Source organism: Bradyrhizobium sp. BWA-3-5, from assembly GCF_032917985.1.
In the GTDB taxonomy this organism is placed as follows: domain Bacteria; phylum Pseudomonadota; class Alphaproteobacteria; order Rhizobiales; family Xanthobacteraceae; genus Bradyrhizobium.
The window spans coordinates 5,880,083-6,110,768 of sequence record NZ_CP136626.1 but is presented as its reverse complement, the minus strand read 5'-3'; the positions used below and the strand labels follow the sequence as shown (position 1 = coordinate 6,110,768).

Genomic DNA, 230,686 nt, shown 5'->3' with positions numbered 1-230,686 from the left:
TGAACTGCGGCAGTAGCGTTTGTGTCTCGATTGCGTCCATCACCGCGCGAGAAAATCGCTTGAGGTCCAAATGACAGCCGAAGTCACCCAACTCATCACCATCGAGGCTGCCGAGGTCGTCGGGGAATCGCCGTTCTACATCCCGATGACGGGGCCGGCGACGCGGCAGCGCCGCTCCCTCAAGCATGACGACACCTTCATCGTACTGGACAGCCATGGCGACATCGGCGCGTCCGCCGGCGGCCCCGACGGCCTGTTCAATGCCGATACGCGCTATCTCGCCCGGCTCGAGATGGTGCTCGACGAAGTCCAGCCGCTGCTCCTCGGCTCCAACCTGCGCGACGACAATTCGGCGCTGACCGTCGACCTCACCAATTCCGACGTCTACCGCAACGGCCGCCTCGTGCTGCAGAAGGATACGCTGCACATCGTGCGCTCGATCTTCCTGTGGCGCGGCTCGGCCTATCAGCGCATCGCGCTGCAAAATCACGGCGACCGGCCTGCGAGCTTCGACCTGACGCTGTTGTTCGACAATGATTTCGCCGATCTGTTCGAGGTGCGCGGCGAGCGCCGGCCGCGCCGGGGCGTCGGCTCCAGCCGGCTGCTTGGCCCCTCCGATGTTGTGCTGGAGTATCGCGGGCTCGACAGCCAGATCCGTATCACCGCGCTGCATTTCGAGCCCAAGCCGACACGGCTCGCGGTCAATTCGGCAACGTATCATTTCGAGCTCGCGCCGAAGGAAGTGATCGCGCTGTTCGTCACCGTGTCCTGCAACAAGCCGATCATGCAGAAGCCGGCGCCGTTCTTCCGTGGCCTGCTCGCGCACCGGCGCGAGACACGGCGCTCCACGATGGGCGCGGCCAATATCGAAACATCGAACAACATCTTCAACGAGGTGCTGTGCCGGGCAATGGCCGACCTCAACATGCTGATGACCGAGACGCCGCAAGGCCGGTACCCCTACGCCGGCATCCCCTGGTATTCGACCACGTTCGGCCGCGACGGATTGATCACCGCGCTGCAGATGCTGTGGATCGATCCGCGCATCGCCCAGGGCGTGCTGCGGCGGCTCGCTTTCTTCCAGGCCAAGACCACCGATCCCCAGGCCGACGCCGAGCCCGGCAAGATCCTGCACGAGATGCGCGGCGGCGAGATGGCGGCGCTGCGCGAAGTGCCGTTCGCGCAGTATTACGGCAGCGTCGATTCGACCTCGCTATTCGTTCTGCTGGCCGGCCTCTATGTCGAACGCACCGGCGACGAGGAGACGTTGAGAGAACTGTGGCCTGCCATTGAGGCGGCCTTGCAATGGATCGACGGGCCCGGCGATCCCGACAAGGATGGCTTCGTTGAATATCAGCGCGCAACCGAGCAGGGGCTTGCCAACCAGGGATGGAAGGATTCGCACGATGCGATCTTCCATGCCGATGGACAGCTAGCCGAAGGATATATCGCGCTAGCCGAGGTGCAGGGCTACGTCTTTGCCGGTAAGCGGCTGGCGGCGCGCTGCGCCCGGCGGCTCGGATTGATCGAGATGGCGGCGAAGCTCGAGTCCGAAGCGCTGCTGCTTGCTGACCGTTTCGAGGAAGCATTCTGGTGCGAAGAACTCGGCACCTACGCGCTGGCGCTCGACGGGGCCAAGCGGCAGTGCAAGGTGAGAAGCTCGAATGCCGGCCACGTCTTGTTCACCGGCATGGCGAGGCCCGATCGCGCACGGCTGGTGGCGGCGGATTTAATGAGTCCGAAATTCTTCTCCGGGTGGGGCATTCGCACGATCGCGCGCGGAGAGGCTCGCTATAACCCGATGTCCTATCATGACGGATCGATCTGGCCGCACGACAATGCGCTGATCGCGCTCGGCTTCGCGCGCTATGGCTTGAAGCATTCGGTCGCGCATCTGTTCAAGGGCCTGTTCGACACCGCAAGCTACATGGACCTGCGGCGTCTGCCGGAACTGTTCTGCGGATTCCAGCGCGAAAGACGGCGCGGGCCGGTGCTTTATCCCGTCGCCTGCGCGCCGCAGGCTTGGGCCAGCGTGACGCCCTTCACGCTGCTGGAGGCGGCGCTCGGCCTCGAATTCGATGCTGCCCGCGGCGAAATCCGCCTGCGGGATCCACGGCTGCCGGAATTTCTGAGCGAGGTGGTGCTGCGCGACCTGCGCCTCGGGCCCTCCAGCGTCGACTTGAGGGTCCGCCGTCACGGCGATGAAGTGTCGCTCGAAGTGCTACGAACCCGCGGCCAGATTCAGGTGTCGATCGTGTTGACGCATTAGGAGCCATGCGCGGCTCATGTATCTAGAGGTCGGGAGGGCCCCATGCGCATCGCTATACTCGTCGCAATTCTGATGGCCGGCCTCGCGGCCGGTCCGGCGTCCTCCGTTGCGCAGGATACCGGGACGACACAGGGCGCGCGCACCGCGCCGGCGGATGCCGCCAAGGAGCCGGCGCCGCCACCGTCGGTTACCGTGATCGGCGCCAAGGATGCCCACGGCATTCTCGGGCGGGAGGTCCGCAGCGCGGCGAACGAGGACATGGGACGCGTCGTCGATGTGATCGTGGATCGCGATGGCACGGTGCGCGCCGCGGTGATCGACTTCGGCGGCTTCCTTGGCGTCGGTAGCCGCAAGATCGTGGTCGACTGGAAAGCATTGCGTTTCGGCGGCGTCGCCAACAAGAAGGACAGCATCACGCTCGAACTGACCAAGGCTCAGGTGGCGGCGGCGCCTGAATACAAGGAGGACGCACCTGTGATCGTCCTCGGTGCAGCCGGCCGCTTGCAGCCGTGGGATTTTGATCACTAGGGAGCCATAACCTGGTCGCGCATCCGTCCCCAGCGCTGGACCGGATAGCCGACGATCGCCGTGGGCGATCTGCCGGTGCGGGCGACGTCGTGCCGCTTTCGCCCCCGCCCGGAAAGAGGCCGAAGCCCTCGCGCGAAAGCCAGCGCGGCCTCGATTGGTTCATTTTCTTTCTCGCCGACGTGCAGACCGGATTCGGTCCGTTCATTGCGGTCTACCTGACGACGCAGAAATGGACCCAGGTCGAGATCGGATTCGTGCTGTCGATCGGCGGCATCATCGGCCTGCTCGGGCAGATGCCGGGCGGTGCCATCGTTGATGCCGCGCGCTCCGAGCGGCTGGTGGCGGGCCTCGCGGTAGCCACTATCGGCTGCGCCGCGCTGGCCTATGCGCTGTGGCCGATCTTTCCGGTGGTGACGGCGGCGGCGACGCTGCATGCGCTGGCGAGTTGCGTGCTGGGGCCGGCGATTGCCGCGCTCAGCCTCGGCCTGGTCGGGCCTTACGCGATCGGGGAACGGCTCGGCCGCAACGCCCGCTTTGCGTCGCTCGGCAACGGTTCGGCCGCCGCGCTGATGGGCGCAACGGGCTACCTGCTGTCCAACCGTGCGGTATTCATCGTCACCTTCCTGCTGGCGATTCCGACATTGTTGGCGCTGTCTCGCATCCGCGCGCAGGAAATCGACGTGGCGCAATCGCATGGCGCTGTGGCGCGCGAGGTCCCCGACAAGGAAGCCACCAGCGTTTTCCACCTGCTGCGGCAGCGGCCGCTGTTGATCTTTGCCGGCGGCGTGCTGCTGTTTCAGCTTGCCAATGCCGCGATGCTGCCGCTGATGGCGGGCGTGGTCACGACGCGGTCGAGCCAGTGGGCACCGGTCCTGATCGCCGCCTGTATCATCGTGCCGCAAGCCATCGTGGCGTTGACCTCGCCCTCGGTCGGGCGCAAGGCGCAGGCCTGGGGCCGGCGGCCACTGCTGCTGCTGGCATTCGCTGCATTGGCGATCCGCGGCCTGTTGTTTGCCGTGGTTCGCGATCCCTATCTCTTGGTCGCCGTGCAGGTGTTCGACGGCATCACCGCGGCCGTGCTCAGCGTGATGGTACCGCTGATCGTGGCCGACGTCGCGTTCGGCAGCGGCCACTTCAACCTCGCGCAAGGCGTCGTCGGAACGGCGACCGGTATCGGCGCGTCGCTCAGCACGGTGCTTGCCGGTTATATCAGCGACACGTTTGGCAGCAGCATCGCCTTTACCGGCCTGGCCGGAATCGCGGCCCTTGGCCTGACGGTCATCTGGCTGTTCATGCCGGAGACGAGGCGGGTTGAGGGCGAAGCGTGAGGCGCGCGGTCAGGAGCGCTGCCATGGCGAGCGCCGCGCCGACGCCCGCGATGCAGGAGGTCCACCCAAAGCGGTCGAACAATTGGCCCAGCACGGCGCTGCCGGCGAGCCCGCCGAGGAAGTAGCAGGCGAGATAGGTTCCGCTGGCGATGCCGCGGTTGTCGCGGGCGGCCTGCCCGACGAAGCCCGTGGCGCAGGCCTGCGCGAAGAAGGTGCCTACTCCGAGCAGCGCCATGCCGGTTAGCACCTCCGGCAGATGCGGGGACAGCATCAGCGGCAGGCCGAGGGCGGCGAGTGCAAGCGCGCCCCAGATCGCCCGCCGCGTGCCGAACTGCGCGACCGCCTTGCCCGCAAACAGCGTCGTAACCACGGAAGGGGCGAAGACGAAATAAACGAAGCCGAGATCCATCCGGTCGAGCGAAAGCGGTGCGCGCACGAGCACGAAGTTGACGAAGGTGAAGGTGCCGATGAAGGCGAACAGAATGCAGAACCCGATGGCGAAAGCCGAGCGCAGTGCCGGGTTTCGCCAATGACCGAGCGTCGCCGCAATCGGTGATTGCGTAGCGGGCATCATATGCATCGGCTTGACCCGATGGATGGTGAAGTAGACCAGCACGGCGCCGGCGAGATTGAGCAGCGCGAAGAAATAGAAGTTCGAGGCCAGCCCCAACGTATCGGCCACCGCTGCTGACACCAGCCGGCCGATCAGATTGCTCGCGACATTGCCTGTGATGTAGGCCGCGAATGCGCCGCCCGCATCCACCGCGCTGCATTGTTCGCCGAGATAGGCCAGCGTCAGCGCAAAGGCCGAGGCCATGCAGAGGCCCTGCGCGATGCGGAGAAAAGTGAAAGTCGTCAGATCGGGCGCCGTTGCCAGCAGCGTGGTAGGGATCGCCAGTGCGGCCAGGCTCAGGAGAATGCCGAGCCGCCGCTCGATATGCGGGCTGAGGAAGCCGACCACGAAGCCCGCGACCGCCATGCCGACGGTGCTGGCATTGACGGCAAAGCCCATGGCCGCCGGGGTTACGTTGTAGTGCCTGGTCAGGGAGGGCAGAATCGCCTGTGTCGCGAACAGGTCGACCACGGTCAGGAACGCGGTGAGACCGATGACAAGGGATCGCAGCGCGACACCCGGCGAGGGACCCGGCATTTCCATCACATTGGACATGTCGGTCATGGTGTTTCTCGCGGATCGAGGAAAAGGACGTGACGGCTGGGCGTGTGGAGCGACACGGGGACTCCCAGGCCGTCACATCGGCAACGAGACGTCGGGTGGGCGCTCGATACAGACGGTTACATGTTGTGGTCGTGCGGATCCTTGCGGACATCGCCGACATAGAGAATGACGGTTTCCTTGCCGAGGTTCTTCCACCAGTGCGAGGTGCCGGCGACCTCCGGCCTGATCTGGCCGGCCTTGTGCACGATCGGCTCCGAGCAATTGCTGGCATATTCGACGATCTCGCCCTGCTGGACGAAGATCAGCGCCGGGCGGTCGTCATGGCTGTGCCAGGGCACGATGCCGCCGGGCTCGATCGTCAGCTTGCGGAAGCGCAATTCACGCTCCTTGATATTTGCCGGCTGCTTCTCGAGATTGATCGCACCGAGCGTGACGTCGGTAACGCCGACCGCCTTTTGGTCGACCATCGGGCGGACATTCGCCTGCATCTTGCCGGCCGGGCATTCGCCGGCGACGGCCGCGGATGCCGCCGCAAAGGCGCCTGCGACGAAGGTGGCAAGCGCGAGGCTTTGCCGGATATTGCGTGACGTGACGTTGGAATTGAACATCGTGGTCTCCTCTGTTTGTCTCGGCTCCGAATAGTCCGGCCGGCTACGTCATCACCATCATGGAAATCGCGCGCGGGAGGAAATGCCGGTTGGCTCTCGAAACGATAGCGGCGCGCTATGTGTAGCCGAGCATATGCTTGAGATCGGAGGAGAACGTCGGATAGGCGTAGATATTGTCGCGGATCTGGCTTGCGGGAACGCCAAAGCGCATCGCCAGTCCGAAAATGTTGATAAGCTCCTGTCCGGAATGCCCGACGATGTGGGCGCCGAGGATGCGATCGCTCGATCGATCGACGATCACCTTCGACCAGGCCACAGTCTCGGCATAGGTCCTTGCCGAGAACCAGCCGAGCATGTCGTTGACGTGAACGTTGACGTCCAGCCCCTTCTGCGGGGCGGCGGCCTCCGTCAGGCCGACTGAAGCGAGCGGCGGCACTGTGTAAACGGAGGTCGCCATACTGGCATAGTCGGGACTGTATTTGGGGCCTTCCACAATGTTGCGGCCGACGATGTCGTCTTCATAGGTCGCGATCGGCGATAGCTGCGGCGAGGTCGGCACCGCATCGCCGCAAACATAGACGTTGGGGTTGGACACCGATCGCAGGTGCCGGTCAATCGCGATGCGGCCATTGCCCTGCTCGACCTGGCCTAATGCGAGATCGAGCGGTTCGATATTGGCGACGCGGCCGGCACCGTTGACCACGCGGTCGGCCTCGGCCGCATGTTCGGTCGCGCCGTGATCGAAGATCACGCGCAGGCGGCCGTTCGCCCTTTCGATGCGCTTGACGCGGACGGCGGTTTTGACCCGGATGCCAATGCGCTCGCTCTCGCCCTGCAGGCGTGCGACGGCGTCCGAATCCATCGCGGGCAGCAATTGCGGCAGCGCTTCGAGGATCATGACGTCGGCGCCGGCGTGGGCATAGACATGGCCGAATTCCAGTGCGATCACGCCGCCGCCGATGAAAATAACCGAGCCGGGCAATTCGCGCTCGCTCAGCATGTCATCCGACGTGATCATGAGCTCGGCGCCGGGAATCGGCAACGGCCGCGGCCTGGACCCCGTCGCGATTACGATATGCCCGGCGTGGAGTTCGCGGTCGCCAACGCGGACGGTGTTCGGCCCGGTGAAGACGCCGCGTCCGTTGATGACCTCGACCTGGCGCCTGGCCATCGAGCGGGCGAGGTTGGCGGAGATATCCTTGATCATGTCCTTCTCTCGGTCGATCAGGGCCGCCCAGTCGAGTTTCGGCTTGCCGATGGCGATGTGATGGATAGAGGCACGTTCGATCTCATGCAGCGCGTGGCCGGCGGCCACCAGCACCTTCTTCGGCGTGCAGCCGCGGTTCGGGCAGGTGCCGCCGAGAAGATCGGCCTCGATCATCGCGACCGACATGCCGGCGCGCCGAACGGGTCCGGTCACGCCGATGCCGGCGTTGCCGCCGCCCAGAATGACCACATCGAATTTCTCTGGTGCCATTGAAGCAATCCTTTTCGCATCAACAATCAGGCCGCGCGAGGCGGCCTGGCGGGTTGGATGAACAGGCGCTCAGCTATCTTGTCGCAATCGTCGAAGTAATCGAGCCGACGACCCTGGTCGCCATCTCGAACTGCGCGCTGCGATCCCTGATGTTGTGGCGCTTGGCGATCCAGCCGAAATCGGTCCACACCGCCCAGACGTCACCATTGTCGTCCTGGGTGAGCAGCAGGCGGACCGGCCAGTCGAGCCCGGCATTCGGGTTCGAGGTGATGAACTGGGTTCCGAGCGGCGGATTGCCGAACACCAATAGCGTCGAGGGACGCAACTTGATGCCGGCGTCCGCCGCGAGCTTCGATTGGTCGATCTCCAGGAAGAACTTGATGCCTTTTGCGGCGATATCCGCCTTGATGCGGGTGATCGCCTCGGCCATCGGCACGGCGCTCTTGACGCGGACGATGCCGTCGTCGCTGTCGGCGCGCGCAGCGGAGACAGCGGAAAGAATCAGCGTGGTTAGCAGTAGCGAGACACAGAAATTCGCAAGGCGGTTCGTCAAATGACCTGTCATCGGAAATCTCCTGTCGATGGGTGCATGCCAGCGCATGCGGTCGCGGACAGGATGAAGGCCGGATCGGTCAAGCTGAAATGCGAAGTCGCTTTGAAGTCGATAGCGAGGCGCTATCGACCCGCCTTCGATACGCCCTGGCTATCGAACCAATTGGGCAACGGCATTTCTCACATGGGCCGGTCCGGTCTCTGATGGGACAGCGCCCGATTAGCGGGCGTCTCCATCCAAGCAGAGGAATTTGCCCATGAATATCCTTTCCAAGACGCTCATTACCGCGGCGGCGTTTGCCACTGTTGCCACCACCGCCTTCTCGCAAAGCGCCTGGGAAATCAAATCCGGCATGGCCTACATGTATGGCGGCCCTGGGAAGATGTCGTCGATGGCGATGGCCGCGACCCCCAAGAATCACGACGCGATGATGAAGAACGCTAAGAAGGTGCCTGACAACACCGTGTTCTTCATGAACAACGGCCAGCTCTATTCGGCCTCGGGCATGCTCGATCCGACCGGCAATTTCTACATTCCCTGATCAAATCGCTGCGATGTCCGGGCGGCCCTTGCGGGGCGGCCCGGACCGGAAAATAATATGGCAATGCCGGAGCAAGCCATGACCACCATGCTATCGCCAGCCAATGCCGAGCGTCTCAAGGAGGCGTTCCTGCGATGCCGCGACATGGAAGGCTCCCTGCGCGAGCAGCTCGAGGCCTACGCCGCCGCGGGGCGGGAGATCTTTCCGGCCTATGGCGAGGCGGTCGATCGCCTCGTGGTGCGGCTCAATGAGAACGGCGGCGGTGAAAACGCGCCGCGGCCGGGCGAGGCAATGCCGCCGTTTCTGCTGCCGGACGAGACCGGCCGGCTGGTCAGCCTGAAGTCGCTGGTCGAGCAGGGCCCGGTCGCGGTGATGTTCTATCGCGGCCATTGGTGCCCTTATTGCCGGCTGAATGTGCGGGCGGTGATTCAGGCACAGGACCGCATCAAGTCGCTCGGCGCCCAGTTGGTCGCGATCATGCCGGAGACGCAGGCCTATGCCGAAAAATTCAAATCCGAGGCGGGCGCGCCGTTTCCCGTGCTGACCGATCTCGACAATGGGTACGCGCTATCGCTCAACCTGGCGATCTGGCTCGGCAGCGAAATCCAGCAATTGCTTTCATACCAGGACATGGCGAGTTTCCATGGCAATGACGGCTGGGTGTTGCCGATCCCGGCCACCTTCGTGGTCGGCCGCGATGGACGGGTGAAGGCACGTTTCGTCGATCCCGATTTCCGCAAGCGCATGGAGATCGACGACCTGATCGCCGCGCTGAAGGCAGCGAGCGAAGAGCGGTGACGCTACACCCGCGGATTGTGCGTGATCGGACGGCGCTGCTTACCGTCCGCCGTCCATGACTTCGGTCACTTCGTACAGATGAGGATCGATCTCGCTGGTTATCTCGTCGAAATGACCCCACCGCTTGCGGAATTCCGGCGACTGATGGGCCGATCGCAACAGATCGCGATTCTGCCATTGCACATAATTGACGATGCGACGGCCATCGAGACTGCGATGCAGGCTGATGGAAACGAAACCCGGCTGACGCGCCATGAAGCGGGCGCGCTCGGTCATCACCGACAATGCCTCTGCCTGCTTCTCAGGCTCTGACTCGATGATGGTGATCTGGGTGACGGGCTGTTTTTCGGTATGGATCTGCGGCATGGCTGATCTCCCTTGAATACTTCAATCTAGGTGTCTGCTCTCAAAGAGCGCGGTCTACTCGTAGTTCACCTTCGGAAAGAAATCGCCGCGGCCTTCCGGTGTCATGTCGAGAAGCCCCCAGAGCGGGTCGACGAGATCGCCGGCGCGATGGTGCTGCTTGGGAGCCGGCGGCGCGAAGCTCATCTCCGAGCCCCAGAAGTGCCGGATCGTTCCGTTGGTCTTCTTGAATACGTTGAAAATGGTTTCGTCCCAGTCCTCGCCATCGGGAACGCGGTGTTGCCTGCGCATTTCCCTGGAAAATCTTGACGTGTCACCAAAATAGTCCGCGTCGTAGCTGTTGCCCGAGGTGGACAGCAACGACAGATGCTCCCAGCCGCGTTCGTGCGCCCAGGCGGCAAGCCGTGCGATTGGTGATTTCGCGACGATGTGGAGCGCAGCGCGTTCGCCGATATGTCTGGCGGCGCCGTCTATCCCGTCGAGCAAGTGGGTGCAGCCTGGACACGGCAATTCGCGTTCGGGCCCGTACATGAAGCTGTACAGGATAAGCGTGTCATGTGGGCCGAACAGCTCGGACATCTTCACTTTCTCCGGCATATCGGTCTTGCCGATCCGCTCGAAGACGTAGTCCTTGGGTATCTCGCCGCCGGGCGGCAGCGCTCGACGCTTTGCCGCGACGGCCTCCATCTGGGCCCGAAGCGCAATTTCCTCATCTAGAAGGGCGTTGCGCGCGGATCGATATTCTGCACTTTCATTGGGATAATGAAGGTGTTCCATGGCTGTCCTCTCAGACGCTGGGGAACTTTGTTCGTGAATAAACGCGCCCTGGAAACTGGAGTTCCGCTCACAGCGCCGCCTGCGTACGGGTGCTCAAGACGCCTGCGTGTTGCCGATCAATTGCTGCCAGTTGGCGCCACGCAGCATCCGCATCACCGCGGATGCCACGGCGGTCCGTTCACGTCCGGCGACGCCATAGAGATTCACGGTGCGCCGCGCCTCCAACCCATCGACATTGGCGCGCTTCAGCGTTGGCGGGATCGACGCGGTATCCGGCACCACGGCGACGCCGATATCGGCCTCCAGCAGTTCGATCAGATCGCGCTCGGAAGCGATCTCATGGCAGCGATCGACGTCCAGGCCGTGTTCGCGAAGCGAAGAGTTCACGCGCGCCGCGTGCTCGCAGTAGTTCCGCGACAGCAATTGTTCAGTGCGGAGATCACCGAAATCGATCTTCTCGCGCGTGGCCAGCGGATGATTCCGGCTGATGACGAGTTGGAAGTTCTCCGTAAACAGCGGCCAGGTATCGAGGCGTTCCCATTCCTCGCTGATTTCGGCAGCGATACCGAGTTCGGCTTCGCCGCGCTTGAGATACTCCGCGACCTCGCGCGCATTGCCGCGCAGGAAGCGAAACTCCAGGCGGTTGAACATCCGCTTGATCTGGTCGAGATGCGGAATCAATAGCGACAGATCGACGGAATGGGTCAGCGCGATCCGCAGCGCGCCGACTTCGCCACTCCTGAACGAGGACGCGAGTTCGCGCGCGCCGGTCGCCGCCTCGTAGCATTGCTTGAGCAGGGGATGCATGCGCTGGCCGAGCTCGGTCAACTGCGCGGCCGGGCGCTCACGGCGAAACAGGTCGCCGCCGAGTTCGGCTTCCAGTTGCTTGATGGCCCGCGTCAGCGACGGTTGCGTGACGTTGCACTCGTCGGCGGCCCGCGTGAAATTGAGCACGCGCGCGACCGCAAGAAAATAGCGAACCTGATGCATCTCCATGGCCGTGCCCCGGTCTGTCTTGGCTGCACCGTAACCGATCGTGGCAGGCGATGACACCATAACCGCCATAGCAACGGCCTATGGTTTTGGAAGCCAAACGGCATTTCATCAGATGAAGGCGGCCGGGCAGGGTGGCGGCAGCGAACTTCCACCCGAAAGGACCGCCATGAATATTCAGCTCAAAGCCCAAGGTATTGCCACAGTGCGCCCCCTGGCCGGCAAGGTGTCCATGGTGACGGGGTCGACCAGCGGTATCGGGCTCGGGATCGCCCGGGCGCTGGCGGAGGCGGGCTCGGCAGTGGTTCTGAACGGGTTGGGCATTGCGGCCGAAATCGCCAAAACCCGCACTCAGATCGAAGCCGATTTCGACGTCGCAGTCAGCTATTCCGCGGCGGACATGACAAGCCACCAGGCGATTGCGGAGATGATCTCATCCGCCGTCGTCAGTCACGGCCGGCTCGATATCGTCGTCAACAATGCCGGCATTCAGCACGTTGCGCCGCTCGAGCAATTTCCGGTCGAGAAATGGGATGCGATCCTGTCGATCAACCTGTCGTCGGCGTTCCACACCACGCGCCTGGCGCTACCGGCGATGCGCCAGAATGGTTTCGGCCGCATCATTAACATCGCCTCCGCGCATGGTCTGGTCGCTTCGCCCTTCAAGGCGGCCTATGTCGCGGCCAAGCACGGCATTGTCGGTCTAACCAAGGTAACCGCGCTGGAGACGGCGGAAGACGGCATCACCTGCAATGCGATCTGCCCGGGTTACGTCTACACCCCGCTGGTCGAGGCGCAGATTGATGGCCAGGCCAAGGCGCACGGCATTTCCCGCGAAAAGGTCATCCACGACGTCCTGCTGGCGCAGCAGCCGAACAAGCGCTTCGCTACTGTCGAGGAGTTAGGCGCGCTGACGGTGTTTCTCGCCGGCGATGCCGCGGCGTCGATCACCGGCATCGCGCTGCCGGTCGATGGCGGCTGGACCGCGCATTGAGAAAGAACATCGAGGAGCGTGACATGCATAGGGTAAGCGAAGTCTGTTCATCGCCTGATATCGGAGCGCGGACCAGCCAGGTCGTGCTGGTGCTGCAGGGCGGCGGCGCACTCGGCTCCTACCAGGCCGGCGTCTACCAGGCGCTGAGCGAGGCCGGAATCGAGCCGAACTGGATCATCGGCACCTCGATCGGCGCCATCAACGCCAGTCTGATCGCAGGCAATTTGCCGCACAACCGCCTGCCGCGGCTCCGCGCGTTCTGGAAGCGGATGGAACAGAATCCGCTCTGGAGCTTTCGCGACATCTTTCCGGGCTTCAACGAAAAGCTTGCTTACTGGTCGACGGTGACCCACGGCATTCCTGGTTTCTTCCGCCCCAACCCGCTGGCCCATGCCGGCGATTCCTATCCGCTTGGGTCCGACCATGCCGGCTATTATTCGACCGTCCCGCTGGAGCGGACGTTGACGGAGCTGGTCGACTTCAATCTGGTCAATCAATGCAGGCCGCGCCTGACGGTTGGTGCCGCCCATGTCCGCACCAGCCAGATGCGCTATTTCGACAGCCGGGATGGCGAGCTTGGCATCAAGCATGTCATAGCCTCGGGCGCATTGCCGCCGGCATTCCCGGCAATCCGCATCGATGGCGAGCTTTACTGGGACGGCGGCATCCTGTCGAACACACCGACGGAGGCCGTGTTCGACGACAATCCGCGCAAGAATTCGCTGATCTTCGCCGTGCATCTGTGGAATCCGGCGGGGCCGGAGCCGACCACGATGGCGGAGGTGCTGAACCGCCACAAGGATGTGCAATATTCAAGCCGGATCGCCAGCCACATCGCCCGCCAGCAGCAGGCGCATCGGCTGCGCCATGTCATCAACCAGCTTGCCGCGCGCCTGCCGGAAGCCGAGCGCAACAACCCGGAAGTGCGGGAGCTTGCCGGTTACGGTTGTCCGACGCGAATGCACGTGGTGCGGCTGCTTGCGCCGCAGCTCAGCCGAGAGGATCATACCAAGGATATTGATTTCAGCCCGTCCGGCATCATGCAGCGCTGGGACGCCGGTTACCGCCACACCAAGGCAGTGCTCGAAAGAAAGCCGTGGATCGGCGAATTCGATCCGCTCTCGGGCGTCGTGCTCCACGAGCAGATGGAAGTCATGCCGGAAGCGGCTGAGTAGCGGCCGTTGTCACAATCGAGGGTGCGACGGTCTTGCGATACAGCGCGCTGTAAAGCGACGCCGACAGATCCCAGCTGAACGAACGCGCCATGGCGCTCCGCCGCATCGCATCAAGCTTATCCTTGGCACGGAACGCGTCGAACGCACGCCTGACGCCGCCGAGGAAGGACTCCGGCGACGGTTTTGAAAACAGGAATCCGGTTTCGCCATCCTTGATGGTTTCCGCAAGGCCCCCGGTCTGGTGGCCGATCGGCAGCGATCCGAACCGCTGTGCGTACATCTGGCTCAGTCCGCACGGCTCGAACCGCGAGGGCATCAGCGTGAAATCGCTGCCGGCGAACATGCGCCGGGCCTGCGCGTCGTTGAAACCGATGACGACGCCGATCGCATCCGGCCTGCGGCGATGCGCGTCGACCAGCGCCTTTTCGATCTGCGGCTCGCCGCTGCCGGTCACCACGATCTGTCCACCGGCCTCGATGATTTCGTCGGCGGCGTGCAGCACGAGGTCGACACCCTTCTGGTGCACCAGACGGGCGACAAGGGCAAACAGCGGCCCGCGGGTCAGTGCCAGGCCAAACTGCTTGCGGACGTAATCGGCATTGGCCTGCTTGCCCTCCCAGTCGCCGGGGGCGAAGGTCTGTGCCAATTGCGCGCAGGCGCTGGGATCCCAGCTTTCGTCGATGCCGTTCAAAATGCCGGTCAGTTGGGCGGCGTTCGAGCGCTTCTGCAGCAGGCCTTCCAGCCCGCAGCCGAGCTCGTGCGTTGTGATCTCCTTGGCGTAGGTGGCGCTGACGGTAGTCAGATGCGAAGCATAGACGAGGCCGCCCTTCAGGAACGACACGTGGTCGTAGAACTCCAACCCGTCGATGTGGAATGAACTCTCCGGGGCGCCGATCCGGCGCAGCGAGTCCGGCGGGAACAGGCCCTGATAAGCAAGATTGTGGATGGTCAGGATCGAGGGGATCCGCGAGCCGCGCCAGGCCAGATAGGCCGGCGCCAAAGCGGCCTGCCAGTCATTGGCATGGATCAGGTCTGCTGCCCAATTCTTGTCCAGGGTGCCTGCGGCAAGTTCGGCGGCGGCCGAGGCGAAGCGGCCGAACCTGATGTCATTGTCCGGCCAGTCGCGTCCTGATTCATCGCCGTAGGGATTGCCGGGACGGTCGTAAAGCTCTGGGCAGATCAGAACATAGACAGGCAGACCATCCTTGGTCGCGGCACGTCCGAGCAGACAGGCCGGCATTTCGGCGAGGGCGGGGCATTCCCCAACGATTTCAATGTGGGTGAGCTGCTCGACGACGTCGTGATAGCCCGGCAGCATGATGCGGACGTCGCTCCAGCGGCGCAGCGCCCGCGGTAAGGCTGCGGAAACTGCGGCAAGGCCGCCGACGCGGATGAAGTCATCCATTTCAGTGGTAACGAACAAGACCTTCAAGGCAACGTCCTCGTACCAGCCGTCAAGAAACTTATTGAGAGCAATGCAAGAATAGGTCCAACTTCCACACGTACAACGCGCGCTTCGGACTGTCGTTCCTGAGGGAACCACTTTCCTACCGGCGCTGCACAATTTAGGGTCGCGGCCGCCACCAAAAACGAATAGCCGCCAACGGCCGAAGGAGCGTTACGAAATGACCATAGCCGGCAATGATCAGAGGAATTTAACAGGCAGCTTCGCAGGCCTGCGGGTCCTCGATTTCTCAACCACGATTGCCGGACCCCACTGTACACGAATGCTCGCCGATATGGGAGCGGAGGTTATCAAGATCGAGACCGAGGAGGGCGAAACGATGCGGACCCGCCCGCCGGTACGTAATAACTGCTCGACCGCCTTCGGCCAGCTCAATGTCGGCAAGAACAGTCTTGTTCTCGATCTGAAATCGCCGAAGGGGGTGGAGGCCGTCCGCCGCCTCGTGTCGACGGCGGACGTGTTGGTCGAGAACTTCCGCCCCGGCGTGATGCGGCGGTTGAAGCTCAATTACGCCTCGCTGCAGTCTCTCAATCCGAAACTGGTCTACTGCTCGATCTCCGGATACGGCCAAACCGGGCCATCGGCGGAGCTGCCGGCCTATGCGCCAGTGATTCACGCAGCCTCCGGCTATGATATGGCGCATCTGGCCTACCAGCCCGGACGCAGCCGGCCGGACTATTGCGGCATTTATCTTGCCGACGTGCTGACCGGCGTCTACGCGTTCGGCGCCGTCTCGGCCGCGCTGTACCAGCGCGCAGCGACCGGGCAGGGCCAGCACATCGACGTCTCGATGCTGGAATCGATGCTGAGCCTGACGCTGAACGAAGTGCAATGGTCGCAGTTCGAGGTGAAGCCGACGCAGCGGCCGATGTTCGGCCCGATCGAAACGACAGACGGCTATGTGATGATAGCGATCGCCAGCGAGAAAACCTTCCAGAGCCTGATGCAGGTGATCGGTCACCCCGAATGGGTCAGCGATCCGCGCTTTGCCAAATATTCCGATCGCCGGGAAAACTGGGTCAGCCTGATGGAAGGCGTCGAGGCGTGGTCCCGCACCGTGACCACGGCGCAATGCCTCGTAGCGCTCAATGCGCAGGGCGTTCCGTCGTCGGCCTACCGCACGGTCGCCGAGGCGCTGCGCGATCCGCAGATCGCCCATCGCGGCGCATTGGCAGAAGTTGAGGACGGCGGCGGCACCTTCAAGGTGCTCAACCTGCCGTTCCGCATGTCCGCTGCCAAGGTGTCGGCGGCGCCGCGCATGTCGACGCTCGGTGAGCACACGCGTGCCTATCTGAAAGAGACCGGCCTGTCGGAGGATGAGATCGCGGCCTTCGCCGGCAAGGCGCAGCAGGCTGCGCGTGGCTGACGGCGTACGATCCGCATAGCGAAATATGAACCTGCGGCTTTTCACCCGCCGCGTGTGATCGGCCTTGCCCGCGATTGCGTTTCCGGACAATCTTGCGGGCAAGCCAACGACGATCCGGAACACCGGACGAACGGGCATATCGGGAGGAAAGATCAATGAAGGCGGCGATCCGTGCGAGCGCGCTTGCGCGCATATTTCTCGTGGCGGGATTTGGCGTGGCGTTGGCTATGCCCGCCAGCGCGCAGAAGGCGGGCGGCAGCATCACGGTCGGGCTCGAGCTCGATATCCCCGGTTTCGATGTGCTGAAGGTCGGCGTTTACGACACGGCGGCACTCACCGCGTCATCTGCGATCTTCGATACGCTCACCTATCTCGACGCCGACGGCAAGCCGCAGCCCAAGCTCGCATTGTCCTGGTCCAGTTCGGAAGACTTCAAGACCTGGACCTTCAAGCTGCGTCCCGGAGTCAAATTCCACGACGGCACGCCGCTCAACGCCGAAGCTATCAAGGCGAATTTCGACCGGCAGAAGGATCCTGCGAACAAGTGCCGTTGCGCCTTCTATATCTCCAACGTCAACAACGTTCAGGCGCCGGACGAACTGACCGTCGTCTATAATCTCAACGATCCCTCGGTGAACGTCCCCGCGCTGGCTTCTTATGCGAGCCAGACCTACGCCGTTCACTCTCCCACGGCGTGGAAGGCCAAGGGCGAGGACTACAACCGCAATCCCGTCGGATCCGGTCCCTACATTCTGAAATCCTGGACCGCCGGCGACCGCATGATCCTGGAGAAAAACCCCGACTACTGGGACAAGGACAAGGTCTATTTCGACCGCATCACCCTGAAGCCCCTGCCTGACGCGCAATCGCGGTTTGCCAGCCTGCAATCCGGCGAGGTTGACCTGATCTGGGATGATGAATTTTCTGCCGATAACATTCAGAAGGCGCAAAAGGACTCCAAGCTGACCGTGCACACCTATGCGGGTTCGGGTGCAGCGGTTTACGCCATGAATACCAAGACTCCGCCGTTCGATGATGTTCGCGTGCGCCAAGCGGTTGTCATGTCGCTGGATCGCAAGAAGATGTCGCAAGCCATCACCAATGGTCTCTCCAGACCTGCGAGCAACCCGTACGGGGACGGCTCGTGGGTCAAATGCAAGGATGACGGTGCACTTCGCGAAGACCTTGAGAAAGCCAAAGCGCTTATCAAGGACTACGGTAAGCCTGTCGAGTTCAAGATGCTCGTCACGGCGACGCCCCGTGGGCGCACCGTTGGCCAGGTGCTGCAGCAATTGTGGAAGCGCGCCGGAATCAACATGGAAATCGAGCAGGTCGATCAGGCGACGATTCCGCCAAGGGCATTCATGCGCCAGTTCCAGATGACGCCCTGGAGGATTGTCGATCTCGCCGATCCTGACATCCAGATGTATGCCAATTTCCACACCGGCAGTCCTGTGGCGCTCGCCAACTATTCAAATCCCGAGCTCGACAAGCTGCTTGAGCAAGCGCGGGTCACCGCCGACCAGAACAAGCGCATCGATCTGTATTGCGAGATCTCGCGGCACATCAACAAGGAGGCGATCTGGTTCTGGACCTTCCAGAACACCTACTACGCGATCTCGAGCGCGAAGCTCAAAGGACTGCCCAAGATGTACAGCGGGGTGATCGACGTATCGCGCACCTGGAAGGAATAGCCGCTCATGGCGTTCTTCGTCGCACGCCGGCTTTTGTATCTCGTGCCGGTGTTGATTGCGGTTTCGCTGCTGACGTTCCTGATCGCATCGCTGCTGCCCGGCGATCTCGCCTACACAATCCTCGGTGACCAGGCGACGCCGGAGAACGTCGCGGCGTTGCGCCGTGACATGGGGCTCGATCAGCCGATCTGCTGGCGCTACATCAGCTGGTTAGGTGGCGTGGTGCAGGGCGATTTCGGCCGTTCGTTCCGCACGGGACAGACGGTGCTGCAGGCGGTCGGCGAACGTCTGCCGGTATCGATCGAGCTGATGCTGCTGGCGCAGCTCGGGGCACTCGCGATCGGCGTGCCGCTGGCGATCATCTGCGCCGCGCGCAGCGGCGGACCGTTCGACCGCTTCATGACCGGCACCGCCTTCGGCATGCTGTCGGTGCCGACCTTCCTGTCGGCAATCCTCCTGATCTATTTCTTCGCGGTGGAGCTGCGCTGGCTGCCGGCGACCGGCTATGTGCCTTTTGCCGAGGACCCGGCCGGCAATTTGCGCTTCATGGTGCTGCCGGCGCTGACGCTGGCGCTCGCCGAATGGCCCGGCATCATGCGCGTGCTGCGATCCGACATGATAGCCACCCTGCAGGAAGATTATATCGCGCTGGCGAAAGCCAAGGGACTGAAGGCCTCGCGCATCCTGTTCGTGCACGCGCTGAAACCGTCCTCTCTGACGCTGGTCACGATCACCGGCATCAATATCGGGCGCTTGATCGGCGGCACCGTCATCGTGGAGACGATCTTCGCGCTTCCGGGCATCGGCCGGCTCCTGATCGGCGCGATTTACACCCGCGACCTCGTCATCCTGCAGGGTGTGGTGCTGCTGGTCGGCGCCGGTTTTGTGATCGTGAACTTCGTTGTGGATTTGATCTACGCCGTCCTCGACCCCAGGATTCGTCATGGCCACGCTTGAACTCACAATCGACGAAGGCGTTGCGGCGCAACCGGCAAAGCGCGGACGCCGATTGGGACTGCTGTTCTGGATAGCGATCGGCTGGATGGTTTTCATGTTTGCGGTCGCGATGCTGGCGCCGCTGCTGCCGCTGCCGAGCCCGACCGATATGGACATGCTGGAGCGGCGGGCTCCGTTTTCCATGGAGCACTGGCTCGGAACCGACGGTCTTGGCCGCGACGAGCTCTCAAGGCTCGTCCATGGCGCGCGAATTTCGCTCGTGGTCGGGCTGTGTGCGCCCATCATCGGGCTCACGATCGGTGGTGCGCTCGGCATGCTCGCGGGCTATTTCCGCGGCCGGTTCGAGTCGATCGTGGTCGGCAGCATGGACGTGCTCCTGGCGTTTCCACCCCTGATTCTGGCGCTGGCCGTGACCGCCTTCTTGGGGCAATCGATCCTCAACCTCACCTTCATTCTCGGTGTGCTCGGAATTCCCGCCTTCATGCGGGTGGCGCGGGCGGCGACGTTGACGCTGGCGCGGCGTGAATTCGTTATCGCCGCGCAAGCGCTCGGGGCCACGCATGCGCGCATCCTGTTGCGCGAACTATTGCCGAACGTGATCCTGCCCCTGTTTGCCTTCTTCCTGCTCGCCGTTGCGGTCACCATCGTGGTCGAGGGCGCCTTGTCATTCCTCGGCCTCGGCGTACCACCGCCGATCTCGAGCTGGGGCACCATGATCGGGGAGGGGCGCGAGAGCCTTGATGTGGCGCCGCGGCTGGCCTTCCTGCCGGCGGCGGCGATGTTCCTCACCGTGCTTTCCTTCAATCTGGTCGGCGACACCTTGCGCGCGCTGACCGATCCGCGGCAGGGCGCATTGTGACTGACAAAATGTTGCTTTCGATCGAGGATGTCATGGTCGACCTGCCGACCCCGCGTGGCAATCTGCGCGCGGTGGATCGGGTGAATCTCACGCTCGGCGCCGGCCAGACGCTCGGCGTCGTCGGCGAATCCGGCTGCGGCAAGACCATGCTGTCGCGCGCCATCCTGCAATTGCTGCCGAAGAAGGCTAAGCTTTCCGGCCGCGTGATGTTCGACGGGCAGGAGCTCTTGCAGCTTTCGCCGGAGAAATTGCGTAAGCTGCGCGGCCGGTCGCTGGCGGTTGTGTTTCAGGATCCGATGACCTCGCTCAACCCCGTGCTCACCATCGGCACCCAGTTGATCGAGACATTGCAGGAGCATCTCGAGCTGGACGATGCCGCTGCTGTCAGGCGCGGCGTCGAACTGCTCGCGGCGGTCGGCATCCCCGCGCCCGAGCAGCGGCTGGCGCAGTACCCGCACCAGCTCTCGGGCGGCATGCGGCAGCGAGTGGCGATCGCGATCGCGCTGTCCTGCGAGCCAAAGCTCCTGATCGCCGACGAGCCGACCACGGCGCTCGACGTGACGATCCAGGCGCAGATCCTCGATCTTTTGGCGCGCGAGCAGCGCCGCCGCCACATGGCGATGATCATCATCACCCACGATCTTGGCGTCGTCGCCGGGCGCACCGATGAGGTCGCGGTGATGTATGCCGGCCGCGTGGTCGAGCGCGCGCCGACGCCTGCCTTGTTCAAGAAGATGCGGATGCCCTATACCGAAGCGCTGCTGGCGGCGCTGCCCAGGCTGGACTCTGCGCCCCACACGCCGCTGCCGGCGATATCGGGGCGGCCGCCCGATCCGACCCGGCCGCTGCAGGGCTGTTCGTTCTCACCGCGCTGCCGCTATGCGGTCGCCCGCTGCCAGAGCGAGAAGCCGGCGCTCGAAACGGCGGACACCAGCGCGCACCAGTTCGCCTGCTTCCATCCGATCGAAAATCATGCGGAGGCCGGCGCATGATGCTGCAATCCGACCCGGCCACTGCACCTGGCGCACTACTCAAGGTCGACGATCTCGTCGTGGAATATCCGGTCGGCCAGAAGACCGTTCATGCCGTTTCGGGCGTGTCGTTGCAGATCGCCCGCGGCGAGACGCTGGGGCTAGTCGGTGAATCCGGCTGCGGAAAGTCGACGCTCGGTCGGGCGGTGCTGCAACTGCGCCGGCCGACCGCGGGGCGGGTCCTGTTCGACGGGAACGATCTCACGGCGATGCAGGGCGACGCCCTGCGCAAGATGCGCCGGCGCGTACAACTGATCTTTCAGGACCCGATCGCGTCGCTCAATCCGCGCCGCAAGATCGGCGACATTGTCGCCGAGCCGCTGGTGATATCGGGCGTCCGCGACGCTGAGAAACGCAAGCAGCTTGTCGACGAGGTGCTCAGCGCCGTCGGCCTCGATCCGGCCATCGTGAGCGGGCGGCTGCCGCACGAATTTTCCGGTGGGCAGTGCCAGCGCATCTGCATCGCACGGGCGCTCATCCTCAATCCGGAATTCATCGTCTGCGACGAGCCGGTTTCCGCGCTCGACGTTTCGATCCGCGCCCAGATCCTCAACCTCCTGGAGGAGATGAAGGCCCAGTTCGGATTGACGCTATTGTTCATCGCGCACGACCTCGCGGTCGTGAAGGCAGTCAGCGACCGTGTCGCGGTGATGTATCTCGGCCGGCTCTGCGAGGTCGGCCCCTCCGAGCAGTTGTTTGCCAAGCCGGCCCATCCCTATACCGCGCTATTGATCGAGGCGATTCCGGTGCCGGATCCCGACGTCCGCCCGACGGAAACGGTGCCGGTCGGGGAACCGCCGTCACCGATTGCGCCGCCGTCGGGCTGCCGGTTTCGCACCCGCTGCCCCCGCGCGGACGCGCGGTGCAGCGCCGAAGTGCCGGAGCTTCGCGCCGTCGCGCCCGGCCAGTTCGCGGCCTGCCATCACCCACTGATCTGAACAGCCGGACCGCCAGCCGCGTTTGTCTCGTCCGGGCAGACGTGGCATTGTCCGCGCGCAGCACGGCTAGCACCAAAAAACAAGAAATCACGGGAGAGAAGCGATGAAGAGTTTTCAGGTCGCCGAGTTCAACGCCCCCCTGAAAGAGGTCGATCAGGAGACGCCGCAGCCGACCGGCACGCAGGTGCTGATAAGAGTGAAGGCGGCCGGCGTCTGTCACAGCGACCTTCACATCTGGGAAGGCGGCTATGATCTCGGCCATGGCCGCAAGCCGCTGTCGCTGAAGGACCGTGGCGTGTCGCTGCCGCGCACGATGGGTCACGAGACCGTCGGTGAGATCGTGGCGTTCGGGCCGGATGTCAGCGCGGCCGGCAAGGGCGATCTCAAAGTCGGCGATGTGGCGCTGGTTTATCCCTGGCTCGGCTGCGGCAAATGCCCGACCTGCCTCGGCGGCGACGAGAACATGTGCGCGATCAAGCCGAACTCGCTCGGCGTCTATTGCGACGGCGGCTATGCCGATCACATGACCGTGCCGAACCCGAAATACCTGTTGAACCTGAAGGGGCTCGATCCGGTGACGGCCGCGCCTTATGCCTGTTCCGGCGTCACCACCTATAGCGCACTGAAGAAGGTCGAGTTCGCCTTCGACTCGCCGATCGTGATCTTCGGCGCCGGCGGGCTCGGCCTGATGGCGCTGTCGCTGCTAAAGGCGATGGGCGGCAAGGGCGCCATCGTCGTCGACATCGACGCGCGCAAGCGTGAGGCGGCGGAGGCCGCCGGCGCGCTCGCCACGGTCGACGGCAAGGCGCCTGACGCGCTGGAGCAACTCGCGAAGAAGGCCGGCGGCGCGATCCGCGCGGTGATCGATCTCGTCGGCAACGCGCAGACCACGCAGCTCGGCTTCGATTGCCTCACCAAGGGCGGCAAGCTCGTCATCGTCGGCCTGTTCGGCGGCGGCGCGACGTTCGCCCTGCCGCTGATCCCGATCAAAGCGATCACGATCCAGGGCAGCTATGTCGGCAATCTGCGCGAGACGGCGGAGTTGCTCGAACTCGTCCGCAACAAGATGATCGCGCCGATCCCGGTAACGACGATGCCGCTCGCGAAAGCGAATGAAGCACTCACCGATCTGCAGAAGGGCAAATTGGTTGGCCGCGCCGTGCTGACGCCGTAGCTGCCGTCATTCCGGGATGGTCCGCAGGACCAGACCCGGAATCTCGAGATCTCGGGGCGCAAGGGCGCCCCGTACCTCGATGCTTTGCATCGCCCCGGAATGACTTGCCCCAAGTAAGGAACCCCCATGTCCGCAAATAACGCCCTCCACATCGCCGTGCTCGGCGGCGATGGCATCGGTCCTGAAGTGATGGCGCCGGCGCTGGAAGTTCTGCGCAAGATCGAGGCGACGTCGGACCTCAAATTCCGCTTCACCGAGGCGCCGGCGGGCGCCAACAATTACCTCGCGACCGGCAAATCGATGCCGGACTCAACGATCCGGCTCTGCGAGGAGGCGGACGCCATCCTGCTCGGCGCCTGCGGCCTGCCGTCGGTGCGCTACCCCGATAATACCGAGATCGCCCCGCAGATCGAGCTGCGCTTCCATTTCGACCTTTATGCCGGCGTCCGCCCGGCACGGCTGATTCCGGGCGTGCCGAGCCCGATCGTCGGCGCCGATGCGCGCGGCATCGATCTCGTGCTGATCAGGGAATCGACCGAAGGTCTGTTCGCCTCGATGGGCAAGGGCGTCGTGACCGATACCGATGCGCGCGAGACGCTCGTCATCACCCGCAAGACCTCCGAGCGGCTGTTCGAGTTTTCCTTCAGGCTCGCCGAGCGCCGCAAGGCGCGCGGCAAGGCAGGTGGCGGCCTGACCTGCGTCGACAAGGCGAACGTGTTCAGGGCCTTCGCATTCTTTCGCGAGATGTTCGATGAAGCCGCAAAACGCCATCCTGGTGTCAGGACGGACCGGGTCTATGTCGACGCCTGCTCGCTGATGATGGTGAAGCGGCCTTGGGATTTCGACGTCATGGTGACGGAGAACATGTTCGGCGACATCCTCTCCGACCTCGCCGCCGGCCTGATCGGCGGGCTGGGCATGGCGCCGTCAGCCGATATCGGCGATCGCTACGCCGTGTTCCAGCCGTGCCACGGCACGGCGCCCGACATCATGGGGCAGGGCAAGGCCAATCCGACGGCGATGATCCTCTCGGCGGCGATGATGCTGGATTGGCTCGCCGAGAAGCACGGCCTCGAAAACGCGGCTGAGGCCGGCGAACGTATCGAGCGCGCGGTGGACAAGGCCTATGCCGGCGGCATCAAGCCGATGGAGTTCGGTGGTAGCAACGGTACGGCTGACGTGACGAAAGCGGTGCTGGCGGCGTTGTAGGAGGGGGTTGATCATCGCCCTGTGTGTCAGTAAGCCACTGTCGTCATACCACGCGAAGGCGGGTTATCCAGTACGCCGCGGCTTCTCGATTCAATCATCGGCGTCTCTGGAATACTGGATCATCCGCCTTCGCGGATGATGACAGCGGAGAGTGAGCCGCCAGATCACCGTCCGTTGAACTGCGGCTTGCGCTTTTCCATGAAGGCGGTTCGGCCCTCACGAAAATCCTCTGAGTCCATGCAGGCGCGGCCGATCGCCTTGATCGCCTCCATGTCGCGCTTGCTTTCGTCCTTCAGCACCTCGGCGATGGTGATCTTGGCGGCCTTGATGGCGAGCGGCGCGTTGCCGGAGATTGTGCGGGCGATCTCCATGGTCGCGTTCCAGAGTTCGCCATCCGGCAGCACGCGGTCGATAAGGCCGATGCGTAGCGCCTCTGCGGCCTCGATCCGCATGCCGGTATACATGATGAGCCGGGCCCAGGAGGGGCCGACCAGCGACACCAGATTCCTGAGCCCGTCATAGCCATAGGCGATGCCGAGCTTTGCCGCGGGAATGCCGAACTGGCTGTTGTCGGAGGCGAAGCGCATGTCCGTGAGCATCGCGACCTGCATGCCGCCGCCGAGGCAGAAGCCGCGGATGCAGGCAATCGTCGGTTTCGGATAGCTCGCAAGCAGCGCGCGCTGCGCCTCGCTCCGCATCGAATATGCCTCCGAGGCCGCCGCATTGTGGCGGGTCTTTTCGAACTGGCTAATGTCGGCGCCCGACATGAAGGCCTTGTCGCCGGCGCCGACCAGGATGACGACGCGAACTTCGGGGTCGTCCCGCAGGCTGGTCAGCGCTTGGCCGAGCCCCTCCCACATCTCGAGCGACATCGCGTTGCGCTTGTCGGGGTTGTTGAACGTGATGACGCCGACGCCATCGCTGACGCTTTGCAGGATCTTGCCGTCGGCATGGGCGATTTCGGCGGATTTGGGGGTGTCGAGCACGGGTTGTCACCTTCCGTCGCGGGGCGTCGTCCATTGTCGGACAGGGGTCGCGGCGAGGTCAATCGTCGCATTTTTCACGGCAGGGAGGCTTGGAAGTCAGGCCCGCGGAGGAGAGGCGCCGTTGGCGCACCGCCAGGCTCGCGCGCGGCGTGGCGGGCATGGCAGGATGATGGAGACATTACGGAGGCTGGACCCCCGCGGATATTCGTCCGAAAACGTGCCGCGCAGCCTTCGTACTGTGTTGTGGCGTACCGTGTTGTGGCCGGACTCCGCCATTTCGATGGCGACAAACCGATTTCGTCGCCGGCCTGATCAGGATCAGGCCCAGCGCAGCAACAGGCTACCCGGCGATTTCTCGCGCGATTGATCGGGTCCGCGGTGCTGCGATCCAGGCGCGATATTGCCTAGCCTTCGTTGGCGGCGATCGATTCCATCAAGGACACCAGCTGACGCTGCACCGTCTGGTCCTTGATCTTGCTGTAGGCGCGCAGCAGCCGCAGGCTGAAGGCGCTATCCAGGAAGAGCAGGCTCTCGACTTCGCGCGCCTTGTTGTCGCCATCGTAGAAGAAGGTCACCGGCACATCGAGCGCGGTCGCGATCTGCTGAAGACGGGCAGCGCCGACGCGGTTGACGCCCTTCTCGTACTTCTGGACCTGTTGGAAGCTGACGCCAAGCTTGTCGCCGAGCTCCGCCTGCGAGATCTTCTGCTCCACGCGCCGTAGGCGAATCCGCTTGCCCAATTCGATATCGGGTTTGCCGGCGCTGCGCTGTTTCATCTTCTTCGCTGCTGATCTGTTCATTCTGGTTTTACCGTCCTTCAATCGGGAAACCCTGGCAAAAGTAGGTCAGGGATTCCTCCACAATTTTGCCCATTTAAAGTCAGTCCAGCCCGTGAGTTGTATACGAACACAGGATTCCTGAGAGATTGCAGGATGGTACCCAAACGTTTGCGCGTATTGGAAGCATCCTGATACCGGTGCGGGCAACCACCTAAGGCTGTCTGCACCCCGGGGCATATTGGCAAAACCCCGCCCACTACATTTGACAAAATATTCGACAAACCACAACCACCGCGAGTTCAAAGGTAACAGATTTTGGCCGCGCATGCTTACTATCTCGCGATCTGTCCCGGGTTTCTACGGGGATTTGCCTGCACCAGTGCACTGGTGCGCTGCGTCGTCGGGGCTCGCAGCGAAAATTTCCACGCGTGCTGATGCCTGACAAAATGCAGCAGGCTTCAGCTCGGCTTCCGCTCTGTCTTGCTCGGGAAATTGTGGTAACAGGTGCCTTCGCGGCGTTATCGGAATTCTGCAAATCAACCGGCTACGGGCGTCGTCGCTGACGCGGGAATATTTTGCATGTGCCTGCCGGCGCAGGCCGTATTCGACATCCCGCAACATTTGTAACCAGTCAGTTGGCTGGCCGGGCCGGCGATATCCATAGGCGTTCGATGTTGCATCTCGGATGCGGCAATGCAATCGCAGTGCGGCCGGCGCGGTCTGCGGCCTGTTGGCGCTGGCTACGACTTAAATTGGCTTCAAGGCATACGCTTTGCAGTAGTGGCCGCGTCCGTCGGCCAGGCCGAAGTCCCGCTTACAAGGGACGGGCATGACAGGGGAGGAACGACGTGAAGCGAAGAAGCGTACTTGCGGGGCTTGGTGCGACGGCTGCTGCCGGCGCGTCGAGGCAATGAAGTTCTACGAGGTCGCGCCGCACCTCAACCTGACCCAGCACGCGGTGTCGATCCGGCCGATCTGCTTCTCGGTGAAGACGTTGAAGACGCTGCCGAAGGATCTGCAGGAGGCGATCATGAAGGCCGGCAAGGAAGCCGGCGACTACGGCCGCCAGCTGGAGTCGAGCGAGGAGACCATCAAGCTCGACACGCTGGAAAGGGCGGGCAAGCTCAAGCGCGTCCCGTTCGAGGAGCGCGATGCGATGAAGAAGCTCGCCGATCCCGTGATGGCCACCTACGCCAAGGAGATCGGCGCCGAGGGCATCTACGAGAAGATCAGCATGGCTTAAAGCAGTCGCGCCGAGCGACAAGACGTTGGGGCAGGCCATTCGGCTTGCCCCATACCGTGACCGTTGTTCCCCCGAGCCATGATGACTGAAATACCGATGCCGCCAAAGCCGTCGCTGTGGCGGCGCGCGACGGCGGCCTATGCCAAATTGCTGGAATTTTTGCTCGCCGCGTGCGTCGGTATTCTGGTCATTCCAGTCAAGCTGCAGATCGTCTCGCGCTACACGTCGCTGATTCCGTCCTACATCTGGACCGAGGAGATGGCGCGCTTCCTGTTCGTCTGGACGATCATGATCGGCGCCATGGTCGGGATCCGCGAGTCCCAGCATTTCGAGGTCGACATCTGGCCCAATCTGTCGCGGCGGAGCGAAGCCGCGGTGCGGATTGCCGCGCGCCTCGGCGTATTGGCGATGGCGGTGGTGTTCGTCTGGGCCGGGCTCGAATTCACGCGGTTCGCCTGGAACCGGACTTCCGAACTCGCCGATCTGCCGCTCTGGCTGATTCACGTTGCCTGGCCGGTGGCTGGGGTGACGTGGATCGTGTTTGCCGGCGAACAGATCCTTGATGAAGCGCGAATTCTAGTTGGGGCGCAGCAATGAGCGGTAACGTACTTTCTGCCGGCCAGGCCGCGCTCATCCTGTTCGGCAGCTTCGTCGGCCTGCTCATCATTCGCGTGCCGGTCGCCTTTGCGCTTGGCCTTGCCTGCGTGCCGATCCTGCTGATCGAGCCGCGCCTGTCGATCATGACGCTCGCGCAGGAAACCTTTAATGCCTACAACTCATTCATCCTGCTCGCGGTGCCGTTCTTCCTGCTCACCGCCAATTTGATGGGCATTGGCGGCATCACCGACCGTCTGGTTGCATTGTCGCGCTCCATGGTCGGGCACTGGCCGGGTTCGCTGGCGCAGATCAACGTGGTGCTGAGCGTGTTTTTCGCCGGCATTTCCGGCTCCTCCACCGCGGATGCCGCGAGCCAATCCAAGATATTCATCGATGCCCAAACCAAGGAGGGCTACGATCTCTCGTTCTCCATCGCCATCACTGCGGTCTCGGCCGTGCTGGCGGTGATCATACCTCCCTCGATCCTGATGATCGTGTGGGGCGGGCTGATCTCGACCTCGATCGCGGCGATGTATCTCGCCGGCATCGTGCCGGGCCTGCTGATTGCCGGCGCGCAGATGGCGACCGTGCATGTCTATGCGGTGCGCCGCGGTTATCCGACCTATCCGAAATCCACCTGGACCGATATCGGTTACGCGATATGGCGCTCGATACCGGCGTTGATGACGCCGTTCATCATCGTCGGCGGTATCCTGCTCGGATGGTTCACCGCCACCTGGCATTCGGCCTGGTGACGCCGCCTTACGGCCTGTGCCTGATGATTGCTTGTGCGATCGCGGGCGTGCGGCTGCGCTATGCGCTCAAGGACACGGTGATCATGCTGATCCCGATGCTGCTGGTACTGGCCGTCATTATCTGGCCGAGCGTGTCGCTGTTTCTGCCGCGCCTGATCGTGCCGGAGATGCTGAAATAGATTATTCGTCGCGGTCGAGCGCGCAGCTCACGGTATAGACCACGCCGCGCGGCAGGAAATCGACGGTCGCTTCGCCGCCGAGCTGGTCGCGGGCGCTGCGTTCGATCAGGCGCGAGCCGAAGCCGCGCTGCACCGGCGCCGTCACCGGCGGGCCCCCGGCCTCGGTCCAGATCAGCCGCAGCTTGCGGCCGTCGGCCTCCTCGACGATCTCCCAATCGACCGCGACGGTGCCGGTCTCGTTCGACAGCGCGCCATATTTGGCGGCGTTGGTGGCGATCTCGTGCACGATCATCGAGAGCACCACGGCGAGCCGCGGCGTCAGCGGAACCTGCGGTCCAAACATCCGCACCCGTGCCGCGTTGTTGATCAGATAGGGCTGCAGTACCCGCGCAATCACCTCGCGCAGCTCCGCGCCCTGCCACTTCTCCTGGCTCAGGAGGTTGTGCGCCTCCGCCAGCGCACCCAGCCTTCCCTCGAACTTCTCGCGCTCGGTGCGGCTTGCGCTGCGAAACGTCTGGGTGGCGATCGACTGCAACACCGCGAGCGTGTTCTTAACGCGGTGGTTCAGCTCCTCGATCAAAAGGTTGTGCAGCATCTCGCCACGCGCGATCTGTGTCGCCATCCGCACCGCAAAGGCGAGGCCGACCATCAACAGCACGGCGCCCATCACGCTCGTGATCGCTAGGTTGCGCCACAGCGGCGCAACCAGCGAATTTTCGGCGATGCCGGCGGCGACCGTCCAGCCGGTGAGCGAGGAGCGGGCAAAGCTCGTGATCAGCGGCACGCCCTCGAGCGACACGGTCGGCAGCGTGGCTTCGGGATTTTGGAATATCTCCGCATAGAGCGAGGGCGATGCCCGCTTGCCGACGGTATCCTGCGGGTTGGGCACGCGCGCGAAATTGGTGCCTTCGCCATCGAAGATCGAGATCGTCCAGTCTCGGCTGGGCCGCTGCTGCTCGATCATGGCCTGGAAGATCTCGATCGGCGGGCTGAATGAAATGTCGTAGAGCACCTCGTCATCCCGCATCACGGGCAGTTCGACCGTCACAATCAGCCGTTTCTTGACCGATCCGAAGAACAGGTTCGAATAGACAGGCTTCTTCTCCGCGAAGACCCTCGCGACCATGGGCAGGTTGTTGCGAAGCGGCAGATTTTTCGTATCCGTGGTCAGCGAGGAGAACACCTGTCGTCCCTCGCGATCTGCCACCAGCACGACACCGCCTTCGCCGTACTGGTCGAGGAAACCCTGGCAGATGCGGCGAAAGCCCTCGAAATCCCCGTCGCGCAGCGCATTGGTCAGCGCCAAGACCTGCAGCGCGCCGGTGATCCGCTGCACCTCCGCATCGAGCACCAGGCGAATGCTGCGGACCGTTTCAGCCACGCGCTGCGTCGCGATCTGGCGGTCCTGCTTGTAATGGTTGAGAACGATGCCGGCCGCGAAGAGGATCAGCGGCAGCGTGGTCCCCGCGACCAGAAGGGCGAGACGCACTGGCAGTGAAGGTTTCGGCAACGCAAGCCCCGGATCGGACCCCAATACCTAAAGCATAGGAGAACCCACCGAATTTCGCCAAGGAAAATTCGCCAAGAATAATAAGAGGATAAAGTAAGATATTCAGCCGGGCTGGAGGCGCGGCCGGGTTCCACCAGCTGGCCCGGCGACGGGCCCTCAGAGATTGCTGTCGGTGATCGCGGCATACACCATGGTGCGCAGCTCACGCCTGAGCGGATAGGCGCTCGACGGCAAGACCTGCGTCATGAAGATCGTGATCAGCTCTTCCACCGGATCGATGAAGAATGAGGTCGTCGCCGCGCCGCCCCAATTATACTCGCCGGGACTGCCGGCGATCAGCGTCTGCGCCGGCTGCATGGTGACGGCAAAGCCGAGCCCGAAGCCGATGCCGTTATAGGCGGCTTCCGAAAACAGCGAGCGCGACATCGCCGGCAGGTCGACGCCACCGGGGAGGTGATTCGACGTCATCAGCTTCAGGGTTTTCGGTCCGAGCAGCCGGACACCACCGAGCTCGCCGCCATTGAGTAGCGCGCGGCAGAAGGTGAGGTAGTCGGCCGAGGTCGAGCACAGGCCGCCGCCGCCGGAGATGAAGGAGGGCGGCTCCAGGAACGAACTCGTCGCCGGATCGTCCTGCAGCGTCAGCGTTCCCTTGCGCTCGGCTGCTAGCGGGTTGAAACCGCCGCCCGCGTCGGCCGAATAGCATGCCGCGAAACGGTGCGCCTTGTCCTTCGGCACGAAGAAATCGGTGTCGTTCATGCCGAGCGGGTCGAGGATGCGCTCTTTCAGGAACTGCTCGAACGGCTTGCCGCTGATTACGCCGATCAGATAACCGATCACGTCGGTGGCGACGGAGTAGTTCCAGGCCTCGCCCGGCGAGAATTCCAGCGGGATTTTTGCGAGGTCGTCGATCATGCCCTGCAGCGTTCCGGCCTTCTCGACTTCGCCGATCTTGTTTGCGCGATAGGCGGCATCGACATTGCTGCGCTGCTGGAAGCCGTAAGTGAGGCCGGACGTGTGGCGCAACAAGTCCACGATCAACATCGGCCGCGACGGCGGCCGGGTCAGGAACGCCGGATGTGTGCCGGCCGCGAACACGCCGAGGTTCTTCCACGCCGGAATGTATTTGTGCACGGGCTCGTCGATGGCGACGCGGCCTTCCTCGACCAGCATCATGAAGGCGACGCTGGTGAGCGGCTTGGTCATCGAATAGATGCGGAAAATCGTGTCGTCCTTGACCGGCACCTTGCGCTCGAGGTCGGCAAAGCCCTGCGAAACCGAATGGACGACCTTGCCGCGGCGATAGATCAGGATCTGCGTTCCCGGAAAGCGGCCAGCGTCGATATAGCGCTGCTTCAGGTGTTTTTCGAGGCGGTCGAGGGCCGCCTGGGACATTCCGGCTTGCTCGGGCGAGGCGGGGGTGGGGGCTAACATCGGCGGCTGGTCTCCAGCTGGCTAGGTGATCTCTGATAGCTGAAAAGTGTCTTCCGTTCCAACCGGGCATGCTTATCCGGAGGGGGGCGGTGGTGTAGGCTCGCGCCTCTTTCGTTAAATCCCGCAGGACAGCAAAATGCGCCAATTCAGCGAAACCGAACTGACCGCCGCCGTGATCCGCAGTTTCGACGGTACACCTGATCCGCGCGCCAAATTCCTGCTGCAGGAACTGGTGAAATCGCTGCACGACTATGTCCGAAAGACCAATCTCACCTTCGAGGAATGGGAATACGCGATCGACTTCCTGACGCGGACCGGCCAGAAGTGCACGCCGATCCGTCAGGAGTTCATCCTGCTTTCCGACGTGCTCGGCGTGTCGATGCTGGTCGATGCCGTCAACCACAGGGAACGCGAGGGCGCCACCGAAACGACCGTGCTCGGGCCGTTCTATGTCGGCGAACACAAGGTGACGCCGCATGGCACGGATATCTCCGCCAACCTGGCGGGCGAGCGGATGTTCGTGCAGAGCCGCGTCACCGATCTCAAGGGCAAGCCGCTGGCGGGCGTACCGGTGGATATCTGGCACGCCGATGGCGACGGCTTCTATGATTCCCAGAAGCCGACCTATGCGAGCGAAGGGCCGTCGTCGCGGGCGCGCTTCGTCACCGATGCCGACGGAAAATTCTTCTTCCGCACCATCCTGCCATGCAGCTATCCGATTCCGACCGACGGCCCGGTCGGCGAGATGATCGTGCAAACCCGCCGCCATCCGATGCGGCCGGCGCATGTGCACTTCCTGGTCAATGCGTCAGGCTACCAGCCGCTGATCACCCACGTCTTCATGGACGGCGACAAATATCTCGATTCCGACGTGGTGTTCGGGGTGAAGGACGAGCTTGTTGCCAGGATCGAGAAGCGCAGCGACCCGACGATGCCGGACGGCAAACCCGCCGCCGCCCCCTGGCACCTCATGACCTACGAATTCCGGATGAAACCGGGTGATGGAAATGCGCCAAAACCGATGATGGCGAAGGCCGGCGAAGACGCCTGAGGCATCGTGTTTTTGCACCTGCTCAATTCTTGTGCGGCGCACAAGGATTGAGCGAATCGCAATTTTCGAATGCGGTGACTGGTTCCTGATCGCTGCCTATTTTGGCGGCCGGAATTTTATAACAAGCTGAATTATTGCAATTTTTTCGATGTTGCGGGCCTTGGCACGGAGCTTGAATAGCTAGCGCCGACGCCATCGACGCCGTCCCTTGAGACCACTCATCCGAATTTGTGACGCCACCACTCCGGGGCCTCCCTGGAACGCGCCCTCGTGCGCATCACGTGGTGACACCAGTCGGACGGCCCCGTTCAAACGCAAAGGAGCGCGATACCAATGACGAAGCCTACCCATCCGACCTCACGCCGTGGCTTGAGCCGCCGCCAGCTTCTGAAGGCGTCCGGCGGCACGGCGGCCCTGCTCGCCGCCGCCAAGTTGAATTTTCCCGCTGGCGCGTTCGCACAAGGCGCGGGTCCGGAGGTGACCAAGGCGACGCTTGGGTTCATCGCGCTGAGCGACGCCGGCCCGCTGTTCGTCGCCAAGGACAAGGGGCTGTTCGCCAAATACGGCATGCCCGATGTTGAGGTCGCCAAGCAGGCCTCATGGGGCACCACCCGCGACAATTTGGTGCTCGGCAGTGAAGGCAACGGCATCGACGGCGCACATATCCTCACGCCGATGCCGTATCTGATCTCGGCCGGCAAGGTGACGCAGAACAATGTGCCGACGCCGATGTACATCCTAGCGCGGCTCAATCTCGACAGCCAGTGCATTTCGGTCGCGAAGGAATATGCCGACCTCAAGCTCGGCGTCGACGTCACGCCGTTCAAGGCGGCACTCGAACGAAAGAAGGCGTCGGGCAAGCCGGTGAAAGCCGCGATGACTTTCCCCGGCGGCACCCACGACCTCTGGATTCGCTATTGGCTTGCCGCTGGCGGCATCGATCCCGACAAGGACATCGAGACTATCGTCGTGCCGCCGCCGCAGATGGTCGCCAACATGAAGGTTGGTACCATGGATTGCTTCTGCGTCGGCGAGCCCTGGAATCTCCAGCTCATCAATCAGGGTATCGGCTACACCGCGGTCAACACCGGCGAACTCTGGAACAAGCATCCGGAAAAGTCGCTCGGCATGCGCGCCGCGTTCGTCGACAAATACCCGAAGGCATCCAAGGCGATTCTGATGGCTGTCATGGAGGCCCAGCAGTGGGCCGACAAGATGGAGAACAAGAAGGAGCTCGCCACCATCATGGGCAAACGGCAGTGGATGAACTGCCCGGTTGAGGACGTCTACGATCGCTCGGCCGGCAAGTTCGACTACGGCATTCCGGGCAAGGTGGTCGAGAACTCGCCGCACATCATGAAGTACTGGCGCGATCACGCCTCTTATCCGTTCCAGAGCCACGACCTCTGGTTCATCACCGAGGACATCCGCTGGGGCAAATACGAAGCCGGCTTCGATGCCAAGGCGCTGATCGCCAAGGTCAACCGCGAGGACATGTGGCGCGACGCGGCCAAGGAAATGGGTGTTGCCGCCTCCGACATCCCGGCCTCGACCTCGCGCGGCAAGGAGACCTTCTTCGACGGCAAGGTGTTCGATCCGGCGAATCCGGCTGCGTATCTGAAGTCGCTTTCGATCAAGCGTGTTGATGTCTGATCAAGCCCGGGCCGCCCGCCAGAGGTGGGCGGCCCGCTTTTTTTGAACACGGAGATAGATTTTCGATGTCGATGCCCGCGATCAAAACCGAAGCCACTGCGGTGGCTGTTCCAACGAGTTCACCGACCGCTTCCGCGCCCGTGGTAACGATGACGCCGAAGCAAGCGCCGCGTGCCGATAAATACGTCAAGATGGCGAAGGAGGCTGCGGTGCGCGTCGTGCCGCCGCTGGTCGTGCTCGCGCTGCTCATGCTGTTCTGGGAGCTGGTTTGTCGGCGCACCGGATCGACGCTGCCGCCGCCATCGAAAGTATTCAAGGACACCAAGGAACTGATCTTCGATCCGTTCTTTGACAATGGCGGCATCGACAAGGGCCTGTTCTGGCATTTGTCGGCCTCGCTGCAGCGCGTCGCCTACGGCTATTCGATCGCCGCTGTCGTCGGCATCGCACTCGGCACGCTGGTCGGGCAGTCGGTGTGGGCGATGCGCGGGCTCGATCCGCTGTTTCAGGTGCTGCGCACCATTCCGCCGCTGGCCTGGCTGCCGCTGTCGCTCGCCGCGTTCCGCGACGGCCAGCCCTCGGCGATCTTCGTCATCTTCATCACCTCGGTATGGCCGATCATCATCAATACCGCGGTCGGCATCCGCAACATCCCGCAGGATTATCGCAACGTCGCCGCTGTTGTGCAGCTCAATCCGCTGGAGTTCTTCTCCAAGATCATGATCCCGGCGGCGGCGCCCTACATCTTCACCGGCCTTCGGATCGGCATCGGCCTGTCGTGGCTGGCGATCGTCGCGGCCGAAATGCTGATCGGCGGCGTCGGCATCGGCTTCTTCATCTGGGACGCCTGGAACTCTTCGCACATCAGCGAAATCATCCTCGCGCTGTTCTATGTCGGCATCATCGGCTTCGTACTCGATCGTCTGATTGCGGGCCTTGCCAAGTTCGTCACCCGCGGCACCGCGCTGAACTGAAGGAGAATGTCATGCAGGCCTATCTGAAGCTCGACCACATCGACAAGACCTTCACCCGCGGCAATGCCACGACCGAAGTGCTGAAGGACATCAACCTGACGATCGGGAAGGGCGAGTACGTCTCGATCATCGGCCATTCCGGCTGCGGCAAGTCCACGCTGCTCAACATCGTGGCAGGCCTCACCGGCGCGACCAATGGCGGCGTGCTCCTGGAGAACCGCGAGGTCAATTCGCCCGGGCCGGATCGCGCGGTGGTGTTCCAGAACCACAGCCTGCTGCCCTGGCTGACCGTTTATGAGAACGTCAAGCTCGGCGTCGACAAGGTGTTCGCCGGGGCCAAGACGCGGGCCGAACGCGACGCCTGGGTGATGCACAACCTCAACCTCGTGCAGATGGCGCACGCCAAGGACAAGCGCCCGAGCGAAATCTCCGGCGGCATGAAGCAGCGCGTCGGCATTGCCCGCGCGCTCGCGATGGAGCCGAAGGTGCTGCTGCTTGACGAGCCCTTTGGCGCGCTCGACGCGCTCACCCGTGCGCATCTGCAGGACTCGGTGATGGCGCTGCACCAGAAGCTCGGCAACACCATCCTGATGATCACGCATGATGTCGACGAGGCGGTGCTGTTGTCGGACCGCATCGTCATGATGACCAACGGCCCGAGCGCGCGGATCGGCGAAGTGCTGGAGGTGCCGCTGGCACGGCCGCGCAAGCGGCTCGAGCTCGCGACGAACCCCGGCTACCTGAAGTGCCGGCAGCGCGTGCTCGAGTTCCTCTACGAGCGGCATCGCTTCGTCGAAGCGGCCTGAGTCTTGCTTGGTGTAATGCCGGGCAGGGGCTTTGGAACAGGCGGGAGAAGAAATGACACCAGAGCAGGTCAATCTCGTGCAGCAGAGTTTCGCCAAGATCGCTCCGATTTCTGAACAGGCGGCGGTGATGTTCTACGACCGCCTGTTCGAAGTGGCGCCGCAGGTGAAAGCGATGTTTCCTTCCGACATGACCGAGCAGCGCAAGAAGCTGATGGCAACGCTCGCCGTCGTGGTCAACGGACTGAGCAATCTGGCGGCAGTGTTGCCTGCCGCCAGCGCATTGGCAAAGCGTCATGTCGGCTATGGCGCCAAACCGGAGCACTATCCCGTCGTCGGCGGCGCGTTGCTGTGGACGCTGGAAAAAGGGCTCGGCGACGCCTGGACGCCGGACGTCGCCGCGGCCTGGACCGCGGCCTACGGCACGTTGTCCGGTTACATGATCTCGGAAGCCTACGGTGAGCCGCAAGCCGCCGAGTGAGGACGCGCCATGAGCGAACCGCTTGTCATCGTCGGCAACGGCATGGCCGCTGCCCGGCTGGTCGATGAACTCGCCAAGGTGGCGCTGGGCCGCTACGCCATCGCCGTGATCGGCGATGAGCCGCGCTTGGCCTATAACCGCGTGCTGCTGTCATCGGTGCTCGCCGCCGAGACAACGTCGCAGGATATCGAGCTGCGGCCGGCCTCCTGGTGGCGCGACCGCGGCGTCACCCTGAAATATGGCTGTGTCGCCACCGAGATCGATGTCGGCCGCCGCGAGCTGAAGATTGCCGGCGAAGAGAGCATGCCGTTCTCTAAACTGGTGCTGACGACCGGCTCGTCGCCGCTACGGCTCAACGTGCCCGGCGCCGATCTCGCCGGCGTGCATACGTTCCGCGACAGTCGCGACGTCGATCTTCTGCTGGCGCTCGCCGCGCAAAAGAAGCGCGTCGTCGTGGTCGGCGGTGGCCTGCTCGGCCTGGAGGCGGCCTATGGCCTCACCAAGGCCGGCGCGCCCGTGACGCTGCTGCACCTGATGGATCGCCTGATGGAGCGTCAGCTCGATGCGCCGGCGGCGGAACTCCTGAAATCCCTCGTCGAACGCAAGGGCATCGAGATTCTGCTGAATGCCAACACCGCGCGCATCCACGGCGTGACGCGCGTCGAAGGCGTCGAACTGGCGGATGGACGCTTGCTCGATGCCGACGCCGTGATCTTTGCCGCGGGTATCCGCCCAAACATTGCGCTGGCGAAGGAGGCAGGCATTGCCGTCAATCGCGGCATCCTGGTCGATGATCATCTGCAGACCGGCACAACGGACGTGTTTGCGATCGGCGAATGCGCCGAGCATCGCGGCATCTGCTATGGCCTGGTCGAGCCGGCCTATGAACAGGCGAGGGTGCTGGCCAAGCATCTCGCCGGGCGGCAAGCCTCATATGCCGGCAGCATCGTCGCGACCAATCTGAAGGTCTCCGGCGTCAGTGTGTTCTCGGCCGGCGATTTCAGGGGCGGCGCAGGCAGCGAGAGCATCGTGCTGTCAGATATCAACCATGGCACCTACAAGAAGCTCGTGATCGCGGACGGACGGCTGACCGGCGCCGTTCTGATCGGCGACGTCACTGACGCGCTCTGGTACCTCGAGTTGATCCGCACACGGCAGCCGACGGCGCGAATTCGTGCCGACATGATGTTCGGCCGCTCGCTGGCGATGCGCCAGGAAGCTGCATGATCGGGCTATCAGCATGACGATTGTCGATCCCGATCTCCGCGCCATCAAGACCACATGCGCCTATTGCGGCGTCGGCTGTGGCGTTCTGGCGACGCCAGACGGGCGGGGCGGGGCGGCGGTCTCGGGCGACCCCCAGCATCCCGCCAATTTCGGCCGGCTGTGCTCGAAGGGCTCGGCGCTCGGCGAGACGCTTGGCCTGACCGATCGTCTGCTCTATCCGATGATCCGCTGCGGCCAAGGGAAGATGGAGCGGGTCGCCTGGAGCGATGCGCTCGACCACGTCGCGCACCGTTTCCAGCACATCATCGCGCGCGACGGCCCTGGCGCGGTCGCGTTCTATCTTTCCGGCCAGTTGCTGACCGAGGATTACTACGTCGCCAACAAGCTGATGAAGGGCTTTGTCGGCAGCGCCAATGTCGACACCAATTCGCGGCTCTGCATGGCGTCCTCCGTCGCCGGCCACCGCCGCGCCTTTGGCGCCGACACCGTGCCCGGCTGCTATGAAGACCTCGACGTGGCCGACCTTCTGGTGCTGGTCGGCTCCAACGCGGCCTGGTGCCATCCGGTGCTGTACCAGCGCATGCTCGCCAACAAGCAGAAGCGCGGCGCGCGCATGGTTGTGATTGATCCGCGTCGGACCGACACCGTCGGCGACGACGACCTGTTTCTGGGATTAAAGCCAGGCACCGATACCGCGCTGTTCAGCGGCTTGCTGGTTCACCTCGTGGACAATGGCGTGGTCGACCGCGACTACATCGAGCTTCATACGACCGGCTTCGATGACGCCATCGCCCGGGCGCGCAGCATGGCCGGCAGCGTCGGCGCCACGGCGCTGGCGACCGGCCTTGCCGAGCAGGACGTCGCGACGTTCTTCCAGATGTTCGCCAGCACGCACCGCGTGGTGACGCTGTATTCGCAAGGCGTCAATCAGTCGGCGCAGGGTACCGACAAGGTCAACGCTATCCTCAACTGCCACCTCGCCACCGGGCGGATTGGCCAGCCGGGCGCCTCGCCGTTCTCGCTGACCGGACAGCCCAATGCGATGGGCGGCCGCGAGGTCGGCGGGCTCGCCAACCAGCTCGCCGCCCATATGGGATTTACACCGCCCGACATCGACCGCGTGCGCCGGTTCTGGAAAGCGCCGCGCATCGCCACCCATGAGGGGCTGAAGGCGGTGCAGATGTTCGAGGCCATCGCGCGCGGCGAGATCAAGGCGCTCTGGGTGATGGGTACCAACCCGGCGGTGTCGCTGCCGAACGCCGACGGCGTCCGCGACGCCCTGAACAAGCTCGACCTGTTCGTCATCTCCGAGAACGTGATCTCCAATGACACGGTGGTTTCAGGCGCGCATGTGCTGCTGCCGGCGCTGGCCTGGGGCGAGAAATCCGGGACGGTGACCAACTCCGAGCGCTGCATTTCCAGGCAGCGCGCGTTTCTTCCTCCGCCGGGAGAAGCCAGGCCCGACTGGTGGATCATGGGCGAGGTCGCCAAGCGCCTCGGCTTCGGCGCGGCGTTCTCTTTCACCTCGGCGGCGGATATCTTTCGCGAGCACGCCGCGCTGTCGGCGTTCGAGAACGAGGGCGCGCGCGACTTCGATATCGGCGCGCTGCAGTCGCTGTCGGACAGTGATTTCGACGCGATGGCGCCGGTGCAATGGCCTGTACGGCAGGGCGCCGAGCCGCAGGCGCGGTTCTTCGCCGACGGCGGTTTCTTTGCGAGCGACTTCAAGGCCCGCTTCATCGCTCCGGAAATTCCGGCGCTGCGAACCGAAACCACGGCGGCGCGGCCGCTGCGGCTGAACACCGGCCGCATCCGCGACCAGTGGCACACCATGACCCGCACCGGCATGAGCCCGCGGCTCGGCCAGCATCTGCCGGAGCCGTTCGTCGAGGTCCACCCTGATGATGCCGCGCGCTACGGCGTCGCCGATGGTGATTTCGCCCGTATCACCACCGATTACGGTCAGTGCACGCTTCGCGTCGTTGTCAGCCCGCGGCAGCAGCGCGGCATGCTGTTCGCGCCGATCCATTGGAGCGAGGCCAACGCCACCGGCGCGCGCGTCGGTTCGCTGGTGGCACCGCTCACCGATCCGTTCTCCGGCCAGCCAGAGAACAAGGCGACGCCGGCTTCGATCGCACCTTATGAATACGTGTTCCGGGGCTTTGCACTGTCGCGTAAGCCGATCGCATTCCCCGCGCATGCCTGGGTGGCGCGCGTCGCTGTCAACGGCGGTTACGGCTATCTGTTCGCCGACAATGCCGATCTCACCGGCTGGCAATCCTGGCTGCGGGGAAACGCGACGGATGATCTCGCCGAATACAAGGATTTTGGCGGCGGCGTCTACCGCGCGGCGTCCTTTGCCGGCGACCGCATCGACACCTGCCTGTTCATCGGCCCCGCGCACGACGCCGGCGACTGGAACGTGGTCAAGGACCTGTTCGCCGCCGGTGCACTCGGCAGCGACCGGCGCCGCATGCTGCTGTCGGGCAAATCCGCCGACGGCCTCGCCAATGCCGGTCCCATCGTCTGCGCCTGCTTCGGCGTCGGCCGCAACACGATCTGCGAGACGATTGTCGCGGGGGCACGGTCGGCGGCGGATATCGGGGCGAAGCTGAAGGCGGGCACCAATTGCGGCTCCTGCATTCCGGAGCTGAAGCGGCTGATTGCGCAGAGCGCTCCCAACTCTCAGCAACAACCTCAGCTAGCCGCAGCAAACTGATTATCCGCCGTCATTGCGAGGAGCGAAGCGACGAAGCAATCTATCTATCCGCTACGCCGTGAGATGGATTGCTTCGCTTCGCTCGCAATGACGACGTTGAGCACGGTGGCACCTCTCCCTCGCCCCGCGCTTGCGGGGAAAGGGTCGGGGTGAGGGGCTCTCTCCGCGAGTCGAATACATGGAGACGGCCCATCATCCCGACCTTCTCCCCGTGAAGAACGGGGAGAAGGAGAACGCGCACCTCACTCCTTCCTGTTCTTGGCATTCACCGCGATCGCCGCCGCGGCGGTGCGGTTCTCGACGCCGAGCTTGGCGTAGATCTGCTCCAAGTGCTTGTCGACGGTACGCGGGGAAAGTCCCAAAATCTGCGCGATGTCGCGGTTGGTCTTTCCCTTGGAGAGCCACGACAGCACCTCGCCCTCGCGCGTGGTCAGGCCGAGTTCGCTGGAGAATTCCGCCGGCGCCTCGGCGCCGGAGTCCTTGGCCAGCCGCAGCAGAAACTCGTTGGCGCCGAGCTTGCCCATATATTGCAGGCGGAGTTCGTTGCCGGGCAGCGTGGCCATGACGGTGGCTTTCGATCCCGCCTTGCCCTTGCGCGCCTGTTCCAGCCATTGCGGGATCGGGTCCGGCAGCTCCACGTCGTCGCTTTCGCTCGCCAGCGCGTCCGACAGCAGTTTTTGCGCCTGCGGCGTCGCCCACATCAGTCTGCCGGCGCCGTTCACCGCGAGCAGGTAGCGGCCGGAAACATCGAGCGCGGCGCGCGCGCTCTGGGTCAGCCGCGCGTTGGCGAGATGAACGCGGATCCGCGCCAGCATCTCCTCGACCGCGATCGGTTTTGTCACATAGTCGACGCCGCCGGCCTCCAGCCCGCGAACGATGTGCTCGGTCTCGGCAAGACCCGTCATGAAGATGATCGGCACGTGGTCGAGGCCGGCATCGCGCTTCAGCCGCCGGCAGGTCTCAAAACCGTCGATCCCCGGCATGACGGCGTCGAGCAGCACGATATCCGGCGTGATCTGGTCGACGATCCGCATCGCCGAGGCGCCGTCGAGCGCGACCATGACCGTCATGCCAGCGCCGTCGAGCGCATCCGTGAGCAGCCGCAGCGTCTCCGGGGAATCGTCGACGACGAGGGCGACGTCGCGTTTTTTCGGTTCAGTGATCATAGCTGTGCAGCGTTTTCAAAGTCGCCATGTACTGATCGAGGTCGAAGCGGTCGATCAGGCTGCGCATCTGCGCGACGAAGTCGGCATGTTCAGGATAGTCGTTGCCGATCTCGTCGAGCTTGAGCTGGATGGCCCTGACGTAGCCGAGCTGCCCCAGCCCGATCAGTTCCTCGACATATTTGACTGGCGGCCGCGGGCCGGTCTCCGGTTTCCAGCCGGGCAGGGCAGGTTGCTCGGCCTCATACTGCCATTCGAGCTTGAGCAGCTGCCGGATGGTTTCAAGCAGCCGCGGAATGTCGATCGGCTTCATCAGATAGCCGTCGTGGAACGGCTGCGCCAGCGGCGCGCCGTGAGCCTCGAGCGCACTCGCTGACACCATCAGGATGCGGGCCTGATGGTGGCCGGTCGCGCGCAGCGTTTCCGCCACCGTCCATCCGTCCATGCCGGCCATCGAGATATCGAGCAGGAACAGGTCGGGCCGGCAATGCTGCGCCAGCGCGAGGCATCCGGGACCATCCGGCGCGCTGAGCAGGATGAAGCCGAGCGGCGTCAGCACCTCGCGCAGGAGGTCGCGGTGGGTCGGATCGTCGTCGGTGATCAAAATCGTCTTGCGCGGCCCGTGATAGCCGAAGATCGGCGCTTCCACCGGCGCAATCCGCGTCGGATTGGTGACTTCAGACAGCAAAATCTTGACGCGAAACGTGCTCCCGGTCCCGACTTCGCTTGAGACCTTAATGTCGCCGCCCATCACGCCGGCGAGCAAACGGCTGATGGTGAGACCAAGCCCGGTCCCCGTCTGCGGCTGCGACACGCCAAGCGCGCCGCGTTCGAACGGCGCAAAGATACGTTCGAGATCGTCCGCCTGAATGCCGGGCCCGGTATCGACGATCTCGAATTCCGCAACCGGGCTGCGGTAATGCACGATGAACTGCACGCTGCCGGTCTGCGTGAATTTCAGCGCGTTGGAGAGCAGGTTGATGAGAACCTGCCGCAGCCGCTTCTCGTCGGCATAGACCACGACCGGCAGCACCGCCGGCCGCCTGAACACGAAGTCGATGCCCTTGGCGGCGGCCTGGACGCGGAACATGCCGACGAGCTGATCGATGAATTCGCCGAGCCGCACCTCGTCGCGCGAGAGGTAAAGCCGGCCCGCCTCGATCTTGGAAATATCGAGAATGCCGTCGATCAGCCCGGAGAGATGATCGGCGCTGCGCCTGACAACGCGCACCTGGTCGCGCGGCTTTGTCGCGAGGCTTGAATCCTGCTCCAGCAATTGCGCATAGCCGGAGATGGCGTTGAGCGGCGAGCGTAGCTCGTGGCTCAGGCCCACGACATAGCGGCTTTTGGCAAGGTTGGCGGATTCCGCCACTTCCTTGGCGCGCTGCAACTCGGCGTCGGTGCGCTTGTGGGCGTCGATTTCCTGGATCAGCAGTGTCGTCTGCCGCCGTGTCTCCGCTTCGGCCGCGCGGCGGCTCTGCTGCGCCAGCACGAACAGCCACGCCACCACGCCGATAATGATGGTGAGCGCGAAGAACACCTTCCACAGCACATCCGATATCTGGGCATTGTCGAGCGGCAGCGTTGTCGAGGTCTGCAGGTAGATCAATCCCAGTGTCAGGGCGACGAGGCCGGCAGAGACCGCAAACACCCCGAGATAATGCCCGACTTGCGAGTTGATCCGCGTGTAGATCGTCTCCGGCAACAGCTTGCCGAGCATATCCGAGACCTGCGCGCCGGCCCGTGCATGCGGCTTGCAGAGATCATGGCAGCGCGCATCGAGCGAGCAGCACAGCGAGCAGATCGGCCCGGCATAGGCCGGGCAGGAGGCCATGTCCTCCGGTTCGAACGAGTGCTCGCAAATGCAGCACTGAATTTGCTCGAGGTTCTGCCAGCTCCGCTTCGGTTTTCGCGCGATGTAGTATTTGCCGTCGGTCGCCCAGGCGATCAGCGGCGCGGCTACGAAGGCCACAGCGAGCGCGACGAAGGCGGAGAGCGCCTTCGCGGTCGGCCCGAACAGGCCGTAGAACGCCGAGATTGAGACGAGGGTCGCGATCGTCATCGCGCCGACGCCGACCGGATTGATGTCGCAGAGGTGCGCGCGCTTGAACTCGATATGCTGCGGCCTTAAGCCTAGCGGCTTGTTGACGACGAGATCGGCGACGAGCGCGCCGACCCAGGCGATCGCCACGTTGGAATAGAGCGCCAGCGTCTGCTCCAGCGCCTTGTAGACGCCGATCTCCATCAAGAGCAGCGCGACCAGCACGTTGAACACCAGCCAGACGACGCGGCCGGGATGGCTGTGGGTCAGCCGCGAGAAGAAATTCGACCAGGCGATCGAGCCGGCATAGGCGTTGGTGACGTTGATCTTGATCTGCGAGAGGATGACGAAGGTCCCGGTCAGCGCCAACGCCATGTCCGGCTGCGACAGCACGTAGCGAAAGGCCTCGAGATACATCTGCGCAGGCTCGGCGGCCTGCTCGCTGGAGAGGCCGTGGCTCAGCGCAAAAAAGGCGAGGAACGAGCCGAGCAGCAGCTTGAGCGCGCCGAAGATGATCCAGCCGGGACCGGCGATCAGCAGCGAGATCCACCACGAGGTTCGCGACGTGCGGCGATCGCGCGGCAGAAACCGCAGGAAGTCGACTTGCTCGCCGATCTGCGCCACCAGCGAGAACACCACCGAAGCCGCGGTGCCGAACAGCAGGAGATCGAGGTGGCCGCCGGCATCGCCGTGATCGCCGGCAAATTTGCGCCACTCCGTGAATGAATGCGGATTGGCGTAGGCGATCGCGACGAAAGGCAGGATGTGCAGGATGATCCAGATCGGCTGCGTCCACAACTGAAAGCGGCTGATCAGGGTGATGCCGTAGGTGACGAGCGGAATGATCACGACGGCGCTGATGAGATAGCCGATCGGGCGCGGGATGCCGAAGCACATCTCCAGCGCGCTCGCGAGGATCACCGCCTCGATCGCAAAGAAGATGAAGGTGAAGGAGGCATAGATCAGCGAGGTGATGGTCGAGCCGATATAGCCGAAGCCGGCGCCGCGGGTCAGTAGATCGATATCGATGCCGCATTTGGCGGCATGATAGGCAATCGGCAGGCCGCAGCAGAAGATGATGACGCTGACGACCAGGATGGCGATGGTGGCGTTGGTCGCGCCGTAATTCAGCGTAATCGTGCCGCCGATCGCTTCCAGTGCCAGAAACGAGATTGCGCCAAGGGCGGTGTTGGCAACGCGGGCGGCGGACCATCGCCGCGCGCTCTTGGCCGTGAAGCGCAGCGCGTAGTCTTCCAGCGTCTGGTTGGCAACCCATTGATTGTACTGGCGCCTGACGCGGTCTATCCGCTGCCGCCCTGCCACTTATGTTGCTCCTGCCCCGTTTGACCGACCCCGTTCAGCCAGCAAACTCCATACCAAAAACCTACGTCGCTATTTTGCGGTGCAGTATACGCAATCCCACGTATCTGTGCAGTGCACAATTCTGGGCAATCCTCGCCTGACCAATAAGCGTTCTCGAACAAAATGGGGTGCTCATGTCAGACGAACCAAACAAGAGGCTGCAGTCGCCACTTCGCCGCAAGCTGCTGATGGGGGCGGCCGCATTGCCGCTCGTTTCGATCCTTCCGCGGCCCTCCTTCGGGGCCGGTCCTGCCACCGCCACCGTCAACACGACGGGCCTTGCGGTGACCGATACCGAGGTCACCGTCGGCATCCTGCACTCGGCCACCGGCACGATGGCGATTTCGGAGACCGGCTCGATCCAGGCCGAAAAACTCGCGATCGAACAGATCAACGCGATGGGCGGCGTGCTCGGCCGCAAGATCAAGTTCATCCAGGAAGACGGCGCCAGCGACTGGCCGACCTTTGCCGAAAAAGCGAAGAAGCTGCTCGTCAACGACAAGGTCGCGGCGATCATGGGCTGCTGGACCTCGGCCTCGCGCAAGGCGGTGCTACCGGTCGTCGAGCAATACAACGGCATGCTCTATTACCCGACCTTCTATGAAGGCCTCGAGCAGTCCAAGAACGTCATCTACACCGGCCAGGAAGCCACCCAGCAGATTCTCGCCGGGCTCAACTGGATCGCCAAGGAGAAGGGCGCCAAATCATTCTTCTTCATCGGTTCGGATTACATCTGGCCGCGCACCTCGAACAAGATCGCGCGGAAGCACGTCGAGAACGTGCTGAAGGGCAAGGTCGTCGGCGAGGAATATTACGCGCTCGGCTCCACGCAGTTCAATTCGGTCATCAACAAGATCAAGCTCACCAAGCCCGACGTCATCTTCACCGACGTCGTCGGCGGCTCCAACGTCGCATTCTATAAGCAGCTCAAGGCGGCCGGCGTCGACCTGTCCAAGCAGGCGCTGCTGACGATCTCAGTCACCGAGGATGAAATCGACGGCATAGGCGGCGAGAACATCGCGGGCGCCTATGCCTGCATGAAGTACTTCCAGTCGCTCGACAACGCCAACAACAAGGCGTTCGTGCCGGCCTTCAAGAAGATGTGGGGCGACAAGACCGTGATCGGCGACGTGACGCAGGCCGGCTACCTCGGCCCGTGGCTGTGGAAATTGACCTGCGAGAAGGCCGGCAGCTTCGACGTCGACAAGATCGCGGCAGCTTCCCCCGGCGTCGAGTTCAAGGAAGCGCCCGAAGGTTACGTGCGCATCCATGAAAACCATCACCTCTGGTCGAAGACCCGCGTCGGCCGCGCCAAGCTCGACGGCCAGTTCGAACTGATCTTCGAGACCGCTGACCTCGTTGAGCCCGATCCGTTCCCGAAGGGCTACCAGTAAGCGCTGCCGTCTTCAGCGGCCTTCTTCGAGCACAAGCTCCCTGGCGTGGACCGTCAATCCGCGCTTGACGACCCCGCGTCGCGACATCGTTCGCGGCGCGGGGGACCTTATCCCTCCGGCGGAGAAAAATCGATGTTCGGCGACTATTCGATTGGCGATCTGGGCTCCATTTTCGTCATGCAGGGGTTTGCGGGCCTGATCCTGTTCTCCGTCTACGTGCTGATGGCGCTGGGGCTCGCAATCATCTTCGGCCAGATGGGCGTCATCAACATGGCCCATGGCGAGTTCATGATCCTGGGCGCCTACGTCACCTGGATGACGTCGAACCTGTTCCAGTCCTATCTGCCTGGTCTGTTCAGCGGCTACTTCTTTCTCGCGATGATATTGGCCTTCGTCGCCTCCGGTGCGCTGGGGATGCTGGTCGAATGGGTGCTGATACGGCACCTCTATAAGAGACCGCTCGATACGCTGCTTGCGACCTGGGGCCTCAGCCTGATGCTGCAGCAGACCTATCGTTCGGTGTTCGGCCCGCGCGAGGTCGGCGTCGAGCTGCCGCAATGGATGCTGGGTTCACTGAAAGTGACCGACAGCATCGAGGTGCCGATCAACGGCGTCTTCGTGATGGGCCTGACGGTGCTGATCACCATCGTGGTCGCCTACGTCCTCTACAAATCGCGGTGGGGCCGTCAGGTCCGCGCCGTCGTGCAGAACCGCATCATGGCCGGCGCCGTCGGCATCAACACCGAGAAGGTCGACCGCTACACCTTTGGCCTCGGCTGCGGCATCGCAGGTGTCGCCGGCAGCGCCTTCACCATGATCGGCTCGACCGGGCCCACATCAGGGCAACTCTACATCGTCGACGCCTTCCTGGTCGTCGTGTTCGGCGGCGCCGCCAGCCTGCTCGGCACCATCGCCTCCGCCTTCTCGATTTCGCAGACCCAGTCGACGCTGGAATTCTTCATGTCGGGCTCGATGGCCAAGGTGCTGACGCTGCTCGCCGTGGTCGGAATCCTGATGCTGCGGCCGCAAGGCCTGTTCGCCCTCAAAGTCCGCAAATAACAACAGGCAGGCCCGGTCATGATCAACTCACGCTTCTTCAACAGGTCCGAGCTCATCGGCTTCCTTGCGCTGGCTGCCATCCTGTTCGTGATCCTGCCGCTGTCGCTGGATGTGTTCCGTCTCAACCTGGTTGCGAAATATCTGACTTACGCCTTTGTCGCCATTGGTCTTGTGCTGTGCTGGGGCTATGGCGGCATCCTGAGCCTCGGGCAGGGGGTCTTCTTCGGCCTCGGCGGCTATTGCATGGCGATGTTCCTCAAGCTGGAGGCCTCCAGCGTCGAGAACACCAAGATCCAGTCGACGCCGGGCATCCCTGATTTCATGGACTGGAATCAGGTCACCTCGCTTCCGCTGTTCTGGCAGCCCTTCCACAGCCTCACCTTCACCATCGCGGCCATCATCCTGGTGCCAGGCCTGTTCGCCCTGATCATCGGCACCGCGATGTTCAAGCGCCGCGTCGGCGGCACTTACTTTGCGATCATCACCCAGGCGATCGCCGCGATCCTGACCATCCTGATCGTGGGGCAGCAGGGCTACACCGGCGGCATCAACGGGATGACCGACCTGCGCACCCTCAAGGGCTGGGACATCCGGCCCGACCACGCCAAGGTCATCCTGTACTTCGTCGAGGTCGTGCTGCTGTTCGCCTGCATCGGCATCGCGCAGTTCATCCGCCTGACCAAGCTCGGCCGCATCCTAGTGGCGATGCGCGAGCAGGAAGACCGCGTCCGCTTCTCCGGCTACAGCGTCGCCAACTTCAAGATCTTCGCCTTCTGCATGGCCGCGATCTTCGCGGCGATCGGCGGCGCCATGTTCGCGCTCAACGTCGGCTTCATGTCGCCGTCCTTCGTCGGCATCGTGCCGTCGATCGAGATGGTAATCTATACGGCGGTCGGCGGCCGGATGTCGATCTTCGGCGCGGTGTGGGGTTCGATCCTGGTGAACTTCGCCAAGACCAGCCTTTCGGAATCCTTCCCGCAGCTCTGGCTGTTCGGTCTTGGCGCGCTGTTCATCGCGGTCGTGCTGGCGTTCCCGAACGGCCTGTCCGGCATCTGGGCCGACTACGTGCAGCCGCGCATCGATCGCCTGCTGGCATCGCGCAAATCGAAACCCAAGGACGGCTGGAATTCCGTCGCTGACGGCGCACCGGCGGAGTGAGGAGAGAGATCATGCTCATCGGTCACCAGCCAAAGCCCTTCCTGCTTTCGGTCGAAGCTCTCACTGTGTCGTTCGACGGTTTCAAGGCCGTGAACAATCTCTCCTTCTATATCGAAGAGAACGAGATCCGCGTCATCATCGGCCCGAACGGCGCCGGCAAGACCACGGTGCTCGATCTGATCTGCGGCAAGACCAAAGCGACGTCAGGCTCGATTCAGTTTCGCGGCAAGGAGCTGACGAAACTGAAGGAGAACCAGATCGTACAGACCGGCGTCGGACGCAAGTTCCAGACGCCTTCAGTATTCGAAGATTTAACCGTGTTCGAAAACCTGGAGATTTCATACCCGCGCGGCCGCACCGTGTTCGGCTCGCTCGCCTTCCAACGCGACGCTGCCGTGAAGCAGCGCGTCGAGGAGGTCGCCGAGATGATCTTCCTGAAGGATCGCCTCGACACCTATGCCGACCAGCTCAGCCACGGCCAGAAGCAGTGGCTCGAGATCGGCATGCTGCTGATCCAGGACCCGGAGCTTTTGATGCTCGACGAGCCGGTCGCCGGCATGAGCGTCTCCGAGCGCACCAAGACCGCCGAACTGCTCAACCGCATCATCAAGGACCGCTCGGTGCTCGTCATCGAGCACGACATGAAGTTCGTCGAGGACATCGCCCACAAGGTCACGGTGCTTCACCAGGGCCAGATCCTCTCCGAGGGTACGATGGAGAAGGTCAAGAACGATCCGAAAGTGATCGAAGTCTATCTGGGTCATTGAGAGGATAGGGGCAAATGCTGACAATCTCCGATCTTCACGTCGCCTACGGCCAGAGCGAGGTGCTGCACGGCCTCAACGTCTCGGTCGCGCCGAACGAGATCGTTGCGATCATGGGCCGCAACGGCATGGGCAAGACCACGCTGATGAAGTCGCTGATGGGCATCCTGCCTACCAAGAGCGGCTCGGTGAAAATGGACGGCGCCGAGCTCAACACGCTGCCGAGCTATGCGCGCGTCGCCAAGGGCCTCGCCTATGTGCCGCAGGGGCGCATGATCTTCTCGACCATGACGGTGAAGGAGAACATCGAGACCGGGCTCGTGGTCTCCGGCCGCTCTGAAGTGCCCGACGATATCTACGAGCTGTTTCCGGTGCTCTTGGAAATGAAGGGCCGCCGCGGCGGCAACCTCTCCGGCGGCCAGCAGCAGCAACTCGCCATCGCCCGCGCGCTCGCCACCAAGCCAAAGGTGCTGCTGCTGGACGAGCCGACCGAGGGCATCCAGCCGTCGATCATCAAGGACATGGCGCGCACCTTGAAGCGCATCCGCGACGAGCGGGGCCTGTCGATCGTCGTCTCCGAGCAGGTGCTCAGCTTCGCGCTCGATATCGCCGACCGCGTGCTCGTGATTGAGAACGGCGAGATCGTCCGTGACGACCCGCGCGAGTCGGTCGATGCCGCGCAAGTCTCGAAATTCCTGTCTGTCTAAACCGTACCTGCATTTTTCAAAAGGGGAGCTCTCGATGCCAGAGACACTGATCAAGGTCGATCTTACCAAGTCGGCCTACGAGAACGACATGATCCACAACCGCTGGCACCCCGATATTCCAATCGTGGCATGGGTCAATCCGGGCGACGATTTCATCATCGAGACCTATGACTGGACCGGCGGCTTCATCAAGAACAACGATTCGGCCGACGACGTGCGCGACATCGATCTGTCGATCGTCCACTTCCTGTCCGGCCCGATCGGCGTCAAGGGCGCCGAGCCCGGCGATCTCCTGGTGGTCGACCTGCTCGACGTCGGTCCGCTGAAGGAGAGCCTTTGGGGCTTCAACGGCTTCTTCTCCAAGCAGAACGGCGGCGGCTTCCTGACCGATCATTTTCCGCTGGCGCAGAAATCGATCTGGGACATCAAGGGCCTCTATACCTCGTCGCGCCACGTGCCCGGCGTTTCCTTCGCCGGCTTGATCCATCCCGGCCTGATCGGCTGTCTGCCCGATCCGAAGATGCTGGCGACGTGGAATGCGCGCGAGGCCGAATTGATCTCGACCAATCCGACCCGCATTCCCGGCCTTGCCAATCCGCCATTCGCGCCGACCGCGCATGCCGGCCGCGCCAAGGGCGACGCCAAGGCCAAGGTCGGCGCCGAGGGCGCGCGCACCGTGCCGCCGCGCGAGCATGGCGGCAATTGCGACATCAAGGATCTGTCGCGCGGTTCGAAGATCTACTTCCCGGTCTACGTGCCGGGCGGCGGGCTCTCGATGGGCGACCTGCACTTCAGCCAGGGCGACGGGGAGATCACCTTCTGCGGCGCCATCGAGATGGCCGGCTGGCTGCATTTGAAGGTCGATGTCATCAAGGACGGCGTCGCCAAATACGGCATCAAGAATCCCGTGTTCAAGCCGTCTCCGATCACGCCGAACTACAAGGACTATCTGATCTTCGAGGGAATCTCGGTCGATGAAGCCGGCAAGCAGCACTACCTCGACGTCCACATCGCCTATCGCCAGGCGTGCCTGAACGCGATCGAGTATTTGAAGAAATTCGGCTACTCCGGCGCCCAGGCCTATTCGATCCTCGGCACCGCGCCGTGCCAGGGCCATATCTCCGGTGTGGTCGACGTGCCCAACGCCTGTGCCACGCTGTGGCTGCCGACGGAAATCTTCGACTTCGATATCATGCCGTCGTCGGCGGGACCGATCAAACACATCACTGGCGACATCCAGATGCCGATCTCGCCGGACAAGTGATCCCTGCGCGAGAAGGATGCGGGACGGCATGCGTGCTGGCCGCCCCGCATCCGCGGCGAATGGAATCCCTTCGCTACTCGCCATTCGCTACGCGCCTGAGGAAATCCAATGCCCGTCTACGAATATCTCTGCAACGATTGCGGCCCGTTCACCGACATGCGGCCGATGGCCGAATGCGACGATCCGCAGGATTGCCCGCGTTGCGGGGCTGAATCGCCGCGCGTCATACTGACGGCGCCGGCGTTTTTCTGCATGCCCTCGGACAAGCGCAGGGCGATCGCCACCAACGAGCGCAGCGCGCAAGCGCCGAAGTCGCTGGCCGAATACAAGGCATCACACGGCCCCGGTTGCGGCTGCTGTTCGACGACCAAGAAGAAGCCGGCGCGGCTGATGACCAAGACGAAGAGCGGCGCGAAGGGTTTTCCGACCGCACGCCCCTGGATGATCAGCCACTAGCGATCCCCTGAAAACCCAAACCACAACAAGAGGCGATCCCATGCTCCACGGTGACATTTCCTCCAGCAATGACGCAGTCGGCGTCGCCGTCGTGAACTATAAGATGCCGCGGTTGCATACCAAGGCCGAGGTGCTCGACAACGCCCGCAAGATCGCCGACATGATCGTCGGCATGAAGCTCGGGCTTCCCGGCATGGATCTCGTGATCTTCCCGGAATATTCGACGCACGGCATCATGTACGACTCCAAGGAGATGTACGAGACGGCGTCATCGGTCCCGGGCGACGAGACGGAAATATTCGCGGAAGCGTGCCGCAAGGCCAAAGTATGGGGCGTGTTCTCGCTGACCGGCGAGCGGCATGAAGAGCATCCGCACAAGGCGCCGTACAACACGCTGATCCTGATGAATGACAAGGGCGAGATCGTTCAGAAATATCGCAAGATCATGCCGTGGGTGCCGATTGAGGGCTGGTATCCCGGCAATTGCACCTATGTCTCAGAGGGCCCGAAGGGGCTGAAGGTCAGCCTGATCATCTGCGACGACGGCAACTATCCGGAGATCTGGCGTGACTGCGCCATGAAGGGCGCCGAGCTGATCGTGCGCTGCCAGGGCTACATGTATCCGGCCAAGGAGCAGCAGGTGTTGATTTCCAAGGCGATGGCCTGGGCCAACAATGTCTATGTCGCGGTCGCCAATGCCGCCGGCTTCGACGGCGTCTACTCTTACTTCGGCCACTCCGCGATCATCGGTTTCGACGGCCGCACGCTCGGCGAGACCGGCGAGGAGGAGTACGGCATCCAGTATGCGGGGCTATCGAAGACCCTGATCCGCGACGCCCGCCGCAACAACCAGTCGCAGAACCACCTCTTCAAGCTGCTGCATCGCGGCTACACCGGCAAGATCAATTCCGGCGAGGGAGCGCGCGGCGTTGCCGAGTGCCCATATGATTTCTACGCAAAATGGATCGCCGATCCCGAAGGCACCCGCGACATGGTCGAGGCGCTGACGCGGCCGACCGTCGGCACCGACGAATGCCCGATCGAGGGCATCCCGAATGAGATGACGGGGACGAATTACTGAGACCCTCAACTGTCATCGCCCGGCTTGACCGGGCGATCCAGTGCGCCGCGCCGTATCGTTCGGTCGCCGGCGCCTCTGGAATACTGGATCACCCGCTTTCGCGGATGATGACAGCTGTGGGAGCAAAGCAAACGGGTCGCGCGAATGCGCGCCCGATGACAGGCTCCGTGTGCCAACTATTCACGATGAACGCATCCACGGATGGTGAGCACGACGCGAGTGCGCCGTTGCCCACCCAACGTGCGAGGCTATCCCCACATGTGATGGAAGTGGTGCCCGATCTCGGCGAAATGTGAATCGTGCGTTTCCACATGCGCCGGCGCGAGATCGTGCGTACCGGAGTCGGTGGCCGCGAGCGTTGTCGCGACAGCAGCGGGAGCCGCGGCGACGGCCGGAGCCGCAGGAGTCGGTGCTGCAGCAGCCGGAGCAGCAGCGGCAACCGCAGCCGGAGCCCCCGCCGTCGACAGCACCTCGGCCACCGTCAAGCCATCGGGGTTATAGGTGCCGCCGGTCACCGGGATGTTGTTGCCGCCGACATCGGCGGAGTTGGCGTGCATCTGGTCGGCGGCAGCGGCGACCAGTGCGGCGTTTCCGGTCTGCAGACCTTCGATCATCTTGGTCACCTCGGCGCCGAGCGTGCTGGTGTCGCCGAGCAACTCGTTGTCGAACCGCGCCTCGAAGATGCCGCCCTGCGCCGCGTCGAAATTGGTGACGTCGGTCTGGAAGGTGTGCAGGTCGGCGATGACTTGCGCGGTCGCGGCCGCGTCGTGCGCGGTGACGGCGGCCATCGCCTGTTGTCCCAGCGAATTGGACTGCGCGATGAAGTTGGCCCAGAACGTGGTCTGCGCGTCGTTGTCGAGGTATTTTGGCGTAGGGTTCAGCGCGTCGCCGAAAGGCGTAAAGCCTGCAACGCCGCCTTGGTTCGCCATGTTCGCCAGGTTGGTGTCGCCCTGGACGATGTCGATGATGTCGAGGATGTTGTCATTGCTGGCGCGCCCCGCATCGGGGTTGATGCCGGCCTCGGCGATGTAGATGTTCTCGAGCTGGAGCTGCCGCACGACCGCTTCGGCGTGAACGCCGGTCAGTCCGCCGAACAGCAGCGGGTTGGCTGTCATCAAGGCCTGCATATCCGTGATGATCGCGTTCACATCGTTGCTGATCGTGGCCGCGTTGTCGGCATTGACGCCGCCGAGTATCTGGCTCGCCACGTCGTTGAAGATGACGCCGATCTCGGCGAGGTTGGTGTGCGGCGCGGTCGCGGCCGTGACGCCGGCGGCAAGGCCGACGGGGGCGGCGAGAAATCCGGCCGCGTCGTTTTGTGTCGCCAGGGTGGCGAGATTGGCATCGTTGTTGACGACATTGAGAATGTCGAGATGGCTGGTGCGCAGCGCCGCTTCTGCCGCAGCGACGCTGCCGAAATCGCCGCCGCCATTCACGGAGGCCGTGGCCGCCGAGAGCGCGGTCGTGATATCGGCCAGGATCGTGTTGACGTGGGTCAGCGTGTCGCCGGTGAATTGTCCGGCCGCGACCTCGGCCTGAAGGCCGGTCTGCACGGCAGTGAGATCGGCGGTGTATTTGAACACGCTGCCCAATCCCTGGCCGCCTTCCTCGACCACGTTTTGCCACAAACCGCCCACCAGGGCGCGGGTTGCGTCGTTGAACGTCAGGCCCAGATCCGAAAATGCCGGCGCCGAAGATGCCGGGGGTGTTGGATCGGTTGGGGTTGTGGGATCGGTCGGCGGTGTCGGATCAACCGGGGGATCAGGCGTAACAACGGGGGATGTGTGATCGTGGCGATGATGGTGATGAGAATGGCTGGCCATGGCTGGCTTTTCTCCCTGTCAACGTGACCGATAGCCGCAATCGATCGTCCCCCTTCGTGGCGTCATTCAGCCGAGACCGCGGCTGTCGCTCCTGGAAGCAAGGTGATAGATGGACGAATCCGTGACGCGCGATGGAACCCGCAAGCCGGATTCCCGCTCATCCGTACCGACGAGATCGTCGAACAAGCGCGAACATTTCGCGTGCCGGCATCGTCGCCGCCGGCTGACGATATGCGTTGCTAAGGGCCTGTGGCGCTTTTCGCATGTCAGACCGTCTCTTGCTCGACGAACTCCAGGGCCAGGCCATGCGTCGCGGCAGATGAAACAAGCAGCACAGCGCCGATCATCTCGAAGTCGACGCCGTTGTCCTTCAATCCCCGTCTTGTCGCATCCAGATCGGCGACCGCCAGGCGCGCGGCACAAAAGCGTGGCGACATATCAATGGCGAGACCCGGCAGCCGGCGCGTGATCTCGGTCGGACTGAGCACGGTGATGCGATCGCCGCGCTCGCCGACCGTGAGCCGCCCGGGTGCAAGCTCCGCCTCGCCTTCCATGACGCGCACGAGGCAATCGCGGTGCGCCGCCGGCTCCGGCGCCGACATCACGACCTCGACCACGCGGAGCGCGCCGTTGGGGTGGCGCTGATACTGCGGTTTCCAGAACAGCTCCGGCGGGTGATGCTGCTGGCAGGTGAAGAAGGCGATCGCAGGCATGGCTGATGCCGTGGCAAAGGCCAGCGAAAACTCGACGCGCGCCGTGCCGCCGCCCGGCAGCACGGCGTCGCGGCCGAAATCAAACGGCGCGTAGGCACCGATGTGTTCGGCCCTGAAGCGCGCGGCGTCGGCATGGGCATCGTCGCTGTGCAGCGCCAGCATCGACATTCCTTCACGGGTGCGAAGAAAATCCTGGTTGTGGGCGGCGAAACTGAAACGATCCGGCGCGGCCGGCGGCACCGCCGCAGCATCGGTGACCCCTAGCAGTTCCAAAAAATTGTTCCCGAACTGTGCGAGGCGATTGCTGGTTCCGAACGGATGCACACCGGTCGGCGTGAGGGTGAAGCCGAGCGTTTGCCAATCCAGCGCTGCCTGCTCCAGATCGTGAACACAAATGACGAGATGATCCAGTCGGCGGGGCATGGGCTCTCCGGGTTGCGGATCGACCGTAACCGGCGGCATCGCCGCGCGGCAAAGCATTGTTGCTGCAGTTTTGCGCAAGAAAATCTATTGCAAGCCCACCGCCGATCGGTGTCAAAGTGGACGGCAATGACCTACATCCTCCCGCCGCTCAACGCGCTCCGCGCCTTCGAGGCCGCCGCGCGCCATCTCAGCTTCAAGCTTGCCGCGCATGAACTGCATGTGACGCCGGCCGCCGTCGGGCAGCAGGTGAAGGCGCTGGAGGAGCGGCTCGGTGTGCGCCTGTTCGAGCGGCTACACAAACAGCTCATCCTGACCGAGGCCGGCCAGGCCTATCTGCCCGAAATATCAGACGGCTTTCGCCGCATTGCGGACGCGACCGCTCGGTTGAAGCCGGTGGGCGCGGTGCTGCTGCAGCTTGGCGTGTACGCCAGCTTCGATCTGCGCCGTCTGGCGCTGGAAGAGTTTCGCACCAGCCACGCGGAAATCGGCTTGCGGGTGCTGCAGCCCGCCGGCCTGCACGAACTGGTCGAAGGGAAGGTCGATGTGCTGATCGCGCGCGGTCTCGGCCATCATCCGGGCTATCGCTGCGATCGCGTCGGGGAGGGGGCCGGGCTTGGCGATTGGCTGGTCGCGCCGGCCGGCACGGCGGACTGCCCGGAGATATCGAGCTTCCGTGATTGGCTGCGCGGTTTGCCGGATGCTAATCCGCTTGCGCTGCAGCGCCGCCGTGTGGTCGGCATCGTCAGAAGTTGAGGTTGGTCTTGAAGCAGAAAAAATTCGGCTCTCGCGGCCCCGACGTATCTGTGATCGGGCAGGGCACCTGGTATCTCGACCACGGCGACCGCAACGCCGCGATCGCTGCGCTGCGCCACGGCATCGAGACCGGCATGACGCATATCGACACCGCCGAGATGTATGGCGACGCCGAACTCGTGATCGCCGACGCCATCGCCGGCCTGCCGCGCGAAAAACTCTTTCTCGTCTCAAAGGTATTGCCGAGCAACGCCTCGCGGCGCGGCACGATTACCGCCTGCGAACGCTCGCTAAAGCGGCTGAAGACCGATCATCTCGATTGCTACCTCCTGCACTGGCGCGGCTCCTATCCGTTCGAGGAGACGGTCGCGGCATTCGAGGAGCTTGCCGCCAGCGGAAAGATCCGCTCCTGGGGCGTCAGCAATTTCGATGAGGACGATCTCGACGAGCTGCTCGATGTCGCCGGCGAGGGCAGGATCGCCTGCAACCAGGTGCTCTATCATCTGCAGGAGCGGGCGATCGAGCACGCAGTGATCCCGTGGTGCGAGCGCAATGGCGTTGCTGTCGTCGCCTATTCGCCGTTCGGCCATAATGACTTTCCGTCCGCACGCAGCAGGGGCGGCGAGGTGCTGCAGAGAACCGCAGATGCGCACAGAGCAAGCCCGCGCCAGGTCGCGCTGGCGTTTCTCACGCGCGCGCCGTCGGTGCTGGCCATTCCGAAAGCCTCGAGCGCGGATCACGCCACGGAGAACGCCGCCGCCGGCGATCTCAAGCTGAGCGATGCCGACATCGCCGCACTCGAGAAGGCGTTCCCGCGCGGGCCGAAGCCGCGCGGTTTGCCGATGCTTTGACTCCCTCGCCCCGTTCTTCACGGGGAGAGGGCAGGGGTGAGGGGCTTCTCTCCGCGAGTGCGACAGTCGGACGGACCTGTACCCCCTCACCCGGAATTCGCGCTTTGCGCAAATTCCGACCTCTCCCCGCAAGCGGGGCGAGGTTGAAGGGTGCGCTCACGTCGTGGCATCACGCGCGGAACCACGGTCCTTAACAAAGTCTTTCAATTGCTCCCTCTGCGCATATCGGCATCCCGCTTTCGGACCTAGTCGCATCCCGCGAATTGGTGTTTTTTACAACCTCGCCCGATTCGAACTACTGCCTTCGAGATTGCCGTGACACCGCCCCCCGCCGTAGCCGCAAGGCTGGACAGCGCTCCGTTATCTTTTCCCGAGAAGAAAGCCTCCATCCGCAAGGCCCCTGCGCGTGCCGACCGGCCGTTCAAGGGCATCGCGCTGATCCTGGCCTCCACGGTGTTTCTCGGCACTTCCGACGTTACGGCGAAATATCTCTCGGCCACGCTGCCCTCGATCGAGATCACCTGGATCCGCTTCCTGGTGTTCGCGCTGATCATGACGCCGGCGATGATGCCGGGCTCGCCGCTGTTTGCGATGCAGACGGGTCGTCTCGGCCTGCATCTGCTTCGCGGTGCGACCATCCTCGGCTCCTCGCTGTTCTTCATCTCCGGCCTGCGGTTTCTCCCCATTGCGGAAGCCTCCGCCACCGGCTTCGTCGCGCCGCTGTTCGTCACCGCGCTGTCGATCATCTTCCTTAATGAGAAGGTCGGCCTGCGCCGCTGGATCGCCACGGCTGTTGGCCTGATCGGCGTGCTCATCATCTTGCGGCCGGGCACCGGCGCGTTTCATCCGGCAGCGTTCTTTCCGCTGGTCTCGGCGCTGGCCTGGGCCTGCACGCTGATCATCACACGGATGATGAGCGGCACCGAGCGCGCCATCACCGTGATGGCCTATTCCTCGATCGTCGGCCTTTGCATTCTCTCCGCGCTGGTGCCGTTCGTCTGGGTGACGCCGACCTGGCACGACATCGCCTTCGGCATTTTGATCGGCATCGCCTCGACCGCGGGGCAGTGGATCGTGGTGCTGGCGTTCCGCTATGCCGATGCCTCCGTGCTGGCGCCGTTCTCCTATACGCAGCTCTTGTGGGTCAGCGTGCTCGGCTTCTTCATCTTCGGCGAAGTGCCCGACGCCTACACCATCACCGGCGCCGCCTTCATCGTCGCTAGCGGTCTCTACACCGCCCATCGCGAGCGGGTGCGCCAGTCACAGCTTCTCTCGGTCTCGGGCGAGCCGTCGCCCAACGCCTGAGGCTGGCCGACAAGCCGACAAGAAGTCATGAGTTCCCGCGTAGCAAAGCGTGTGGTCCGCTATTCCCAGTAATTCTCCATGCTAAGGTGATGAAAAATCATCGGGAGGATTCTTTCTCATGCGCGCCGCCATTTTCCGCAACGGAGAAATTGTCGTCGACGAGATGCTGGAGCCGCAGCCCCGCGCCGGGCAGGTGCTGGTGAAGTCGCTGGCCTGCGGCATCTGCGGCTCCGACCTGCATGCGCTCAAGCATGCGCACCGCATGGTCGAGCTGGCCAAGCACTTTCCCGGCCGCAAGCCGATGGATCTGTCGCGCGACGTGGTGTTCGGCCACGAGTTCTGCTGCGAGGTGCTCGATTACGGCCCCGATACCGCGCGAACATTCAAGCCGGGCGCAAAGGTCTGCTCGATCCCGGCGCTGCTGACCGCTGAGGGACCGAAGGGCATCGGCTATTCCAACGATTTTGTCGGCGCCTATGCCGAGCAGATGCTGCTAAGCGAGGCCCTGCTGCTCGAAGTACCGAACGGTCTCGCCGCCGAGCATGCCGCGCTGACCGAGCCGCTCGCGGTCGGCGTGCATGCGGTGACAAAAGCGAATATCAGCGGCGGCGAGGTGCCGCTGGTGATCGGCTGCGGCCCGGTCGGGCTTGCCGTCATCGCCGCGCTCAAGATCAGGGGGCTGCACCCGATCATTGCCGCGGACTACTCGCCGGCGCGGCGGGCGCTTGCCGAAAAGCTCGGCGCCGACGTCATCGTCGATCCCGCGCGCACGCAGCCTTATACGACCTGGGCGGAACACGCCGAGATGTCGCCGGAGGAAAAGGCCGCGCGCCCACCGCTGCAGGCGTTGCTGCCGGCGCTCAAGCCCGCGCTGATCTTCGAATGCGTCGGCGTGCCCGGCCTGATCCAGCAGGTGTTCGAGGGCGCGCCACGCGACGCCCGCATCGTCGTGGTCGGCGTCTGCATGGAAACCGACCGCTCGGAGCCGATGCTCGGCATCATGAAGGAGCTCAACGTCCAGTACGTGCTCGGCTACACGCCGGAAGAATTCGCATACTCGCTGCGCCTGATCGCGGAAGGGCAGGTCGATGCCGCCTCGATGGTCACCGCTACCGTCGGCATCGACGGCGTCGCCAGGGCGTTTGCCGATCTCGCCAATCCCGAGGCGCACACCAAGATCATCGTGGAGCCGTGGCGGTGATGAGAATTTGAATCCACGCTCTTTCCCCGTTATTGCGAGCGCAGCGAAGCAATCCATCTTTCGGCGCAAGAGGTGACAATGGATGGCTTCGCTGCGCTCGCAATGATGAGGCACCAGTTGTGTCCGACCGGCCGGGTCAAGCCCGGCATGACGGTAAGTCACGGCGCCGCACGATTTCTCGGGTACTCCAGCTGCATCGCGACGAAGTCCGTCGTGTGCGCACCATAGCGCGCCGTCATGGCGCGCAAGGTATCGTCCAATGCATCCGCCGGCTTGCGCTCTCCGACGGACGGCGGCAGCCGCTCCGCCGGCCAACTCGCCGCGACCTCTTCCGGATAGATGCGGAGGCCGCCGCGGCTCTGCCGGGCGTCGGCGGTGGCGGCGAACGTCACCGCCTGGGAGCGATAGGTCCGCGACCACGCATCGGCGGCGAGCGCCAGCGACACTTCGTCGACGCCGTCCTTGAGCTCGATGCCGAGCCGTTCGTGTGCCCAGAACGTGGCCGTGTTGCCGATCGCGGTCAGCGCAAACGGTCGCGTGAAGCGGAACGCGTCGCTTTCATGGCGCGCATCCCAGTCGGCGACGCCGATATCGCGTCCCACCGCGCGCGCCTTGTCGTGGCCGGCGATCGCCTCGATCAACCCCAGGGATATCGGCATCGAGGCGGAGATGCCGGTGGTGGTCGCCACGCCGTCGTCGACGACGAACCGCCGATCCCTGACGTATTGCATCGTCGGATGCTTGCTGCGCAATTCCTTGACCGAATACCAGTGCGTGGTCGCGCGCTTGTTATGCAGCAGCCCGGCCTCGCCGACCACTTTGGCGCCGACGCAGACGCCGACGATGATGGCGCCTCTGGCCGATTGATTCCTCATCCATTGCAGCGCCACTGGATCGTCGTCGCGGATCATCGCGGGAACGATGACATAGTCGGCGCCATCAGGGTGCTGCGCATCGAACTCGGCGATGGTCGCCTGCGGCTCGACCTTGAGCACCGGATAGAGCTGCACGGGGCCCGGCTTCGTCGCCAGCGTGATGACATCGGCGACATCGGCGCGTCGCAGGATGCCGTAGGGCATCAGGTAATCGGTGGTCTCGGTGCCGTCGTTGATGCCGATGATGGCGATCAGCGGGCGCTGCCGCTTCGGCGGCTTCAGCGCCGCGACCGTCGCGTCGCGCTCGGCCTGTGCGATCGGCGGCGGCGGGGCAACGACTGGGGCAGGCGGCAGCGACCACAGCCAGCCACCGCCGACAATGAGAAGAAGTGCGACAGTGCCAAGGGCGCTCCACAACAGTCGTCGCGATGTCATAATTGCCGGCTCGATGCTTGCTTGATTGCGCCGGAGTCTACTGCCGTCATATTCCGCTGGAAATGACACAAATCCCGCAAAAACGGTCATGCAGAATGATGGTGTCTAGGGTGCGCAAAAGAGCGCAAGCGACGTGCCACCCTACGAAATCCGCTTCTGTGACTGCCCGACGTCGGGCAAATCACTTCAAGCGATGTCAAGCCAGTAATTTCTGATAATCAGAAATATTCCGCTTCCCTTTTCACCCAAAACAGCGGCATAACTGCGCTCGTCTCACCGCGACATGAGGGGCGTTGGCCATCGTCACTGACGCGCGGGGAGATGCGATGGACGCGGAGGCCATGACAGACGAGTGTGGCTGACGCGTACGGCGAAGTCGTATGGTTCTGGCGCCGTGGTGCTGGCGTTAAGTCCGCAAGAGGCGAAAGCGTTTTGCCGGCGACGGAGGCAAAAGAGCCGTTCTCCGGGAAGAGTACGAAGTAAGCCGTAAAGCCATTGCGCAGGGAAGGCCGGGATGCTTCCGCCGAACCTGTATGCTCGTGTGCAGCTTTTGCTAATGCGCATATTGGCACACGAGACCGCGGGTGCGGCGCGCACCCGGTCTTCCCTGCGCCCTCTGATTGGAGGGCGGGAATAAAGGGTAAAGCTCGGACGCACATGCGTCGCGAGATCGCGAACTCATACTCGGTCGTCGTCCTCCGCGAAGGCGGGGGACCCAGTATCCCAGAGACGTCAATGATTGAACCGAGAAGCCGCGGCGTACTGGATCCCCGCCTTCGCGGGGGATGACGGTGGTGTATGTGGCGTTATCTCCCCATCACACCGGCAACGCGATCGAATACTTCACCTGGCTCAGCGCAAAGCTCGATTCGATCGAGGCGATGCCATCGAGCCGCGTCAGCTTGTTCTTCAGGAATGCTTCATAGGAGGAGAGGTCGGCGGCGACGACGCGCAAGAGATAATCGCGGTTGCCAGTCATCAGGTAGCACTCGAGCACCTCGTCCCATTTCGAGATCGCCTTGGCGAAGCGATTGAGGTCCTCTTCCTTCTGCCGCGCCAGCTTGATCGAGATGAACACGCTGACGTGAAGCCCGAGCGATTTCTGGTCGACGGTCGCGATATAGCGGGTGATGACGCCGCGCTCCTCCAGCAATTTCACCCGGCGATGGCAGGGGGAGACCGAGAGGCCGACCCTGTCGGCGAGTTCCTGCATGGTCATGCGACTGTCGCTCTGCAGGTGGCTGAGGATCTTGCGGTCGATGGCATCAAGGGCGGCCATTGGGATGAACTCATGGTTTGGAGGGGCATTGTGGTATTTTATCCCAATATCGGACGGTATGCCGCAGGAAATTGAGAAGTTTGGCGCCTGCGCTGCGGCTAAAATTGGCGCATATTGAATTGGGAGCCCTGCCATGCCGATCGAGCCCGCACGTCTCGAATTGTTGTCCGCGCTGGCGCGCAAGGTGCTCTGGCTGTCGTCATGGACGATCCATCACGCCAATCATGTCAGGCCGAACACCGACGGGCTGAAGGTCGGCGGCCACCAGGCCTCGTCCGCCTCGCTCGCCAACATCATGTCGGCGCTGTACTTCTCGGTGCTGCGCCCGCAGGACCGCGTCGCGGTGAAGCCGCATGCCAGCCCGGTGTTCCACGCCATCCAGTATCTGTTCGGCAACCAGACCCGCGAGAAGCTGGAGAATTTCCGCGGCTATAAGGGCGCGCAGTCCTATCCCTCGCGGACCAAGGATGCCGACGATGTCGATTTCTCGACCGGCTCGGTCGGTCTCGGCGTCGCGCAAACGCTGTTCTCCTCGCTGGTGCAGGACTACGTCACCGCGCATGGCTGGATGAAAAATCGCCCCGAGGGACGCATGATTGCGCTGGTTGGCGATGCCGAGATGGACGAGGGCAACATCTTCGAGGCACTGCTCGAGGGCTGGAAGCATGCGCTGCGCAACACGTGGTGGATCGTCGATTACAACCGCCAGAGCCTCGATGCCGTCGTGCGCGAGGGCCTGTGGGCGAAGTTCGAGACCATGTTCCGCAATTTCGGCTGGGAGGTGGTGATCGTGAAATACGGCCGCCTGATGCAGGCGGCGTTCGCCGAGCCCGGTGGCGAGGCGCTCAGGCGCTGGATCGATAATTGCCCGAACCAGATGTATGCGGCGCTGTGCTTCCAGGGCGGGGCTGCTTTCCGCAAGCATCTGCAGGACGACATCGGCGATCAGGGCGTGGTGTCGGAGCTGATCGATCGCCGCAGCGATGATGAATTGCTGGCGCTGATGTCCAATCTCGGCGGCCACGACATGGCCAGCATGATCGAGGCTTTTGAAGCGATCGATCACGATCGCCCGGTCTGCTTCATCGCCTACACCATCAAGGGCGTCGGCCTGCCGATGCAGGGCCACAAGGACAACCATGCCGGCCTGATGACGGTAGCGCAGATGGAGAAGTGGCGCACTGCACAGAACATCCGCCCCGGCCATGAGTGGGACAAGTTCGAGGGACTGTCGAAGACGCCGGCCGAGCTCGAAGCATTTTTGTCGGCCGCGCCATTCAATCAGCAGGGCCGTCGCCGGCTGACCGCGCCCCCGATCGAGGTGCCCGAGCAGTTCACCTTCAAGCCGGCGGCGCAGATGTCGACACAGCAGGGCTTTGGGCTGGTGCTCAACGAGCTCGCACGCGGCGACACGGAACTGGCGTCGCGGATCGTGACCGCATCGCCCGACGTTACCGTGTCGACCAATCTCGGCGCCTGGGTGAACCGCCGCGGACTGTTCGCCAAGGCCGAAAATCACGACCTGTTCCGGCAGGAGAAGATCCCGTCCGCCTATAGCTGGGAATTCTCGCCGAAGGGCCAGCACCTCGAACTCGGCATTGCCGAGATGAACCTGTTCATCATGCTCTCGGCGCTCGGCCTGTCGCACCAGATCAATGGCGAGCGGCTGCTGCCGGTCGGCACGCTGTACGATCCCTTCATCGAGCGCGGCCTCGATGCGCTGAACTATGCCTGTTACCAGGACGCGCGCTTCATGGTGGCGGCGACGCCGTCGGGCATCACGCTGGCGCCGGAAGGCGGCGCGCACCAGTCGATCGCGACGCCCTTGATCGGCATGGCGCAGGACGGGCTGGCCTCGTTCGAACCGGCCTTCGTCGATGAACTCGCTGCGATCATGGCGTTCGGCTTCCGCCACATGCAGCGCGAAGGCGGCGAGGGCGGCTCGGTTTATCTGCGGTTGTCGACCCGCACCATCGACCAGCCGCAGCGCATCATGACGCCGGACCTCCAGCGGAACATTGCCGAGGGCGCGTACTGGCTGCGCGAGCCGGGGCCGAACTGCGATATCGTGATCGCCTATACCGGCGCGGTGGCGCCCGAGGCGATCGAGGCCGTGGGCTTCATCGGCGAAAGCCACCGCGATGTCGGTTTACTGGCGGTAACCTCGGCCGACCGGCTCCATGGCGGATGGTCCGCGGCGCGGAATTTGCGGCGCGACCGCCGTGGCATACAACATCTCAGCCATGTCGAAAAATTGCTGGCGCCGCTTTCCCGCGACTGCGGCATCGTGACCGTAATCGACGGCCATCCCGCCGCGCTCGGCTGGCTCGGCAGCGTGCGCGGCCACCGCGTCGAGGCGCTCGGCGTCGAGCAGTTCGGCCAGACCGGCACGATTGGCGACCTCTACCGCCACTACGGCATCGACGCGAATGCCATCATCGATGCGGCAGAAAGCCTGACGGTCGGAGCGCCGGTGCGGCACAGGAAGATGGCGGTGTAACTTAAGTCGTCCCGGCGAAGGCCGGGACCCATACGCCGCGGCCGCTGTTATCTTGATGAGGTCCGACGGCATTGTTTCACAACCGCCGCCGGTGGCTATGGGTCCCAGCCTTCGCCGGGACGACGAATTACACACCTTGCCACCGCCGCGCCGCCGTTCTTATATCCAGCGCCTGCCGCAACGCGGCGCCCCGCATATGGCGGGTTCAACTGCTCCGGCTTTCGTGCAAAGATGCCTGCCGAACGCTTTCGTTCCCCTCCATTGCCCCCGAGATAAAGAGGTTTCTGATGGTCAATCGCATGCAATTCTACATCGATGGCGCCTGGGTTGATCCCGCTGTCAAGAAATCCACCCCGGTCGTCAATCCGGCGACCGAAGAAGCGATGTATGAAGTTGCGCTCGGCTCCAAGGCCGACCTCGACAAGGCCGTTGCCGCCGCCAAGCGCGCCTTCGAGACCTATTCGCAGACCAGCCGCGAAGAGCGCATCGCGCTCCTGGAAAAGATCATCGAGGTCTACAAGGGCCGCATGAAGGAGATCGGCGCGGCGGTGTCGGATGAAATGGGCGCGCCGCTGCCGATGGCCGAGCGGCTGCAGGCCGGCGCCGGCCTCGGCCACATCGCCTCGACGCTCGAAGTGCTGAAGAACTACCATTTCGAGGAGACGCTCGGCTCGGCCGTCGTCGTGCGCGAGCCGGTCGGCGTCGTCGGCATGATCACGCCGTGGAACTGGCCGCTGAACCAGATCGCCTGCAAGGTCGCGCCCGCGCTCGCCGCCGGCTGCACCATGATCCTCAAACCTTCCGAATTCACCCCGACCTCGGCGTTGATCTTCGCTGAGATCCTGCATGAAGCTGGCGTGCCGAAGGGCGTGTTCAACCTCATCAACGGCCTCGGCCCGGAGGTCGGTGCCGCGATGGCCGAGCATCCCGATATCGACATGATCTCGTTCACCGGCTCGACCCGCGCCGGCGTCGACGTCGCCAAGCGCGCCGCGCCGACCGTGAAGCGCGTCAGCCAGGAACTCGGCGGCAAGTCGCCGAACGTCATCCTCGAAGGCGCCGACCTCACCAAGGCGGTGACCGGCGGCGTCATGCATATGTTCAACAACTCCGGACAGTCGTGCAACGCGCCATCGCGGATGATCGTGCCGCTGTCAAAGATGAAGGAAGTCGCCGCGATCGCAAAGGGCGTCGCCGAGAAGACCAAGGCCGGCGATCCCCGCGCCGAAGGCACCACCATCGGCCCCGTCGTCAACCGCGGCCAATGGGACAAGATCCAGGCGCTGATCAAGAAGGGCATCGACGAAGGCGCGACCCTTGTTGCCGGCGGCCCCGGCCTGCCGGAAGGCGTCAACAAGGGCTTCTATGTCCGCCCGACCATCTTCGCCGATGTCACCAACGACATGACGATCGCGAAAGAGGAAATCTTCGGACCGGTGCTGACGATCATCGGCGCCAAGGACGAAGCCGACGCGGTCAAAATCGCCAATGATACGCCCTATGGTCTCGCCGGCTACGTCACCGGCGATACCGTGGAGAGCGCGCGCCGCGTCGCCCGCCAGATCCGCGCCGGCAACGTCAACCTGCAGGGCGTGCCGAACGACCGCACCGCGCCGTTCGGCGGCTACAAGCAGTCCGGCAACGGCCGCGAGTGGGGCAAATATGGCCTCGAGGAATATCTCGAGGTGAAGGCGGTCGCCGGCTACAACGCGGCGTAATAGCTAAACCGTCACTACACGTAAAACGAAGCAATCCATCGCTGGACAAGCGTGGATTGCTTCATTGCTTTTGATCCTCATATTAGCGCCGCTTCCGCCGGGACGGGTGCAAACAAGCAAGAAACCGAGGTTGATGATGAAGAAGATCGCCATTGCGCTCGTTGCGCTGTTGCCGCTTGCCGGGGGGGCGCAGGCCCAGACCGTCAAGGATCTGCTCGCAGCAATGCGTGCCAAGTGGAACGCGCCGACCGAACCGTTCAAGATGATCGGCAACGTCTACTATGTCGGAACCGAGGGACTGGCGTCCTATCTGATCACATCGCCGCACGGGCACGTCCTCGTCGATATGGTGATGCCGGAATCGACGTCGCTGGTCAAAGCAAACATCGAGAAGCTCGGCTTCAAGATCACCGACATTAAATACATCCTCAACACCCACGCCCATATCGACCATACCGGCGGCCTGGCCGAGATCAAGAAGGTGAGCGGAGCACGGATGGTGGCGGGCGAAGCCGACAAGTCGCTGCTTGAAGGCGGCTACTATCCGGGCGCCGAGAACGACAACGCGCTCAATTTCCCGCCGGTCAAGGTCGACCGGACGGTGCGCGAGGGCGACAGCGTGACGGTCGGCGATGTCACGCTGACTGCGCGGGAGACTCCCGGACATTCGCCGGGCTGCACGAGCTGGGAATTTTCAGTGAAGGATGGCGATGCCACACGCTCCGCCCTGATTTTCTGCAGCGGCACCGTGGCGCTGAACCGCCTGGTCGGCGATCCCACCTATTTCGGGATCGTCGCCGACTACCGTAAGACGTTCGCGCGCGCCAGGGACATGAAGGTGGACGTGCTGCTCGCGCCGCATCCGGAGATGTACAAGATGGCTGAGAAGCGCGCCAAGCTCGGCGAAGGCGGACCCAATCCGTTCGTCAAACCCGGCGAATTCAATGCCTATGCGGCGACGCTGGAGAAGGCGTTCGAGGACGCGCTCGTCAAGCAGACCGCCGCGCAGGAGAAGAAAGGGTAAGCCGACGAGTCTCTGACACCTGGTCGTCCGGACAAGCGAGCATAGCGAGCGCCGATCCGGGACCCAGAACGACAGGAAGTTATTTTGCGAAGGCTTGTGCTCCAGCTCGCTCAAACGACTCGCCCTTGTGGTTATGAATTCCGGCTTTCACCGGAACGACGGCTGTGTGGGAGACCTATCCTCCCGGCGCGCCTTGCGTGTTCACATAGAGCGCGTAGATCGACTGGCTCGCGGCCATGAACAGGCGGTTGCGCTTCACGCCGCCGAAGCAGAGGTTGGCGCAGCGCTCGGGCAGCGCGATGCGGCCAATCATGACGCCGTCGGGGGCGAACACGACCACGCCGTCTAGCTCGGGGTCGCCCATGCCCCAGCCGCACCAGAGATTGCCGTCGATGTCGACGCGGAAGCCGTCAGGCGTGCCCTGTCCGGCGTCGACGAACACGCGCTTGTTGGAGAGCTCGTCGCCGGAAGGCGAAACGTCATAGGCGAGGATCTTGCGGTTGGGCACGCCGCGCGACTCGATGACGTAGAGGGTTTTTTCATCCGGCGAGAAGGCGAGCCCGTTCGGCCCGAGAATGCCTTCGGCGACGATGGTCGCTGTGCCGGTCGCGCCGTCGATCCGATAAACGTTCATATCGAGTTCGGGCTCGGCCTTGTAGCCTTCGTAATTGCCGAGCAGGCCGAACACGGGGTCGGTGAACCAGATCGAGCCGTCGGATTTCACGACGACGTCGTTCGGCGAGTTCAGCCGCTTGCCGTCGAAAGAATCCATCAGCACCGTGATCGACCCGTCATACTCGGTGCGCGTGACGCGGCGGCCGCCGTGCTCGCAGGTGACGAGGCGGCCCTGGCGGTCGCGGGTGTTGCCGTTGGCGAAATTCGAGGGCTTGCGGAAGTTGCTGACCGCGCCGGTCTCCTCTTCCCACTTGATGATGCGCTGGTTCGGAATGTCGCTGCACAATAGATACCGCCCGTCGCCGAACCACACCGGACCTTCGGCCCAGCGCAGCCCGGTTGTCAGCCGCTCGACCGCCGACAGCTTGAGCCAGTATTTCTCGAAGCGCGGATCGAGGGCGTGAATGGCCGGATCGGGGTAATAGGTAGCCGGGCGCCAGCCGGCGGCATGCGATGCTGCATCGGACATTTGCTGTTCTCGTTGGTGCATTCCCAGAGCGGTTGGGTTTGCTATCATTCCCTGCTAATGACCGCAAATCGGTTGCGAGATAAGAGGAACGAAATGCCACGCATATTGATGACCGGCGCCGCCGGCGGGATCGGGACATCCCTGCGCAAGCTGCTGCCGCCGATCTATCCGGACCTGCTGCTCAGCGATCTGAAGGCGCCGGCCGATCTCGGCAAGGACGAGAAATTCAAGGCGGCCGATCTCGCCGATCTGGCCAAGGTCGAGGCGATCTGCGAGGGCGTCGACGGCATCCTACATTTCGGCGGTTACTCGGTCGAAGGACCCTGGGACTCGATCCTGCAGGCCAACATCATCGGCGGCTACAATTTGTTCGAGGCGGCGCGCAAGAAGGGCGTTAAGCGCGTGATCTTCGCTTCCTCGAACCATGCGGTCGGCTTCTATCCGCGGCATCACCGGATCGGCACCGACGTCACCCCGCGCCCCGACGGCCGTTACGGCGTCAGCAAGGTGTTTGGGGAAGCGGTCGGCGCGCTCTATGCCGACAAGCACGGGCTCGGCGTCACCTGCATCCGGATCGGCAATTTCGGCGAGATGCCGCTTGATCACCGCCGCCTCTCGATCTGGCTGAAGCCCGAGGACCTCGTGCAGCTCTGCCGCATCGGCCTCGAACATCCCGACATCCATTTCGAGATATTCTACGGTGCCTCCCATAACGAGCGCGCCTGGTGGGACAACCATCGCGCCTACGAGCTTGGCTACCGGCCGACCGGCAGGGCAGAAGATTTCCGCGAGCATGCGATGGCCGAGCAGGCCAAGTTGAAGCCTGATCCTGTCGGCGATTACTTCCAGGGCGGCACGTTCTGCAGCATGGAGTTCGACGGCGACAAGGGCCGGATCGTGGATTGGGGCAAGCGCTAACGCTTGCTCTCGTCCTCCGCGATGCGGCCGAGATAATCCGACTTGCTGTACTGCATGTGATCGACGCACAGCTGCGCCAGCGCCCAGCTGTCGCGGCCCTTCAAGAGTTCGATCATCAATTCGTGCTGCCGGCGCGACAGGGCCAGCCCTTCACGATCGGCAAGATTCTTGGCGCGCATCGGCAGCGTCAGGTTCATGTAGTCCTGCAGCGAGCGCACCAGATACGGGTTGCCGCAGGCCGAGAACAGCGCGACGTGAAACGCGTCGTTGGCCTCGTGGATGCCGCGCAGATCCTGCGCGTCGGCCCTGGCGCAGTATTGCCGCTGCAACTCGGTGAGCTGCTCGATGAGGCTACTGGGCGCGGGCAGGGAGATCATCAGCGCGGCCTGCCGCGTCAGCATTTCCCGCACCTCGTAGATCTGGCGCACCTCGTCGGCCGAATAGAATCGCACGGTGGCACCGATGTTCTTTTCGCGCAGCACGATGCCCTGGCGCTCGAGCTGAAACAGCGCCTGGCGGACGAAGTGCCGGCTGGCGTCGTAGCGCTGCATCAAGGTGTCTTCGACCAGCCTCAGACCTGGCGCGAAGCGGCCGAAGATGATGTCCTCTTCCAGCCGGCGAATGACCTCCGCCTGCTCCTCCTCGCGCGAGGGCGAGGGTGTCTCGCCGATCGATGGCTGTGGCTTCATCGCAAAGCCTCCCAGCCGGACAGCCGATAACAATCCTCGACCAGGCGCAAGGTCTGAAGGTTGTCCGGCGGCGCCGTCTCGAAGGGCAGATTGTCGCGGAGCGCTTTCACGAAATGCGCAATGGTGCGGTCGTAGGAACCCTGGTACTCGACGGCGAGATCGTAGCTATGTTCGGCGGGCGATGCGCCGGAGCATGTCAATGACGGCCCGTCGAGCCTGATCGCGCCCTTGTCGCCGAGAATCTCCAGCCGGTCGACCTGTGTGGCCGGATGCCCATGGGCGGCGAAGCTGGCGAACACGGCAATGCCAGCGCCGCTATCGCTCCGGAGCTGGATCACCGCGCCGTCCTCGCCGGCGAGAAGATCGCTGGAGCGGGAAAGCTGCGCCGCCGTCACCGCTAGCTGCCCGAGTAGCATGCGCAGCGTGTCGAGATGGTGGATCAGCACTTCAGCCACCAGCATGCGCCGCTCGCGCCGCATGAATGGTTGGCGCTCCAGCGCCGGGCAAAGTCCGGCCGGTCCCGGCAGCACGCCCGATGTCAAAAGCGTCAGTTGCGCCTGCTTGATATTGCCGATCCGTCCCTCGCGCAGCCACGCCGCTGCGTCGCGGTAATAACCGCGAAAACGCCAGTTCTCGTGCACCATCAGGCGTGTCACGCCCTCGACTTCGGCCGCGAGTTCCGTTGCCTCCTGCAAATTGGGCGCGAGCGGCTTCTGGCAAAGCACCGGCAATCGCTTCGCGGCAGCAAGCCGCACCAGCGGCGCGTGCATTTCGCGGGGGGCTGCGATATCGATGGCGTCGAGCGTCACCGACGCCAGCATTGCCTCGGCGCTGGCATAGGTCTGCGCAATTCCGAACTCGCTCGCGCGCCGTGCGGCATTCTCGGGCGAAGGATCTGCGATGGCCACGACGTGGGCCTGATCTGGTATGCTCGCCCAAGCGATGAGGTGATGACGGCTCACCATGCCGGCGCCGATCAGGCCGATGCGCAACGGTTGGTTCATGAGCGCGTTTCCGATGATGGTCTAGACAACACGCTGGCCGGCTATTGTCAATAATGGGGACTTTTTTGGGTGATATGATCCCGAAGGCGCCCAGAATAATCAAACATTGACAATAATCCGGTGGGCTCCTTAAGTGCCCATCTGCAATATCAAGGGAAGAAAAATGGCCGACGGACTTCGCAAGGGACTGGCAAGTTATGGTGACGCTGGCTTCTCGCTGTTCCTGCGCAAGGCTTTCATCAAGGCCATGGGGTATTCCGACGACGCACTGAACAGGCCGATCGTCGGCATCACCAATACCTACAGCGACTACAATCCCTGCCATGGCAATGTGCCGCAGATCATCGAGGCGGTGAAGCGCGGCGTGATGCTGTCGGGCGCGATGCCGATGGTGTTTCCGACCATATCGATCGCCGAAAGTTTTTCGCATCCGACCTCGATGTATCTGCGCAATCTGATGGCGATGGATACGGAGGAGATGATCCGCGCCCAGCCAATGGATGCGGTGGTCGTGATCGGCGGATGCGACAAGACCCTGCCGGCGCAGATCATGGCCGCGATCAGCGCCGATCTGCCGACCGTCGTCATTCCGGTTGGGCCGATGGTGGTCGGGCATCACAAGGGCGAGGTGCTCGGCGCCTGCACCGACTGTCGTCGGCTTTGGGCGAAGTATCGCGCCGGCGAGATCGACGATATCGAGATCGAAGACGTCAACGGCCGGCTCGCGCCCTCGGTCGGCACCTGCATGGTGATGGGCACGGCCAGCACCATGGCGTGCATCACCGAGGCGCTCGGGTTGTCACTGCCGATGAGCGCGACGATTCCGGCGCCGCATGCCGAACGATTTCGTTCGGCGGAGGCCAGCGGCAGGGTCGCTGCCGCAATGGCCAAGACGAAGGGGCCAAAGCCCAGCGAACTGTTGACGTCGGCGTCGTTCCGCAATGCCCAGGTCGTCATGCAGGCAATCGGCGGCTCGACCAACGGGCTGATCCATCTCACCGCGATGGCCCATCGTTCCCCCCACAAGATCGATCTAGAGACGTTCGACAGGCTCGGTCGCGAGGTGCCGGTGCTGGTCGATTTGAAGCCGTCCGGCGAGCACTATATGGAGCATTTCCATCATGCCGGCGGCGTGCCGAAGCTGATGGCGCAGCTCGGTGACCTCATCGACCTCGATGCCAAGATCATCACGGGCCAGACGCTGCGCGACATCGTCGCTGGCGCGGAGGACGTGCCGGGGCAGGATGCCATCCGTTCGCGCGACAACCCGATCAAGGCCGAAGGCGCGATGGCGATCCTGCATGGCAATCTGGCGCCGCGGGGCGCCGTCATCAAGCAGTCGGCGGCGAGCCCGAAACTGCTGCAGCACACCGGCCGCGCCGTCGTGTTCGAATCCGTCGAGGACATGACGCTGCGGGTCGACGACCCCGATCTAGACGTCAATGCCGACGACGTGCTGGTGCTGCGCAATGCCGGGCCGAAAGGCGCGCCGGGTATGCCCGAAGCTGGCTATCTGCCGATCCCGAAGAAGCTGGCGCGCGGCGGCACCAAGGACATGGTGCGGATCTCGGACGCGCGCATGAGCGGCACCGCGTTCGGCACCATCGTGCTGCATATCACGCCGGAATCCGCCGTGGGCGGTCCCCTGGCGCTGGTGAGGAACGGCGACATGATCCGGCTCGACGTCGCGAAACGCAGCATCGATCTGTTGGTCGACGAGGCCGAGCTGGCAAAGCGCCGTGCGGCGCTGGCACCGGTGGCGGTACCCGACGGAGCCCGGCGCGGCTATGCATATCTGTTCAACGAGACGATCTTGCAGGCTGACGAGGGTTGCGACTTCGATTTCATGCGCCGGCAGGGCAGGGGCTAAACCTCGACCAATTATCGATAATGGGCGCAGTTCGGCGGAATTTTGCGCTGATCTGAGAGATAATTCCGATGCTTTATTGACAATCTCGGCGTCCCGGTGGTTTGATTGGAAAAAATCAAGCCAAACGGGGGAGTGCGTCATGGGGAATCCAGGAAAATTATTGCTTGCGGCGATTGCCGCAGCCGCTGTCATGCTCGCCACCAGCGCCGGCGCGCAGGAGGTAAAGCACTATCGCTTCGCGCACGATCAGCAGCTCAACTCCGGCTACAGCATCGCCTACGACATTTTCTCGGCGAAGCTGAAGGAGCTGAGCAAGGGCACGATGCTGGTCGACCAGTTTCCCGGCGCACAGCTCGGGCAGGAGCCGCAGCTGCTGCAGCTGGTGAAGGCCGGCGATCTCGATTTTGCGGTCGTGTCATCAGCCAACACGTCGACGATCTCGCCACAGGCCGGCGTGATGTCGCTGCACTTCCTGTTCCGCTCCGAGGAGCACAACATCAAGGCGCTCGGCGACGAGAAGGTGTTCGAGGCGGTGCGCGACATGATCGACGGCACCACGCAGGGCATTCACGCCATCGGCCTCTGCACCCAGGGTTTTCGGCACATGTACGGCAAGAAGGAAGTGCGCAAGCCGGAGGACATGAAGGGCCTCAAGGTCCGCGTCCAGGCGACCGCGACCGAAGACATGATGTTCCCGGCCTACAGCGCCCAGACGGTGCACATGCCGTTCGGCAGCGTCTACACCTCGCTGCAGACCGGCGTGGTCGATTTCGGCGAGAACGCGGTCAACGTCTACATGATCAACAAGCACTATGAGGTTGCACCTGTGCTGTCGACGACCTCGCATGAGGCCAATAATTGCGTGGTCTGGGTCAGCGACAGGCTCTGGCAGGGCCTCAATGCCGACCAGCGCAAATGGGTGCTAGCCGCAGCGCGGGATGTCAGCCTGCAGGAGCCGAAGCGCGCGTTCGAGCTGGAGAACGCGGCGGCGACGCGGCTTGAGAAGATGGGCGTCAAGATCGTCAAGGATGTCGACAAGGCAAGCTTCCAGAAGATCGCCGATCCCTATCTCGACAAGCTCGCCAAGGAGCTCGGCCCGCACGCCGACAAGATCAAGACGCTGATCCGGGCGATCAACTAGTTCGATGCGTCGTCCCGGCGAACGCCGGGACCCATACCCCGCGGCCTGTCGGGTGAGTGATCGGCTAGCCGACGTCCGCAACAACTAAATTAGCGCCCATGGTTATGGGTCCCTGCGTTCGCAAGGACGACGGCAGAGAGTGTAACAATGTCCATTGCCGATCGACTCGTGCTGCAGCGCCAGCACCATCTGAAATGGCGGGCGCTCGACCGGCTCGAACTGATCCTGATGGTGATCTGCGGCGTGCTGTGCTTCGGGTTCTCGCTGTCCGTCACGGCAGACATTATTACGCGGACCATCGGCCACCCCTGGCTGTGGTTGCAGGAAGCGACCTCGACGCTGTTCATCTATGCCATCTTCATCGGCTGCGCGGTCGCCACGCGTCGCAACGATCATCTCTATCTGACTGCGATCTCTGAATCGATGCACGGCACGCCGCGGCTGATCGTCGAAATCCTGATCCGCCTCGTGGTGCTCGCGGTGGCGGGATGCCTGATCTATTACGGCTACATCAACTATCTGCGCGGCTTCGGCAGTTTTCGGCTGCCCTCGAACACGCCGATCGCCTCGCTTTATGCGGCGATCCCGCTGTCCGGTGTGCTGATTGCGCTGTTCACGGTCGAACAGCTCGTCAACGGCATCCGCAACGGCTTCGATCATCCCGAGCCGCCTGAAGACGCCGCCGACATTCCACCCGCCGACACCGGCATCCAGAACGGGGGACGGTCGTGAGCTCCCCCGTCATTCTCGGCCTGATGACGTTCTGCTTCCTGTTCTTCGGCTATCTCGGCGTGCCGGTGCCGTTTTCGCTGATGGCAGGCGTTTTTGTCGGCGCGTTACTCTCCGACGTCTCGCTCGCCGCCATCATGCAGAAGATTTTTGACGGCGTGGATTCCGAAGCGCTGCTGGCGATCCCGTTCTTCCTGCTGGTTGGCGAGCTGATGAGCTCGGCCAATGTGGTGATACGCATCGCCAACCTGTCGCTGTCGCTGGTCGGGCATATCAGGGGCGGGTTGTCGCAGGTCGTCGTCGTGTTCTCGATGTTCTTCTCGGAAATGTCGGGATCCACCACCGCCGACGTCGCCGTGATGACCCGCGCGCTGGGCGGCCCGATGAAGAAGGAGGGGTATAGCCCCGCCTTCATCGCGGCGATCATCGCTGCCGCATCCACCATCGCGGCACTGGTGCCGCCGAGCATCACCGCCGTGGTCTATGGCGCGGTCGGCAACGTCTCGATCGCCGGCCTGTTCATGGCCGGCGTGGTGCCGGGGCTGATGATCGGCTTCGGCCTGATGATCTACTGTTTCTTCTTCGGGCCGAGCGGCATGCGCCGGCCCCGAGCGCCGCTGAAGCAGATCGTGTTCGCGGCGGGCGATGCGGCCCTGCCGATGATGATCCCGGTCATCCTGCTCGGCGGCATCCTGACCGGCGCCTTCACGCCGACGGAGGCCGGCGTCGTCGCCGTGATCTGGATCATCGCCGTGGTGATTCCCGCGCTCAACCGCGGCCACTTCAAGAACATCCCCTATGATTTCTGTCTTGCCGGGCTGATCTTCTCGCTGCCGCTGATCACGATCGGCGCCGCCAATGCGTTCGGCTGGATGCTGGCTTACCTGCGCGGCGCCTCCGTAATCGCCGACTGGATCATCGCGATCGCCGGCAACGATCCACATCTGATCATGCTGCTGCTGGTGCTGCTGTTCACTGTCGTCGGCGATTTCATCGAGCCGGTGCCGACCATCATCATCTTCATGCCGCTGGTGAACACGCTGACGCAGGCCGGCGACATCAACGCCGTGCACATGGGCGTCGTGCTGATTGCGACGCTGGCGTTCGGGCTGATCACGCCGCCCTATGGGCTGGTGCTGCTGATGGCCTCGAAATTCGTCGGCGTGCCATTTTCCAAGGCGTTGCGGGCAGCGCTGCCGATCTATGTCGTGTTCCTGGTCACCATCACCTTCACGATCTACTTCCCGAAGGTGGTGCTGTGGCTGCCGAAACAGGTGATCCCGGAATCGGTCGGCTGCTTCAAGTCGCCGTCAGGGACGGGCTATATCTGCCCGAATTAAGTGTTGGTATGTCCTCGATCGTCATGCCCCGCGAAGGCGGGGCACCCAGTAATCGCCGGCACCAGCGATAGAACCGAGATGCCGCTGCGTACTGGATCATCCGCCTTCGCGGATGATGACAGTTGATTGGCGGCGCCAGCTTGTCGCTATTTGGACTTGCTGGTGAACTTCTTCACGGCAACGCGAAACTCATCGGTCAGCATCGCCTCGATGATCTTCGCTTCCTCGGCGTCGAGCTGCTGCTTCACCGGCGTGACTGCAGCCTGATAGACCAGCGACTTGGTGCCGCTGATCGCGGCCGGCGGATTCTGCGCCAGCCGCTCGGCGAATTTTCGCGTTTCCGTTTTCAAGTCCGCTGCCGGAACGACGCGGGCGATCAGGCCCCATTCATGGGCCTGCTGCGCGGTAAAGCTGTCCTCGGCCAAAAAGATCTGCAGGGCGCGGCGAGTGCCGACGGTGCCAACCATGCCGACGGTGCTGCCGCCGTCCGGTGATACGCCGATCTTGGCGTAGGCCGGTGTGAAGCGGGCATCAGCGGCGGCGATGCAGAGATCGGCAACGAAGGCGAGGCCCATGCCGGCGCCGGCGGCGGAGCCGTGGACGCTGGACAGAACGATCTTCGGCATCCGCCGCAGCGTTTCGATGAAGGCGTGGTAGTGCTTCAAGAGTTCGCCGACCACGGGCGCGACGGTGTCGCTGGCGGCCGCAGCGCCGATGGTCTGCAGATCGCCGCCGGCCGAGAAGGCGCGGCCTTCGCCCTCGATGACCAGCACCCGGATATCGTGATTAGCCTCGACCTCCGCGCCGAGCTGCTCGAGCTTCTGCGCGATCGGCAGGTTGATGGAATTGAAAGCGGCCGGCCGGTTCAGGGTGATGGTGGCGATCGCGCCCTCGATGCGGAGCAGGGCTGGTGCGCTGGCGGTATCATCTGATGTCGACATGGCGGGCCCTCGGCTCGGGATAGGGCCAGCATTTAAATCGCAGAAGGCACGGAGTGACAATCCCCGGGGCATGCCCGGCAAAATACCGCGCGATCCTTCCTTCCGGGCCACGGCGCTCTTGCGTCTCCTCGCGCCATGAGGTCAGATGGGACCTGTCATCGTTTAGGACGGACACGAGCGCCGCTTCCAGAGGACGGGACAGGCAAGCCAAAATCTTTGGAGGGGAAACAACATGGGTCGTTCCCGTGCGCTCGAACCTAGGATGTGCCGATGACGACAGGACCGGTTGTCATTGTTGGGGCCGGCCACGCCGGCTACCAGCTCGCGGCCTCGCTGCGCCAACATGGCTTTTCGGAAGCCATCGCGCTCGTGAACGACGAGGGGCATCTGCCGTACCAGCGGCCCCCGCTGTCCAAGGCCTATCTGAAGGGAGCCGGCGGGCCCGACAGCCTGATGTTCCGGCCGGAAAAATTCTATGCCGACCAGAAGATCGACCTGATTTCCGATCGCGCGGTGTCGATCGACCGCGCCGCGCGCAAGGTGGCGCTCGCCTCCGGCGCCTCGCTCGATTACGGCCACCTCGTGCTGGCGACCGGCGCGCGCAATCGCCTGCTCGATATTCCAAATGCCAATCTCGATAGCGTGCGCTACTTGCGCACGCTCGATGAAAGCCAATCCCTGCGCGACTACATCGCGGCGGGCCAGCGCGTCGTCGTCATCGGCGCCGGCTTCATCGGGCTGGAATTCGCAGCGACGGCGCAGGCCAAAGGCCTCGAAGTCGACGTCGTCGAGCTCGCGCCGCGGGTGATGGCGCGCGCCGTGACGGCAGAAATCTCGGAGCACTTTCAATCCCGGCATACCGCGGCCGGCATCCGGATTCATCTTGGCGTGCAGGTCACCAGCATCGAGAGCGATGGCAGCAAGGTGACCGGCGTTAGCCTGAGCGACGGGCGGCATATCAAGGCCGACCTGATCGTGGTTGGCGTCGGCGTTCTGCCCAACGTTGAACTGGCGGCGGAGGCCGGCCTGAAGGTCGCTGCCGGCATCATCGTCGATGAGCATCTCCTGACTGAAGATCCGAATATTTCGGCGATGGGCGACTGCGCGCTTTATGCGAGCCGGCGGTTCGGCGGTTCGCTGCGGCTGGAGTCGGTGCAGAATGCCACCGACCATGCGCGCTGCATTGCGGCCCGGCTGACCGGCGACGCCAAGCCCTATGACGGCCTGCCGTGGTTCTGGAGTGATCAGGGTCCCGACAAGCTGCAGATGGTGGGGCTGACCACCGGCTATGACCAGGTGGTGGTGCGCGGCGACCGCGCGCAGGGGGCGTTCTCCGTCTTTTGCTACAAGGAGCGGCAACTCGTCGGCATCGAATCCGTTAACCGCGCGGGCGATCACATGTTCGGACGGCGTCTGCTCGCCGCCCACGGCTCGATTACGCCCGAGCAGGCGGCCGACGCCCGATTCGACCTCAAGGGCGCCCTCACTTCGAACGTGGCCTGACTTAGATTCGACTTTTCGCGCCGCCAAGTCTGCTTGCGTCGGCTGGTCCATTTCGGCAACTTTGCTGAAAGGAAGTCCTGTTACGAGTCTCCTGTGGTCCGTTCTCGGAGGGTATATGTCCGTTTGGGCGTGCTATCTCAGGTTGATCAGCTTCGCCATTCTCGCTTCAATTGCAAGCGGCCCGGCGTCGGCGCAGACCAAGCTGAGATGGGCGCATGTCTATGAGGTAACCGAGCCCTTCCACACCGAGGCGCTATGGGCAGCCAGCGAGATCAGGAAGCGTAGCAAGGGCAGATTCGACATCGAGGTGTTTCCGGCCTCCCAGCTCGGCAACGAGAATCAGATCAATGAAGCGCTCGGCGCTGGCGCCATTGATATCATCTATGTCGGGATCAATTTCGCCGCGGCGACCTATCAGCCGCTCGGTATCACCGGTGCGCCATTCATGCTGCGCGACCTCGAGCACTGGAAGGCCTATCGCGGCAGCACGCTGTTTGCCGAGCTGGCCGAGGGCTATAAGGACAAGACAAGGCACAAGATCGCGGCGTTGACCTATTACGGCCAGCGCCATGTCACCGCCAACAAACCGGTTCGTGTCCCTGGGGACATGGAGGGCATGAAGCTGCGCGTGCCGCCGGCGCCGCTGGTTCAGATGTTCACCAAGTCAGTCGGCGCCGACGCTATCCCGATCGCTTTTTCCGATGTCTATACCGCGCTCCAGCAGGGGCTGGTCGACGGCCAGGAGAATCCGCTGCCGACGATCATGGCGAAGAAATTCCACGAGGTGCAGAGCCACATCTCGCTGACCGGCCACATCACCGAATCGATGGTGACCGTGGTCGGCGGTCATGTCTGGGACAAGCTGGCGCCGGAAGACCGCAAGCTCTTTGCGGATACGTTGCAGGAGGCCGCCGCGAAGGCAACGGAGGCGATCGAAGCATCCGAGCGGGTTTTGGCCAGCGAATTGAAGAGGCTCGGCATGACGGTGATCGAGCCCGACCGGGAGGCGTTCCGAAAGGCGGCGATCCCGCTGCATAATGATGCGTCCCTCGGGGCGGGGTGGACGCGCGCGCAATATGACGAATTGCAGGCCCTCAAATAGCTGATAGCGCAGCCACCTCGGCGGCGGTCGGCATCGACGGCGCGGCGCCCATCCGCTGCACGCAGATCGACGCGGCTGTATTGGCGTATTGAAGCGCGTCGCGGATCGGCTTGCCATTGGCAAGCTGGGCGGCGAGGGCGCCGACGAAGCAATCGCCGGCGCCGGTGGTGTCCACCGCTTTCACGGCACGCCCCTCGATCAACGACGGCTCGCCGCTGATGAGTGCGAGCACGCCGCGCTTGCCCAGCGTGACGCAGATGATCTTGTCCGAAGCTGTTGGCAGGCGGCGGGCGGCCTCAATGAAGCGGGAAGGCTCGTCGGTATCGTGGAGCTCGGCCTGCGCGAGAAGACCGAGCTCGGTTTCGTTGAGGATGAGGATATCGACGAGGTCGAGCAATTCGGCGCCGCAGGCAAGCGCCGGTGCCGGATTGAGGATGGTGGTCGCCCCGGCCGCGCGGGCGCGTTGGAAGAAGGCGGTAATCGCGGCTTGCGGAATCTCGAACTGGCTCACCGCAACGTCGCCCCTCGCGAATACGGGGGCGGCGACATCCTCGGCGCTGACCAGCGCATTGGCGCCGGGCACGACAACGATCGTGTTGTCGGCGTCGGCGATGGTGATGATGGCCGTTCCGGTATGGATGTCAGCACTGTCCTTGACCAAGGCGAGATCGACGCCCTGCAGGCCAAGAAACGTGCGCAGTTGCTGGCCGAACGCATCCATGCCGAGCCGGCTGATCAGCGTGACCGGCGCGCCAAGCTTCGCGGCTGATACCGCCTGGTTGGCGCCCTTGCCGCCCGGAAAATAATGCACGGCCTGGCCCGCGACGGTTTCGCCGACCTTGGGATGCCGGCTGGCGGTTGCCACCACGTCCATGTTGATGCTGCCGGCGACGAAGACGCGCCCCATTTCTAGTCCCAAAATTCCTTCTTGCGCCCGATCTGGAATTCCTGCTTGACGGCATCGATATCGGCAAGCGTCGGCAATCCAGCCTCATTGCCGAGGCGCTGGATCTTATAGGTCGAGGCCGCACGGGCAAACTCGAAATGCTCGGCCCAGCCTTTCGAGGGATTGTTGAGATAGGAAAATATGTAAGCGCCGTGAAACACGTCACCGGCGCCATTGGTATCGATGACGCGCTCGGGCGCGATCGGCAGCGCCGGCAGCTTGCGCACCGCGCCGGCCTCGTCATACCAGAGCAGGCCCTGTTCACCCATGGTGACGCCGCCGACCCGGCAGCCGCGGCTCTTGAGATAATCGAGCATGGCCTCCGGCGTCTTGTCCATCTGCTCGCACAGCCGCTCGGCGACGATAGCGACGTCGATGAAGGCCAGCAGCTCATGGGTGTTGGTGCGCAGGCCGCCGCCGTCGAGCGAGGTCAGGATGCCGTCCTCACGGCAGAGTTTTGCATAATGAATGGCGGCGTCCGGCTGGTGGCCGTCGACATGCAGCGCGCGGCAGCCCTTCAAGTTCAGCATCGGGAAAGGGTGGATGTGCTCGTCGTCGCGGCAGCGCACGATGGCGCGCTTGCCGTCCTTCGGCATGATGAACGACAGTGACGACGAATTGACCTTGCGCGGATGGATCGAGATTCCGTATTTCGCAGCCATGTCCTGAAACATGCGGCCGAGCCAGTCATTGGCCATGGTCGCGATCAGGTCGGGAACGATACCGAGCTTGGCACAGCAGAACGCCGCGGTGACGGCATTGCCGCCAAACGACACCGCATAGTTGGAAGCCACATGTTTTTCGTCGCCGGTCGGCATGTGGTCGGTGATGAAGGTGACGTCGATATAGGTCTGTCCGATGAAGAGAGCCTGCATTCGTTTTCCGTCATGAGCTGAGGGGTGGTCCCGGCCCCGGCGAACACACATTAGCACCGGTTATCGGATGCATTCGCTGAAATTATTCGCAACCGTGCCGTCTTTGCAGCTTGAGATGGGAGTATGAGGAGAATACGACCGTCCTTTGGGGGTCCTGTACTTAGAGGTCTTCCTTAGAGGTCTTGTTCTTATAGGTATCGGGCATACTGCCGTATAACGACTGACGGCTGTCCGGGTTTCCCGGCGGCGCGACAAAAGTGGAGGGAATGATGACCGTTTATTCCGGTCCCGTGTTCGACATGGCGGTTAACCAATTTGGCGTCATCGCCAACCATCTGGAAATCCCGATGGACGAGCGCGACCGTATCCTGATGCCGAAACGGGCCATCACCGTCTCCTGTCCGATTCATCGGGACGACGGCACGGTCGCAGTGTTCGAAGGCTATCGGGTGCAGCATCACCTCACCCTCGGACCGACCAAGGGCGGCACGCGATTCGCCCCCTCTGTCGACATCGGCGAGGTCGCGGCGCTGGCGATCTGGATGAGCTGGAAATGCGCGCTCGTCGGTCTGCCCTATGGCGGCGCCAAGGGCGGCGTCAATGTCGATCTCTCCACGATTTCCAAGCGCGAATTGGAAGGACTGTCGCGACGCTACATGCAGGAGATGATTCCGTTCGTCGGCCCGCACACCGACGTGATGGCGCCCGACATGGGCACCAATGAGCAGGTAATGGCCTGGTTCATGGACACCTATTCGATGTACCAGGGGAAGACCGTGACCGAGATCGTCACCGGCAAACCGGTATCGTCGGGCGGCACGCTCGGCCGCCGCGAGGCCACCGGGCGCGGTGTCGCCTATCTCGCCAAACGGGTGCTCAAGGAGCTGTCGATCAACCCGGGCACCGCGACTGCCGTGATCCAGGGGTTTGGCAATGTCGGCTCCTACGCCGCGCTGGAGCTCCATCAATATGGCTTGAAGATCATCGCCGTCAGCGATCACACCGGCGCGCTGCACGATCCGGCCGGCCTCGATATTCCCGCACTGATGCGCCATGCCGGCACGCATGGCAGCATCGCCGGCTTCTCCAACCAGCTCACTTTCGATCCCGAGCAGATCCTCACCTTGAAGTGTGACGTGCTGGTGCCGGCGGCGATGGAGCGGGTGATCGACGCCAAGGTCGCGGAAAACCTGAAATGCCGTGTGCTGGCGGAGGGCGCCAACGGCCCGACCACGCCGGAGGCCGATCTGGTGCTGGAAAAACGCCAGGGCGACGTGTTCCTGATTCCCGACATTCTCTGCAATTCCGGGGGCGTTGTCGTCAGCTATTTCGAATGGGTGCAAGACCTGCAGCAATTGTTCTGGGAGGAGGAAGAGGTGACGCGGCGCGAATACGCCATCCTCGACCGCGCCTTCGACACGATGCTGGCGCGCGCCAAGGCGGACAAGATCCCGCATCGTACCGCGGCAATGGCGATCGGCGTCGAGAAAGTGCGCGCCGCCAAGAACACGCGAGGGCTGTTCCCGTGATCACCGGCCTCGATCACGTCGTCGTTCTCACCGGCGACATCAAGGCGGCGTCCAGCGCCTATCAGGCGCTGTTTGCCCGCGCGCCGGCCTGGCAGTATGGCGGCGGCGGTGCCGACCGCGTCCTGTTCACGCTCGACAACACCACGCTGGAATTGGTGGCGCCGAACGGGGAAGGCATGGATGCGGACCGCATCCGCGCCGTGCTCGATGCGCAGGGCGAGGGGCTGGCGAGCATCTGCTTTCGGACCGGCGACATCGCAAATATGCATCGCCGGCTCGAGCGGCTGACGCTGAAGCCGGAGGCGATTGCCGAGGTCGAAAGCCGCGATGCGATCTCGGGCGCGGCGCTGTCATGGAAGCGCACGCGGACTGCCACGGAGGCCTCGCGCGGCGTCCGCTTGTTCTTCCTCGAGCGCGACAAGGAGCGGCCGCTGTCGGTGCGAACCTCGACCGCTGCGATCACGGCGCTGGACCATGTCGTGATCTCGACGTCGGACCCCGAGCGCGCCGCTGCCCTCTATGGCGCGCGGCTCGGCCTCGACATGGCGCTCGACCGCTCGCACCCGGACTGGGGTCGGCTGATGTTCTTCCGCTGCGGTGACCTCATCGTCGAGGTGACGCATCGGCCGGGCAAACATGCCGATACGACGCAGGATAAATTATACGGCCTGTGCTGGCGCGTCGCCGACATCGACGCCACCCATGCGCGGCTGGTCCAGGCCGGCGTCGACGTCTCCGAAATCCGCACCGGCCGCAAGCCGGGCACGCGGGTCATGACGGTCCGGAAGGGGACCTGCGGCGTGCCGACGCTATTGGTGCAGCCATCGGCGGGGCAGGGCGAATGAGCTTATCCTCCCCTGGAGGGGAGGGTGATCCGTTCTCAAACCGCGCCTCACATGCTACAGCTCGGCCCGATGCATCCATCGGGCGACTGATTTGGCAAAGGCAAAACGCGGACAGAAATGGCAGCGCGACCCTGAGGGGATGCGGCTTCGGATTCTCGAGGCCGCCAAGCAGGAATTCGCCGCCCATGGCCTCGCCGGCGCGCGGGTCGATCGCATCGCGGCCAATGCCGGCGCCAACAAGCGCATGCTGTACTACCATGTCGGCAACAAGGAGGACCTCTATCTCACGGTGCTGGAAGGCGCCTATGAGAAGATCCGTTCCGAGGAGCGCGAGCTCGATCTCGAGCATCTCGATCCGCCGAAGGCGATCGAGCGGCTGATCGATTTCACGTGGAATTATTTTCTGCGTAATCCCGAATTCCTGGCATTGCTCAACACCGAAAACCTGGCGAAGGCGCGCCATTTGAAGCGCTCGACCAAAGTCAAGTCGATGCATTCGCCGTTCGTCGAGATGATCCGCACCGTGGTGACGCGCGGCGTTGTCAGCGGCGATTTCCGCGTCGCCGTCGATCCGGTCCAACTCTACATCTCGATCGCGGCGTTGTGCTTTTTCTATCTATCCAACAGCGCCACGCTTTCCGTGATCTTCGGCCGCGACCTCCTGAAGAAGGAGGCGCGGGACGAGCGCCTTGCCCACATGGTGGCGCTGGTGCTGGCGGCGCTGACGGGTAAATCGACCGCGGATTTCGGCAAGGCCATCGGGCAGGGCGCGCGGTCGCCCGAGCATCAGCCGGTTTGATCCTTCGGCGTCCCGGCGGACGCCGGGACCCATACGCCGCGCCCTTTCGCTTTGAGGCGGTAGACGTTGGTCCGGTTCTAACAATTGGCATCGGCGACTATGGGTTCCTGCTTTCGCAGGAACGGCGGGGCCACAAATTGCCGCACGAAAACCCGCTTGCCAGTATTTATCCAACGGGTTAATTTCTACCCGAAAAGACAATACCAGGGAGCGGAACGTGGCCGAGTTGAAGGCGGAGAGTGGCTTGTCAAAAGCGCTGAACGCGGCGTGGGTGCGGCCGTTTCTGTTCCTGATCTTCATCGTGGTGATGTGGGACGTCACCATCCGCCTGTTCCAGATTCCGGCCTACCAGATCCCGGCGCCCGGCGATGTCGTAGCGGTCTTGCGGACGGAGTGGCCGGAATTGCTGCGGCAGTCCTGGCCGACCACCTACGCCACCATCTGCGGCTTCCTGCTGTCGGCGGTGTTCGGCATCCCCGTCGCCATGCTGATTGCGGGCTCGAGGACGGTGGAAAGCTACGTCTATCCGCTGCTCGTATTCTCCCAGTCCGTGCCGAAGATCGCGATCGCGCCGCTGTTCGTGGTGTGGTTCGGTTTCGGCATTATCCCCAAGGTGATCTCGGCGTTCCTGCTTGGATTTTTTCCGGTCGTCGTATCCGCCGTGCAGGGCTTCAAATCGGTCGACCCCGATATGGTCGATCTGGCGCGCGCGATGCAGGGCAGCCGCTTCCAGGTGTTTCGCGCGGTCAACCTGCCGCATGCGATGCCCGCGATTTTTTCCGGCCTGAAAGTGTCGGTGACGCTGGCGGTGGTCGGCGCCGTGGTCGGTGAGTTCGTCGGCTCCAATTCCGGCATCGGCTATGTCATGCAGCGCTCGATCGGAACGTTCGACCTGCCGACGATGTTTGCGGCGCTGGTGATCCTCGCGCTGCTTGGCGTTGTCTTGTTCTGGGTCGTCGATCGCATCGAGCGCCTCGTGATTCCCTGGCATGTCAGCCAGCGCGACGACATCATTTTCGCTTCGTGAACGAGAAAACAGAAGGCAAGGGAGGAAGACGATGACGAGAACCATAGCGGCCGTATTAGCCGCGCTGGCCTGGACCGCGCTTTCGGTGCTTCCGGCATCGGCGGCCGACAAGGTCGTGCTGATGCTGAACTGGTACGTCTATGGCGAGCACGCGCCGTTCTATTACGGCAAGGCCAAGGGCATCTATGCTGCTGAGGGCATCGACCTCGAGATCCAGGAAGGCCGCGGCTCGGCGGCGACCACGCAGGCCGTGGCGGCCAAGACCGCCAATTTCGGCTATGTCGACGTGCCCACCATGATGCGCGCCGCGGTGAAGGGTGCGCCGATCGTCGCCACCGGCGTGCTCTTGCAGACCAGCCCGATGTCGGCGATGGGCTTTGTCGAGAAGAACATCAAGAAGCCCGAGGACATCAAGGGCAAGACGGTGGCGATCACGCCCGCCGATTCGATGACGCAGATCTGGCCGCTGTTCCTGAAGAAGACCGGCCTGAAGGAAAGCGATTTCCAGACCGTGGCGGGCGACGGCCAGACCAAGCTCAATGCTGTGATCAACGGCCAGGCCGACCTCTTGCTCGGTTACGTCATGGATCAGTCGATGAAGATCAAGGACGCCACGGGCAAGGACGTCAACGCGATTAAGTTCGCCGACTACGGCATCAACATGGTCTGCTCGGGCATCGTCGCCAACACCGACTTCGTCAAGGCCAATGCCGATCTCGTCAAGCGCTTCATGTCGGCGACGACCAAGGCGGTCGAAGCCGCCGAGAAGGACGCGAAGGCAGCTGCGCAGTCGATCCTCGACGCCAACCCGAAGGGCGGCAAGATCGAGACGCTGACGCAGGGCTTTGAGCTGACCATTCCGCTCTACCGGACAGCGGAAACCAAGAACAAGCGGCCGTTCCAGGTGACCGACCAGAACATGACCGACACGGTCAATCTCATGGTCGAATATGGCGGGCTGGACGCCAAGGCCAAGGACAATCCGAAGGCGTTCTATACCAACGACTACCTGCCGCAGGGTGGTTCGTGAGCAGGCGTTGAAAATTCCATCGTCGTCCCCGCGCACGCGGGGACCCATAACCACCGGCCTGTGTTGTTGCAGAAGGTCTACGCCAGGCTGCCCGAACGAAAGGGCACGGTGTATGGGTCCCTGCTTTCGCAGGGGCGATGGGCGGAGCGAGAGTTTTCCAAATGGACTCATCTGAATGAACCCGGCGACCAAACTAACCGAGACCAATCAACCAGCCGCCCATCTGCGGCTGGTGTCGGATCGCGCCGGCGGCGCGGCGCCGGGGATTACGCTTTCGGGCGTCTCGAAAACCTATCGTTCGCGCGACGGCGACGTGCCGTCGCTGCGGCCGCTGGATTTCCACATCAATGAGGGCGAGTTCTTCGTCGTGGTCGGCCCGTCCGGCTGCGGCAAGTCGACGCTTTTGAAGATGATCTCGGGGCTGCTCGCCCCCTCGACCGGCGACATCATGGTCGATGGGGAGAAGGTGACGAAGCCGCATGGCAATGTCGGCATCGTGTTCCAGAATGCGCTGCTGCTGCCCTGGCGCAACATCCTCTCCAACGTGATGTTGCCGATCGATATGAAGAAGCTGCCGCGCGACGAATATCTGCCGCGGGCCAAGGCGCTGCTCAAGCTGGTCGGCCTTGAAGGGTTTGAGAAGAAGCTACCCTGGCAACTCTCCGGCGGCATGCAGCAGCGCGCCTCGATCTGCCGCGCGCTGGTGCACGACCCCAAGATCATGCTGATGGACGAGCCATTCGGCGCGCTCGACGCCATGACGCGCGAAAAGATGAATGTCGAATTGATGCGCATCCAGCGCGAGACCGGCAAGACCGTGCTCTTGATCACGCATTCGATTCCGGAAGCGGTGTTTCTCGCCGACCGCGTGCTGGTCATGACCGAGCGTCCCGGCGCGATCGCGGCGATCTACGACGTGCCGCTGCCGCGCCCGCGCTCGCTGGATGCGATGGCCCATCCGGCCTTCACGGAGCTGGTGCAGCGCATACGCAAGCACTTCTTCACCCAAAGCGCGCTGGATTGAGACATGTTTGCTCTTGCCGCGCATTCTCCGATCACCTCGCCCCGCTTGCGGGGAGAGGTCGAAATTTGCGCGAAGCGCGAATTTCGGGTGAGCGGGACTCTCCGCGAGTCCCGCTGCGGAGATAGCCCCTTACCCCGACCCTCTCCCCGCAAGAGCGAGCCGCGGGAGGAAAAGCGCCGATGCCGCCACGTCTAGCCATAAAGGACATCTCCCTTTTTGAACGGCAGGTCGCCTTCGCACGGCCGTTCCGGTTCGGCGCGGTCGTCATCAACGAGACGCCGCAGGCGTTCGTGCGGGTCGAGATCGAGGTGGAAGGCAAGGGCAGGGCGAAGGGCGCCAGCGCCGAGTTTCTGGTCGCCAAATGGTTCGACAAGCGGCCGCATCTGTCGCCTGAGGAGACCGTCGCGGAATTGCGCCGCTCGCTCTTGATCGCGCGCGAGCTATATCTGGCCCGGTCCGGCTTCGAGACCGCGTTCGGGCTGCACGCCGTCTGTATTGGTGCGCAAATCGAAGCCTGCGCCACCGAGGACATCCCGCCGCTGGCCGCCGCTTACGGTCCGGTTGAAATCGACAAGGCGATTCTGGATGCGCTGTTGCGCTGCACCGTGACCAACTTCTTCGACGGCATGGCGGCCAATATCGCCGGCATCGATGCACGCCTGTCGCGTGATCTCGGCGATGGCGACGTCACGCAGTTCCTCGCCGGCCGCAAGCGGCTGGAGCGCGTCGCCATCAGGCACACGGTCGGCATGGACGACAAGGTCGAAGGCGAGGGCGGTGTTGCCGATATCAAGGAAAATGCCGACGCGCGCTATTTCAAGCTCAAGCTCAACGGCGATCCCGTCCATGACGCCGACCGCCTGATCCGGATCGGCCGCGAGCTGGCCGCGTTGCCCCATGACTACCGCGTCACGCTCGACGCCAATGAGCAGTATGCGGATCTCGCGGCGCTAAGTGCGCTGGTCGAACGCCTTGACCATGACGCCGCGCTGCGGCCGATCGCGTCAAAACTGCTCTATATCGAACAGCCAATGCCGCGCGACGTCACGAAAGCATCGCCGCTCGGCGCACTGGCCCGGCGCGATTTCATTGTCGACGAGGCGGATGATTCCTACGACGCCTTCCCGATCGCGCGGGCGCTCGGCTATCGCGGCATCTCGTCAAAATCCTGCAAGGGCATCTACAAGTCGGTGATCAACGCGACGCGCGCCGCCAAGTGGAGCGCGGCAGGCGAAAAATGTTTCATCACCGGCGAGGACCTCACCTGCCAGGCCGGCCTTGCCGTGCAGCAGGATCTTGCGCTCGGCGCGCTGATCGGCGTCACCCATGCCGAGCGCAACGGCCACCATTACGTCGATGGCTTTGGCGACACGCCGGCCGCCGAGGGGGAAGCGTTTCTCGCAGGTCATCCCGATCTCTATACCCGCGACAACGGCAAGGTCCGACTCGCAATTCATGACGGCGATCTCCTGACGGAATCGCTGACGACACCGGGCTTCGCCACTTCAGTGCATCCGGACTGGTCCGCGATGTCGCCGCTTGCCGAGCCCATAGCCAAAAACTCCCTGGAGAAAGCAGTATGACGACCAAACGCCTCGGCCTGATCATGAACGGCGTGACCGGCCGGATGGGGCTCAACCAGCATTTGATCCGCTCCATCATCGCGATCCGCGACCAGGGCGGCGTGCTGCTCGGAAACGGCGATCGCATGCTGCCGGACCCGATCCTGATCGGCCGCGACGCCGAGAAGGTGGAGCGGCTTGCCAAGCGCTTCAACGTGGAACGCTGGTCGACCGACCTCGACAAGGCGCTTGCCGACAAGAACGACACGATCTTTTTCGACGCCGCCACGACGCAGGCCCGTCCCTCGTTGCTGACGAAAGCGATCGAGGCCGGCAAGCACGTCTATTGCGAGAAGCCGATCGCGACCAATCTCGAAGAAGCGGTCACGGTGCTGAAGCTCGCCAACGCCAGGGGCGTCAAGCACGGCACGGTGCAGGACAAGCTGTTCCTGCCGGGCCTGAAGAAGCTCGCCTTCCTGCGCGATTCCGGCTTCTTCGGCCGCATGCTCTCGGTGCGCGGCGAATTCGGCTATTGGGTGTTCGAAGGCGGCTGGCAGGAAGCGCAGCGGCCGTCGTGGAACTACAGCAGCGAGGACGGCGGCGGCATCATTCTCGACATGGTCTGCCACTGGCGTTACGTGCTCGACAATCTCTTCGGCGAGGTCGAGAGCATTAGCTGCCTCGGAACCACGGATATCCCCGAACGTTTCGACGAGAAGGGCAAGAAGTATACGGCGACCGCCGACGATTCGGCCTATGCCACCTTCCGCCTCAAGGGCGGCGTCATCGCGCATATCAACATGAGCTGGGTGACGCGCGTCTATCGCGACGACCTCGTGACCTTCCAGGTCGACGGCACCCATGGCTCGGCGGTGGCCGGCCTGACCGACTGTGTGATCCAGGCCCGCCAGGCGACACCGCGGCCGGTGTGGAATCCCGACGAGAAGCGCACCCATGATTTCTATGCCGACTGGCAGAAGGTTCCTGACAACGTCGTCTACGACAACGGCTTCAAGGAGCAGTGGGAGATGTTCATCCGCCACGTCTGCGAGGATGCGCCCTACAAGTTCACGCTGCTGGAAGGCGCCAAGGGCGTGCAGCTTGCCGAATGCGCGCTGCAGAGCTGGCGCGAGCGGCGCTGGATCGACGTTGCCCCGATCAAGGTGTGAGGAGGCCTAGGGATGAACAAGCCCGTCCTGCCGATGTCATCGCTGTCCCTGAAACTGCCGACCACGGACCGTTCGATCGAGACCTATCGTCTCGCCGCGTCGCGGACGTTTCCGGCGAAACTCGAGGGCACGCTGAACCGCGTGGCCTTCTCCGCGGCGCATACGGTCGCCGATCCAATGGCCGACAACGATCCCTGGCTCGGCGCCGCGATCGACTGGGACCGCACCATCGCGTTTCGCGAGCATGTCTGGGACCTCGGCCTTGGCGTCGCCGAGGCGATGGATACCGCGCAGCGCGGCATGGGCCTAGATTGGCTGACCTCGCTGGAATTGATCCAGCGCTCGGTGAGGGCCGCGAAGGCGAGGGGCAATGCGCTGGTGTTTTCGGGCGCCGGCACCGACCATCTCGCAGTGGAGGACGCCAAATCGATCGATGACGTGATCCGCGCCTATGAGGAGCAGATCGCGGCGGTCGAAAAGGCGGGCGGCCGGATCATCCTGATGGCTTCGCGCGCGCTGGCCAAGCTCGGCCGCAGCGCCGACGATTATGCCAAGGTCTATAACCGCGTGCTGTCGCAAGTAGTCGAACCCGTAATCATCCACTGGCTCGGCGACATGTTCGATCCGGCGTTGGCGGGCTATTGGGGGACTGATGATCTCGACAAGGCGATGGATACCGCGGTCGCCATCATCAACGCCAATGCGGCCAAGGTCGACGGCGTAAAGGTCTCACTGCTCGACAAGCAGCGCGAGATCGACATGCGCCGCCGCCTCGATCAGAACGTCAAGATGTATACCGGCGACGACTTCAACTATGCCGAACTGATCGCGGGCGACGCGAAGGGCTTTTCGCACGCACTGCTCGGCATCTTCGACGCCATCGCGCCGGCGGCCTCCTACGCGCTGTCGCGGCTCGCCGCCGGGGACGAGGCGGGCTTTCACGACGTGCTCGGGCCGACGGTGCCGCTGTCGCGCCACATCTTCCGGGCGCCGACGCGGTTCTACAAGACCGGCATCGTCTTCATGGCGTATCTCAACGGCCATCAGGATCATTTCACCATGGTCGGCGGGCAGGAGAGCACGCGCTCGACGCTGCATCTGGCCGAAGTATTTCGCCTCGCCGACAAGGCCGGGCTGCTCTCCAACCCTGAACTGGCGACACGGCGCATGAAGACGGTGCTGGCAACGCGCGGCATCGAACCCTGATGCGCGATTTCTCGAATGACCATCGCTGGCTATCGCTGAACACGGCGACGGTCCGCAAGCAGGGCGATCTCGTCGCCATCATTGACGCCTGTGCACGACACGGCATCCGCGCCATCGATCCCTGGCGCGACCAGGTGGCGGCCGTCGGCCTGGAATGCGCGGTGCGGGCCGTCCGCGATGCCGGGCTTGAATTGTCCGGCTACTGCCGCGGCGGCATGTTCACCGCTGACGCGGCGCACCGTATCGAGGCGCGCGACGACAATCGCCGCGCCGTCGATGAAGCAAAGGCGCTCGGCGCACCTTGCATCGTGCTCGTTGTCGGCGGCCTGCCGCAATATTCGCGCCCCGGAAGCGAAGTCTCGAAGGACATCGGTGCAGCGCGCACGCAGGTGCATGACGCCATCGCGGAGATGATGGAGTATGCGAAGCAGGCGAACATGCCGCTCGCGGTCGAGCCATTGCATCCGGCCTATGCCGCGGACCGCGCCTGCGTGAACACGACGAAGCAGGCGCTGGATATTTGCGATCAGCTCGATCCCAAACGCACCGGTGCGCTCGGCGTTGCGCTCGATGTCTATCACATCTGGTGGGATCCTGAATTGATGCCGCAGATCGCGCGCGCCGGAAAGGATCGCCTGCTCGCCTTTCACGTCTGCGACTGGCTGGTGCCGACAAAGGACCTCCTCAACGACCGCGGCATGATGGGTGACGGCGTCATCGAGATCAAATCCGTGCGCGCGGCGGTCGAGGCGCAGGGCTTTGCCGGCTATTCGGAGATCGAAATCTTCTCCAACGACTGGTGGGGAAGGCCGATGGACGATGTTTTACAGACCTGTATCGCGCGGCACCGCTCGGCGGTCTGAGGGCCGTCTGTCGAGGTCGCTTGTTGGCTGTCTCAATCGCGCACGCTGTTGTCTCGTATGTGAACTGCCGTGCGTCGTCTTTTCTGATAGCGTTACGCCGTGAGACAGCGCGCGGTTCCAGACTTAACCTTTTGCGCGGCTATTTAGATTAACAAAGGGTTACCGTTGCGCGCTCGAGAACTCCGGCGCTAGCTACGCCGCATGGAGAACGTTTCTCCGCGAGCGATGAGCGACACCATGAAAACTCTTTACGCAATTGCGGCCCTCGTTCTGCTGTCGTCGTCGGCACAGGCCTGGCAGGTCGTGGAGCGCTGCACCTACAGCAAGTTCTATGGCCGGGTCTGCACCACGTCCTATCTCGACGATCCGCCGCGCAGTGCCGCGCAGGAGCAGGACGACGAAAAGGCAAAACGCGCCGCCGTCGAAAAGTGGGAAGCGTTCTGCAAGCCGAAGCGCACCTACGATGAGGAAGGCGTCACCCGCCTGGTTTACGCCCGCAAGGGCTGCGAGTTCGGCCGCAGCGAATAAGCATTCGCCGTTCGCTCCTCGCAAGCGGCGAGGAGCACTCCCGTGCCTCCGGGCGCGGTGATTGCGGCAGCCTTGCTGCATCCGAAAAACAGCTAAATCTTTATCGACTAAATTGCGATCCGGTTAGTCACGCCGCTTTACGGCGCCTCAATGCTTGTCCGTCATTGCTGACGTAAAGACATTCTTTTCAAGAGGCAGGGTCAATGCGCGTCTTCATCGCAATCTCGATTCTCGTCGCTTCGGTCTCGTCGGCGTCAGCGCAATTCGCGATGGACCACGGCCACGCGGCGGACGCCGCCGCGGCCGCTCGCGCGGCGAAGGCTGCAGCGGATGCCAAGGCCGCGGCCACCGCCTCCAGCGCGCCGCTACTTCCTAGCCAGCAAACCAATTTCTATGTCGGCGGCGGCGGCATTGTGAAGATTGCACCCCGGACCGCCGAAGAGCTGAAGGCCGATGAAGCCGCCCAGGCCGCCTGGAGGGAACGCTGCCGGCCGACCGTGGTGGAAGACCGCGAGGGCCTGCGGCGGGTGAGATATGCCGAACGGGACTGCGATCTTTCCCGCTTCAACACCGCCGGTAATTAGAGCTCCCTGACACCGCCCAAACTCGCGGCGTTCCGGCCGCCGTCCGCCGGGATTGGCCGCCCGGTTCCGGCTATGCCCTTCCGAACCGAAATGCTAGAGCTTCCCCGACATCCGATGGGGCGGCGTGACCTTCACATCCTGGCAGTTCGGCGTCTTCGTCGCGCTCGTGTTCGCGGCTTACTATTTGCCGACGCTGCGGAGTTTTCAGGTCCAGTTGCTGGTGTTCGCCAGCCTGTTCTTCTACGGATTCGGCCAGCCGGAATTGCTCGCGCTATTGGCCGTTGCGGTTTTCGGGACCTATCTCTTCCTGGTCCTCGCCTTGCGAAACCGCCGGATCTGGCTGCCGGTCGGCATCGTCTTCAATCTCGCGCTGCTCGCCTTCTTTAAATACAAGTTCCTGTTTCTCGATCCGGCGGCCCCCCGCCTGACCGATTTCGCGCCGCTCGATCTCCTTTTGGAGCTGCCGCTGCCGGTCGGCATTTCGTTCTTCGTCTTCCACAATATCAGCCTGCTGGTGGATCTCACCCGGCAGAAGGCGGCGCCGCCGACGCTGACCGGCGTCTTCCTCTACATCATCTTCTTTCCGCAACTCGTGTCGGGACCGATCACGCGTGCGGAAATGTTCATGCCGCAGATCAAGCCGAAATATCTTGCGGACATTCCGTTCGTCGAGGCCGCGAAATGGATCCTCGCCGGTTTTTTCTTCAAGCTCTATGTGGCCAACAATCTCAACGAGATGACGTCTTACATGAGTTTCCCGCTCTACGAGACGCTGCAGACCCAGGATCGCTGGCTGCTGGTTTTCCTTTACAGCTATCAGATTTACGCTGACTTCTTCGGCTATTCGGCGATAGCGCTCGGCCTCGGCCTGTTGTTCGGCTATCGCCTGCCGGTGAACTTCAATCTTCCCTACATCTCGGCCTCGTTCTCCGAATTCTGGACCCGCTGGCATATCTCGCTCTCGACCTGGCTGCGCACCTATCTCTACATCCCGCTCGGCGGCAACCGCCACAGCATCTGGCGGACCTATCTGAACCTGATGATCGTGATGGGGCTCGGCGGTCTGTGGCATGGCGCCGGCCTCAGCTATCTGGCGTGGGGATTGATGCACGGCCTGTTGCTGGTGCTCGAACGTCCCGTGCTGGCGCGGCTGGGTTCGATCGACCTTGCGGCGTTCAGGGTGGCGCGCATGACCCTCGTCTTTGTCTGCGTCACCATGCTCTGGATTTTCTTCAAGCTGCCGAACTTCGACCATGCGGTCGGCTATTTCGCCGGCATGTTCGCGCCGACCACGAATCCCAATCCGACAAAGCTGTTCTACAGCCTGGCGCTGCTCTATTCGCTGCCGGTCATGATCCAGCATCTAGGCTTTCGCCCGCTGTCGCAGGGACGGCTGCGCTGGGCCGAGCCCTATCTCTACGGCTCGATGGCCGCGCTGATGGTTCTGGAAGCCGGTCCCGAAACGTCGTTCATCTATTTTCAGTTCTAGGGCATGATCCGGAAAAGCGGGAACCAGTTTTCCGAAAAGATCATGCAAAACGTGTCTGCTGTTCGGTGGTTGGCAAAATTCGCGATTGGCGCGGCAATGGTGTTGATCGCCTGCGGCTTTGCGACCGCGCGTTTCGGCAGCGGGCTGCAGCTGCCGGCCACCACGACGCGGGACGGCACGCTGATCACCCTGAGCCGCTACTTGCGCGTGCCCGTGCCCGACGTCGTGCTGGTGGGCAGCTCGATCGCATTCCGCCTCAAGGAAGAATATTTTGCAACGCCGAGGCTGCGGAATCTGGCGCTGGCCGGAGGCTCGCCGGTTACCGGGCTGGAAATCGTTGCCGGCCAGCCGCACCTTCCGGCCATCATTCTGGTCGAGGCCAACGTGCTCGCCCGCCCGGTTGATGCCGCGCTGGTCGAGCGTTATTCACGCGGCGATTCCGAGCCGTGGTTCTTTCGCCCCATCAGGGCGGCCGTTGCCGCCTATGAGCAGCGGCTTCACGCCCCGCTTACACACGAACAGGTCGCGGTCAATCTGCGCCGACTGGCCGGGCAGCCGCCGAGCGATTTCGACAACCGGGTCTATGTGGATCGGGCGCTGCAACAGTTCGAAGGGGAAGATCCGACGGATGTGGCGCAGTCCAATGCGAAACGGGTTGCGGAGCTGATCCGTACGGTGGAGCAGCGCGGCGCACGGGTATTTCTGTTCGAGCTTCCCTATTCGGAGCCGATCGAAGGTTCGCGATATGCCGCGACCACGCGGGAGATTGCTCACGCCGCGTTTCCGGATTCAAACAGGTGGCTATCGATCGAGGTGAACCGGGGAGAGCTGCGCTGGGCGGACGCCGTTCATCTCGACGAGCGCTCGGCGGTCCTCGTGAGCCAGGCAATGGAACGCGCGTTGGCCTTGGTGCGTGGCGTGAAGTAGCAGCCCGTCCTCGTCTGCCGCTATTCGAGGCCGCACCACTATCGCGCCTGGGCTAGGAAGGCGATGATCTTCTTTCTGTCCTCACTAGAGGAGAGGCCGCCATACGGCTTCATGTTGTTGCCGGGCACGACCTCCTCGGGGTTGGCGATGAAGCGGTCGAGCTTCTCCTCATCCCAGACGAAGCCGGCTTCCTTCATCGCGCTGGAGAAGGCGTATTCCGGCAGCGATCCTGCTTTCCGTCCGATAACCTTGTGCAGGTTGGGACCGAGCCGGTTGTCACCCTCGCGCATGATGTGACAGGTTCGGCAGGCATTATTGAAAGCCTGTTGCCCCGAGGCATCCTCTGCGTTCGAGGCTTGCGGCAGCGCGGATGGCGATGAAAGCACGAACGCCATTCCGCTCAACGCGCCCGTCATGAACATCCTTTTCCAAGAGTGTGCAGCTCGGTCTCGTTGGCCGGAAGATGGCCGTGCGGCCTGCTTCACAAAGTGCCATTTCCTCATTCGATCCTCACATTAGGTGGGTTCAGGGGCCCGCGACCCGCCGCATCGTATTGAACCGCGCTTTCTGTTCGCTGCTCAACGTGGCATAGAACGCGTCCAGCGATTCCTGTACCCAATCGGCTGCCTCCAGCATGGCCTTGAGCCGCTGCTCCATCGCCTCCAGCCGCCCGATCGGCGTAAGCGGCACTTCGTCCGGGCAGGCACTCTGCAGCCCTGCAACCGCCTTCCTGGTCACCTCGCTCAAGCGGTCAAGCGCCTCCTTTTGCCCGCCCGCCGGCCGTACGACAGCCTCGATCCGTTCGATCGGTAGTTGGGTCAGGCTGGACTTCGGATCGCCGCAGCGCTCGGCTTGCGCGTTCGCTTCCTGCTGCGGCGGCTGCTGCGAGCGGTCACCGATGTTCGGGCCAAGCGCGTTGAAACGCGCCTTCTGTTCGTCGTTCAGCGAATTATAGAACTGCTCAAGTGCCGGCCGCACGATCCTGACAGCCTCAAGCGTTGCGCGAATGCGTTCCGTCATCGCGCGCAAGCGGCCGGGCGGCGTCATCGGATAGGAATCGGCGCAGGAATCCTTGAAAGCATTGGCGGCCTTTGCCGCGGCGGCTTTCAGTTCATCGAGCAGGGCGCGCTGCTCGGGCGTCGGCTGCACGGCGCGCGTGATCGAGGCAATCGGCCAGGAGGTCACACCCTCGTCAGGCGAGCTGCACAATTCCCGCAATGTCTGTCGGCTCGCGCTTGGACGCGTCCGCCTTTGATAATCGGTGATAGCCGCGCCAGGCTCCGGATATCTGGCGTAGGCGGAATAGGGACTGTCGGCACCCCAGAACACCGTATCAACGAAGTCGTCATAGGCGTAGGCCCAGTAGCCGGGGTCATATGCATAGGGCCAGAAGGTGTAGCTGAAGATGTCGGAATAGGCGTAGGGCCAGAACACCGGCCCGAGCCAGGCTACAAAGGCTGCGCGATGACCGCGTCGCCAGGCGTGGCGGGGCGCCCAGGCGTTCTCCCGCGCCGTCAGTGCAACTCGGGCCTGCATGGCGTCATTGCTGCGGAACTGCGCGGAGAAACGTCCGCGGGCCGCCGCCTGTGCGGCGGCAGAGGCGGAGCGTTCAGCCGAAGGCTGCGGCCCCAGCCGTTGCAGGCGCGCCTGATCGCTTTGCAGCATGCGTTGCTCGCGCTGCAGCCGGCGGTTCTCGGTCTGCAGCAATCGCTGCTGCGCGCGTTGCGCCCGCAGGCCTTCCGGCTTCTGCGTCTGCAATTGCTGAACACGCTGCTGCATGCGCTCGATACGGCTCTGCCGCTCCGTGCTCTGGCGCGTCAGCATGCCGCGCTGCCGCTCCTGCACGACTTGGCGGCGTTCCTCGATGCGTTGTGCACGCTGCTGCGCACGTGTTTCAATTTGTTCGCCTCGCGATAGCCGCGCGGCCGGGGGCGGCGCGCCCTGACGCGATGGTGCGGCGATGTGCGGCTCGGGACGTCGCGCCATGGCCGGCCGCTGCGGCGGTGCGGCACGATGGATCTCGGGACGCGGCGCAACAATGCGCGGCGCGGCGGGCCGCGACGGTGCGGCGATACGTGGCGCCGCATGCGGGGCCATCGCCGGACGCTGCATCGGCGGAGCCGCACGGAACATCGGCGCGGCCGGTCGCGCCATCGCTGGAGGCGCTGCTGGACGTGCCATCGCGGGCGGCGCCGCTGGGCGCGCCATGGCAGGTGGTGGTCCCGCCGGTCGGGCTGCTGGCGCAGGTCCGCCGCCTGCGCCGTGGCCTCTTCCCAGTTGAGCATACGAACTGGTGCTTACCGCAATCGCGGAGACACCAAGAAAAATCGCTGCAAGGCGAACACCGCGCGGAAGCATGATCGCAACTCCCTCGTGCTTCGTCGCCCGGGAATGTCAACGCGCAGGTATAGGAATCGTTCACGATTTTACGATGCGGGGCTGGTGCAATTCGTCACAGTGCTAACTGACCCTGCAGGGCACACTCAAATAGCCGCGGAAGCGCACCCGGCCGCCGCGCACCGGCTCGCCGTCGAGCGCATAGTCCGGAAAGCGCGCAAGAAAGCGCGAGATCGCAATCGCGCCCTCGAGCCGAGCCAGCGCCATCCCTGCGCATTGATGGGCACCAGTGCCGAACGCCAGATGCCGGTTCGGCGTGCGGCCGATATCGAAACGTTCAGGGTCGGCGAACTGCGCGGGGTCGCGGTTGGCGGCGCCGATGCACAGCGTCACGCCCGTGCCCGCGGCCATCGCGATTCCGCCGAGTTCGAACGGCTCGACGGTCATGCGGTTGCCGAGCTGGTTGGAGCTCTCGAACCGCAGCATTTCCTCGACCGCGGTCTTGATCAACGCAGGGTCCTCGATCAAGCGCCGCTTCTCGTCCGGATGGTTCGATAGTGTCACCAGGCCATTTCCGATCAGGTTGGTGGTGGTCTCGTGCCCCGCGTTGAGCAGGAAGATGCAGTTGTGCAGTAGCTCCTTCTCGGTCAGCCGCTCGCCATTGTCCTCGCCCTGGATGAGCCGCGTCAGCACGTCGCGGTCGGGATTGCCGGGCTTGGCCCGCCGCCCCGCCACCAGCTCTTCTAGATAGCTGAGAAAATCCTGCACCGCCTTGTTGCCACGGGCGAAGGCTTCCGGGCCGATCACCGGCTCCAGCGCGCCGAGGATCGCCAGCGACCAGTCGCGCAACGGCTCGCGCTCGTCCTGCGGCACGTCGAGCAGGTTGCCGATCACCTCGATCGGGATCGCCGCGGCGAAATCGTCGATCAGGTCCACCTTGCCCTTGGCGGCAATGGCGTCGAGCAGGCGATCGACCAGGCGGACCAGATCGGGCTCCATGCCGGCGATGGCGCGCGGGGAGAGCGCGCCCATGATCAGCCGCCGGACGCGTGTATGCGCGGGGGGATCGTTGAAGACGAGGCTCGTGGTGTGGTGCTCGTAGAGCAGGGAGGCGCCGTATTTCGGCGAGAACTCCTTCTTCTTGTCCGACGAGAACACCTTGGTGTTCTTGTAGGCCGCGACCAGGTCGTCATAGCGGGTCAGGAAATAAGAGCCGTTCGGCAGCCGCTTGACGGGCTCGGTCTCGCGCAGCGCGCGATAGGTCGGGTAGGGGTTGGCGTAGAACGCCGGCGTCAGCTTTTCGAGGTCGAAGGTCGCCGCCAGTTCGCGCGCTTCTAAAGCCATGGCTCGTCAGATGTTTTGGAGAACGACGTCCTTGCGACCGATAATTAGTCGCAGATGCAACTATCTTAGATTCTGAGGGCGCGTCAAGCCGGCACGACGCCGGCAGGCCTATGCCCGATGGGCGCTTTGCTGGGCGCGCTGGGGTTGCGGCGGATTTAGAATAAGCCTGAAGATGAGCGCCCTATTCTCGAAAAAATCGTGGCCAAACAAGATGATGAGGTTGTGGCTTTAACGTCACCCCCGCAACAGAATCCGCTGGGTGCGCTGCAATAGATCCTTGACTTCGTCAAGGTGAGTAATTACTCACGCGCCCATGTCTAGCCTGCGTATGACCAGTGACTTGCGGCGCCAATTGATCCTGAGCGCCGCCAAGCGATGCTTCGCCCGCAACGGCTTTGCCGGCACCACGACCAAGAGCGTGGCGGCCGCCGCGGCCATTTCCGAAGGACTGTTGTTCAAGCACTTCCCATCCAAGGCCGCGCTCTATGCCGAGATCCTGGCGGAGGAGTGCGAGGCCGATCCGGATTTCGCAAACCTGCTCGGCCAGGAGCCTTCAACTGCCACACTGGTTGAACTCGTCAAGGGCATGGTCGGCCACTTCATTGCAGTGTCCGACGGCTCGGATCAGGAGGAAGCGCAGCGCCTGCGGCTGATGACGACGAGCCATCTCGACGACGGCGAGTTTGCGCGGCTGCTCTATGACAAGATCGGCGGCCTGATCGGGCCGGTGTTCAAAGCGTCGATCGAACGCGCGGTTGCGACCGGCGATGCGGTGCGGATCGGCAGCGATCCACTCAACCTGTTCTGGTTCGCGCACCATACCGTGCTGATGGCGGCGCTGACGCGGCTTCCCGCCGTGCCCTGTCTTTCCTACGGCAACGCCGCCGATCTGGAACGGCAGCTTACCCAATTCATCCTGCGCGGCATCGGACTTAGCGAGACCGCAATTGCTTCTCATCTGGACGGCGAGCTGTCACCGACCCCGGGACAATCGGTAACTGCAGAAAGTGCATGACATGAATATCGTGACTGAACCCAAACTTTCGGGCAAGCCGATTAGCGAGAAGCCGCACAAGCGGCCGGTCAAGCTGGTCCGCTGGTTCCTCATCGTTGGAACGCTGCTGGGCCTGATTGTCGGCGTGCTGGTGTTCTTCAAGTTCGTCTTTCTACCCAATCTGTTCAAGCAGATCTTCAGCAAGGCACCGCCGCCGATCAGCGTCAATGTCGCCGCGGCAAAATCCGAAACCCTTCCGAATCTCCTGACTGCGGTCGGCGATCTCGCCGCCGTGCATCAGGTCAACGTGACTTCCGACGTCAATGGCCGCATCACCGACATCCTGTTCAAGGCGGGCGCCGCCGTGAAAGAGGGTACGCCGCTGGTGCAGCTGTTCGACGGACCCGAGCAGGGCGATCTCGCCAACTACAAGGCGCAACAGCGCGTGGCGCAGATTTCGCTCGATCGTGCCAAGCAGCTGGCCGAGCGCCAGGTCGGCCCGCAAGCGACGGTGGACAACGCCCAGGCCGTCTTCGACCAGGCCAGCGCCGGCATCGCCAAGACCGAAGCAATCATCTCGCAGAAGCTGGTGCGGGCGCCGTTCGATGGCGAGCTCGGCGTTCGCAAGGTCGAGGTCGGACAATACCTGACCGCCGGGACGCAGATCGTCTCGTTGACCGACCTGTCGATGCTCTATGCGAACTTCACGGTGACGGAAAAGGACTCCGGCCAGCTCAAGGTCGGCCAGATCGTTCGCATCGCGGTCGATGCCTATCCGGGCCGCACCTTCGATGGCAAGATCACCACGATCGAGCCGCAGATCGCGACCGAAACGCGCAACATTCGCGTGCAGGCGACGATCCAGAACCCGGACAAGATCCTCAAGCCCGGCATGTTCGCGACCACCACGGTGGTGCTACCGGACAAGCCGCCCGTCATCACCGTGCCGGAAACCGCGGTCGACTACACGCTCTATGGTGACTCGGTCTACCTCCTTACCGAGAAGAAGGCCGACGACGGCAAGACCAGCCTCACGGTGACGCGGACCTTCGTGCAGACCGGCAACCGCGTGGATGGACGGGCCGAAATCCTGAAGGGCTTGAAGGAGGGCGACCGCGTCGTGGCCGTCGGCCAGCTCAAGCTGCAGTCGGGCGCCGCAGTGGAGATCTCGAACGATCCAGTGCCGCCGGTTCCGGCGAAGCCGCCGCGCTACTGACGGACGATTGCGCGGCGATGGCCGCGCTGGCGAGAAAAGACGGGCGGCGGTCCTGATGATGGGACCGCGCCCGGAATGCTGAACTCAGCGGGATAATTCTGCGATGGTCTTAACTGATATTTTCATCAAGCGTCCGGTCCTGTCGATCGTCGTCAGCCTGCTGATCCTCCTGATCGGTCTGCGGGCCGCCAGCGTGTTGCCGATCCGGCAATATCCAAAACTGTCGAACACAGTGGTCAACGTCACCACGGTTTATCCCGGCGCATCGGCCAACCTGATCCAGGGCTTTATCACCACCCCGATCGAGCAGGCGGTCGCCTCGGCCGAGGGCGTCGATTACATCACCTCGTCCTCCGTGCAGGGCACCAGCACGATCCAGGTTTACATCAAGCTGAATTTCGATCCGAACCAGGCGCTCACCGAAGTGCTCGCCAAGGTGAACTCGGTCCGGTACCTGATCCCAAAGGAATCAAACGATCCGATCGTGACCAAGACCACCGGCCAGACCACGGCCGTGATGTATCTCGGTTTCTCCAGCGACGAGCTGTCCGGCTCGGCGATCTCGGATTACCTCACCCGCGTGGTGCAGCCGGTGTTGTCGACCGTCGACGGCGTGGCGTCGGCAGATATTCTCGGCGGGCAAACCTTCGCGATGCGGCTCTGGCTCGATCCGGTCAAGATGGCAGGCCGCGGCGTCTCGCCGAGCGACGTTTCGCAGGCGATTGCCGCCAATAACTTCCAGGCTGCGGCCGGTCAGGCCAAGGGTTACTTCATCGTCTCGAACATTCAGACGAATACCGATCTGCGCAACCTCGAGCAGTTCAAGAAGATGATCGTCAAGTCCAAGGACGGCGGCTTCGTACGAATCGAGGATGTCGCAACCGTCGAGCTTGCCGCTCAGAGCTCGGATGCGAGCGTCGCCTTCAGCGGCGAGCGCGCCATCTTCATCGGCGTGCAGGCGACGCCGCAAGGCAACCCGCTGACGCTGGTCAAGGGCGTCCGCGCGCTGATGCCGGAGATCGAACGCAACCTGCCGCCGTCGATGAAGATGAAGGTGGCCTACGACTCCACCAAGTTCATTCAGTCGTCGATCGACGAGGTGAAGAACACGCTGATCGAGGCCGTAGGAATCGTCGTGGTCGTGATCTTCCTGTTCCTGGCCTCGCTCCGTTCGGTCATCATTCCCGTGGTGACGATTCCGCTGTCGCTGATCGGCGTCTGCAGCCTGATGCTGGCCCTCGGCTTCAGCTTCAACCTGCTGACGCTGCTGGCAATGGTGCTGGCGATCGGCCTCGTCGTCGACGACGCCATTGTGGTCGTCGAGAACATTCACCGCCATCTGGAGGAGGGCAAGACGCCCGTGCAGGCGTCGCTGCAGGGTGCGCGCGAAATTGTCGGCCCGGTCATTTCGATGACGATCACGCTAGCGGCGGTGTATGCGCCGATCGGCTTCCTCGGCGGCCTGACCGGCTCGCTGTTCCGCGAATTTGCCTTCACGCTTGCAGGTTCGGTGATCGTGTCCGGCGTGATCGCGCTGACGCTGTCGCCGATGATGTGCTCGGTGCTGCTCAAAAGCGCCGATGAGGGACGCTTTGCCAGGCTGGTCAACCGCGTGTTCGGCGCGATGACCCGCTGGTACGGCCGCCAGCTCGACCGCTCGCTCGATTATCGGCCGGTCACCTTCCTGTTCGCGGTGACGATGCTCGGCCTGGTTGGCTTTCTCTACATGAACACCGCCAAGGAGCTGGCGCCCGAGGAGGACCAGGGCATCGTGTTCTCGGTGACCAAGGCGCCGAAATACGCCAATATCGATTATGTCGACTTCTACGGCGACAAGCTCGACAAGGCGTTTGCCAAATTCCCCGAAACCGATCTGCGCTTCGTCCTGAACGGCATCAACGGGCCGCAGGGCGGCATCGCGGGCATGCTGCTAAAACCCTGGGAAGAGCGCAAGCGCTCCTCGATCAAGCTGAAGCCGCTAGTGCAGGCAGAAATCAGCAAGATTGAGGGCGTGCAAGCGTTCGCGTTCAACCTGCCGCCGCTGCCGGGCGGGCCGGGTGGCCTGCCGATCCAGATGGTGATCAATTCGACCGCCGGCTTCCAGGCCGTTTATGAACAGATGGAGAAACTGAAGGACGCCGCGCGCAAGAGCGGCCTGTTCATCGTGTCCGACAGCGATCTCCAGTTCAACCAGCCGGTGGTGCGCGTCTCCGTCGACCGTTCCAAGGCCAGCGACCTCGGCATCAACATGGCGCAGGTCGGTGCCACCCTGCAGACGCTCCTGGGCGGCAACTACGTCAATCGCTTCAATCTCGAAGGGCGCTCCTACCAGGTGATCCCGCAGGTGCCGCGCGAAAAACGGCTGTCGCCGGAATCGCTTGGCGGCTACTACGTTCCGACCAACACCGGACAACTGGTGCCGCTGTCGACCATCGTGTCGATCGAGACCGCCACCGATCCGAACTCGCTCACGCACTACAACCAGCTCAACTCCGCCACCTTCTCGGCGGTGCCGATGCCTGGCGTGACGGTCGGGCAGGCGGTCGACTTCCTCGAGGGCGAAGCGAAGAAGCTGCCGACCGGCTTCGGTCATGACTATCTGGCCGACTCCCGCCAATATGTACAGGAAGGTAATCAGCTCGCGATCACCTTCGGCTTCGCGCTGATCATCATCTTCCTGGTGCTGGCGGCGCAATTCGAAAGCCTTCGGGATCCGCTGGTGATCATGATCAGCGTGCCCATGGCGATCGTCGGCGCGCTGTTCCCGCTGTTCTTCGGTGTGGCGACCATCAATATCTACACCCAGGTCGGGCTGTTGACGCTGGTCGGCCTGATCACCAAGCACGGCATCCTGATGGTGGAGTTCGCCAACGAACTGCAGCTTAAGGAAGGTCTCGACAAGCGCTCGGCGATCGAGATGGCGGCCCGCATCCGGCTGCGTCCGATCCTGATGACGACGGCGGCGATGGTCACGGGCCTGATCCCGCTGTTGACGGCGTCCGGCGCCGGCGCCGCCAGCCGCTTCTCGATCGGCCTCGTCGTCGTCGCGGGCATGTCGATCGGTACGCTGTTCACGCTGTTCGTGCTGCCGGCGGTCTATGTCTGGATGGCCACCGACCACCAGGCCCATGCAAGCTCGCAGCGCACCAAGGAGATCGCCGATTTCGATCTCGGCAATAAGGCGTTGAAGCCGACCTGAGTGCTCACCTCAGGAAGAAGCGCCGACGGCGGCAGCGGAACATCGCTGCCGCCGTTTTTCATGTTGCGCGCCCCGCGACGCGGCCGGTTCCCCATGCTAGAAAGAAAGAAAAAGCAGGGAGCCACCATGACGAGCGACTTTTCCGCTGGCAACTACCGCTTCATCCCGGCCGTGTTCCAGTATTCCGGCGGCGTTGCGGCCAGTCCGGGGTTCGAGATCGAACGCGTGCGTTTCGACAGGCCGGTGCCGCTGGCCGAAGGCTTTGCGCGGATCGCGAAATACATTCACGCCGCGGGCCGTCCGTTGACCTCGTTTTGCGCCTGCGAGTTGCGATCGCCCGCCGCGTTCACTGACGAGGGCTTTCGCAATTTCAACCTGCACTACGTCAAGACGCTGGCGGAGTGGGGCATCTATGACGGCACGACCAATCCGGTGGCGCGCAGCAACGTCTGCCCGGAGATCGATCCGCCGGCCGAACCGTCATTCTACGCTTTTTCCTTCACCCGGCCGGGGCAGGGTACTGGGCCGAGCTTCGTGATTGCCGGCAGCGGCGAGTCGCAGGAAGGCAATGCGAGCTACGCCGAACGTACGGTGCGCTACCGCGATATCAGCCTGGACGGCATTGCCGAGAAGGTCCGTTATGTGGCCGGCGTGATGGAGCGGCGGATGAGCGAATTCGGCTTCGGCTGGAAGGATGCGACCGCGGTACAAACCTACACCATTCACGATTTCCACCACGTCTTCGCCGACGCGCTGGTCCGCCGCGGCGCAGCGCGCGGCGGACTGACCTGGCATTTCGCCCGGCCGCCGGTGATTGATCTGGAATACGAGATGGATTGCAGGAGGGTCCAGCGGGAGCTGGTGGTTTAGATTCTGCCACGAGCGGGCTTGCTGCTTCTTGGTCATCGCGAGGAGCGCAGCGACGAAGCAATCCATCTGTCCCCGTGCGGAGAGATGGATTGCTTCGCTTCGCTCGCAATGACGGCTTCCAGCGCTTACCTTTCCCTTGGATCCAGCGCATCGCGCAGACCGTCGCCAACCAGGTTGAACGACAGCACGACCAGGAAGATCGCCAGCCCCGGCCAGACCGCCATCCAGGGCGCGTTGGTCAAAAAGCGCTGCGCGGCGTTGAGCATGCTGCCCCAGGACGGCGCGGGCGGCTGTTGACCGAGGCCAAGGAAGGACAGCGCGGCCTCGGCGATGATCGCGGCGGCGATCGACAGCGTCGCCTGCACCAACAGCGCCGGCATGATGTTCGGCAGGATGTGAAACAGCGCGATGCGCCAGCGTGGATTGCCCATGGCGCGCGCCGCCTCGACGTAATCCTCGACCTTGACGCTCATCACCTGGCCGCGGGTCAACCGCACGAAGATCGGCGTCGCCGAGATGCCAATCGCAATCATCGCGTTGCCGAGGCTTGGCCCCAGGAACGCAGCCAGCGCGATCGCGAGGATCAGGAACGGGCAGGCCAGCATCGCATCGGTGATGCGGCTGATCAGCGCGTCGATGAAGCCGCCGCGGTAGCCCGACAACAGGCCGAGCGGCACCCCGATCGACAGCGCGATCCCGACCGAGATGGCGCCCGCCAGCAGCGAAGCGCGCGCGCCATAGATTACGCGCGCCAGGATGTCGCGGCCGAGCTCGTCGGTGCCGAACCAGTGCAGGGCGGACGGCGGCTTGCGCACCAGCGACCAGCTGGTGGCGATCGGCTCATAGGGCGAGATCAGCGGCGCAAACAGCGCGAGCAGCGCGAAGGTTGCGATCACGACGAGGCCTGCCACCGCGCCCTTGCGCTTGAACAGCCGGCGCAATGCGCGCCGCGCCGGGCTCTCGAGTTCGTCGGAGGCGGCAGCGGGCAATGCATTGAGGGCGGCGTCGGTCATGGCCTACGACCTCAGCCGCGGGTTGACGAGGACATAGGCGATGTCGGCAATCAGGTTGAGCGTGATGTAGATCGTCGCCGTCGTCAGCACCACGCCCTGCACGACCGCATAGTCGCGGTTGAAGACGGCATCGACGATCAGCTTGCCGAAGCCGGGAATCGAAAAGATCTGCTCGGTCAGCACGGCACCGGACAGCAGCGTGCCCAACTCAAGCGCGCCCAGCGTAATGACGGGCGTCAGCGCGTTGCGCATGGCATGCTTGAGGATGACCGAGCGCTCCAGCAGGCCCTTGGCACGGGCGGTGCGGACGTAATCACTTTCCAGCACCTGCAGCATGGCGCTGCGGGTATGCCGCATCAGGATCGCGGCAATGGCATTGCCGAGCACGAAAGCCGGCATGATGGTGGAGGCGATACTGGCGCGAAAATTTTCGGTCGGCGGCACGTAACCGGAGGCCGGCAGCCAACCGAGCTGGATCGAGAACAGGAAGATCAGCAAGATCCCCAGCCAGAAATTCGGCGTCGAGATGCCCCATAGCGCAAAGAAATTGGCGCCATAATCCCAGACCGTGCCCTTCTTCACTGCGGACACGATGCCGGCCGGAATGCCGATCAGGAAGGCGATGATAATCGCCATCGACGCCAGCTGAAGCGTCACCGGCAGCTTCTGCGCGATCAGTTCGCGCACCGGGACCTTGTTGCGCAGGGACTCGCCGAAATCGCCCGACAGCACGCCCTTGACCCAGTAGATATATTGTATCGGCACCGGCTGATCGAGCCGGTACTGCTGGCGGATCTGGGCGATCACCTCGGGATCGCGTTCCTCGCCGGCCATCACCAGTGCCGGATCGCCGGGCAGCAATTGCTGCAGCGAGAAGATCAAGACCGACACGAAGAACAGTGTCGGGATGAGCTGTACGATCCGGCGCGCGAGGAAGTTCAGCATGGCGCTATCCGTGTCCCGGGCGCGGTGCAGCGCGAAGTGTTGCCCCGCAGAACCGGGACCCATGTCGCAAAGGAAGCAGGTCCCGGCTCGGCATTGCACCGCTGTCGCGCTGCAATGCGTCCGGGACATGAGAGCATGTCCGCGGCTCTCACTTCAGCTTCAACCCGACCACGCGCACCAACCCGTCAGGCATTTGCTTGTAACCCTCGAGCTTGGTCGTGTGCGCGATCAGGATACGGCGGTGATAGATGTAGAGGAGCGGCTGGTCATCCAGCGTGGACTTGGCAAGCTTCTCGTAGATCGCCTTGCGCTGCGCCAGCTCGGTGACGAGCCGGGCATCGTCCAGTGCTTTATCAGCTTCCGCATTGCTCCAGGCGCTGTAATTCTGCGGCGCACCGGTCTTAAGGAAAACGTAGGAATTGCCGTCGGGATCGATCCGGCCGCTCCACGCCAGCATAAAGGCCTGGTACTCGCCGGCTTCGGCCTGCTTCAGCGAGGTCGCAAACTCCGTGACCCTGATCTTCATGTCGAAGCCGGCCTCTGATGCCATCGATTGCACGACTTGGGCGACCGCTTCGGTCTCCGCCCCCTTCGGTACCATGAAATCGACCGTCACCGGCGGCGAGACGCCGGCCTCCTTCAGCAATGCCTTGGCCTTCGTAACGTCGCGCCCTCGGATGGGAAAAGCCTTCTGGTAATAAGGATGATCCGGATTGACCCACTGATTGCCCGGTTTGAACTCGCCGTTGAACACCACCTGGTTGATGGCTTCGCGATCCAGCGAAAGATCGAGCGCCTGACGCACCTTGGCGGACTGGCTGAGCGGCCCCTTGGCCTTGTCCTTGCCGATGTTCAGCGTGATGCCCTGATAACCGAGTTCGATCGCTGTCGAAAGCTTGAGCCGTGAATCGGCGCGAACGTCCTTGATGTCGGTGGCGAGCACGCGCTCGATCAGGTCCAGTCCGCCGGATTTCAGGTTGGCCAGCCGAACCGTGGCGTCGACGATCGGGAGGAACACGATGCGATCGATGAAGACATTCTCCTTGTTCCAATAGTCGGTGAACTTCTCGAATACCATCCGGTCCTGCTGGACGCGCTCGACAAATTTGTAAGGTCCGGCGCACACGGGACGCAGGCCGAACTTGTCACCGGCGTCTTTAGCCGCTTTCGGGGAGACCATCATCCCGGCACGGTCGGTGAGCTGCGCGATCAGCGGCGAGAACGGCGCCTTCAGCACGAGCTTGATGGTGAGAGGATCGACCACATCGACACGGTCAACGCTGGCAAGCTCTGGCTTGCGGAACGAACCGGACATGGTGAGATGACGATCGATCGAATATTTGGCGGCTTCCGCGTTGAACTCCTCGCCGTCGTGAAACTTGACGCCCGGCCGGAGCTTGATGGTGACTTCCTTGCCGTCAGTCGAAGTCTCATGGCTCAGCGCGAGCTGCGGCACGATGTTGAGCTTTTCGTCGATGTCGAACAGCTTGTCGCAGAACGAGGCGAATACGATGCGGCCGACATAGGTGCGCGCCATGGTCGGGTCGAGGATGTCAGGATCCTCGGCGAGCCCGATCCGCAGCGTCGTCTCGGCCTGGGCGGTTAGTGGAAGCGACAGCAGCAGCGCTGCCGCGGTGACTGCCAGACGAAAGATCTTCATTGCTGCCATCCTCTGTCTACGGTTACATCGACTATGGCCGTATTCCTGATTGATCAACCCCGCCGCGGCCTGCACCTTCCGCGCCGCCGCTGAAAGCGGCGACCAATTTTTCCAGCACCGGTGAAAAGCCGCCATCGGCGGGAACGATGGCTTCGGCCGGCGGCAGTTCGGCAGTGCGATGACACGCTGTCGCGTGTGCCGTGCCGTCAGTGAGCAACGGCGGAACTTCGGTGCGGCAACGCGCGATGACGTAGGGGCAGCGGGTGTGGAAGCGGCAGCCGGCGGGCGGATGGAGCGCGCTCGGCATCTCGCCCTCCAGTACGATGCGGCTGCGCTTGGCCTGCGGCTTCGGCACGGGAATGGCCGACAGCAGCGCGCGGCTATAGGGATGGCGCGGTGCGGCGAACAGGCTTTCGGCATCCGCCGTCTCGACGATGCCGCCGAGATTCATCACGGCAACGCGGTCGGCGATGTGCTTGACGACCGCGAGGTCATGGGAAACGAAGATGTAGGCGAGGCCGAGCCGATCCTGCAGATCGCGCAGCAGATTGAGGATTTGCGAACGGATCGAGACGTCGAGTGCCGATACCGGCTCGTCGCAGATGATCAGCTTCGGCTCGACGGCGAGCGCCCGGGCGATCGCGATGCGCTGGCGCTGGCCGCCGGAAAATTCATGCGGATAGCGGCGGGCGAAGCGCGGCTCGAGCCCGACCAGCCGCAATATCTCCTCGACCCGCTCGCGGCGCCGCGCCGCCGGCACCAGATCATGCAGTGCCAGCGGCTCGGTCAGGATCTGGCTCACCGTCATGCGCGGGTTGAGCGAGGCGTAGGGATCCTGGAAAATGATCTGGGCATTGCGGCGGAACGCGCGCAATTCGTTGGCGTTGAGCGTGCCGAGATCGCGCCCCTCGAAGCGAACGGTGCCCGCATCGGGTTCGATCAGCCGCAGCACCAGACGGCTCACGGTGGATTTGCCGCAGCCGGACTCGCCAACCAGCGCCAGCGTCTTGCCGGCTTCGACCGTGAAGCTGACGCCATCGACCGCCTTGACGTAGGCGGTCGGCCGGCCGAGCACCGAGCGCGCGGCGACGAAATGCTTCACCAGGCCTTCGACTTCGAGCAGCGCGGTCATTGATGACGCCTCTCGTGTCCCGGGCGCAGCGCAGCGCGAAGCGATGCGCTGCAGAACCGGGATCCATCGTGCCGCGGACCAATAGTAGGCCCCGGTTCAGCAGTGCTCCACTGCGCTTCGCTTGCGCTGCACTGCGCCCGGCGAGCGGAGATGAGCGCGGTCATGACACCAGCTTTTCCAGCGGAGCGCGGATGCAGCGCGAGGCATGACCGTCTGTCACCATTGCCAGCGGCGGTCGCGCGGCCGTGCAGGGCTCGACGACAAAGGGACAGCGCGCGGCGAAGCGGCAGCCGGCGGGCGGGTTCGCCATGTTAGGCACCATGCCCTCGATCGTTGCCAGATGCGCGGTGCGGCGATCGAGCCGCGGGATCGAGCCGAGCAGGCCGACCGTGTAGGGATGCTGCGGGTTGGCGAAAAGTTCATCGACCGGCGCGCGCTCGACGATTTCGCCGGCATACATTACCGCGACCTCGTCGCAGACTTCGGCGACCACGCCGAGATCATGGGTGATCAGGATGATCGCGGCGCCCGAGGCCGCCTTCAATTCACGCATCAGGTCGAGGATCTGCGCCTGCAGGGTGACGTCGAGCGCGGTAGTCGGCTCGTCCGCGATCAGAAGGCGCGGGTCGCAGGCCAGCGCCATCGCGATCATCACGCGCTGGCGCATGCCGCCGGAAAGCTTGTGCGGATATTCGTCGATCCGCTTGTCGGGCGAGGGGATGTGGACGCGGCGCAGCAGCTCGATCGTCCGCTCGCGCGCCTGCCGCCGCGATCCGCCGCGATGGCGCAGGACGGTCTCGACGATCTGGTCGCCGATGGTGAAGCTCGGATTGAGCGAGGTCATCGGTTCCTGGAAGATCATCGCGAGCCGATTGCCGCGGAGATCGCGCAGCGTGTCGTCGGGGACATCGAGCAAGTCAAAGCCGTCGAAGCGGATCGAGCCGGAGACCTCGGCCGACTGCTTCGACAATAACCCCATGATCGCGAGCGAGGTCACGCTCTTGCCGCAGCCGGATTCGCCGACGAGGCCGAGCGTCGCGCCATTGGCGACGCTGAGGTCGACGCTGTCGACCGCATGCGTGGTACGGCCGTCATCGCCATGGAAGAGCACGCGCAGGCCCTCGATCTCGATCAGCGAGCCCGCGGTCATGCCTTGCCCGTCGTCGCCGCTTCGAGGCGCGCGTCGATGACCGCGCGGTCGGTGATCCCGGCCGGATTCTTGCGTGTCGGCAGGAAGGGACGGAAATGCACCCAGCGCTCGCGGCTCACCTGTTCGAGCCGTTCAAGTTCGGCTAGCGGATCGGTGTGGTCGTCGACGCGCAGGTCGAGCTCGGACCATTCCTCCTCGCCGTGGATCAACAGCGCCGCCGATTGCTTGCCGCGCCTGTCGCCGCCGGCGGCTTCGCCCGCTTTCATTGCGGCGATCAGCCGTTGCGCAAAGGGCAGGGAGGCGTTGGCGGTGTAGGCTTTTGCGGTGTCGCCGAGCACGGCGGGACCCGCCAGCATGTTGCCGGCAAGCGAAAAGCCGTCGCCCTGCATGTGGCCGCACCAGTCGATGCATTCCTTGCCGGTATGCGCGGCGATGCGGCCCTTGCTATCCATGACGTGGAGCTGTCGGGCCTCGCGGCCATCATCGACGGCGAGCAGCTTATCGATCACCTCGCGTGGGCTGCGGCCTTCGCGCAGCAGCTTCACACCGTCGATGCCGTAGTAGGGATTGACCAGCGCCTGGGTCGCGATGCCGCCGATGCCAGGCGCAATATGCGGCACGCGCGCACCGACCGCGAAGAATCTGGTCGCAACCGCGATGCCGATCTGGCCGGTTGCGGGATCGCGGGCGATGATCGACCAGGTCATCTCAGGCCTTCGGACGTGCTTCTCCCTCTCCCCGCTCTTCGCGGGGAGAGGGTCGGGGTGAGGGGCTATTTCGGCGAAGACGGCTTCTAGTGAGTTTGCGGAGACTCCCCCTCACCCGGAATTCAAGCTTTGCTTGAATTCCGACCTCTCCCCGCGAGCGGGGCGAGGTTGAAACCGGGGTAGATCCTGCGATTTGATGAGAACTCACCATCATCTAGAACTCATGCGCTTACCGGCCCGCTGCGTAGCCTTGCATGCCCCTGGGATTGGCGGCGGCGCGGCGGCGGCGGCCGACCCGGGAGGCGGCGGTGAGGCGTCCCTCGGACCATTCGGGGCCGATCTCGACGACATGGCCGCGGCTCTTCAGCGTATCGACCGTCGCCTTCGGCACGCGGCTTTCGAGCACCAGCACGCCGGGACGTGCGGTACGTGGCCAGAACGAGATCGGGAAATGTTCGGAGTGCCACGCCGGCGCGTCGATCGCTTCCTGCAGGTTCAATTTGGCGTGGACGTGCCGCAGGAAGAACTGCGTGGTCCATTGATCCTGCTGGTCGCCGCCGGGCGAACCCCAGGCCATGTAGGGCTCGCCGTCGCGCAGGGCAATGGTCGGCGAGAGCGTGGTGCGCGGACGCTTGCCGGGCGCCAGCGCCGCGGGATGATCCTCTTCCAGCCAGAACATCTGCGCGCGGCTGCCGAGGCAGAAGCCGAGCTCGGGGATGACCGGGGAGGATTGCAGCCAGCCGCCGGACGGCGTCGCCGAGACCATGTTGCCGGCCTGGTCGATGATGTCGAAATGCACGGTGTCGCCGCGCACCTCGCCGAACCGGCCGACGGTCGGCTCGCCCGCGCCCATGGCGCCGACCGCTTCGCGGTGGCCGTCGGCGCGGCGCAATTTGACGACCGAGCCAAAACCTTCCACGGATCCCGGGATGAAATCGAGCGAGGCCTTGTCTCTGGAGATCAGCTTGCGGCGCTCGTCGTTATAGGCATCCGACAGCAAGGTCGCGATCGGGATGTCGGTGAATTTGGGGTCGCCATAAAACTTCTCGCGGTCGGCGAAGGCGAGTTTGGCGCATTCGATCTGCAGATGGATGAAGTCAGGGCCGGCCGGATCGAGCCCGTCGAGTTCAAAACCTTTCAGTAGCGCGAGCTGCTGCAGCATCACCGGACCCTGGCTCCAGACGCCGGGCTTGCAGACCGTGTAGCGCCCATAATCGTAAGTCAGCGGCGCCTCGACGGTCGGCTGCCAGCGCGCCATGTCGTCGGCGGAGAGCACGCCGCGATGCGGTGAGCCGGAGACGTCCATTACGTCCTGGGTGCGGCAGAATTTGTCGATCGCCTCCGCCACAAAACCCTGCGACCAGGATTTGCGCGCGCGTTCGATCTGCGCGAGGCGGTCGCCGCCGTCGCTTTCCGCCTCGTTGAGGATGCGGGCGTAGGTTTCCGATAGCTTTTGGTTGGTGAACAGCGTACCGGGCCTCGGCACCTCGTTGTTCGGCAAATAGACGGCGGCGGACGTCGTCCAGTGCTTGCGGAATAATTGCTCGACCACCTGAATGGTGGCGGAGGCGCGCTCGACCAGCGGATAGCCGTCGCGGGCATAGGCGATCGCCGGCTCCAGCACGTCGCGCAGTCGCATCGTGCCGTAGTCGCGGAGCAGCAGCATCCAGGATTCGAACGTGCCGGGCACGCAGGCCGCGAGCAGGCCGGTGCCGGGCACCATTTCGAGGCCTTCGCTCTTGTAATGCCCAATCGTCGCCTTCGCGGGCGCCGGTCCCTGGCCGCAGATCACTTCGGTACGGCCGCGTTTGACGTCGTGCACAATGATCGGCACGTCGCCTCCGGGCCCGTTCAGATGCGGCTCGACCACCTGCAGCGTGAAAGCGGTGGCAACCCCGGCATCGAAGGCGTTGCCGCCCTTTTCCAGGATGCTCATGCCGACGGCGGTCGCGATCCAGTGGGTGGAGGTGACGACGCCAAAGGTGCCTTCGATTTCCGGCCTCGTGGTGAAGGGATCGGGATTGATGTTGCTCATGGCCGTCCAATGCCGGGTTGGTATCGCGATGCTGGCGCACTTGACCACAGCCGGGGCTGGATGCCAACCGCTGGGATGCCACGCATTGCTCCCATCCCCGTGATCATACCGCGGCGAAGGTTTCAACCGGTTGGTTGACGGCGTGGCAGGCGACGCCGTTGATCAGCGCGGGGGCCTGCTTGCGGCAGAGGTCGAACGCCAGCGGGCAGCGCGGATTGAAGGCGCAGCCGGGCGGCGGGTCGATCGGGTTGGGGATCTCACCCTTGACCGGAATGCGCTGGCGGCCGGACATCGCCAGGTCCGGCACCGCACCCAGCAGCATCTTGGTGTAGGGCATCCGCGGATTGGCGAATAATTCGCGCCCCTCGGCGATCTCGACGATGCGGCCGAGATACATCACGCCGATGCGCGTTGCCATGTGACGGACCACGGCGAGATTGTGGCTGATGAACAGGTAGGTCAGCCCCAACTTGTCCTGGAGGTCGCGCATCAGATTGAGGATCTGCGCCTGCACCGAAACGTCCAGCGCCGAAGTCGGCTCGTCGCAGACGATGAATTCGGCCTCCGAGGCGAGGGCCCGCGCGATGGCGATGCGCTGGCGCTGGCCGCCGGAAAACTCATGCGGATATTTCAAGCCGTCATCGGGGTGCAGCCCGACCAGGCTCAACAATTCGCCGACGCGCGCGGCGATATCGCGCTCGCCCTGGATCAGGTCGAAGGCGCGGATCGGCTCGGAGACGATGGCGTCGACCCGGAAGCGTGGATTGAGGCTCGCATAGGGGTCCTGGAAGATCATCTGGATGCGTCGGCGCAGCCGCTGCCGTGCCTGGGCCTGCCGCGGATCGGTCATCGACACGCCGTCGATCATGACGTCGCCCGAACTCGGCGACAGCAATCCCACCACCATCCGTGCTACCGTCGTCTTGCCCGAGCCGGATTCGCCGACCAGCGCAAAGGTCTCGCCCTTCTTGATATCGAAAGTCACGCCGTCAACGGCCTTCAAAAATTCCAGATGGCCGCCTTCGAGCACGCGGTTGAGCCACGGCTTCGAGACGTCGAAGACGCGGCGTAGGTTTCGCACGTCGACAAAGGAAACCGTCATGCCGCGGTCTCCTTGACGGGAGCGGTATCGTAGAGATGGCAGGCCACCGCATGCGAACCCTGCTTGAGCGGCTCCGGCCGATCGACCCGGCAGCGGTCGAACGCGAAGCCGCAGCGCGGGTTGAACGAGCAGCCGGGTGGGATCGCCGACAGGCGCGGCATCGAGCCTGGAATCTGCACCAGGCGTTTCTCTTCACCGGCGAGTGTCGGGATCGCGCCCATCAGGCCCTTGGCGTAGGGATGGAGCGGGTTCTGCACGACGTCCTGCACCGGGCCGATCTCGGCGATCCGCCCCGAATACATCACGGCGACGCGGTCCGACGTCTCGGCGATCACGCCCATGTCGTGGGTTACCAGCATCACTGCCGTGCCATGGTCGCGCCCGAGCCGCTTGATCAGCGAGATGATCTGCGCTTGTACGGAGACATCGAGCGCGGTGGTCGGCTCGTCGGCGATGATCAGCTCCGGCTCGGCGCAGATCGCGAGCGCGATCACGACGCGCTGCCGCATGCCGCCGGAGAATTCATGCGGATAGGCGTCGATCCGCTTCTCCGGCGCGGGGATGCCGACTTCGGCGAGCAGGTCGATGGCACGCTTGCGCGCCGCGGTCTCCGACAGGTTCATGTGGGTGCGGATCGTCTCGACGATCTGGTCGCCGATCCGGTAGAGCGGGTTGAGGCTGGTCAGCGGATCCTGGAAGATCATGCCGATCCGCTTGCCCCTGACGCGGCGCATTTCCTCCGGCGGCAGATGATCGATCCGCGTGCCCGACAAATAGATCTCGCCGCCCGAGATGCGGCCGGGCGGATCGATCAGCCCGATTACGGCAAGCCCGGTGACGGACTTGCCGGCGCCGGATTCGCCGACCACGCCGAGCACCTCGCCCTTGGCGATATCGAAGGAAACGCCGTTGATGGCGCGCAGCGTGGAGCGGCGGGTGAGGAATTCCACCTCGAGGTTGCGGACGGAGAGGACAGGCGTGGTCATCGGAGTTTTGGGTTGAGCGCGTCGCGCAGCCAGTCACCGAGCAGGTTGATGGAAAGGATCAGGCCCGCCAGCGCAATACCGGGGAAGGCGACGATCCACCATTCGCCGGCGAACAGATAATTGTTGCCGATCCGGATCAAGGTGCCGAGCGAAGGCATGGTGTCGGGCATGCCGGCGCCAAGGAACGACAGCGTCGCCTCGGTGATAATGGCGAGCGCCAGGTTGATGGTGGCGATCACGAGGATGGGGCCCATCGTGTTCGGCAGCACGTGGCGCAGCATGATCTTTGGCGCGGGCAGGCCGATCAGTTGCGCGGCGGCGACATAATCCTTGTTCTTCTCGACCATGACAGAGCCGCGCACCGTGCGGGCATATTGCACCCAGAAACTCAGGCCGATCGCGATCACCAGCACCCCTAACGTACTCATTGCATCCAGCCGGTTGCCGAGCACGGATTTTGCAACACCATTGACCAATAGCGCGATCAGGATCGCGGGGAAGGTGAGCTGCACGTCGGCGATGCGCATGATCAGGCCGTCGACCGCGCCGCCGACATAGCCCGCAACAAGGCCAAGCGCGATGCCGAGCGTGCCGGCGAACACCACGCCGAGCAGGCCGACGATGAGCGATATCCGCAGGCCGTACAGGATGGCGGAGAACACGTCGCGGCCCTGTTCGTCGGTGCCGAGCAGGAACGGGCTCTGACCCTCGGCGGTCCATAGCGGCGAAATCCGCGAATTCATCAGTTGCAACTGCGCCGGATCGATTGGGTTCTGCACCGCGAGCTGTGAGGCAAAGATCGCCAGCAGAAAGAACAGCACCGTCACGGCCGCGGCCACCATGGTCATCCGCGAGCGGCGGAACGAATAGAAGATGTCGCTGTCAAGCGCGCGCTTCAGCCAACTCGTGCCCGAACGCGGCGGTGCTGCATTCGGTTCAACTCGGTGTGGGACCACGGCGTCGGACATTGAATCTCTCGCTTATGCCGGACGGCGGATGGTCGAGCGCAGGCGCGGATCGACGACGGTGTAGAGAATATCGACCACCAGGTTGATGGTGACGAAGATCAGCGAGACCATCAATAAGTAGGCGGCCATGATCGGGATATCGACGTTCTGGACGGCCTGCACGAACAACAATCCCATGCCCGGCCATTGGAAGACGGTTTCGGTGATGATGGCAAAAGCAATTACCGAGCCAAACTGCAGGCCGGCGACGGTAATGACGGGGACCAGCGTGTTCTTCAGCGCGTGGCCGAAATGGATCGCACGTGTGGTCAGGCCGCGGGCGCGGGCGAAGCGGATGTAGTCGGTACGGAGCACTTCGAGCATTTCAGCGCGCACCAGCCGCATGATCAGGGTCATCTGGAACAGCCCGAGCGTGATCGAGGGCATGATCAGCGCCTTCAGGCCGGACAGGGTGAGCAGTCCGGTGGTCCACCAGCCGATCCGCACCACGTCGCCGCGGCCGAAAGAAGGCAGCCAGCCCAGCGTCACCGAGAACAGGTAGATCAGGAGAATGCCGATCAGGAACGTCGGCAGCGAGATTCCGATCAGCGACACTGCCTGGAAGAATTTCGTGAGAATCGTATCGCGCCGCAGCGCCGAATAGACCCCCATCAGGATGCCGAACACCATGGCGAGCACGGTGGCGCAGGCGGCGAGTTCCAGCGTCGCCGGCATTCGCTCCATCAGAAGGTTCGAGACCGGCTGGCGGAACTGATAGGACACCCCGAACTTGAATTGCGCGGCATTGCCGAAATAGCGCGCGAACTGCACTGGTACGGGATCGTCGAGACCGAGCGACTTGCGCACCGCCTCGCGTTCGGCCGCCGGCGTATCGATGGAAACGATCTGGTTGACGGGGTCGCCGGCGAAGCGGAACATCGAGAATGCGATGACGCCGACCGCGATCATGACGCCGATGGCCTGGATTGCGCGGCGAAGAGTGAAAGCGAGCATGGATTCCTTTCACTGCTCTTTCGGTGCGGCCGACGTCGCTGTCGCCTCTGAAAAAGATCCCGGAAGCCAGTCAGCCGCCGGGACCTGTGCTTGAGCCCAACTAGTCCTGTTTGGTCGCCCAGTACAGCAGGACCTGGTTGTCGGCGCGCTGGCTCAGCTTGACCTTCTTCGAAACGCCCCAGGCAAGCGCCTGCTGGTGCAGCGGGATGTAGCCGAAGTCCTTGGCGCCGATCTCGTAGGCCTGCTTGATCAACTGGTCGCGCTTGTTCATGTCGGATTCCTGCAGCACCTGGTCGGTAAGCTCGTCGAGCTTCTTGTTGCAGTAGCCGCCGAGATTGGCCTCGCCGCGGCTGGATTTTGGATCGTCGCGGCAGCCCATGATGTCATACAGGACGTTGTGGGAATCGAGCGTGCCGGGGGTCCAGCCGAGCAGGTAGAACGAGGTCTGGTAGCCGCCGGGCTTCAACACCTTGGCGAAATACTGCGCCTTGGGCTGCGCCAGCAACGTCACCTTGACGCCGATGCGGGCCAGCATGCCGACCACTGCCTGGCAGATCGCCGCGTCGTTGACGTAGCGGTCGTTCGGGCAGTCCATCGTGACTTCGAAGCCGTCGGGATAGCCGGCTTCGGCCAGAAGCTTCTTGGCGCCGTCGGGATCGAACTTCGGCCGGGTGAAGTCGCCGGACAGCTTGAACAGTTGCGGGGCGATCATCAGCGCCGAGGGCGTCGACAGGCCACGCATGACGCGGGTCTTGATCAGCTCGACATCGATGGCCTTGAAGAAGGCCTCGCGCACCTTGATGTCCTTGAACGGATTCTTGCCCTTGACGTTGGAATAGAGCAGTTCGTCGCGCACCTGATCCATGCCGAGGAAGATGGTGCGCAGCTCAGGTCCCTTCAGCACCTGGGCGTTCGGGCTGGAATCGACGCGCGTAATGTCCTGGATCGGAACCGGCTCGATGACGTCGACTTCGCCGGAGAGCAGGGCGGCGACGCGGGTGGCGTCCGAGCCGATCGGCGTAAACACGATCTCCTTGAGGTTATGCTCCGGCTTGCGCCACCAATTCGGATTGGCCTTGAACACGGTCTTGACGCCGGGCTGGTGGCTTTCGATCGAGAAGGGGCCGGTGCCGTTGGCGTTAAGCGAGGCGAAGCTCGGCGTCGTGGCCGCCGCGGGCGTGGGGTCGACGGAATTGTTCGCCTCGGCCCACTTCTTGCTCATGATGTACCATGTATCCCATTGCGAATTGAGAATGGGATTGGGCGAGGTCAGGACGAAATCCACCGTGTAGTCGTCGACCTTGACCACCTTGGCGTCGGTCGGAATGCGGGTCTGCAGATTTGAGCCTTTTTTGCGAACGCGATCGGCCGAGAACACCACGTCGTCGGCGGTGAAGGGCTCGCCGTTCTGGAATTTCACGCCCTTGCGCAAGTGGAACCGCCAGCGGGTCGGCTCCGGCGTTTCCCAGCTTTCCGCCAATGCCGGAATGATCTTCAGGTCGCGGTCGCGGGCCACCAGGCCTTCAAAGATGTGTCCGAGATGGGCGTGGGTCGTGCTCTCATTGAGGGTATAGGGGTCGAGCGATTTGAGATCGCCCTGGTTGGCGTAGCGCAGGGTCTGGGCCGATGCCGGCACTATTGCCAGGGTAAGGATGGCGGCCGTGGCTGCTGCAAGCAAAGTCTGACGTACCGGCATTTGTTCGATTTCCCGCTTTGATCAGCAATTTAACGCCCGATATTGCCGAGCCATGTTGCCAGAGTCCAGCCACCGCGCAAGCATCATTATCCCGCACTGCGTGCCGGTTTGCGCGGCGGTGCGGCAAAGACTAGGTTGCAGCTTAAGACGTGTGCGCGAGCACGAGACATTGAACTTTCGGAGTGTTGTATGGCGGAACTGAAGGCCGACGTTCTCGTCCTCGGCGCGGGCATGGTTGGCGTCAGTGCCGCCTTGCATCTGCAGAAGCGCGGTCGGAACGTGGTCCTGATCGACCGGCACGACGTGGCCGGCGAGGAGACCAGCTACGGCAATGGCGGGTTGATCGAATGCGCCTCGGTCTTTCCCTACATGTTTCCGCGCCATGTCGGTCAGATCCTGCGCTACGCCTTTCTGCGCGCGCCGCAGGTCAGCTACCATTTCAGGGATTTGCCGGCCTTCTTGCCCTGGCTGACACGCTATTTCCTCGCCTCGTCGCCGGAGCGTGCCCTGCACAGTGCAAGGGCCGAACTGCCGCTGATTCAGCGCAGCCTGATCGAGCATGAGACGCTGATAGAAGAAGCCAACGTGCCGGACCTGTTGCGGCGGACCGGTTGGATCAAGCTGTTTCGCTCGGAAGCGACGCTTGCGGAGGCGCTGAAGGATCTCAAGCGCGCCGGCGAGCATGGCGTCACCGGCGAGGTGCTGGATGGACCCGCGGTGATCGCGCGCGAGCCGCATCTGACCGGCGATTTCAGCGGCGCAATCCATTTTCCGACGCCGGGATTCGTGCCCGATCCCGGCGGGCTGGCCAAGGCCTATGCGGCGCTGTTCGGCCGCAAGGGCGGGCGCTATCTGGTCGGCGACGCCCGAACCCTCGAACAGTCCGGCGAGCGGTGGAAAGTCGCGACGCTGGAAGGCACCATCACGGCGCGCGAGGTCGTGGTGGCGATGGGACCGTGGTCCGACCAGATCTTCCGGCCGCTCGGCTATTCCATCCCGCTGCAGGTCAAGCGCGGTTATCACCTGCACCTGAAGCCGCGCGGCAACGCGGTCCTCAATCATCCCGTGCTGGATACCGATCTCGGCTTTCTGCTGGCGCCGATGAACCGCGGCATCCGCCTGACCACCGGCGCGGAGTTTGCCCACCGCGACGCGCCGCCGACACCGGTCCAGGTCGAGCGGGCCCTGCCGCGGGCGCACAAACTGTTCCCGCTGGGCGGACCGGTCGACAGCAAGCCCTGGATGGGCGCGCGGCCGTGCCTGCCCGACATGTTGCCGGTGATCGGCAAGGCGCCGCGCCATGGCGGGCTGTGGTTCGACTTCGGCCACCAGCACCACGGCCTGACACTCGGGCCCGCCACTGGCCGCCTGCTGGCGGAAATGATGACCGGCGAGGCCCCGTTTGCCGATGTCAGGCCTTTTGCCGTCGAACGCTTTGGTTGACCATATCGGGAATTGAGGTGACCGGGCTCAAGTCTTTTCCTTGCGCAAGTCTTTTCCTTGCGCAATCAGGGCCATCGTGCCGATACTGCAAGGAAGCCAGCAAGAGGAGCGGTCATGAAAGTTAACGTCGAAATCGATTGCACGCCGCTGGAGGCCAGGCAGTTCTTCGGATTGCCCGACGTCTCGCCGATGCAGACCGCCGTCATGGACAAGATGCAGCAGCAGGTGATGGCCAATATCGAAAAGGTGTCTCCGGAATCGCTGATCCAGAGCTGGTTTACGTTCGATCCGAAGATCGCCGAGCGGTTCCAGGATATGTTCGTGACCATGACCGGCCTCGGCGGCATGGCGTCGAAGGACAAGAAGTAGGTGACCATCGCGGAGGGCGGGGTGGCGACGGAAGAGCAAAGACTTCGGCCGCCGAGCCTGTTCCTGATGCTGGCCGAGGCGAGGGGCCTGTTCGAATTGAATTCGAGCCTCTTGCTGTCGCCGCTGTTGTTGCGTGCGCCGAGAGGCGACGGGCATCCGGTGCTGGCCCTGCCGGGCTTTCTCGCCAGCGATATCTCGATGGCGCCAATGCGGCGCTATTTGAAAGAGCTCGGCTATGATGCCCATGCATGGAACATGGGCCGCAATCTCGGTGGTGTCGCGTCCAAGCGCGGCGCATTGTGCGAGCTTCTGCGGCGCACGTATGAATCCACCGGCCGCAAGGTCAGCCTGGTCGGCTGGAGTCTCGGCGGCGTCTACGCGCGCGATCTCGCTTTGCAGATTCCGGAGATGGTACGCTCGGTGATCACGCTCGGCAGTCCGTTCGCCAACGATATCCGCGCAACAAACGCTACGCGGCTCTACGAGGCGCTGTCAGGAGAAACCGTCGACGACCATCCGGAAATCCTTCAGGCGATTGCCGGCGATCTGCCGGTGCCGGCGACCTCGATCTATTCGCGCACCGACGGCATCGTGAACTGGCACACCAGCCTGCTCCGTCCCTCAGCCACGGCCGAAAACATCGAAGTGTACTTCGCCAGCCATATCGGGCTCGGCGTCAACCCCGCCGCTTTATGGGCGGTAGCCGATCGTCTGGCGCAGGCGGAGGGGGAATTTAAGCATTTTGACCGATCGGGACCATTTGCCATTGCCTACGGCCCACCTGAAAATGCACAATCCTGAACCAACGCCCCGATTTTAAGGGCATGATCCCGAATGGTCCCACCCTGCATTGATGCGGGGATGGCTAGCGGCCTTCGGATATGCTCCAATAACAAAGACATTTCTGACACCAGAAGCGCCGCCAAGGCGCCGCGTGTTCTACTGCGGGAGGATCATATGGCGGACGCCAAGAAACTGTCTTCGCTCGACGCGTCGTTTCTGTATCTGGAAACGCCGGAGATGCCGATGCATGTCGGCAGCATGGCGATCTTCCGCCTGCCCGAAGGCTACAAGGGCAACTTCTTCGAAGAGTTCAAGGCGATGATCGCCTCGCGGCTGCACATCGCGCCGATCCTGAAAGCGCGCCTGGAGAAGGCGCCGCTCGATATCGATCATCCCTCCTGGGTCGAGGACGACCAGTTCGACATCGACCGCCACATCTTCCGCGCCAGCCTGCCGGAGCCGCGCGACCGCGCGACGCTGGAACGCATCGTCGGCTGGATGCACGCAAAGCTGCTGAACCGTGCCCGCCCGCTGTGGGAGTTTTACGTCTTCGAGGGCATGAAGGACAATGAGGTCGGGCTTTACTCCAAGATGCACCATGCCTGCATCGACGGCGGCGCCGGCGCCGCACTCACCAGCATGATCTACGACATCACGCCGGTGCCGCGCCAGGTCGACCCACCGGCGGCGCGCAAGGTGGCGCAGGAGCCACGCGACATCGCCGCCAATTTGATCGATTCCTACCAGCAGCTCTGGACCCAACCGTTCGACGCCAAGGCGGCGCCGAAGAGCCTCGAGCTGCCGCGCACCGGCAAGAGCGATCTCGGCTCGATCCTGTTCGACAACGCCATGTTCCAGATCGAAACCGCGGTGAAGTTCGCGGCCAGCGTGCCGACGGTATTGAAGTCGCTTTCCGACGTCGTCGGCAAGATCTCCGATCCCAAATCGCGCGACAGCCTCGTCAGCATGGCATCGCCGCCGACCATTCTCAACAAGACGATCTCCTCGGAGCGCAGCTTTGCCGGCGTATCGATCTCGCTGTCGCGCGCCAAGGCGCTGGCGAAGGCTTCCGGCGGCAAGCTCAACGACGTCGTGCTGGCGCTCTCCTCCGGCGTGGTGCGCCGTTATCTGCTCAGCCAGGGCGGCCTGCCGAACAAGTCCCTGACGGCGGCAGTACCGATCTCATTGCGTGAGGAGGGCAATGCCGACGCCAACAACCAGGTGTTCGGCATGATCTGCTCGATCGCCACCAATGTCGATGACCCCAAGACGCGGCTGGAGACCATCATCGCGCAATCCACCAAATCGAAGGAGATGTCGCATCCGCTGCGCGCCCTGATGCCACAGGTCTCCAACCTCTCGATGCTGGGCGCACCGATAGTGACGCAGATCCTCGCGCTGCTCTACAGCCGCTCGAATCTTTCCGACGTGCTGCCGCCAGCGGCCAACATCACGGTCTCCAACGTGCCTGGACCGCGGCAGACCCTCTATGCGGCCGGCGCCGAGCTCTTGCACATCTTCCCGGTGTCGATCTCGACGCATGGCATCGCGCTCAACATCACCGTGCAGAGCTATCGCGACCAGCTCGATTTCGGCTTCATCTCCGGCGCCAACATCATCCCGCATGTCCAACTTCTCTGCGACATGCTGCCGGCCGAGTTCGACGCGCTGGAGGCGGCCTATGCGCCGCCGCCTTCCGAAATCAAGGGCGCTGCCGAGTAGGAACTTTCCGATGATTGAAATGCCGCCGCTGCAGTTCGCCGAGGTGAACGGTATTCGCATGGGCTATTACGAGGCGGGGCCCAAGTCCGACGCGCCGCCGATCATCCTCTGCCATGGCTGGCCGGAGCTGGCGTTTTCCTGGCGCCACCAGATCAAGGCGCTGAGCGAGGCCGGCATCCGCGTGATTGCGCCGGACCAGCGCGGCTATGGCGCGACCGACCGCCCCGAGGCGGTCGAGGACTACGACATGGAGCATTTGACCGGCGATCTCGTCGGCCTGCTCGATCACCTCAAGATCGAGAAGGCGATCTTTGTCGGTCACGACTGGGGCGGCTTCGTCGTCTGGCAGATGCCGCTGCGCCATCCGGCTCGCGTCGCTGGCGTCGTCGGAGTCAACACGCCGCATTGGGATCGCATGCCCGCCGATCCGATCGAGCTGTTTCGACAGCGCTTCGGCGACAAGATGTACATTGTGCAATTCCAGGATCCTGGCCGCGAGCCCGACAGGATCTTCGGAAGCCGGGTCGAGCAGACCTTTGACGCGTTCATGCGCAAGCCGGTGGCGCGCCCATCGGGTACCCCGGAGGAACAGCCGATTGCCGGCGTCGGCGCTTCGGCGCGGCTCAATTTGGCGTTTCCGCAGATGATTGCTAATTATGATGCCAAACACGACCCGCGCACGCCAATCCTATCGGCGGAAGAGAAGAAGGTGTTCGTCGACACCTTCACCAAGACCGGTTTCACCGGCGGCATCAACTGGTATCGCAATTTTTCGCGCAACTGGCAGCGCTCCGAAGGGCTCGACCATACGGTGCGCGTGCCGTCCCTGATGATCATGGCCGAGAACGATGCGGTGCTGCCGCCGTCGGCCACCGAGGGCATGGAGCGGCTGGTCCCCGATCTCGAAAAATATCTGGTGCGCGACAGCGGCCATTGGACGCAGCAGGAAAAGCCGGATGAGGTCAGCGCCAAGCTGATCGAATGGCGTAGGAAGCGGTTTGGGTGAGGAAGGTTCTGCGCCGTCATTGCGAGCGAAGCGAAGCAATCCATCGCGCGGCAAAGCAGGAATGGATTGCTTCGTCGCTTCGCCCCTCGCAATGACGGTGAAGACCTATAAGCGCGGCAGGGGGAGACACTTCGACAATGGCGTCCGGCAATAAACTGAGCCCAATCCCGCATCCGCCGAAAAAGCCCGTCGTCGGCAACATGCTGTCGCTGGATCCCAACGCGCCGGTGCAGCATCTGGTGCGGCTCTCCAAGGAGCTCGGGCCGATCTTCTGGCTCGACATGATGGGAGCGCCGATCGTCATCGTCTCCGGCCATGACCTGATCGACGAGCTCTCCGACGAGAAGCGTTTCGACAAGACGGTGCGCGGCTCGCTGCGCCGTGTCCGCGCCGTCGGCGGCGACGGGTTGTTCACCGCAGACACCACTGAACCGAACTGGAGCAAGGCGCACAACATCCTGCTGCAGCCGTTCGGCAACCGCGCCATGCAATCCTATCATCCGAGCATGGTCGATATCGCCGAGCAGCTCGTCAAGAAGTGGGAACGCCTCAACCCCGACGAGGAAATCGACGTCGTGCAGGACATGACGGCGCTGACGCTCGACACCATCGGCCTGTGCGGCTTCGACTACCGCTTCAATTCGTTTTATCGACGAGACTACCACCCGTTCGTGGAAGCACTGGTGCGCTCGCTCGAGACCATCATGATGACCCGCGGCCTGCCGCTGGAGAATCTGTGGATGCAGAAGCGGCGCAAGACGCTCGCCGAAGACGTCGTCTTCATGAACAAGATGGTCGACGAGATCATCGCCGAGCGTCGCGGCAATGCGGAAGCCGCTGAGGGCAATAAGGATATGCTCGGCGCCATGATGACCGGCGTCGACCGCACCACCGGCGAGCAGCTCGACGACGTCAACATCCGCTACCAGATCAACACGTTCCTGATCGCCGGCCATGAGACCACCAGCGGCCTCTTGTCCTGCACCATCTATGCGCTGCTCAAGCATCCGGAGGTGCTGAAGAAGGCGTATGAGGAAGTCGACCGGGTACTCGGGCCCGACATCAACGCCAAGCCGACCTATCAGCAGGTCACGCAGCTCACCTACATCACGCAGGTCCTGAAGGAAGCGCTGCGGATGTGGCCGCCGGCGCCGGCCTACGGCATCACGCCGCTGCAAGACGAGACCCTCGCAGGTGGCAAGTACAAGCTCAGGAAGAACACCTTCATCACCGTCCTGGTGATGGCGCTGCACCGCGACCCCAGCGTCTGGGGCCCGACCCCTGATGTGTTCGATCCCGAGAATTTCAGCCGCGAGGCCGAAGCCAAGCGGCCGATCAATGCCTGGAAGCCATTCGGCAACGGCCAGCGCGCCTGCATCGGCCGCGGCTTTGCGATGCACGAGGCCGCGCTGGCGATCGGCATGATCCTGCAGCGCTTCAAGCTGATGGACGTGCATCGCTACCAGATGCACCTGAAGGAGACACTTACTGTCAAGCCCGACGGCTTCAAGATCAAGGTGCGGCCGCGCGCCGACAAGGACCGCGGCGACTTTGCCGGCCGTGCCGCTGTGGCGGCTGGCGCCTCGAACGCGGCGGCGCCGCAAGCCCGTACTCGCCCCGGACACAACACGCCGCTCCTGGTGCTCTACGGCTCCAACCTCGGTACCGCCGAAGAGCTGGCGACGCGGGTCGCCGATCTCGCCGAGGTCAACGGCTTCGCTACAAAACTCGGTGCGCTCGACGACCATGTCGGCAAGCTGCCGGAAGAGGGCGCGCTGCTTATCTTCTGCGCCTCCTACAATGGCGCAGCGCCTGACAACGCTACGCAGTTCGTCAGATGGCTGGACAGCGGCCTGCCGAAAGATGCGTTCGCCAAGGTGCGCTACGCGGTGTTCGGCTGCGGCAACAGCGACTGGACCGCAACCTATCAATCGGTGCCGCGCCTGATCGATGAACAGTTGGCGGCGCATGGTGCGCGCAGTCTTTATGGGCGCGGCGAGGGCGATGCCCGCAGCGATCTCGACGGCCAGTTCGAGAAATGGTTCGCAGCCGCTGCGCCCGCGGCGATGAAGGAACTCGGCGTCGATTCCGGCTTCGCCCGCAGCGCCGAGGACGCGCCGCTTTATTCGATCGAGCCGGTGGCGCCGTCGGCGGTTCACACCATCGTGGCGCAGGGCGGCGTCGCGCCGATGAAGGTGCAGGTCAATTCGGAGCTGCAGAGCAAGGCCGGCGCGCATCCATCCGACCGTTCGACACGGCATATCGAGGTGCAACTGCCGCCCGGCATCAGCTATCGTGTCGGCGATCATCTTAGCGTCGTGCCGCGCAACGATCCGGCACTGGTCGATTCCGTCGCGCGCCGTTTTGGTTTCCTGCCGGCCGATCAGATCCGGCTGCAGGTCGCGGAGGGCCGCCGCGCGCAATTGCCGGTCGGCGATGCCGTCTCGGTCGGGCGCCTCTTGACCGAGTTCGTCGAGCTGCAGCAGATCGCGACCCGCAAGCAGATCCAGATCATGTCGGAGCACACCCGCTGCCCCGTCACCAAGCCAAAACTGCTCGCCTATGTCGGCGACGATGCCGCGTCTTCGGAGCTTTATAGCTCGGACGTGCTGGCGAAGCGCAAATCGGTATTCGATCTGCTGGAGGAATATCCGGCCTGCGAACTGCCGTTCCATGCCTATCTCGAAATGCTGTCGCTCTTGGCGCCGCGCTATTATTCGATCTCGTCGTCGCCTTCACTGGATCCTGCGCGCTGCAGCGTCACCGTCGGCGTGGTCGAGGCGCCCGCAAGCTCGGGCCGCGGCGTCTACAGGGGCGTCTGCTCCAACTATCTCGCCGGCCGCCGCGTCGGCGACAGCGTGCATGCGACCGTGCGCGAGACCAAGGCCGGCTTCCGCTTGCCCGATGATCCCGCAGTGCCCGTCATCATGATCGGCCCCGGCACCGGGCTGGCGCCGTTCCGCGGTTTCCTGCAGGAGCGCGCGCACCGCAAGGCGCAGGGTGCCAAGCTTGGCCCGGCGATGCTGTTCTTCGGCTGCCGCCATCCCGATCAGGATTTCCTCTACGCCGACGAGCTGCAGGCCTTCGCCGCTGACGGCGTCACCGAGTTGCACACCGCCTTCTCGCGGGCGGACGGGCCGAAGACCTATGTGCAGCACCAGGTCGCCGCGCAGAAGGACCGCGTCTGGAGCCTGATCGAGCAGGGCGCGATCGTCTATGTCTGTGGCGACGGCGGCAAGATGGAGCCCGACGTCAAGGCGGCGCTGGTTGCGATCTACCGTGAAAAGTCCGGCGCGGATGCCGATGCCGGCCTGCGCTGGATCGACGATCTCGGCACCAAGAACCGCTACGTGCTCGACGTGTGGGCCGGCGGATAGGCTTGCATCTGCTGTCGTCCTCCGCAAAAGCGAGGGACCCAGTAGGCCGCGGCAGTCGTCAGACGCAGCGCAACAACCGCGGTCTCTGGGATACTGGGCGGATTCAACCGGTCGAGCCGGACGATGACACCTGCATTTGAGGCGGCTCCGCTGGTCCGCAGCGATAATCAATCCTGAGCTGATCATGCTAAAAGCCCCGCATGATTCCCTGGGAAAAAATCGACACCGCCCGCATTCCCGGCACCGACGACGAACTTCGCCTGAAGCGGCGGGGCAAGGAATTCTCGATCATGCTCGGTAGCAACGAGCTGATGAACAGCCGCCTTTCGGGTTCGGAAGAAGCGCTGGCAACGCTTGCGGCGAAAAGGATCGAGAAGGTCGCAAGCCCGCAGATGCTGATCGGCGGCCTCGGCATGGGCTTTACCTTGCGTGCCGCGCTTGCGGTGCTCGGCAGTAAGGCGCAGATCGTGGTGGCGGAGCTGGTGCCGGCCGTCGTCGCGTGGGCGCGGGGTCCGATGGCAGAAATTTTTGGCGACAGTCTGAATGATCCCCGCGTCACCATCCGCGAGGCCGATGTCGCCGAAATCATCCGCTCGCACCAGTCGAAATTCGACGCCATTCTGCTCGATGTCGACAACGGCCCTGAGGGACTGACGCGCAAGGGCAACGACGCGCTCTATAGTGCGACCGGATTGAACGCCGCGCGCACCGCGCTACGGCCCGGCGGCGTGCTGGCGGTCTGGTCGTCCGGTCCCAATCCAGCCTTCGCAAAACGCCTTCGCAGTGCCGGCTTCGATGTCAGCGAAATCAACATCCGCGCCACCGGCAAAGGCCGCGGCGTGCGTCACATCATCTGGATGGCGGCGAAGAGATAACGACGAACCTACGCCGCCTTCGCCGCGGCGCCATGCGCATGCTTGTCGATCGCGTCGATGATCTGCGGCCACATCGGGATCGGCAGCGCATGGCCCATGCCGTCGATCATCAAGAGCTTGGCGCCGGGGATCGAGGCGGCGGTGTCCTTGCCGCCTTCGGGGCGCACCAGGGGATCGACGGTGCCGTGAATGACCAGCGTCGGGATTTTCAGATGATGCAGCCGTTCCTTGCGGCTGCCGGAGGCCAGCACCGCCCGCAATTGCCGGCCGACGCCGGCCGGGTTGAGGCCGCGCTCGTAGGTTCGCGCGGCACGCGCGGGGTCGAGCGCCTCGTCCTCCGGGAAGGAGCCGACGCGCAGCACTTTCCAGGTCTTGGCGAACCGTTCGAAATATTCTTCCTTGGTCCGCGGCGGCGGCGCCATCAGCACGGCGGCGGCCTCGCGCGTCGGCGGCGGCACCTTGGGATTTCCAGTGGTCGACATGATCGAGGTCAGCGAACGTACCCGCTGCGGAAATGACAGCGCAACTTCCTGCGCGATCATGCCGCCCATCGACGCGCCGACGAGGTGCGCCGACTTGATGCCGAGCACGTCCATCAGGCCAACCGTGTCCTTGGCCATGTCGATCAGTCTGTAGGTCGAAGCGACCGGGATCTTCAGGAATCGCTGCTTTAGAAGTTCGAACGGCGTCAGGCGCTTGCCGCCGGAGAGGTGGGAGGATTTTCCGATGTCGCGGTTGTCGAAGCGGATGACGCGAAACCCGCGCGCGGCGAGCTGGCGGCAGAAATCGTCGTCCCAATGGATCATCTGGGCGCCGAGTCCCATGATCAGCAGCAGCGGTTCGGCGGACGGGTCGCCGAAGATTTCGTAGCAGATGTCGATGCCGTTGGCGCGGGCGATCTGTGGCGGCTGATGGGCGAGCATCGCGTCTTCCTCTGACGATCTGAACTTTGGGTAACTATGGCATGGTTTCCCGCACCGCAGAAGGCTTGGCGGCGGTTGACCGGCTCCGCGCAACGGTGTGGTATGGGGGCAATAGAAGCGAAGCGTGGCAAGCGCTCGTAACCTTTGAGGGAGAGGGCGCCGATGGCCGATAAAGGCAACGATCCTGCCGCGATCTGGCAGACCATGATCGGGGAGATGGAAAAGGGGTTCAACTCCTTTGCCAATCAGGCGATGACGTCGCCTGAATTCTCAAAAGCGATGAATCAGTTCGGCGGCGCCAGCGCGGGCGCGCAGAAGCAGCTCGGCGAGCTGATGGAGAAGTATCTCCTCGCCATGAACCTGCCGAGCCGGGCGCAACTCGTTGGCATGGCGGAGCGGCTGCAGAACATCGAGGGCCAGCTCAACGAGATCAAGGCGATGTTGCATCAGGTGCACCACAACTCGCTGGCGCAGCAGGGCGGCTACGGCACCCCGCGGCCGCCGCGCACCAAGCGTCCACCCTCGGAGGGAGAGCAAAAATGAACGCTCCCACCGGTCTCGATTTTGCTTCCATCTCGGAACGGGTCCAGTCCGAAGTGCAGCGCGCGATCCAGCGCAGCATCAAGGGTGTCGAATATTTCTCCACTTCCGGCCCCACGCTCGGCTCGACGCCAAAGGACATTCTGGCCGTCCGCGGCACCATGAACCTCTATCATTATCGGCCGATCGCGGATGAAATCTACCGCGTGCCGATCCTGATCGTGATGGCCACCACCAACCGCGGCTACATCCTCGACATGGTGCCGGGGCAGAGCTTCATCGAGTTTCTCTTGAAGCGCGGCTATGACGTCTACATGCTGGACTGGACCGCGCCCAAGCCGGAAGAGAAGAGCTTGCGGATGGAGGACTACGTCCTCGACTTCATCCCGGACTGCATCCGCCGCGTGCAGCAGGATTCCGGCGAAAAGGACGTCAGCATCATCGGCTATTGCTTCGGTGGCGTGCTGTCGCTGCTCTACGGCTCGATCTTCCAAGACGGGCCGATGAAGAACTTGATCTGCTTCACCACGCCGATCGACTTCCGTGAGATGAAGCTGTTCCAGAACTTTTCGGACCGCCGCTATTTCGATGTCGACCGTCTGGTCGACAGCGTCGGCAACGTGCCGCCGGAAATGATCCTGTCCTCGTTCGAGATGCTGCGGCCAGCCTCGCGCACCGTCAGCCAGGTGCAGCTCTGGGAAAACATCTGGAACGACGAATACGTCAAGGCGTACCGGATGATGGATCGCTGGGGCACGGACACCTTGCCGCTGGCCGGCGAGTACTTTCGCGCCATCACCAAGGACCTGATGTGGGACAACAAGCTCTACAACGACACCATGTCGGTCGGCGGGCGCGCGGCGAAGCTTGCGAACATCAAGGTGCCGATCCTGCATGCGGTCGCCGAGCACGATCACATCGTGCCGTATGACGCCGCAAAGCATCTGATCACCAAGATCGGGTCCGAAGACAAGGAAGAGGTGATGCTGAAGGGCGGGCACGTCAGCCTCGTCGCCGGCGCCAACGCGATCAAGCGGCTGTGGCCGAAACTGGATTCCTGGCTAGGTAAGAGATCAACATGAGTGAGCAACGTTCCTATCCCCGCACCGTCAAGACCGACGCCGGCGACATCGAATTCCGCCTGATGGGGCGCGCCGACGAGGCCGCGGTGCTGGCCTTTGCGCAGAAGCTGCCGACGCACGATCTGTTGTTCCTGCCGCGCAACATCAGCCAGCCAAAGGTGCTGTCGGCCTGGATCAACGAGATCGAGCGCGGCGCCATCGTCAGCCTGCTGGCGGTGAAGGAGGGAGCGGTGGTCGGCTGCGGCACGCTGGTGCGCGATGCCCACTCATGGTCGCCGCATGTCGGCGAAATCAGGATGGTGGTGTCGCTGGACGTCCGCGGGCAGGGAGTCGGCCGAGCGCTGTCGCAGGAGACCTTTGCGCTGGCGCTGGGCGCCGGCCTGGAAAAGCTGTCAGTGCAGATGACGGTCGACCAGCAGGCGGCGATCGCCCTGTTCGAAAGCCTCGGCTTCAGGGCCGAGGCGCTGCTGCGCGACCACGTTCGGGACGTCGATGGCAAGAAGCACGACATCGTCGTGCTCGGGCACAATGTGGCGCAGGTCCGGGCGCAGCTGGAAGCCTATGGGCTTCCGGGGGCGGTCCAGCATTAGCGGCGCAACGCCTCGGACAAAAACTCGCAAAACAACCCCATGCAAAGTAGCCCGGGGGCGGGTCAGTATTAGACTAAAGTAGAACTTTTGCCGGTTCGCTCGGCAATCCGCCCACGCCGCAGGACAATCACGAATTCGTGATATCGCGCTGCAACATCGATGTTGCGCTGCACCATTAACTATGGCACAACACCGGTGCCCCGGGCCAATCCGGACGGGGTGAGCCCCGTTGCTCAAACCTGAGGATGGAGAGACCCCAATGACCGATACCAATTCCGTGCTGAACAGCGTCAAGGAAGCCTTCGCACCCGTCACCGAGGCGTTCACCAAGCTCCAGAACCTGGAAGTTCCGGAAGCCGCCCGTGAGTTCGTGAAGAAGCAGGCCGAGACCGCCAAGGAGCGCGCTGCTGACGCCTATGCCGGCTCCGAGAAGGTGACCGCCGCGATCGAGACCGCCGTTGCCGGTTCGGTGACCGAGGCCGCCAAGATCAGCCGCAACATCCAGCAGGCGCTCTATCAGGACGCGGAAGCGTTCTTCGCCGGCATCGACAAGCTCGCTTCGGCCAAGTCGCTGAGCGAAGCCGCCCAGATCCAGTCGGACCTGGTCCGTGCGCGCGGCGAAGTGCTCGTCTCGCGGGCGAAGGCTTCGACCGAGTATCTCGGCAAGCTCGTCACCGAAGGCGCCAAGACCGCGCAGGACAACTTCTCCAAGGTCTATTCCAAGACCGCCTGATCGCGATCTGCTTGACCACTGAGCTTCGAAGGCCCGCTGATGCGGGCCTTCTTTTTGTCGGGTCTCCGCATAGATCAGTATCGCATCCTCCTCCGTCATTGCGAGGAGCGAAGCGACGAAGCAATCCATCTATCCCCGCGTCGAAAGGTGGATTGCTTCGCTTCGCTCGCAATGACGGAGTACGCTATGCAGGCGCGGATCTCCTTCGAAAGCCTTCATGACCCTTCCCGCCACCTTCATGATCGACAGCCCCGGCGACGCCGCGCGCGCCGCCGAGCTGCGGCGCGTGAAGCTGCTGGCGACCTCGGTATTGGCCGCGACGTTTGTGATCTTCCTCGCGGCGCGGGCGCTGCTTCCCCTGCATCCGGTCTTCGGCTTCATCGCTGCCTTCGCCGAGGCCGCCACCATCGGCGGCCTGGCCGACTGGTACGCCGTGGTGGCGCTGTTCAAGCGGCCGCTGGGATTGCCGATCCCGCACACCGCGATCATCCAGAGCAACCGGCACCGCATCGCCGACAAGCTCGGCGAATTCATCGAGCAGCATTTCCTCGAAGCAGCTCCCGTCGAAGCCAAATTGCGGCAGATCGATTTCGGCGCGTTCATCGCCGACTGGCTGCGCGACCGCAAGCGCAGTGAGGATCTTGCGCGCTTTGCGCTGCGTCTTCTGCCCGAAGCGGTGGCCGCGACGGAGAATTCGGGGCTGATGACCTTCGTCAGCCGCCGCATCACGGCGCAATTGATGGCAATCGATCTCGCGCCACTGGCGGCCGGCACCTTGCGCAACTTCGTCAAGGAAGGCCGCCACCAGGGCCTGCTCAACGATCTCCTGCGCGGCGTGCATGAGACGATGACGACGGCCGAGACGATGTCCATGATCCGCGAGAAGATCCGGAGCGAACTGCCGACGCTTCTCAAACTCTATCGCGCCGACAAGTTTCTCGTGAACAAGATCGTGGCGTCCGCCAGCGCCTTCTTCGAGGAGGTCCGCAACGATCCCGCGCATCCGTTCCGCGGCGAGTTCGACCGCATGGTGCTGAACTTCGTCGACCGGCTCGGCACCGATCCCGCCTATGCCGAGCGTATCGCCGGGCTGAAGCGCGATCTGTTGGCGCGTCCTGAACTGACCAGCCTGGCGCGGCACATCTGGGAGAACATGCGTACGTTCTTCGAGCGGAGCGCCTCCGGCGAGACGCAGGTGCTGCAGCAATATCTGGTGCGCGTGTTCATGGAAGCGGGCGAGGCGTTGGCTGGCGATGCCGAACTGCGGGCGGAGATCAACCAGGGCCTCGTCGCCGTGCTGCGAACCGTCGTCGCCGAACAGAAGAGCGGCGTCTCCACCTTCATTTCCGACCAGGTGAAATCGTGGGACATGGGGCAGTTGATCTCACTGATCGAAATCAACATCGGCCGCGACCTGCAATACATCCGCTTCAACGGCTCGCTGATCGGCGGGCTTGCGGGACTTGCGCTGTACACGCTCGAATACCTGCTGCGGCTGCTGTGACTTATTAATCACGTCAACGCCTTTACTTCTCCCAAGTGTGATCCGGTTGGCTTGCAAGACCAAAGCGGGTTCCCTAGCTTTTTGGGTAACAATGATGTTGCGATGCGGAACGATTCTGCTGCGTTTGCGTATGTTCAGTCCCACCCGGGCCGGCTGCCGAGACGTAAGGGGCCGCGCCGAAAGGAGACATGATGTCCATTGCTGCGCAGACGCTCGCCCCGCCGTCCAGGACCCTGATGCTGCTGGAAGGGCGGGCTATTTCCGAACTGGGTGCGTTTCTCGGTGCGTTGCCGCTGCTGAGTCTCGCGCCGCGCGGCGATGGCCATCCGGTGCTGGTGTTGCCCGGGCTTGTCGCATCCGACGTCTCGACGCGTCCGCTCCGCGTCTTTCTGCGCAACCGCGGTTATGCCGTCAGTGGCTGGCGGCAGGGACGCAACCTCGGCCTGCGCCATGGCGTGCAGGACGCGATGGTCGATCTCGTGCAGGAATTGAACGACACCCATGGCCGCAAGGTTTCGCTGGTCGGCTGGAGCCTCGGTGGCCTCTACGCGCGCCAGCTCGCCAAGATGATGCCCGAGCGCGTGCGCAGCGTGATCACGCTCGGCAGCCCGTTCGCCGCCGGCCCGAAGGCGACCAATGCCTGGCGCGTCTATGAGCTGGCAAGCGGCCGTCGCGCCGACGAAGAGGATGCGCGCTTCGGCGGCGCGCTGTCGTCGCCCCCGCCGGTGCCGACCACGGCGATCTTCAGCCGCACCGACGGCATCTGCGCCTGGCAGGGCTGCATGGAAAAGACGTCGGCGATGTCGGAGAGCATCGAGGTCGAGAGCAGCCATTGCGGCATGGGCCATCACCCCGCCGTGGTCTATGCCGTCGCGGATAGGCTCGCGCAGGCGGAGGGCGAGTGGTCTCCGTTCGACCGGAGCGGCTGGCGCAGCCTGGTCTACCCGGACCCGCATCGGTAAAGCTCACGAGAGCCTGTTAACCTCGCCCCGCTCTTGCGGGGAGAGGTCGGCGCATAGCGCCGGGTGAGGGGCTCTCTCCGCGTACTCAGCTCTAGCGAATTTGCGGAGGCAGTCCCTCACCCCAGCCCTCTCCCCGTGAAGGACGGGGAGAGGGAGTAGGGGCTCGAATCCACGTCGCTGAGAAACGCGCCGGTGGTTGCTAACCTCGCCCCGCTTTTGCGGGGAGAGGTCGGCGCGTAGCGCCGGGTGAGGGGCTCTCTCCGCGGACTGAGGTCTATCGAATTTGCGGAGGCAGCCCCTCACCCCAGCCCTCTCCCCGTGAAGGAGGGGGAGAGGGAGTAGGGGCCACCGATTTTCGAGAATCCGCAAAACGCGCTATGCGTGGACGCATGTCGCCGCCGCTTACCCGGATCATTCAACAGCTTAAGCGCGAACCCTCGCGCACCGGCTCCATTGTCATTACCGTATTCGGCGACGCGATCGTGCCGCGCGGCGGCTCGGTCTGGCTCGGCACACTGCTTGAGTTCTTCGCGCAGCTCGATATCGACGCCAGCGTGGTGCGCACCGCCATGTCGCGGCTGACCGCCGATGGCTGGTTCGAGCGCAATAGAATCGGTCGCAACAGCTTCTATCGCCTGGTGCAGAGCGGGCGGCAAACGTTTGATATTGCGACGAAACATATCTACGGCCCGCCGGCCTCCGACTGGACCGGGCGCTTCGAGCTTTTGCTGATCGGCAACGGCGAAGACCGTGACGCCTCACGCGAGGCGCTGAAGAACGCCGGCTTCGGCAGTCCGCTGCCGGGCGTATGGGTCGCCCCGTCAGGCGTGCCGATCCCGATCGAAGCTTCGGGCGCGATCCGCCTCGAAGTCTCCGCCGAGGATGACAGCGGCCGGCGTCTGCTCAGCGAAAGCTGGCCGCTTGATCGTACCGCGGACGCCTATCAGAAGTTCATGAAGACTTTCGCGCCGCTGCAGGAGTGGATCGGCAAGGGAGAGCGGCTGGCGGAGGCCGACGCCTTCACCGCGCGCGTGCTGCTGATTCACCATTACCGGCGGGTGGTGCTGCGCGATCCCTTGCTGCCGACCTCGCTATTGCCGGCGGAGTGGCCGGGCAGGGCGGCGCGAAAGCTCTGCGGCGAGATCTATCGCGCGCTGCTTCCTGCGTCCGAACAATGGCTTGACCATCACGCGACCAACGAAAGCGGGCCGCTGCCGAAGCCCGGCGCAGGGCTGTTCCAGCGCTTCGACGGCCTGTGAAATGTGTTACAGAATTATATTGCATATCTGAAATTATGTTATATATTGCCTCCCAACAAATACCGGGAGGTCCGCCATGTACACGCAGGCGCTCAATTCGTCCGAGGGCGAAGACCGCCACATTGAGGACGCCGAAAGGGCTGCGCAGTTTCAGGCGCGGATCGACGCCGAGGAACGGATCGAGCCGAACGACTGGATGCCGGCGGCCTATCGCAAGACGCTGACGCGGCAGATTTCCCAGCACGCCCATTCCGAAATCGTCGGCATGCTGCCCGAAGGCAACTGGATCACGCGCGCGCCGTCGCTGCGCCGCAAGGCCGCGCTGCTGGCGAAGGTGCAGGACGAGTGTGGTCACGGGCTCTATCTCTACGCCGCCGCCGAGACGCTCGGCACCTCGCGCGAGGAACTGGTCGATGCGATGCTGGCAGGGAAGGCGAGATACTCCTCGATCTTCAACTATCCGACACTGACCTGGGCCGACATCGGCACGATCGGCTGGCTGGTCGACGGCGCGGCGATCATGAACCAGATCCCGCTGTGCCGCTGCTCCTATGGCCCCTATGCGCGCGCGATGATCCGCGTCTGCAAGGAGGAATCCTTCCACCAGCGCCAGGGCTTTGAGATCATGCTGATGCTGTGCCGCGGCACCGAAGAGCAGAAGGCGATGGCGCAGGATGCCCTGAACCGCTGGTGGTGGCCGGTGCTGATGATGTTCGGGCCGCCCGATGGGGCCAGCCAGCACAGCGACACCTCGACGAAATGGAAGATCAAGCGCTTCTCCAACGACGAGCTGCGCCAGAAGTTCGTCGACGCCACGGTGCCGCAGGCCCGGTTCCTCGGGCTGACCATTCCCGATCCCGGCATGAAGCAGAACTCAGCAGGCAATTGGGAATACAGCGCGATCGACTGGAACGAGTTCAAGCAGGTGCTGGCCGGTAACGGCCCCTGCAACCGCGACCGGATGGCTGCGAGGCGCAAGGCGCATGAAGAGGGCGCCTGGGTCCGCGAAGCGGCGATGGCCTATGCCGCAAAGCGCAAGCAGCGTGCCGCCCTGCAGGCCGCCGAGTAGGGAGATGATGATGGCAACGCCGAACATTCCGCTCTGGGAAGTTTTCATCCGCAGCCGCAACGGCCTCGCGCACAAGCATGTCGGCTCGCTGCATGCGACCGATGCGACGCTGGCGCTGCAGGCCGCGCGCGATATCTACACCCGCCGCGGAGAGGGGCTTTCGATCTGGGTGGTGCCGTCGAACGCGATCACCGCGTCCGATCCGTCCGACAAGGGCATGATGTTCGAGCCGGCGGAATCCAAGATCTACCGGCATCCGACGTTCTATGATGTGCCCGAGGAAGTCGGGCATATGTAGGTTTGCGTCATTGCGAGCGCAGCGAAGCAATCCATCGCGCCGCAACCGAACAATGGATTGCTTCGTCGCTTCGCTCCTCGCAATGACAATTGAACAGGCAGGTGTCTGGAATGACCGCAGCCAACATCACCGTCTCCGAAACGCCGCTGGTGCTGTACACCCTGCGCCGCGCCGATGATGCCTTGATTCTGGGACATCGGCTGTCGGAATGGTGCGGCCATGCACCGATGCTTGAGGAAGACATGGCGCTCGCCAATATGGGTCTCGATCTGCTGGGACAGGCGCGCGAACTCTATACCTATGCGGCCAAGGTCGAGGGCAGGGGCAACGACGAGGACAAGTTCGCTTACTTGCGCGAGGTCCGCCAGTACCGCAATCTGTTGCTGCTGGAGCAGCCGAACGGCGATTTCGCGCGCACCATGGTACGGCAGTTCTTTTATGCGGCGTTCGCCGATCTCTACTGGCGCGCGATGATGCGCTCTAGCGATATGACGCTGGCGGCGATCGCGGCGAAATCGGAAAAGGAAAGCGCCTATCATTTGCGGCATTCTTCGGAATGGATCATCCGCCTCGGTGACGGCACCGAGGAAAGCCATCGCCGCGCGCAGGCCGCTATTGACGAGCTCTGGGCTTTTACCGGCGAGATGTTTTCAGGTGATGACAGCGAGCGCGGCCTGATTGACGCCGGCATCGCTATCGATCCGGGGCCGCTTCGTTCGCCATGGCTGAAGACGATCACTGGCGTCGTCAGCGAGGCGACGCTTGCCCTGCCTGAAAGCAACTGGATGCAGCAGGGTGGCCGTAGCGGCCGGCACAGCGAGCATCTCGGCCATCTGCTCAGCGAGCTGCAATCGATGCAGCGGACATTTCCGGGGGCGACATGGTGACGGTCGTTTCTGATGATACCGATCTGCGCCGGCGCGCCTGGGAGGTGGCATCGCAGGTCGTCGATCCCGAAATTCCCGTGCTCACGATCGCCGATCTCGGCGTCCTGCGCGAGGTCGCGGTGCATGACGGCCGCGTCGAGGTCGCGATCACGCCGACCTATTCCGGCTGCCCCGCCATGAACATGATCGCGTTCGAGATCGAATTGGCGCTGGAACGCGCCGGCATCGCACGTCCGACCGTCCGCACCGTGCTGTCGCCGGCCTGGACCACCGACTGGATGAGCGAGGACGGCCGCAACAAGCTCCGCGCCTACGGCATCGCGCCGCCGCAAGCCTCAAGCTCACGCCGCGCACTGTTCGGCGAACAGCAGGTGGCGTGCCCGCAATGCGGCTCAGAAGATACCGAATTGCTGTCAGAATTCGGCTCGACCTCCTGCAAGGCGCTGTGGCGCTGCAAGGCCTGCCGCGAACCGTTCGATTATTTCAAATGTCATTGAGGCCGCACCTATGTCCGTCATTGCGAGGAGCGAAAGCGATGAAGCAATCCATCTCTCCACGAGCGGTGAGATGGATTGCTTCGTTGCGCTCGCAATGACGGTGGGGAAGCACTGATGTCCCACGCGCCGCGCTTTCATCGTCTCGCCGTTAGCGACCTTCGCCAGGAGGCGGTCGATGCCGTTTCGATGACCTTCGCCATCCCGAAGGAGCTGGAGAACGACTACAGCTTCAGCCCCGGCCAATACCTCACGCTGCGCACCATCATGCATGGCGAGGAAGTGCGCCGCTCCTATTCGATCTGCTCCGGGCCCGATGACGGCGAGCTGCGCATTGCCGTGAAGAAGGTCGACGGCGGTGCGTTCTCCAACTGGGCCGCAGAGGAACTGAAACGCGGCGACGAGCTCGACGTGATGACGCCGACCGGCCGCTTCGGCGTTGCGCATGCGCCTGACGAAGCCCGGGTCTATGTCGGCTTTGCTGCGGGCAGCGGCATCACGCCGATCCTGTCGATCATCAAGGGCGTGCTCGCCCGCGAGCCGAAAAGCCGCTTCTTCCTGTTCTACGGCAACCGCTCGACGTCGAGCATGCTGTTCCTCGAGGAGCTGGAGGAGCTGAAGGACCGTTTTCTGCAACGGCTTTCGCTGTTCCATGTCATCTCGGGTGAGGAGCAGGACATCCCGATCCTGCACGGCCGGCTCGATGGCGAAAAGGTGCGCGTGCTGCTGCGCTCGCTGGTGCCGGCATCGAGCGTCGATCACGTCTTCATCTGCGGTCCCCTGGGGATGAGCGAAGACATCGAGGCGACCTGCCGCAAGATCGGTATCCCCGAGGATCGCATTCACGTCGAGCGCTTCGTCTCGGAGTTCGGCGGCAAGCCACGGCCGAAGAAGGTTGTCGAGCCGTCGGCGCCACCCAAGGCGATGGCTTCGCTGATCATCGACGGCAAGCGGCGCGAGGTGCCGGTCGCCGAGGAGGAATCCATTCTCGATGCCGCGCTGCGCGCTGGCATGGACCTACCGTTCGCCTGCAAGGGCGGCATGTGCTCGACCTGCCGCGCCAAGCTGGTCGAGGGTGACGCGCAGATGGAGGTCAATTATTCGCTCGAGCCGTGGGAGCTGAATGCGGGCTTTGTCCTGACCTGCCAGGCGCGGCCGTGCTCGGACAGGGTCGTGGTGGACTACGATCATGTCTAGCTGTCATTCCGGGGCGATACGAAGCATCGAACTACGGTGCGCAATTGCGCACCTGAGAATCTCGAGATTCCGGGTCTGGTGCTAACGCACCATCCCGGAATGACGGAAGTGGTTGAGGCTGCAGATCAGGGATCGTTGACACCCCAAGGTGCTTCGACCCAACACTAACCACGTAACGAGGCCGAAAGGCCCGTACGCAAAGGGAGAGAATGTCGTGGAACCGTCTCGCCGAGCGGGCTACCCGCTATGAACGTCGCGCTGTCGCCGGATGAGATCGCCCGCGCCTGCGCGGATGCGATGTGGAGGGAAGACGACGCCAGCAGCGGCCTCGGCATGAAGATTGTCGAGGTCAAGCCCGGGCAGGCGACGCTGACGATGACGGTCGCGCCGCACATGGTCAACGGCCAGCGCATCGCCCATGGCGGCTTCATCTTCCTGCTCGCTGATTCCACCTTCGCCTTTGCCTGCAACTCCCGCAACGAACGCGCAGTCGCCGCGCAATGCGACATCGCCTTCATCCGGCCGGGCAAGCTCGGTGACGTGCTGGTGGCGACCGCGCGCGAGATCTCGCGCAGCGGACGATCCGGCATCTACGACGTGCACGTCACGTCAGGCGACGTCGTGATCGCCGAGTTCCGTGGACACTCCCGCACCATTGCCGGCACCTGGCTGCCGGCGGCGGGCAGTCCAGCACCACAAGAATAGCGACAAGGGGAAACGTCATGGCCATGGCAAAATTGAAGTCCAGCAGAGGCGGCTATCACCCCGAGCTCGATGAAGCCGAACGCGCCTCGCGCGACGAGATCATGGCGCTGCAGACGAGGCGCCTCGCTTGGTCGCTCAAGCATGCCTACGACAATGTCGCGCATTACAAAAAGGCGTTCGATGCCGCCGGGGTGCATCCGTCCGATTTCAAAGAGCTTTCCGATCTCGCCAAATTTCCGTTCACAGTGAAGACCGACTTGCGCGACAATTACCCGTTCAACATGTTCGCAGTGCCCCGCGAAAAACTGGTCCGCGTTCATGCTTCCTCGGGCACGACAGGCAAGCCGATCGTGGTCGGCTACACCCAGGGCGATATCGATGTCTGGTCGGAGGTGATGGCGCGCTCGATCCGCGCCGCCGGCGGCCGCAGCGGCATGATCATTCACAATGCCTATGGCTATGGCCTGTTTACCGGCGGGCTCGGCGTGCACTACGGCGCCGAAAAACTCGGCTGCACGGTGGTGCCGGTCTCCGGCGGCATGACCGAGCGGCAGGTGCAGCTGATCAACGATTTCAGGCCCGACATCATCACGGTGACGCCGAGCTACATGCTCGCCATTCTCGATGAGTTCAAGCGGCAGGGACTTGACCCGCGAAAGTCGTCGCTGAAGTTCGGCATTTTTGGTGCTGAGCCATGGACCAACGCGATGCGCGCCGAAATCGAGCAAGCTTTCGACATGGATGCGACCGATATTTACGGCCTCTCCGAAGTGATCGGGCCCGGTGTGGCGCAGGAATGCGTGGAGACCAAGGACGGCCTGCACATCTGGGAGGATCATTTCTATCCGGAAGTGATCGACCCCGATACCGGCGCGGTGCTTCCCGACGGCGAGAAGGGCGAACTCGTCTTCACCTCGCTCACCAAGCAGGGCTTTCCGATCGTCCGCTACCGCACCCGCGACCTGACGCGGCTGTTGCCGGGCACGGCGCGGCCGGGCATGCGGCGCATGGAGAAGGTGACGGGACGTTCCGACGACATGATCATCCTGCGCGGCGTCAACGTCTTCCCGACCCAGATCGAGGAGGCGCTGCTGGCGACCGACTGGTGCGGCGGTCATTTCATCATCGAATTGACGCGGGAAGGACGGATGGACGAGATGACGGTGCTCGCCGAAGCCCGCCCCGAGAGCTGGGACGGCAGCGGCCTGGAGCCGCACGCCGAAAAGGTCTCGGTCTTCATCAAGAACACCATCGGCATCACCGCCCGCATCAAGGCCGTCGCGCCCGATACCCTGGAACGTTCGCTCGGCAAGGCCAAACGGGTTTACGACAAGCGGCTGAAAGGGTAACTCCTGCTTGAAGGAATGAGCAGGAAGGCCGCGATGCCGGTTGCGAAGGAAGACGTTAAACCCATTACGGTCCAGGCCCGATGTGTTCGCCTGCCTTCGAAGGTGGCCGACGCTGCTTCGCTCGCACCCGTCATCGAAATGCGAGGGCTGTCGCGCGGTGCAAATGATCTGCTGATTGAAATCAAGGCCGCTGCCGTCAATCCATCCGACGTCAAGGCCGCGACCGGGCTGATGCCTTATGCCGTCTTTGCGCGGACGCCGGGGCGCGACTATGCGGGCGTCGTGATCGATGGGCCGCAGGGCTGGATCGGACGCGAGGTGTTCGGCTCCTCCGGCGATCTCGGCATTCGCCGTGACGGCACCCATGCCAGCCATCTCGTGGTCGAGGCGGATGCGGTGGTGGAGAAGCCGAACGGCATTTCCTGGGAAGAGGCGGCCGGCATCGGCGTGCCCTTTGTCACCGCGATGGAAGGTCTGCGCCGCGCCGGCCTTCCAAAGCCAGGCGAGACCGTGCTGGTGATGGGCGTCAACGGCAAGGTCGGGCAGGCGGCGACGCAGATCGCGAGCTGGCACGGCGCGCGCGTGATCGGCGTGGTCCGCAAGAGCGAGCCTTACGAAGGCCATGCCAATTCGGAAGTTGAAGTCATCGACGCCTCCGTAACCGACGTCGCCGCGCGCGTGCGTGAACTCAATGGCGGCAAGGGCGCCGACATCGTCTTCAACACCGTCGGCGATCCCTATTTCGAAGCCGCGCATAAATCGCTCGGCTTACGCGGGCGGCAGATCCTGATCGCGGCGATCGACCGCATCGTGCCGTTCAACATCCTCGAATTCTATCGCGGCCAGCACACCTATGTCGGCATCGATACGCTCGGCCTGTCCTCGGTCGCGACTGGCGCGGTGCTGCGGGAACTCGGCCCAGGCTTTGCCAGCGGGGATCTGAAGCCGTTCCCGATCAAGGCGAACGCGATCTATTCCCTGGAACAGGCGAAGGCGGCCTTCATTGCCGTGGCCGGCTCCTCACGGGATCGCGTGATCCTGCGGCCCACAGCTTAGATCTTCAGGCAGGGCTGCCTCGCATTTTTGCGCGGAAAACAAATCTCTCCCGTCGGCCTCACCGGCAGCATGTTTGTTCCGCGATCTTGCCGTCGCGCGTGCGATTAATTCTTTGCGTGGGACGGCCGTGGACGGACCTGCGCTTCCAACGTATTAGCAACCTCTAAATTGCTTCCTATGTGAGCCGTGGCGCCGCCTTTGCGGCGCCGTAGAGCGGGGACATGCCGGTGCTGGACGGTAGCAACATCATTGTTTTGAGCGGACTATTGATCGGTCTCATCTACGGATCGGTCGGATTGTTGAGCGGCTTCTGCCTGCTCTCCAGTCTTCGCGGCTTCTGGGCCGAGGGCGATGGCCGTCTCGTGCGCACCTATGCGCTGGCGATCGGCGTTGGCGTCGCCGCGACGCAGTTGCTGGCGGCGGCCGGCCTCGTCGATATCGGCAAATCGATCTATCTGCAGTCCTCATTTTCTGCGCCGGTGATGTTCTTTGGCGGGCTGTTGTTCGGCTACGGCATGGTGCTGTCGAATGGCTGCGGCTCGCGCGCGCTGGTGCTGCTCGGGCGCGGCAACCTTCGTTCCTTCCTGGTCGTCGTCGTGCTGGCGATCTTCGCGCAGATGACGCTGAAGGGCCTGATCGCCCCGGCGCGCATCGCGATGGTCGGTGCGTCGCAGACCACGGCAAATGCGAACGCCGTGCCGGCGCTGTTTGCGGCGGCGGGCCTCAGCGCAACGGCGGCGCGCATGCTGGCGGCCTCGATCATCTCGGCGGCGCTGATCATCTTCGCCTTTGCGCATCCCGCATTCCGCCGTTCGCCCGGCCAGATCGCCGCTGGCCTGGTCATCGGTCTTCTGGTCGCCGGTGGCTGGTTTGCGACCGGCTATCTCGGCGCCGACGATTTCAATCCGGCGCCGGTAACCTCGCTCACCTTCATCGCGCCGATCGCGGACGCGCTGCAGTACATGATGCTGTCGACCGGCTCGACGCTGAATTTCGGCATCGTCACCGTGTTCGGGGTGTTCGTCGGCAGCCTTGTGACCGCGCTACTGACCGGCCGCTTTCAGCTCGAAGGCTTTCAGTCGCCGCGGCACATGCTGCGCTCCGGCGGCGGCGCGGCGTTGATGGGCATCGGCGGCGTGATGGCGTTCGGTTGCTCGATCGGGCAGGGGCTGACGGGATTTTCCACGCTGGCGCTGGCCTCGCTGATCGCGTTTGCCGGCATCCTCGTCGGCTCCGCCGCGGGCCTGCGCGGCGCGCTGCGCGTGCGGCCGTTGGCGGCGGCCTAATCCGCAGCCTTCGTCACGATCCTTATCTCCGACTTCAGCGTCCGGTGCACCGGACACTTGTCGGCGATCTCCATCAGCCGCGCGCGCTGATCTGTGTCGAGGACGCCCTCCATCGAGATCACCCGGTCGATCTGATCCAGCATGCCCTCGCGCGTCTCGCACTCTGCGCAATCCTTTGCGTGGATCTTGCTGTGCTGAAGTGTCACGGTGACGCGCTCGAGCGGCAGCGACTTTCGATCGGCATACATCCGCATCGTCATCGACGTGCAGGCGCCGAGTCCCGCAAGCAGGAAATCATATGGTCCGGGCCCAGAGTCCCGGCCGCCGACGGCCATCGGCTCGTCTGCCACCATCTCGTGAGGACCCGTGGAAATGATCTGCTGAAACTTGCTGTTGCGGGTTTCGCGCACCACGACGTTGCGGGGGCCGTCGCTCACGGCAGTGGCGGGCTGCGCGGCGGCGGGCTCGACATAGCGTCCGGCCCAGGCGGCGATCACGTCGGCGACATAGGAACTATCGCGCTTGTTGCTGAGCAGATGATCGGCTCCCGACAGGGACACGAAACTCTTGGGATGCCTGGCGGCAACAAAGATCTTGGTCGCGTTGTCGATGCCGACCGTGTCGTCGGTCGGCGAATGCATGATGAGCAGCGCCTTGTGGAGCTTTGCGATATGCGCCGAAAGGCTGTGCTCGGCGACGTCATCGAGGAATTCGCGCTTGATGTGGAACGGACGTCCGGCGAGTTGGACCTCCACCTGACCCTGCGCGCGGATGTCCTCGATCCGGTCCTTGAAGAGATGGGTGACATGGATCGGATCGGAGGGCGCGGCGATGGTGACGACGGCCTTGGCTTCCGGAATCTGCCCGGCGGCGGCGAGGATCGCGGCGCCGCCGAGGCTGTGGCCGATCAGAAGCGTCGCCGGGCTGCGGGTTTCCCGCAAGTGAGCTGCGGCGCGAACGAGGTCGGCAACGTTGGAAGTGAACGTCGAGTTGGCGAATTCGCCTTCGCTGGCGCCGAGGCCGGTGAAGTCGAAGCGCAAGACGGCAATCCCCTTGGCGGCAAGCGCGGCCGCGATCCGCTTGGCCGCCAGCACGTCCTTGCCGCAGGTGAAGCAATGCGCAAACAGCGCGTAGGCCTGCACCGGCCCATCAGGCGTATCCAGCGCGGCGGCAAGCTGATGTCCGCCTTCGCCGGTGAATTGAAAGCGTTCCGTCGGCACGGCTGTCTCCTATGCATCGGCGCTAGTCGCCTGAATATCGCTGCTCGGCCCAGGGATCGCCGCGGTTGTGGTAGCCGCGGACTTCCCAATAGCCGGGCTTGTCTTCGCTAAGAAATTCGATGGCCTGCAGCCATTTCGCGCTTTTCCAGAAATAGAGATGCGGCACCACGAGCCGCACCGGGCCGCCATGCTCCTGCTCCAGCTGCGCGCCGGACCAGCTATGGGCAAGCAGAGCGTCTTCAGCGGCGAAATCTTCCAGCGAAAGGTTCGTCGTGTAGCCGTCATGGGAGTGCAGCACCACGAAGCGCGCTTCCTCGCGCGGACGGCAGGCGTCGAGCAGATCGCGCGTCGCCAGCCCCTCCCATTGATTGTCGTAGCGCGACCAGGTGGTGACGCAGTGGATGTCGGACAGAAATTGGCTCTGCGGCTGCGCGGTGAACTCCGAAAAATCCCAGAACAGCGGCGCTTCGACCGCGCCATAAACATCGAGTCGCCAGCGTTCGCGCGAGATGTTCGGCCTCACGCCGAGGTCGAGCGTCGGCCAATCCCTGGTCAGATGCTGGCCCGGCGGCAGCCGTGCTTCCTCGGGGCGCGCGATCCTGCCGGTGAGGAATTTTCCCTCGCGCGCCCAGCGCTGCTTGCTGCGCGTCAGCTTGCTTTCCGGCGGCGGCTCGTTCTCGTCGGCCATCTGGCAGTCAGTCACTCGTGGCGGTGCATTGCGGACGCATGCTTGGTATCGCGCATGGTGGCATAGATGAGCAGCGAGAGGAAGATCATGCCGCTGAGATAATAATAGAACCAGTGCTCATGCCCGAGTGTCTTGAAATAGAGCGCAACCGCAGGCGCGGTGCCGCCGAACAGCGACACCGTGATCGCATAGGGCAGGCCGACGCCAAGCGCGCGGACATTGGTCGGAAACAGCTCGGCCTTCACCACGGCGTTGATCGAGGTGTAGCCGGCAACGAACAACCAGGCGGCGCAGATCAAAAGGAATGCGGTGAAAGGCGATTTCGTCTCCTTCAGCGTGGTCAGGATCGGCACGGTCGCCAGCGTGCCCATCACGCCGAAGAAAATCAAAAGCGGCTTGCGGCCGATGTGATCGGACAGGCCGCCATAGATCGGCTGCAGCAGGGTCGCGAACACCAGCGAGCCGAAGATCACAAAGGTGGTCTGGTCCTCGGTGAGCCCGACGGACAGTTTGACGAAGGTCTGCATGTAGGTGGTGAAGGTATAGAACGCCGCCGTACCTCCCGCAGTGAGGCCGACCACGAGCAGCAGCTCGCGCGGATAGTTCAGGAGACCGCGGATCGAGCCGGTCGGTTTTGTCAGCTTTTTCGCTTCCTCGAACGCTTCGGTCTCGTGCAGGTTACGTCGCATCACGGCGGCAAAGATCGCGAGCAGGGCGCCGATCACGAACGGAATTCGCCAGCCCCACTCCTTCAACTGCTCGGGCGTCAAAAACACCTTCTGCAGCAACAGCAGCACCATGATGGCGGTGAGCTGGCCGCCGATCAGCGTGACGTACTGAAAGCTCGAATAGAAGCCGCGATGCCTGGGATCGGCGACCTCGGTAAGATAGGTCGCACTGGCACCGTACTCGCCGCCGAGGCTGAGGCCCTCGATGATGCGCGCCAGCGCCAGAATGGCAGGGGCCGCCAGTCCGATCGTGGCATAGGTCGGCGTCACCGCGATGATCAGCGAGCCGAAGCACATGAATACGACCGACAGCGTCAGCGACAGCCGCCGCCCATAGCGGTCGGCGATGAAGCCGAACAGCCAGCCGCCGAGCGGACGCATCAGGAAGGTTGCGGCGAACAATACCGCCGCGTTGAGCTGCTGCACGACCGGATCGCTATTCGGAAAGAATGCCGGTGCGAAATACAGCGCGAACGCGGTGTAGGCGTAGAAATCGTACCATTCGACGAGATTGCCGATCGAGCCGATGAAGATCGCCTTGACCCGCCGTGCCGCATCCTGGATGTCGAGATGTTCGCCGGCGGCGCTGATGGCTTGCTCGGTCATGTTCCGTCTCCAAAGGGCGATGACGATCCCTTTGTCCCGGATCAGTTCGCCGCGCATCGATAACGACGGCAGGCCTAACACGGTTCCGTTTCAGGAACCGGACAACATTGCGTTAAATGGAGCCGACAGCACCAACAGTCGCGATCATTTCGGTGCCTTTGGATCGATCGGCGTCGTGCCGCGCACGCCCAGAATATCCTCCAGCACCTTGGCGCCCGCGAGCAACTGCGCCTCGCCGCGCGGCTTTGCCACCATCTGCAACCCGACCGGCAGGCCCGAAGCGGTGAAGCCGCAGGGCAGCGACAGCGCGGGGCAGCACGCCAGCGTGATCGCGTAGACGATGCCAAGCCATTCGACATAATTGTCGAACTTCTTGCCGGCGCATTCGGCGACATAGCGATTTTCGACCGGGAAGGGCGGCACGATCGTCGCCGGGCAAAGCAACAGGTCGTATTTGCCAAAAAATTCCAGCGTGCGCGCCGTCATCGCGACGCGCTGCGCCTCGGCGCGTTCGAGCTGCTCGACCGTCAGCTTGAGACCTTCCTCGATATTCCAGATCACCTCCGGTTTGAGCAGGTCGCGCTTAGTGCGCAAAAGCGCCGCCTTGGAAAGCGCAAAGTCGAAGGCGCGCAGCACATGGAAGCATTCATGGGCCTCGCGCAGGTCGGGATGGGCTTCCTCGACGACGACGCCCGCTTCCGCAAAGCGCTGCGCCGCCTTGCGGGTGACGGCGGCGACCTCGGGGTCAACCGGCGTGATGCCGAGATCGGGCGAATAGGCGACGCGCTTCGGCTTGTTGCCGGAGCGCGCGGCGGAGAGGAACGAATTCGGCAGCACCGGCAGCGACAGCGGATCGCCGGGATGCTCGCCGCTCATGGCGTCCAGCAGCAGCGCGACGTCCTCGACATTGCGGGCCATCGGGCCCTGGACGCCGAGATTGCGGTCGACGGCCGCGGTAATCGTATGCGCGACACGGCCGATGCTCGGCCGCAAGCCGACGATGCCGCAGAAGCTCGCGGGGTTGCGCAGCGAGCCGCCCATGTCGGAGCCATGCGCCAGCCAAGCCGTGCCGGTGGCGAGCGCGGCCGCCGCGCCGCCCGAAGAGCCTGCGGCCGAGCGCGAGGTGTCCCACGGATTGCGCGTTGGGCCGAACACTTCGTTGAACGTATTGGCGCCGGCGCCGAATTCCGGCGTGTTCGACTTGGCGTAGATCACCCCGCCATTGCTTTCGAGATGCTCGACCAGAATGTCTGACTTGGGCGGAATGTTATCCTTGTAGATCGGCGAGCCCTGCGTGGTCAGCACATCAGCCACATTGGTCAGGTCCTTGATCGGGACCGGCAGCCCCGCGAGCAGCCCGCGCTGGCTCGCCGGCTTCTTCATCAGCTCGTTAGCGTGCTTACGGGCTCGGTCGAAACACAGCGTCGGCAGCGCGTTGACCTTGCCGTCGACCTCGCCGATGCGCTTTTCCAGGACGTCGAGCAGGTCGAGTGGCGTGACCTCGCCGGATTTCAGCTTGCCGACAATGGCAACCGCCGTCTCACGCACCAGCCCCTGATCAGCCACTTCGCTATCTCCCGCTCATTTTGTGTTTGTCATGGTGCTGTAGAACATTTTCCGGCAAAGTGGAAACGCATCGAAGTTGTGGCTGACCGGAGATATTGCATGACGACATTGTTTTCAGCGCTGGACTGGCGTGCCTTGAGCCGGGAGGAGCTGGATCTCGGCCTCAACAACGGCGTCGCGGTCTCCGGCAGCGTCGACATGGTCGCCGGCTGGGAGCAGCGCTCCGCCGAACTGCGCAAGCGTTTTCCCGCGCATATCGATTTGCGCTATGGGCCGCGCGAGCGCAATCGGATCGATTTTCTGAAGGCGGCGGACAACGCGCCGACGCTGCTGTTCATCCACGGTGGTTACTGGCAGGCGCGGGCGAAAGAGGTGTTCACCGTCGTTGCCGAGGGGCCGATGGCGCATGGCATTAACGTGGCCATGATCGGCTATACGCTGGCGCCGGAGGCGACGCTGGACGAAATCGTCGCCGAAATCCACGCCGGAGTGGATTACCTCACCGGGCAGTTGCCCGCACTCGGCGCCGCTGATGCCGGCATCGTGGTCTCAGGCTGGTCCGCCGGCGGGCACCTGACCTCGATGGCGTTGTCACATCCGAAGGTGAGGGCGGGAATGGCGATATCGGGCATCTATGATCTTGAGCCTATCAGACATTCCTATCTCAACGAGAAGCTGAAGGCCGATCAAGCGACATCGCGCGCCAATTCGCCGATGATGCAGGAAGGCGGTCCGCTCAAGCCGCTGTCGCTGGTGGTCGGCAGTAGTGAGCTGCCGCTGCTCCGCAAGCAGACCGCCGATTTCGCCGGCCACCGTGCCCGATACGGTTTGCCTGTAACGTATGAGGAACTTCCCGGCGCGAACCATTTCACCATTATGTATGAAATGATGTCGCCGAAGGGGCGGATCACGACGTTGATCCGGCAGTTGTTCGAGCGGACGACGGGGTAGGCGTTGGGCAGCGTCATTGCGAGGAGCGAAGCGAGGAAGCAATCCATGCCACTACATGCGGCGCTATGGATCGCTTCGCTTCGCTCGCAATGACGGTGGAAACCGAGGTGCCTAACTCCACCCCGACGTATGCCCGCCATCCACCGTAAAGATCACCCCCGACGTATACCCCGATCGGTCCGAGGCCAGGAACGCCATGAGATCGCCGATCTCGCGGGCATGTGCGGGCCGGCCGAGCGGCATGCCCTTCTGGAATTCCTTGTAGCGGTTCTCGTCGCCGAACTGGTTCTTCGCGCGCGTCTTCAATAGCGTGACGTGGCGATCGGTGCCTACCGGGCCCGGATTGATGCCGACCACGCGGATATTGTCGGCAAGGCTCTTGCCGCCGAGCGCGCGGGTGAAGGCCATCAGCGCGGCGTTGCCGGCGCTGCCGCAGATGTAGTTGGCGTCGAACTTTTCGCCGGCGGCGCCGATGTCGTTGACGATGACGCCGCCGCCGCGCGCCTTCATCTGGGCGTAGATCGCGCGGGTGAGGTTGATGTAACCGAACACCTTGAGTTCCCAGGCGTGGCGCCAGGTTGCCTCATCGATCTTCTCGATCGAGCCGCCGGGAATATCGCCGGCATTGTTGACGAGGATGTCGATCTCGGCGGCTTCTTTCGCCAGCCGTGCGATGTCCTCGGCCTTGCGCAGGTCGACGACATGGGCGGTCGCGCCGATCTGATGCGATGAGCGCAGCTTTTCGGCAAGGGCTTTCAGGGCATCGCCGTTGCGGGCGGCCAGCATGACGTCGGCCCCTTCCTCGGCAAAGGCTTCAGCCGCCGCGGCGCCAATGCCCTTGGAGGCGCCGGTGATCAGGACGCGCTTGCCGCGCAGGTGCAGATCCATGGGAATTCTCGCTTGGCTTGAAGGAGGGAGGGACGAAATTGGTAGGCGGATGCGGTCATGGCGGTCAACATTGCAGTGCAGCGTTGCGCAAGTGGCGGGTTTGGTCCATTGCAAGGCGATCAAATACCCGGCATTAGCCCCTCACGAACTGGCAACGAAACTCAAGGAAATTCTCGATGAGCAGCGCCAAGAAGCAATACCGCGTCGCAGTCATTCCCGGCGACGGCATCGGCAAGGAAGTGATGCCCGAGGGCCTGCGCGTGCTGGAGGCGGCTGCGAAAAAGCACGGCGTCACCGTGCAGTTCGATCATTTCGACTTCGCCTCCTACGACTATTACGAGAAGCACGGCGAGATGATGCCGGAGGACTGGAAGGCGAAAATCGGCAAGCATGACGCGATCTATTTCGGCGCGGTCGGTTGGCCGGCCAAAATTCCTGACCACATTTCCTTGTGGGGCTCGCTGATCAAGTTCCGGCGCGAGTTCGACCAGTACGTCAATTTGCGTCCGGTGCGGCTGATGCCGGGGGTGCCGTCGCCGCTCGCAGGCCGCAAGCCGGGCGATATCGATTTCTGGGTGGTGCGCGAGAACACCGAAGGCGAATATTCATCCGTAGGCGGTCGCATGTTCCCGGATACCGACCGCGAATTCGTCACCCAGCAGACCGTGATGACGCGCACCGGCGTCGACCGCATCCTGAAATTCGCGTTCGACCTGGCGCAGTCGCGGCCGAAGAAGCACCTGACCTCGGCGACCAAGTCCAACGGCATCTCGATCACGATGCCCTATTGGGACGAGCGCGTGGAGGCGATGGCGAAGAAATATCCCGGCGTGAAATGGGACAAGTACCACATCGACATTCTCACCGCGAACTTCGTGCTGCATCCCGATTGGTTCGATGTCGTAGTCGGCTCGAACCTGTTCGGCGACATCCTCTCCGATCTCGGTCCGGCCTGCACGGGAACGATCGGGATCGCGCCGTCGGGCAACATCAATCCCGAAGGCGATTTCCCGTCCGTGTTCGAGCCGGTGCACGGCTCGGCGCCTGACATCGCGGGGCAGGGCATCGCCAACCCGATCGGCATGATCTGGTCCGGTGCGATGATGATGGAGCATCTTGGCGAGAAGGAAGCCGCGCAGTCGATCGTCGGCGCCATTGAGCGTACGCTCGCCGAACGCACGCTGCGGACGAAGGATCTCGGCGGCAATGCGGATACCACGGCGTGTGGGAAGGGGGTCGCCGAGATGGTGGATTGATTTCTTCCTTCTCCCCTTGTGAGACAAGGTGGCGCGAAGCGCCGGATGAGAGGTTCTCTCCGCGGAGACAGACCCCTCATCCGTCTCGCTGCCGCTGCGCGTCAGCGATCCACCTTCTCCCACAAGGGGAGAAGGAAGAGGGGCAGCGCCTATGCCTCTATTTCCCCTTCACAATCCTTCGGCAGTGCTCCCAGGCCGCGCGCATCAGATTCTCGCTCGCTTCCGGCGTGCGGAAGGCGGAATGCGCCGATAGGGTCACGTTGGGCAGTTTGGTCAGCGGATGATCGGCCGGCAGCGGCTCGGTGTTGAAGACGTCGAGGCCGGCATGACGGATATGGCCGGATTGCAGCGCCTCGATCATCGCCTCTTCGTCGACGATGGCGCCGCGTGCCGTGTTGACGAGAATGACGCCGGGTTTCATCCCCTCGATGCAGGCGCGGGAGATCAGGCCGCGCGTCTCGTCGTTCAAAAGCAGATGGATCGAGATCACGTCGCTCTCGGTCAGGACCTCGTCGTAATCGAGGAACTCGACCTTGGGAAATTTCTTGGGCGAACGGTTCCAGGCGATGACGCGCATGCCCGACCCGATCGCGATCCGCGCGACCTCGGCGGCGATGCCGCCGAAGCCGATCAGGCCGAGCGTCTTGCCGGTGAGCTGCATGCCGTCGTCGCGCAGCCAGTTGCCGGCGCGGATGCCGCGGTCCATCTTGGCAAGCCCGCGCGCGCCTTCCCACATCAGCGCGATGGCGCATTCGGCGACCGCCGTGTCGCCATAGCCTTTGATCAGGTGGACGTGGATTCCGGTCTCGGCCAGCTCTTCCGGGTTCATGTAGCTGCGCGCGCCGGTGCCGAGAAACACGACGTGCTTCAACCCGGCGCACTTCTTGGCAATGTCGGTCGGCAGCGCGGTGTGGTCGACAATGGCGATCTCGGCACCGTCGAGAATTTCGGGATATTGCTCCGGGGCGATATCGGGATTGCGGTTGATCCGCACCTCGGGGTCACCGGCTTGCTGCAGCCGCTCGAAGATCACGGCCAGCGATTCATTGGCGTCGACAAATACTCCGCGCATGGTTTCCCCCAATGCTTGTTTATCAGGATGCGACGCCGGCCAGCGCCAGCACGGTATGCATCAGCACGTTGGCGCCCGCCGCGCAATCGGGCTGGGTCGCGTCTTCCAGTTCGTTATGGCTGATGCCGTCCTTGCAGGGCACGAACACCATTGCCGCCGGCATCACGGTGTTGAGGTTGCAGGCGTCATGGCCCGCCCCCGATGTGATCCGGCGGTGGGAATAGCCGAGCATCTTGGCGGCATTCTCCACGGCATCGACGAGCTTCGGATCGAAATGCGTCGGCGGCTTGCGCCAGATCAGGTCGAACTGCACCTCGACCTTGCGCCGCGCCGCGATTTCAGCAATCGCCGCGCGCAGATCCTTGTCCAGCGCATCCATGATGGCGGCGTCGGCGCTGCGGCAGTCCACCGTGAAGGCGATCTCGCCGGGAATGACGTTGCGCGAGGGATTGGCGATCACGGCCTCGCCGATGGTGCCGACCGCCTTTGGGCCGTGCTTTTTCGCAATCGATTCCATCGCCAGCACGATTTCCGACAGCGTCGCCAGCGCGTCGCGCCGCAGCGGCATCGGCGTCGAGCCGGCATGGCTCTCAAAACCGATGATCCTGCCGTCGTACCACAAGACGCCCTGGCCGGAATCGACCACGCCGATGGTCTTGTTCTCGGCTTCCAGGATCGGGCCCTGCTCGATATGCAGCTCGACGAAGCCTGAGAATTTTTGCGTTCCCACCGCCGTCTTGCCGCGATAGCCGATGCTGTCGAGCGCCTCTGCCACCGTGACACCTTCGGCGTCCTTCCGCGACAAAATGTCGTCGGTGGTGAAATCGCCGACGTAAGCCGCCGAGGCCATCATCGCCGGTGCAAAGCGCGAGCCTTCCTCGTTGGTCCAGTTGCAGATGCAGATCGGCGCCTCGGTTTCGATGCCGGCATCGTTCAGCGTGCGCACTACTTCCAGCGCCGCCAGCGTGCCGAGCACGCCGTCATATTTGCCGCCGGTCGGCTGCGTATCGAGGTGGGAGCCGAGGCCGATCGGGGCCTTCGACATGTCGCGGCCCTTGCGCAGGCCGAACATTGAGCCCAGCGCATCGACGTGCACCTCCAGCCCGGCGTCCTCGCAAGCCCTGCGGAACCAGTCGCGCACCTGCTTGTCCTCTGGCCCCAGCGTCAGCCGGCGAACGCCGCCCTTCGGCGTGGCGCCGAATTTGGCGGTTTCGTGAATCGTTCCCCACAGCCGGGCGGAATCGATCTGCAGGTTGGATCCGATCTTGGTCATGGGCTACTTCCGAAACGACAAACGCGGGGATAGGCCGCTTCAATGACGCGCCAGCGGCGGCGCGTCAACAATGACGCCGCCGCGCGCCAGGCTGGTGGCGATTTCGACCACGCGCTCCACCGCGACCGTGTCGGGGGAGGCGAGCCAGCTTGCCGAAAATGTCAGCGGCGCGAGCTGCAGATTGGTCGATAGCAATTGCAGCCGGCCGCTTGCCATGTCGTCCTCGACAATTGCGGTCGGGATCAGGGCAATGCCGAGGCCTTCGATCGCCATGTGGATGACGGTGGCGAGCGAGGCGGAGGCATGCAGCCGGATCGGCGGTAAATCTGGCCGGTTGAACAGGGAGCGCACGATTTCGTAGGGCTGGGTCCGCCGCGAGAAGGTGATGATCGGGAATTTCGCGAGATCGTGCAGCGTCAGTTCCTGCTTGCCGAGGCCGAGCGAGGGGCTCGCGGTGAAACCGACCGGATAGTCGCAGAGCGGGCGGTTATTGACCATCGGCGCCGACAGTGGCCCGAGCACAAAGGCGAGCTCGATCTCCTGCGCCAGCAGGCGGTTGCGCAGGTTCGAGGTGATGTCGACCTCGATCTCGAGCGACAGGTTCGGGTAGGCGTGATTGACGCTCTTGATCAGCTGCGGCAGCCAGGTGTGCACGATGGTTTCGGCGACGCCGAGCCTGAGCACGCCGCGCATCGCCGAGCGGTCGCCGACAACGGCCAGCATCTCCGAACGCAGCCCGATCAGCTTCTCGGCATATTCAAGCAATTGCCGGCCGTGCGGGGTCGGCAGCACCATGCGGCGGTCGCGCTGCAGGAGTTTTACGCCGACCTCGCGTTCGAGTTGCGCGATCCGTTGCGAGATCGCCGGCTGCGTCGTGTTGAGCTTCTGGGCGGCGCCGCGGAAGCTGCCGAGCGTGACCACCCACATGAAGGTTTCCATTGCCTTGAAATCGGTCATGCACCCTCTGTCCGCAGCTTGATAAGTGTGATTTATTGAATTCAATTAGAAAAGACGATTAGACATTATCATAGCCATATGACGGAGTAGATGCCAACAAGATTGGAAGCGGGGATCAACGATGACCAGCTTGGCGAGGGACGAACGACCGGCTCACGATACGGCGGATTTATCGCCCAGCGTCGCGGCCCGGCATGCCTGCCGCACCGGCATGGCGGCGACCACGGCCGGTGTCGCCAACGGCTACGTCCAGGGCAACCTCGCGATCCTGCCCGAAAAACTCGCGAGCGCCTTCCACCGCTTCTGCCAGCTCAATCCCAAGCCGTGCCCGATCATCGGCATGTCCGATGTCGGCGACCCCCGCATTCCCGCACTCGGCGTCGACCTCGACATCCGAACCGATCTGCCACGCTACCGCGTCTGGCGCGACGGCGAGGTGGTGGAGGAGCCGACCGACATCATCACGCATTGGCGCGACGATCTCGTCGCCTTCGTGATCGGCTGTTCCTATTCGTTCGAGGAAGCGTTGCTGGCGGATGGGCTGCCGATCCGCCACATCGAGCGCAAGCTGCGCGTGCCGATGTACCGCACCAACATCGCTTGTGCATCGGCGGGGCCGTTCGCCGGCCCGATGGTGGTGTCGATGCGTCCGTTCAAGCCGGCGGACGCGATCCGCGCGGTGCAGGTCACCTCGCGCTTTCCTGCCGTGCACGGCGCGCCGGTTCATCTCGGCCATCCGCATTCAATCGGCATCGCCGACATCAACAAGCCCGATTACGGTGATGCGGTGCCGATTGCGGCCGACGAAATTCCGGTGTTCTGGGCCTGCGGTGTCACGCCGCAATCGGTCATCCAGGCCGCAAAGCTGCCGTTTGCGATCACGCATTCGCCCGGCTTGATGCTGGTGACCGATCTCCTGAACAAACAGCTTGCCCTGCTTTGATGCAATCGCTGCTGTGCATTGAGGCTTTACCGTAACCATCAACCGTTTCATCGGTAGTCGCAAATCCAACAAAGGATATCGCCATGACCATCACGCGCCGAAACGTACTGCTTGGAGCCACCGCTGCTGCGGCGCTTGGACCCATCGCCGCCCGCGCGCAAACGTCCGAAGTCGTGATCGGCGTGATCTATCCGTTCTCCGGCGCCAGCGCGCAGATGGGCGTCGATGCGCAGAAATCGTTCGAGACCGCGCTCGACATCATCAACAAGAACCATGATTTCGATCTGCCGCTGGCCAAGGGCGAGGGCCTGCCGGGCCTCGGCGGCGCCAAAATCCGCCTCGTCTTCGCCGACCACCAGGCCGATCCGCAGAAGGGCCGCGCCGAGACCGAGCGCCTGATCACCCAGGAGAAGGTCTGCGCCGTCATCGGTACCTATCAGAGCGCGGTCGCCGTCACCGTCAGCCAGATCTGCGAGCGCTATCAGGTGCCGTTCATCTCGGCGGACAATTCCTCGCCGAGCCTGCATCGCCGCGGCCTCAAATTCTATTTCCGCGCCGCGCCGCATGACGAGATGTTCTCGGCCGCGATGTTCAATTTCTTCGATGCGATGAAGAAGAAGGGGACCAAGATCGAGACGCTGTCGCTGTTCCACGAAGACACCATCTTCGGCACCGACTCCGCCAACACCCAGCTCAAGCTCGCCGCCGACCGCGGCTACAAGATCGCGACCGACATCAAGTACCGCTCCAACTCACCGTCTTTGTCGGCGGAAGTGCAGCAGCTCAAGAACGCCAATGCCGACGTGCTGATGCCCTCGAGCTACACCACCGACGGCATCCTCCTGGTCAAGACCATGGCCGAACTCGGCTACAAGCCGAACGCGATCGTGGCGCAGGACGCCGGCTTTTCGGAAAAGGCGCTCTATGACGCCGTCGGCGACAAGCTCGAAGGCGTGATCTCGCGCGGCAGTTTCTCGCTCGACCTCGCCGCCAAGCGGCCGATGGTCGGCAAGGTCAATGCAATGTTCAAGGAAAAGTCGGGCAAGGATTTCAACGACCTGACGTCGCGGCAGTTCATGGGCCTGCTCGTGATGGCGGATGCCATCAACCGCGCCAAGTCGACGGATGGTGAAAAGATCCGCGAGGCGCTGGTCGCCACCGATATCCCGGGCGAGCAGACCATCATGCCCTGGAAGCGCGTCAAGTTCGACGAGATGGGCCAGAACAACGACGCCGATCCGGTGCTGCTGCAATATATCGGCGGCAAGTTCGTCACCATCTTCCCGCCGCAGGCTGCGATTGCCGAAGCCGTCTGGCCGATGAAATAGGCTGGCAACGCCGGGGGCGGGGAGGGAACGACATGACGATGACGAGGAATCTCGCTCGTTCCGTCATTGCGAGGAGCGCAGCGACGAAGCAATCCATCGTGCCGCACGAAGAAGGAATGGATTGCTTCGCTTCGCTCGCAATGAGGCGTGGTGAGAGCGACGCCTCCGTGACGGAGCAACTTTCATGACCGCCGAGACCATCATCCAAAGCCTCGCCAGCGGCCTGCTCATGGGGTTGCTCTACGGCCTGATCGCCGTCGGCCTCGCGCTGATCTTCGGCCTGATGGACGTCGTGAACTTCGCCCATGGCGAATTCCTGATGATCGCGATGTATGCGACGTTCTTCCTGTTCGCGTTCTTCGCGATCGATCCGCTATTGTCGGCGCCGCTGGTCGCGGCGGCGCTGTTCGTGTTCGGGGCCGTAGTCTATCTATTGATCGTGCGCTTTGCCGTGCGCGCGAAAGCCAATGCCGGCATGGTGCAGATCTTCTCGACCTTCGGCCTTGCCATCGTCATGCGCGGCCTCGCGCAATATTTCTTCACCCCGGACTACCGCAGCGTCACCCATTCATGGCTCGGCGGCAAGACCGTCTCGGTCGCCGGCATCTTCCTGCCGGTGCCGCAACTGGTCGGTGCGCTGCTTGCGATCGCCGCCTTCGGCGCGCTCTATCTCTTCATCAACCGCACCGACTTCGGCCGCGCGCTGGAGGCGACCCGCGAGGATGCCGGTGCGGTGGCATTGGTCGGCATCGACAAGAACAAGGTGTTTGCGCTCGGCTGGGGCCTTGGCGCGGCGCTGGTCGGGCTGTCGGGCGCGATCATGGCGATCTTTTTCTACATCTATCCCGACGTCGGCGCCTCGTTTGCGCTGATCGCCTATGTCACGGTCGCGCTCGGCGGCTTCGGCAGCGTGTTCGGCGCCTTTGCCGGCGGCATAATCGTCGGTCTTGTCGAGGCGACGACCGCGCTGATCCTGCCGCCCTCGCTCAAGGCGGTCGGCATCTACGCCGTCTATCTCCTTGTCGTCTTCATCCGCCCGCGCGGCCTGTTCGGATCGATGTGATGGATACCGCTTTCGCAAGAAGCCGCCGCCGCGACCTCATCGTCGCCCTCGTGCTCGCCGCGATCGCGGCCATTGTTCCCCTGTTCGTCAAGGACGTCTACGTCCAGAACATCATGGTGCTGACGCTGATGTGGGGCGCGCTGTCGCAGAGCTGGAATATCCTCTCCGGCTATTGCGGGCAGATCTCGCTCGGCCACGCGCTCTATTTCGGGCTCGGCGCCTACACCACCGCGCTGCTGTTCACCAAATTCGGCGTGCTGCCATGGTTCGGCATGCTCGGCGGCGGGGTGATCTCAGCGCTGATCGCTATGGCGCTCGGCTATCCCTGCTTCCGCCTGCGCGGGCATTATTTCGTCATCGCCACCATCGTCATCGCCGAAATCGGCCTGCTGCTGTTTCACAACTGGGATTGGGCGGGCGCGGCGATGGGCATCGAGATTCCCGCGCGCGGCGATAGCTGGCTCAAATTCCAGTTCCCGCGCAGCAAGCTGCCGTACTTCTACTTCGCGCTGGTGCTGGCCTGCGTCGCCTGGTTCGTCACCTGGTGGCTGGAAAATTCCAAATGGGGCTATTGGTGGCGCGCGGTAAAGGACAATCCGGAAGCGGCCGAAAGCCTCGGCGTCGATGTCTTCAATTCCAAGATGGGCGCGGCGGCGGTATCGGCGTTCCTGGTCGCGGTCGGCGGCAGCTTCTATGCGCAGTTCGTCTATTTCATCGACCCTGAAAGCGTGATGGGCTTTCAGTTCTCGCTCTTGATGGCGCTGCCGGCGGTGCTGGGCGGCATCGGCACGCTGTGGGGCCCGATGCTCGGCGCGGTGATCCTGATCCCGCTCACCGAATTGACGCGGTCCTATGTCGGCGGTTCCGGCAGGGGTGTCGACCTGATCGTCTATGGCGGCCTGATCATCGCGATTTCGCTGGCGCGGCCGCAAGGGCTGATCGGCCTGTTCTCGCCCAAGCGCAAGGAGGCGGCGCGATGACCAAGCCTCTTCTGGAGACCCGCGGTGTCTGGCAACGCTTCGGCGGCCTGATCGCCAACAGCAACGTCTCGATCTCGGTCGGGCGCGGCGAGATCGTCGGCCTGATCGGCCCGAACGGCGCCGGCAAGTCGACGCTGTTCAACCTGATCGCCGGCGTGCTGCCGCCGACCCAAGGTTCGATCATTTTCGATGGCGAGGACGTCACCGGGCTGCCGGCCGCCGAGCGTTGCCAGCGCGGCATCGGCCGCACCTTTCAGGTCGTCAAGAGTTTCGAGACCATGACGGTCATCGACAACGTCATCGTCGGCGCGCTGGTCCGTACCACCGTGATGCGCGATGCCCGCCGCAGGGCGCATGAGGTGCTGGAATTCTGTGGCCTCGGCCCGCGCGCCCATGTGCTCGCCAGCGATCTCGTTCCGTCGGAAAAGCGCCGGCTGGAAGTGGCGCGAGCGCTGGCGACCGAGCCGAAACTGCTGCTGCTCGACGAAGTCCTCACCGGACTGACGCCGGTCGAAGCCAAGACCGGCGTCGAACTGGTGCGCAAGGTGCGCGAGACCGGCGTCACCGTGCTGATGGTCGAGCACGTCATGGAAATCGTGATGCCGCTGGTCGACCGCGCCATCGTGCTCGATCTCGGCAAGGTGCTGGTCGAGGGCAAGCCAACTGAGGTCGTCCGCGATCCCAAAGTCATTACCGCTTATCTCGGAGACCGTCATGCTGTCGGTGCATGAAGTCACCACCGCCTACCAGGGCCTTGTCGCGATCTCCTCGGTCTCGATCGAGGTGGCGAAGGGCGAGATCGTCTGCGTCGCCGGCGCCAACGGGGCCGGCAAGTCGACGCTTTTGAAATCGATCGCCGGCGCGGAGCGTCCGCGTTCCGGCACCGTGACGTTCGATGGCACCCGCATCGACGGCATGGCCCAGCACATCATCACCTCGCGCGGAATCGCCTATGTTCCGGAAAACCGCCGGCTGTTTCCGCGCCTGTCGGTGCGCGACAATCTTCGGCTCGGCAGCTATCTCTATCGCGGCGAGTCCGACCGCGAAGCGCCGCTCGATCTCGTCTTCGAGCTGTTCCCGCGTCTGCAGGAGCGGCTGGAACAGCGCGCCGAGACGCTCTCCGGCGGCGAGCAGCAGATGCTGGCGATCGGCCGCGCGCTGATGACGCGCCCGCGCCTGTTGATGCTCGACGAGCCGTCACAGGGCATCATGCCAAAGCTGGTCGATGAAATCTTCCAGGCCGTGAAGCGCATCCGCGACGCCGGCATGACCGTGCTGATCGTCGAGCAGCGCATGTCCGAATGCCTGGAGATCGCCGATCGCGCCTACATCCTGCAGACCGGCCGCGTGCTGATGCAGGGCAGTGCGACCGAGATCAGTGTCAATCCGGATGTACGGAAGGCTTATCTGGGGCTGTAGAGCCACACTCGCGCCGTCATCGCCCGGCCTTGTGCGCAATTGCGCACCAGGACCGGGCGACCCAGTACTCCGAGGCGTCGCGGCTTGAATCGATAAGCCTCGGCGTACTGGATACCCCGCCTTCGCGGGGTACGGCGGTCTTAGTCGTGGTGATGTTCGGGCAATGCCACTCCGAACACATCAGCCAAATCCTTCACCTGTTCCGGTGACAGATACCTCGGGTTCAGCCCGCGCAGCAGCAGATACAACTTCGCCGTCTCCTCCAGTTCCTCCATCGCGAACACCGCCGCCTCCAGCGTGTCGCCAGAGACCACCGGGCCATGGTTGGCGAGCAGCACGGAGGAATATTTCCCGGCCAGCCCCTTGATGGCGTCGGCGACATCAGGGTCGCCCGGCCGGTAATAAGGCACGAGCGCGGTCTGTCCGCACTTCATTAGATAATAAGGTGTCATCGGCGGCAGCACGGCACGGGGGTTGATCTCGGGCAGCATCGACAGCGCCACCGAATGGGTCGAATGCAAATGCACAATGGCGCGCGCCGCATCGCGGCTCTGGTAGAGCGCGGTATGCAGCGGCACTTCCTTGGTCGGCGCGTCGCCGGAGACCAGCCGCCCGTCGGGCCCGAGCCGCGACATTCGTGCCGGGTCCAGAAAGCCCAGTGAGGCATTGGTCGGCGTCACCAGCCAGCCGCCATCGTCGAGTTTCACGCTGATATTGCCCGAGGAGCCCGGCGTCAGCCCGCGCTCGAACAGTGAGCGGCCGAGGCGGCAGATTTCCTCGCGTATCCTGGTTTCGCTCATCTCGGTATTTTCCGGCCGCTTCCCGTTTTTTGTCTTGTCTCACGCTTTGGCAGCGCGGCCAAGCCGTGTTACCCAGAGCCAAACCTGCCAAGAAACGTCGAGGGACCGCCAATGCCAGAACCCACCAAACCGCGCGTTGCCGTCATCGGGCTGGGCTCGATGGGCTACGGCATGGCGACCTCGCTGCGCCGGGCCGGGCTCGAGGTCACCGGCTGCGACGTTTCGGCGGACACCGTCAAACGTTTCGTCGCCGATGGCGGCAAGGGGGCCGCGACACCTGCAGAAGCGGCAAAATCGGCCGACATCGTCGTCAGCGTGGTCGTCAATGCCGCCCAGACCGAGACCATCCTGTTCGGCCCGAACGGCGTCGCCGAAACCCTCGGCAAGGGCGGGGTGTTCATCTCCTCCGCCACCATGGACCCCGACGTCGCGCGACGCCTCGCCAAACAGTTGGAGGAGACGGGGTGGCACTACCTCGACGCGCCGATTTCCGGCGGCGCGCAACGCGCCGCACAGGGCGAACTCACGATCCTCGCCTCCGGCAGCCCGGCCGCGTTTGCGAAAGCGCGTCCGGCGCTCGATGTGATGGCGGCAAAGCTCTACGAGCTCGGCGATGCCGTCGGACAGGGGGCCGCGTTCAAGATGATCAACCAGCTTCTCGCTGGCGTGCACATCGCCGCTGCCTCTGAGGCGATCGCGTTTGCCGCCAAGCAGGGCCTCGACATCCGAAAGGTCTATGAGGTGATCACGGCCTCCGCCGGCAATTCCTGGATGTTCGAGAACCGCATGCCGCATGTGCTGGACGGCGACTACACGCCGCGCAGCGCGGTGGAGATTTTCGTGAAAGACCTCGGCATCATCCAGGACATGGCGCGCTCGCAGAAATTCCCTGTGCCGGTCGCGGCCGCCGCGCTGCAGATGTTCCTGATGACGGCAGCAGCGGGCATGGGCCGCGATGACGATGCGTCAGTCGCGCGGATGTACGCCAAGGTCACCGGCACGCATCTGCCGGGCGAGCCGAAGTAACGTCGCAAGATCAAGTAGGGGATCGCCGATGCCGCGTTTTGCTGCCAATCTCTCCATGATGTTCACCGAAGTTCCGTTCCTCGATCGCTTCGAGGCTTCGGCGAAGGCGGGTTTCACCGCGGTCGAATTCCTGTTTCCCTACGATCACCCGGCCGACGCCGTCGGCGAGCGGCTGAAAAAGAACGGCCTGACGCAGGCGCTGTTCAACCTGCCGCCCGGCAATTGGGACGCCGGCGAAAAAGGTTTTGCCGCGCTGCCGGCGCGGTTTGACGATCTGAAGCGCAGCCTGGAAACGGCGCTGCCATATGCCAAGGCGACCGGCGTCAAGCGGCTGCACCTGATGGCGGGCATCGCCAGCCGCAGCGACGCGAAGGCGGTCGAGCAGTTCTACAAGTCGGTGGCATGGACGGCGGAATTCTTCGCACCCCACGGCCTTGACGTCGTGATCGAGCCGATCAACCCCCGCAATGTGCCCGGTTATTTCCTCAACGATTTCGGCTTCGCCCGCGACCTGATCAATGAGCTGAAGATTCCGAACCTGAAGCTGCAGTTCGACATCTATCACTGCCAGATCATTCACGGCGACCTCACCATGCGGCTGCGCGAGATGATGCCGATAACAGGCCACATCCAGATCGCCAGCATTCCCTCGCGCAACGAGCCCGACGGCGAAGAGCTGAACTATCCGTTCCTGTTCACTGAGCTCGACCGGCTCGGCTATGGCGGCTTTGTCGGCTGCGAATATAACCCGCGCGGCAAGACCACCGATGGGCTCGCCTGGTTCAGGCCCTACGCGGGAGTAAAGCCGTGAAACTTGCCCTTGGCTGCATCGCCGACGACTACACTGGCGCGTCCGACCTCGCCAACACGCTGACCCGTCAGGGTCTGCGCACCGTGCAGACCATCGGCGTTCCTTCGGACGATCTGGCCCTGCCCGAAGCCGATGCGGTCGTGGTCTCGCTCAAGAGCCGCTCGATCGAGGCAAGTGTTGCGGTTGAACGTTCGCAGGCGGCGGAGAAATGGCTGCGCGGCCGCGGCGCCGGCCACGTGCTGTTCAAGATCTGCTCGACCTTCGATTCCACCGATGCCGGCAATATCGGCCCGGTCATGGACGCGCTGCGCGCCTCATCCGGCGACGCCATCGTGCTGGTGACGCCGGCCTTTCCGGAAACCGGCCGCACCGTCTATCAGGGCAATCTGTTCGTCGGTTCCGTGCCGCTGAACGAAAGCCCGCTGAAGGACCATCCGCTCAATCCGATGCACGATTCCAATCTGGTGCGGGTGTTGGCGCGGCAGAGCCGGACCAAAGTCGGCCTGGTCGATCTGGCGACGCTGTCGCGCGGTGCCGAGGCAGTTCGCGGACGTGTGGCCGAGCTGGCGGGCAAGGGCATGGGAGCAGCGATCATCGACGCCGTGTTCGACCGCGACCTGGAAACGATCGGCGCGGTGGCGCTCGATCATCGTCTGTCGGTCGGCGCGTCCGGCATCGGCCTTGGCCTGGCGCGGGCACTGGTCGCTTCCGGTAAGGCCAAGTCGGGATCCACGAAGGCGGCATCCGGCGCGCCGGTCGGCGGACCGGCAGCGTGCCTGGCCGGAAGCTGCTCGCAAGCGACGCTGGCGCAGATCGCCAGTGCCGAAAAAACCATGGCCGTGTTCCATCTCGACCCCGAGCAGATCATCCAAGGCCCCGATGAAGCCCGCCGCGCGCTGGCATGGGCGGGCGCGCGAATCAGTGAGGGTCCGGTCTTGATCGCCAGCAGCTCGACGCCGGATCAGGTCGCAGCTCTGCAATGCCGTCATGGCCGCGATGCAGCCGGGCATGCCATTGAGCAGGCGATGGCCGATATCGCGAAAGGGCTGGTGCAATCTGGCGTGCGCCGGCTGGTGGTCGCCGGTGGTGAAACTTCAGGCGCCGTCGTCGACCGCCTGCGCATTCCAGGATTCCTCGTCGGTGAGGAAATCGCTGCAGGCGTGCCGGTTTTGCGCGCGGTGGGCGCCGACACGGGCGAGATGCTGCTAGCCCTCAAATCAGGCAATTTCGGCGGGCCTGAGTTTTTTTCCGATGCTCTGAAGCTGATGCGCTGATCGGCTTGGCGCGCGTTCCATCGCCGGCGAGTCCGGACGGAGTCGGTATTTTTACCACCGTTCGTTAACTCAACCTGAGGACGCATCAGATTTGATGCGGGCAAGGCATCCATCTTTCTTCCAACTCGCCTTTGCCACCATCCGGCGCGTTCCCGCGCGTCCAAAACCAAGAGATACCCGCCATGCTCGCCAAGTACTCCATTCGTACCAAGATCATTGCCGTGGTTGCCTTCCTGCTCGTCGCCATGACGGGCATGGGCCTGCTGGCGGTCCGCAATATGCGCTCCATCAACGCCAATACGATCGACATCTCGACGAGCTGGCTGCCCAGCGTCCGCGTGCTCGGCGACCTCCGCGCCGGCGTCATCACCTACCGCAACGTGATCCGCGAGCACATGCTGTCCGACACGCTGGAAGAAAAGCTGGCGATGGAGAAGACGCTGGCGACCGTCATCGAGGCCAACACCAAGTACCGCGCGACCTACGAGCCGATGATCACCTCTCCCGAAGAGCGCGCCCTCTACGCCGAATGGTCGAAACTCTGGGACAAGTACAAGGCGGGTACCCAGGAGGTGATGGCGCTGTCGCGCAAGGCGGTGGGCAAGATGCCGACCGAGGCGCACGATCTGAATACCCATACGGTCAACAAGATCGGGCTCGAAGCCGATGCCATTCTGAACAAGGATATCGAGCTCAACAAGAAGGGGGCCGACAAGGCTGCGCAGGATGCCGCCGACAGCTACGCCTCAGCGCTGATGATGCTCGCCATGATTCTTGCCGCAGCCGTCATCCTGGGCGCCGGGGTCAGCGTCTATCTGGTGCGCGACGTCTCAAGCGGCATTGCCTCGATCGTCCAGCCGATGCAGGCGCTGGGCAAGGGCGATCTGAGCGCCAAGGTGCCGCATCAGGGCGAAAAGACCGAAATCGGCGCGATGGCCGATACCCTGCAGGTGTTCAAGCAGGCGCTGATCGCCAAGAAGGCCGCCGACGAGGCCGCTGCCGCCGACGCCGAAGCCAAGATCGAGCGCGGCCGGCGGGTTGACGGCATTACCCGCAATTTTGAAAGCGTGATCGGCGAAATCGTGCAGACGGTGTCGTCGGCCTCGACCCAGCTCGAAGCCTCGGCGAGCACGCTGTCGGCAACCGCCAACCGTGCCCGGGAGGTCACCACCACGGTCGCGTCGGCTTCCGAGGAGGCGTCCACCAATGTGCAGTCGGTGGCGTCAGCCACCGAAGAGCTTTCCTCCTCGGTCACCGAAATCAGCCGCCAGGTGCAGGAATCGGCACGGATGGCGACGGGGGCGGTCGGTCAGGCCCGCACCACGAACGATCGCGTCAGCGAATTGTCGAAGGCTGCCGCCCGCATCGGGGACGTGGTCGAGCTGATCAACACCATCGCCGGCCAGACCAATTTGCTGGCGCTTAACGCGACCATCGAGGCGGCACGTGCCGGCGAGGCTGGTCGCGGCTTCGCCGTGGTGGCGTCGGAGGTGAAGGCGCTGGCGGAACAGACCGCCAAGGCCACCGGCGAAATCAGCCAGCAGATTAACGGCATCCAGGGGGCTACCCAGGAATCCGTAAACGCCATCAAGGAAATCAGCGGCACCATCGAAAGGCTGGCGGAGATCTCCTCGACGATCGCGGCGGCCGTCGAAGAGCAGGGCGCGGCAACGCAGGAAATCTCACGGAACGTGCAACAGGCGGCGCGGGGCACCCAGGAGGTCTCGAGCAACATCACGGACGTCCAGCGCGGCGCTAACGAAACCGGCGCAGCCTCCTCGCAGGTGCTTTCAGCGGCGCAGTCGCTCTCCGGTGACAGCAAGCGCCTCAGGCTCGAGGTCAGCAGATTTCTGGAGTCGGTCCGGGCCGCCTGACGCCCGGCCGATCGCAGACGAAGGGCCCGCCTTCCGAAAGGAGACGGGCCTTTTCGCGCCATACGAGAGGCGGCACGTAATGCAACCGCCCGAAAACCCCATAATTCCACGCAAGCGGAAATTAACCGGTCGCAGCTAGCCTGCGTCGGCATCGCCGGGATTCGCGCGCGAAGGTTGCCGGTTCCTTCGGGCCGCAAATTCCGCCTTGGGAAAAACTGCTTCAGAAGAAATGTGGGGTCGTCGACATGATCAAGCTCAACCGTATCGGAAATAAACTGGGCTTGGCCGGCGCGGTCGGCGTGCTGCTGGCGATCGGCATGGTCGCCAACCAGATGGTCACCGAGGCGAAGATCGAGGAAGCCAGCGAGCGCGCCACAAGGTCGCAGCAGGTGGCGAACAATGCGCTCGCCGCGCATATCGACCTGCGCAAGATTCAGCTTGCCGCGGGCGATGTCCGCCTGGCGCGCAAGTCCGCTGAAGTCGACAAGGCCGTTGCCGATCTGCAGCGCCACAAGGCGAGCGCGGCAAAGGAGCTCGAGGCCGCGCTGTCGATGGCCCAGCAGCCCGACGCCAGGGAACGGCTGCAGAAGACCAAGGCCCTGATGGAAGGCTTTGTTACCGCGGTGGAGGATCTCGCCAAGGCGCAGACCACGCTGCTGGCACAGATCGACAAGCGTTCGGTCATTTCGGAAGAATGGAACAAGGGTGTCGACGCGCAGTTGAAGCTGCCCGCCATGGCCAAGCTGGACAACCGCCTCGAGATCGAGCGCCTGCTGTTTCAGGCCGACGGCAAGGTGAACTCGCTGCGGGCGAACGCCTGGAAGCTCGGCGCCACCGGCGATGCCAGCCTGGTCACGGAGATGGCCAAGACCGAGGCCTCGCTCAAGGATGTGTTCAACAAGCTGCGCGGTGAGGCCGATGACCGGGATCTGCTGGTCGTGGTCAGCAACCTCTCCTCAGTCGTCAAGCGCTTCCTGGCCGCCAACGAGGAAGCGGTACGGACCGAGCAATCGAAGAACGAAATCATCGCCACCCGCACCGTCAAGGCCGCGGCCGATGTCGCAGACCTGATGGAAGCCACCGTCGAGGCCGCGCAACGGGATGCCAGAATCTCCAAGGACGCGGTCATGGCCGATACCGAGCGCGCCAACCAGATCAACCTGATCATGGCGATCATCGTGGTCGCCTCGCTGATCGCCTCGGTGATCTTCTCCTTCCTCGGCGTCGCCCGTCCGATGACGCGCCTCAACGGCGCGCTGGGCGAGATGGCTGGCGGCAATCTCGAGGTCGAGATTCCCGGCGCCGGCCGCGGCGACGAGATCGGCGACCTCGCCAAGACGGTGACCGTTATCCGTGAGAACGCCGAACAGAAGGCCCGCGAGGAAGCCGAGGCCAAGGTCCAGCAGGACCTAGTCGCGGCACAGCGGCGCAAGCAGGAAATGATCAAGCTCGCCGACGATTTCGAAGGCGCGGTCGGCAATATCGTGGAGACGGTGTCGTCGGCGTCGAGCCAGCTCGAAAGTGCCGCCGGTACGCTGACGACAACTGCGGAACGCGCCCAAGAACTGACCACGATGGTCGCCGCGGCTTCCGAGGAAGCGTCCACCAATGTGCAGTCGGTGGCTTCCTCCACCGAGGAGATGGCCTCGTCCATTACCGAGATCGGCCGTCAGGTCCAGGAATCGGCGCGGATGGCCAACGAGGCTGTCGACCAGGCCCGCACCACCAACAACCGGGTCAGCGAATTATCGAAGGCGGCGGCCCGCATCGGCGCCGTGGTCGAGCTCATCAACACCATCGCCGAGCAGACCAATCTGTTGGCGCTCAACGCCACCATCGAGGCGGCGCGCGCCGGCGACGCCGGCCGCGGTTTCGCCGTCGTCGCGTCCGAAGTGAAGGCGCTGGCGGAGCAGACCTCGAAGGCGACCGGCGAGATCGGCCAGCAGATCACGGGCATCCAGGCCGCGACCGAAGAGTCGGTCGGCGCGATCCAGGCGATCAGCTCCACGATCGAGCGGCTGTCGGAAATCTCCTCGACCATCGCCGCCGCGGTGGAAGAGCAGGGCGCTGCCACTCAGGAAATCTCCCGCAACGTGCAGCAAGCGGCGCGCGGCACCCAGCAGGTCTCCGCCAACATCACCGACGTGCAGCGCGGCGCCGGCGAGACCGGCACGGCCTCCTCGCAGGTGCTCTCCTCGGCGCAATCGCTGTCATCGGAATCGAACCGGCTCAAAGCCCAGGTCGGCAAGTTCCTCAATTCGGTGCGTGCGGCCTAAGTCGCCGGCGGACCAGCAAGGCTGAAAAGGCCCGTCCCTGAATAAGGGGCGGGCTTTTTGCTTGTGCGGGCGGCCTTGGACCCCACGCATTCCGGCAAGCGGAAAATCCCCGTAAATCTACTGACTGCAAAATTAACGGGTAGAAAGCCGCTCGCCTATACGATTCCGCGAAATGGGACGGACGACCGTCGTCGCGTGGAGATCGATCATGTTTGCAATGATGAGCCGGGCCAAGATGACCGTTGGCCGAAGGATCTATGCCTTGATCTGCCTGAGCTTCGCCGGGCTGCTCGGCGTTACCTTCCTCGAGTCGCGCGAACTGGCCTCGAGCCTACATCAGCAGAAACAGATCGAGCTGCGGCACCTCGGCGAACTCGCGCTCGGTATCGTCAAGGAAGAGCACGCCGCGATTCAGAAGAGCGGCGTTCCGGAGGCCGATGCGCAGAAGCGGGCGATGGCGCGGATTTCGGCGCTCCGCTACGGCAGCAACGACTATTATTGGATCAACGACATGCATCCCAAAATGGTGATGCACCCGATCAAGCCGGAAATGAACGGCAGCGATCTGTCGAATTATAAGGATCCGAATGGCAACCTGTTGTTCGTTGATTTCGTCAAGACCGTTCAAAAGGACGGCTCGGGCTTCGTCGGCTATGAGTGGCCCAAGCCGGGCTTCGACAAGCCGCAGCCGAAATTGTCCTATGTGGTCGGCTTCGCGCCGTGGAACTGGGTCATCGGCACCGGCGTCTATATCGACGACCTGAAGGCGCAGACCTGGGTATCGACCCAGCGCTCCCTGATCGTGGCCGGCGTCATCCTGCTGTTCATTCTGGTCGTGTCGATCTTCGTGGCACGCAGCATCACCGCGCCGTTGCGGCGGATGACCGCCACCATGAACGACCTCGCCAGCGGCAAGCTCGACATCGAGGTGCCTGGCGTCGGGCGCGGCGACGAGATCGGGGAGATGGCCAAGGCGGTCGAGGTGTTCAAGAGCAACGCGGTCGCGCGCCAGTCGCTGGAAGCTGAGCATCGTGCTGCCGAGAGCCGCGCCGCAGCGAGCCGCAAGGCGGATATGCACAAGATGGCCGACGATTTCGAGACCGCGGTCGGCCGCATCGTCGAGACCGTATCATCGGCGTCCAGCCAGCTCGAAGTGTCCGCGAGCACGCTCACGGCGACTGCGGAACGCGCCCAGGTCCTGACGACGACGGTCGCCGCCGCCTCCGAAGAGGCGTCGACCAACGTGCAGTCGGTGGCGTCGGCCACCGAGGAAATGGCCTCGTCCGTCACCGAGATCAGCCGCCAGGTCCAGGAATCGGCGCGGATGGCCAATGATGCCGTGGGCCAGGCCCGCACCACCAACGAGCGCGTCAGCGAATTGTCGAAGGCGGCGACCCGCATCGGCGACGTCGTCGAACTCATCAACACCATCGCGGGCCAGACCAACCTGCTCGCGCTCAACGCCACCATCGAGGCGGCGCGCGCCGGCGAGGCTGGCCGCGGCTTCGCGGTGGTGGCGTCCGAGGTCAAGGCGCTGGCCGAGCAGACGGCAAAGGCCACCGGCGAGATCGGCCAGCAGATATCGAGCATCCAGGCGGCGACCCAGGAATCGGTGAACGCGATCCAGGCGATCAGCGGCACCATCGAAAAGCTGTCGGAGATTTCGTCGGCGATCGCAGCGGCCGTGGAAGAGCAGGGCGCTGCGACGCAGGAGATTTCCCGCAACGTGCAGCAAGCCGCGATGGGCACCCAGCGGGTTTCCACCAATATTGCCGACGTGCAGCGCGGCGCCAACGAAACCGGTTCCGCGTCCTCTCAGGTGCTCACGGCGGCGCAGTCGCTGTCGGGCGACAGCAACCGCCTCAAGCAGGAAGTCGGCAGGTTCCTCTCTTCGGTGCGGGCGGCCTGATTGGGCAACGACGTGCGTCCTGAACCCAGCCGCTCATGCCGGCTTTGGGGGCCGCGATTCGAATCAGAAACGCGAATGGCTGTGCGCGGCCGGTTTTTCGGCTGCACGCCGCGTGCAGGACATCCCTAGATCGCAAATTGCGATTGCGATCCGGGCCGATCAATCGCCTTGGGTGAAACTGGGGCAAAATCTGGCCGGTGAATTTCCGTAAACCGGGAAAGATTGGTAGAACGTATGGGCATCGCGAAGAGCCGATGCCATGTGTTCTGCGTCAATGAAGACGGGCCAGGACTCAAGACGCTTCATCCGATGGCAGGGTGCATAGAGGCGCCCTCCGCTGTGACCAAGTTGCGCGTATGATCCCTCTCAAACCCGGCTAGCGTTTTTTTCGTTGTTGCGACGATCGCTGCCGAGGGCTCGGTGACCGCCGCGTGTCGTTGCTTGATGAACTAGTTGAATCCGACTTCGTGAAGATCAGCCGGTCTCCGGATTTCGATCATTTCCGGAGCATTGAAGGCTTGGGCGAGGCCAGCAGCATTCCGCTCGGTGTCCGCGACTTCGCCGCATCCTTTGCCTCGTTGAGGCTGAAGGGCTGCACGATCTATCTGCAGCGGACGTTTCCGCGCATTCTTCAGATACAATATTCGACGACCGGCGCGATCGTCGGCTTGATGATGAACGATGAGGCGACGCTGATCGTGAACGGCGTCGAGGGCCGTGCGCCTGCACTGCTGCTGGTCAAGGGCACTGCGAGGTGCGACTTCGTCGAGCAGCAGGCTAATCTCGTTGCCTTCGTGAACTTCGATTCCATCGACGATCGCGGCTGGCCGGGTGAAGTCGACCGCGCCGAGGTGATCGGCACCGAGCGCGCCAAATTCGACGCGCTTCGCACCACGTTGTGCGACGTGCTGATGCTCGCATCGCATTCCCCCGATACGCTGGCCCAGCCGAACGTGATCGGGAGCATCGAAGAATCGATCCTGCAGGCGGTTGATCTGGTGATGGCCGCGGCATCGCCGGCTCCCGAAGGCAAGCGCCTGAGCTTGAGCCACTATCTGGCACTGATCCGAAAGTTCGACGAGTTCGTCGCCGCCAACACCGGCAAGACGCTGTACAGCGCCGACGTCGCGCGACAGCTTGGGGTCTCGGTTCGGACTCTGCATAACGCCGTGGTTGCGATTCGCGGCATGAGCATGCATCGCTATATGCGGCTGCGGCGGCTGTGGAACGTGCGCCAGCAGCTGGTGCGGACGGAATCGCCGCAGTCGATCAAGGCCGTCGCGCTCGCGCATGGCTTCTGGCACATGGGCGAGTTCACCGCGCTGTATCGCGAGCTGTTCGGTGAAACGCCGCAGCAGACGTTATCGGCGGCTCGCGGGCATCCGAAATGTACGCCGTGATTCCGTAGTACTACCGGTCCGTGAACCCGGATCGACTTAGTCGCTAATTAACCAACGCATGGAATCTTGGCGACCAAGGATGCCGCTCTGTGGCCGTTCGCCACAGGAGCCCTTCGTTCGCAACGAACCGGCTCGTCCGCATGGCCCGGCGCCTGCCAAACCGTTATCCCCCGGTTGGGAACAGACGGTCTTCTCCAGCGGTCCAATTCATCCTGTTCGCGAGGACTAAAGTCATGTCCGGCATCACCCGTCTCCTTCTCAATCTCTCAATCGGCGCCAAGCTCGGCATCGCCTCCGGCCTCGGCGTCCTCCTCGTCGCCACGATGGTGATCGTCCAGGTCCGGTTCAACGCATCGATGCGCGATCTCGACATGCGCATGGCCGGCCAGCAGACGATCGCCCGCGACGCGGTCGATGTGAAGGCGTCGCTGCGCGGCATGCAGACCGGCGTGCGCGATCTGCGCCTCGCCGAAAACGCGGCCGACCTGCAGAAGGCGAAGGACTATCTGTCGGCCCGATTGGCGTCCGTGAACAAGTTTTCCGACGAGATGATGAAGCTGTCCAAGTCCGCCGAGAACCGCGCACGGATCGAGAAGCTCAAGACGAGGGCCGCGGACTACGAGAAGGGCGCTCTGCAGATCGCGGCCGTTCGCGCCCAGGCGATTGCTGCGGGCGCCGGCAGCGATGCCGCGGCAAAGGCGTTCGATGAAGTCAAGCGCATCGCGCGCGAGACGACGCTGCCGATTGCGGCCGAAGTCGAGCCGCTCGCCGATCAGGTCGCCAACTTCGCCAAGCACAGCGTGGAAGAGCAGGCTGCGCTGGCCGCAAAGGAAATGAGCGCGGCCGAATCGGAGTCGATGGCAATCGGAATCGGCACGATGCTGCTGTTGATCGCCACCAGCATCTTCTCCTTCTTCACGATCGCCCGTCCGATGCAAGCCCTGAGCGTCTCGATGGAAGAACTCGCCGGCGGCAATTTTGCCGTCGTGCTGCCGGGCCTTGGCCGCAAGGACGAACTTGGCGCGGTCGCGGGCGCGGTGGAGAAATTCAAGGTCGTCTCCGAGCAGAAAGCGCGGGACGAGGCCGAGGCCAAGATCAAGCAGGACCAGATCGCTGCGCAGCAGCGCAAGGCCGAAATGGTCCGCCTGGCCGACTCCTTCGAAGCCGCCGTCGGCGAGATCGTGGAAACGGTCTCCTCCGCCTCCACCGAGCTCGAAGCCTCGGCGAAGACGCTGACCTCGACAGCCCAGCGGGCCCAGCAGGTCACTACCATGGTCGCCGCGGCCTCGGAGGAGGCGTCCACCAACGTGCAATCAGTCGCGTCGGCGACCGAAGAATTGTCTTCCTCCGTCAACGAGATCAGCCGCCAGGTGCAGGAATCCGCGCGGATGGCCGGCGAAGCGGTCGACCAGGCCCGCTTTACCAACGATCGCGTCGGCGAGTTGTCCAAGGCGGCAGCGCGCATCGGCGACGTCGTCGAACTGATCAACACCATCGCCGGCCAGACCAACCTTCTGGCGCTCAATGCCACGATCGAGGCGGCGCGTGCCGGCGAGGCCGGCCGCGGCTTTGCGGTGGTTGCTTCCGAAGTGAAGGCGCTGGCCGAGCAGACCGCCAAGGCCACCGGCGAGATCGGCCAGCAGATCACCGGCATCCAGGGCGCGACGCAGGAGTCGGTAGGCGCGATCAAGGAGATCAGCGGCACCATCGAACGGCTGGCCGAGATCGCCTCGACAATTGCGGCGGCCGTGGAAGAGCAGGGCGCCGCGACCCAGGAAATCTCCCGCAACGTGCAGCAGGCGGCCGAAGGCACCCATCAGGTCTCTTCCAACATCACCGACGTCCAGCGCGGCGCCGGGGAAACCGGCTCCGCCTCCGCGCAAGTGCTTTCGGCGGCCCAGTCGCTCTCCGCCGACTCTAGCCGCCTCAAGATGGAGGTCGGCAAGTTCCTGGATACGGTGCGCGCGGCGTAGCGAGAGGAGCTGTTACCACCAGCGCGGTTGCATCGGCTGGAAGTCCTGGGCACCGCGCCGGCGCGTATAGACGGGCTGTGAGTTCCAGCTGGGCTGGAAAAAAGAGCCGAAGCCGTCGTCGTTCTCGCCGGCGATCAGCATGTCGGGCGGCGTCGGCTTGCGCGTGATGAAGCCGCCTTGCGGCTGATTGCTCAGCACCGTCACGAACTCGGTGCGATAGTTGGTTTCCTTGCTGAGCGCTTCATCCGAGATGATGATGGAGGAGCGCGGCACCGCGGTCGGCGCGATGCGATCGAGCACTTCCGGCGGGATGGTGATGCGGTCGAGGGCGGACTTGGCGTTGTCGCCATGGTCGATGGTGACCACAGACCAGCGCAGGCCCGTTTCGTTGCGGGCCATCGCCGTGAACACATGCGTGCCGATCGGCCGTTCGGGATTGCGGATGTTGATCGGAACCTCGATCGATGCATCGAACACCACGCCGCCGCCGTCAGGAGCCGGCTTTTCCGTCGGGCGGCGAACGTAAAGCTTCTGCGTCGCGCGGCTGACATAGATCGAGACCGGCGCGAGCGCGAGCTTGGCCTCGCTCGCCGCCTTGGCGGTTTCGGCCTTCTTGGTCTGGGCCGCCTTGGCGGCGTCCTTGGCTGCGGCCGCGGCGTCGAGCTTCGATGTCGCGTCGGCTTTGGCGGTGTCGAGCTGTGCTGCAAGCTCCGCGGCCTTGGCCGAGACCTTTTGCTTGAGTTCCTCGGCACGAGCCTTGGCCTCGTCGGTCTTGGCTGAAGCGAGCGCCTTCTCGATGGAGGCGAGTTCAGCATCAGCGCGCGCTTTCAGTCCCTCCAGCTTACGCAGCGAGGCCGTCAGGGCAGCCGTCTCGCGTGCGGCCGCCGCTGCGGCCTTCTTTGCCGAATCAGCCGTCTTGGCGGCCTCGGCCGCCTCGCGGGGAAGCGCCTCCGCTTTGGCCGGCGCGGCCGCAAGCGCCTCCCGGTTCGGCACCGGCAGCGCCGGATGAGAGAACTCCTCCGGCTCGGCGTTCTCAGGCGAGATGATCACCCGCATGCCGATCCGCGTCTTGTCGAACAGCCTCTCGGCAAAGCCGAACGGCATCCGCACGCAGCCGTGCGAGGCCGCATAGCCGGGTAGGGGCCCGCCGTGCAGCGCGATGCCGTTCCAGGTGATGCGCTGCATGTTGGGCATCGACGCATCGTCGTACATGTTCGAGTGGTGGTCCTTTTCCTTGTCGACAACCGCGAAGATGCCGGCCGGCGTCTCGCGTCCCGTGGTGCCGGTAGAGACCGGCGCGCGCAGGATCCAGCCCTCGGCATCGTAGAGCGTGACCTGCTGGGTCCTGATCGACACGATCGCCATGATCGGCTCGCCGGGATCGCGCGGGGCCGTCGCCTCCTTGACGGGCGCGGGGCGCGCCTCTCGCGCCACAGCGCCGGCGGTGAGCGCCATTATTGCCGTGAGCGCCACAACGGCAGGGGGACCCCAACGCCGCGCCGCCATGGTGGTCCGCGCCGCCCTGGATCGACTTGCCATTGAGATGTCCTGATTGAAACGCCGGTTCGTGCTTCGTCATTCATACACGACAGCCGGGGTAGGACGAAGTGCGGTTATGCCGCACGCGGGCCGGGGAACCAAGCGGCGGGAGGCTAACCCAACCGCCACTCCAGCACGCCGTCCTCGGCCGTGACGACATTGCCGACCGAGCCGACCGGTGTCCGGTCCAAATCCAACAAATGCTTGAGTGTCGCCGCATCATTGGCCGGGATGCGGGCCAACGCGCGGGCGTCGGCCTCGGTGCGCAGCATCACGACGCCGTGCTCGACCTCGCCCTTGCCCTTGTAGATCACCGTAAAGCTCTCGATTTTGCCCTTGCCGGACGCCTCGGTGACGAAATCGGGCACCTTGCGGCGATTGCGGTCAGCCTCGGCCTGCACGCTGGTGTCTTGCGCCAGCGCCTGTTTCGGCAAATCGCGCGAGAGCACTAGGCCATGATGCTTGGTGACGAACCCGCCCTGGCCGTAGAGCAGGCCGAGCTTGCCGCCTTCGCGAAGCTTGCGCACCATCGCCACGGCCGCATGCGTCATGTAGGTATTGAGCGGCGCGCCGAAGAAGGTGAGACCGCCGGTTACCGTCGGCTGCACGTCGGGGCCAAGGCCGAGCGTCCGCCGGGCCATCTTCGGCACGCAGGGAAAGCAGCTATAGAGCTCGATGGCGTCGAACTTGCGGCCATCACCCATGGCGAGATCCATCACTGCCTTCAGCACCGCGTTCTGCGGATGACTTTCATAAAACTGGTCGCGCACGAGATAGTCGCGCGGCTCTTCCGCCGAGGCGCCACCAAGGGGATAGACAAGGCGATCTTCGGCGACGCCGGCCGCGCGCGCCTTCGCGAGCGACGTCAGCAGCACCGCGCCGCCCATATTCACTGTCGGATTGGCGACCATCAGTTTGGTGTAGGGCCAGGCGATCAGGCGATTTTCCGGCGTCGGCGTCGTGATCTCCTCGGGCGCAAAACGCTTCTTCAGCCAGGAATTGGGATTCTCCGAAGCCACCTTCGAATAGGTCGACCACAGCGCGCCGGACTCGGCGAGCGCCTCACGCGGCGTCTGGCCCCAATGTGCTGATGTAGCGGATTCATAGAGCGGATAGACGGTGATCGGCCTGAAAACGCCGAGCTTCACCGCCATCGGCTTCTGGAACGCCGCGCCGCGCTTTGGCTCCTCGACATCGTGCGCGAATGGCGTCCAGGGCAGCGTGATGCCGCCGCGCTCGGCCTTGGTCGCAGTCGACTGCGCCTCTGCGCCGCAGACCACGGCGACGCTGCATTCGCCGCGCGCGATGCGCTTGGCCGCTTCATGGATGTAGCGGATCGGGCTCTCGCCGCCGACCGGCCCGTAATAGCAGTGGGCCGGGCTGACGCCGAGCTTTGCGGCAAGCTGCTTCTCCGGATCGCGGTAGCGCCAGCTCAGGAAATTGACGACGTCGAGCGAGTCTGTTTCGCCGAGCAATTTTGTCCCGCTATCGGCCTCCGCCCGCCGCACCGCCTGCTCGAGCAACGCCAGCGGCTCGAGGCCGTCGGCGATGTCTTTCGGACGGTCGACGATTTCGCCGACGCCGACGACGACGGGAATGTGGTCTTCGGGGAGGGAGGTGTTGGCCATTTTTTCTCGCTTTGCTTTCTGTCAGTCAATTCGTGCTCGTTGTTCCGTCATTGCGAGGAGCGAAGCGACGAAGCAATCCACACTTTCTGCTTGGCGAGATGGATTGCTTCGCTTCGCTCGCAATGACGTGGAGAGGCCGGAGTTCACTCCTCCATCAGCATATTCATATGCTCCACCGCATCGGCAAAATCTTCCTTGAATTCCTGCACCACGGCACCGGCGGATTTCACGCTGTCGATCAGGCCGACGCCCTGGCCGACGAAATACGTCACGAGATCGCGCGCCTGTTTATTGCCGGCGGCAGCCGCGCGATCGATCGAGTTGAAGGCGTCGCGGCTGATGATGCTCTGCAGCGGCATCGGCAGCGCGCCCGGGCTGTCGGGGCCGCGGTCCCATGCATCGGTCCACACCGAGCGCAACTGCCGCGCCGGCTTTCCGGTGCGGCCCTTGGAGCGCACCGCATCGCGCGAAGACGCCGCGATCATCTTCTCGCGGAAGGTTTCGGTGGTTTCCGATTCCACCGTCGCCAGCCACACCGATCCGGTCCAGGCGCCGGCCGCACCCATCGCCATGCAGGCCGCCATCTGCCGCCCGGTCATGATGCCGCCGGCGGCCAGCACCGGTAGGTCGCTGACAGGCTTGATCGCCTTGATCACCTCGGGCACCAGCACCATCGTCGAGACTTCGCCGCAATGGCCGCCGGCCTCGGTGCCCTGCGCTACCAGGATGTCGACGCCGGCCGCGACCTGCCGCAGTGCGTGCTCCTTCGATCCGACGAGCGCGGCCACCGGCACGCCGTGCTTGCGGCCCATGTCGATCATCTGCTTCGGCGGCACGCCGAGCGCGTTTGCAATCAGCTTGATCGGGTGGCGGAACGAGACTTCGAGGACGTCGAGCGCGCGCTGCGCGTCGAACGGCTGCGGCTGGTTGTCGGCGACATTGGTCGTGGTCAGCTCGACGCCGTACTTCTTCAGAAGGTTGCGGGTGAAATCGCGATGCTGCGGCGAGATCCGCGCTTCAAGACTCTTCCACGTGACGTCCTTCTCTCCCGCGGTCGAAATGTTCTCGGGGATCAGCACGTCGAGCCCGTAGGGCTTGCCGTCGGTGTGATCGTCGATCCATTTCAGTTCCTGCTCGATGGTTTCAGGCGAATGCGCGGTCGCGCCCAGTACGCCAAAGCCGCCGGCGCGGCTGACGGCGGCGACCACGTCGCGGCAATGGCTGAAGGCGAGCAGTGGAAATTCGATGCCCAGCATGTCGCAGATCGGCGATTTCATGGTGTGTCCTCCCGGCGGTAATTACGGCTCGGCTTCCGCGGAACGCTAGCCCATCGGAGGCTTGCATGCCAAGTTGCGTCTCTCCGTGAGAAGCGAACATTCCACCGCGCAAAATATGCAATGGCATGCCGCCGATTTTCGTCTTGCGCTTCCACGCTGCGGATAGAATGCTGGCAACCAATCAATGAACAAGCTTCAAAGGGAGCCCGCCGTAATGTCCGCCACGTCTTCCGTTACCGCCAAATCGCCCGCTACCTACGACGTGGTTGTAGTCGGCGCCGGCTTCGCCGGCATGTACATGCTGCACCGGTTGCGGGGGCAGGGGATGACGGCGCGGGTGTTTGAACAGGGCTCGGGCGTCGGCGGCACCTGGTACTGGAACCGCTATCCCGGCGCGCGCTGCGATGTCGAGAGCATGCAGTACTCTTATTCGTTCTCCGAGGAGCTGCAGCAGGAATGGGACTGGAGCGAGCGCTACGCGCCGCAGCCCGAGATATTGAAATACGCCAATCACGTCGCCGACCGCTTCGATTTGCGAAAGGATATCCAGTTCGACACCCCTGTCGAACGCGTTGTCTTTGACGAGACTACGAATCTCTGGTCGATCACGACATCAGACGGCAAGACGGTATCAGCAAAATTCGTCGTGCTCGCCACCGGCTGTCTATCGAACGCGCGGATGCCCGACATCAAGGGGCTCGATCAATTCAAGGGCAAGGTCTACCACACCGGGCACTGGCCGCATGAGGCGGTCGATTTCACCGGCCAGCGCGTCGCCGTTATCGGCACGGGGTCGTCAGGTATCCAGTCCGTGCCTGTCATTGCCGAACAGGCGAGCCATTTGACGGTGTTTCAGCGCACCGCGAATTTTTCGATTCCCGCGCGCAATGCGTCGCTGTCAGACGCGGAGCGGCAGCAATTTCGTGACAACTATCCCGAGATCAGGCGGTTTGCCCGCGAAGTCGCGCGGAACGGCATCTATACAGAGATGCCCGACCGCGGCGCGCTCGATGACGGCGACAACGAGCGTCGCGCAAAATACGAGGCGCGCTGGCAGCGCGGTGGGCTCACCTTCATGTCGGTCTATAACAATCTTGCGCTCGACAAGGCGGCGAACGACACCGCGGCCGATTTCGTCCGCGAAAAGATTGCCGAGATCGTCAAGGATCCGGAGACGGCCAGGCTGCTGCAGCCGAATAACCATCCGATCGGCTCCAAGCGCATTTGCATCGACACCGATTATTTCGCGACCTTCAACCGGGCGAATGTGACGCTGGTCGACATCAAATCGAATCCGATCGAGGAGATCACCGCCAATGCGGTGCGCGTCGCGGATAAGGATTACGAGGTCGATGCGCTGGTGCTGGCGACCGGCTTTGATGCGATGACGGGGTCGGTCGCCAAGATCGATATCAAGGGCAGGGGCGGCCAGACACTGAGCCAGAAATGGGCGGCGGGCCCGCGCACTTATCTTGGCCTGATGAGCGCGGGCTTTCCCAATCTCTTCGTCATCACCGGCCCCGGCAGCCCGTCGGTGCTGTCGAACATGATCGTCTCGATCGAGCAGCATGTCGACTGGATCACCGACTGTCTCGTCTATATGCGCGACCGCGGCCTGGCCACCATGGAAGCTTCCGTCGACGCCGAGGACAAATGGGTCGACCACGTCAACGAGGTCGCGGCCGCCACGCTCTATCCGCAGGCCAATTCCTGGTACATGGGTGCCAACGTTCCCGGCAAGCCGCGCATCTTCATGCCCTATATCGGCGGCGTCGGTCCCTACCGAAAAATCTGCAATGACGTCGCGGCCAAAGGCTATGAGGGATTTGTGATGGCGCGGGCGGAAGCGCCGCGCAAGGTGGCGGTGTCGTAGTAACCGTCATTGCGAGGAGCGTAGCGACGAAGCAATCCATCTTCATGCAGTGGAAAGATGGATTGCTTCGCTTTGCTCGCAATGACGGAAAACAATGATGGAAAATACGTGTGGCGCACCACAACGCTGGCTGACTAGCCGCGCAGCCGCCGCGCCAACACCTCGACGAACCTGTCCACATCAGCCTCGTCATTATAAACGTGTGGCGAAATGCGCATGCGCCCGAGGCGCGGCGCGACATAGACGCCTTCGTTCGCCAGCCCTTCGACGAGGCCTGCCGGCATTCCGCCCTCAAACGCGAGGCTCAAGATGTGCGGCGCCCGCAGGTGAGGTTCGGGAACATGGACGCCGGCGATGCCGCGCACGCCCGCTTCAATCCGCTCCGTCAGCATCGTGAGCCGCTGCACGACGGCCGCTGTGCCCCAGTCGGCCATCATCTCCATGCCGATGGACGCCATCTCCATCGAGATGAAATGATCGCGCTCGCCCATGTCGAAGCGCCGCGCATCGCCGATATAACTGATATCTGTGAAATAGACCGCGTTGTCGGCGCGCACATTGCGGCGGCCGGACTGGGTCTGCTCGAGCGGAATGCCGCCTTGATGGCGTTTTGCCACATAGAGAAAGGCGCGGCCATAAGGGCCGAGCAGCCATTTGTATGTCGGAAAGAGCACAAAATCGGGGTCGAGACGTTTGACGTCCATGGCTAGCACGCCCACGCCGTGCGTCGCGTCGATCAGGAAGGCCGCGCCGTGCTGCCGCAGCGCCGCGCCGACCTTGTCGATATCGATCAGCCCGCCGTCCGACCAGTGGACCGAGGAGATCGAGGCCAGGCTGACCGGCGGGCCTGATCGCGCGATGCTCTCGAGCACCGCCGATGTCCAGTCGCCATCGCCGGGTTGCCGCACGGTCTCGACGGTGAAGCCTTCCGCCTCGGCGCGCGTATGCCATTCAAGCACGGGCGAGGAGTGATCGTTCTCCAGCACGATCACGCGGCTGCCGCGGGCGATCGTCAATATCTTCGCGGCGGTCGCCACGCCGTAGCTGATCGACGAGATCAGCGCGATATCGGAGGCCTCGGCATTGATCAGCCGGGCGGCGGCAACGCGCGCGCGTTCATGCTGCTGGTTGGCGAAGGAGGCCTCGAGCGACCATGGCGCGCCCTTGCGGAGAACCGCGGCACGGCCGGCCTCCAGCGTGCGAATGGGCAGAGGACTGAAGCCGGCGGCATTGAGGTAGCAGATCTGGCGCGGAATTTCGAACAAGGCGCGCTGGGACGGGAGCATTTGCAGGGTCTCTCTTGTCGCGACACATCCATTATGGCCGATCGCGGCGGCGCCAGCCACAGCGTCATTGCTCCGAGGACATCATTTACCGGAAGTGCATTGCTCCCCTGATTTTTGCCGGCTTCTTGTTTGGTTGCGGCGCTGATACCAAATCGTAAGGGCCGGTATAAAAAGGCCAGCGAAACGACTGCGCATATCACGCAACCGCGAGAGAGCCGGACAAGCCTGGAGCCAACCGAATGACCGATGCCCCCGCCAACAATCCCTCTGGATACGAGCCGCCGAAAGTCTGGACCTGGAACAAGGCCAGCGGCGGCCGCTTCGCCAGCATCAACCGCCCGGTCGCGGGCGCTACCCATGAGGCGGAGCTGCCGGTCGGCCGCCACCCGTTCCAGCTCTATTCGCTGGCGACGCCGAACGGGGTGAAGGTCACCGTGATGTTCGAAGAGCTGCTCGCCGCCGGTTTTAGCGGCGCGGAATACGACGCCTGGCTGATCAAGATCGACGGCAACCAATTTGGCAGCGGCTTTGTCGCCGTCAATCCGAACTCGAAGATCCCGGCGCTGATGGACCGTAGCGGACCGGAGCCGATCCGCGTGTTCGAATCAGGCGCGATCCTGGTGCATCTCGCCGAGAAGTTCGGCGCGTTCCTGCCGAAGGACGGCGCGGCGCGGGCGGAGTGCCTGTCGTGGCTATTCTGGCAGATGGGCAGCGCGCCGTTCCTCGGAGGCGGCTTCGGCCATTTCTATGCCTACGCGCCGACCAAGATCGAATACGCCATCGACCGCTACGCGATGGAGGTGAAGCGCCAGCTCGATGTGCTCGACCGCCGTCTGGCCGACAACGAATATCTCGCCGGCAAGGAGTACACGATCGCCGACATGGCGACCTGGCCGTGGTACGGCGCACTGGCCAAGGGGCTGGTGTATGGCGCCGGCGAATTCCTCTCGGTGCAGGACTACAAGAACGTGCAGCGCTGGACCGATGCGATCGCCAAGCGCCCCGCGGTGAAGCGCGGCCGCATGGTCAACCGCATCTCCGGCGATCCTGCCAGCCAATTGCACGAGCGGCATGACGCCAGCGATTTCGAGACCAGGACGCAGGACAAGATCGCGGAGGCTGCGCAGGGGTGAGCGCGGGCAGGAGCACCGGCTTACGCCGTCTTCGCCCCTTCCGCCGGCGGAAACACCACGCGGTCATCGGTCCGGCAATAGCGGTCCGCGAACATGCGGCCGATCGGGTGATAGCGCTCCATGTGCACGCGCATCGCGGCGTGGTCCCACAATTCGTCGCGGATGTGGAAGTGGATGCCTTCGCCCATCACGAGGAGGCGGTCGCCATTGACGTCGATCTCCTTCCAGGTCTTGCACTCCATCGAGAACGGCGCGTCCGCAAGGCGCGGCACGCCGATTTTCGTCGAGGGCGCCAGCTTCAGCTTCAAATAATCCGGCTCGCCGATATCAGGCGGAAAGTCGCCGCTACTCTCGTGCATCGCGCGCGCCAAGGGCTCGTCGGTCATGTTGACGACGAATTCGCCGGTGCGGCGGATGTTGATTACGGTGTCCTTGATGCGGCCGTCGGGCCGCAAATTGGCGGCGAACATGCAGAGCGGCGGGTCTTCACAGAACACGTTGAAGAAGCTGAACGGCGCGGCGTTGACCACGCCGGTTTCGCCGATCGAGGTCACCCACGCGATCGGCCGCGGCAGCACGAAGGACGTGAGCACCTTGTAGCGCTCGCGAGGTTTGAGGTCGCTGGGGGCGTATTGCATGGGGCAAATTCCTGCGTCGGCGGGGTCCTTGCCTCGCCCCGCTTGCGGGGAGAGGCCGACGCGCTCGGCAGCGCTCTTGCGCGCCTGAGCGCGGCGGGTGAGGGGGCTCTCACCGATCTCGCTGCCTGCCGCATTTGCGGATGCAGCCCCTCACCCCCGACCCTCTCCCCATGAAGAACGGGGAGAGGGGGAGAAGTCTACGGCATGCTCAATTCGTGCCGGCCGACCACCATCCAGTGCACCTCATCGGGGCCGTCGGCGAAGCGTAGGTGGCGGACGTCCTGGTACATCTCCCCGAGCGGGCTCCAGTGCGAGATGCCGGTGGCGCCGTGCATCTGGATCGCCTGGTCGATGATCTTGCAGGTGCGCTCCGGCACCATGGCTTTCACCATGCTGACCCAGATCCGCGCTTCCTTGTTGCCGAGCACGTCCATCGCCTTGGCGGCTTTCAGCACCATCAGCCGCATCGCCTCGATCTCGCAGCGCGCCTGCGCGATTATCTGCAGATTGCCGCCGAGATGGGCGATCTTCTTGCCGAAGGCCTCGCGGGTGAGGCCGCGCTGCACCATCAGGTCGAGCGCCTTTTCCGCCTTGCCGATGGTGCGCATGCAGTGATGGATGCGGCCGGGGCCGAGGCGGACCTGCGAGATCTCGAAGCCGCGGCCTTCGCCGAGCAAGATGTTCTCCTTCGGCACGCGGCAATTGTTGAAGCGCAGGTGCATGTGCCCGCGCGGCGCGTGGTCGTGGCCGAACACGTGCATGGGGCCGAGGATTTCCACGCCGGGCGTGTCGATCGGAACAAGGATCTGCGACTGCTGCTTGCTCGGCGGCGCGTCGGGATTGGTCTTCACCATCACGATCATGATCTTGCAGCGTGGATCGCCGGCGCCGGAGATGTAGTACTTCTCGCCGTTGATCACCCATTCGTCGCCGACCAGCTTTGCGGTGGTCGAAATGTTCTTGGCGTCGGAGGAGGCAACGTTCGGCTCGGTCATCGCATAGGCCGAGCGGATTTCGCCAGCCAGCAGCGGCTTCAGCCACTTTTCCTTCTGTTCCTTGGTGCCGACGCGCTCCAGCACCTCCATGTTGCCGGTATCCGGCGCCGAGCAGTTCATGGTCTCGGACGCCATCGGATTCTTGGCGAGTTCAACCGCGATGTAGGCGTAGTCGAGGTTCTTCAGGCCTTCGCCGGTCTCGGCGTCGGGCAGGAAAAAGTTCCAGAGACCTTCCTCCTTGGCCTTGTCCTTGGCCTTTTGCAGCACCGCGAGCTGCTCCGGCGTAAAGCTCCAGCGGTCCTTCTTGGCTTCGCCCAGCCGCATGAACTCGACCGACATCGGGTCGACGGTTTCGCGGATGAATTTCTTGACGTGCTCATAGAGCGGCCGGACTTCGTCCGACATGCGCAAATCATTGAGCTCTTCGCCTGGATTGAGGTTGTAGGTCGTCGTTCGCGGGATGTAGGCGTGCTTCACGGATATTCCTCCCATTTGCGCGGATTGTTCGGGCGCACTCAGCGCGTTGGCCGGCACTGTAGACAGGAGAGGAGGGCTTGCACAAGCACGGGTGAGGCGGTGACAATTTTCCGCCCCATGGCAAGTGTGTGCGCAGGATGGGTAGAGCGCAAGCTAACCCACCCTATGATTTAATTCACTTGCCCTTGGCGTGCCGATCGAACGCGCTCAGCACCGCGAGCGTCATGGCGGTGACGCCGGTTTCGATGCTCGGCTTCGGCACTGGCGCGAACAGCGGCGAATGATTTGATGGTATTGGCGGGCCACCGTTGCGCACGGCGTCGATGCGTTCCTGGTCATAGACGCCGATGTTGAACATCATCGACGGCACGCCGGCGCCGGCGTATTCGGAGAAATCCTCGCTGGCGGTCCCCGGCGGCGAAACCCTGAACTTGTCGCCGAATGCCGCCTTCAGAACGTCGGCGGTGGCCGCGACCACATCCGGATCGTTCATGACGGACTTGGTGCCCTCGGCCATCCTGACATCGGGCGCGGGGGCGCCTGACATCGCGGCGGCGGCCTTTGCCGTTCGTTCGATCCCGGCATGCAGCTTGGCGCGAACCTCGGGCTTGAACGAGCGAATGGTGCCGGAGAGCTGCACGGAATCCGGAATGATGTTGCCAGCGGTGCCGCCATGAATGGCGCCGATGGTCACGACGCCGAATTCGTTCGGGTCTTTTTCGCGACTGATCACGCTTTGCACGTCGACAATAAACCGCGCTGCAATCGAAACGGGATCGATCGTCGTGTGCGGCGCCGAGCCGTGGCCGCCGCGGCCGTGGAATGTGATCTCGAGACCGTCGGCGGCGGAGGAGCCCACCCCGCTACGGTAGAAGATCGTGCCATGGGAGAATGGACCGGCGTGCAGCGCAAAGGCGGCGTCGGGTTTTGGGAAGCGCGTGAACAGCCCGCTCGCAATCATGGCACGGGCGCCGGCCACGATCTCTTCCGCCGGCTGGGCGATGAACATCAGCGTGCCGCGCCACTGGTCCTTCAGGCCCAGCAGCGTCTTCGCCGTTCCGACCCAGCTCGCCATGTGGATGTCGTGGCCGCAGCTATGGGCGACGAAGACCTCGCGCCCGGCCCAATTGGTCTTGTCGCGGCTCGCATAGTCGAGGCCGGTCTTTTCTTCCATCGGCAGCGCGTCGAGTTCGGTGCGCACCATGATGGTCGGCCCGTCGCCGTTCTTGTAGATGGCAACCAGCCCGGTCTTGCCGACATTCTCGGTGACTTCGAAGCCGAGCGCGCGCATTTCCGCAGCCAGCCTCGCGGCGGTCTTCACCTCTTGAAAGGCCAGCTCGGGATGGGCGTGGATTTCCTTGTAGAGCGCGTCGAGCTGGGGGTAACTGCTCTCGATCGATGCCGCGATCGTCTTCTTGAGCGTGGTGACATCGAACTCGGCGTGAGCGGATGGCGTGATCGTCGCGAGCAGTGCGGCAGCTGCTGTCAATGAACTGACAAATCGATTCATGGCCTGGTGCTCCCCGATTGAACTGTAACCATTCGCGCGCCATGGCCGGGACAACCCCGGCCATGACGGAAGGAGGGCAACTACGCCGGCATCCGGTGCATCGCGCAGATCTTGTTGCCGTCGAGATCGCGCAGGTAGGCCAGATAGAGTTTGCCGCCGGGGCCTTCGCGGACACCTGGCGGGTTCTCGCAGGTGGTGCCGCCATTGGCGATGCCGGTCGCGTGCCACGCGTCGGCCTGCTCGGGCGAGTCAGCCGCAAAGCCGATGGTGCCGCCGTTCGCGGGTGTCGCCGGCTGGCCGTTGATCGGCTTGGTCACCGAGAACACGCCGGTCTTGGTGAAGTAGAAAATGCGGTGGCCGTCGACCTTGGCCGGCCGCACCCCAAGTGTGCCGAGCAGGGCGTCATAGAACGCCTTGGCCTTGTCGAGGTCGTTGGTGCCGATCATCACGTGCGAAAACATTGCTTTAATTCCTCCCCAGTTTATCCGACGAACCACCGCGATTTGCGTTTTCGCATGGCGGAACACTCCCGCGCGGCGCCCGTTACCGGGAATGTAGACGGCGGCATCGGCGTTGTCCAAGCAGGCAGGAGCAACTGGCGCGGATCGGGGCCGACGCTGTCAGGTTACGTTTCGGTAATCCAGGCACGGTTTCAGCCGCCAATCGCGGCGCCTCGACGCACCCCGGCATCTTGAAGCACCGCCAGGGGAATTCATACCTTTGGGATGCCAGCCACGGCCATTCGGCCGAAGGCGGCAAGGAGACGACAATGAGCTATTTCAAGACTGCCATCCTGTTGGCCGGTCTTACCGGCCTCTTCATGGGCGTCGGCTATCTGATCGGTGGTGCCGGCGGCGCCATGATCGCGCTCGTGATCGCCGCCGCGACCAACATCTTCGCCTACTGGAATTCGGACCGCATGGTGCTGTCGATGTACGGCGCCCATGAGGTCGACCGTAACAGCGCGCCCGACCTCGTCCACCTCGTGGCCGAGCTGGCGGGGCGCGCCGGCCTGCCGATGCCGCGCGTGTTCGTGATGGAGGAGGCGCAGCCCAACGCGTTCGCCACCGGCCGCAACCCCCAGAATGCGGCGGTCGCGGTGACCACGGGCCTGATGCAGTCCCTCAGCCGCGAGGAACTCGCCGGCGTGATCGCGCACGAGCTCGCACATATCAAAAATCACGATACGCTGCTGATGACCGTCACCGCGACGATCGCCGGCGCGATCTCGATGCTGGCGCAGTTCGGCATGTTCTTTGGCGGCCATCGCGACAACAACAGCGGTCCCGGCGTCATCGGCTCGATCGCCATGATGATCCTGGCGCCGCTCGGCGCCATGCTGGTGCAGATGGCGATCAGCCGCACCCGCGAATACGCCGCCGACGACATGGGCGCGCGTATCTGCGGTCAGCCGATGTGGCTGGCGTCCGCGTTGAGCAAGATCGCGGGTGCCGCGCATGTCGTGCCGAACCCGGAAGCCGAGCGCAACCCGGCGACTGCGCACATGTTCATCATCAACCCGCTGTCGGGCCACGGCATGGACAATCTGTTCACCACCCACCCGTCGACGGAGAACCGCATCGCCGCCCTACAGCAGCTCGCGGCAGAAATGGGTGCGCATGGCGGAACGCTTTCGATGAATACAGGCGGCAACTATCCGCGCCACAGCCCGTGGGGACGTCCCTCGGCCTCGCGCGGACCGTGGGGATAGCCCACAACGCGTGCTGTCATCACCCGCCCTGTGCGTAATTGCGCACTGGAGCAGGTGACCCAGTATTCCAGAGACGTTTGTGATTGAACCGAAAAGCCGCGGCGTACTGGATCCTCCGCCTCCGCGGAGGATGACAGGCGAGTGTGCGGCGCCGGTCAGGGCATCTCGTCCAACCTCAAAACGCCGTATACCCGCCGTCGATCACAAAGCAATCCGCCGTGTGATACGACGACGCCTTGCTCATGATGTAGACTGCGATGCCGCCGAAATCTTCCGGCTCGCCAAAGCGGCGCACGGGAATGCGCGGCATCACATTGGCGACGAACTTGTCGTTGGCCATGATCCCCGCGGTCATGTCGCTCTTGATCCAGCCGGGCAGGATCGCATTTGCAGTGACGCCGTAGCGCGCGAGCTCGACGGCGAGCGCGCGGCACAGTGCGTTCAGCGCCGCCTTGGTGCCGGCATAGTGCTCGTTGCGCGCGGTGCCGAACAGTGAGGCAAGGCTGGAGGTCGCGACCAGCCGGCCGAATTTGTCGCCGGCCTCGGCGCGCTCGGTCATGTGGCGGGCGGCGGCTTGAAACACGTGGAAGACACCGTCGAGATTGGTTGCGAACATGCGCCGCCATTCCTCCTCGGTGCGATCGATGAAGGCACGCCGTCCGCCGCCGCCGATGCCGGCATTGGCAAAGCAGCCGTCGACGCGGCCGAACGTGTCGAGGGTTGCCTTCATCGCTGCTTTCACCGAGGCTGGATCGGAGACGTCGCACACTTGCGTATGCACCTTGCCGGGCCCGGCCGACATGGTGGCCGCCGCCTTGCTATTCTTCTCGGCATTGCGGCCCCAGATCGACACGTTGCAGCCTTGTGCGTTAAGTGCCTGCGCGATGCCAAGGCCGATGCCGCCATTGCCGCCGGTGATCACGGCCGTGCGGCCGGTAAGGTCAAAGATGCTCATGGGATGTTTCCATTTTGTTTGGAACAGATGTGCGCCCGGTGGCGGGCAGATGTTCTGGCGCAAGCATGGACAACGCGGTCAAGAAAATCAAATATGGGCGCGACATCGTCACGTCTCTTCCGCGCAGCGAAATAGCGCGTAAACACAAGTTAAGAGGAAGCAATGCAGTTCAAGCACGTCACGCTCGATTTCGATGGCCCGGTCGCCATTCTCAAGCTCGATCACCAGGAGGTCATGAACGCTGTCTCGATGGACATGCTGGGCGGTCTTGGCGAGGCACTCGATGCGATCGACGACAGGCGCGACGAGGTACGCTGCCTGGTATTGACGGGGGCAGGGCGCGCTTTCTGCACCGGCGCCAATCTGCAAGGCCGCAACAGCCAGAAGGCGGGAAAGAGCAATGCCGGGCAATCGCTCGAGATCGGCTTCCATCCGTTCCTGCGGCGGCTGCGCCGGCTGCATTGCCCGATCGTCACGGCGGTCAACGGCCCCGCCGCCGGCGCCGGAATGAGCTTTGCGCTGATGGGCGACATGATCCTGTGCGCGCGCTCGTCCTATTTTCTGCAGGCATTCCGCCGCATCGGCCTGGTGCCGGATTGCGGTTCGACCTGGCTGCTGCCGCGCCTGATTGGCAAGGCGCGTTCGGTCGAACTGTCCTTGATGGGCGAGCGGCTGCCGGCGGAAACGGCGCTGGAATGGGGGCTCGTCAATCGCGTCTACGATGATGGCGTGCTGATGGAGGAGGCGATGAAGCTCGCGCATGAGCTCGCCAACGGCCCGACGGTCGCGCTGTCACTGATCCGGAAACTCTATTGGGACAGTTCGGAAAATTCCTTCGAGGAGCAGCTCAACCTCGAATATGAATCGCAGCGCATCGCGGGCTCTACCGAAGATTTCAGGGAAGGCGTCGGCGCGTTCCTTGAAAAGCGTCCCGCCAAGTTCAGGGGCAAATGATCGAGGACCAACTCGGACGCTGCGTCGCCTCGTTTTATCCGGGGGCGACCGGCGTCGCCGGGGCCGCAAAACTTTCCGGCGGCGCCAGCCAGGAGACTTGGACGTTCGACATCGTGCACCCGAGCGGCAATGTCGGCGCGATCCTGCGCCGCGCGCCGCCGGGCTATGGCGCTTCGCCCGGGCGGGCCGCCGGGCTCGATGCCGAAGCCACTTTGATGCAGCTCGCGCATGACGCTGGCCTGCCGTCGCCGCGCGTGATGCATGTGCTGAGGCCCGAGGACGAGCTCGGCCGCGGCTTCATCATGCAGCGGATCGAGGGCGAGACCATCGCGCGAAAGATTCTGCGCGACGAGCAGTTCGCCGGGGCGCGGCCGATTTTGGCGCGGCAATTAGGGCGCGTCATCGCTGGCATCCACGGCTTGCCGAGGGCGAAATTGCCAAAACTGCGCGAGATGAGTGCGACGAAAGAGATCGCCGACCTGGAGCGGGAATATCGCAGCTTCGACTGGCCGCGACCGGTGTTCGAGCTGGCGCTGCGCTGGCTGCGCGGGCGCGATCCCGGCCCGTCGAAGGAGGTGACGCTGGTACATGGCGATTTCCGCCACGGCAACCTCATCATCGGCCCTGACGGCGTGCGCGCGGTGCTGGACTGGGAGCTCGCGCATGTCGGCGATCCGATGGAAGATCTCGGCTGGATCTGCGTCAACTCCTGGCGCTTCGGCGAGATCGACAAGCCGGTCGGCGGCTTTGGCACGCGAGAAGAGTTGTTCGCCGGGTATGAGGAAGCCGGGCACAAGATCGATGCTGACAGAGTGATGTTCTGGGAAGTGATGGGTACGCTCCGCTGGGGCATCATGTGCTGCGGTATGATGCAGCGTTTTCGCCAAGGCCCTGACCATTCGATGGAGCGTGCCATGATCGGGCGGCGCTCGTCCGAGACGGAAATTGATTTATTGAGGTTGCTTGCTCCGAGAGGAGGATGATTGTGCAGGACGAACCCACGCCCACCGAGCTGATCAAGGCTGTCGCGGATTTCTTGCGCAACGAGATTGCGCCTGACATCAAGGGCCACAACGCCTTCAAGCTTCGCGTCGGCATCAACGCGCTCGACCTTGTGACGCGGCAACTGGCGCTGGCGGAGGGGAGCGATGCGGCGGAAGCGGCGCGGCTGAAGCAGTTGCTCGGCATCGACGGCGCGTTGATCGATCTCAACCGCGCGCTGTCGGAGAAGATTGCAAAGGGCGAAGTCGATCTGGCGACGCCGGGGCTTGCCGAGCACCTCTGGCAGACCACGATGGACAAGCTCGCCGTCGATCAGCCGAATTATGCGTCGTACAAGCGCGAGCTGCGGGATAAGCGGCATAGCTGAGCGGAATCTCTGTGACGTTCCCCGGACGCAGCGCAGCGCGAAGCGGTGCGCTGCAGAGCCGTGGTCCATTGGGGCGACATGGGTCCCGGTTCTGCGGAGCGGCGCTACGCACCGCACCGCGTCCGGGACACGAGAATCAACCTCACCGCCCCAGCCATTTCGGCGGGCGCTTTTCGGCGAACGCTTTCGGCCCCTCGATATAATCCTGCGACGCCGCCATCGCTTTGACCGCCGGATATTCCCGCTGCTCGGCGATCGCCTGTTCCAGCGACACTTCCAGTCCGCGCTGGATCGCCTGCTTGGAGGCGCGGATCGACATCGGCGAGTTCTTGGCAATCGTCTCGGCCCAGCGCTCCGCCGCGGCGAGCGCCTCACCGGCAGGAACCACCTCATTCACAAAACCGAGTTCGAGCCCTTCCTTGGCGGACACGTGGCGCGCGGTGAGGATCATGCCCATGGCGCGCTTCAGCCCGATCTGCCGCGGCAGGCGATGCACGCCGCCGGCCAGCGCGGCGAGGCCGACGCGCGGCTCGGGCAGGGCGAAGGTGGCGTTTTCCGACGCGATGATGAGGTCGCAGGCCAGCGCGATCTCGAAACCGCCGCCCATCGCGACACCGTTGACGGCCGCGATGATCGGCTTATCGCAGTCGAAGCGCGAGGTGAGGCCGGCAAAGCCGCCCTTGTCCCAGCCGCGTTTTCCCCCCGCCGCCTGCCATTTCAGATCGTTGCCGGCGCAGAACGCCTTGTCGCCCTTGCCGGTGACGATCGCGACCCACTGCTCCGGATCGGCGGAGAAGTCGTCGAACACCTTGTTGAGTTCGAAATGCGCGTCGATATGCAACGCATTGTATACTTCGGGCCGCGACAGCGTGACGATCGTGATCGGTCCCTTGCGCGTCACCTCTGAGAATTTCAGGTCCATATTGGCTCCCATGTTGATTTTCTGCCGAGAAGAATATTGGCCGGGATCATAGCGCGAGGTGAGCGCCTGAAACCATCCAATTGCGCAAGGCGCCTGCGCATGCCAACGCCTTTCCATTGCTTGACTTGGACACAGTCTTCTCAGCTAAATCAAGGAGAGCAGGAGCGCTCCGTAGCGCCTAAACGCAAAAGCAATAAACGATATTTCCGGGAGAGCCACCTTGGATTTCAACCTGCCTGCCGACCTCGTCAGCTATCTCGATGAACTCGACCGCTTCATCGCGCGCGAGATCAAGCCGCTGGAGGAGGCCGATGATAACATCCGCTTCTTCGACCACCGCCGCGAATGGGCACGCACCGATTTCGAGAAGGGCGGCTTGCCGCGGCATGAGTGGGAAGCGCTGCTGCGCAAGGCCAAGAACCTCGCCGACGCCGCCGGCCATCTGCGCTTCGCGATTCCGAAGCGCTACGGCGGCAAGGACGGTTCCAACCTCTGGATGGCTGTGATCCGCGAACATTTCGCCGCGAAGGGGCTCGGCCTGCACAACGATCTGCAGAACGAGCACTCGATCGTCGGCAACCTGCCGATCGTCACCATGCTCGATCGTTACGGCACCGACGCGCAGAAGGCGATGATCGACGGTTCGATCACCGGAAAATACCGCATCACCTTCGGTTTGACCGAGCCCCACCATGGTTCCGACGCCACCCATATGGAAACCAGGGCGGTGCAGGCGACCCGCGGCAACGTCAAGGGCTGGATCATCAATGGCGAGAAGATGTGGACGACCGGCATGCATGTCGCCACCCATTGCGCGCTGTTTGCTCGCACCTCGGGCAATGACGGCGACGCGCGCGGCATCACCTGCTTCCTGGTGCCGGCAAAAAGCGAGGGCGTGAAGGTCGAGGAATATATGTGGACCTTCAACATGCCGACCGATCATCCGCGCGTCAGTTTCACGGACGTGTTCGTGCCTGAAGATGCGTTGTTCGGCGAAGTCGGCCGCGGCCTGTCGCTGGCGCAGTGCTTTGTGCATGAAAACCGCATCAGGCAGGCGGCGAGTTCGCTCGGCGCCGCCGTCTATTGCATCAACGAAAGCGTCAAATATGCCCGCGAGCGAAAGCCGTTCGGCAAGGCGCTGGCCGAGAACCAGGCGATCCAGTGGCCCTTGGTTGAGCTGGCAACGCAGGCGGAGATGCTGCGGCTACTGATCCGCAAGACCGCATGGGAAATGGACCAGCTCACCCAGGCACAGGTCGAGCACACGCTGTCCGACCGGGTCTCGATGTGCAACTATTGGGCAAACCGCCTGTGCTGCGAGGCCGCCGACCGTGCCATGCAGGTGCATGGCGGCATGGGCTATTCGCGCCACAAGCCGTTCGAGCACATCTACCGCCACCACCGCCGCTACCGCATCACCGAAGGCAGCGAGGAAATCCAGAAGCGCAAGGTGGCGGGATTCCTGTTCGGGTACATGGGGGCGGGGAAATATTAGGAGCGCATGATGGAAGGTGGATGCACGTGCCAAAATATTCGATATCGCCTGAGTGGTGCGCCGATGATCGTGCATGCCTGCCACTGCAGCTGGTGTCAGCGCGAGACCGGCACCGTGCACGCGCTCAATGCGCTCTATGAAGCCGACAGGGTCGAGCACCTCAAGGCCGAGCCCGAGATCATCGATACACCGTCGGCCAGCGGCAGGGGCCAGAAGATCGCGCGTTGTCCGGTCTGCAAGGTCGCCGTCTGGAGCAATTATCCGGGCTCGGGCCATGCGGTGCGCTTCGTCCGCGTCGGCACCATGGACGATCCGGGCCAGTGCCCGCCGGACGTTCACATCTTCACCTCAACCAAGCAGCCCTGGGTGACGCTGCCGCCGGGCGCAAGAGCGTTCGCCGAATTCTACAATCCGGCAGAGGTGTGGTCGGATGAGATGAAGGCGCGCCACCGCGCTGCGCGGGAGAAGATGAAGAAGTAGGTGTAGCTATCACCGCCGTCATTGCGAGGAAAGCGGCGAAGCAATCCACGCATCCGCGCGCACGGAGAGATGGATTGCTTCGCTTCGCTCGCAATGACGGTGCTCAATTCACCTGCCGGTCCTTGCCTGCCCAATACGGCTCGCGCAGATTCCGCCGCAGGATCTTGCCCGACGGGTTGCGCGGCAGCGCTTCCATGAAATCCACCGACTTCGGTGTCTTGAAGCCGGCAATGCGTTCGCGGGTGAAGTTGATGATGTCGGCGGCGGTCGCCTGCTTGCCCGGTTTCATCACCACGATGGCCTTGACCGCTTCGCCCCATTTATCGTCGGGAATGCCGATCACGGCGGCCTCGGCCACATCGGGGTGATCGCACAGCGCGCTCTCGACCTCGGCGGGATAGATGTTCTCGCCGCCGGAGATGATCATGTCCTTGATGCGGTCGTGGATATAGAGATAGCCGTCCTCGTCCATGTAGCCGGCATCGCCAGTGCGCAGCCAGCCGTCGCTACCGAGCGTCCTCGCAGTCGCCTCCGGCAAGTTCCAGTAGCCCACCATGTTGGAGCCGGAGCGGGTTGCGATCTCGCCGACCTGGCGCGGCGGCAGGCGGTTGCCGTCGGGATCGAGGATGGCGATCTCGATGCCGGGCAGCGCCTTGCCGGCCGAGCGCATCCGCTCCAAGCCCTCGACATGATCCTCTGGCGGCAGGGCGACGATGGTGCCGGTCGTCTCGGTCATGCCGTAGAGCTGCACGAAGCCGCATTTGAAGACGTCGATGCACTCCTTCAGGAGCGCCGCCGGGATCGGCGAGGCGCCATACAGCATGTATTTCAGGCGGGAGAAATCGACCTGCCGCGCCCGCGGCTGCCGCACCACGAACTGCATCGCGGCCGGCACCATGAAGAGCTTTGTGATGCCGGACTGCTCGAAGAAATCCAGCACCTTGGTCGGATCGAACTCGCGCGCGATCACGCCCTTGGCGCCGTGATAGAGGCCCATCACACCCCACCCGGAGCCGCCGATATGGAAGATCGGCATCGCGACCAGCGAGACGTCGTCGGTCGACCATTTGTTCCATTCGGGCTTCTCGGCCTCGCTGCCGGCGTTCAGCAGGTTGAGGAAGTTGGCATGCGACAGCATCGCGCCCTTGGGCTTGCCCGTGGTGCCCGAGGTATAGAGCTGGATCGCGATGTCATTCGGGCTGATCGGCACCTTCGTATCATCAGCGCTGGCGGCATCGCGCCAGGCTGCAAAATCCTGCCATTCCGGCGCGCCGCCTTCGGTGGTGATGACGGTGCGGACATCAGGCAATTGCGGCTTGATGTTGCGGACCTGCGTGATGAACTCAGGCCCCACGAACAGCACCGGCGCCTTGCAGTCGCCGACGATGAAGGCGATCTCCGGACCGGCGAGGCGCCAGTTGACCGGCGCCATCACGATCCTGGCCTTCATCGCGCCCATCAGCAGTTCGAAATAGAAATCGCTGTTCTTGCCGAGATAGGCGATCCGCTCGCCCGGCTTGACACCGAGCGCTACAAGCGCATTCGCAACGCGGTTGGTCTTGAGGTCGAACTCGGTGAACGTGGTCTGGCGGCCCTCGAATTCATAGGCGATCGCATCGCCGCGCGTTCTGGCGCGCTCGCGCACCATGTCGGCAAGGTTTGTCAGTTGCTGGGCAGCGGACATGTCTCTCCCGTATCGTCTTGTTATCGTTGCGCGGAGTTTGGCGATATCGCGCGCGGAAAACAATACGGGAGGTACTGGCGTTCCCCGGACGCAGCGCAGCGCATCAGCGGTGCGCTGCAGAGCCGGGGTCCACCGCGCTTGTGGCGTGCAATGGGTCCCGGCTCAGCGGCGCAGCCTTGCACGCTGCACCGCGTCCGGGACACAGAGATCTACCCCCGCGAGGCGCGGTCCTTTTCGTTCTGCGCCTTGATCGACTCGCGAGCCTTGTTCCAGTCGTCGTCGCTCCAGTCGCGCAACTGGTAGAAGTTGCCGCCCATCGCCAGCGCCTGGCCGCCGTCCATGGCGATGGTCTCGCCGTTGATCCAGTCGCAGCCGCCGGAGATCAGGAACACCGCGAGGTTCTGCAATTCCTCCATGGTGCCGACCCGACCCATCGGGTTCTGCGCCCTTGTGCGCGCGCCGGCTTCATCACCGGGCTTGATGCGCTTGCTCATGCCTTCGGTCGGGATTTCGCCGGGCGCAATGGTATTGAGGCGGATGCCGTGCTTGCCCCATTCGACCGCCAGCGACATCGTCATGGCATGGATCGCCGATTTGCTCATCGCCGACGGTACCACGTAAGGCGAGCCGTTGCGCACCCAGGTCGTTGTGATCGACACCACGTTGCCGCGCTGCCTGTCGGCGATCCAGCGCCGCCCGACCGCATGCGTCACGTAGAAGGTGCCGTGCATCACGATGTTGGCGACCGCATCGAAGCCGCGCGGCGACAGGTCTTCCGAGCGTGAGATGAAATTGCCGGCGGCGTTGTTGATGAGATCGGTGAGGGGACCCGAGGCCCAGATCTGCTCGATCATCTCGTCGACCGCCAGCGCATTGCGGATGTCGACGCCGTGGCTGACGACGCGGCCGCCATACTCGTCCATCAATTCGGTCGCGGTCTCGTCGCATACAATTTTGCGGCGGCCGCAGATGTGGACTTCGGCTCCCAGTTGCAAAAATCGCGCCGCCATCGACTTGCCGAGGCCGGTGCCGCCGCCGGTCACGAGGATCCGCCGCCCGGCGAGAAGCTGATCGTTGAACATCGTTTCCACCCCGCGGATTGTCTGTTAATTGACCGATTGACTAAAACCGGACAACGTCCCTTGTGTAAAGCGCCAAGAACGAAGTGTGGAGGATTTTAATCATGGAGCAACGCGTCTCGATCTCGATCTCGGACGGCATTGCCGATGTCCGGCTGGTGCGGGCCGACAAGATGAATGCGCTCGATGCCGCCATGTTCGAGGCGCTAGTGGCGGCGACCGAGCGGCTGGCCCATGAGAAAGGCGTTAGGGCGGTAGTATTGTCCGGGGAGGGGCGGGCGTTCTGCGCCGGCCTCGACATGGGACGCTTCCAGGCCATGAAGGAGAATGGCGGCAACGGGATCGCCGGCGGCGAGAAGCGGGACCTGACGGCGCGCACCCATGGCATTGCGAATTTTCCGCAGCAGGCGGTGTGGGGTTGGCGCCAGCTTCCGGTGCCTGTCATTGCCGCGATCCAGGGCGTCGCGTTCGGCGGCGGCTTCCAGCTCGCGCTCGGCGCCGACATGCGCTTCCTCACGCCGGATGCGCGGATGTCGATCATGGAAATCAAATGGGGCTTGGTGCCGGACATGGCGGGCACGCCGATTCTGGCGAGCCTCGTGCGCGACGATATCCTGCGGGAATTGACCTACACCGGGCGCATCTTCTCAGCGCAGGAGGCCATGAGCTACGGCCTCGCGACGCGGATCTGCGACGATCCGCGCGCGGCGGCGTTCGAAGTGGCGCGTGAAATCGCCGGCAAGAGCCCGGATGCAATCCGCGCCGCCAAGCGGATGCTGGGCAGGCTGTCGGTCGATCCGGCGCCGGCGCTGCTCGCCGAATCCGTCGAGCAGCAGAAGCTGATCGGCAGCCCCAACCAGACCGAGGCGGTGCGCGCCAACATGGAGAAGCGCGCGCCGCGGTTTGCGGAGGCGTAAACTCCAACCTCATCCCGAGGAGCCGCGCAAGCGGCGTCTCGAGGGATGGCCACGGGCCACATGGTTCGAGACGTGCAAAGACGCGCTCCTCACCATGAGGATCACTTGAACCCGACCTCAGATCGGAAAGAGACAAATGTCCTCCTCCCAACTCTTCCTCGGCATCATCAGCGGCGAGCGCCGGCGCAGCCACGAGGAAATCGCCGATCGCGCCGACCGTATTGCCAGCGGACTGCAAAAGCTCGGCGTCAAGCAGGGCGACAGCGTCGCGATGCTGATGCGCAACGACATCGCCTTCATCGAGGCGGCCTACGCGGCGATGCGGCTCGGCGCCTATGGCGTGCCCGTCAACTGGCACTTCAAGCCGGAAGAGATCAATTATGTGCTGAAGGACTCCGGCACTTCGGTGCTGATCGCGCATGCCGACATGCTGCATCAGCTCCGCGACGCGATCCCGCAAGGCGTGACCGCGCTCAGCGTGCCGACGCCGCCGGAAATCTTGGCGAATTACAAGATCGATCCGGATCATCTCGGAACTCCGGACTTCGCGATCGACTTCGAATCCTGGCTGGAGCAGCACGAGCGCTATGATGGACCGGCGGTGCCGCAGCCGCAGAACATGATCTACACGTCAGGCACCACGGGCCATCCCAAGGGCGTGCGCCGCTTTGCGCCGACGCCGGAACAGACCGCCAATGCCGAACGCATGCGCGCGATGATCTACGGCCTCAAGCTCGGCGCCCGCGCGCTTTTGCCCGGGCCGCTCTATCATTCTGCGCCGAATTCGTTCGGCTTGCGCGCCGGCCGTCTCGGCGGCGCGCTGGTGATCATGCCGCGCTTCGATGCCGAAGAATTCTTGCGGGTGATCGAGACCGAGAAGGTCGACACCATCTTCATGGTGCCGACCATGTTCATCCGCCTGATGAAGCTGCCGGAGGCGGTGCGCAAGAAGTACGACATGTCGTCGCTGCGCCACATCATCCACGCCGCGGCGCCATGTCCGGCCGACGTCAAACGAGCCATGATCGACTGGTGGGGACCGATCATCTACGAATTCTACGGTTCCACCGAATCCGGCGCCGTCACCTTTGCCACCTCCGAGGACGCGCTGAAAAAGCCCGGCACGGTCGGCAAGATTTCGCCGGGCGCCGAGCTGCGCTTCATCGGCGAGGACGGCAGGGATCTGCCGCAGGGCGAGATCGGCGAAATCTATTCCCGCATCGCAGGCAATCCGGATTTCACCTACCACAACAAGCCGGAAAAGCGCGCCGAGATCGATCGGGAAGGGTTCATCACCTCGGGCGATGTCGGCTACATCGACGCCGACGGCTACGTCTTCATCTGCGACCGCAAGCGCGACATGGTGATCTCCGGCGGCGTCAACATTTATCCGGCCGAAATCGAGGCGGCGCTGCATGCGATACCGGGCGTGCACGATTGCGCGGTGTTCGGCATTCCCGATGCCGAGTTCGGCGAGGCGTTGATGGCCGTGGTGGAGCCGCAGCCGGCGGTGACGCTCGACATCGTCTTCCTCCGCGCGCAGCTCAAGGTCTCGCTGGCGGACTACAAGGTGCCAAAGCACATCGAAATCCAGTCCAACCTGCCGCGCGAAGATTCCGGCAAGATCTTCAAACGCCGCCTTCGCGATCCCTATTGGGAGCGGGCGGGGCGAAAGATCTAACGTCACGATCGCAGTTAGGGAAGCGGAGGCGACCGTTAACCACGGCCAGCCTCAAGAACACTGCCATGTCGCTCCCCTGTCGCATCGCGCTGCTATCGGCAAAAGCCAAGGGTGCGGCATTGATTCTCGTGGGGCTATGGGCCGCGTGAATCAGTCATCGCCCTGTCACAGAAATCTGTCAGGGGACGGGTATGGGTAGTGACACTTTGAGTGAAGAGAGCCCGGAACGGCGCTTTCGTACCTTGTTTATATCAGATGTCCATCTCGGCGCCCGCGGCTCGCAAGCCGACCGTTTGCTGGACTTCCTTAAGGGTCACGACGCCGACACCGTCTATCTCGTCGGCGACATCGTCGATGGCTGGGCGCTGAAGTCGAGCTGGTACTGGCCGCAATCGCACAATGACTTCGTGCAGAAGATGTTACGCAAGGCGCGCAAGGGCGCCAAGGTCATCTATGTGCCGGGCAATCACGACGAGTTCCTGCGCAACTATTACGGCACGCATTTCGGCGGCATCGACGTGGTTGAAAACACCATTCACGAGGGCGCCGACGGCAAGCGCTATTTGATCATCCACGGCGACATCTTCGACCTCGTGGTGCAGAACGCGCGCTGGCTCGCCCATCTCGGCGACAAGGCCTATGATTTCGCCATCCAGATGAACCGTCTGGTCAACTTCTTCCGGCGGATGTTGGGCGTGCCCTATTGGTCGCTGTCGCAATGGGCGAAGCTGAAGGTCAAGAACGCCGTCAACTATATCGGCGCGTTCGAGAAAACCCTGGCGGGCGAGGCGCGGCGGCATGGCGCCCACGGCGTGATCTGTGGGCACATCCACTACGCCGTCATCCGCGACGAGCACGGCATCCGCTACATGAATTGCGGCGACTGGGTGGAAAGCTGCACCGCGCTGGTCGAGCACGAGGATGGCCGGTTCGAGATCATCACCTGGGCCGATCCGGAGCGGCGGGCGGCGCCGGTTCCTCGCGTCGCCGCGCGCGCGGCATAACGGGGCAAAGGAGCCGAATCGCAGCGAAAGACCCGGTTTTCGTCCCCTGAGATCACGCCAAATCGTCTTGCCGGCCCGTCGGTAGCCGCGTTACAAATTGCGGATGCCAGAACCTGTCCAGAATCGTCCCATTGGCGCGGCCGATATCGAGGCCGCCTCCCAGATCGTCGCGCCCTTTGCGGTGCGCACGCCGCTCTTGACGTTCCCGGTGCTCAACGAGCGCGTCGGGACCAAGGTCTTCCTGAAGCCTGAAATGCTGCAGCGGACCGGATCGTTCAAATTCCGCGGTGCCTTCAACAAGCTGGCATCGATCCCGCAAGAGAAGCGCGGCGGCGGGGTCGTGGCATTCTCCTCCGGCAACCACGCCCAGGGCGTGGCGGCGGCGGCGCAGATCTTGAACATGCAGGCCACCATCGTGATGCCGGCGGATTCGCCGGTCACCAAGCGCGAACGCACCAAGGGCTACGGCGCCGAGGTCGTGCTTTACGACCGCGACAAGGAAGACCGCGAGGCCATCGCCAACGGTATTGCGGCCAAGCGCGGCGCGACGCTGGTGCGCCCCTATGACGATCCCTTTGTGATTGCGGGGCAGGGCACCGCCGGCCGCGAGATCGCCGAGGACATGACGGCGCTCGGGCTCAGCCCCGATATCGTGGTGGCGCCGGCCTCGGGCGGCGGGCTGATCGCCGGCGTCGCGACGGCGGTGAAGTCGAAATTCCCGCAGGCGCAGGTGATCGTTGCCGAGCCCAAGGACTATGACGATCACGGCCTGTCGCTGCGTGCCGGCCATCGCGAAGCCCATCACGCTGCCGGCCGCACCATCTGCGACGCGCTGATGGCGGCGATCCCGGGCGAACTCACCTTCTCGATCAACAGCAAGCTCTTGGCGAACGGCGTCATCGCTTCCGACGAGGAAGTCGGCGCAGCGGTCGCCTATGCCTATCGCGAATTGAAGCTGGTGGTCGAGCCGGGCGGCGCCGTCGGTCTTGCTGCGCTGCTGGCCGGCCGGATCGACGCCAAGGGCAGGAACGTCGTCATCGTGCTCTCCGGCGGTAATGTCGACGCGGACCTGTTCGCCAAACTGGTCGCCTGATCACGCCGTTTCAAACAGACAGCGGGCAGAGCATGTGCTCTGCCCGCTTTTGCTTTGTCCGAAGCTTTGCTCAGCGCCGTCCAAAGCCTCCGCCGAACCCTCGGCCGAACCCGCCGCCGAATGAACCGCGGGACGCGCCGGCGAAGCGGCTGAAGCCTCCGCCGCCCATACGGCTGCCGAAATGACTGCCGCCGCCGAAGTGACGCGGTCCGCTGCCCATCATCGGCCTCCTCATCATCATCGGCCTGTTCATCCGCACCGGATGGTTGTGCATCCTCGGATTCAGGGACGTGATCTTGCCGAACCTGCCGCCGTTCCGGCCGAAGTTGCCGGGCGTGGAATGGCCCTTGCCGGGCAGGCCCATGCCGTTGCCGAAATTGCCTCGGTTAAAGCCGCCGTGGCTGGCGTGGTTCACGTTCATGCCTTTGGCGGGCAGCGTGACGATCCTGGACGCCATCGGCATGTGAGCATGGGCACCAAAATTGCTCGGCTTGAAGTTCGCAGACTGCTTCGCCAGATGCGTGAACTGCATCAGCGGCACGGCCTTCGGTGCGCCCTGCAGCTTCAACGCGGACTTGGCGTAGGGCGTATTGGAAAAACTGTCGTGGAATGTCTTGTAGGCGAACGGCGAGTTCGCGAGCACCGCCTTGTGCCAGGCCTTTGCTACCTGGATGTTGCCGAGCAGCAGGCGGACGTGGTCGCACAGCGGGTCATTCGGGTAGAGGCGGATGAACTCCTCATAATATTCCGGCGAGCCTTCGGACAGCACGTAATCGTAGGCCTGGCGGACCGAGCGCGAGGGCAGGTTCGACGCCATCTGGATGATCGGGGTGCGATCGGGCGCGCGGCCCGCGGCCATCATGGTATCGCCGAAGAAATAGAAATCCGAGGTGAGCGAAGAGCTTTCCCACGGCGTCTGGCGGCCGTTGGTCGCAGTGTTGACCTCGAGCCGGACGCGCTTGAACAATTGCTCGATCGGCAGGTTCGGCACGCGCGCGCTGTTCAGGAACGCCGACGTATAGGGGCTGTGATTGCCGTCGCCATCCTGTGCTTCCATGCCGGGTGAAGTTGAGTAGCCGACGATCGAGCCGTTCGGCGCATCGACGATGGCGAGCCCGCGCCCGTTGTCGCTTGCTTCCGGGAACGGATTGTTGCGGCAGGCGTCGAGCACGACGATGCGCATCCGGCTCGGGATGGATTCCAGCGTGCCCATCACGTCGACCAGCCGCATCGAATTGCCGTCGAGATCGGACGGCGAGGAAATCCTCGCATCGATTGGAAGCAGGTAGTTCTCGCCCGCCACCTGCACGCCATGGCCGGCATAGTAGACCATCGCCACGGTGCGGGGACCGCGCTCGCCCACCTTGGCGGAAAAGTCCTGCACGACCTTGATCATCTCGCCGCGCGTCAGGTCCGTTGCCTGGGTCACCTCGAAACCTGCCGAGTTGAGGAGCTGCGCGACGGATTGCGCGTCGTTGCCGGGATTGGCGAGCCGTGGCGCGGTCTGGTAGTTCGAATTGCCAATGACCAGCGCGACGCGCTCTTCCGGCGGCGGCGCCTGCATGCCGGTGCGGATGTCGGCGCTTGGGGCCTCGGCGAAGGCCAGGCCCGTGGCGGCGAAGCCGAGCAGGCCCGCAAGCAGGCCGGTGCGTAACAGCGATGACTTGAAACGGGACATGACGGTCTCCTGAAACGGATTCGCGCGGCAGCGACTTGCTGCGGGAACGCTAGGCCGACTCGGGGCTCTGGTACGTGACGCCGGTCACGCTCTCGCCAGCGCGCCGCCACACTTGCGGCAATTCGGCGCAGCTGACAATCTCGGGTTGCCGAACGGTCGAAGGAGCCCGGCATGGGGTAAGCTTCGGACTAAAGGCTGCCATCGCCATCATCGCGGCGATACTGATCGCCGCGGCGCTGGCGCAGGCGAGCCAGGTGTTCGCGCCGCTCGCGGCGGCCATCTTCATCATTGCCGTGGTGTGGCCGGTTCAGCGCCGGCTGCAATGGTGGATGCCGAAGCTCGCCGCGCTGGCCATCACCATCATCATCACCGTGGCGGTCTGCTTCGCGCTCGCTTCGCTTGCAGCATGGGGATTTGGCCGCGTCGGGCATTCGCTGCTCGCCGACCTCGCGCGGTATCAGGCCTTTTACGAGGCAACCGTCGCGTGGCTGGATGGTCACGGTGTCTCCGTCGCCGCATTATGGGCCGAGCACTTCAACGTTGGCTGGCTGCTGCGCGCCACGCAATATGTCACCGGCCGCCTCAATACCACGCTGACCTTCTGGGTGATCGCGCTGGTCTACGTCATGCTCGGCCTTCTCGAAGTCGATGATATCTGGCGGCGGATCGAGCGGCTGGAAAACCGCACCGCCGCAGCCGTGCTGCTCGAGGGCGGCACTGCAACCGCCGCAAAGCTTCGCTGGTTCCTCATGGTACGAACGCTGATGAGCGCCGTCACTGGGCTGCTGGTGGGTGTTTTCGCCTGGGCGACCGGACTACCGTTCGCGCTGGAATGGGGCGTGATCGCCTTCGTGCTCAACTATATCCCGTTCATCGGACCATTCATCGCGACGCTGTTTCCGACGCTGCTGGCGATGACCCAGTTCGAGAGCTGGCCTGCGGTATTCGGCCTCTTCGTTTGCCTGAATATCATTCAGTTCGCAGTCGGCAGCTATGTCGAGCCGCGGGTCGCCGGAACCATGCTGTCGATCTCCCCCGTGATCGTGCTGTTCGCGATCTTCTTCTGGACCTTCCTGTGGGGCCTGTTCGGGACCTTCATCGGCGTGCCGATCACGCTTGCCATACTCACGTTCTGTGCCGCACATCCATCGAGTCGCGGGATCGCCGATCTGCTCGGCGGGTCTGATCAGACCAAACCGGGCAAGCTCTAGGCGCTTTTCTTTCCTGCGATGCCAGCCTTGGAACTGACGGGACCCTTCTCGGCGGACATGTCGATCGACTGCACCAGGCGGCTTGCAATGATCACGATGGCGCAGACCGCATAAAAGAACACCCCAACGCATAGGTCTTGGCGATGCCGAACTGGATCGACAACGCCACACCCAGCACCGAGGCGAACATCGACGTAATTCCGTTGGTGCTCCAGAAGAACGGCAGCAGTTCATGATGACGGCGCCAGACACCGAGGCCGAGCGGAAACATCATTCCCATGCAGAATGCAGGAGGAGCCAGCAGCAGGACAGACACCAGAATGCGCATGTTGGTGGACAGCACCCGCCCCCAAACGGTGAGCAGCGGCGTCAGCAGCCCTGCCACCACGAGCGTGGTGAGGAGGGCGGCAATCCTGAAGAGGGTGACTCGCGATCGGGAGGAGCTATCCGCACCGACCGTGGCGCTGCCAATTCCGCTAAACAGAAGAATTGTGAATAGCACGACGCTCAGCCCGTAAACGGGATGTCCGAGAAAGACCATCAGGCGCTGCATCTGCGATATCTCGATCAGCATAAAACCCAACCCGATCGCGCTGAAATAGCCCACGGGCGGCGTCAGTGTCGCCATCGGCATCCGCGTTGCCAGACGGAGGAAGGGCAGCACGACGTAATATCCGCAGGCGCAGAGCGCGACGAGGATGAGCAGGCCGGTGACACCGATCGCAACATTGTTGCTCATGATGTCCCAGCGATGGATGTTCACGAAATCGCCAAAGCGCGAGGTATAGAAGAAGAACGGATTGTCGTCCGTCGAAGCAGCGATGTTTTCCGGCAGCGAATCGAAGAAGGCTTGGTCTGCCTTGTCGGAAAGCAATGTCGCGGTGACGGCATCGAACGTGAAGTCTGGCCCCAACAATATCTTGAAACCCTGCGCCTGAAGCCTATCGCGCGCGGCTTGCCATTCTGCGCCACTGAACGCGTCAGGCCGGGTAATCACCGTCACGATGTTGCCGACGTTGACGGCGACGACGTGATGCCGCAGTTCTGCGGCCGAAACTCCCTTGCGCTGCAGTGCGCTCGCGGCAATCGCAATCAGCCGGTATAGCTCGCCACGGCGATCGGCACCGTACCAGCGCGATACCGACAACAGCCCGCCAGGCTTGAGGGCCCGGTAAAAATCATCCCACGCCTCAACGGTATAGAGACGATTTTCGGTGAGCGTCAGGCCGCCGGCCACCGTCGCCGCCCAGGTATCGATGAGCGAAATCTGCACAAGATCGTACCGCTCGGTCGAGTGGTTGATGTAGCTTCGCGCTTCGGCATTGACCAAGGACACGCCGGGCTGGCGATCGAGATGGCCAGAGAAATCGGCAAATTTATCGGTGAGAACTTCGAAGATCGCCGGGTTGATCTCAATGGCGCGAATACGCTTGGCGCCGAACAGCAGGCCGGAAAGGATGTCACGACCACCCCCGACGCCAACGACAGCGACGTTGGCCGCCGGCCGCAGGAGGTAGGCTGCATTGATGACATCATCCTTCAGGTAGGCGAGCTTTCCGATGTCGCCATCATACCTGGTGATGACCGTGCCTGCATCGGCATCGATGTCGAGGTGGTGCTGGTCGACCCGGGCATCGGGAGTGCGGACCAGACCCCAGCCGATAGGGACCTTCTCGGCCAATTCGCGCACCCTTACCCGCGAATAGGTATTCCAGCGTTCGAACAGCGTGCCGGTCTGCTCGGCGCCCTTGGCCCAGAACACACCGAGATGGCTTCGACCGGTCAGGTCAAGGCCGGAGTGCACGGTGGCCGCCACCGCCAGCGCTAGTGCGACAGCCCCGCTCAAACGCACACTACGGACGTCATCGCTGCCTCGTACGGCGATCCAGCCGACGCCGGCAGCAGCGGCTCCGAGCCATAACGTGGCACTTACGGGGTCGATCACCAGCAGTATGAAGATCACCGCGAGACATCCAGCTGCGGCGCCCAGGAGATCGGCGGCATAGAGCCAACCGCCGCGATAGGGCAAGCGCGTGAGCAACAGCGTGATGCAAACCCCGCCTTCGGTGAACGGAGCCACGAAGGCGATAATCACCAGCGCCAGGGCGAGGGGCACGTTTTCTGCGGGTACGACGAGCGGCACGCACAGGAAGACGATCATGGCGCCAGCGCTGCTGAGTGCGAACCAGGACGCGTGGCGCGCGAATTCGATTCCGACCCGCTCGGCGGCATAACGAACGGGCTTGCGGTAGACCTGCATCGCCCCGCGGGTGAGCCCCAGCATGGCAAGCGAAATGGCCGCGAATGCAAAATGATAATAGAGCATAACGCTGAAGAAGCGCGTTATCAGGATCTGGTAGGAAAGCGTCGCGAACGCCAGCACAAAGATTGCCAGATAATAGCGGCCGGGGATCCTGGATACGGATTGCAATATGCGGCCCTCCTGGTCGGGGGCTTGATGGATACGCTTTGACCACTTGCCGTTATACCGTCAGAGAAGCTCGAGCGCATCAACCGGGTCGTTGCTCAAGCGTGTCATTGCGAGCATTTCTGGTGCTCAACCGATCCAAATCCTACGGGCAAACAAGGCGGTGTTCATGAACAGGAGCGCGCCGAAGATTCCGATCACTCCTGCCAGGAGCCACTTCGCTCGCAATCCTAGACCGGCCAATGTCACAAACAGGGGAAACGAAACGAGATTAAACCGACTCATTGAGACGAAGCCTGCCGGCCCACCGCTGAGTGTCAGATATGGCAACAACAGGACTGCCATGGCGAACAGTGTCCAGCTTGCGCGCAGCCGAGACCAGCCCACAACAATCAAGGCAATGAACAATAGTGTAAACCAGCTAGCTTGTCCCCATGGATTCCAATCGTTGAGCATCATTCGTGTGAACGGCTCAAGCTTCAGTGCCGCGATCAATCTTGTGGCTAGCGTCGTTCCTTGATGGAATGCTGTCTGCCCATCCGCAAAAGCAAACGGAGTTCCGAAAGCGCTCCAGAGGTAGATCATGAATAGCCAGATGCCCGACGTCGCAAGAAGGACGCACGGCGCGAGGGCAAGAACGAACTTCGTCTTGTCGCGATTGGCCCACATCTCCCAGAGAAGGACAGGCAACAGGACAACGCCCGTCGATCGCGTGGCGACTGCCAGGCCTGCCAGAAGTGCGGCTGACAAATAGTATTTATCTCTCAAAGCAAGAAAAAACGAGACAATCAGCAGCAGTGCCAAGGGCTCGGTATACCCGGCCGACAGCAGGACCGAGCCAGGAAAAAAGCTGAGCAGCGCGATCGTGGCGAGCGCCAGTTGATCGCCAAATTCTTCGCGAACCAGCTTGAAAAGGAAGACAATCGCGACCAACCCCGCGACGTTCGATACCAACAGCAATGCATCGACAGGCGCGAGACCGCTAATCGTCGTCAGGCCCCGGGCGAGCATGGGGTAGAGCGGGTAAAACACGATATTCTGTTGAATGGTGGGATCGCCGTTGTAGCGATAACCTTGAGTGACGATCTCGAAATACCATTGCGAATCCCATTGCAATAGCTGGTGGTACCAGCTTGGTCCCGCAGACCAGACGTCGGCTCTCCCGACGGTCAGGTATTGATGAGAGAATACGAGAGCAAGCGCGACCACCGCCCGCGAGCAAAAAAATATCAAGATGGCCCGACAATAGGGAAGCCAGGAATGACTTTTCCAGTTCGGACTCTGCATCTCCATGTCGATACTGTCGCTTGGTATGGGACCCAAGGTCAATCGTCTTGGGAGCATGGAAGACCATTCCACTTACGGTTTGGCCCAAAGCAGACGTGCCAACGCCGCAGACTGATGTCCATGTTCGAAGATAGCCGACGGCAGGGGCGGACGCATCATCCGCGAATTCATGAATGCACGCCCTCGGACTCCTTTTCGCCGGCAATCTCCACGCGCTCCGGTGCCAGCAGGCCGAGCTTCCCATCCGGCCCGGCCGCCAGCGTATGAATATAGAAATACGTCGCCGCATCGTCGGTCGCATTCATCACCGGCGAAGGCGCCGAGATGATCTTTAGCGAACCGCAGGCGCCGATCCAGTCGACATGACGGTGACCGTGCATCACTACCTCGCGGCCGGCCAAGGCTTCGAGCCGGCGCACGAACCAGCTTCCGTTGATCAACGCCGTCCCGATCCGTTCCGAGAAGGCTTTCACCGGCATGGGATATTCCACCACATGGTGATGCAGCGCTACGATCCAGCGAGCCTCCGGATAGTGGCGGATCGCCGCTTCGAAGCGATGGGTCTGTTCGACCGAGACCAGCCCGAGCGCGTTGGTGAAGGAAAAGTGCGTCTCCGCATTGGAGTTCAGGATGGCTACTCCGAGGCCGTCTGCCGCCTCCGGCGGGACGATCATCGGAAACAGGCTGTCGAACAGCTCGCGCAGCACCGCGGCACGGCGCAGGCCGCCGTACCCGGCAAGGGCCACGATCGCATCGCGGTGTGGGGTGAGCGCTTCATTCAGCGTCGCAGCCGGCTTTCCCTTGGCATCGACCACACGCACGCGGTCGCCTTGCACGGCCGCCATCGCCGACAAGGTCCGGATTTGCCGCAGCCGCATGGTCGGGCTGAACGGCAGGTCGAGCCGGGCCGGATTGGCGCGGTCGACGATGTTGACGTCGTGATTGCCCGGCAGCATGACCGCGCGGGCGGCCAGCTCCGGATGGCGCGCCAATGCGTCGAGGAACACGGCCCATTCGCTGGCGCGGCCGGCATCGGTCATATCGCCGCTGATGACGATGTGGTCGAGCGGATCGATCGCATGCAGGGTGGCGAGATGCGTCAGGAGGCGCGCGAGCCGGCCATTGCCGCGCGGGCCCGCCCGTCCGCTTTCGATGCGGAAGCCGTATTGTTCGGCAATCACGTGAAGGTCGGAGAGGTGCGCGACGCGCCAGCGCCGTGCGTTGGGTGCGGCGGTATCGAAATCGGCGAGGTCGACGGGTTGAGACATGCTGGCATCGGCAAATCCCCACACCAGCGATGCGGCCGCCAGATAGCCCGAGACCAGCAGAACGGCATTGGCCAATGTCGGCAGGGCGAGGCGATGCAGCAGGACCAGGTCGTTCCAGCCGCCGGTCCAGCGCGTGGCGGGCCAGGCCAGGATCGCCATCAACACCGCGCAGGCGGACAGCACGATGCCGGCGCCGACCGAATTGCCGCTACGCAACCTCGCCCGGCCCGGCGCGGTCAGCTTCCTGCCCCATATCCGTTCCGTCAGGTGACGCAGCGCCTCGCGGGTGAATGCGTAGCCGGGCTGCACGGCGAGGGCATTGAGCGACCAGAAATTATTCTCGGCGATTCGGAACAGCGGTCGCCATCCGATCCACCCGATCGCGGCGACTGCTAGCAAGACCAGCGCCGTGCCGATTCCGGTCAGCGCGGCGAGCTTTTCCGACAGGGTTGAAAACCAGGCGGAGACCAGCAGTGGCGCCAGACCCAGCAGTACCGCCGGCAACAACAGCAGCACCGTCCAGGCAAACAGCAGTTTGGGCAAACTGATTTCGACCAGCAGGCTGCCGGCGATAGCGAGCAGGGAGCGCTGCCCGGGACTGGCGGCATCGTCCTCGATATCGCCATGGCGCGGGTCGATCAGCATGCGGCCTCCACGCAGACGGCATCACGCGCCGCAGCCGGCCCCGTCATGCTGAGCTCCGCATCGCAGCTTCGCGCATTCGAGCTACACTCCCCAGGGCAGGCCCGACAGGTACCACGCGGCGAAAAGCAGGACCCAGACCGCAAGCATCCAGGCCACATAAGGCAGCATCAGCGCGACCACTGTGCCGACGCCGGCATCCCGCTCGTATTTCCTCGCAAGCCCGACGATCAGCGCAAAATAGGGGTTGAGCGGCGTGATCGAATTGATCGGGCCATCTCCGACCCGGTAGGCTGCCAGCACCGCCGCCGGATCGACGGATAGCTGCACGAACAGCGGGACGAACACGGGCGCAAAGATGGCCCAGGTCGCAATGGCCGGCGTGAAGACGAGATCGAGGACGGCGACAATCAGGATGAGTCCCAGCAGCAGCCAGAGCGGGCCGATATTTGCATTCTTCAGGACGTCGGCGGTCTTGACCGCCAGCAGCGTCGGCATGTTGCTGTAGGTGAAGTAGTCGACGAACTGGCTGATGACCACGAACAGCAGGATCGTGCCGCCCAATCCGGATACCGCCTTGGTCATGGCGTCGACCACATCCGTCGTGCGTCTGATGGTTCCTGCGCCGATGCCATAGGCAATGCCGGTCACCAGGAACAGCAGCATGATGAGGCCGATCATTCCGCTCATGAACGGGGAATCGCCGACAAGCGCGCCTGTTGTCGGGTTGCGCAAGGGCGCGCCCGGGGGCAGCGTCAGCAGGCAGAAGATGAGGGCGAGCGCCAGCAATGCGGCGCCGGCGTATCGCAGCCCACGCGCCTCATCGGCGGAAAGTCGCCCGCCTCGGTGCGGCGGCAGGCTTTCGCTGGCGTGGGCTTCGCGATACGTGCCGAGGCGAGGTTCGAGGATCCGCGTGGTGATCACGGCAATCACGACCGTCAGCACGATGACGGATACGATCGAAAACCACAAATTGGCGGTCACGGCGATCGACATCGCGGGGTTTACGATATGAATGGCGTCGTTGGTCAGCTCGGTGAGGACGGCATCAAGCGGCTTGACCAGCATGTTGACGCTGAAGGCGCTGGCAACGCCGGCCATGCCCAGCGCGATCCCGGCCAGCGGATGCCGGCCGACGCTCAGGAACGCGGAGCCTGCCAGCGGGATCAGCACGAGATAACCCGCATCGGCGGCGACGCTCGACAGGATGCCGACAAAGGCGAGAATGTAGGTCAGCGCCCAATCCGGCGAGATCGTAACGAGCTTGCGGATGCATGCGTCGACGAGGCCGGCTGCTTCGGCCACGCCCACGCCCATCATCGCGACGATCAGGAGGCCGGCCGCGCTGAAGCCCATGAAGTTGGGCACCAGCTGCGTGTAGACATGCCTGATGCCCTCGGCCGTCAGCAGGCTGTTGGCGCGGGCCGTCACGGTATCGATGCCGTGAGTCTTCAGATTGATGACCTGATAGGAAACCGAAGCGTCGAGCAGGTGCAACAGATGCGAGAGAGCCATGGTGATCGCGATCAGTATCAGGAAGATCACGACGGGGTGGGGGATGCTGTTTCCGATCCGCTCGATCGTGTCGAGCACGGTTCGTGCGGGCGCCCTTGCCGGCTCGGTATCGGCTTCGCTCGCGGCGCGCATGTCGGCCGTCCTTGTTGAGCGTGCTGCTGAGAACAGCCGGCAGCGGCGCCATGGCCGCAGCCGGATGTTTCTTGGACAGTTATTGCCGTCTAGGCGGCGTTGGTCTTTGGCGCGGACTGCTCGGCACCCGCCTTCGCCAGCGCGTCGCGAAGCTTCTGTTCCTTGCTGTCGTCCAGCGAGGTCTTGAGCACGGTGCCGCCGGCATCCTGAATCTCGCGCAGCACCTTGTCCGGCGTCATGTTCTTGACGAGGACGAACAGTGCGGCGTTGCCTGGTTGAAGTGTCTCCGAAAGTTTCTTCATGAAGGCATCATCAATCCCGTAGTCCGACAGCGCGCCACCGAGGGCGCCGGATGCCGCGCCGAGCGCAACGCCGAGCAGAGGATTGAGGAAGATCAGGCCGATCAGAAGTCCCCAGAAGCTGCCCGATGCGGCACCGATCGCCGTCGTGTTGACGAGCTGGTTCAACTTGACGGGGCCTGCGTCCGTCTTGACCGCGATCACGGCGTCGCTGAGCGTGATCAGATATTCCTTCTGCAGCTTGAACAGACGCTGCCGTACCTCTTCGGCCTTTGCTTCGGATGGATAGATAATCGCGATCAGATCTGACATCTCCGTATCCTCCTGCTTGATATGATTGGAAGTTGGCCGCACCGGAGCGCTTTTGAAACGTCAACACACCTGCCGCATCGCTCGATGGCTGTGCGGCTTACGCAGATTACGGTATCACAACCAATGAGCGATCAGATCACGCTTCGCTGATCGCGCTCATCAAAGCGTGACGGTGCCCGATCGAATTGGTTTCGAATTCGCGACGCTTTATCGACGCATCCTGCGCGCGCTCCCGCCATTTGTCACAAAGTGTTGTAGCCGAACACACCCAACGCAAACCGACTTTCCGGTTGTGTTGTTGACTCCATACAGCTTTCGGGCCTATCTTCCGCCTGCAGGTCAGAAAAGGCTGAGCGATCGATCGCGGTCGTCTTCAGCGTGCGACTTCTGTTGCCGAACAGCTCGATCCTCCCCGAACGGGATTGATCAAGCCGGATGGAGGAGTCCAATGGACTTTCCTTCAATCGAAGAGCAAGCGGAACGACCTTACATTTCGACGGGGCACCTGCCCGAGCCGGAGATGGTTCAGAAGCTGGTGTCCGACGCCCACACGCGTTTCAAGTCGAACGGCGAGGGACATAATTCGCAGGTTTATCCGGCGCTGGCCAGGGTTCCGAGGGAGCTGTTCGGCGTCTGCGTGGTCGGCACCAGCGGACGCCTCTACGAGGCCGGCGACACCGAATACAAATTCTCGATCATGAGCGTGTCGAAGCCGTTCGTGTTCGCGCTGGTTTGCGAAACGATCGGCCCGGAAGAGGCGCGCGCACGGTTGGGCGCGAACGCCACCGGCTTGCCGTTCAATTCGCTCGCCGCCATCGAGCATGGCGAGGGACGCACCAACCCGATGGTGAACGCGGGCGCAATCGCGACCACGAGCCTCATGCCGGGGCTGACGGCAGACGGCCAATGGCAGTTCATCCACGACGGGCTGTCGCGCTTTGCCGGCCGCAAGCTTGCGCTCAACGAGGAGGTTTATGCCTCGGCGTCGCAGACCAATTATCGCAACCGCAGCATCGCACGGCTGCTGCAAAGCTACGATCGAATCTACTGCGACCCCAATCAGGCGACCGATCTTTACACCCGGCAATGCTCGCTCAATGTCAGCGCGAGGGATCTGGCTGTGATGGGCGCGACGCTGGCGGATGGCGGCGTGAATCCGGTGACGAAGCAGCGCGTCGTCGATGCGGCGGTCTGCCACTATGCGCTGACGGTGATGATCACAGCGGGACTTTATGAGACATCCGGCGACTGGCTCTACGACATCGGCCTGCCCGGCAAGAGCGGCATCGGCGGCGGCATCGTCGCGGTATCCCCGGGCAAGGGCGGTTTCGGCACCTTCGCGCCGCCGCTCGATGCCGCCGGCAACAGCGTGAAGGGGCAGCTCGCGGCAAAGTTCCTGTCACAGCGGCTCGGAATGGATCTATTCGTCTCGCAGCCGGAAAATTGAAGCGGGACTGGATTGTCGGCGATGGCGGCCGGGCAATCCGAAGCCGAGCAATTAGGGAGGACGCCATGGCGACGCATTCGATATCGATCGGAGCGATCCGGGAGGGCGCGCGCGAATCATGGGTGCCAATGATCGCCATCGCGCTCGGCCAGATGATCATGTCCTTCAACGTCGCCTCGCTCCCGGTTGCGCTCGGCGGGATGGTCAAGAGCTTTGGCGTTCCGCCGACCACGGTCGCTACCGGCATCGTGGCCTATTCGATGCTGGTGGCCGGCTTCGTCATGCTCGGCGCCAAGCTCGCGCAGCGCTTCGGCGCGTTGCAGGTGTTCCGCTTCGCCGTGCTGCTGTTCTGCGCCTCGCAGATATTGATGACGTTCAGCCCGACGGCAACGCTGATGATCACGGCGCAGGCGCTTTGCGGCGCGGCGGGTGCGGTGATCGTGCCCTCGCTGGTGGCGCTGATCGCCGAGAACTATACCGGGCGGCAGCAGGCGACAGCGGTCGGTGCGCTCGGCTCGGCGCGCGCCGGCGCCGGCGTGCTGGCGTTCATCATCGGCGGCGTGCTCGGCACCTATATCGGCTGGCGGCCGGCGTTCGGGATTTTGATTGCGGTTTCGGCTATCGTTTTCCTCTTGAGCTTCCGTCTCAAGCGCGACTATGGCCGCCCGGACGTGCAGATCGATGGCGTCGGCGTGGTGCTGGCCGCGTCGGCGATCGTTCTGATCAGCTTCGGCTTCAACAATTTGAATCGCTGGGGCCTCGCACTGGCTGGCCCCAACGCGCCGTTCGATCTTCTGGGCCTTTCGCCGGCGCCTGTGCTCATCGTGCTCGGCGTCGTGCTCGGGCAGGCCTTCCTGATGTGGACGCACCGTCGTCAGGCGGCAGGAAAGACGCCGCTACTGGCGCTCGAGGTCATCGATTCACCGGAGGAGCGCTGCGCGGTCTACGCATTGTTTGCGGTGGTCGCGCTGGAAGCCGCGCTGAATTTCTCGGTGCCGCTTTACATCCAGATCGTGCAAGGGCGGACGCCGTTGGCGACAGCGATTGCGATGATGCCGTTCAACCTCACGGTATTCTTCACGGCGATGCTGGTCGTCAATCTCTACGACCGGATGACGCCGCGGCAGATCGGCCGCTACGGCTTCATGCTCTGCACCGCCGGCCTGGTGTGGCTCGCCTTCGTCGTGCGCAATGACTGGAGCGAAGTCCCGGTGCTGTTTGGCCTCATCCTGTTCGGCATCGGGCAGGGGGCGCTGGTGACCTTGCTGTTCAACGTGCTGGTAACGGCTTCGCCGAAGGAATTGGCAGGTGACGTCGGCTCGCTACGCGGCACCACGCAAAATCTGGCCAGCGCGGTCGGAACGGCGGTGGCCGGCGCGCTGCTGGTCGGCCTGCTGAGCACGATCGTGCTGGGCCAGATCGCCGCCAATCCCGTGCTGCCGAAGGAGATCCAGAGCCAGGTCGATCTCGACAGCATCAATTTCGTCAGCAACGACCGGCTGCGCAGCGTGATGGAAGGCACGACGGCCACGCCGCAGCAGGTCGAGGAAGCCGTGCGCGTGAATACCGATGCGCGGCTGCGCGCACTGAAGATCGGGCTCCTGATCATGGCCGGGCTTGCGCTGCTGGCGATCTTCCCGGCGGGGCGCCTGCCGAACTATCTGCCTGGCGAGATCCCGAACGATACACCCGGCAGCCGACTGCGGGATAGGGCTGATTGAATACGAGCACGCGAGGAAGACGTCCCCAGAAGGAGAACAACAATGCATGCAATCGATCGTCGCACTGCGCTCTGGACTTTGGTGGGTGGTGTCGTTGCCGCCGGCGTGGGCGCAAGCCTGGTACCGGACGTAGCCGAGGCGACGCCGCTGGCGATGCAAAAAGATCCCGGAAAGAACCTCGGAGATTTCACGCATGAAGCGCAAGCCGACATCGATCGCAGCCGACCGCCGGGGCGACCTTCTGGGCGTCCTCCTGGAAGACCTCCCGGACGTCCTCCTCATCGACCCCCGCATCACCGGCATCGTCGTCGGCGCCGCCGCTGGGTTTGCTGGCGGGAGCGCGGCCGCCGCCGGTGCGGATGGCGATGGGTGTGACGGAGTTCGACGCCGGTGAGACCTGAAGCGAGGAGAATGACATGACGACATATGACGGCGGTTCGCGAATGGGGGTCGGAAGCTTGCGTTCGCCGCCGTTCTGGGTCTGTATTCTGCTTGGGCTCGTGATGATCGCGGCGGGAATCCTGGTGCTCGGCGACATCATGGTGATGACGCTCATCAGCACGATCTTCATCGGCTGGGTCGCGATCATCACCGGCGCGTTCGAGATCATCCACGCGTTCTGGACCAAGGGATGGGGCGGCTTCGTGTGGCAGGTGCTGCTCGGCATATTGTATATCGCGTTTGGCATTGTGCTGATCAGCCAGCCGGTCGTCAGCGCGCTGATCCTCACCTATGTCCTCGGCCTGGTGCTCGCGGTTTCCGGCTTCGTTCGCATCCTGCTCGGCATCACCCATTGGCGGGAGGCGGGCTGGATCATGCTGCTGTCAGGCGTGTTCGGCGTGCTGGCCGGCATCGTCATCCTGACGGGATGGCCAACGACGGGGCTATGGGTCCTTGGATTCCTGCTCGGTGTCGACCTGATATCGCACGGCGTCGGATGGCTGGCTTATGCGTGGAGGCCAGCCGTGGCGGTCAGCAGCACTTAGTCTTGTGCCGGCCGGCGCATGACGCGGAGGGTAGGCTCGTGCCCCAAAGAGAACGGCGCAGAGGCGTCAGCATCGCGGCGGTAGCAATCACGTTGAGCCTCGTGACGGCTCTACCCTCGGCACAAGCGCAGCAAGGTGCGGCCGTCCTGTTTCAGAATGTCCGCATCTTCGATGGCAAGAGCGCTGCGCTTCCCGCGCCATCCAATGTCCTGGTCAAGGGCAACAAGATCGAGAAGATCTCGCCTGCACCGCCGACGAGCGACGCCGGGGAAACAATCACGATTGACGGCGGCGGACGCGTGCTGATGCCCGGCCTGATCGACGCGCATTGGCATGCGATGTTGATCCGTCCGACGCCGGCGGTCGCCATCGCTGGAGACGTCGGCTACAACAATCTTCTCGCGGCCGCAGAAGCGACCGATACCCTGATGCGCGGCTTTACCACGGTTCGCGACGTCGGCGGGCCGGCCTTCGGCCTCAAGCAGGCCATCGATGAGGGCATCGTCGCCGGCCCGCGCATCTACCCGTCCGGCGCCATGATCACTGTCACCAGCGGCCATGGCGACTTCCGGCAGCTTTCCGATCTGCCGCGGACGATCGGCGGCATGCTCACCCGCATGGAGCAGGTCGGCGGCGCCATGGTTGCCGATAGTCCCGATGAGGTGCGCGTGCGGGTGCGCGAGCAGCTCATGCAGGGCGCGTCCCAGGTCAAGTTGACCGCGGGCGGCGGCGTGTCATCGCCCTTCAGTCCGATCGACGTCGTCACCTTCACCGGACCCGAAATGCGGGCTGCGGTGGAAGCGGCCGAGAATTGGGGCACCTATGTCGTGGCGCATGCCTTTACGCCGGCTGCGATCCAGCTGGCGATTGCCGCCGGCGTGAAGTGCATCGAGCACGGCTTCCTGATGGACGAAGCAACCGCCAACTTGATCGCCGAGAAGGGCGTCTGGCTGAGCCTGCAGCCGCTGCCCGAAGAGATGAGGACAGGCCTTGCCGAGGGCTCGGTTCAACGGGCCAAGGCGGATGAGGTCTGGCCGGGCATCGGCAGGACGTACGAGTTTGCCAAGAAGTACAAGCTCAAGACGGCGTGGGGCACCGATGTCCTGTTCTCCGCGGCGCTGGCCCGGCGTCAGGGCGCCATTCTGGCCTCGCTTAGCCGCTGGTACACGCCTGCCGAAGCCCTCGCCATGGCGACCGGAACGAACGCCGAGTTGCTGGCGCTGTCCGGCAAGCGCAATCCCTATCCGGGCAAGCTCGGCGTGATCGAAGAGGGCGCGCTCGCCGACCTCGTGCTGGTCGACGGCAATCCGATCGAGAACATCAAGCTGATCGAGGATCCGGCCAAGAATTTCCTCGTCATCATGAAGGATGGGAAGATTTACAAAAACATGGTTTCCGGCCGCAAGCCGAACTAGGGGCGCGGACTCATGACGGGAGCTGAAGCATGTACCGGCATATTCTCATTCCGACAGATGGGTCCGAGCTGGCGGAGCGTGGGGTGACGCACGGGTTGGCGCTGGCGAAATCGCTTGGGCGCCAAGGTATCCGTCATCTTCGTTGTGGAGCCGTTTTCAGAACTGACAGGACGGATGCTTGAGGCCGTCGCAACCTATGCTGCGCTGCGCAAGGAGCAGGCCGCAAGCGTGTTGGAGCACGCGGCAAACGCGGCCAAGAACGCCGGTGTTCCCTGCGAGACGATTCAGGCGGAGAGCGAGCAACCCCATCAAGCCATCATCGCGGCAGCCGCGGACAACGGCTGCGATCTCATCGTCATGTCATCGCATGGCCGCAGCGGACTCGCCATGCTCCTGATCGGCAGTGTGACAAACAAGGTACTGACGCAGGCGAAAACTCCGGTGTTGGTTTGCCAGTGAATGTTGCAGGGCGGGAAATGTTCGACGAACACGGGAGCCCTCAAATGTACGCCAACATTCTCTTGAGCACGGATGGGTCGGATGTCGCGATACAAGGCGTCAAGCATGGGATGGCGCTGGCAAAGGCCTTGAATGCGAAGGCGACCCTTATCACCGTAACGGAACGGCTGCCGAGCTACTATGGCAGCGGACATGCCTCGGGATGGATGCCCTCCCAGGAAGAGTTTGATCGCTTTGATGCAGCCTGTAAGGAACAGGCGGGCAAACTGCTCGATGAAGCTCGGGCAATGGCGGACGAGATTGGGATATCCGCGGAATTCGTGCACGTTCCAAACGCGCACCCGGCCACTGCGATTATCGAAACAGCAAAGTCCAGGGGCTGCGACCTGATTGTCATGGCCTCGCACGGACGACGCGGGCTCAGGAAGCTAATACTGGGGAGTCAAACGTCGGAGGTCCTGGTCGACGGGAGCGTGCCGGTACTAGTGGTACATCCGCAGATATAAGTGAGGTGCGACTGAAACGCCGCCCTACGGCCGATTGACCGCCGCGACCTTCAGATGGAACGGCAGCATCGTCACCGACATCGGCAATTGACCCATGCTCTCGCCGTCGACGTCGGCGCGCACCATGGTGTCGCTGTCGATTGAGATCCGGCTGGCGTGGCGGCGCGAGACTTTTGGATGCGCCAGATAGCTGCCGTCGCCGAGCCTGGGCACGATCTGGGTCAGCGCCTCCCAGTGCCCGAGATCGCCGACCATGATCAGGTCGAGCTTGCGGTCGGCGGGGTCGGCGCCGGGCGCGAGCATCAGGCCTTCGCCGGCGCCGTCGAAGCTGCAGAGCATCAGGGACCACATCTGCAGGCTCTGTTCGGCCTCGTCATCGATCCTGATGCGGTAGGCGCGCGGGTTGTATGTCAGCGAGGTGAACGCCGTCATCAGCACGTAGCTGATCGGGCCAAGCCGCTTCAAGAGCGGCACGCGTTGCGCGCGCCAGGAAATCGTCGCGGCGGCGCCGACGATGGCGAGCACGAAGCCGTAGCGCGTCACCTGTCCGCCGCCATAGCCCCTGGCGTCGGCGCGGAACACGTCGACATTTCGCGTATGACCCATGGCGATCGCCTTGCTGGCCTCGCCGAGCGAGAGCTGGCCGAACGAGCGGCAGAGTTCGTTCGACGTGCCGCCCGGCAGTTGCGCCAGTACGAGGTCGGGCGCGATCAGCCGGTCGTCCGAAATCACCCCGTTCATCACCTCGCTGAAGGTGCCGTCGCCGCCGACTGAGACCAGGCGCTGGTAGCCGGCACTGACGGCTTCCTGCGCCAGCGCGGTCGCATGACCGGGCGCGCGGGTCATGGCAACGTCCGCGCTGCTGACCGGGCCAAGATGCTTTTCGAGTTCGGACAGTATCTGTCGCCAGCGTTTGCCGCAGTTACCCTTGTTTGCCATCGGATTGACGATGAGCTTGGTTTTCACGGAGATCTCCGCTTGCGAAGACAATCGTGCCAGCTTGGTCTTGCCGGAGAGGCGAAGCAACCCGAAAGCGAACTATTCGCAGGTGCAACAAATGCTGCAGGCGCGTTCTGAAAGCCACAGCGCGGCAACCCTGGAACGGCGTCCCTTACGAAAAGAATGCGATCTTCTCGGCCTGGCTCATGCGCCGGATCGGCGCCAGCGGATCATTCGCCGCCAGGACCGGCTTGCGCACGACGCCGTTCGCAATGAGGGTCGAGCCGAGCGACACTTCCATTGCCGGGGTGGGCGTCGGCGGGGCGATCGGCGGCGGTTGCACCACCTGCTGAACGGCTGGCGGTACCGGCGGAGCGACCGGTTCAGGTGCTTCCGCAACGATCTTCGGCGCGACCGGCGCGGGCTCTTCCGAGCGGACCTGCTCGGCTGCCGCTTCGGCGATCTCTATGTCGTTGATCGGATCGGGCGCGCTCATTTCCATCGCGATCATGTCGAGCACCGCCTCGTCCTGCGCGGCGGTGTTCTCGGCAGTGTTGTCTTGGACAGTGTTGTCCTGGACGGCGTCGTCCTGCGCCTCGATATTTTGAGCAGCGAGCGGCTGGGCCACGGCCTGTTCGGCGGCGGCGTCCACAGCCGCGGCGTTTTCGGTTGCGGCAGGCTCAATGGAAAGCTCGGGGGCGGGCGGCGTTTCCGTTTCCGTCTGTACCGCTTCCGCCGCAGCAAACGCGGCCTCGGCTGGGGCGGAGGATGCCTTGGCAGCTTCTGAAACGGCTTCAACGGCCTCCGCCGGCATGTCGTGCATGGCCGGGAAGGGCATCGCGTCGGGGTCGATCGCGGGCGGCGTGTCGTCGCCGAATTCCACCAGCCGGCCCTGCAGGGCGGCAAAGGCGGCGCGGAGCGCTATCCGCGCCTCTTCGGAGGAAAACTGCTCGGTGCCACGTTCGATCACGGTGACTTGCGAATCGATCAGGTCGCAGATCCGCCCATCATTGCCGATTTCCCGCAGCCGCCAGGCGATTTCCCGCAGCACGCGCGCGCCCTTGCGGACCGGCGCCAACCGCTGTTCCAGCGCCAGGCTGTCGATCGCCTCGACCGCCGATTCCTCGGCGGCGTCGACCGCACCGCGGATGGCGGCAAGCGCCTCGGTCAGGCGCTCCTGCGCCGCCGCAGCCGCGATGATGGCTTCCGCCGCCTGCTGCGCCGAAAGGCCTTCTTCCCGTTGCAGAGCTGCTTCCCGCTGCAGGGTCTCCTCCCGCTGAGCGGAAAGGCTTTCCTCGATCCGCGCCACCGCATCCAGCACCATCCGTGTGTCGGCATTGCGGTTGCGTTTGGCGTATTCGGTGAGGAACCAGCGGCCGCGCGAAGTTTCCATGAAAGCTTCGGCGATTGCAGCATAATCTTCCTCGCTCGGCAGCGTGGCGCGTGCTGAGATCGGCGAAAGGGCGAATGCTTCGTCGGCCATGTCAAACTCTTCGCGCAAATCAGCGCGCCTTGCGATAACGAAACAACACGATATTGCCCGAATCGCAATTGAATTGATGCCGAGCGAATCACAATTCCCCACAGCTTCTCAAGATGCACCCCGGCGTTTCGCGACCGGGGTGGCGCTGTTTTACGCGACGCTGTTCGGCATGACCGGCACCCATCTGCCGTTTTTCACGGTATGGTTGAAGGCGGTCGGGATCGATGCGTTTTGGATAGGTCTGATCACGGCCGTTCCCCCAGTGACCCGGTTCACGGCGCTTCCGCTGGTGACCGGCTTTGCGGAACGCCGCCAGGCCCTGCGCGGCGCCATCATTGTCACCTCGTTTGCCACGGCGCTCGGCTTCTTCGTGCTCGGCACCCAGCATTTGCCGCTGCTGGTGTTCCTGATCTACGGCCTGACCTGCTGCCTGTGGACGCCGATCGTGCCGCTCACGGACGCTTATGCCCTGCGCGGGGTAAAGCGCTACGGCCTCAATTACGGCCCGTTGCGGCTATGGGGCTCGGCCGCCTTCGTGCTCGGCGCGCTGGTCTGCGGCATGCTGTTCGACCTCATCGCCGCAAAAAACCTGATCTGGATCATCGCCGGCTCGGCCGCGCTCGGGGCGGTCGCCAGCCTGGCGCTGCAGCCGCTCGACGATGCCGGGGCTGCCCGTCCGGTCACCGGGGGCGCGGGCCCATTGCTGCGCGACGGCGGCTTCCTCGCCATTATCGTGGGATCTGCGCTGATCCAGGGAAGTCACGCCGCCTATTACATTTTCGCGTCGATCGCCTGGCAGCAGGCGGGCTTCGACGGGCTGACGATTGCGGGGTTGTGGGCGCTGGGCGTGATTGCCGAGATCGTGCTGTTCGCGGCATCGCCCCGGTTCAGCCTGCCGCCGTCGACCCTAGTGGTGATCGCGGCCTTAAGCGCCGCGGCGCGCTGGGTGCTGATGGCGCAGGACCTGCCGCTTGCCATTCTCGCCATCGTCCAGCTCGCGCATGCGCTCAGCTTCGGGCTGACACAGGTCGGCATCATGGGATTGATGCTGCATCACGTGCCCGGTCATGTGATGGCGCGCGGGCAGGGCTATCTGACGGCCTGCGGCGGCATCGTCGCCGGCCTCGCATCGGTCGCCTCAGGCACGCTCTATGGAAGCTGGGGACAGGGCATCTACTATGTGATGGCGGCGATGGCCGGACTCGGCGGTCTCGTCATCTTTCTGGCGCGGCAACGGCTCTCGGATCAGCCCCACAAGGTGGCTTCCGGCGGATAGATCAGGCTGCCGTCGTAGCGCAGGCCGCCGTCGCGGTCGCGCGCCAGCAGCAGCGGGCCGTCGAGATCGACGAAGCGGGCGTGTTGCGCGAGCAGCATGGCCGGCGCCATCGCCAGCGAGGTCGCCACCATGCAGCCGATCATGATCTCGAAACCGAGTGCCTGCGCGGCATCCGCCATGGCGAGCGCTTCCGTCAGCCCGCCGGTCTTGTCGAGCTTGATGTTGACGGCGTCGTAACGCGCGCGAAGCCCCTCCAATGAGGCGCGGTCGTGCACACTTTCATCGGCGCAGACGGCAATCGGGCGCTTGATATGCGCCAGCGCCTCGTCTTTACCGGCCGGCAGCGGCTGCTCGACCAGCTTGACCCCGGCATTCGCGCAGGCCGCGAGGTTGAATTCGAGGTTGTCGGGCGTCCAGGCCTCGTTGGCGTCCACGATCAGTTCGGATTCGGGAGCGGCTTTCCGGACAGACGCGATCCGTTCGTCGTCGCCGTCGCCGCCGAGCTTGATCTTCAGGAGCGGCCGGTGCGCGGCCTTGGCGGTTGCCGCGGCCATGACTTCTGGCGTGCCGAGCGAAATCGTGAACGCCGTCGTGCAGGGCCGCGGTGCGGGCCGGCCAAGCAGGCTCCAGGCGCGCCGGCCGGAACTCTTGGCCTCGAAGTCGAGAAGCGCGCAGTCCAGCGCGTTGCGGGCGGCGCCTGCGGGCATCGCGGCCTGAAGGGCCGTGCGGTCCAAACCTTGGGCAATCGGTTTCTGCATCGCTTCGAGGGCGGCCAGCGTGGCCTCTGCCGTCTCGCCATAGCGCAGGTAGGGCACGCATTCGCCGCGCCCGGCCTGGTCACCCTGGCTGACGGTCGCGACAACGGTGACTGCCTCGGTCTTGGCGCCACGGCTGATCGTGAAAGCGCCTGCGATCGGCCAGCGTTCGATGCTGACGGCAAGCTTTCGAGATGAGCTGGAAGTCATTTTAAAATCTGGCAAATTTTCTGAACCTAAGCTTGCCCGCAGCTACCAACTATGGCTGGTTAGGTACGGATTCGACAAGGCGGTATGGCGGGGAACCCGAACGGTTTGGCATACCGGCCAAGGGGTGGGATTTTGAACGGCGACCCGACATTGGAGCGGATAGCCAGGGGCAACGCGCTGGCGCTGTGCGCGGCGGGCCCGTGGACGGCCCGCTTTGCCCCCGTGCTGGAACGCATGGTGGCCGACGCCGAAAGGCTCCGCGGCACCCGGCCCGACATCTTCATCGACGTCTCGCAGGTGTCGAAGCTCGATACGTTCGGCGCCTGGCTGATCGAGCGGCTGCGCCGCAGCCTGACGCAAGGCGGCGTCGAAACTGAGATCGCCGGGCTGTCGGCCAATTATTCCAGCCTGGTCGACGAGGTGCGCCGGGTGAAGGCCGAGCCGGTCATTGAGACCGACCGGGTGACGATCACAGGCATGCTGGAGGGAATCGGCCGCGCCGTCGCCGGTGTCGGCGGCACCTTGATCGGGCTGATCGACATGCTGGGCGCGGTGCTGGCCGCAACCGGCCACGTTCTGATTCGTCCGCGCCGCTTCCGCCTGACCTCGACCATCCACCATCTGGAGCAAGTGTGCTGGCGCGCGGTGCCGATCGTGGTGCTGATCACCTTCCTGATCGGCTGTATCATCTCGCAGCAGGGCATCTTCCACTTCCGCAAATTCGGCGCCGACATCTTCGTGGTCGATATGCTCGGCGTGCTGGTGCTGCGCGAGATCGGCGTGCTCTTGGTCGCGATCATGGTGGCGGGCCGCTCCGGGTCCGCCTACACCGCCGAGCTCGGCTCGATGAAGATGCGCGAGGAGATCGACGCGCTGCGCACCATGGGTTTCGATCCGATCGAGGTTCTGATCCTGCCGCGGATGCTGGCGCTTGTGCTGGCCCTGCCAATTCTGGCGTTTCTCGGCGCGATGGCCGCGCTCTATGGCGGCGGCCTGGTGGCCTGGCTCTATGGCGGGGTCGAGCCCGAAGCCTTCCTGCTGCGGCTGCGCGACGCCATTTCGATCGATCATTTCGTCGTCGGCCTGGTCAAGGCGCCAGTGATGGCCGCTGTCATCGGCATCGTTGCCTGCGTCGAGGGCCTCGCCGTGCAGGGCAGCGCCGAGTCGCTCGGGCAGCACACGACATCCTCCGTCGTGAAGGGAATCTTCTTCGTGATTGTGATGGACGGCGTGTTCGCGATCTTCTTCGCCTCGATCGGAATGTGACCATGGCAGGCGAGATCACCGACGCCATCATCCGTGTCCGCGACATCACCGTGCAGTTCGGCAAGACGCGGGTGCTCGACGGGCTCAACCTCGATGTCAAGCGCGGCGAGATCCTGGGATTCGTCGGCCCGTCGGGCGCCGGCAAGTCGGTGCTGACGCGCACCATTATCGGTCTGGTGCCGAAACTCAGCGGACGAATTGAGGTGTTCGGCGTCGACCTCGATGCGGCAAGCAGCGCGGAGCGCCGCGGCGTCGAACGTCGCTGGGGCATCCTGTTCCAGCAGGGCGCGCTGTTCTCCTCGCTCACGGTGCGGCAGAACATCCAGTTTCCGGTGCGCGAATATCTCAACGTCTCGCAGCGGCTGCTCGACGAAATCATGGTGGCCAAGCTCGGCATGGTCGGCCTGCGGCCCGAAGTCGCGGACCGCTATCCGTCCGAGCTCTCGGGCGGCATGATCAAGCGCGTCGCGCTGGCACGTGCGCTCGCACTCGATCCCGAGCTGGTGTTTCTGGACGAGCCGACCTCGGGGCTGGATCCGATCGGCGCGGGGGATTTCGACGAGCTGGTGCGCACCCTGCAGCGCACTTTGGGCCTGACGGTTTTCATGGTAACCCATGATCTCGACAGCCTTTATACGGCCTGCGACCGCATCGCGGTTTTAGGAAACGGTAAGATCATTGCAGCAGGTTCGATCGCGGACATGCAGGCCTCGCAGCATCCCTGGCTGAAGCAATATTTTCACGGCAAGCGCGCCCGCGCGGTGATGGGCTAAAGCATGATCCGGAAAAGTGGATACCGGTTTTCCCTCGCGACAAACGCAAGCGTTTGCGCTGAGGTCATGCTCAAAATCAATCACCCGCAAAGGTGTGATCGGGTTTCGGAACCGGATCGTGCTCAAACAGGAGATAATGACAGGTCCGTCGGCGATGCCGGAATGGGCCTAGGTTTCGGAGTACTTTGACTAATGGAAACGCGGGCGAATTACGTCCTGATCGGGGCTTTCACGCTGGCGGTGATCGCCGCCGCGTTCGGCTTTGTGCTGTGGTTTCAGAGTCTGCATGCCACCAAGCTGCGCAGCCCGATCCGCATCGTGTTCGAAGGGCCGGCATCGGGCCTGCGCAACGGCGGCAGCGTCAACTTCAACGGTATCAGGATAGGGGAGGTTGTCTCCGTCAAGCTCGACAACCCACGGCGGGTGGTCGCGCTGGCGATGGTCGAGAACAGCGCGCCGATCCGCAAGGACACGCTCGTCGGCCTCGAATTCCAGGGCCTGACCGGCGTTGCGGCGATTTCGCTGAAGGGCGGCGAGGAAAACGCGGCTGCCGTGCCGCTCGACGAGGACGGCGTGCCGATGCTGACCGCCGACCCGAGCGCGCTGCAGGACGTGACGGAATCCATCCGCGCCACGCTGCAGAACGTCAACCGGCTGGTCGCGGAGAACCAGGAATCGGTCAAGAACTCGCTGCGCAATCTCGAGACCTTCACGGGAGCGCTGGCGCGCAACTCCGAGAAGATCGACAACGTGATGCTCAGGGTCGACGGCGTGATGGGCAAGGCCGATAGCCTGATGCTCGGGCTGAACACGATCGCCGGCGGCGCTGCGGGCGGCGAGCTGAATCTCATGGTCAAGTCGATCCGCGAACTGGCCGAGGATTTCGACAAGCGGTCTGGGGCGCTGATGGCCGATGGCCGCCGTACCCTGTCCGACATCAGCCGCGCCGTGAACAATTTTGACCGCAACCCGAGCCGCGTGATCTTCGGCGGCAGCAACAACCCCCCGCCGGTGGAGGCAACCGCTGCGACCCCGCCCAGGGGCGCGAACGCGTCGGCTCCGCCGAAGCCGCCGAGCGGTCAGAAGCGGCAATAGTAGAAGCGCAAGTAGAAGCGCACGCCCCGCGCCCGGGCCTATCGGATGGTCAGATCGCCGTCTTGAGCCGCGAGCCGCCGTCGGCCTTCATGTGCTCGGCATATAGCTCGGCCTTGTGCGGACGTCCGATCAGATAGCCCTGCATGTCGTCGCACCGCTCGCGCATCAAGATCGCGAGCTGCTCGTTGGTTTCGACGCCCTCGGCAAGAACCGGAACGTTGAGCCCGTGGGCAAGCCCGATCACGGCGCGCACAATCGACAGCGAGCGGGCGCTGGCGCCGAGCGCCGCGACGAAGGAACGGTCGATCTTGATGCGGTCGAGCGGGAACGCCTGCAGATAGGACAAGGACGAGTAGCCCGTGCCGAAATCGTCGAGCGCGATCATGACGCCGAGCGATTTGAGGGACTTCAAGGTCTGGCTCGCGCGCGAGATGTCCTCGATCAGGACACCTTCGGTAATCTCCAGCTCGAGCCGCGACGGCGAAAGGCCGCTCTCGCGTAGCGCCCTGCAGACCTGATGCTCGAGATTTTCACGGCGAAACTGGGCGGCGGAGACGTTCACCGCTATGCGCACGGCGTCGTCCCACGATGCGGCCTGCCGGCAGGCTTCCATCAAAACCCATTCGTCGATTTTCGCGATCGCGCCGCTGTTCTCGGCGACCGGGATGAATTCTCCGGGTGTTACCAGGCCGCGCTCGGGATGCTGCCAGCGCACCAACGCCTCGAACCCGCATATCTTGCCGTCGCGATGACGTTGCGGCTGAAACTCCAGGGACAGTTCGTTGTTCTCGACGGCCGAACGCAGATCGTGCTCCATGGCGCGGCGGTCGCGCAACTGCCGGTCCATGGCGCGGGTAAAGATGCGCGTCACGCCGCGGCCTTCCTTCTTGGCGCGATAGAGCGCCGCATCCGCGTTGGCCAGGAGCGAGGCAGCATTGTCGCCGTCGCGGG

The 230,686-nt window shown here is 63.6% G+C and carries 201 protein-coding genes and 1 pseudogene (2 of these 202 cut by a window edge); 130 read left to right on the top strand and 72 right to left on the bottom strand.

Annotated elements, in window-relative coordinates; all coding sequences use genetic code 11:
- The 4 genes from RX331_RS29390 to RX331_RS29375 all read left to right on the top strand — a co-directional run.
- Positions 1 to 3, top strand: partial view of an ABC transporter ATP-binding protein gene (locus RX331_RS29390; protein WP_317253094.1) — the 3' end only. It extends 1,761 nt beyond the left edge of the window; the window shows 3 of its 1,764 coding nt (coding positions 1,762–1,764); its start codon lies off the left edge, out of view; it ends in the stop codon at positions 1 to 3.
- A 67-nt stretch (positions 4 to 70) separates the two neighbouring features.
- Entirely contained in the window at positions 71 to 2,269 is a 2,199-nt protein-coding gene (locus tag RX331_RS29385) for an amylo-alpha-1,6-glucosidase (protein WP_317253093.1), read from the top strand.
- A gap of 42 nt (positions 2,270 to 2,311) precedes the next feature.
- Positions 2,312 to 2,797, top strand: a complete 486-nt coding sequence (locus RX331_RS29380) for a PRC-barrel domain-containing protein (RefSeq protein WP_317253092.1) — start codon at positions 2,312 to 2,314, stop codon at positions 2,795 to 2,797.
- A gap of 89 nt (positions 2,798 to 2,886) precedes the next feature.
- Positions 2,887 to 4,125 (top strand): MFS transporter, encoded by a 1,239-nt coding sequence (locus RX331_RS29375; protein ID WP_317253091.1) that lies wholly within the window; start codon positions 2,887 to 2,889, stop codon positions 4,123 to 4,125.
- Here the strand turns inward: RX331_RS29375 and RX331_RS29370 are convergent.
- The 4 genes from RX331_RS29370 to RX331_RS29355 form a co-directional block, all read right to left on the bottom strand.
- On the bottom strand, positions 4,088 to 5,302 hold the full coding sequence (locus tag RX331_RS29370) for an MFS transporter (RefSeq protein ID WP_317253090.1): 1,215 nt from the start codon (positions 5,300 to 5,302) through the stop codon (positions 4,088 to 4,090). The two genes, RX331_RS29375 and RX331_RS29370, sit on opposite strands and share 38 nt — an antisense overlap.
- A gap of 116 nt (positions 5,303 to 5,418) precedes the next feature.
- Complete coding sequence (locus RX331_RS29365) at positions 5,419 to 5,910, bottom strand: cupin domain-containing protein (protein WP_317253089.1); 492 nt, start codon at positions 5,908 to 5,910, stop codon at positions 5,419 to 5,421.
- Positions 5,911 to 6,025: 115 nt separating this feature from the next.
- Complete coding sequence (locus RX331_RS29360; RefSeq protein ID WP_317253088.1) at positions 6,026 to 7,387, bottom strand: NAD(P)/FAD-dependent oxidoreductase; 1,362 nt, start codon at positions 7,385 to 7,387, stop codon at positions 6,026 to 6,028.
- A gap of 73 nt (positions 7,388 to 7,460) precedes the next feature.
- Positions 7,461 to 7,952: a DUF302 domain-containing protein gene (locus RX331_RS29355; RefSeq protein WP_317253087.1), complete on the bottom strand. Its 492-nt coding sequence runs from the start codon at positions 7,950 to 7,952 to the stop codon at positions 7,461 to 7,463.
- Between the two features lie 244 nt (positions 7,953 to 8,196).
- Here RX331_RS29355 and RX331_RS29350 point away from each other — a divergent pair, with 244 nt between their 5' ends.
- Positions 8,197 to 8,481 carry a hypothetical protein gene (locus tag RX331_RS29350; protein ID WP_317253086.1) on the top strand — a complete coding sequence of 95 codons (285 nt, stop codon included), beginning with the start codon at positions 8,197 to 8,199 and terminating at the stop codon, positions 8,479 to 8,481.
- A gap of 78 nt (positions 8,482 to 8,559) precedes the next feature.
- Entirely contained in the window at positions 8,560 to 9,279 is a 720-nt protein-coding gene (locus RX331_RS29345; RefSeq protein WP_317253085.1) for a peroxiredoxin-like family protein, read from the top strand.
- Positions 9,280 to 9,318: 39 nt separating this feature from the next.
- Here the strand turns inward: RX331_RS29345 and RX331_RS29340 are convergent, their stop codons facing one another.
- The 3 genes from RX331_RS29340 to RX331_RS29330 form a co-directional block, all read right to left on the bottom strand.
- Positions 9,319 to 9,645 (bottom strand): antibiotic biosynthesis monooxygenase family protein, encoded by a 327-nt coding sequence (locus RX331_RS29340; protein WP_317253084.1) that lies wholly within the window; start codon positions 9,643 to 9,645, stop codon positions 9,319 to 9,321.
- Between the two features lie 54 nt (positions 9,646 to 9,699).
- Complete coding sequence (locus RX331_RS29335) at positions 9,700 to 10,419, bottom strand: DUF899 family protein (RefSeq protein ID WP_317253083.1); 720 nt, start codon at positions 10,417 to 10,419, stop codon at positions 9,700 to 9,702.
- A gap of 93 nt (positions 10,420 to 10,512) precedes the next feature.
- Positions 10,513 to 11,415 carry a LysR family transcriptional regulator gene (locus tag RX331_RS29330; RefSeq protein WP_317253082.1) on the bottom strand — a complete coding sequence of 301 codons (903 nt, stop codon included), beginning with the start codon at positions 11,413 to 11,415 and terminating at the stop codon, positions 10,513 to 10,515.
- A 166-nt stretch (positions 11,416 to 11,581) separates the two neighbouring features.
- On the opposite strand from RX331_RS29330, the gene RX331_RS29325 reads away from it, so the two are divergent.
- Positions 11,582 to 12,406 (top strand): 3-hydroxybutyrate dehydrogenase, encoded by an 825-nt coding sequence (locus RX331_RS29325; protein WP_317253081.1) that lies wholly within the window; start codon positions 11,582 to 11,584, stop codon positions 12,404 to 12,406.
- Positions 12,407 to 12,429: 23 nt separating this feature from the next.
- Entirely contained in the window at positions 12,430 to 13,581 is a 1,152-nt protein-coding gene (locus tag RX331_RS29320; RefSeq protein ID WP_317253080.1) for a patatin-like phospholipase family protein, read from the top strand.
- Here the strand turns inward: RX331_RS29320 and glgA are convergent.
- Positions 13,559 to 15,013 carry a glycogen synthase GlgA gene (gene glgA / locus RX331_RS29315; RefSeq protein WP_317253079.1) on the bottom strand — a complete coding sequence of 485 codons (1,455 nt, stop codon included), beginning with the start codon at positions 15,011 to 15,013 and terminating at the stop codon, positions 13,559 to 13,561. The genes RX331_RS29320 and glgA overlap by 23 nt on opposite strands.
- 193 nt (positions 15,014 to 15,206) lie before the next feature.
- On the opposite strand from glgA, the gene RX331_RS29310 reads away from it, so the two are divergent.
- The 8 genes from RX331_RS29310 (at position 15,207) to RX331_RS29275 (ending at position 24,274) form a co-directional block, all read left to right on the top strand.
- Positions 15,207 to 16,412: a CoA transferase gene (locus RX331_RS29310; RefSeq protein ID WP_317253078.1), complete on the top strand. Its 1,206-nt coding sequence runs from the start codon at positions 15,207 to 15,209 to the stop codon at positions 16,410 to 16,412.
- A gap of 155 nt (positions 16,413 to 16,567) precedes the next feature.
- The gene (locus RX331_RS29305; RefSeq protein ID WP_317253077.1) at positions 16,568 to 18,106 is read left to right on the top strand and encodes an ABC transporter substrate-binding protein; all 1,539 of its coding nucleotides are present in this window, start codon (positions 16,568 to 16,570) and stop codon (positions 18,104 to 18,106) included.
- A gap of 6 nt (positions 18,107 to 18,112) precedes the next feature.
- Positions 18,113 to 19,063: an ABC transporter permease gene (locus tag RX331_RS29300; RefSeq protein ID WP_317253076.1), complete on the top strand. Its 951-nt coding sequence runs from the start codon at positions 18,113 to 18,115 to the stop codon at positions 19,061 to 19,063.
- Complete coding sequence (locus RX331_RS29295; protein ID WP_317253075.1) at positions 19,050 to 19,922, top strand: ABC transporter permease; 873 nt, start codon at positions 19,050 to 19,052, stop codon at positions 19,920 to 19,922. Before RX331_RS29300 ends, RX331_RS29295 begins: the two co-directional genes overlap by 14 nt.
- A gap of 8 nt (positions 19,923 to 19,930) precedes the next feature.
- Positions 19,931 to 20,914, top strand: coding sequence for an ABC transporter ATP-binding protein (locus RX331_RS29290; protein ID WP_317258269.1), 984 nt, complete (start codon positions 19,931 to 19,933; stop codon positions 20,912 to 20,914).
- Complete coding sequence (locus RX331_RS29285) at positions 20,911 to 21,891, top strand: oligopeptide/dipeptide ABC transporter ATP-binding protein (protein ID WP_317253074.1); 981 nt, start codon at positions 20,911 to 20,913, stop codon at positions 21,889 to 21,891. The genes RX331_RS29290 and RX331_RS29285 overlap by 4 nt, the downstream gene beginning before the upstream one ends.
- Positions 21,892 to 21,994: 103 nt before the next feature.
- On the top strand, positions 21,995 to 23,065 hold the full coding sequence (locus RX331_RS29280) for an alcohol dehydrogenase (protein ID WP_317253073.1): 1,071 nt from the start codon (positions 21,995 to 21,997) through the stop codon (positions 23,063 to 23,065).
- Positions 23,066 to 23,191: 126 nt separating this feature from the next.
- The gene (locus tag RX331_RS29275) at positions 23,192 to 24,274 is read left to right on the top strand and encodes an isocitrate/isopropylmalate dehydrogenase family protein (protein ID WP_317253072.1); all 1,083 of its coding nucleotides are present in this window, start codon (positions 23,192 to 23,194) and stop codon (positions 24,272 to 24,274) included.
- A gap of 164 nt (positions 24,275 to 24,438) precedes the next feature.
- On the opposite strand, the gene RX331_RS29270 is transcribed toward RX331_RS29275, so the two are convergent.
- Positions 24,439 to 25,260 (bottom strand): enoyl-CoA hydratase, encoded by an 822-nt coding sequence (locus RX331_RS29270; RefSeq protein ID WP_317253071.1) that lies wholly within the window; start codon positions 25,258 to 25,260, stop codon positions 24,439 to 24,441.
- Positions 25,261 to 25,664: 404 nt separating this feature from the next.
- Positions 25,665 to 26,060: a helix-turn-helix domain-containing protein gene (locus RX331_RS29265; RefSeq protein ID WP_283029303.1), complete on the bottom strand. Its 396-nt coding sequence runs from the start codon at positions 26,058 to 26,060 to the stop codon at positions 25,665 to 25,667.
- An 889-nt stretch (positions 26,061 to 26,949) separates the two neighbouring features.
- On the opposite strand from RX331_RS29265, the gene RX331_RS29260 reads away from it, so the two are divergent.
- From RX331_RS29260 to RX331_RS29250, 3 genes and pseudogenes are all read left to right on the top strand, one after another.
- A complete protein-coding gene (locus RX331_RS29260) occupies positions 26,950 to 27,282 on the top strand; it encodes a hypothetical protein (protein ID WP_317253070.1) in 333 nt (110 codons plus the stop codon).
- 81 nt (positions 27,283 to 27,363) lie between these two features.
- The gene (locus RX331_RS29255) at positions 27,364 to 27,879 is read left to right on the top strand and encodes a TRAP transporter small permease (protein ID WP_317253069.1); all 516 of its coding nucleotides are present in this window, start codon (positions 27,364 to 27,366) and stop codon (positions 27,877 to 27,879) included.
- Positions 27,876 to 28,813: pseudogene (locus tag RX331_RS29250) on the top strand (TRAP transporter large permease). Before RX331_RS29255 ends, RX331_RS29250 begins: the two are co-directional and overlap by 4 nt.
- A gap of 1 nt (position 28,814) precedes the next feature.
- Here the strand turns inward: RX331_RS29250 and RX331_RS29245 are convergent.
- The gene (locus RX331_RS29245) at positions 28,815 to 30,323 is read right to left on the bottom strand and encodes a sensor histidine kinase (protein WP_317253068.1); all 1,509 of its coding nucleotides are present in this window, start codon (positions 30,321 to 30,323) and stop codon (positions 28,815 to 28,817) included.
- A 156-nt stretch (positions 30,324 to 30,479) separates the two neighbouring features.
- Positions 30,480 to 31,754, bottom strand: coding sequence for a serine hydrolase domain-containing protein (locus RX331_RS29240; protein WP_317253067.1), 1,275 nt, complete (start codon positions 31,752 to 31,754; stop codon positions 30,480 to 30,482).
- Positions 31,755 to 31,890: 136 nt separating this feature from the next.
- Between RX331_RS29240 and RX331_RS29235 the strand changes: the two genes are divergently transcribed.
- The 7 genes from RX331_RS29235 (at position 31,891) to RX331_RS29205 (ending at position 40,662) form a co-directional block, all read left to right on the top strand.
- Positions 31,891 to 32,805 (top strand): intradiol ring-cleavage dioxygenase, encoded by a 915-nt coding sequence (locus RX331_RS29235; RefSeq protein ID WP_317253066.1) that lies wholly within the window; start codon positions 31,891 to 31,893, stop codon positions 32,803 to 32,805.
- Positions 32,806 to 33,138: 333 nt separating this feature from the next.
- Positions 33,139 to 34,458 carry a CmpA/NrtA family ABC transporter substrate-binding protein gene (locus tag RX331_RS29230; RefSeq protein ID WP_317253065.1) on the top strand — a complete coding sequence of 440 codons (1,320 nt, stop codon included), beginning with the start codon at positions 33,139 to 33,141 and terminating at the stop codon, positions 34,456 to 34,458.
- Positions 34,459 to 34,523: 65 nt separating this feature from the next.
- Positions 34,524 to 35,432 (top strand): nitrate ABC transporter permease, encoded by a 909-nt coding sequence (gene ntrB, locus RX331_RS29225; RefSeq protein WP_317253064.1) that lies wholly within the window; start codon positions 34,524 to 34,526, stop codon positions 35,430 to 35,432.
- 11 nt (positions 35,433 to 35,443) lie between these two features.
- Complete coding sequence (locus RX331_RS29220; RefSeq protein ID WP_283029293.1) at positions 35,444 to 36,238, top strand: ABC transporter ATP-binding protein; 795 nt, start codon at positions 35,444 to 35,446, stop codon at positions 36,236 to 36,238.
- A gap of 52 nt (positions 36,239 to 36,290) precedes the next feature.
- Positions 36,291 to 36,716: a globin family protein gene (locus tag RX331_RS29215; RefSeq protein ID WP_317253063.1), complete on the top strand. Its 426-nt coding sequence runs from the start codon at positions 36,291 to 36,293 to the stop codon at positions 36,714 to 36,716.
- Positions 36,717 to 36,725: 9 nt separating this feature from the next.
- Positions 36,726 to 37,943 (top strand): NAD(P)/FAD-dependent oxidoreductase, encoded by a 1,218-nt coding sequence (locus RX331_RS29210; RefSeq protein ID WP_317253062.1) that lies wholly within the window; start codon positions 36,726 to 36,728, stop codon positions 37,941 to 37,943.
- 13 nt (positions 37,944 to 37,956) lie between these two features.
- A complete protein-coding gene (locus RX331_RS29205) occupies positions 37,957 to 40,662 on the top strand; it encodes a molybdopterin-dependent oxidoreductase (protein WP_317253061.1) in 2,706 nt (901 codons plus the stop codon).
- A gap of 242 nt (positions 40,663 to 40,904) precedes the next feature.
- On the opposite strand, the gene RX331_RS29200 is transcribed toward RX331_RS29205, so the two are convergent.
- Both RX331_RS29200 and RX331_RS29195 read right to left on the bottom strand, forming a co-directional pair.
- Positions 40,905 to 41,828, bottom strand: a complete 924-nt coding sequence (locus RX331_RS29200) for a response regulator transcription factor (RefSeq protein ID WP_317253060.1) — start codon at positions 41,826 to 41,828, stop codon at positions 40,905 to 40,907.
- The gene (locus RX331_RS29195) at positions 41,818 to 45,189 is read right to left on the bottom strand and encodes an ATP-binding protein (RefSeq protein WP_317253059.1); all 3,372 of its coding nucleotides are present in this window, start codon (positions 45,187 to 45,189) and stop codon (positions 41,818 to 41,820) included. The genes RX331_RS29200 and RX331_RS29195 overlap by 11 nt, the downstream gene beginning before the upstream one ends.
- Positions 45,190 to 45,362: 173 nt before the next feature.
- Between RX331_RS29195 and urtA the strand changes: the two genes are divergently transcribed.
- The 8 genes from urtA to RX331_RS29155 all read left to right on the top strand — a co-directional run bounded on the left by urtA (position 45,363) and on the right by RX331_RS29155 (position 53,111).
- Positions 45,363 to 46,622, top strand: coding sequence for an urea ABC transporter substrate-binding protein (urtA, locus tag RX331_RS29190; protein ID WP_317253058.1), 1,260 nt, complete (start codon positions 45,363 to 45,365; stop codon positions 46,620 to 46,622).
- A gap of 132 nt (positions 46,623 to 46,754) precedes the next feature.
- Complete coding sequence (gene urtB, locus RX331_RS29185; protein ID WP_317253057.1) at positions 46,755 to 47,681, top strand: urea ABC transporter permease subunit UrtB; 927 nt, start codon at positions 46,755 to 46,757, stop codon at positions 47,679 to 47,681.
- 18 nt (positions 47,682 to 47,699) lie between these two features.
- Positions 47,700 to 48,839 (top strand): urea ABC transporter permease subunit UrtC, encoded by a 1,140-nt coding sequence (gene urtC, locus RX331_RS29180; RefSeq protein WP_317253056.1) that lies wholly within the window; start codon positions 47,700 to 47,702, stop codon positions 48,837 to 48,839.
- An 11-nt stretch (positions 48,840 to 48,850) separates the two neighbouring features.
- Complete coding sequence (urtD, locus tag RX331_RS29175) at positions 48,851 to 49,606, top strand: urea ABC transporter ATP-binding protein UrtD (protein WP_317253055.1); 756 nt, start codon at positions 48,851 to 48,853, stop codon at positions 49,604 to 49,606.
- 14 nt (positions 49,607 to 49,620) lie between these two features.
- Positions 49,621 to 50,310, top strand: coding sequence for an urea ABC transporter ATP-binding subunit UrtE (urtE, locus tag RX331_RS29170; protein ID WP_317253054.1), 690 nt, complete (start codon positions 49,621 to 49,623; stop codon positions 50,308 to 50,310).
- Between the two features lie 34 nt (positions 50,311 to 50,344).
- Positions 50,345 to 51,574, top strand: coding sequence for a formamidase (fmdA, locus tag RX331_RS29165; protein WP_317253053.1), 1,230 nt, complete (start codon positions 50,345 to 50,347; stop codon positions 51,572 to 51,574).
- 108 nt (positions 51,575 to 51,682) lie between these two features.
- A complete protein-coding gene (locus RX331_RS29160; protein WP_317253052.1) occupies positions 51,683 to 52,030 on the top strand; it encodes a zinc ribbon domain-containing protein in 348 nt (115 codons plus the stop codon).
- Between the two features lie 40 nt (positions 52,031 to 52,070).
- A complete protein-coding gene (locus RX331_RS29155; RefSeq protein ID WP_317253051.1) occupies positions 52,071 to 53,111 on the top strand; it encodes an aliphatic amidase in 1,041 nt (346 codons plus the stop codon).
- Between the two features lie 248 nt (positions 53,112 to 53,359).
- Here RX331_RS29155 and RX331_RS29150 read toward each other — a convergent pair whose 3' ends face one another.
- Positions 53,360 to 54,934, bottom strand: coding sequence for a hypothetical protein (locus RX331_RS29150; RefSeq protein ID WP_317253050.1), 1,575 nt, complete (start codon positions 54,932 to 54,934; stop codon positions 53,360 to 53,362).
- A 266-nt stretch (positions 54,935 to 55,200) separates the two neighbouring features.
- A complete protein-coding gene (locus tag RX331_RS29145; protein WP_317253049.1) occupies positions 55,201 to 56,148 on the bottom strand; it encodes a VOC family protein in 948 nt (315 codons plus the stop codon).
- Between the two features lie 48 nt (positions 56,149 to 56,196).
- Here RX331_RS29145 and RX331_RS29140 point away from each other — a divergent pair, with 48 nt between their 5' ends.
- From RX331_RS29140 to RX331_RS29125, 4 genes are all read left to right on the top strand, one after another.
- Complete coding sequence (locus RX331_RS29140; protein WP_317253048.1) at positions 56,197 to 56,823, top strand: LysR family transcriptional regulator; 627 nt, start codon at positions 56,197 to 56,199, stop codon at positions 56,821 to 56,823.
- A gap of 8 nt (positions 56,824 to 56,831) precedes the next feature.
- Positions 56,832 to 57,674 (top strand): aldo/keto reductase, encoded by an 843-nt coding sequence (locus tag RX331_RS29135; protein ID WP_317253047.1) that lies wholly within the window; start codon positions 56,832 to 56,834, stop codon positions 57,672 to 57,674.
- Positions 57,675 to 58,019: 345 nt separating this feature from the next.
- Positions 58,020 to 58,979, top strand: a complete 960-nt coding sequence (locus RX331_RS29130) for a DMT family transporter (protein ID WP_410708327.1) — start codon at positions 58,020 to 58,022, stop codon at positions 58,977 to 58,979.
- A gap of 118 nt (positions 58,980 to 59,097) precedes the next feature.
- Positions 59,098 to 60,180 (top strand): zinc-binding dehydrogenase, encoded by a 1,083-nt coding sequence (locus RX331_RS29125; protein WP_317253045.1) that lies wholly within the window; start codon positions 59,098 to 59,100, stop codon positions 60,178 to 60,180.
- 158 nt (positions 60,181 to 60,338) lie between these two features.
- On the opposite strand, the gene RX331_RS29120 is transcribed toward RX331_RS29125, so the two are convergent.
- Together RX331_RS29120 and RX331_RS29115 are read right to left on the bottom strand one after the other, a co-directional pair.
- Positions 60,339 to 61,490: a DJ-1/PfpI family protein gene (locus RX331_RS29120; RefSeq protein ID WP_317253044.1), complete on the bottom strand. Its 1,152-nt coding sequence runs from the start codon at positions 61,488 to 61,490 to the stop codon at positions 60,339 to 60,341.
- Between the two features lie 817 nt (positions 61,491 to 62,307).
- A complete protein-coding gene (locus RX331_RS29115; protein ID WP_317253043.1) occupies positions 62,308 to 62,769 on the bottom strand; it encodes an Lrp/AsnC family transcriptional regulator in 462 nt (153 codons plus the stop codon).
- A 133-nt stretch (positions 62,770 to 62,902) separates the two neighbouring features.
- Here RX331_RS29115 and RX331_RS29110 point away from each other — a divergent pair, with 133 nt between their 5' ends.
- The 3 genes from RX331_RS29110 to bla all read left to right on the top strand — a co-directional run bounded on the left by RX331_RS29110 (position 62,903) and on the right by bla (position 68,011).
- On the top strand, positions 62,903 to 65,269 hold the full coding sequence (locus RX331_RS29110; protein ID WP_317253042.1) for a transketolase: 2,367 nt from the start codon (positions 62,903 to 62,905) through the stop codon (positions 65,267 to 65,269).
- A gap of 287 nt (positions 65,270 to 65,556) precedes the next feature.
- On the top strand, positions 65,557 to 66,987 hold the full coding sequence (locus RX331_RS29105) for an aldehyde dehydrogenase family protein (protein ID WP_317253041.1): 1,431 nt from the start codon (positions 65,557 to 65,559) through the stop codon (positions 66,985 to 66,987).
- A gap of 136 nt (positions 66,988 to 67,123) precedes the next feature.
- Entirely contained in the window at positions 67,124 to 68,011 is an 888-nt protein-coding gene (gene bla, locus RX331_RS29100) for a subclass B3 metallo-beta-lactamase (protein ID WP_317253040.1), read from the top strand.
- Between the two features lie 175 nt (positions 68,012 to 68,186).
- Here the strand turns inward: bla and RX331_RS29095 are convergent, their stop codons facing one another.
- The gene (locus RX331_RS29095) at positions 68,187 to 69,155 is read right to left on the bottom strand and encodes an SMP-30/gluconolactonase/LRE family protein (protein ID WP_317253039.1); all 969 of its coding nucleotides are present in this window, start codon (positions 69,153 to 69,155) and stop codon (positions 68,187 to 68,189) included.
- A gap of 93 nt (positions 69,156 to 69,248) precedes the next feature.
- On the opposite strand from RX331_RS29095, the gene RX331_RS29090 reads away from it, so the two are divergent.
- Positions 69,249 to 70,073, top strand: a complete 825-nt coding sequence (locus RX331_RS29090) for an NAD(P)-dependent oxidoreductase (RefSeq protein ID WP_317253038.1) — start codon at positions 69,249 to 69,251, stop codon at positions 70,071 to 70,073.
- On the opposite strand, the gene RX331_RS29085 is transcribed toward RX331_RS29090, so the two are convergent.
- The gene (locus tag RX331_RS29085) at positions 70,070 to 70,762 is read right to left on the bottom strand and encodes a GntR family transcriptional regulator (protein ID WP_317253037.1); all 693 of its coding nucleotides are present in this window, start codon (positions 70,760 to 70,762) and stop codon (positions 70,070 to 70,072) included. The two genes, RX331_RS29090 and RX331_RS29085, sit on opposite strands and share 4 nt — an antisense overlap.
- Positions 70,759 to 71,766 carry a Gfo/Idh/MocA family oxidoreductase gene (locus RX331_RS29080; protein WP_317253036.1) on the bottom strand — a complete coding sequence of 336 codons (1,008 nt, stop codon included), beginning with the start codon at positions 71,764 to 71,766 and terminating at the stop codon, positions 70,759 to 70,761. Before RX331_RS29080 ends, RX331_RS29085 begins: the two co-directional genes overlap by 4 nt.
- A gap of 163 nt (positions 71,767 to 71,929) precedes the next feature.
- Between RX331_RS29080 and RX331_RS29075 the strand changes: the two genes are divergently transcribed.
- The 4 genes from RX331_RS29075 to RX331_RS29060 all read left to right on the top strand — a co-directional run bounded on the left by RX331_RS29075 (position 71,930) and on the right by RX331_RS29060 (position 76,846).
- Positions 71,930 to 73,636, top strand: coding sequence for an IlvD/Edd family dehydratase (locus tag RX331_RS29075; RefSeq protein WP_317253035.1), 1,707 nt, complete (start codon positions 71,930 to 71,932; stop codon positions 73,634 to 73,636).
- A gap of 139 nt (positions 73,637 to 73,775) precedes the next feature.
- The gene (locus tag RX331_RS29070) at positions 73,776 to 74,777 is read left to right on the top strand and encodes a TRAP transporter substrate-binding protein (RefSeq protein ID WP_317253034.1); all 1,002 of its coding nucleotides are present in this window, start codon (positions 73,776 to 73,778) and stop codon (positions 74,775 to 74,777) included.
- Between the two features lie 147 nt (positions 74,778 to 74,924).
- Positions 74,925 to 75,509 (top strand): TRAP transporter small permease, encoded by a 585-nt coding sequence (locus RX331_RS29065; protein WP_317253033.1) that lies wholly within the window; start codon positions 74,925 to 74,927, stop codon positions 75,507 to 75,509.
- Positions 75,506 to 76,846 (top strand): TRAP transporter large permease, encoded by a 1,341-nt coding sequence (locus RX331_RS29060; protein ID WP_317253032.1) that lies wholly within the window; start codon positions 75,506 to 75,508, stop codon positions 76,844 to 76,846. The genes RX331_RS29065 and RX331_RS29060 overlap by 4 nt, the downstream gene beginning before the upstream one ends.
- 146 nt (positions 76,847 to 76,992) lie before the next feature.
- Here the strand turns inward: RX331_RS29060 and RX331_RS29055 are convergent, their stop codons facing one another.
- Entirely contained in the window at positions 76,993 to 77,787 is a 795-nt protein-coding gene (locus RX331_RS29055; RefSeq protein WP_317253031.1) for an enoyl-CoA hydratase/isomerase family protein, read from the bottom strand.
- Between the two features lie 270 nt (positions 77,788 to 78,057).
- Here RX331_RS29055 and RX331_RS29050 point away from each other — a divergent pair, with 270 nt between their 5' ends.
- Positions 78,058 to 79,290 carry an NAD(P)/FAD-dependent oxidoreductase gene (locus tag RX331_RS29050; RefSeq protein ID WP_317253030.1) on the top strand — a complete coding sequence of 411 codons (1,233 nt, stop codon included), beginning with the start codon at positions 78,058 to 78,060 and terminating at the stop codon, positions 79,288 to 79,290.
- Between the two features lie 115 nt (positions 79,291 to 79,405).
- Entirely contained in the window at positions 79,406 to 80,392 is a 987-nt protein-coding gene (locus RX331_RS29045) for a sialic acid TRAP transporter substrate-binding protein SiaP (protein WP_317253029.1), read from the top strand.
- Here the strand turns inward: RX331_RS29045 and RX331_RS29040 are convergent.
- Positions 80,385 to 81,299 (bottom strand): ribokinase, encoded by a 915-nt coding sequence (locus RX331_RS29040; RefSeq protein ID WP_317253028.1) that lies wholly within the window; start codon positions 81,297 to 81,299, stop codon positions 80,385 to 80,387. The genes RX331_RS29045 and RX331_RS29040 overlap by 8 nt on opposite strands.
- A gap of 2 nt (positions 81,300 to 81,301) precedes the next feature.
- Entirely contained in the window at positions 81,302 to 82,213 is a 912-nt protein-coding gene (locus tag RX331_RS29035) for a sugar kinase (RefSeq protein ID WP_317253027.1), read from the bottom strand.
- Between the two features lie 269 nt (positions 82,214 to 82,482).
- On the opposite strand from RX331_RS29035, the gene RX331_RS29030 reads away from it, so the two are divergent.
- From RX331_RS29030 to RX331_RS28965, 14 genes are all read left to right on the top strand, one after another.
- The gene (locus tag RX331_RS29030; protein WP_317253026.1) at positions 82,483 to 83,742 is read left to right on the top strand and encodes a Glu/Leu/Phe/Val dehydrogenase; all 1,260 of its coding nucleotides are present in this window, start codon (positions 82,483 to 82,485) and stop codon (positions 83,740 to 83,742) included.
- The gene (locus RX331_RS29025) at positions 83,739 to 84,587 is read left to right on the top strand and encodes a VOC family protein (RefSeq protein WP_317253025.1); all 849 of its coding nucleotides are present in this window, start codon (positions 83,739 to 83,741) and stop codon (positions 84,585 to 84,587) included. The genes RX331_RS29030 and RX331_RS29025 overlap by 4 nt, the downstream gene beginning before the upstream one ends.
- Positions 84,588 to 84,678: 91 nt before the next feature.
- Positions 84,679 to 85,386, top strand: a complete 708-nt coding sequence (locus tag RX331_RS29020) for a TetR/AcrR family transcriptional regulator (protein WP_317253024.1) — start codon at positions 84,679 to 84,681, stop codon at positions 85,384 to 85,386.
- 217 nt (positions 85,387 to 85,603) lie between these two features.
- Positions 85,604 to 86,413, top strand: coding sequence for an ABC transporter permease (locus RX331_RS29015; protein WP_317253023.1), 810 nt, complete (start codon positions 85,604 to 85,606; stop codon positions 86,411 to 86,413).
- A 31-nt stretch (positions 86,414 to 86,444) separates the two neighbouring features.
- Positions 86,445 to 87,443 (top strand): ABC transporter substrate-binding protein, encoded by a 999-nt coding sequence (locus tag RX331_RS29010; protein WP_317253022.1) that lies wholly within the window; start codon positions 86,445 to 86,447, stop codon positions 87,441 to 87,443.
- 175 nt (positions 87,444 to 87,618) lie between these two features.
- Positions 87,619 to 88,467: an ABC transporter ATP-binding protein gene (locus tag RX331_RS29005; protein ID WP_317253021.1), complete on the top strand. Its 849-nt coding sequence runs from the start codon at positions 87,619 to 87,621 to the stop codon at positions 88,465 to 88,467.
- 179 nt (positions 88,468 to 88,646) lie between these two features.
- On the top strand, positions 88,647 to 90,050 hold the full coding sequence (locus tag RX331_RS29000) for a hypothetical protein (protein WP_317253020.1): 1,404 nt from the start codon (positions 88,647 to 88,649) through the stop codon (positions 90,048 to 90,050).
- Positions 90,047 to 91,198, top strand: coding sequence for a Gfo/Idh/MocA family oxidoreductase (locus tag RX331_RS28995; RefSeq protein ID WP_317253019.1), 1,152 nt, complete (start codon positions 90,047 to 90,049; stop codon positions 91,196 to 91,198). The genes RX331_RS29000 and RX331_RS28995 overlap by 4 nt, the downstream gene beginning before the upstream one ends.
- 12 nt (positions 91,199 to 91,210) lie before the next feature.
- Entirely contained in the window at positions 91,211 to 92,404 is a 1,194-nt protein-coding gene (locus RX331_RS28990; protein ID WP_317253018.1) for a dihydrodipicolinate synthase family protein, read from the top strand.
- Positions 92,404 to 93,267 carry a sugar phosphate isomerase/epimerase family protein gene (locus RX331_RS28985; RefSeq protein ID WP_317253017.1) on the top strand — a complete coding sequence of 288 codons (864 nt, stop codon included), beginning with the start codon at positions 92,404 to 92,406 and terminating at the stop codon, positions 93,265 to 93,267. The genes RX331_RS28990 and RX331_RS28985 overlap by 1 nt, the downstream gene beginning before the upstream one ends.
- A 237-nt stretch (positions 93,268 to 93,504) precedes the next feature.
- Positions 93,505 to 93,795: a hypothetical protein gene (locus RX331_RS28980; RefSeq protein WP_317253016.1), complete on the top strand. Its 291-nt coding sequence runs from the start codon at positions 93,505 to 93,507 to the stop codon at positions 93,793 to 93,795.
- 203 nt (positions 93,796 to 93,998) lie between these two features.
- Positions 93,999 to 94,379: a hypothetical protein gene (locus tag RX331_RS28975; protein WP_317253015.1), complete on the top strand. Its 381-nt coding sequence runs from the start codon at positions 93,999 to 94,001 to the stop codon at positions 94,377 to 94,379.
- 124 nt (positions 94,380 to 94,503) lie between these two features.
- Positions 94,504 to 95,868, top strand: coding sequence for an MBOAT family O-acyltransferase (locus RX331_RS28970; RefSeq protein WP_317253014.1), 1,365 nt, complete (start codon positions 94,504 to 94,506; stop codon positions 95,866 to 95,868).
- 42 nt (positions 95,869 to 95,910) lie between these two features.
- Positions 95,911 to 96,795 (top strand): hypothetical protein, encoded by an 885-nt coding sequence (locus tag RX331_RS28965; RefSeq protein ID WP_317253013.1) that lies wholly within the window; start codon positions 95,911 to 95,913, stop codon positions 96,793 to 96,795.
- Positions 96,796 to 96,833: 38 nt separating this feature from the next.
- Here the strand turns inward: RX331_RS28965 and RX331_RS28960 are convergent, their stop codons facing one another.
- The 3 genes from RX331_RS28960 to RX331_RS28950 form a co-directional block, all read right to left on the bottom strand.
- Positions 96,834 to 97,211: a c-type cytochrome gene (locus RX331_RS28960; RefSeq protein WP_317253012.1), complete on the bottom strand. Its 378-nt coding sequence runs from the start codon at positions 97,209 to 97,211 to the stop codon at positions 96,834 to 96,836.
- Between the two features lie 109 nt (positions 97,212 to 97,320).
- Complete coding sequence (locus RX331_RS28955) at positions 97,321 to 98,949, bottom strand: Spy/CpxP family protein refolding chaperone (RefSeq protein ID WP_317253011.1); 1,629 nt, start codon at positions 98,947 to 98,949, stop codon at positions 97,321 to 97,323.
- A 306-nt stretch (positions 98,950 to 99,255) separates the two neighbouring features.
- Positions 99,256 to 100,476 carry a cytochrome P450 gene (locus RX331_RS28950; RefSeq protein ID WP_317253010.1) on the bottom strand — a complete coding sequence of 407 codons (1,221 nt, stop codon included), beginning with the start codon at positions 100,474 to 100,476 and terminating at the stop codon, positions 99,256 to 99,258.
- Positions 100,477 to 100,789: 313 nt separating this feature from the next.
- On the opposite strand from RX331_RS28950, the gene RX331_RS28945 reads away from it, so the two are divergent.
- The 4 genes from RX331_RS28945 (at position 100,790) to RX331_RS28930 (ending at position 106,755) form a co-directional block, all read left to right on the top strand.
- Positions 100,790 to 101,491, top strand: coding sequence for a helix-turn-helix domain-containing protein (locus tag RX331_RS28945; RefSeq protein ID WP_317253009.1), 702 nt, complete (start codon positions 100,790 to 100,792; stop codon positions 101,489 to 101,491).
- A gap of 1 nt (position 101,492) precedes the next feature.
- Positions 101,493 to 102,686 carry an efflux RND transporter periplasmic adaptor subunit gene (locus RX331_RS28940; RefSeq protein WP_317253008.1) on the top strand — a complete coding sequence of 398 codons (1,194 nt, stop codon included), beginning with the start codon at positions 101,493 to 101,495 and terminating at the stop codon, positions 102,684 to 102,686.
- A 103-nt stretch (positions 102,687 to 102,789) separates the two neighbouring features.
- Positions 102,790 to 105,885, top strand: coding sequence for a MexW/MexI family multidrug efflux RND transporter permease subunit (locus RX331_RS28935; RefSeq protein WP_317253007.1), 3,096 nt, complete (start codon positions 102,790 to 102,792; stop codon positions 105,883 to 105,885).
- Positions 105,886 to 106,011: 126 nt separating this feature from the next.
- A complete protein-coding gene (locus tag RX331_RS28930; protein WP_317253006.1) occupies positions 106,012 to 106,755 on the top strand; it encodes a hypothetical protein in 744 nt (247 codons plus the stop codon).
- Positions 106,756 to 106,880: 125 nt separating this feature from the next.
- On the opposite strand, the gene RX331_RS28925 is transcribed toward RX331_RS28930, so the two are convergent.
- The 12 genes from RX331_RS28925 to RX331_RS28870 all read right to left on the bottom strand — a co-directional run bounded on the left by RX331_RS28925 (position 106,881) and on the right by RX331_RS28870 (position 121,142).
- Positions 106,881 to 107,768 carry an ABC transporter permease gene (locus RX331_RS28925; RefSeq protein ID WP_317253005.1) on the bottom strand — a complete coding sequence of 296 codons (888 nt, stop codon included), beginning with the start codon at positions 107,766 to 107,768 and terminating at the stop codon, positions 106,881 to 106,883.
- 3 nt (positions 107,769 to 107,771) lie between these two features.
- Positions 107,772 to 108,713 carry an ABC transporter permease gene (locus RX331_RS28920; RefSeq protein WP_317253004.1) on the bottom strand — a complete coding sequence of 314 codons (942 nt, stop codon included), beginning with the start codon at positions 108,711 to 108,713 and terminating at the stop codon, positions 107,772 to 107,774.
- 148 nt (positions 108,714 to 108,861) lie between these two features.
- Positions 108,862 to 110,373, bottom strand: a complete 1,512-nt coding sequence (locus tag RX331_RS28915; RefSeq protein WP_317253003.1) for an ABC transporter substrate-binding protein — start codon at positions 110,371 to 110,373, stop codon at positions 108,862 to 108,864.
- Between the two features lie 31 nt (positions 110,374 to 110,404).
- Complete coding sequence (locus tag RX331_RS28910) at positions 110,405 to 111,505, bottom strand: dipeptide ABC transporter ATP-binding protein (RefSeq protein WP_317253002.1); 1,101 nt, start codon at positions 111,503 to 111,505, stop codon at positions 110,405 to 110,407.
- Between the two features lie 160 nt (positions 111,506 to 111,665).
- The gene (locus tag RX331_RS28905; RefSeq protein WP_317253001.1) at positions 111,666 to 112,655 is read right to left on the bottom strand and encodes an ABC transporter ATP-binding protein; all 990 of its coding nucleotides are present in this window, start codon (positions 112,653 to 112,655) and stop codon (positions 111,666 to 111,668) included.
- Positions 112,652 to 113,362, bottom strand: coding sequence for a DUF1028 domain-containing protein (locus RX331_RS28900; RefSeq protein ID WP_317253000.1), 711 nt, complete (start codon positions 113,360 to 113,362; stop codon positions 112,652 to 112,654). The genes RX331_RS28905 and RX331_RS28900 overlap by 4 nt, the downstream gene beginning before the upstream one ends.
- Before the next feature lie 229 nt (positions 113,363 to 113,591).
- Complete coding sequence (locus tag RX331_RS28895; protein ID WP_317252999.1) at positions 113,592 to 115,397, bottom strand: gamma-glutamyltransferase family protein; 1,806 nt, start codon at positions 115,395 to 115,397, stop codon at positions 113,592 to 113,594.
- 103 nt (positions 115,398 to 115,500) lie between these two features.
- Positions 115,501 to 116,499 (bottom strand): ABC transporter ATP-binding protein, encoded by a 999-nt coding sequence (locus tag RX331_RS28890; protein ID WP_317252998.1) that lies wholly within the window; start codon positions 116,497 to 116,499, stop codon positions 115,501 to 115,503.
- Entirely contained in the window at positions 116,496 to 117,485 is a 990-nt protein-coding gene (locus RX331_RS28885) for an ABC transporter ATP-binding protein (protein WP_317252997.1), read from the bottom strand. Before RX331_RS28885 ends, RX331_RS28890 begins: the two co-directional genes overlap by 4 nt.
- Entirely contained in the window at positions 117,482 to 118,453 is a 972-nt protein-coding gene (locus RX331_RS28880; protein ID WP_317252996.1) for an ABC transporter permease, read from the bottom strand. The genes RX331_RS28885 and RX331_RS28880 overlap by 4 nt, the downstream gene beginning before the upstream one ends.
- Before the next feature lie 12 nt (positions 118,454 to 118,465).
- Positions 118,466 to 119,446: an ABC transporter permease gene (locus RX331_RS28875; protein WP_317252995.1), complete on the bottom strand. Its 981-nt coding sequence runs from the start codon at positions 119,444 to 119,446 to the stop codon at positions 118,466 to 118,468.
- Between the two features lie 100 nt (positions 119,447 to 119,546).
- On the bottom strand, positions 119,547 to 121,142 hold the full coding sequence (locus tag RX331_RS28870) for an ABC transporter substrate-binding protein (protein ID WP_317252994.1): 1,596 nt from the start codon (positions 121,140 to 121,142) through the stop codon (positions 119,547 to 119,549).
- Positions 121,143 to 121,331: 189 nt separating this feature from the next.
- On the opposite strand from RX331_RS28870, the gene RX331_RS28865 reads away from it, so the two are divergent.
- The 7 genes from RX331_RS28865 (at position 121,332) to RX331_RS28835 (ending at position 130,717) form a co-directional block, all read left to right on the top strand.
- Positions 121,332 to 122,585, top strand: a complete 1,254-nt coding sequence (locus RX331_RS28865; RefSeq protein ID WP_317252993.1) for an FAD-dependent oxidoreductase — start codon at positions 121,332 to 121,334, stop codon at positions 122,583 to 122,585.
- A 114-nt stretch (positions 122,586 to 122,699) separates the two neighbouring features.
- Positions 122,700 to 122,954, top strand: coding sequence for a DUF6489 family protein (locus RX331_RS28860; RefSeq protein ID WP_317252992.1), 255 nt, complete (start codon positions 122,700 to 122,702; stop codon positions 122,952 to 122,954).
- A gap of 66 nt (positions 122,955 to 123,020) precedes the next feature.
- Positions 123,021 to 123,755: an alpha/beta hydrolase gene (locus RX331_RS28855; protein ID WP_317258268.1), complete on the top strand. Its 735-nt coding sequence runs from the start codon at positions 123,021 to 123,023 to the stop codon at positions 123,753 to 123,755.
- Positions 123,756 to 123,911: 156 nt separating this feature from the next.
- On the top strand, positions 123,912 to 125,459 hold the full coding sequence (locus RX331_RS28850; RefSeq protein ID WP_317252991.1) for a wax ester/triacylglycerol synthase family O-acyltransferase: 1,548 nt from the start codon (positions 123,912 to 123,914) through the stop codon (positions 125,457 to 125,459).
- Positions 125,460 to 125,469: 10 nt separating this feature from the next.
- Positions 125,470 to 126,465, top strand: a complete 996-nt coding sequence (locus tag RX331_RS28845; protein WP_317252990.1) for an alpha/beta hydrolase — start codon at positions 125,470 to 125,472, stop codon at positions 126,463 to 126,465.
- A gap of 137 nt (positions 126,466 to 126,602) precedes the next feature.
- Positions 126,603 to 129,842, top strand: coding sequence for a bifunctional cytochrome P450/NADPH--P450 reductase (locus tag RX331_RS28840; protein WP_317252989.1), 3,240 nt, complete (start codon positions 126,603 to 126,605; stop codon positions 129,840 to 129,842).
- Positions 129,843 to 130,042: 200 nt separating this feature from the next.
- Positions 130,043 to 130,717 (top strand): spermidine synthase, encoded by a 675-nt coding sequence (locus RX331_RS28835; protein WP_317252988.1) that lies wholly within the window; start codon positions 130,043 to 130,045, stop codon positions 130,715 to 130,717.
- An 8-nt stretch (positions 130,718 to 130,725) separates the two neighbouring features.
- Here RX331_RS28835 and RX331_RS28830 read toward each other — a convergent pair whose 3' ends face one another.
- Positions 130,726 to 131,640, bottom strand: a complete 915-nt coding sequence (locus tag RX331_RS28830; RefSeq protein WP_317252987.1) for an alpha/beta hydrolase — start codon at positions 131,638 to 131,640, stop codon at positions 130,726 to 130,728.
- A 162-nt stretch (positions 131,641 to 131,802) separates the two neighbouring features.
- Between RX331_RS28830 and RX331_RS28825 the strand changes: the two genes are divergently transcribed.
- The 16 genes from RX331_RS28825 to RX331_RS28750 all read left to right on the top strand — a co-directional run bounded on the left by RX331_RS28825 (position 131,803) and on the right by RX331_RS28750 (position 146,651).
- Positions 131,803 to 132,183, top strand: coding sequence for a hypothetical protein (locus tag RX331_RS28825; protein WP_317252986.1), 381 nt, complete (start codon positions 131,803 to 131,805; stop codon positions 132,181 to 132,183).
- Entirely contained in the window at positions 132,180 to 133,262 is a 1,083-nt protein-coding gene (locus RX331_RS28820; RefSeq protein ID WP_317252985.1) for an alpha/beta fold hydrolase, read from the top strand. Before RX331_RS28825 ends, RX331_RS28820 begins: the two co-directional genes overlap by 4 nt.
- Positions 133,259 to 133,852, top strand: coding sequence for a GNAT family N-acetyltransferase (locus RX331_RS28815; protein ID WP_317252984.1), 594 nt, complete (start codon positions 133,259 to 133,261; stop codon positions 133,850 to 133,852). The genes RX331_RS28820 and RX331_RS28815 overlap by 4 nt, the downstream gene beginning before the upstream one ends.
- A 259-nt stretch (positions 133,853 to 134,111) precedes the next feature.
- The gene (locus RX331_RS28810; protein WP_317252983.1) at positions 134,112 to 134,585 is read left to right on the top strand and encodes a phasin; all 474 of its coding nucleotides are present in this window, start codon (positions 134,112 to 134,114) and stop codon (positions 134,583 to 134,585) included.
- Positions 134,586 to 134,802: 217 nt separating this feature from the next.
- Complete coding sequence (locus tag RX331_RS28805) at positions 134,803 to 136,089, top strand: DUF445 domain-containing protein (protein WP_317252982.1); 1,287 nt, start codon at positions 134,803 to 134,805, stop codon at positions 136,087 to 136,089.
- Positions 136,090 to 136,280: 191 nt separating this feature from the next.
- On the top strand, positions 136,281 to 137,051 hold the full coding sequence (locus tag RX331_RS28800; protein ID WP_317252981.1) for an alpha/beta hydrolase: 771 nt from the start codon (positions 136,281 to 136,283) through the stop codon (positions 137,049 to 137,051).
- 389 nt (positions 137,052 to 137,440) lie between these two features.
- The gene (gene paaX / locus RX331_RS28795) at positions 137,441 to 138,310 is read left to right on the top strand and encodes a phenylacetic acid degradation operon negative regulatory protein PaaX (protein ID WP_317252980.1); all 870 of its coding nucleotides are present in this window, start codon (positions 137,441 to 137,443) and stop codon (positions 138,308 to 138,310) included.
- A 76-nt stretch (positions 138,311 to 138,386) separates the two neighbouring features.
- Complete coding sequence (paaA, locus tag RX331_RS28790; RefSeq protein ID WP_317252979.1) at positions 138,387 to 139,379, top strand: 1,2-phenylacetyl-CoA epoxidase subunit PaaA; 993 nt, start codon at positions 138,387 to 138,389, stop codon at positions 139,377 to 139,379.
- Between the two features lie 10 nt (positions 139,380 to 139,389).
- Positions 139,390 to 139,677, top strand: a complete 288-nt coding sequence (gene paaB, locus RX331_RS28785; protein WP_317252978.1) for a 1,2-phenylacetyl-CoA epoxidase subunit PaaB — start codon at positions 139,390 to 139,392, stop codon at positions 139,675 to 139,677.
- Positions 139,678 to 139,787: 110 nt separating this feature from the next.
- Positions 139,788 to 140,564: a 1,2-phenylacetyl-CoA epoxidase subunit PaaC gene (gene paaC / locus RX331_RS28780; RefSeq protein WP_317252977.1), complete on the top strand. Its 777-nt coding sequence runs from the start codon at positions 139,788 to 139,790 to the stop codon at positions 140,562 to 140,564.
- Positions 140,558 to 141,061: a 1,2-phenylacetyl-CoA epoxidase subunit PaaD gene (gene paaD / locus RX331_RS28775; protein WP_317252976.1), complete on the top strand. Its 504-nt coding sequence runs from the start codon at positions 140,558 to 140,560 to the stop codon at positions 141,059 to 141,061. Before paaC ends, paaD begins: the two co-directional genes overlap by 7 nt.
- Before the next feature lie 114 nt (positions 141,062 to 141,175).
- Positions 141,176 to 142,255 carry a 1,2-phenylacetyl-CoA epoxidase subunit PaaE gene (gene paaE / locus RX331_RS28770; RefSeq protein WP_317252975.1) on the top strand — a complete coding sequence of 360 codons (1,080 nt, stop codon included), beginning with the start codon at positions 141,176 to 141,178 and terminating at the stop codon, positions 142,253 to 142,255.
- A 246-nt stretch (positions 142,256 to 142,501) separates the two neighbouring features.
- Positions 142,502 to 142,960, top strand: coding sequence for a hydroxyphenylacetyl-CoA thioesterase PaaI (paaI, locus tag RX331_RS28765; protein ID WP_317252974.1), 459 nt, complete (start codon positions 142,502 to 142,504; stop codon positions 142,958 to 142,960).
- 17 nt (positions 142,961 to 142,977) lie between these two features.
- A complete protein-coding gene (paaK, locus tag RX331_RS28760; RefSeq protein WP_317252973.1) occupies positions 142,978 to 144,309 on the top strand; it encodes a phenylacetate--CoA ligase PaaK in 1,332 nt (443 codons plus the stop codon).
- 33 nt (positions 144,310 to 144,342) lie between these two features.
- Positions 144,343 to 145,365, top strand: a complete 1,023-nt coding sequence (locus RX331_RS28755; RefSeq protein WP_317252972.1) for a zinc-binding alcohol dehydrogenase family protein — start codon at positions 144,343 to 144,345, stop codon at positions 145,363 to 145,365.
- 221 nt (positions 145,366 to 145,586) lie between these two features.
- Positions 145,587 to 146,651, top strand: a complete 1,065-nt coding sequence (locus tag RX331_RS28750) for a YeeE/YedE family protein (RefSeq protein WP_317252971.1) — start codon at positions 145,587 to 145,589, stop codon at positions 146,649 to 146,651.
- Here the strand turns inward: RX331_RS28750 and RX331_RS28745 are convergent.
- The 4 genes from RX331_RS28745 to RX331_RS28730 form a co-directional block, all read right to left on the bottom strand.
- Positions 146,648 to 147,871, bottom strand: a complete 1,224-nt coding sequence (locus RX331_RS28745; RefSeq protein WP_317252970.1) for a bifunctional alpha/beta hydrolase/OsmC family protein — start codon at positions 147,869 to 147,871, stop codon at positions 146,648 to 146,650. The two genes, RX331_RS28750 and RX331_RS28745, sit on opposite strands and share 4 nt — an antisense overlap.
- A gap of 22 nt (positions 147,872 to 147,893) precedes the next feature.
- Positions 147,894 to 148,559, bottom strand: coding sequence for a sulfite oxidase-like oxidoreductase (locus RX331_RS28740; protein WP_317252969.1), 666 nt, complete (start codon positions 148,557 to 148,559; stop codon positions 147,894 to 147,896).
- Positions 148,560 to 148,570: 11 nt separating this feature from the next.
- Positions 148,571 to 149,893 (bottom strand): MFS transporter, encoded by a 1,323-nt coding sequence (locus RX331_RS28735; RefSeq protein WP_317252968.1) that lies wholly within the window; start codon positions 149,891 to 149,893, stop codon positions 148,571 to 148,573.
- A gap of 144 nt (positions 149,894 to 150,037) precedes the next feature.
- Entirely contained in the window at positions 150,038 to 151,459 is a 1,422-nt protein-coding gene (locus RX331_RS28730; protein WP_317252967.1) for an amidase, read from the bottom strand.
- Between the two features lie 99 nt (positions 151,460 to 151,558).
- Here RX331_RS28730 and RX331_RS28725 point away from each other — a divergent pair, with 99 nt between their 5' ends.
- Complete coding sequence (locus tag RX331_RS28725) at positions 151,559 to 152,410, top strand: alpha/beta hydrolase (RefSeq protein WP_317252966.1); 852 nt, start codon at positions 151,559 to 151,561, stop codon at positions 152,408 to 152,410.
- A 111-nt stretch (positions 152,411 to 152,521) separates the two neighbouring features.
- On the opposite strand, the gene RX331_RS28720 is transcribed toward RX331_RS28725, so the two are convergent.
- Positions 152,522 to 153,298, bottom strand: coding sequence for an SDR family oxidoreductase (locus tag RX331_RS28720; protein WP_317252965.1), 777 nt, complete (start codon positions 153,296 to 153,298; stop codon positions 152,522 to 152,524).
- Between the two features lie 176 nt (positions 153,299 to 153,474).
- Here RX331_RS28720 and RX331_RS28715 point away from each other — a divergent pair, with 176 nt between their 5' ends.
- Entirely contained in the window at positions 153,475 to 154,554 is a 1,080-nt protein-coding gene (locus RX331_RS28715; RefSeq protein WP_317252964.1) for a tartrate dehydrogenase, read from the top strand.
- A 157-nt stretch (positions 154,555 to 154,711) separates the two neighbouring features.
- Here RX331_RS28715 and RX331_RS28710 read toward each other — a convergent pair whose 3' ends face one another.
- Genes RX331_RS28710 through RX331_RS28700 form a run of 3 tightly spaced genes read right to left on the bottom strand, consistent with a single transcriptional unit; the run spans position 154,712 to position 157,856 of the window.
- Positions 154,712 to 155,626: an NAD(P)-dependent oxidoreductase gene (locus RX331_RS28710; RefSeq protein WP_317252963.1), complete on the bottom strand. Its 915-nt coding sequence runs from the start codon at positions 155,624 to 155,626 to the stop codon at positions 154,712 to 154,714.
- Positions 155,627 to 155,648: 22 nt separating this feature from the next.
- Entirely contained in the window at positions 155,649 to 156,899 is a 1,251-nt protein-coding gene (locus tag RX331_RS28705) for a Zn-dependent hydrolase (RefSeq protein WP_317252962.1), read from the bottom strand.
- A gap of 39 nt (positions 156,900 to 156,938) precedes the next feature.
- On the bottom strand, positions 156,939 to 157,856 hold the full coding sequence (locus tag RX331_RS28700) for a LysR family transcriptional regulator (protein ID WP_317252961.1): 918 nt from the start codon (positions 157,854 to 157,856) through the stop codon (positions 156,939 to 156,941).
- Between the two features lie 121 nt (positions 157,857 to 157,977).
- On the opposite strand from RX331_RS28700, the gene RX331_RS28695 reads away from it, so the two are divergent.
- From RX331_RS28695 to RX331_RS28670, 6 genes are all read left to right on the top strand, one after another.
- Positions 157,978 to 158,799, top strand: a complete 822-nt coding sequence (locus RX331_RS28695) for a putative hydro-lyase (protein WP_317252960.1) — start codon at positions 157,978 to 157,980, stop codon at positions 158,797 to 158,799.
- Between the two features lie 83 nt (positions 158,800 to 158,882).
- The gene (locus RX331_RS28690) at positions 158,883 to 160,127 is read left to right on the top strand and encodes an ABC transporter substrate-binding protein (RefSeq protein WP_317252959.1); all 1,245 of its coding nucleotides are present in this window, start codon (positions 158,883 to 158,885) and stop codon (positions 160,125 to 160,127) included.
- 184 nt (positions 160,128 to 160,311) lie between these two features.
- On the top strand, positions 160,312 to 161,190 hold the full coding sequence (locus RX331_RS28685) for a branched-chain amino acid ABC transporter permease (protein ID WP_317252958.1): 879 nt from the start codon (positions 160,312 to 160,314) through the stop codon (positions 161,188 to 161,190).
- The gene (locus RX331_RS28680; RefSeq protein ID WP_317252957.1) at positions 161,190 to 162,170 is read left to right on the top strand and encodes a branched-chain amino acid ABC transporter permease; all 981 of its coding nucleotides are present in this window, start codon (positions 161,190 to 161,192) and stop codon (positions 162,168 to 162,170) included. Before RX331_RS28685 ends, RX331_RS28680 begins: the two co-directional genes overlap by 1 nt.
- The gene (locus tag RX331_RS28675; RefSeq protein ID WP_317252956.1) at positions 162,167 to 162,901 is read left to right on the top strand and encodes an ABC transporter ATP-binding protein; all 735 of its coding nucleotides are present in this window, start codon (positions 162,167 to 162,169) and stop codon (positions 162,899 to 162,901) included. Before RX331_RS28680 ends, RX331_RS28675 begins: the two co-directional genes overlap by 4 nt.
- Positions 162,885 to 163,589 carry an ABC transporter ATP-binding protein gene (locus tag RX331_RS28670; protein ID WP_317252955.1) on the top strand — a complete coding sequence of 235 codons (705 nt, stop codon included), beginning with the start codon at positions 162,885 to 162,887 and terminating at the stop codon, positions 163,587 to 163,589. The genes RX331_RS28675 and RX331_RS28670 overlap by 17 nt, the downstream gene beginning before the upstream one ends.
- Positions 163,590 to 163,729: 140 nt before the next feature.
- Here RX331_RS28670 and RX331_RS28665 read toward each other — a convergent pair whose 3' ends face one another.
- Entirely contained in the window at positions 163,730 to 164,389 is a 660-nt protein-coding gene (locus tag RX331_RS28665; RefSeq protein WP_317252954.1) for an aldolase, read from the bottom strand.
- Positions 164,390 to 164,500: 111 nt separating this feature from the next.
- On the opposite strand from RX331_RS28665, the gene ltnD reads away from it, so the two are divergent.
- From ltnD to RX331_RS28625, 8 genes are all read left to right on the top strand, one after another.
- Entirely contained in the window at positions 164,501 to 165,415 is a 915-nt protein-coding gene (gene ltnD / locus RX331_RS28660; protein WP_317252953.1) for an L-threonate dehydrogenase, read from the top strand.
- A 28-nt stretch (positions 165,416 to 165,443) separates the two neighbouring features.
- Entirely contained in the window at positions 165,444 to 166,226 is a 783-nt protein-coding gene (gene otnI, locus RX331_RS28655) for a 2-oxo-tetronate isomerase (protein ID WP_317252952.1), read from the top strand.
- Positions 166,223 to 167,500 (top strand): 3-oxo-tetronate kinase, encoded by a 1,278-nt coding sequence (gene otnK, locus RX331_RS28650; RefSeq protein ID WP_317252951.1) that lies wholly within the window; start codon positions 166,223 to 166,225, stop codon positions 167,498 to 167,500. The genes otnI and otnK overlap by 4 nt, the downstream gene beginning before the upstream one ends.
- 182 nt (positions 167,501 to 167,682) lie before the next feature.
- On the top strand, positions 167,683 to 169,374 hold the full coding sequence (locus RX331_RS28645; protein ID WP_317252950.1) for a methyl-accepting chemotaxis protein: 1,692 nt from the start codon (positions 167,683 to 167,685) through the stop codon (positions 169,372 to 169,374).
- 245 nt (positions 169,375 to 169,619) lie between these two features.
- A complete protein-coding gene (locus RX331_RS28640) occupies positions 169,620 to 171,650 on the top strand; it encodes a HAMP domain-containing methyl-accepting chemotaxis protein (protein WP_317252949.1) in 2,031 nt (676 codons plus the stop codon).
- A gap of 208 nt (positions 171,651 to 171,858) precedes the next feature.
- Positions 171,859 to 173,559: a methyl-accepting chemotaxis protein gene (locus RX331_RS28635; protein WP_317252948.1), complete on the top strand. Its 1,701-nt coding sequence runs from the start codon at positions 171,859 to 171,861 to the stop codon at positions 173,557 to 173,559.
- Between the two features lie 431 nt (positions 173,560 to 173,990).
- Entirely contained in the window at positions 173,991 to 174,959 is a 969-nt protein-coding gene (locus RX331_RS28630) for a helix-turn-helix domain-containing protein (RefSeq protein ID WP_317252947.1), read from the top strand.
- Positions 174,960 to 175,192: 233 nt separating this feature from the next.
- Positions 175,193 to 176,932, top strand: a complete 1,740-nt coding sequence (locus tag RX331_RS28625; protein ID WP_317252946.1) for a methyl-accepting chemotaxis protein — start codon at positions 175,193 to 175,195, stop codon at positions 176,930 to 176,932.
- Positions 176,933 to 176,944: 12 nt separating this feature from the next.
- Here RX331_RS28625 and RX331_RS28620 read toward each other — a convergent pair whose 3' ends face one another.
- The 3 genes from RX331_RS28620 to RX331_RS28610 form a co-directional block, all read right to left on the bottom strand.
- Entirely contained in the window at positions 176,945 to 178,471 is a 1,527-nt protein-coding gene (locus tag RX331_RS28620; protein WP_317252945.1) for a L,D-transpeptidase, read from the bottom strand.
- A 113-nt stretch (positions 178,472 to 178,584) separates the two neighbouring features.
- Positions 178,585 to 180,099 carry an acetyl-CoA acetyltransferase gene (locus RX331_RS28615; RefSeq protein WP_317252944.1) on the bottom strand — a complete coding sequence of 505 codons (1,515 nt, stop codon included), beginning with the start codon at positions 180,097 to 180,099 and terminating at the stop codon, positions 178,585 to 178,587.
- Positions 180,100 to 180,242: 143 nt separating this feature from the next.
- Positions 180,243 to 181,376, bottom strand: coding sequence for a nitronate monooxygenase (locus RX331_RS28610; RefSeq protein ID WP_317252943.1), 1,134 nt, complete (start codon positions 181,374 to 181,376; stop codon positions 180,243 to 180,245).
- Positions 181,377 to 181,590: 214 nt separating this feature from the next.
- On the opposite strand from RX331_RS28610, the gene RX331_RS28605 reads away from it, so the two are divergent.
- Complete coding sequence (locus RX331_RS28605; protein ID WP_317252942.1) at positions 181,591 to 183,249, top strand: NAD(P)/FAD-dependent oxidoreductase; 1,659 nt, start codon at positions 181,591 to 181,593, stop codon at positions 183,247 to 183,249.
- 134 nt (positions 183,250 to 183,383) lie between these two features.
- Here RX331_RS28605 and RX331_RS28600 read toward each other — a convergent pair whose 3' ends face one another.
- On the bottom strand, positions 183,384 to 184,535 hold the full coding sequence (locus tag RX331_RS28600) for an aminotransferase class V-fold PLP-dependent enzyme (protein WP_317252941.1): 1,152 nt from the start codon (positions 184,533 to 184,535) through the stop codon (positions 183,384 to 183,386).
- Positions 184,536 to 184,774: 239 nt separating this feature from the next.
- Here RX331_RS28600 and yghU point away from each other — a divergent pair, with 239 nt between their 5' ends.
- Positions 184,775 to 185,668 carry a glutathione-dependent disulfide-bond oxidoreductase gene (gene yghU / locus RX331_RS28595; protein WP_317252940.1) on the top strand — a complete coding sequence of 298 codons (894 nt, stop codon included), beginning with the start codon at positions 184,775 to 184,777 and terminating at the stop codon, positions 185,666 to 185,668.
- A 20-nt stretch (positions 185,669 to 185,688) separates the two neighbouring features.
- Here the strand turns inward: yghU and RX331_RS28590 are convergent, their stop codons facing one another.
- The 4 genes from RX331_RS28590 to RX331_RS28575 form a co-directional block, all read right to left on the bottom strand.
- Positions 185,689 to 186,306, bottom strand: a complete 618-nt coding sequence (locus RX331_RS28590; RefSeq protein WP_317252939.1) for a flavin reductase family protein — start codon at positions 186,304 to 186,306, stop codon at positions 185,689 to 185,691.
- Between the two features lie 197 nt (positions 186,307 to 186,503).
- Complete coding sequence (locus RX331_RS28585) at positions 186,504 to 187,793, bottom strand: acyl-CoA dehydrogenase family protein (RefSeq protein WP_317252938.1); 1,290 nt, start codon at positions 187,791 to 187,793, stop codon at positions 186,504 to 186,506.
- A 160-nt stretch (positions 187,794 to 187,953) separates the two neighbouring features.
- Positions 187,954 to 189,288, bottom strand: a complete 1,335-nt coding sequence (locus RX331_RS28580) for an amidohydrolase (RefSeq protein WP_317252937.1) — start codon at positions 189,286 to 189,288, stop codon at positions 187,954 to 187,956.
- Positions 189,289 to 189,368: 80 nt separating this feature from the next.
- A complete protein-coding gene (locus tag RX331_RS28575) occupies positions 189,369 to 189,749 on the bottom strand; it encodes a VOC family protein (RefSeq protein ID WP_317252936.1) in 381 nt (126 codons plus the stop codon).
- Positions 189,750 to 190,057: 308 nt separating this feature from the next.
- Here RX331_RS28575 and htpX point away from each other — a divergent pair, with 308 nt between their 5' ends.
- Complete coding sequence (htpX, locus tag RX331_RS28570) at positions 190,058 to 190,999, top strand: zinc metalloprotease HtpX (RefSeq protein WP_317252935.1); 942 nt, start codon at positions 190,058 to 190,060, stop codon at positions 190,997 to 190,999.
- A gap of 175 nt (positions 191,000 to 191,174) precedes the next feature.
- Here the strand turns inward: htpX and RX331_RS28565 are convergent, their stop codons facing one another.
- Positions 191,175 to 191,954: an SDR family oxidoreductase gene (locus RX331_RS28565; RefSeq protein ID WP_317252934.1), complete on the bottom strand. Its 780-nt coding sequence runs from the start codon at positions 191,952 to 191,954 to the stop codon at positions 191,175 to 191,177.
- Positions 191,955 to 192,116: 162 nt separating this feature from the next.
- Here RX331_RS28565 and RX331_RS28560 point away from each other — a divergent pair, with 162 nt between their 5' ends.
- The 3 genes from RX331_RS28560 to RX331_RS28550 are packed head-to-tail and all read left to right on the top strand — an operon-like array spanning position 192,117 to position 194,277.
- On the top strand, positions 192,117 to 192,908 hold the full coding sequence (locus RX331_RS28560) for an enoyl-CoA hydratase/isomerase (protein WP_317252933.1): 792 nt from the start codon (positions 192,117 to 192,119) through the stop codon (positions 192,906 to 192,908).
- On the top strand, positions 192,905 to 193,891 hold the full coding sequence (locus RX331_RS28555) for a phosphotransferase family protein (RefSeq protein WP_317252932.1): 987 nt from the start codon (positions 192,905 to 192,907) through the stop codon (positions 193,889 to 193,891). The genes RX331_RS28560 and RX331_RS28555 overlap by 4 nt, the downstream gene beginning before the upstream one ends.
- 2 nt (positions 193,892 to 193,893) lie before the next feature.
- Positions 193,894 to 194,277, top strand: coding sequence for a DUF6285 domain-containing protein (locus RX331_RS28550; RefSeq protein ID WP_317252931.1), 384 nt, complete (start codon positions 193,894 to 193,896; stop codon positions 194,275 to 194,277).
- A gap of 142 nt (positions 194,278 to 194,419) precedes the next feature.
- Here RX331_RS28550 and RX331_RS28545 read toward each other — a convergent pair whose 3' ends face one another.
- Positions 194,420 to 195,199, bottom strand: a complete 780-nt coding sequence (locus tag RX331_RS28545; protein WP_317258267.1) for an enoyl-CoA hydratase-related protein — start codon at positions 195,197 to 195,199, stop codon at positions 194,420 to 194,422.
- Between the two features lie 220 nt (positions 195,200 to 195,419).
- Between RX331_RS28545 and RX331_RS28540 the strand changes: the two genes are divergently transcribed.
- Positions 195,420 to 196,694 carry an acyl-CoA dehydrogenase family protein gene (locus tag RX331_RS28540; protein ID WP_317252930.1) on the top strand — a complete coding sequence of 425 codons (1,275 nt, stop codon included), beginning with the start codon at positions 195,420 to 195,422 and terminating at the stop codon, positions 196,692 to 196,694.
- 63 nt (positions 196,695 to 196,757) lie between these two features.
- The gene (locus RX331_RS28535) at positions 196,758 to 197,174 is read left to right on the top strand and encodes a GFA family protein (protein ID WP_317252929.1); all 417 of its coding nucleotides are present in this window, start codon (positions 196,758 to 196,760) and stop codon (positions 197,172 to 197,174) included.
- Positions 197,175 to 197,277: 103 nt separating this feature from the next.
- On the opposite strand, the gene RX331_RS28530 is transcribed toward RX331_RS28535, so the two are convergent.
- Together RX331_RS28530 and RX331_RS28525 are read right to left on the bottom strand one after the other, a co-directional pair.
- Positions 197,278 to 198,858, bottom strand: coding sequence for a fatty acid--CoA ligase (locus RX331_RS28530; RefSeq protein WP_317252928.1), 1,581 nt, complete (start codon positions 198,856 to 198,858; stop codon positions 197,278 to 197,280).
- 209 nt (positions 198,859 to 199,067) lie between these two features.
- Positions 199,068 to 199,940, bottom strand: a complete 873-nt coding sequence (locus tag RX331_RS28525) for an SDR family oxidoreductase (RefSeq protein WP_317252927.1) — start codon at positions 199,938 to 199,940, stop codon at positions 199,068 to 199,070.
- A gap of 101 nt (positions 199,941 to 200,041) precedes the next feature.
- Between RX331_RS28525 and RX331_RS28520 the strand changes: the two genes are divergently transcribed.
- The 4 genes from RX331_RS28520 (at position 200,042) to RX331_RS28505 (ending at position 204,632) form a co-directional block, all read left to right on the top strand.
- Positions 200,042 to 200,854: a crotonase/enoyl-CoA hydratase family protein gene (locus RX331_RS28520; RefSeq protein ID WP_317252926.1), complete on the top strand. Its 813-nt coding sequence runs from the start codon at positions 200,042 to 200,044 to the stop codon at positions 200,852 to 200,854.
- A 136-nt stretch (positions 200,855 to 200,990) separates the two neighbouring features.
- The gene (locus RX331_RS28515) at positions 200,991 to 202,535 is read left to right on the top strand and encodes an acyl-CoA synthetase (protein WP_317252925.1); all 1,545 of its coding nucleotides are present in this window, start codon (positions 200,991 to 200,993) and stop codon (positions 202,533 to 202,535) included.
- Between the two features lie 191 nt (positions 202,536 to 202,726).
- Positions 202,727 to 203,539 (top strand): UDP-2,3-diacylglucosamine diphosphatase, encoded by an 813-nt coding sequence (locus RX331_RS28510; RefSeq protein ID WP_317252924.1) that lies wholly within the window; start codon positions 202,727 to 202,729, stop codon positions 203,537 to 203,539.
- A 103-nt stretch (positions 203,540 to 203,642) separates the two neighbouring features.
- Positions 203,643 to 204,632, top strand: a complete 990-nt coding sequence (locus tag RX331_RS28505; RefSeq protein WP_317252923.1) for a threonine/serine dehydratase — start codon at positions 203,643 to 203,645, stop codon at positions 204,630 to 204,632.
- A 70-nt stretch (positions 204,633 to 204,702) separates the two neighbouring features.
- Here the strand turns inward: RX331_RS28505 and RX331_RS28500 are convergent, their stop codons facing one another.
- Complete coding sequence (locus RX331_RS28500) at positions 204,703 to 206,310, bottom strand: caspase family protein (protein WP_317252922.1); 1,608 nt, start codon at positions 206,308 to 206,310, stop codon at positions 204,703 to 204,705.
- Between the two features lie 200 nt (positions 206,311 to 206,510).
- Between RX331_RS28500 and RX331_RS28495 the strand changes: the two genes are divergently transcribed.
- The gene (locus tag RX331_RS28495) at positions 206,511 to 207,521 is read left to right on the top strand and encodes an AI-2E family transporter (RefSeq protein ID WP_317258266.1); all 1,011 of its coding nucleotides are present in this window, start codon (positions 206,511 to 206,513) and stop codon (positions 207,519 to 207,521) included.
- A gap of 91 nt (positions 207,522 to 207,612) precedes the next feature.
- On the opposite strand, the gene RX331_RS28490 is transcribed toward RX331_RS28495, so the two are convergent.
- The 6 genes from RX331_RS28490 to RX331_RS28465 all read right to left on the bottom strand — a co-directional run bounded on the left by RX331_RS28490 (position 207,613) and on the right by RX331_RS28465 (position 215,853).
- On the bottom strand, positions 207,613 to 209,952 hold the full coding sequence (locus RX331_RS28490) for a hypothetical protein (protein ID WP_317252921.1): 2,340 nt from the start codon (positions 209,950 to 209,952) through the stop codon (positions 207,613 to 207,615).
- A gap of 126 nt (positions 209,953 to 210,078) precedes the next feature.
- Complete coding sequence (locus RX331_RS28485; protein ID WP_317252920.1) at positions 210,079 to 211,242, bottom strand: glycosyltransferase family 39 protein; 1,164 nt, start codon at positions 211,240 to 211,242, stop codon at positions 210,079 to 210,081.
- Between the two features lie 161 nt (positions 211,243 to 211,403).
- Positions 211,404 to 213,149, bottom strand: coding sequence for a metallophosphoesterase family protein (locus RX331_RS28480; protein WP_317252919.1), 1,746 nt, complete (start codon positions 213,147 to 213,149; stop codon positions 211,404 to 211,406).
- 81 nt (positions 213,150 to 213,230) lie between these two features.
- Positions 213,231 to 214,793 (bottom strand): AbgT family transporter, encoded by a 1,563-nt coding sequence (locus RX331_RS28475; protein WP_317252918.1) that lies wholly within the window; start codon positions 214,791 to 214,793, stop codon positions 213,231 to 213,233.
- A gap of 89 nt (positions 214,794 to 214,882) precedes the next feature.
- Positions 214,883 to 215,404 carry a DUF1269 domain-containing protein gene (locus RX331_RS28470; protein WP_317252917.1) on the bottom strand — a complete coding sequence of 174 codons (522 nt, stop codon included), beginning with the start codon at positions 215,402 to 215,404 and terminating at the stop codon, positions 214,883 to 214,885.
- A gap of 242 nt (positions 215,405 to 215,646) precedes the next feature.
- Complete coding sequence (locus tag RX331_RS28465) at positions 215,647 to 215,853, bottom strand: hypothetical protein (protein WP_317252916.1); 207 nt, start codon at positions 215,851 to 215,853, stop codon at positions 215,647 to 215,649.
- Between RX331_RS28465 and glsA the strand changes: the two genes are divergently transcribed.
- The 8 genes from glsA to RX331_RS28430 all read left to right on the top strand — a co-directional run bounded on the left by glsA (position 215,853) and on the right by RX331_RS28430 (position 221,938).
- Positions 215,853 to 216,851: a glutaminase A gene (gene glsA, locus RX331_RS28460; protein WP_317252915.1), complete on the top strand. Its 999-nt coding sequence runs from the start codon at positions 215,853 to 215,855 to the stop codon at positions 216,849 to 216,851. The two genes, RX331_RS28465 and glsA, sit on opposite strands and share 1 nt — an antisense overlap.
- Before the next feature lie 65 nt (positions 216,852 to 216,916).
- A complete protein-coding gene (locus tag RX331_RS28455; RefSeq protein ID WP_317252914.1) occupies positions 216,917 to 218,572 on the top strand; it encodes an MFS transporter in 1,656 nt (551 codons plus the stop codon).
- A 193-nt stretch (positions 218,573 to 218,765) separates the two neighbouring features.
- Positions 218,766 to 218,966 carry a hypothetical protein gene (locus RX331_RS28450; RefSeq protein ID WP_317252913.1) on the top strand — a complete coding sequence of 67 codons (201 nt, stop codon included), beginning with the start codon at positions 218,766 to 218,768 and terminating at the stop codon, positions 218,964 to 218,966.
- A 22-nt stretch (positions 218,967 to 218,988) separates the two neighbouring features.
- On the top strand, positions 218,989 to 219,558 hold the full coding sequence (locus RX331_RS28445; protein ID WP_317252912.1) for an HdeD family acid-resistance protein: 570 nt from the start codon (positions 218,989 to 218,991) through the stop codon (positions 219,556 to 219,558).
- Between the two features lie 38 nt (positions 219,559 to 219,596).
- Positions 219,597 to 220,973 (top strand): amidohydrolase family protein, encoded by a 1,377-nt coding sequence (locus tag RX331_RS28440; protein ID WP_317252911.1) that lies wholly within the window; start codon positions 219,597 to 219,599, stop codon positions 220,971 to 220,973.
- A gap of 29 nt (positions 220,974 to 221,002) precedes the next feature.
- Positions 221,003 to 221,155 carry a universal stress protein gene (locus RX331_RS39090; protein ID WP_410708024.1) on the top strand — a complete coding sequence of 51 codons (153 nt, stop codon included), beginning with the start codon at positions 221,003 to 221,005 and terminating at the stop codon, positions 221,153 to 221,155.
- The gene (locus RX331_RS28435) at positions 221,088 to 221,432 is read left to right on the top strand and encodes a universal stress protein (protein ID WP_317252910.1); all 345 of its coding nucleotides are present in this window, start codon (positions 221,088 to 221,090) and stop codon (positions 221,430 to 221,432) included. The genes RX331_RS39090 and RX331_RS28435 overlap by 68 nt, the downstream gene beginning before the upstream one ends.
- A gap of 44 nt (positions 221,433 to 221,476) precedes the next feature.
- Entirely contained in the window at positions 221,477 to 221,938 is a 462-nt protein-coding gene (locus tag RX331_RS28430; protein WP_317252909.1) for a universal stress protein, read from the top strand.
- Positions 221,939 to 221,962: 24 nt separating this feature from the next.
- Here the strand turns inward: RX331_RS28430 and RX331_RS28425 are convergent, their stop codons facing one another.
- Both RX331_RS28425 and RX331_RS28420 read right to left on the bottom strand, forming a co-directional pair.
- Positions 221,963 to 222,904 carry a diacylglycerol/lipid kinase family protein gene (locus RX331_RS28425; RefSeq protein ID WP_317252908.1) on the bottom strand — a complete coding sequence of 314 codons (942 nt, stop codon included), beginning with the start codon at positions 222,902 to 222,904 and terminating at the stop codon, positions 221,963 to 221,965.
- A 145-nt stretch (positions 222,905 to 223,049) separates the two neighbouring features.
- Positions 223,050 to 224,201: a hypothetical protein gene (locus RX331_RS28420; protein ID WP_317252907.1), complete on the bottom strand. Its 1,152-nt coding sequence runs from the start codon at positions 224,199 to 224,201 to the stop codon at positions 223,050 to 223,052.
- 235 nt (positions 224,202 to 224,436) lie between these two features.
- Here RX331_RS28420 and RX331_RS28415 point away from each other — a divergent pair, with 235 nt between their 5' ends.
- On the top strand, positions 224,437 to 225,636 hold the full coding sequence (locus RX331_RS28415; RefSeq protein WP_317252906.1) for an MFS transporter: 1,200 nt from the start codon (positions 224,437 to 224,439) through the stop codon (positions 225,634 to 225,636).
- Here the strand turns inward: RX331_RS28415 and dgcA are convergent.
- Positions 225,606 to 226,601 (bottom strand): N-acetyl-D-Glu racemase DgcA, encoded by a 996-nt coding sequence (dgcA, locus tag RX331_RS28410; protein ID WP_317252905.1) that lies wholly within the window; start codon positions 226,599 to 226,601, stop codon positions 225,606 to 225,608. The genes RX331_RS28415 and dgcA overlap by 31 nt on opposite strands.
- 132 nt (positions 226,602 to 226,733) lie before the next feature.
- On the opposite strand from dgcA, the gene RX331_RS28405 reads away from it, so the two are divergent.
- From RX331_RS28405 to RX331_RS28395, 3 genes are all read left to right on the top strand, one after another.
- Positions 226,734 to 227,867, top strand: a complete 1,134-nt coding sequence (locus tag RX331_RS28405; RefSeq protein WP_317252904.1) for an ABC transporter permease — start codon at positions 226,734 to 226,736, stop codon at positions 227,865 to 227,867.
- Between the two features lie 2 nt (positions 227,868 to 227,869).
- Positions 227,870 to 228,640, top strand: a complete 771-nt coding sequence (locus tag RX331_RS28400) for an ABC transporter ATP-binding protein (RefSeq protein WP_317252903.1) — start codon at positions 227,870 to 227,872, stop codon at positions 228,638 to 228,640.
- Between the two features lie 192 nt (positions 228,641 to 228,832).
- Positions 228,833 to 229,735 carry an MlaD family protein gene (locus tag RX331_RS28395; protein WP_317252902.1) on the top strand — a complete coding sequence of 301 codons (903 nt, stop codon included), beginning with the start codon at positions 228,833 to 228,835 and terminating at the stop codon, positions 229,733 to 229,735.
- A 49-nt stretch (positions 229,736 to 229,784) separates the two neighbouring features.
- Here RX331_RS28395 and RX331_RS28390 read toward each other — a convergent pair whose 3' ends face one another.
- On the bottom strand, positions 229,785 to 230,686 hold the 3' end of the coding sequence (locus RX331_RS28390) for a putative bifunctional diguanylate cyclase/phosphodiesterase (protein ID WP_317252901.1). Its footprint extends 1,756 nt past the window's final position; the window shows 902 of its 2,658 coding nt (coding positions 1,757–2,658); its start codon lies beyond the right edge, outside the window — the gene reads right to left on this strand; its stop codon occupies positions 229,785 to 229,787.

Bases quoted from the DNA above. Each gene is read 5' to 3' on its own strand.
- RX331_RS29385 (WP_317253093.1), top strand. From the start codon at position 71: ATGACAGCCGAAGTCACCCAACTCATCACCATCGAGGCTGCCGAGGTC.
- RX331_RS29380 (WP_317253092.1), top strand. From the start codon at position 2,312: ATGCGCATCGCTATACTCGTCGCAATTCTGATGGCCGGCCTCGCGGCC.
- RX331_RS29370 (WP_317253090.1), bottom strand. From the start codon at position 5,302: ATGACCGACATGTCCAATGTGATGGAAATGCCGGGTCCCTCGCCGGGT.
- RX331_RS29365 (WP_317253089.1), bottom strand. From the start codon at position 5,910: ATGTTCAATTCCAACGTCACGTCACGCAATATCCGGCAAAGCCTCGCG.
- RX331_RS29360 (WP_317253088.1), bottom strand. From the start codon at position 7,387: ATGGCACCAGAGAAATTCGATGTGGTCATTCTGGGCGGCGGCAACGCC.
- RX331_RS29355 (WP_317253087.1), bottom strand. From the start codon at position 7,952: ATGACAGGTCATTTGACGAACCGCCTTGCGAATTTCTGTGTCTCGCTA.
- RX331_RS29350 (WP_317253086.1), top strand. From the start codon at position 8,197: ATGAATATCCTTTCCAAGACGCTCATTACCGCGGCGGCGTTTGCCACT.
- RX331_RS29345 (WP_317253085.1), top strand. From the start codon at position 8,560: ATGACCACCATGCTATCGCCAGCCAATGCCGAGCGTCTCAAGGAGGCG.
- RX331_RS29340 (WP_317253084.1), bottom strand. From the start codon at position 9,645: ATGCCGCAGATCCATACCGAAAAACAGCCCGTCACCCAGATCACCATC.
- RX331_RS29335 (WP_317253083.1), bottom strand. From the start codon at position 10,419: ATGGAACACCTTCATTATCCCAATGAAAGTGCAGAATATCGATCCGCG.
- RX331_RS29330 (WP_317253082.1), bottom strand. From the start codon at position 11,415: ATGGAGATGCATCAGGTTCGCTATTTTCTTGCGGTCGCGCGCGTGCTC.
- RX331_RS29325 (WP_317253081.1), top strand. From the start codon at position 11,582: ATGAATATTCAGCTCAAAGCCCAAGGTATTGCCACAGTGCGCCCCCTG.
- RX331_RS29320 (WP_317253080.1), top strand. From the start codon at position 12,430: ATGCATAGGGTAAGCGAAGTCTGTTCATCGCCTGATATCGGAGCGCGG.
- RX331_RS29310 (WP_317253078.1), top strand. From the start codon at position 15,207: ATGACCATAGCCGGCAATGATCAGAGGAATTTAACAGGCAGCTTCGCA.
- RX331_RS29305 (WP_317253077.1), top strand. From the start codon at position 16,568: ATGAAGGCGGCGATCCGTGCGAGCGCGCTTGCGCGCATATTTCTCGTG.
- RX331_RS29300 (WP_317253076.1), top strand. From the start codon at position 18,113: ATGGCGTTCTTCGTCGCACGCCGGCTTTTGTATCTCGTGCCGGTGTTG.
- RX331_RS29295 (WP_317253075.1), top strand. From the start codon at position 19,050: ATGGCCACGCTTGAACTCACAATCGACGAAGGCGTTGCGGCGCAACCG.
- RX331_RS29290 (WP_317258269.1), top strand. From the start codon at position 19,931: ATGTTGCTTTCGATCGAGGATGTCATGGTCGACCTGCCGACCCCGCGT.
- RX331_RS29285 (WP_317253074.1), top strand. From the start codon at position 20,911: ATGATGCTGCAATCCGACCCGGCCACTGCACCTGGCGCACTACTCAAG.
- RX331_RS29280 (WP_317253073.1), top strand. From the start codon at position 21,995: ATGAAGAGTTTTCAGGTCGCCGAGTTCAACGCCCCCCTGAAAGAGGTC.
- RX331_RS29275 (WP_317253072.1), top strand. From the start codon at position 23,192: ATGTCCGCAAATAACGCCCTCCACATCGCCGTGCTCGGCGGCGATGGC.
- RX331_RS29265 (WP_283029303.1), bottom strand. From the start codon at position 26,060: ATGAACAGATCAGCAGCGAAGAAGATGAAACAGCGCAGCGCCGGCAAA.
- RX331_RS29260 (WP_317253070.1), top strand. From the start codon at position 26,950: ATGAAGTTCTACGAGGTCGCGCCGCACCTCAACCTGACCCAGCACGCG.
- RX331_RS29255 (WP_317253069.1), top strand. From the start codon at position 27,364: ATGACTGAAATACCGATGCCGCCAAAGCCGTCGCTGTGGCGGCGCGCG.
- RX331_RS29240 (WP_317253067.1), bottom strand. From the start codon at position 31,754: ATGTTAGCCCCCACCCCCGCCTCGCCCGAGCAAGCCGGAATGTCCCAG.
- RX331_RS29235 (WP_317253066.1), top strand. From the start codon at position 31,891: ATGCGCCAATTCAGCGAAACCGAACTGACCGCCGCCGTGATCCGCAGT.
- RX331_RS29230 (WP_317253065.1), top strand. From the start codon at position 33,139: ATGACGAAGCCTACCCATCCGACCTCACGCCGTGGCTTGAGCCGCCGC.
- ntrB (WP_317253064.1), top strand. From the start codon at position 34,524: ATGTCGATGCCCGCGATCAAAACCGAAGCCACTGCGGTGGCTGTTCCA.
- RX331_RS29220 (WP_283029293.1), top strand. From the start codon at position 35,444: ATGCAGGCCTATCTGAAGCTCGACCACATCGACAAGACCTTCACCCGC.
- RX331_RS29215 (WP_317253063.1), top strand. From the start codon at position 36,291: ATGACACCAGAGCAGGTCAATCTCGTGCAGCAGAGTTTCGCCAAGATC.
- RX331_RS29210 (WP_317253062.1), top strand. From the start codon at position 36,726: ATGAGCGAACCGCTTGTCATCGTCGGCAACGGCATGGCCGCTGCCCGG.
- RX331_RS29205 (WP_317253061.1), top strand. From the start codon at position 37,957: ATGACGATTGTCGATCCCGATCTCCGCGCCATCAAGACCACATGCGCC.
- RX331_RS29200 (WP_317253060.1), bottom strand. From the start codon at position 41,828: ATGATCACTGAACCGAAAAAACGCGACGTCGCCCTCGTCGTCGACGAT.
- urtA (WP_317253058.1), top strand. From the start codon at position 45,363: ATGTCAGACGAACCAAACAAGAGGCTGCAGTCGCCACTTCGCCGCAAG.
- urtB (WP_317253057.1), top strand. From the start codon at position 46,755: ATGTTCGGCGACTATTCGATTGGCGATCTGGGCTCCATTTTCGTCATG.
- urtC (WP_317253056.1), top strand. From the start codon at position 47,700: ATGATCAACTCACGCTTCTTCAACAGGTCCGAGCTCATCGGCTTCCTT.
- urtD (WP_317253055.1), top strand. From the start codon at position 48,851: ATGCTCATCGGTCACCAGCCAAAGCCCTTCCTGCTTTCGGTCGAAGCT.
- urtE (WP_317253054.1), top strand. From the start codon at position 49,621: ATGCTGACAATCTCCGATCTTCACGTCGCCTACGGCCAGAGCGAGGTG.
- fmdA (WP_317253053.1), top strand. From the start codon at position 50,345: ATGCCAGAGACACTGATCAAGGTCGATCTTACCAAGTCGGCCTACGAG.
- RX331_RS29160 (WP_317253052.1), top strand. From the start codon at position 51,683: ATGCCCGTCTACGAATATCTCTGCAACGATTGCGGCCCGTTCACCGAC.
- RX331_RS29155 (WP_317253051.1), top strand. From the start codon at position 52,071: ATGCTCCACGGTGACATTTCCTCCAGCAATGACGCAGTCGGCGTCGCC.
- RX331_RS29150 (WP_317253050.1), bottom strand. From the start codon at position 54,934: ATGGCCAGCCATTCTCATCACCATCATCGCCACGATCACACATCCCCC.
- RX331_RS29140 (WP_317253048.1), top strand. From the start codon at position 56,197: ATGACCTACATCCTCCCGCCGCTCAACGCGCTCCGCGCCTTCGAGGCC.
- RX331_RS29125 (WP_317253045.1), top strand. From the start codon at position 59,098: ATGCGCGCCGCCATTTTCCGCAACGGAGAAATTGTCGTCGACGAGATG.
- RX331_RS29120 (WP_317253044.1), bottom strand. From the start codon at position 61,490: ATGACATCGCGACGACTGTTGTGGAGCGCCCTTGGCACTGTCGCACTT.
- RX331_RS29115 (WP_317253043.1), bottom strand. From the start codon at position 62,769: ATGGCCGCCCTTGATGCCATCGACCGCAAGATCCTCAGCCACCTGCAG.
- RX331_RS29110 (WP_317253042.1), top strand. From the start codon at position 62,903: ATGCCGATCGAGCCCGCACGTCTCGAATTGTTGTCCGCGCTGGCGCGC.
- RX331_RS29105 (WP_317253041.1), top strand. From the start codon at position 65,557: ATGGTCAATCGCATGCAATTCTACATCGATGGCGCCTGGGTTGATCCC.
- bla (WP_317253040.1), top strand. From the start codon at position 67,124: ATGAAGAAGATCGCCATTGCGCTCGTTGCGCTGTTGCCGCTTGCCGGG.
- RX331_RS29095 (WP_317253039.1), bottom strand. From the start codon at position 69,155: ATGTCCGATGCAGCATCGCATGCCGCCGGCTGGCGCCCGGCTACCTAT.
- RX331_RS29090 (WP_317253038.1), top strand. From the start codon at position 69,249: ATGCCACGCATATTGATGACCGGCGCCGCCGGCGGGATCGGGACATCC.
- RX331_RS29085 (WP_317253037.1), bottom strand. From the start codon at position 70,762: ATGAAGCCACAGCCATCGATCGGCGAGACACCCTCGCCCTCGCGCGAG.
- RX331_RS29080 (WP_317253036.1), bottom strand. From the start codon at position 71,766: ATGAACCAACCGTTGCGCATCGGCCTGATCGGCGCCGGCATGGTGAGC.
- RX331_RS29075 (WP_317253035.1), top strand. From the start codon at position 71,930: ATGGCCGACGGACTTCGCAAGGGACTGGCAAGTTATGGTGACGCTGGC.
- RX331_RS29070 (WP_317253034.1), top strand. From the start codon at position 73,776: ATGGGGAATCCAGGAAAATTATTGCTTGCGGCGATTGCCGCAGCCGCT.
- RX331_RS29065 (WP_317253033.1), top strand. From the start codon at position 74,925: ATGTCCATTGCCGATCGACTCGTGCTGCAGCGCCAGCACCATCTGAAA.
- RX331_RS29055 (WP_317253031.1), bottom strand. From the start codon at position 77,787: ATGTCGACATCAGATGATACCGCCAGCGCACCAGCCCTGCTCCGCATC.
- RX331_RS29050 (WP_317253030.1), top strand. From the start codon at position 78,058: ATGACGACAGGACCGGTTGTCATTGTTGGGGCCGGCCACGCCGGCTAC.
- RX331_RS29045 (WP_317253029.1), top strand. From the start codon at position 79,406: ATGTCCGTTTGGGCGTGCTATCTCAGGTTGATCAGCTTCGCCATTCTC.
- RX331_RS29040 (WP_317253028.1), bottom strand. From the start codon at position 81,299: ATGGGGCGCGTCTTCGTCGCCGGCAGCATCAACATGGACGTGGTGGCA.
- RX331_RS29035 (WP_317253027.1), bottom strand. From the start codon at position 82,213: ATGCAGGCTCTCTTCATCGGACAGACCTATATCGACGTCACCTTCATC.
- RX331_RS29030 (WP_317253026.1), top strand. From the start codon at position 82,483: ATGACCGTTTATTCCGGTCCCGTGTTCGACATGGCGGTTAACCAATTT.
- RX331_RS29010 (WP_317253022.1), top strand. From the start codon at position 86,445: ATGACGAGAACCATAGCGGCCGTATTAGCCGCGCTGGCCTGGACCGCG.
- RX331_RS29005 (WP_317253021.1), top strand. From the start codon at position 87,619: ATGAACCCGGCGACCAAACTAACCGAGACCAATCAACCAGCCGCCCAT.
- RX331_RS29000 (WP_317253020.1), top strand. From the start codon at position 88,647: ATGCCGCCACGTCTAGCCATAAAGGACATCTCCCTTTTTGAACGGCAG.
- RX331_RS28995 (WP_317253019.1), top strand. From the start codon at position 90,047: ATGACGACCAAACGCCTCGGCCTGATCATGAACGGCGTGACCGGCCGG.
- RX331_RS28990 (WP_317253018.1), top strand. From the start codon at position 91,211: ATGAACAAGCCCGTCCTGCCGATGTCATCGCTGTCCCTGAAACTGCCG.
- RX331_RS28985 (WP_317253017.1), top strand. From the start codon at position 92,404: ATGCGCGATTTCTCGAATGACCATCGCTGGCTATCGCTGAACACGGCG.
- RX331_RS28980 (WP_317253016.1), top strand. From the start codon at position 93,505: ATGAAAACTCTTTACGCAATTGCGGCCCTCGTTCTGCTGTCGTCGTCG.
- RX331_RS28975 (WP_317253015.1), top strand. From the start codon at position 93,999: ATGCGCGTCTTCATCGCAATCTCGATTCTCGTCGCTTCGGTCTCGTCG.
- RX331_RS28965 (WP_317253013.1), top strand. From the start codon at position 95,911: ATGCAAAACGTGTCTGCTGTTCGGTGGTTGGCAAAATTCGCGATTGGC.
- RX331_RS28960 (WP_317253012.1), bottom strand. From the start codon at position 97,211: ATGACGGGCGCGTTGAGCGGAATGGCGTTCGTGCTTTCATCGCCATCC.
- RX331_RS28955 (WP_317253011.1), bottom strand. From the start codon at position 98,949: ATGGCGCGACCGGCCGCGCCGATGTTCCGTGCGGCTCCGCCGATGCAG.
- RX331_RS28950 (WP_317253010.1), bottom strand. From the start codon at position 100,476: ATGGCTTTAGAAGCGCGCGAACTGGCGGCGACCTTCGACCTCGAAAAG.
- RX331_RS28945 (WP_317253009.1), top strand. From the start codon at position 100,790: ATGTCTAGCCTGCGTATGACCAGTGACTTGCGGCGCCAATTGATCCTG.
- RX331_RS28940 (WP_317253008.1), top strand. From the start codon at position 101,493: ATGAATATCGTGACTGAACCCAAACTTTCGGGCAAGCCGATTAGCGAG.
- RX331_RS28935 (WP_317253007.1), top strand. From the start codon at position 102,790: ATGGTCTTAACTGATATTTTCATCAAGCGTCCGGTCCTGTCGATCGTC.
- RX331_RS28930 (WP_317253006.1), top strand. From the start codon at position 106,012: ATGACGAGCGACTTTTCCGCTGGCAACTACCGCTTCATCCCGGCCGTG.
- RX331_RS28925 (WP_317253005.1), bottom strand. From the start codon at position 107,768: ATGACCGACGCCGCCCTCAATGCATTGCCCGCTGCCGCCTCCGACGAA.
- RX331_RS28920 (WP_317253004.1), bottom strand. From the start codon at position 108,713: ATGCTGAACTTCCTCGCGCGCCGGATCGTACAGCTCATCCCGACACTG.
- RX331_RS28915 (WP_317253003.1), bottom strand. From the start codon at position 110,373: ATGAAGATCTTTCGTCTGGCAGTCACCGCGGCAGCGCTGCTGCTGTCG.
- RX331_RS28910 (WP_317253002.1), bottom strand. From the start codon at position 111,505: ATGACCGCGCTGCTCGAAGTCGAAGGCCTGGTGAAGCATTTCGTCGCC.
- RX331_RS28905 (WP_317253001.1), bottom strand. From the start codon at position 112,655: ATGACCGCGGGCTCGCTGATCGAGATCGAGGGCCTGCGCGTGCTCTTC.
- RX331_RS28900 (WP_317253000.1), bottom strand. From the start codon at position 113,362: ATGACCTGGTCGATCATCGCCCGCGATCCCGCAACCGGCCAGATCGGC.
- RX331_RS28895 (WP_317252999.1), bottom strand. From the start codon at position 115,397: ATGAGCAACATCAATCCCGATCCCTTCACCACGAGGCCGGAAATCGAA.
- RX331_RS28890 (WP_317252998.1), bottom strand. From the start codon at position 116,499: ATGACGGTTTCCTTTGTCGACGTGCGAAACCTACGCCGCGTCTTCGAC.
- RX331_RS28885 (WP_317252997.1), bottom strand. From the start codon at position 117,485: ATGACCACGCCTGTCCTCTCCGTCCGCAACCTCGAGGTGGAATTCCTC.
- RX331_RS28880 (WP_317252996.1), bottom strand. From the start codon at position 118,453: ATGTCCGACGCCGTGGTCCCACACCGAGTTGAACCGAATGCAGCACCG.
- RX331_RS28875 (WP_317252995.1), bottom strand. From the start codon at position 119,446: ATGCTCGCTTTCACTCTTCGCCGCGCAATCCAGGCCATCGGCGTCATG.
- RX331_RS28870 (WP_317252994.1), bottom strand. From the start codon at position 121,142: ATGCCGGTACGTCAGACTTTGCTTGCAGCAGCCACGGCCGCCATCCTT.
- RX331_RS28865 (WP_317252993.1), top strand. From the start codon at position 121,332: ATGGCGGAACTGAAGGCCGACGTTCTCGTCCTCGGCGCGGGCATGGTT.
- RX331_RS28860 (WP_317252992.1), top strand. From the start codon at position 122,700: ATGAAAGTTAACGTCGAAATCGATTGCACGCCGCTGGAGGCCAGGCAG.
- RX331_RS28855 (WP_317258268.1), top strand. From the start codon at position 123,021: ATGCTGGCCGAGGCGAGGGGCCTGTTCGAATTGAATTCGAGCCTCTTG.
- RX331_RS28850 (WP_317252991.1), top strand. From the start codon at position 123,912: ATGGCGGACGCCAAGAAACTGTCTTCGCTCGACGCGTCGTTTCTGTAT.
- RX331_RS28845 (WP_317252990.1), top strand. From the start codon at position 125,470: ATGATTGAAATGCCGCCGCTGCAGTTCGCCGAGGTGAACGGTATTCGC.
- RX331_RS28840 (WP_317252989.1), top strand. From the start codon at position 126,603: ATGGCGTCCGGCAATAAACTGAGCCCAATCCCGCATCCGCCGAAAAAG.
- RX331_RS28835 (WP_317252988.1), top strand. From the start codon at position 130,043: ATGATTCCCTGGGAAAAAATCGACACCGCCCGCATTCCCGGCACCGAC.
- RX331_RS28830 (WP_317252987.1), bottom strand. From the start codon at position 131,640: ATGCTCGCCCATCAGCCGCCACAGATCGCCCGCGCCAACGGCATCGAC.
- RX331_RS28825 (WP_317252986.1), top strand. From the start codon at position 131,803: ATGGCCGATAAAGGCAACGATCCTGCCGCGATCTGGCAGACCATGATC.
- RX331_RS28820 (WP_317252985.1), top strand. From the start codon at position 132,180: ATGAACGCTCCCACCGGTCTCGATTTTGCTTCCATCTCGGAACGGGTC.
- RX331_RS28815 (WP_317252984.1), top strand. From the start codon at position 133,259: ATGAGTGAGCAACGTTCCTATCCCCGCACCGTCAAGACCGACGCCGGC.
- RX331_RS28810 (WP_317252983.1), top strand. From the start codon at position 134,112: ATGACCGATACCAATTCCGTGCTGAACAGCGTCAAGGAAGCCTTCGCA.
- RX331_RS28805 (WP_317252982.1), top strand. From the start codon at position 134,803: ATGACCCTTCCCGCCACCTTCATGATCGACAGCCCCGGCGACGCCGCG.
- RX331_RS28800 (WP_317252981.1), top strand. From the start codon at position 136,281: ATGTCCATTGCTGCGCAGACGCTCGCCCCGCCGTCCAGGACCCTGATG.
- paaX (WP_317252980.1), top strand. From the start codon at position 137,441: ATGTCGCCGCCGCTTACCCGGATCATTCAACAGCTTAAGCGCGAACCC.
- paaA (WP_317252979.1), top strand. From the start codon at position 138,387: ATGTACACGCAGGCGCTCAATTCGTCCGAGGGCGAAGACCGCCACATT.
- paaB (WP_317252978.1), top strand. From the start codon at position 139,390: ATGGCAACGCCGAACATTCCGCTCTGGGAAGTTTTCATCCGCAGCCGC.
- paaC (WP_317252977.1), top strand. From the start codon at position 139,788: ATGACCGCAGCCAACATCACCGTCTCCGAAACGCCGCTGGTGCTGTAC.
- paaD (WP_317252976.1), top strand. From the start codon at position 140,558: ATGGTGACGGTCGTTTCTGATGATACCGATCTGCGCCGGCGCGCCTGG.
- paaE (WP_317252975.1), top strand. From the start codon at position 141,176: ATGTCCCACGCGCCGCGCTTTCATCGTCTCGCCGTTAGCGACCTTCGC.
- paaI (WP_317252974.1), top strand. From the start codon at position 142,502: ATGAACGTCGCGCTGTCGCCGGATGAGATCGCCCGCGCCTGCGCGGAT.
- paaK (WP_317252973.1), top strand. From the start codon at position 142,978: ATGGCCATGGCAAAATTGAAGTCCAGCAGAGGCGGCTATCACCCCGAG.
- RX331_RS28755 (WP_317252972.1), top strand. From the start codon at position 144,343: ATGCCGGTTGCGAAGGAAGACGTTAAACCCATTACGGTCCAGGCCCGA.
- RX331_RS28750 (WP_317252971.1), top strand. From the start codon at position 145,587: ATGCCGGTGCTGGACGGTAGCAACATCATTGTTTTGAGCGGACTATTG.
- RX331_RS28740 (WP_317252969.1), bottom strand. From the start codon at position 148,559: ATGGCCGACGAGAACGAGCCGCCGCCGGAAAGCAAGCTGACGCGCAGC.
- RX331_RS28735 (WP_317252968.1), bottom strand. From the start codon at position 149,893: ATGACCGAGCAAGCCATCAGCGCCGCCGGCGAACATCTCGACATCCAG.
- RX331_RS28725 (WP_317252966.1), top strand. From the start codon at position 151,559: ATGACGACATTGTTTTCAGCGCTGGACTGGCGTGCCTTGAGCCGGGAG.
- RX331_RS28720 (WP_317252965.1), bottom strand. From the start codon at position 153,298: ATGGATCTGCACCTGCGCGGCAAGCGCGTCCTGATCACCGGCGCCTCC.
- RX331_RS28715 (WP_317252964.1), top strand. From the start codon at position 153,475: ATGAGCAGCGCCAAGAAGCAATACCGCGTCGCAGTCATTCCCGGCGAC.
- RX331_RS28710 (WP_317252963.1), bottom strand. From the start codon at position 155,626: ATGCGCGGAGTATTTGTCGACGCCAATGAATCGCTGGCCGTGATCTTC.
- RX331_RS28705 (WP_317252962.1), bottom strand. From the start codon at position 156,899: ATGACCAAGATCGGATCCAACCTGCAGATCGATTCCGCCCGGCTGTGG.
- RX331_RS28700 (WP_317252961.1), bottom strand. From the start codon at position 157,856: ATGACCGATTTCAAGGCAATGGAAACCTTCATGTGGGTGGTCACGCTC.
- RX331_RS28695 (WP_317252960.1), top strand. From the start codon at position 157,978: ATGACCAGCTTGGCGAGGGACGAACGACCGGCTCACGATACGGCGGAT.
- RX331_RS28690 (WP_317252959.1), top strand. From the start codon at position 158,883: ATGACCATCACGCGCCGAAACGTACTGCTTGGAGCCACCGCTGCTGCG.
- RX331_RS28685 (WP_317252958.1), top strand. From the start codon at position 160,312: ATGACCGCCGAGACCATCATCCAAAGCCTCGCCAGCGGCCTGCTCATG.
- RX331_RS28680 (WP_317252957.1), top strand. From the start codon at position 161,190: ATGGATACCGCTTTCGCAAGAAGCCGCCGCCGCGACCTCATCGTCGCC.
- RX331_RS28675 (WP_317252956.1), top strand. From the start codon at position 162,167: ATGACCAAGCCTCTTCTGGAGACCCGCGGTGTCTGGCAACGCTTCGGC.
- RX331_RS28670 (WP_317252955.1), top strand. From the start codon at position 162,885: ATGCTGTCGGTGCATGAAGTCACCACCGCCTACCAGGGCCTTGTCGCG.
- RX331_RS28665 (WP_317252954.1), bottom strand. From the start codon at position 164,389: ATGAGCGAAACCAGGATACGCGAGGAAATCTGCCGCCTCGGCCGCTCA.
- ltnD (WP_317252953.1), top strand. From the start codon at position 164,501: ATGCCAGAACCCACCAAACCGCGCGTTGCCGTCATCGGGCTGGGCTCG.
- otnI (WP_317252952.1), top strand. From the start codon at position 165,444: ATGCCGCGTTTTGCTGCCAATCTCTCCATGATGTTCACCGAAGTTCCG.
- RX331_RS28645 (WP_317252950.1), top strand. From the start codon at position 167,683: ATGCTCGCCAAGTACTCCATTCGTACCAAGATCATTGCCGTGGTTGCC.
- RX331_RS28640 (WP_317252949.1), top strand. From the start codon at position 169,620: ATGATCAAGCTCAACCGTATCGGAAATAAACTGGGCTTGGCCGGCGCG.
- RX331_RS28635 (WP_317252948.1), top strand. From the start codon at position 171,859: ATGTTTGCAATGATGAGCCGGGCCAAGATGACCGTTGGCCGAAGGATC.
- RX331_RS28625 (WP_317252946.1), top strand. From the start codon at position 175,193: ATGTCCGGCATCACCCGTCTCCTTCTCAATCTCTCAATCGGCGCCAAG.
- RX331_RS28620 (WP_317252945.1), bottom strand. From the start codon at position 178,471: ATGGCAAGTCGATCCAGGGCGGCGCGGACCACCATGGCGGCGCGGCGT.
- RX331_RS28615 (WP_317252944.1), bottom strand. From the start codon at position 180,099: ATGGCCAACACCTCCCTCCCCGAAGACCACATTCCCGTCGTCGTCGGC.
- RX331_RS28610 (WP_317252943.1), bottom strand. From the start codon at position 181,376: ATGAAATCGCCGATCTGCGACATGCTGGGCATCGAATTTCCACTGCTC.
- RX331_RS28605 (WP_317252942.1), top strand. From the start codon at position 181,591: ATGTCCGCCACGTCTTCCGTTACCGCCAAATCGCCCGCTACCTACGAC.
- RX331_RS28600 (WP_317252941.1), bottom strand. From the start codon at position 184,535: ATGCTCCCGTCCCAGCGCGCCTTGTTCGAAATTCCGCGCCAGATCTGC.
- yghU (WP_317252940.1), top strand. From the start codon at position 184,775: ATGACCGATGCCCCCGCCAACAATCCCTCTGGATACGAGCCGCCGAAA.
- RX331_RS28590 (WP_317252939.1), bottom strand. From the start codon at position 186,306: ATGCAATACGCCCCCAGCGACCTCAAACCTCGCGAGCGCTACAAGGTG.
- RX331_RS28585 (WP_317252938.1), bottom strand. From the start codon at position 187,793: ATGGGAGGAATATCCGTGAAGCACGCCTACATCCCGCGAACGACGACC.
- RX331_RS28580 (WP_317252937.1), bottom strand. From the start codon at position 189,288: ATGAATCGATTTGTCAGTTCATTGACAGCAGCTGCCGCACTGCTCGCG.
- RX331_RS28575 (WP_317252936.1), bottom strand. From the start codon at position 189,749: ATGTTTTCGCACGTGATGATCGGCACCAACGACCTCGACAAGGCCAAG.
- htpX (WP_317252935.1), top strand. From the start codon at position 190,058: ATGAGCTATTTCAAGACTGCCATCCTGTTGGCCGGTCTTACCGGCCTC.
- RX331_RS28565 (WP_317252934.1), bottom strand. From the start codon at position 191,954: ATGAGCATCTTTGACCTTACCGGCCGCACGGCCGTGATCACCGGCGGC.
- RX331_RS28560 (WP_317252933.1), top strand. From the start codon at position 192,117: ATGCAGTTCAAGCACGTCACGCTCGATTTCGATGGCCCGGTCGCCATT.
- RX331_RS28555 (WP_317252932.1), top strand. From the start codon at position 192,905: ATGATCGAGGACCAACTCGGACGCTGCGTCGCCTCGTTTTATCCGGGG.
- RX331_RS28545 (WP_317258267.1), bottom strand. From the start codon at position 195,199: ATGGACCTGAAATTCTCAGAGGTGACGCGCAAGGGACCGATCACGATC.
- RX331_RS28535 (WP_317252929.1), top strand. From the start codon at position 196,758: ATGATCGTGCATGCCTGCCACTGCAGCTGGTGTCAGCGCGAGACCGGC.
- RX331_RS28530 (WP_317252928.1), bottom strand. From the start codon at position 198,858: ATGTCCGCTGCCCAGCAACTGACAAACCTTGCCGACATGGTGCGCGAG.
- RX331_RS28525 (WP_317252927.1), bottom strand. From the start codon at position 199,940: ATGTTCAACGATCAGCTTCTCGCCGGGCGGCGGATCCTCGTGACCGGC.
- RX331_RS28520 (WP_317252926.1), top strand. From the start codon at position 200,042: ATGGAGCAACGCGTCTCGATCTCGATCTCGGACGGCATTGCCGATGTC.
- RX331_RS28515 (WP_317252925.1), top strand. From the start codon at position 200,991: ATGTCCTCCTCCCAACTCTTCCTCGGCATCATCAGCGGCGAGCGCCGG.
- RX331_RS28510 (WP_317252924.1), top strand. From the start codon at position 202,727: ATGGGTAGTGACACTTTGAGTGAAGAGAGCCCGGAACGGCGCTTTCGT.
- RX331_RS28505 (WP_317252923.1), top strand. From the start codon at position 203,643: ATGCCAGAACCTGTCCAGAATCGTCCCATTGGCGCGGCCGATATCGAG.
- RX331_RS28500 (WP_317252922.1), bottom strand. From the start codon at position 206,310: ATGTCCCGTTTCAAGTCATCGCTGTTACGCACCGGCCTGCTTGCGGGC.
- RX331_RS28485 (WP_317252920.1), bottom strand. From the start codon at position 211,242: ATGGAGATGCAGAGTCCGAACTGGAAAAGTCATTCCTGGCTTCCCTAT.
- RX331_RS28480 (WP_317252919.1), bottom strand. From the start codon at position 213,149: ATGCTGATCGACCCGCGCCATGGCGATATCGAGGACGATGCCGCCAGT.
- RX331_RS28475 (WP_317252918.1), bottom strand. From the start codon at position 214,793: ATGCGCGCCGCGAGCGAAGCCGATACCGAGCCGGCAAGGGCGCCCGCA.
- RX331_RS28470 (WP_317252917.1), bottom strand. From the start codon at position 215,404: ATGTCAGATCTGATCGCGATTATCTATCCATCCGAAGCAAAGGCCGAA.
- glsA (WP_317252915.1), top strand. From the start codon at position 215,853: ATGGACTTTCCTTCAATCGAAGAGCAAGCGGAACGACCTTACATTTCG.
- RX331_RS28455 (WP_317252914.1), top strand. From the start codon at position 216,917: ATGGCGACGCATTCGATATCGATCGGAGCGATCCGGGAGGGCGCGCGC.
- RX331_RS28450 (WP_317252913.1), top strand. From the start codon at position 218,766: ATGAAGCGCAAGCCGACATCGATCGCAGCCGACCGCCGGGGCGACCTT.
- RX331_RS28445 (WP_317252912.1), top strand. From the start codon at position 218,989: ATGACGACATATGACGGCGGTTCGCGAATGGGGGTCGGAAGCTTGCGT.
- RX331_RS39090 (WP_410708024.1), top strand. From the start codon at position 221,003: ATGTACCGGCATATTCTCATTCCGACAGATGGGTCCGAGCTGGCGGAG.
- RX331_RS28430 (WP_317252909.1), top strand. From the start codon at position 221,477: ATGTACGCCAACATTCTCTTGAGCACGGATGGGTCGGATGTCGCGATA.
- RX331_RS28420 (WP_317252907.1), bottom strand. From the start codon at position 224,201: ATGGTGCTGGATGCGGTGGCGCGGATCGAGGAAAGCCTTTCCGCTCAG.
- RX331_RS28415 (WP_317252906.1), top strand. From the start codon at position 224,437: ATGCCGAGCGAATCACAATTCCCCACAGCTTCTCAAGATGCACCCCGG.
- dgcA (WP_317252905.1), bottom strand. From the start codon at position 226,601: ATGACTTCCAGCTCATCTCGAAAGCTTGCCGTCAGCATCGAACGCTGG.
- RX331_RS28400 (WP_317252903.1), top strand. From the start codon at position 227,870: ATGGCAGGCGAGATCACCGACGCCATCATCCGTGTCCGCGACATCACC.
- RX331_RS28395 (WP_317252902.1), top strand. From the start codon at position 228,833: ATGGAAACGCGGGCGAATTACGTCCTGATCGGGGCTTTCACGCTGGCG.